The organism is Nocardia sp. NPDC057227, assembly GCF_042669725.1.
GTDB lineage: Bacteria > Actinomycetota > Actinomycetes > Mycobacteriales > Mycobacteriaceae > Nocardia > Nocardia asteroides_A.
In genome coordinates this window covers 108,838-332,542 of sequence record NZ_JBHUXA010000002.1, presented here as the reverse complement: position 1 = coordinate 332,542, position 223,705 = coordinate 108,838, and the positions used below count along the sequence as shown (strand labels likewise).

General features: G+C 71.9%; 212 protein-coding genes, 1 tRNA gene, 4 pseudogenes and 1 riboswitch (2 of these 218 running past the window's edge). Of the genes and pseudogenes, 96 read left to right on the top strand and 121 right to left on the bottom strand.

The window, feature by feature from the left end:
- Positions 1-276: the 3' portion of a monovalent cation/H(+) antiporter subunit G gene (mnhG, locus tag ACFUJ1_RS04840; protein WP_378642513.1), read on the top strand. It extends 60 nt beyond the left edge of the window; the window shows 276 of its 336 coding nt (coding positions 61-336); the start codon falls outside the window, past its left edge; the stop codon is at positions 274-276.
- Between the two features lie 13 nt (positions 277-289).
- Here the strand turns inward: mnhG and ACFUJ1_RS04835 are convergent, their stop codons facing one another.
- The 5 genes from ACFUJ1_RS04835 to ACFUJ1_RS04815 all read right to left on the bottom strand — a co-directional run bounded on the left by ACFUJ1_RS04835 (position 290) and on the right by ACFUJ1_RS04815 (position 4,601).
- On the bottom strand, positions 290-1,615 hold the full coding sequence (locus ACFUJ1_RS04835) for a DUF5933 domain-containing protein (protein WP_378642511.1): 1,326 nt from the start codon (positions 1,613-1,615) through the stop codon (positions 290-292).
- Positions 1,616-1,676: 61 nt separating this feature from the next.
- Positions 1,677-2,834 (bottom strand): glutamate--cysteine ligase, encoded by a 1,158-nt coding sequence (locus ACFUJ1_RS04830; RefSeq protein ID WP_378642509.1) that lies wholly within the window; start codon positions 2,832-2,834, stop codon positions 1,677-1,679.
- A gap of 10 nt (positions 2,835-2,844) precedes the next feature.
- The gene (locus tag ACFUJ1_RS04825; RefSeq protein ID WP_378642507.1) at positions 2,845-3,528 is read right to left on the bottom strand and encodes a superoxide dismutase family protein; all 684 of its coding nucleotides are present in this window, start codon (positions 3,526-3,528) and stop codon (positions 2,845-2,847) included.
- 95 nt (positions 3,529-3,623) lie between these two features.
- On the bottom strand, positions 3,624-4,211 hold the full coding sequence (locus ACFUJ1_RS04820; RefSeq protein WP_378642504.1) for a LytR C-terminal domain-containing protein: 588 nt from the start codon (positions 4,209-4,211) through the stop codon (positions 3,624-3,626).
- A gap of 66 nt (positions 4,212-4,277) precedes the next feature.
- Positions 4,278-4,601 carry a DUF3263 domain-containing protein gene (locus ACFUJ1_RS04815; RefSeq protein ID WP_378642502.1) on the bottom strand — a complete coding sequence of 108 codons (324 nt, stop codon included), beginning with the start codon at positions 4,599-4,601 and terminating at the stop codon, positions 4,278-4,280.
- A 126-nt stretch (positions 4,602-4,727) separates the two neighbouring features.
- Between ACFUJ1_RS04815 and ACFUJ1_RS04810 the strand changes: the two genes are divergently transcribed.
- The 4 genes from ACFUJ1_RS04810 to ACFUJ1_RS04795 all read left to right on the top strand — a co-directional run bounded on the left by ACFUJ1_RS04810 (position 4,728) and on the right by ACFUJ1_RS04795 (position 7,849).
- Positions 4,728-5,315: a peptide deformylase gene (locus tag ACFUJ1_RS04810; protein WP_378642499.1), complete on the top strand. Its 588-nt coding sequence runs from the start codon at positions 4,728-4,730 to the stop codon at positions 5,313-5,315.
- Complete coding sequence (locus ACFUJ1_RS04805) at positions 5,315-6,301, top strand: GNAT family N-acetyltransferase (protein WP_378642496.1); 987 nt, start codon at positions 5,315-5,317, stop codon at positions 6,299-6,301. The genes ACFUJ1_RS04810 and ACFUJ1_RS04805 overlap by 1 nt, the downstream gene beginning before the upstream one ends.
- A gap of 10 nt (positions 6,302-6,311) precedes the next feature.
- The gene (locus ACFUJ1_RS04800) at positions 6,312-7,127 is read left to right on the top strand and encodes an exodeoxyribonuclease III (protein WP_378642493.1); all 816 of its coding nucleotides are present in this window, start codon (positions 6,312-6,314) and stop codon (positions 7,125-7,127) included.
- Positions 7,128-7,222: 95 nt separating this feature from the next.
- Positions 7,223-7,849, top strand: coding sequence for a TetR/AcrR family transcriptional regulator (locus ACFUJ1_RS04795; protein ID WP_378642490.1), 627 nt, complete (start codon positions 7,223-7,225; stop codon positions 7,847-7,849).
- Positions 7,850-7,980: 131 nt separating this feature from the next.
- Here ACFUJ1_RS04795 and ACFUJ1_RS04790 read toward each other — a convergent pair whose 3' ends face one another.
- Entirely contained in the window at positions 7,981-8,658 is a 678-nt protein-coding gene (locus ACFUJ1_RS04790; RefSeq protein ID WP_378642487.1) for a hypothetical protein, read from the bottom strand.
- A 96-nt stretch (positions 8,659-8,754) separates the two neighbouring features.
- Here ACFUJ1_RS04790 and ACFUJ1_RS04785 point away from each other — a divergent pair, with 96 nt between their 5' ends.
- Positions 8,755-9,549, top strand: coding sequence for a thioesterase family protein (locus ACFUJ1_RS04785; protein WP_378642485.1), 795 nt, complete (start codon positions 8,755-8,757; stop codon positions 9,547-9,549).
- Between the two features lie 65 nt (positions 9,550-9,614).
- On the opposite strand, the gene ACFUJ1_RS04780 is transcribed toward ACFUJ1_RS04785, so the two are convergent.
- On the bottom strand, positions 9,615-10,247 hold the full coding sequence (locus ACFUJ1_RS04780) for a TetR/AcrR family transcriptional regulator (RefSeq protein WP_378642482.1): 633 nt from the start codon (positions 10,245-10,247) through the stop codon (positions 9,615-9,617).
- 88 nt (positions 10,248-10,335) lie between these two features.
- Between ACFUJ1_RS04780 and ACFUJ1_RS04775 the strand changes: the two genes are divergently transcribed.
- Positions 10,336-11,406, top strand: a complete 1,071-nt coding sequence (locus ACFUJ1_RS04775; protein WP_378642480.1) for an epoxide hydrolase family protein — start codon at positions 10,336-10,338, stop codon at positions 11,404-11,406.
- Here the strand turns inward: ACFUJ1_RS04775 and ACFUJ1_RS04770 are convergent.
- From ACFUJ1_RS04770 to ACFUJ1_RS04745, 6 genes are all read right to left on the bottom strand, one after another.
- Positions 11,403-11,822 carry a VOC family protein gene (locus ACFUJ1_RS04770; RefSeq protein WP_378642956.1) on the bottom strand — a complete coding sequence of 140 codons (420 nt, stop codon included), beginning with the start codon at positions 11,820-11,822 and terminating at the stop codon, positions 11,403-11,405. The genes ACFUJ1_RS04775 and ACFUJ1_RS04770 overlap by 4 nt on opposite strands.
- Before the next feature lie 44 nt (positions 11,823-11,866).
- Positions 11,867-13,090, bottom strand: a complete 1,224-nt coding sequence (locus tag ACFUJ1_RS04765) for an OmpA family protein (protein WP_378642477.1) — start codon at positions 13,088-13,090, stop codon at positions 11,867-11,869.
- Between the two features lie 16 nt (positions 13,091-13,106).
- Positions 13,107-13,742, bottom strand: a complete 636-nt coding sequence (locus tag ACFUJ1_RS04760; protein ID WP_378642475.1) for a hypothetical protein — start codon at positions 13,740-13,742, stop codon at positions 13,107-13,109.
- Positions 13,743-13,831: 89 nt separating this feature from the next.
- Positions 13,832-14,647 (bottom strand): hypothetical protein, encoded by an 816-nt coding sequence (locus ACFUJ1_RS04755; protein ID WP_378642473.1) that lies wholly within the window; start codon positions 14,645-14,647, stop codon positions 13,832-13,834.
- Positions 14,631-15,095 carry a hypothetical protein gene (locus tag ACFUJ1_RS04750; protein WP_378642471.1) on the bottom strand — a complete coding sequence of 155 codons (465 nt, stop codon included), beginning with the start codon at positions 15,093-15,095 and terminating at the stop codon, positions 14,631-14,633. Before ACFUJ1_RS04750 ends, ACFUJ1_RS04755 begins: the two co-directional genes overlap by 17 nt.
- A 26-nt stretch (positions 15,096-15,121) precedes the next feature.
- Positions 15,122-15,892, bottom strand: coding sequence for a hypothetical protein (locus ACFUJ1_RS04745; RefSeq protein WP_378642468.1), 771 nt, complete (start codon positions 15,890-15,892; stop codon positions 15,122-15,124).
- 208 nt (positions 15,893-16,100) lie between these two features.
- Here ACFUJ1_RS04745 and ACFUJ1_RS04740 point away from each other — a divergent pair, with 208 nt between their 5' ends.
- On the top strand, positions 16,101-16,727 hold the full coding sequence (locus tag ACFUJ1_RS04740) for an NAD(P)-dependent oxidoreductase (RefSeq protein WP_378642465.1): 627 nt from the start codon (positions 16,101-16,103) through the stop codon (positions 16,725-16,727).
- On the opposite strand, the gene ACFUJ1_RS04735 is transcribed toward ACFUJ1_RS04740, so the two are convergent.
- Entirely contained in the window at positions 16,724-18,088 is a 1,365-nt protein-coding gene (locus ACFUJ1_RS04735; RefSeq protein WP_378642462.1) for an FAD-binding oxidoreductase, read from the bottom strand. The two genes, ACFUJ1_RS04740 and ACFUJ1_RS04735, sit on opposite strands and share 4 nt — an antisense overlap.
- Positions 18,089-18,249: 161 nt before the next feature.
- On the opposite strand from ACFUJ1_RS04735, the gene ACFUJ1_RS04730 reads away from it, so the two are divergent.
- The gene (locus tag ACFUJ1_RS04730) at positions 18,250-19,380 is read left to right on the top strand and encodes a response regulator transcription factor (RefSeq protein WP_378642460.1); all 1,131 of its coding nucleotides are present in this window, start codon (positions 18,250-18,252) and stop codon (positions 19,378-19,380) included.
- Here ACFUJ1_RS04730 and ACFUJ1_RS04725 read toward each other — a convergent pair.
- The gene (locus ACFUJ1_RS04725; protein ID WP_378642457.1) at positions 19,377-20,456 is read right to left on the bottom strand and encodes a GTP-binding protein; all 1,080 of its coding nucleotides are present in this window, start codon (positions 20,454-20,456) and stop codon (positions 19,377-19,379) included. The genes ACFUJ1_RS04730 and ACFUJ1_RS04725 overlap by 4 nt on opposite strands.
- A 51-nt stretch (positions 20,457-20,507) precedes the next feature.
- Here ACFUJ1_RS04725 and thiD point away from each other — a divergent pair, with 51 nt between their 5' ends.
- A complete protein-coding gene (gene thiD, locus ACFUJ1_RS04720) occupies positions 20,508-21,362 on the top strand; it encodes a bifunctional hydroxymethylpyrimidine kinase/phosphomethylpyrimidine kinase (RefSeq protein ID WP_378642454.1) in 855 nt (284 codons plus the stop codon).
- 110 nt (positions 21,363-21,472) lie between these two features.
- Here thiD and ACFUJ1_RS04715 read toward each other — a convergent pair whose 3' ends face one another.
- Positions 21,473-22,171 carry a TetR/AcrR family transcriptional regulator gene (locus ACFUJ1_RS04715; RefSeq protein WP_378642452.1) on the bottom strand — a complete coding sequence of 233 codons (699 nt, stop codon included), beginning with the start codon at positions 22,169-22,171 and terminating at the stop codon, positions 21,473-21,475.
- 74 nt (positions 22,172-22,245) lie between these two features.
- On the opposite strand from ACFUJ1_RS04715, the gene ACFUJ1_RS04710 reads away from it, so the two are divergent.
- The 4 genes from ACFUJ1_RS04710 to ACFUJ1_RS04695 all read left to right on the top strand — a co-directional run bounded on the left by ACFUJ1_RS04710 (position 22,246) and on the right by ACFUJ1_RS04695 (position 26,685).
- Positions 22,246-22,899 carry a class I SAM-dependent methyltransferase gene (locus ACFUJ1_RS04710; protein ID WP_378642449.1) on the top strand — a complete coding sequence of 218 codons (654 nt, stop codon included), beginning with the start codon at positions 22,246-22,248 and terminating at the stop codon, positions 22,897-22,899.
- A 100-nt stretch (positions 22,900-22,999) separates the two neighbouring features.
- Positions 23,000-24,250: a glycosyltransferase gene (locus tag ACFUJ1_RS04705; protein ID WP_378642447.1), complete on the top strand. Its 1,251-nt coding sequence runs from the start codon at positions 23,000-23,002 to the stop codon at positions 24,248-24,250.
- On the top strand, positions 24,247-26,259 hold the full coding sequence (locus tag ACFUJ1_RS04700) for a glycosyltransferase family 39 protein (protein ID WP_378642444.1): 2,013 nt from the start codon (positions 24,247-24,249) through the stop codon (positions 26,257-26,259). Before ACFUJ1_RS04705 ends, ACFUJ1_RS04700 begins: the two co-directional genes overlap by 4 nt.
- A 57-nt stretch (positions 26,260-26,316) precedes the next feature.
- Positions 26,317-26,685 (top strand): multidrug efflux SMR transporter, encoded by a 369-nt coding sequence (locus ACFUJ1_RS04695; protein ID WP_233021043.1) that lies wholly within the window; start codon positions 26,317-26,319, stop codon positions 26,683-26,685.
- Here ACFUJ1_RS04695 and ACFUJ1_RS04690 read toward each other — a convergent pair.
- A complete protein-coding gene (locus ACFUJ1_RS04690) occupies positions 26,663-27,397 on the bottom strand; it encodes an SDR family oxidoreductase (RefSeq protein ID WP_378642442.1) in 735 nt (244 codons plus the stop codon). The genes ACFUJ1_RS04695 and ACFUJ1_RS04690 overlap by 23 nt on opposite strands.
- A 44-nt stretch (positions 27,398-27,441) precedes the next feature.
- Between ACFUJ1_RS04690 and ACFUJ1_RS04685 the strand changes: the two genes are divergently transcribed.
- Positions 27,442-27,735: a winged helix-turn-helix transcriptional regulator gene (locus ACFUJ1_RS04685; RefSeq protein WP_378642439.1), complete on the top strand. Its 294-nt coding sequence runs from the start codon at positions 27,442-27,444 to the stop codon at positions 27,733-27,735.
- On the opposite strand, the gene ACFUJ1_RS04680 is transcribed toward ACFUJ1_RS04685, so the two are convergent.
- Genes ACFUJ1_RS04680 through ACFUJ1_RS04645 form a run of 8 tightly spaced genes read right to left on the bottom strand, consistent with a single transcriptional unit; the run spans position 27,736 to position 37,755 of the window.
- Positions 27,736-28,698: a linear amide C-N hydrolase gene (locus tag ACFUJ1_RS04680; RefSeq protein WP_378642436.1), complete on the bottom strand. Its 963-nt coding sequence runs from the start codon at positions 28,696-28,698 to the stop codon at positions 27,736-27,738. It abuts the gene before it with no gap.
- A 56-nt stretch (positions 28,699-28,754) separates the two neighbouring features.
- Positions 28,755-29,360: a TetR/AcrR family transcriptional regulator gene (locus ACFUJ1_RS04675; RefSeq protein ID WP_233020861.1), complete on the bottom strand. Its 606-nt coding sequence runs from the start codon at positions 29,358-29,360 to the stop codon at positions 28,755-28,757.
- A gap of 4 nt (positions 29,361-29,364) precedes the next feature.
- Positions 29,365-30,135, bottom strand: coding sequence for an enoyl-CoA hydratase family protein (locus ACFUJ1_RS04670; RefSeq protein WP_378642434.1), 771 nt, complete (start codon positions 30,133-30,135; stop codon positions 29,365-29,367).
- On the bottom strand, positions 30,135-31,295 hold the full coding sequence (locus tag ACFUJ1_RS04665) for an acyl-CoA dehydrogenase family protein (protein WP_378642431.1): 1,161 nt from the start codon (positions 31,293-31,295) through the stop codon (positions 30,135-30,137). Before ACFUJ1_RS04665 ends, ACFUJ1_RS04670 begins: the two co-directional genes overlap by 1 nt.
- On the bottom strand, positions 31,292-33,289 hold the full coding sequence (locus ACFUJ1_RS04660) for an acetyl/propionyl/methylcrotonyl-CoA carboxylase subunit alpha (RefSeq protein ID WP_378642429.1): 1,998 nt from the start codon (positions 33,287-33,289) through the stop codon (positions 31,292-31,294). Before ACFUJ1_RS04660 ends, ACFUJ1_RS04665 begins: the two co-directional genes overlap by 4 nt.
- A gap of 10 nt (positions 33,290-33,299) precedes the next feature.
- Entirely contained in the window at positions 33,300-34,898 is a 1,599-nt protein-coding gene (locus ACFUJ1_RS04655) for an acyl-CoA carboxylase subunit beta (protein WP_378642427.1), read from the bottom strand.
- Positions 34,895-36,046 (bottom strand): acyl-CoA dehydrogenase family protein, encoded by a 1,152-nt coding sequence (locus tag ACFUJ1_RS04650; protein WP_378642425.1) that lies wholly within the window; start codon positions 36,044-36,046, stop codon positions 34,895-34,897. Before ACFUJ1_RS04650 ends, ACFUJ1_RS04655 begins: the two co-directional genes overlap by 4 nt.
- Entirely contained in the window at positions 36,043-37,755 is a 1,713-nt protein-coding gene (locus ACFUJ1_RS04645; protein ID WP_378642422.1) for an acyclic terpene utilization AtuA family protein, read from the bottom strand. The genes ACFUJ1_RS04650 and ACFUJ1_RS04645 overlap by 4 nt, the downstream gene beginning before the upstream one ends.
- A 103-nt stretch (positions 37,756-37,858) precedes the next feature.
- On the opposite strand from ACFUJ1_RS04645, the gene ACFUJ1_RS04640 reads away from it, so the two are divergent.
- Positions 37,859-38,011 (top strand): hypothetical protein, encoded by a 153-nt coding sequence (locus ACFUJ1_RS04640; RefSeq protein WP_378642419.1) that lies wholly within the window; start codon positions 37,859-37,861, stop codon positions 38,009-38,011.
- Between the two features lie 47 nt (positions 38,012-38,058).
- Here the strand turns inward: ACFUJ1_RS04640 and ACFUJ1_RS04635 are convergent, their stop codons facing one another.
- Positions 38,059-38,637 carry a hypothetical protein gene (locus ACFUJ1_RS04635; protein ID WP_378642417.1) on the bottom strand — a complete coding sequence of 193 codons (579 nt, stop codon included), beginning with the start codon at positions 38,635-38,637 and terminating at the stop codon, positions 38,059-38,061.
- A gap of 440 nt (positions 38,638-39,077) precedes the next feature.
- On the opposite strand from ACFUJ1_RS04635, the gene ACFUJ1_RS04630 reads away from it, so the two are divergent.
- Both ACFUJ1_RS04630 and ACFUJ1_RS04625 read left to right on the top strand, forming a co-directional pair.
- A complete protein-coding gene (locus ACFUJ1_RS04630; RefSeq protein WP_378642414.1) occupies positions 39,078-40,397 on the top strand; it encodes a lipase family protein in 1,320 nt (439 codons plus the stop codon).
- A 55-nt stretch (positions 40,398-40,452) separates the two neighbouring features.
- Positions 40,453-42,000: an LVIVD repeat-containing protein gene (locus ACFUJ1_RS04625; RefSeq protein ID WP_378642411.1), complete on the top strand. Its 1,548-nt coding sequence runs from the start codon at positions 40,453-40,455 to the stop codon at positions 41,998-42,000.
- Between the two features lie 230 nt (positions 42,001-42,230).
- On the opposite strand, the pseudogene ACFUJ1_RS04620 reads toward ACFUJ1_RS04625, so the two are convergent.
- From ACFUJ1_RS04620 to thiO, 6 genes and pseudogenes are all read right to left on the bottom strand, one after another.
- A pseudogene (locus ACFUJ1_RS04620) lies at positions 42,231-42,986 on the bottom strand (adenylate/guanylate cyclase domain-containing protein); the annotation flags it as partial.
- Between the two features lie 369 nt (positions 42,987-43,355).
- Positions 43,356-44,117 carry an ABC transporter permease gene (locus ACFUJ1_RS04615; protein WP_378642408.1) on the bottom strand — a complete coding sequence of 254 codons (762 nt, stop codon included), beginning with the start codon at positions 44,115-44,117 and terminating at the stop codon, positions 43,356-43,358.
- Complete coding sequence (locus ACFUJ1_RS04610; protein ID WP_378642406.1) at positions 44,117-45,061, bottom strand: ABC transporter ATP-binding protein; 945 nt, start codon at positions 45,059-45,061, stop codon at positions 44,117-44,119. Before ACFUJ1_RS04610 ends, ACFUJ1_RS04615 begins: the two co-directional genes overlap by 1 nt.
- Before the next feature lie 87 nt (positions 45,062-45,148).
- Positions 45,149-45,949: a thiazole synthase gene (locus ACFUJ1_RS04605; protein WP_378642403.1), complete on the bottom strand. Its 801-nt coding sequence runs from the start codon at positions 45,947-45,949 to the stop codon at positions 45,149-45,151.
- Entirely contained in the window at positions 45,942-46,157 is a 216-nt protein-coding gene (gene thiS / locus ACFUJ1_RS04600; RefSeq protein ID WP_378642400.1) for a sulfur carrier protein ThiS, read from the bottom strand. Before thiS ends, ACFUJ1_RS04605 begins: the two co-directional genes overlap by 8 nt.
- A 197-nt stretch (positions 46,158-46,354) precedes the next feature.
- Positions 46,355-47,398 (bottom strand): annotated as a pseudogene (gene thiO, locus ACFUJ1_RS04595) (glycine oxidase ThiO); the annotation flags it as partial.
- A gap of 112 nt (positions 47,399-47,510) precedes the next feature.
- On the opposite strand from thiO, the gene thiE reads away from it, so the two are divergent.
- Complete coding sequence (thiE, locus tag ACFUJ1_RS04590) at positions 47,511-48,227, top strand: thiamine phosphate synthase (protein WP_378642398.1); 717 nt, start codon at positions 47,511-47,513, stop codon at positions 48,225-48,227.
- 9 nt (positions 48,228-48,236) lie between these two features.
- Here the strand turns inward: thiE and ACFUJ1_RS04585 are convergent, their stop codons facing one another.
- Positions 48,237-48,926, bottom strand: a complete 690-nt coding sequence (locus tag ACFUJ1_RS04585; RefSeq protein ID WP_378642395.1) for an NUDIX domain-containing protein — start codon at positions 48,924-48,926, stop codon at positions 48,237-48,239.
- Between the two features lie 124 nt (positions 48,927-49,050).
- On the opposite strand from ACFUJ1_RS04585, the gene ACFUJ1_RS04580 reads away from it, so the two are divergent.
- The 3 genes from ACFUJ1_RS04580 to ACFUJ1_RS04570 are packed head-to-tail and all read left to right on the top strand — an operon-like array spanning position 49,051 to position 53,815.
- Entirely contained in the window at positions 49,051-50,325 is a 1,275-nt protein-coding gene (locus ACFUJ1_RS04580; protein WP_378642393.1) for a hypothetical protein, read from the top strand.
- A complete protein-coding gene (locus ACFUJ1_RS04575) occupies positions 50,322-51,287 on the top strand; it encodes a glutamate ABC transporter substrate-binding protein (protein WP_378642391.1) in 966 nt (321 codons plus the stop codon). Before ACFUJ1_RS04580 ends, ACFUJ1_RS04575 begins: the two co-directional genes overlap by 4 nt.
- Before the next feature lie 5 nt (positions 51,288-51,292).
- A complete protein-coding gene (locus ACFUJ1_RS04570; protein ID WP_378642388.1) occupies positions 51,293-53,815 on the top strand; it encodes a tetratricopeptide repeat protein in 2,523 nt (840 codons plus the stop codon).
- Between the two features lie 3 nt (positions 53,816-53,818).
- On the opposite strand, the gene ACFUJ1_RS04565 is transcribed toward ACFUJ1_RS04570, so the two are convergent.
- The 4 genes from ACFUJ1_RS04565 to ACFUJ1_RS04550 all read right to left on the bottom strand — a co-directional run bounded on the left by ACFUJ1_RS04565 (position 53,819) and on the right by ACFUJ1_RS04550 (position 58,513).
- Positions 53,819-55,006, bottom strand: a complete 1,188-nt coding sequence (locus ACFUJ1_RS04565) for an acetate kinase (protein WP_378642386.1) — start codon at positions 55,004-55,006, stop codon at positions 53,819-53,821.
- Positions 55,007-55,017: 11 nt separating this feature from the next.
- A complete protein-coding gene (gene pta / locus ACFUJ1_RS04560; protein ID WP_378642383.1) occupies positions 55,018-57,087 on the bottom strand; it encodes a phosphate acetyltransferase in 2,070 nt (689 codons plus the stop codon).
- Between the two features lie 87 nt (positions 57,088-57,174).
- Positions 57,175-57,972, bottom strand: a complete 798-nt coding sequence (locus tag ACFUJ1_RS04555) for an HAD-IIA family hydrolase (RefSeq protein WP_378642381.1) — start codon at positions 57,970-57,972, stop codon at positions 57,175-57,177.
- 10 nt (positions 57,973-57,982) lie between these two features.
- Entirely contained in the window at positions 57,983-58,513 is a 531-nt protein-coding gene (locus ACFUJ1_RS04550; RefSeq protein ID WP_378642379.1) for an ester cyclase, read from the bottom strand.
- Positions 58,514-58,618: 105 nt separating this feature from the next.
- Between ACFUJ1_RS04550 and ACFUJ1_RS04545 the strand changes: the two genes are divergently transcribed.
- Both ACFUJ1_RS04545 and fgd read left to right on the top strand, forming a co-directional pair.
- Positions 58,619-59,530 carry an SAM-dependent methyltransferase gene (locus ACFUJ1_RS04545; RefSeq protein ID WP_378642378.1) on the top strand — a complete coding sequence of 304 codons (912 nt, stop codon included), beginning with the start codon at positions 58,619-58,621 and terminating at the stop codon, positions 59,528-59,530.
- Between the two features lie 78 nt (positions 59,531-59,608).
- A complete protein-coding gene (gene fgd / locus ACFUJ1_RS04540) occupies positions 59,609-60,619 on the top strand; it encodes a glucose-6-phosphate dehydrogenase (coenzyme-F420) (RefSeq protein WP_378642376.1) in 1,011 nt (336 codons plus the stop codon).
- Here the strand turns inward: fgd and ACFUJ1_RS04535 are convergent.
- The 5 genes from ACFUJ1_RS04535 to ACFUJ1_RS04515 all read right to left on the bottom strand — a co-directional run bounded on the left by ACFUJ1_RS04535 (position 60,616) and on the right by ACFUJ1_RS04515 (position 63,986).
- Entirely contained in the window at positions 60,616-61,059 is a 444-nt protein-coding gene (locus ACFUJ1_RS04535) for a MarR family winged helix-turn-helix transcriptional regulator (RefSeq protein WP_378613131.1), read from the bottom strand. The genes fgd and ACFUJ1_RS04535 overlap by 4 nt on opposite strands.
- On the bottom strand, positions 61,056-61,685 hold the full coding sequence (locus ACFUJ1_RS04530; protein WP_378642374.1) for a DJ-1/PfpI family protein: 630 nt from the start codon (positions 61,683-61,685) through the stop codon (positions 61,056-61,058). The genes ACFUJ1_RS04535 and ACFUJ1_RS04530 overlap by 4 nt, the downstream gene beginning before the upstream one ends.
- A gap of 40 nt (positions 61,686-61,725) precedes the next feature.
- On the bottom strand, positions 61,726-62,940 hold the full coding sequence (locus ACFUJ1_RS04525; protein WP_378642372.1) for an O-succinylhomoserine sulfhydrylase: 1,215 nt from the start codon (positions 62,938-62,940) through the stop codon (positions 61,726-61,728).
- A complete protein-coding gene (locus tag ACFUJ1_RS04520) occupies positions 62,937-63,353 on the bottom strand; it encodes a rhodanese-like domain-containing protein (RefSeq protein ID WP_378642370.1) in 417 nt (138 codons plus the stop codon). Before ACFUJ1_RS04520 ends, ACFUJ1_RS04525 begins: the two co-directional genes overlap by 4 nt.
- A gap of 15 nt (positions 63,354-63,368) precedes the next feature.
- Positions 63,369-63,485, bottom strand: a riboswitch (SAM riboswitch).
- A gap of 66 nt (positions 63,486-63,551) precedes the next feature.
- Complete coding sequence (locus tag ACFUJ1_RS04515) at positions 63,552-63,986, bottom strand: hypothetical protein (protein WP_378642368.1); 435 nt, start codon at positions 63,984-63,986, stop codon at positions 63,552-63,554.
- 237 nt (positions 63,987-64,223) lie between these two features.
- Between ACFUJ1_RS04515 and ACFUJ1_RS04510 the strand changes: the two genes are divergently transcribed.
- Together ACFUJ1_RS04510 and ACFUJ1_RS04505 are read left to right on the top strand one after the other, a co-directional pair.
- Positions 64,224-65,615 (top strand): FAD-dependent oxidoreductase, encoded by a 1,392-nt coding sequence (locus ACFUJ1_RS04510; RefSeq protein ID WP_378642366.1) that lies wholly within the window; start codon positions 64,224-64,226, stop codon positions 65,613-65,615.
- 80 nt (positions 65,616-65,695) lie between these two features.
- Positions 65,696-66,571, top strand: a complete 876-nt coding sequence (locus ACFUJ1_RS04505) for an amidohydrolase family protein (protein WP_378642364.1) — start codon at positions 65,696-65,698, stop codon at positions 66,569-66,571.
- A 35-nt stretch (positions 66,572-66,606) separates the two neighbouring features.
- Here ACFUJ1_RS04505 and ACFUJ1_RS04500 read toward each other — a convergent pair whose 3' ends face one another.
- Positions 66,607-67,089 (bottom strand): DUF456 domain-containing protein, encoded by a 483-nt coding sequence (locus tag ACFUJ1_RS04500; RefSeq protein WP_378642362.1) that lies wholly within the window; start codon positions 67,087-67,089, stop codon positions 66,607-66,609.
- Positions 67,090-67,149: 60 nt separating this feature from the next.
- On the opposite strand from ACFUJ1_RS04500, the gene ACFUJ1_RS04495 reads away from it, so the two are divergent.
- The 4 genes from ACFUJ1_RS04495 (at position 67,150) to ACFUJ1_RS04480 (ending at position 69,517) form a co-directional block, all read left to right on the top strand.
- Positions 67,150-67,422, top strand: a complete 273-nt coding sequence (locus ACFUJ1_RS04495) for a hypothetical protein (protein ID WP_378642360.1) — start codon at positions 67,150-67,152, stop codon at positions 67,420-67,422.
- Entirely contained in the window at positions 67,419-67,838 is a 420-nt protein-coding gene (locus ACFUJ1_RS04490) for a DNA-binding protein (RefSeq protein ID WP_378642358.1), read from the top strand. Before ACFUJ1_RS04495 ends, ACFUJ1_RS04490 begins: the two co-directional genes overlap by 4 nt.
- A gap of 91 nt (positions 67,839-67,929) precedes the next feature.
- Positions 67,930-69,027: a CaiB/BaiF CoA transferase family protein gene (locus ACFUJ1_RS04485; protein ID WP_378642356.1), complete on the top strand. Its 1,098-nt coding sequence runs from the start codon at positions 67,930-67,932 to the stop codon at positions 69,025-69,027.
- 52 nt (positions 69,028-69,079) lie between these two features.
- Positions 69,080-69,517, top strand: a complete 438-nt coding sequence (locus ACFUJ1_RS04480) for a hypothetical protein (RefSeq protein WP_378642354.1) — start codon at positions 69,080-69,082, stop codon at positions 69,515-69,517.
- Between the two features lie 133 nt (positions 69,518-69,650).
- Here the strand turns inward: ACFUJ1_RS04480 and ACFUJ1_RS04475 are convergent, their stop codons facing one another.
- The gene (locus tag ACFUJ1_RS04475; protein WP_378642352.1) at positions 69,651-71,144 is read right to left on the bottom strand and encodes a PLP-dependent aminotransferase family protein; all 1,494 of its coding nucleotides are present in this window, start codon (positions 71,142-71,144) and stop codon (positions 69,651-69,653) included.
- Positions 71,145-71,206: 62 nt separating this feature from the next.
- Between ACFUJ1_RS04475 and ACFUJ1_RS04470 the strand changes: the two genes are divergently transcribed.
- Entirely contained in the window at positions 71,207-71,470 is a 264-nt protein-coding gene (locus ACFUJ1_RS04470) for a hypothetical protein (protein ID WP_378642350.1), read from the top strand.
- A gap of 56 nt (positions 71,471-71,526) precedes the next feature.
- Positions 71,527-72,060 carry a methylated-DNA--[protein]-cysteine S-methyltransferase gene (locus tag ACFUJ1_RS04465; protein ID WP_378642348.1) on the top strand — a complete coding sequence of 178 codons (534 nt, stop codon included), beginning with the start codon at positions 71,527-71,529 and terminating at the stop codon, positions 72,058-72,060.
- A 5-nt stretch (positions 72,061-72,065) separates the two neighbouring features.
- Here the strand turns inward: ACFUJ1_RS04465 and ACFUJ1_RS04460 are convergent, their stop codons facing one another.
- From ACFUJ1_RS04460 to ACFUJ1_RS04445, 4 genes are all read right to left on the bottom strand, one after another.
- The gene (locus tag ACFUJ1_RS04460) at positions 72,066-72,326 is read right to left on the bottom strand and encodes a hypothetical protein (protein ID WP_378642346.1); all 261 of its coding nucleotides are present in this window, start codon (positions 72,324-72,326) and stop codon (positions 72,066-72,068) included.
- Between the two features lie 34 nt (positions 72,327-72,360).
- Positions 72,361-72,972: a PIN domain-containing protein gene (locus ACFUJ1_RS04455; protein ID WP_378642344.1), complete on the bottom strand. Its 612-nt coding sequence runs from the start codon at positions 72,970-72,972 to the stop codon at positions 72,361-72,363.
- Positions 72,973-73,014: 42 nt separating this feature from the next.
- Positions 73,015-73,461, bottom strand: coding sequence for a helix-turn-helix domain-containing protein (locus tag ACFUJ1_RS04450; protein WP_378642342.1), 447 nt, complete (start codon positions 73,459-73,461; stop codon positions 73,015-73,017).
- Between the two features lie 72 nt (positions 73,462-73,533).
- The gene (locus ACFUJ1_RS04445) at positions 73,534-74,823 is read right to left on the bottom strand and encodes an adenylosuccinate synthase (protein ID WP_378642340.1); all 1,290 of its coding nucleotides are present in this window, start codon (positions 74,821-74,823) and stop codon (positions 73,534-73,536) included.
- A 231-nt stretch (positions 74,824-75,054) separates the two neighbouring features.
- Here ACFUJ1_RS04445 and ACFUJ1_RS04440 point away from each other — a divergent pair, with 231 nt between their 5' ends.
- Complete coding sequence (locus tag ACFUJ1_RS04440) at positions 75,055-75,714, top strand: hypothetical protein (RefSeq protein WP_378642338.1); 660 nt, start codon at positions 75,055-75,057, stop codon at positions 75,712-75,714.
- On the top strand, positions 75,711-76,481 hold the full coding sequence (locus ACFUJ1_RS04435) for a site-2 protease family protein (protein ID WP_378642336.1): 771 nt from the start codon (positions 75,711-75,713) through the stop codon (positions 76,479-76,481). Before ACFUJ1_RS04440 ends, ACFUJ1_RS04435 begins: the two co-directional genes overlap by 4 nt.
- Before the next feature lie 180 nt (positions 76,482-76,661).
- Here the strand turns inward: ACFUJ1_RS04435 and ACFUJ1_RS04430 are convergent, their stop codons facing one another.
- Positions 76,662-77,810 (bottom strand): aromatic acid exporter family protein, encoded by a 1,149-nt coding sequence (locus ACFUJ1_RS04430; protein WP_378642334.1) that lies wholly within the window; start codon positions 77,808-77,810, stop codon positions 76,662-76,664.
- Positions 77,811-77,816: 6 nt separating this feature from the next.
- The gene (locus tag ACFUJ1_RS04425; protein WP_357017657.1) at positions 77,817-78,254 is read right to left on the bottom strand and encodes a DUF3151 domain-containing protein; all 438 of its coding nucleotides are present in this window, start codon (positions 78,252-78,254) and stop codon (positions 77,817-77,819) included.
- Positions 78,255-79,610: 1,356 nt separating this feature from the next.
- Between ACFUJ1_RS04425 and ACFUJ1_RS04420 the strand changes: the two genes are divergently transcribed.
- Positions 79,611-80,444: a hypothetical protein gene (locus tag ACFUJ1_RS04420; protein ID WP_378642331.1), complete on the top strand. Its 834-nt coding sequence runs from the start codon at positions 79,611-79,613 to the stop codon at positions 80,442-80,444.
- 85 nt (positions 80,445-80,529) lie between these two features.
- Complete coding sequence (locus ACFUJ1_RS04415) at positions 80,530-81,552, top strand: fused (3R)-hydroxyacyl-ACP dehydratase subunits HadA/HadB (protein WP_378642329.1); 1,023 nt, start codon at positions 80,530-80,532, stop codon at positions 81,550-81,552.
- Here ACFUJ1_RS04415 and ACFUJ1_RS04410 read toward each other — a convergent pair whose 3' ends face one another.
- From ACFUJ1_RS04410 to fbaA, 3 genes are all read right to left on the bottom strand, one after another.
- Positions 81,553-82,992, bottom strand: a complete 1,440-nt coding sequence (locus ACFUJ1_RS04410) for a DUF4185 domain-containing protein (RefSeq protein ID WP_378642954.1) — start codon at positions 82,990-82,992, stop codon at positions 81,553-81,555.
- Positions 82,993-83,172: 180 nt separating this feature from the next.
- Complete coding sequence (locus ACFUJ1_RS04405) at positions 83,173-84,291, bottom strand: BTAD domain-containing putative transcriptional regulator (RefSeq protein ID WP_378642327.1); 1,119 nt, start codon at positions 84,289-84,291, stop codon at positions 83,173-83,175.
- A gap of 28 nt (positions 84,292-84,319) precedes the next feature.
- Positions 84,320-85,354, bottom strand: a complete 1,035-nt coding sequence (gene fbaA, locus ACFUJ1_RS04400; RefSeq protein WP_378642325.1) for a class II fructose-bisphosphate aldolase — start codon at positions 85,352-85,354, stop codon at positions 84,320-84,322.
- Between the two features lie 248 nt (positions 85,355-85,602).
- Between fbaA and ACFUJ1_RS04395 the strand changes: the two genes are divergently transcribed.
- Complete coding sequence (locus ACFUJ1_RS04395) at positions 85,603-86,289, top strand: DedA family protein (RefSeq protein ID WP_378642324.1); 687 nt, start codon at positions 85,603-85,605, stop codon at positions 86,287-86,289.
- Here ACFUJ1_RS04395 and ACFUJ1_RS04390 read toward each other — a convergent pair.
- The 3 genes from ACFUJ1_RS04390 to ACFUJ1_RS04380 form a co-directional block, all read right to left on the bottom strand.
- On the bottom strand, positions 86,286-87,371 hold the full coding sequence (locus ACFUJ1_RS04390) for a glycoside hydrolase family 76 protein (protein WP_378642951.1): 1,086 nt from the start codon (positions 87,369-87,371) through the stop codon (positions 86,286-86,288). The genes ACFUJ1_RS04395 and ACFUJ1_RS04390 overlap by 4 nt on opposite strands.
- Positions 87,372-87,552: 181 nt before the next feature.
- Positions 87,553-88,227 carry a TrmH family RNA methyltransferase gene (locus ACFUJ1_RS04385; protein ID WP_378642321.1) on the bottom strand — a complete coding sequence of 225 codons (675 nt, stop codon included), beginning with the start codon at positions 88,225-88,227 and terminating at the stop codon, positions 87,553-87,555.
- A gap of 9 nt (positions 88,228-88,236) precedes the next feature.
- Positions 88,237-88,515: a type II toxin-antitoxin system RelE/ParE family toxin gene (locus ACFUJ1_RS04380; RefSeq protein ID WP_378642319.1), complete on the bottom strand. Its 279-nt coding sequence runs from the start codon at positions 88,513-88,515 to the stop codon at positions 88,237-88,239.
- Between the two features lie 79 nt (positions 88,516-88,594).
- On the opposite strand from ACFUJ1_RS04380, the gene ACFUJ1_RS04375 reads away from it, so the two are divergent.
- Entirely contained in the window at positions 88,595-88,864 is a 270-nt protein-coding gene (locus ACFUJ1_RS04375; protein WP_378642317.1) for a type II toxin-antitoxin system Phd/YefM family antitoxin, read from the top strand.
- Positions 88,865-88,866: 2 nt separating this feature from the next.
- Here the strand turns inward: ACFUJ1_RS04375 and ACFUJ1_RS04370 are convergent, their stop codons facing one another.
- Positions 88,867-89,187 (bottom strand): DUF4190 domain-containing protein, encoded by a 321-nt coding sequence (locus ACFUJ1_RS04370; protein ID WP_378642315.1) that lies wholly within the window; start codon positions 89,185-89,187, stop codon positions 88,867-88,869.
- Between the two features lie 90 nt (positions 89,188-89,277).
- Here ACFUJ1_RS04370 and ACFUJ1_RS04365 point away from each other — a divergent pair, with 90 nt between their 5' ends.
- Together ACFUJ1_RS04365 and ACFUJ1_RS04360 are read left to right on the top strand one after the other, a co-directional pair.
- Positions 89,278-90,582 carry a sensor histidine kinase gene (locus ACFUJ1_RS04365; protein ID WP_378642313.1) on the top strand — a complete coding sequence of 435 codons (1,305 nt, stop codon included), beginning with the start codon at positions 89,278-89,280 and terminating at the stop codon, positions 90,580-90,582.
- Positions 90,583-90,715: 133 nt separating this feature from the next.
- Positions 90,716-91,351, top strand: coding sequence for a response regulator (locus tag ACFUJ1_RS04360; RefSeq protein WP_378642949.1), 636 nt, complete (start codon positions 90,716-90,718; stop codon positions 91,349-91,351).
- On the opposite strand, the gene ACFUJ1_RS04355 is transcribed toward ACFUJ1_RS04360, so the two are convergent.
- The 6 genes from ACFUJ1_RS04355 to clpB all read right to left on the bottom strand — a co-directional run bounded on the left by ACFUJ1_RS04355 (position 91,348) and on the right by clpB (position 98,579).
- Positions 91,348-92,058: a lysoplasmalogenase gene (locus ACFUJ1_RS04355; protein ID WP_378642311.1), complete on the bottom strand. Its 711-nt coding sequence runs from the start codon at positions 92,056-92,058 to the stop codon at positions 91,348-91,350. The genes ACFUJ1_RS04360 and ACFUJ1_RS04355 overlap by 4 nt on opposite strands.
- Positions 92,058-93,116, bottom strand: a complete 1,059-nt coding sequence (locus ACFUJ1_RS04350; RefSeq protein WP_378642309.1) for a beta-ketoacyl-ACP synthase III — start codon at positions 93,114-93,116, stop codon at positions 92,058-92,060. The genes ACFUJ1_RS04355 and ACFUJ1_RS04350 overlap by 1 nt, the downstream gene beginning before the upstream one ends.
- A gap of 48 nt (positions 93,117-93,164) precedes the next feature.
- The gene (gene pyrE, locus ACFUJ1_RS04345) at positions 93,165-93,740 is read right to left on the bottom strand and encodes an orotate phosphoribosyltransferase (RefSeq protein WP_378642307.1); all 576 of its coding nucleotides are present in this window, start codon (positions 93,738-93,740) and stop codon (positions 93,165-93,167) included.
- Positions 93,741-93,932: 192 nt separating this feature from the next.
- A complete protein-coding gene (locus ACFUJ1_RS04340; protein ID WP_378642305.1) occupies positions 93,933-94,874 on the bottom strand; it encodes a hypothetical protein in 942 nt (313 codons plus the stop codon).
- Between the two features lie 79 nt (positions 94,875-94,953).
- Positions 94,954-95,814 carry a DUF5666 domain-containing protein gene (locus ACFUJ1_RS04335; RefSeq protein WP_378642303.1) on the bottom strand — a complete coding sequence of 287 codons (861 nt, stop codon included), beginning with the start codon at positions 95,812-95,814 and terminating at the stop codon, positions 94,954-94,956.
- A gap of 215 nt (positions 95,815-96,029) precedes the next feature.
- Complete coding sequence (gene clpB, locus ACFUJ1_RS04330) at positions 96,030-98,579, bottom strand: ATP-dependent chaperone ClpB (RefSeq protein ID WP_378642302.1); 2,550 nt, start codon at positions 98,577-98,579, stop codon at positions 96,030-96,032.
- A gap of 204 nt (positions 98,580-98,783) precedes the next feature.
- Here clpB and ACFUJ1_RS04325 point away from each other — a divergent pair, with 204 nt between their 5' ends.
- Both ACFUJ1_RS04325 and ACFUJ1_RS04320 read left to right on the top strand, forming a co-directional pair.
- Complete coding sequence (locus ACFUJ1_RS04325; RefSeq protein WP_233014884.1) at positions 98,784-99,944, top strand: FAD-binding oxidoreductase; 1,161 nt, start codon at positions 98,784-98,786, stop codon at positions 99,942-99,944.
- Between the two features lie 12 nt (positions 99,945-99,956).
- Positions 99,957-100,748, top strand: a complete 792-nt coding sequence (locus ACFUJ1_RS04320) for an FAD-binding oxidoreductase (protein ID WP_378642300.1) — start codon at positions 99,957-99,959, stop codon at positions 100,746-100,748.
- Positions 100,749-100,752: 4 nt separating this feature from the next.
- Here the strand turns inward: ACFUJ1_RS04320 and ACFUJ1_RS04315 are convergent, their stop codons facing one another.
- From ACFUJ1_RS04315 to dnaK, 5 genes are all read right to left on the bottom strand, one after another.
- Positions 100,753-101,922, bottom strand: coding sequence for a globin domain-containing protein (locus tag ACFUJ1_RS04315; protein WP_233014888.1), 1,170 nt, complete (start codon positions 101,920-101,922; stop codon positions 100,753-100,755).
- Between the two features lie 311 nt (positions 101,923-102,233).
- A complete protein-coding gene (locus ACFUJ1_RS04310) occupies positions 102,234-102,638 on the bottom strand; it encodes a heat shock protein transcriptional repressor HspR (RefSeq protein ID WP_233014890.1) in 405 nt (134 codons plus the stop codon).
- Positions 102,638-103,813, bottom strand: a complete 1,176-nt coding sequence (gene dnaJ / locus ACFUJ1_RS04305) for a molecular chaperone DnaJ (protein WP_378642297.1) — start codon at positions 103,811-103,813, stop codon at positions 102,638-102,640. Before dnaJ ends, ACFUJ1_RS04310 begins: the two co-directional genes overlap by 1 nt.
- A 24-nt stretch (positions 103,814-103,837) precedes the next feature.
- A complete protein-coding gene (gene grpE, locus ACFUJ1_RS04300; RefSeq protein ID WP_378642295.1) occupies positions 103,838-104,518 on the bottom strand; it encodes a nucleotide exchange factor GrpE in 681 nt (226 codons plus the stop codon).
- Entirely contained in the window at positions 104,515-106,362 is a 1,848-nt protein-coding gene (dnaK, locus tag ACFUJ1_RS04295) for a molecular chaperone DnaK (RefSeq protein ID WP_378642293.1), read from the bottom strand. The genes grpE and dnaK overlap by 4 nt, the downstream gene beginning before the upstream one ends.
- Before the next feature lie 233 nt (positions 106,363-106,595).
- Between dnaK and ACFUJ1_RS04290 the strand changes: the two genes are divergently transcribed.
- Both ACFUJ1_RS04290 and ACFUJ1_RS04285 read left to right on the top strand, forming a co-directional pair.
- Positions 106,596-107,228: a maleylpyruvate isomerase family mycothiol-dependent enzyme gene (locus tag ACFUJ1_RS04290; protein ID WP_378642291.1), complete on the top strand. Its 633-nt coding sequence runs from the start codon at positions 106,596-106,598 to the stop codon at positions 107,226-107,228.
- Between the two features lie 85 nt (positions 107,229-107,313).
- Positions 107,314-107,763, top strand: coding sequence for an SRPBCC domain-containing protein (locus ACFUJ1_RS04285; protein WP_378642289.1), 450 nt, complete (start codon positions 107,314-107,316; stop codon positions 107,761-107,763).
- An 84-nt stretch (positions 107,764-107,847) separates the two neighbouring features.
- Here the strand turns inward: ACFUJ1_RS04285 and ACFUJ1_RS04280 are convergent, their stop codons facing one another.
- From ACFUJ1_RS04280 to ACFUJ1_RS04265, 4 genes and pseudogenes are all read right to left on the bottom strand, one after another.
- The gene (locus ACFUJ1_RS04280; protein WP_378642287.1) at positions 107,848-109,365 is read right to left on the bottom strand and encodes a dynamin family protein; all 1,518 of its coding nucleotides are present in this window, start codon (positions 109,363-109,365) and stop codon (positions 107,848-107,850) included.
- A 4-nt stretch (positions 109,366-109,369) separates the two neighbouring features.
- On the bottom strand, positions 109,370-111,217 hold the full coding sequence (locus tag ACFUJ1_RS04275) for a dynamin family protein (RefSeq protein ID WP_378642285.1): 1,848 nt from the start codon (positions 111,215-111,217) through the stop codon (positions 109,370-109,372).
- A 73-nt stretch (positions 111,218-111,290) separates the two neighbouring features.
- A complete protein-coding gene (locus tag ACFUJ1_RS04270; protein ID WP_378642983.1) occupies positions 111,291-111,815 on the bottom strand; it encodes a hypothetical protein in 525 nt (174 codons plus the stop codon).
- A gap of 2,244 nt (positions 111,816-114,059) precedes the next feature.
- Positions 114,060-114,158: pseudogene (locus ACFUJ1_RS04265) on the bottom strand (hypothetical protein); the annotation flags it as partial.
- Positions 114,159-114,434: 276 nt separating this feature from the next.
- On the opposite strand from ACFUJ1_RS04265, the gene ACFUJ1_RS04260 reads away from it, so the two are divergent.
- The 5 genes from ACFUJ1_RS04260 to ACFUJ1_RS04240 all read left to right on the top strand — a co-directional run bounded on the left by ACFUJ1_RS04260 (position 114,435) and on the right by ACFUJ1_RS04240 (position 123,165).
- Entirely contained in the window at positions 114,435-116,219 is a 1,785-nt protein-coding gene (locus tag ACFUJ1_RS04260) for an Hsp70 family protein (RefSeq protein ID WP_378642283.1), read from the top strand.
- Positions 116,212-118,968 carry a LuxR C-terminal-related transcriptional regulator gene (locus ACFUJ1_RS04255; RefSeq protein WP_378642281.1) on the top strand — a complete coding sequence of 919 codons (2,757 nt, stop codon included), beginning with the start codon at positions 116,212-116,214 and terminating at the stop codon, positions 118,966-118,968. Before ACFUJ1_RS04260 ends, ACFUJ1_RS04255 begins: the two co-directional genes overlap by 8 nt.
- Before the next feature lie 50 nt (positions 118,969-119,018).
- Positions 119,019-120,173 carry a hypothetical protein gene (locus ACFUJ1_RS04250; protein ID WP_378642279.1) on the top strand — a complete coding sequence of 385 codons (1,155 nt, stop codon included), beginning with the start codon at positions 119,019-119,021 and terminating at the stop codon, positions 120,171-120,173.
- Between the two features lie 196 nt (positions 120,174-120,369).
- Positions 120,370-121,725 carry a S1 family peptidase gene (locus ACFUJ1_RS04245; protein ID WP_378642277.1) on the top strand — a complete coding sequence of 452 codons (1,356 nt, stop codon included), beginning with the start codon at positions 120,370-120,372 and terminating at the stop codon, positions 121,723-121,725.
- Between the two features lie 111 nt (positions 121,726-121,836).
- Positions 121,837-123,165, top strand: a complete 1,329-nt coding sequence (locus ACFUJ1_RS04240) for a S1 family peptidase (protein WP_378642275.1) — start codon at positions 121,837-121,839, stop codon at positions 123,163-123,165.
- A gap of 313 nt (positions 123,166-123,478) precedes the next feature.
- On the opposite strand, the gene ACFUJ1_RS04235 is transcribed toward ACFUJ1_RS04240, so the two are convergent.
- Positions 123,479-124,213, bottom strand: a complete 735-nt coding sequence (locus ACFUJ1_RS04235) for a hypothetical protein (protein ID WP_378642273.1) — start codon at positions 124,211-124,213, stop codon at positions 123,479-123,481.
- A gap of 474 nt (positions 124,214-124,687) precedes the next feature.
- Here ACFUJ1_RS04235 and ACFUJ1_RS04230 point away from each other — a divergent pair, with 474 nt between their 5' ends.
- On the top strand, positions 124,688-128,215 hold the full coding sequence (locus ACFUJ1_RS04230; protein ID WP_378642271.1) for a heterodisulfide reductase-related iron-sulfur binding cluster: 3,528 nt from the start codon (positions 124,688-124,690) through the stop codon (positions 128,213-128,215).
- 54 nt (positions 128,216-128,269) lie between these two features.
- On the opposite strand, the gene ACFUJ1_RS04225 is transcribed toward ACFUJ1_RS04230, so the two are convergent.
- The 5 genes from ACFUJ1_RS04225 to ACFUJ1_RS04205 all read right to left on the bottom strand — a co-directional run bounded on the left by ACFUJ1_RS04225 (position 128,270) and on the right by ACFUJ1_RS04205 (position 132,146).
- The gene (locus ACFUJ1_RS04225) at positions 128,270-128,599 is read right to left on the bottom strand and encodes a hypothetical protein (RefSeq protein WP_378642269.1); all 330 of its coding nucleotides are present in this window, start codon (positions 128,597-128,599) and stop codon (positions 128,270-128,272) included.
- 26 nt (positions 128,600-128,625) lie between these two features.
- On the bottom strand, positions 128,626-129,093 hold the full coding sequence (locus ACFUJ1_RS04220) for a hypothetical protein (RefSeq protein ID WP_378642267.1): 468 nt from the start codon (positions 129,091-129,093) through the stop codon (positions 128,626-128,628).
- A gap of 54 nt (positions 129,094-129,147) precedes the next feature.
- On the bottom strand, positions 129,148-130,293 hold the full coding sequence (locus ACFUJ1_RS04215; RefSeq protein WP_378642265.1) for an acyl-CoA dehydrogenase family protein: 1,146 nt from the start codon (positions 130,291-130,293) through the stop codon (positions 129,148-129,150).
- Positions 130,293-131,522: an acyl-CoA dehydrogenase family protein gene (locus ACFUJ1_RS04210; protein ID WP_378642264.1), complete on the bottom strand. Its 1,230-nt coding sequence runs from the start codon at positions 131,520-131,522 to the stop codon at positions 130,293-130,295. The genes ACFUJ1_RS04215 and ACFUJ1_RS04210 overlap by 1 nt, the downstream gene beginning before the upstream one ends.
- 78 nt (positions 131,523-131,600) lie before the next feature.
- Positions 131,601-132,146, bottom strand: a complete 546-nt coding sequence (locus ACFUJ1_RS04205) for a YdcF family protein (RefSeq protein WP_378642262.1) — start codon at positions 132,144-132,146, stop codon at positions 131,601-131,603.
- Positions 132,147-132,434: 288 nt separating this feature from the next.
- Here ACFUJ1_RS04205 and ACFUJ1_RS04200 point away from each other — a divergent pair, with 288 nt between their 5' ends.
- Entirely contained in the window at positions 132,435-133,757 is a 1,323-nt protein-coding gene (locus tag ACFUJ1_RS04200; RefSeq protein WP_378642260.1) for a UDP-glucose dehydrogenase family protein, read from the top strand.
- A 147-nt stretch (positions 133,758-133,904) separates the two neighbouring features.
- Complete coding sequence (locus tag ACFUJ1_RS04195; protein ID WP_378642259.1) at positions 133,905-135,248, top strand: Hsp70 family protein; 1,344 nt, start codon at positions 133,905-133,907, stop codon at positions 135,246-135,248.
- Here ACFUJ1_RS04195 and ACFUJ1_RS04190 read toward each other — a convergent pair.
- Genes ACFUJ1_RS04190 through ACFUJ1_RS04180 form a run of 3 tightly spaced genes read right to left on the bottom strand, consistent with a single transcriptional unit; the run spans position 135,245 to position 135,890 of the window.
- Complete coding sequence (locus tag ACFUJ1_RS04190) at positions 135,245-135,526, bottom strand: hypothetical protein (RefSeq protein ID WP_378642257.1); 282 nt, start codon at positions 135,524-135,526, stop codon at positions 135,245-135,247. The genes ACFUJ1_RS04195 and ACFUJ1_RS04190 overlap by 4 nt on opposite strands.
- Positions 135,526-135,717 carry a hypothetical protein gene (locus tag ACFUJ1_RS04185; RefSeq protein WP_378642255.1) on the bottom strand — a complete coding sequence of 64 codons (192 nt, stop codon included), beginning with the start codon at positions 135,715-135,717 and terminating at the stop codon, positions 135,526-135,528. The genes ACFUJ1_RS04190 and ACFUJ1_RS04185 overlap by 1 nt, the downstream gene beginning before the upstream one ends.
- Entirely contained in the window at positions 135,714-135,890 is a 177-nt protein-coding gene (locus ACFUJ1_RS04180; protein ID WP_378642253.1) for a hypothetical protein, read from the bottom strand. The genes ACFUJ1_RS04185 and ACFUJ1_RS04180 overlap by 4 nt, the downstream gene beginning before the upstream one ends.
- 246 nt (positions 135,891-136,136) lie before the next feature.
- On the opposite strand from ACFUJ1_RS04180, the gene ACFUJ1_RS04175 reads away from it, so the two are divergent.
- Positions 136,137-137,018: a helix-turn-helix domain-containing protein gene (locus tag ACFUJ1_RS04175; protein ID WP_378642251.1), complete on the top strand. Its 882-nt coding sequence runs from the start codon at positions 136,137-136,139 to the stop codon at positions 137,016-137,018.
- Positions 137,015-137,221: a DUF397 domain-containing protein gene (locus tag ACFUJ1_RS04170; protein WP_378642249.1), complete on the top strand. Its 207-nt coding sequence runs from the start codon at positions 137,015-137,017 to the stop codon at positions 137,219-137,221. Before ACFUJ1_RS04175 ends, ACFUJ1_RS04170 begins: the two co-directional genes overlap by 4 nt.
- A gap of 308 nt (positions 137,222-137,529) precedes the next feature.
- Here the strand turns inward: ACFUJ1_RS04170 and ACFUJ1_RS04165 are convergent.
- The 3 genes and pseudogenes from ACFUJ1_RS04165 to ACFUJ1_RS04155 form a co-directional block, all read right to left on the bottom strand.
- A pseudogene (locus ACFUJ1_RS04165) lies at positions 137,530-138,783 on the bottom strand (YibE/F family protein); the annotation flags it as partial.
- A 316-nt stretch (positions 138,784-139,099) separates the two neighbouring features.
- Positions 139,100-140,347, bottom strand: coding sequence for a pyridoxal phosphate-dependent aminotransferase (locus ACFUJ1_RS04160; RefSeq protein WP_233014953.1), 1,248 nt, complete (start codon positions 140,345-140,347; stop codon positions 139,100-139,102).
- An 87-nt stretch (positions 140,348-140,434) separates the two neighbouring features.
- The gene (locus ACFUJ1_RS04155; protein ID WP_378642247.1) at positions 140,435-141,793 is read right to left on the bottom strand and encodes a helix-turn-helix domain-containing protein; all 1,359 of its coding nucleotides are present in this window, start codon (positions 141,791-141,793) and stop codon (positions 140,435-140,437) included.
- 229 nt (positions 141,794-142,022) lie between these two features.
- Between ACFUJ1_RS04155 and ACFUJ1_RS04150 the strand changes: the two genes are divergently transcribed.
- A complete protein-coding gene (locus ACFUJ1_RS04150) occupies positions 142,023-142,481 on the top strand; it encodes a hypothetical protein (protein WP_378642245.1) in 459 nt (152 codons plus the stop codon).
- Here the strand turns inward: ACFUJ1_RS04150 and dcd are convergent.
- Positions 142,478-143,044: a dCTP deaminase gene (gene dcd, locus ACFUJ1_RS04145; RefSeq protein ID WP_378642243.1), complete on the bottom strand. Its 567-nt coding sequence runs from the start codon at positions 143,042-143,044 to the stop codon at positions 142,478-142,480. The genes ACFUJ1_RS04150 and dcd overlap by 4 nt on opposite strands.
- Before the next feature lie 129 nt (positions 143,045-143,173).
- On the opposite strand from dcd, the gene ACFUJ1_RS04140 reads away from it, so the two are divergent.
- Both ACFUJ1_RS04140 and ACFUJ1_RS04135 read left to right on the top strand, forming a co-directional pair.
- The gene (locus ACFUJ1_RS04140; protein ID WP_378642241.1) at positions 143,174-143,947 is read left to right on the top strand and encodes an SDR family NAD(P)-dependent oxidoreductase; all 774 of its coding nucleotides are present in this window, start codon (positions 143,174-143,176) and stop codon (positions 143,945-143,947) included.
- Positions 143,947-144,798 (top strand): deoxyribonuclease IV, encoded by an 852-nt coding sequence (locus ACFUJ1_RS04135; RefSeq protein WP_378642239.1) that lies wholly within the window; start codon positions 143,947-143,949, stop codon positions 144,796-144,798. The genes ACFUJ1_RS04140 and ACFUJ1_RS04135 overlap by 1 nt, the downstream gene beginning before the upstream one ends.
- Here the strand turns inward: ACFUJ1_RS04135 and ACFUJ1_RS04130 are convergent.
- Both ACFUJ1_RS04130 and ACFUJ1_RS04125 read right to left on the bottom strand, forming a co-directional pair.
- Positions 144,770-144,964 (bottom strand): 6,7-dimethyl-8-ribityllumazine synthase, encoded by a 195-nt coding sequence (locus tag ACFUJ1_RS04130; RefSeq protein WP_378642238.1) that lies wholly within the window; start codon positions 144,962-144,964, stop codon positions 144,770-144,772. The two genes, ACFUJ1_RS04135 and ACFUJ1_RS04130, sit on opposite strands and share 29 nt — an antisense overlap.
- 73 nt (positions 144,965-145,037) lie before the next feature.
- Positions 145,038-145,682 carry a hypothetical protein gene (locus ACFUJ1_RS04125; RefSeq protein ID WP_378642236.1) on the bottom strand — a complete coding sequence of 215 codons (645 nt, stop codon included), beginning with the start codon at positions 145,680-145,682 and terminating at the stop codon, positions 145,038-145,040.
- Positions 145,683-145,960: 278 nt separating this feature from the next.
- Here ACFUJ1_RS04125 and ACFUJ1_RS04120 point away from each other — a divergent pair.
- Positions 145,961-146,034 (top strand) — tRNA-Gly (locus ACFUJ1_RS04120).
- 50 nt (positions 146,035-146,084) lie between these two features.
- On the opposite strand, the gene ACFUJ1_RS04115 is transcribed toward ACFUJ1_RS04120, so the two are convergent.
- Together ACFUJ1_RS04115 and ACFUJ1_RS04110 are read right to left on the bottom strand one after the other, a co-directional pair.
- The gene (locus ACFUJ1_RS04115; protein WP_378642234.1) at positions 146,085-146,501 is read right to left on the bottom strand and encodes a nitroreductase family deazaflavin-dependent oxidoreductase; all 417 of its coding nucleotides are present in this window, start codon (positions 146,499-146,501) and stop codon (positions 146,085-146,087) included.
- 2 nt (positions 146,502-146,503) lie between these two features.
- On the bottom strand, positions 146,504-146,908 hold the full coding sequence (locus tag ACFUJ1_RS04110; RefSeq protein ID WP_378642232.1) for a VOC family protein: 405 nt from the start codon (positions 146,906-146,908) through the stop codon (positions 146,504-146,506).
- Positions 146,909-147,017: 109 nt separating this feature from the next.
- Between ACFUJ1_RS04110 and ACFUJ1_RS04105 the strand changes: the two genes are divergently transcribed.
- Entirely contained in the window at positions 147,018-147,326 is a 309-nt protein-coding gene (locus ACFUJ1_RS04105; RefSeq protein ID WP_378642230.1) for a hypothetical protein, read from the top strand.
- Here the strand turns inward: ACFUJ1_RS04105 and ACFUJ1_RS04100 are convergent.
- The 5 genes from ACFUJ1_RS04100 to ACFUJ1_RS04080 form a co-directional block, all read right to left on the bottom strand.
- The gene (locus ACFUJ1_RS04100; protein ID WP_378642229.1) at positions 147,323-147,820 is read right to left on the bottom strand and encodes a flavin reductase family protein; all 498 of its coding nucleotides are present in this window, start codon (positions 147,818-147,820) and stop codon (positions 147,323-147,325) included. The genes ACFUJ1_RS04105 and ACFUJ1_RS04100 overlap by 4 nt on opposite strands.
- A complete protein-coding gene (locus ACFUJ1_RS04095; RefSeq protein WP_378642227.1) occupies positions 147,813-148,328 on the bottom strand; it encodes an NADPH-dependent FMN reductase in 516 nt (171 codons plus the stop codon). The genes ACFUJ1_RS04100 and ACFUJ1_RS04095 overlap by 8 nt, the downstream gene beginning before the upstream one ends.
- A gap of 19 nt (positions 148,329-148,347) precedes the next feature.
- Positions 148,348-149,580 carry an SfnB family sulfur acquisition oxidoreductase gene (locus tag ACFUJ1_RS04090; protein ID WP_378642225.1) on the bottom strand — a complete coding sequence of 411 codons (1,233 nt, stop codon included), beginning with the start codon at positions 149,578-149,580 and terminating at the stop codon, positions 148,348-148,350.
- Positions 149,580-150,692, bottom strand: a complete 1,113-nt coding sequence (gene sfnG, locus ACFUJ1_RS04085; RefSeq protein ID WP_378642223.1) for a dimethylsulfone monooxygenase SfnG — start codon at positions 150,690-150,692, stop codon at positions 149,580-149,582. The genes ACFUJ1_RS04090 and sfnG overlap by 1 nt, the downstream gene beginning before the upstream one ends.
- Before the next feature lie 147 nt (positions 150,693-150,839).
- Positions 150,840-152,231 (bottom strand): styrene monooxygenase/indole monooxygenase family protein, encoded by a 1,392-nt coding sequence (locus ACFUJ1_RS04080; RefSeq protein WP_378642221.1) that lies wholly within the window; start codon positions 152,229-152,231, stop codon positions 150,840-150,842.
- 97 nt (positions 152,232-152,328) lie between these two features.
- Here ACFUJ1_RS04080 and ACFUJ1_RS04075 point away from each other — a divergent pair, with 97 nt between their 5' ends.
- A complete protein-coding gene (locus tag ACFUJ1_RS04075) occupies positions 152,329-152,820 on the top strand; it encodes a GAF domain-containing protein (RefSeq protein WP_378642219.1) in 492 nt (163 codons plus the stop codon).
- 16 nt (positions 152,821-152,836) lie between these two features.
- Here ACFUJ1_RS04075 and ACFUJ1_RS04070 read toward each other — a convergent pair whose 3' ends face one another.
- The 5 genes from ACFUJ1_RS04070 to ACFUJ1_RS04050 all read right to left on the bottom strand — a co-directional run bounded on the left by ACFUJ1_RS04070 (position 152,837) and on the right by ACFUJ1_RS04050 (position 157,367).
- Positions 152,837-154,264 (bottom strand): LLM class flavin-dependent oxidoreductase, encoded by a 1,428-nt coding sequence (locus ACFUJ1_RS04070; RefSeq protein WP_378642217.1) that lies wholly within the window; start codon positions 154,262-154,264, stop codon positions 152,837-152,839.
- Positions 154,261-155,469, bottom strand: a complete 1,209-nt coding sequence (locus tag ACFUJ1_RS04065; protein WP_378642215.1) for an acyl-CoA dehydrogenase family protein — start codon at positions 155,467-155,469, stop codon at positions 154,261-154,263. Before ACFUJ1_RS04065 ends, ACFUJ1_RS04070 begins: the two co-directional genes overlap by 4 nt.
- A gap of 67 nt (positions 155,470-155,536) precedes the next feature.
- Positions 155,537-155,866, bottom strand: coding sequence for a hypothetical protein (locus tag ACFUJ1_RS04060; RefSeq protein WP_378642213.1), 330 nt, complete (start codon positions 155,864-155,866; stop codon positions 155,537-155,539).
- 74 nt (positions 155,867-155,940) lie between these two features.
- The gene (locus tag ACFUJ1_RS04055) at positions 155,941-156,528 is read right to left on the bottom strand and encodes a TetR/AcrR family transcriptional regulator (protein WP_378642211.1); all 588 of its coding nucleotides are present in this window, start codon (positions 156,526-156,528) and stop codon (positions 155,941-155,943) included.
- Positions 156,525-157,367, bottom strand: a complete 843-nt coding sequence (locus ACFUJ1_RS04050; RefSeq protein ID WP_378642209.1) for an oxygenase MpaB family protein — start codon at positions 157,365-157,367, stop codon at positions 156,525-156,527. The genes ACFUJ1_RS04055 and ACFUJ1_RS04050 overlap by 4 nt, the downstream gene beginning before the upstream one ends.
- A gap of 53 nt (positions 157,368-157,420) precedes the next feature.
- Between ACFUJ1_RS04050 and ACFUJ1_RS04045 the strand changes: the two genes are divergently transcribed.
- The gene (locus ACFUJ1_RS04045; protein ID WP_378642207.1) at positions 157,421-158,197 is read left to right on the top strand and encodes an alpha/beta fold hydrolase; all 777 of its coding nucleotides are present in this window, start codon (positions 157,421-157,423) and stop codon (positions 158,195-158,197) included.
- Here ACFUJ1_RS04045 and ACFUJ1_RS04040 read toward each other — a convergent pair whose 3' ends face one another.
- The 3 genes from ACFUJ1_RS04040 to ACFUJ1_RS04030 are packed head-to-tail and all read right to left on the bottom strand — an operon-like array spanning position 158,198 to position 161,133.
- A complete protein-coding gene (locus ACFUJ1_RS04040) occupies positions 158,198-158,836 on the bottom strand; it encodes a TetR/AcrR family transcriptional regulator (protein ID WP_378642205.1) in 639 nt (212 codons plus the stop codon). It lies immediately after the preceding gene.
- 3 nt (positions 158,837-158,839) lie between these two features.
- Positions 158,840-159,604, bottom strand: coding sequence for a crotonase/enoyl-CoA hydratase family protein (locus ACFUJ1_RS04035; protein ID WP_378642203.1), 765 nt, complete (start codon positions 159,602-159,604; stop codon positions 158,840-158,842).
- Positions 159,601-161,133 (bottom strand): acetyl-CoA acetyltransferase, encoded by a 1,533-nt coding sequence (locus ACFUJ1_RS04030; protein ID WP_378642201.1) that lies wholly within the window; start codon positions 161,131-161,133, stop codon positions 159,601-159,603. Before ACFUJ1_RS04030 ends, ACFUJ1_RS04035 begins: the two co-directional genes overlap by 4 nt.
- A gap of 231 nt (positions 161,134-161,364) precedes the next feature.
- Between ACFUJ1_RS04030 and ACFUJ1_RS04025 the strand changes: the two genes are divergently transcribed.
- Together ACFUJ1_RS04025 and ACFUJ1_RS04020 are read left to right on the top strand one after the other, a co-directional pair.
- Positions 161,365-162,450 carry a DUF4185 domain-containing protein gene (locus ACFUJ1_RS04025; protein WP_378642199.1) on the top strand — a complete coding sequence of 362 codons (1,086 nt, stop codon included), beginning with the start codon at positions 161,365-161,367 and terminating at the stop codon, positions 162,448-162,450.
- A 22-nt stretch (positions 162,451-162,472) separates the two neighbouring features.
- A complete protein-coding gene (locus tag ACFUJ1_RS04020) occupies positions 162,473-163,132 on the top strand; it encodes a class I SAM-dependent methyltransferase (RefSeq protein WP_378642197.1) in 660 nt (219 codons plus the stop codon).
- Here ACFUJ1_RS04020 and ACFUJ1_RS04015 read toward each other — a convergent pair.
- The gene (locus tag ACFUJ1_RS04015; protein WP_378642946.1) at positions 163,114-163,725 is read right to left on the bottom strand and encodes an alpha/beta family hydrolase; all 612 of its coding nucleotides are present in this window, start codon (positions 163,723-163,725) and stop codon (positions 163,114-163,116) included. The genes ACFUJ1_RS04020 and ACFUJ1_RS04015 overlap by 19 nt on opposite strands.
- A gap of 167 nt (positions 163,726-163,892) precedes the next feature.
- Between ACFUJ1_RS04015 and ACFUJ1_RS04010 the strand changes: the two genes are divergently transcribed.
- A complete protein-coding gene (locus ACFUJ1_RS04010) occupies positions 163,893-165,725 on the top strand; it encodes an acyl-CoA dehydrogenase (protein ID WP_378642195.1) in 1,833 nt (610 codons plus the stop codon).
- A 133-nt stretch (positions 165,726-165,858) separates the two neighbouring features.
- The gene (locus ACFUJ1_RS04005) at positions 165,859-166,956 is read left to right on the top strand and encodes a DUF4185 domain-containing protein (RefSeq protein ID WP_378642193.1); all 1,098 of its coding nucleotides are present in this window, start codon (positions 165,859-165,861) and stop codon (positions 166,954-166,956) included.
- 55 nt (positions 166,957-167,011) lie between these two features.
- Here ACFUJ1_RS04005 and ACFUJ1_RS04000 read toward each other — a convergent pair whose 3' ends face one another.
- Complete coding sequence (locus ACFUJ1_RS04000; protein ID WP_378642191.1) at positions 167,012-167,206, bottom strand: hypothetical protein; 195 nt, start codon at positions 167,204-167,206, stop codon at positions 167,012-167,014.
- A 199-nt stretch (positions 167,207-167,405) separates the two neighbouring features.
- Here ACFUJ1_RS04000 and ACFUJ1_RS03995 point away from each other — a divergent pair, with 199 nt between their 5' ends.
- Genes ACFUJ1_RS03995 through ACFUJ1_RS03985 form a run of 3 tightly spaced genes read left to right on the top strand, consistent with a single transcriptional unit; the run spans position 167,406 to position 170,286 of the window.
- A complete protein-coding gene (locus ACFUJ1_RS03995) occupies positions 167,406-168,068 on the top strand; it encodes a response regulator (RefSeq protein ID WP_378642189.1) in 663 nt (220 codons plus the stop codon).
- Positions 168,035-169,210: a sensor histidine kinase gene (locus tag ACFUJ1_RS03990; RefSeq protein WP_378642187.1), complete on the top strand. Its 1,176-nt coding sequence runs from the start codon at positions 168,035-168,037 to the stop codon at positions 169,208-169,210. The genes ACFUJ1_RS03995 and ACFUJ1_RS03990 overlap by 34 nt, the downstream gene beginning before the upstream one ends.
- Positions 169,207-170,286 (top strand): hypothetical protein, encoded by a 1,080-nt coding sequence (locus ACFUJ1_RS03985; protein ID WP_378642185.1) that lies wholly within the window; start codon positions 169,207-169,209, stop codon positions 170,284-170,286. Before ACFUJ1_RS03990 ends, ACFUJ1_RS03985 begins: the two co-directional genes overlap by 4 nt.
- A gap of 58 nt (positions 170,287-170,344) precedes the next feature.
- Here the strand turns inward: ACFUJ1_RS03985 and ACFUJ1_RS03980 are convergent, their stop codons facing one another.
- Positions 170,345-170,581 (bottom strand): hypothetical protein, encoded by a 237-nt coding sequence (locus tag ACFUJ1_RS03980; protein WP_378642183.1) that lies wholly within the window; start codon positions 170,579-170,581, stop codon positions 170,345-170,347.
- 283 nt (positions 170,582-170,864) lie between these two features.
- The gene (locus ACFUJ1_RS03975; RefSeq protein ID WP_378642181.1) at positions 170,865-172,421 is read right to left on the bottom strand and encodes a VanW family protein; all 1,557 of its coding nucleotides are present in this window, start codon (positions 172,419-172,421) and stop codon (positions 170,865-170,867) included.
- A gap of 1,577 nt (positions 172,422-173,998) precedes the next feature.
- On the opposite strand from ACFUJ1_RS03975, the gene gnd reads away from it, so the two are divergent.
- Both gnd and ACFUJ1_RS03965 read left to right on the top strand, forming a co-directional pair.
- Positions 173,999-175,027, top strand: a complete 1,029-nt coding sequence (gnd, locus tag ACFUJ1_RS03970) for a phosphogluconate dehydrogenase (NAD(+)-dependent, decarboxylating) (protein ID WP_378642180.1) — start codon at positions 173,999-174,001, stop codon at positions 175,025-175,027.
- A gap of 70 nt (positions 175,028-175,097) precedes the next feature.
- Positions 175,098-175,778 carry a hypothetical protein gene (locus tag ACFUJ1_RS03965; RefSeq protein ID WP_378642178.1) on the top strand — a complete coding sequence of 227 codons (681 nt, stop codon included), beginning with the start codon at positions 175,098-175,100 and terminating at the stop codon, positions 175,776-175,778.
- A 138-nt stretch (positions 175,779-175,916) separates the two neighbouring features.
- On the opposite strand, the gene ACFUJ1_RS03960 is transcribed toward ACFUJ1_RS03965, so the two are convergent.
- Complete coding sequence (locus ACFUJ1_RS03960) at positions 175,917-177,215, bottom strand: acetyl-CoA C-acetyltransferase (RefSeq protein ID WP_378642176.1); 1,299 nt, start codon at positions 177,213-177,215, stop codon at positions 175,917-175,919.
- Between the two features lie 108 nt (positions 177,216-177,323).
- Here ACFUJ1_RS03960 and ACFUJ1_RS03955 point away from each other — a divergent pair, with 108 nt between their 5' ends.
- Together ACFUJ1_RS03955 and ACFUJ1_RS03950 are read left to right on the top strand one after the other, a co-directional pair.
- Positions 177,324-178,688, top strand: coding sequence for a 3-oxoacyl-ACP reductase (locus ACFUJ1_RS03955; protein ID WP_378642174.1), 1,365 nt, complete (start codon positions 177,324-177,326; stop codon positions 178,686-178,688).
- Positions 178,689-178,714: 26 nt separating this feature from the next.
- Complete coding sequence (locus tag ACFUJ1_RS03950; RefSeq protein ID WP_378642943.1) at positions 178,715-179,563, top strand: MaoC family dehydratase; 849 nt, start codon at positions 178,715-178,717, stop codon at positions 179,561-179,563.
- A 193-nt stretch (positions 179,564-179,756) separates the two neighbouring features.
- On the opposite strand, the gene ACFUJ1_RS03945 is transcribed toward ACFUJ1_RS03950, so the two are convergent.
- From ACFUJ1_RS03945 to ACFUJ1_RS03935, 3 genes are all read right to left on the bottom strand, one after another.
- Positions 179,757-180,896: a DUF5685 family protein gene (locus ACFUJ1_RS03945; protein WP_378642172.1), complete on the bottom strand. Its 1,140-nt coding sequence runs from the start codon at positions 180,894-180,896 to the stop codon at positions 179,757-179,759.
- A 7-nt stretch (positions 180,897-180,903) separates the two neighbouring features.
- Positions 180,904-181,503 carry a TetR/AcrR family transcriptional regulator gene (locus ACFUJ1_RS03940; RefSeq protein ID WP_378642171.1) on the bottom strand — a complete coding sequence of 200 codons (600 nt, stop codon included), beginning with the start codon at positions 181,501-181,503 and terminating at the stop codon, positions 180,904-180,906.
- Between the two features lie 90 nt (positions 181,504-181,593).
- Positions 181,594-182,751, bottom strand: a complete 1,158-nt coding sequence (locus ACFUJ1_RS03935) for a glycoside hydrolase family 3 N-terminal domain-containing protein (RefSeq protein WP_378642169.1) — start codon at positions 182,749-182,751, stop codon at positions 181,594-181,596.
- A gap of 313 nt (positions 182,752-183,064) precedes the next feature.
- Between ACFUJ1_RS03935 and ACFUJ1_RS03930 the strand changes: the two genes are divergently transcribed.
- From ACFUJ1_RS03930 to ACFUJ1_RS03880, 11 genes are all read left to right on the top strand, one after another.
- Positions 183,065-183,604, top strand: coding sequence for an MSMEG_0572/Sll0783 family nitrogen starvation response protein (locus ACFUJ1_RS03930; protein WP_378642167.1), 540 nt, complete (start codon positions 183,065-183,067; stop codon positions 183,602-183,604).
- 8 nt (positions 183,605-183,612) lie between these two features.
- On the top strand, positions 183,613-184,671 hold the full coding sequence (locus ACFUJ1_RS03925; protein ID WP_378642165.1) for an MSMEG_0568 family radical SAM protein: 1,059 nt from the start codon (positions 183,613-183,615) through the stop codon (positions 184,669-184,671).
- A gap of 256 nt (positions 184,672-184,927) precedes the next feature.
- The gene (locus tag ACFUJ1_RS03920) at positions 184,928-186,349 is read left to right on the top strand and encodes an MSMEG_0567/sll0787 family protein (protein ID WP_378642163.1); all 1,422 of its coding nucleotides are present in this window, start codon (positions 184,928-184,930) and stop codon (positions 186,347-186,349) included.
- Complete coding sequence (locus ACFUJ1_RS03915; RefSeq protein WP_378642161.1) at positions 186,346-187,248, top strand: carbon-nitrogen hydrolase family protein; 903 nt, start codon at positions 186,346-186,348, stop codon at positions 187,246-187,248. Before ACFUJ1_RS03920 ends, ACFUJ1_RS03915 begins: the two co-directional genes overlap by 4 nt.
- Positions 187,241-188,524: an MSMEG_0569 family flavin-dependent oxidoreductase gene (locus ACFUJ1_RS03910; RefSeq protein WP_378642159.1), complete on the top strand. Its 1,284-nt coding sequence runs from the start codon at positions 187,241-187,243 to the stop codon at positions 188,522-188,524. Before ACFUJ1_RS03915 ends, ACFUJ1_RS03910 begins: the two co-directional genes overlap by 8 nt.
- A 9-nt stretch (positions 188,525-188,533) precedes the next feature.
- A complete protein-coding gene (locus tag ACFUJ1_RS03905; RefSeq protein ID WP_378613292.1) occupies positions 188,534-189,382 on the top strand; it encodes a carbon-nitrogen hydrolase family protein in 849 nt (282 codons plus the stop codon).
- The gene (locus tag ACFUJ1_RS03900) at positions 189,382-190,437 is read left to right on the top strand and encodes an MSMEG_0565 family glycosyltransferase (protein WP_378642157.1); all 1,056 of its coding nucleotides are present in this window, start codon (positions 189,382-189,384) and stop codon (positions 190,435-190,437) included. The genes ACFUJ1_RS03905 and ACFUJ1_RS03900 overlap by 1 nt, the downstream gene beginning before the upstream one ends.
- Before the next feature lie 29 nt (positions 190,438-190,466).
- Entirely contained in the window at positions 190,467-190,934 is a 468-nt protein-coding gene (locus ACFUJ1_RS03895) for a universal stress protein (RefSeq protein ID WP_378642155.1), read from the top strand.
- A 29-nt stretch (positions 190,935-190,963) separates the two neighbouring features.
- Positions 190,964-192,049: an isochorismate synthase MenF gene (locus tag ACFUJ1_RS03890; protein ID WP_378642153.1), complete on the top strand. Its 1,086-nt coding sequence runs from the start codon at positions 190,964-190,966 to the stop codon at positions 192,047-192,049.
- A 186-nt stretch (positions 192,050-192,235) separates the two neighbouring features.
- Positions 192,236-192,409, top strand: a complete 174-nt coding sequence (locus tag ACFUJ1_RS03885; RefSeq protein WP_233015057.1) for a DUF2613 domain-containing protein — start codon at positions 192,236-192,238, stop codon at positions 192,407-192,409.
- A gap of 110 nt (positions 192,410-192,519) precedes the next feature.
- A complete protein-coding gene (locus ACFUJ1_RS03880; protein WP_378642941.1) occupies positions 192,520-196,842 on the top strand; it encodes an alpha-(1->3)-arabinofuranosyltransferase family protein in 4,323 nt (1,440 codons plus the stop codon).
- A gap of 59 nt (positions 196,843-196,901) precedes the next feature.
- Here the strand turns inward: ACFUJ1_RS03880 and ACFUJ1_RS03875 are convergent, their stop codons facing one another.
- Positions 196,902-198,065 (bottom strand): acyltransferase family protein, encoded by a 1,164-nt coding sequence (locus ACFUJ1_RS03875; RefSeq protein WP_378642151.1) that lies wholly within the window; start codon positions 198,063-198,065, stop codon positions 196,902-196,904.
- A gap of 195 nt (positions 198,066-198,260) precedes the next feature.
- Here ACFUJ1_RS03875 and ACFUJ1_RS03870 point away from each other — a divergent pair, with 195 nt between their 5' ends.
- Positions 198,261-199,418, top strand: a complete 1,158-nt coding sequence (locus ACFUJ1_RS03870; protein ID WP_378642149.1) for a DUF3068 domain-containing protein — start codon at positions 198,261-198,263, stop codon at positions 199,416-199,418.
- A gap of 44 nt (positions 199,419-199,462) precedes the next feature.
- Here the strand turns inward: ACFUJ1_RS03870 and ACFUJ1_RS03865 are convergent, their stop codons facing one another.
- Together ACFUJ1_RS03865 and ACFUJ1_RS03860 are read right to left on the bottom strand one after the other, a co-directional pair.
- Entirely contained in the window at positions 199,463-199,792 is a 330-nt protein-coding gene (locus ACFUJ1_RS03865; RefSeq protein WP_378642147.1) for a TfoX/Sxy family protein, read from the bottom strand.
- Positions 199,793-199,822: 30 nt separating this feature from the next.
- Positions 199,823-201,178, bottom strand: a complete 1,356-nt coding sequence (locus ACFUJ1_RS03860) for a polysaccharide biosynthesis protein (protein WP_378642145.1) — start codon at positions 201,176-201,178, stop codon at positions 199,823-199,825.
- Positions 201,179-201,241: 63 nt separating this feature from the next.
- Between ACFUJ1_RS03860 and ACFUJ1_RS03855 the strand changes: the two genes are divergently transcribed.
- Positions 201,242-203,008 carry a hypothetical protein gene (locus ACFUJ1_RS03855; protein WP_378642143.1) on the top strand — a complete coding sequence of 589 codons (1,767 nt, stop codon included), beginning with the start codon at positions 201,242-201,244 and terminating at the stop codon, positions 203,006-203,008.
- Here ACFUJ1_RS03855 and ACFUJ1_RS03850 read toward each other — a convergent pair.
- Positions 202,965-204,146 (bottom strand): glycosyltransferase family 4 protein, encoded by a 1,182-nt coding sequence (locus tag ACFUJ1_RS03850; RefSeq protein WP_378642142.1) that lies wholly within the window; start codon positions 204,144-204,146, stop codon positions 202,965-202,967. The genes ACFUJ1_RS03855 and ACFUJ1_RS03850 overlap by 44 nt on opposite strands.
- Before the next feature lie 120 nt (positions 204,147-204,266).
- Between ACFUJ1_RS03850 and ACFUJ1_RS03845 the strand changes: the two genes are divergently transcribed.
- Complete coding sequence (locus ACFUJ1_RS03845; RefSeq protein ID WP_378642140.1) at positions 204,267-205,061, top strand: methyltransferase domain-containing protein; 795 nt, start codon at positions 204,267-204,269, stop codon at positions 205,059-205,061.
- A 10-nt stretch (positions 205,062-205,071) separates the two neighbouring features.
- Here the strand turns inward: ACFUJ1_RS03845 and ACFUJ1_RS03840 are convergent, their stop codons facing one another.
- Positions 205,072-205,389 carry a hypothetical protein gene (locus ACFUJ1_RS03840; RefSeq protein ID WP_378613304.1) on the bottom strand — a complete coding sequence of 106 codons (318 nt, stop codon included), beginning with the start codon at positions 205,387-205,389 and terminating at the stop codon, positions 205,072-205,074.
- A gap of 206 nt (positions 205,390-205,595) precedes the next feature.
- Between ACFUJ1_RS03840 and ACFUJ1_RS03835 the strand changes: the two genes are divergently transcribed.
- A complete protein-coding gene (locus ACFUJ1_RS03835) occupies positions 205,596-207,041 on the top strand; it encodes an aldehyde dehydrogenase (protein ID WP_378642138.1) in 1,446 nt (481 codons plus the stop codon).
- A gap of 6 nt (positions 207,042-207,047) precedes the next feature.
- Here the strand turns inward: ACFUJ1_RS03835 and ACFUJ1_RS03830 are convergent, their stop codons facing one another.
- Together ACFUJ1_RS03830 and ACFUJ1_RS03825 are read right to left on the bottom strand one after the other, a co-directional pair.
- Positions 207,048-207,215 (bottom strand): hypothetical protein, encoded by a 168-nt coding sequence (locus tag ACFUJ1_RS03830; RefSeq protein WP_378642136.1) that lies wholly within the window; start codon positions 207,213-207,215, stop codon positions 207,048-207,050.
- Positions 207,216-207,352: 137 nt separating this feature from the next.
- On the bottom strand, positions 207,353-208,303 hold the full coding sequence (locus tag ACFUJ1_RS03825) for a GlxA family transcriptional regulator (protein ID WP_378642134.1): 951 nt from the start codon (positions 208,301-208,303) through the stop codon (positions 207,353-207,355).
- A 101-nt stretch (positions 208,304-208,404) separates the two neighbouring features.
- Here ACFUJ1_RS03825 and ACFUJ1_RS03820 point away from each other — a divergent pair, with 101 nt between their 5' ends.
- Complete coding sequence (locus ACFUJ1_RS03820; protein WP_378642133.1) at positions 208,405-209,139, top strand: phosphohydrolase; 735 nt, start codon at positions 208,405-208,407, stop codon at positions 209,137-209,139.
- A 52-nt stretch (positions 209,140-209,191) separates the two neighbouring features.
- Here the strand turns inward: ACFUJ1_RS03820 and ACFUJ1_RS03815 are convergent, their stop codons facing one another.
- From ACFUJ1_RS03815 to ACFUJ1_RS03800, 4 genes are all read right to left on the bottom strand, one after another.
- Entirely contained in the window at positions 209,192-211,024 is a 1,833-nt protein-coding gene (locus ACFUJ1_RS03815) for a phosphoenolpyruvate carboxykinase (GTP) (RefSeq protein WP_378642131.1), read from the bottom strand.
- Positions 211,025-211,265: 241 nt separating this feature from the next.
- Positions 211,266-212,759 carry a hypothetical protein gene (locus ACFUJ1_RS03810; RefSeq protein WP_378642130.1) on the bottom strand — a complete coding sequence of 498 codons (1,494 nt, stop codon included), beginning with the start codon at positions 212,757-212,759 and terminating at the stop codon, positions 211,266-211,268.
- Between the two features lie 199 nt (positions 212,760-212,958).
- Positions 212,959-214,074 (bottom strand): hypothetical protein, encoded by a 1,116-nt coding sequence (locus tag ACFUJ1_RS03805; RefSeq protein ID WP_378642128.1) that lies wholly within the window; start codon positions 214,072-214,074, stop codon positions 212,959-212,961.
- Between the two features lie 73 nt (positions 214,075-214,147).
- Complete coding sequence (locus ACFUJ1_RS03800) at positions 214,148-214,930, bottom strand: SDR family oxidoreductase (protein ID WP_378642126.1); 783 nt, start codon at positions 214,928-214,930, stop codon at positions 214,148-214,150.
- A 195-nt stretch (positions 214,931-215,125) separates the two neighbouring features.
- On the opposite strand from ACFUJ1_RS03800, the gene ACFUJ1_RS03795 reads away from it, so the two are divergent.
- From ACFUJ1_RS03795 to ACFUJ1_RS03760, 8 genes are all read left to right on the top strand, one after another.
- Positions 215,126-215,485: an ethanolamine utilization protein gene (locus ACFUJ1_RS03795; RefSeq protein WP_378613314.1), complete on the top strand. Its 360-nt coding sequence runs from the start codon at positions 215,126-215,128 to the stop codon at positions 215,483-215,485.
- Positions 215,482-215,946 carry a dimethylamine monooxygenase subunit DmmA family protein gene (locus ACFUJ1_RS03790; RefSeq protein WP_378642124.1) on the top strand — a complete coding sequence of 155 codons (465 nt, stop codon included), beginning with the start codon at positions 215,482-215,484 and terminating at the stop codon, positions 215,944-215,946. The genes ACFUJ1_RS03795 and ACFUJ1_RS03790 overlap by 4 nt, the downstream gene beginning before the upstream one ends.
- Entirely contained in the window at positions 215,946-216,881 is a 936-nt protein-coding gene (locus ACFUJ1_RS03785; protein WP_378642122.1) for a PDR/VanB family oxidoreductase, read from the top strand. Before ACFUJ1_RS03790 ends, ACFUJ1_RS03785 begins: the two co-directional genes overlap by 1 nt.
- Entirely contained in the window at positions 216,878-217,858 is a 981-nt protein-coding gene (locus ACFUJ1_RS03780; protein ID WP_378642120.1) for a DUF3445 domain-containing protein, read from the top strand. Before ACFUJ1_RS03785 ends, ACFUJ1_RS03780 begins: the two co-directional genes overlap by 4 nt.
- Positions 217,859-217,896: 38 nt before the next feature.
- Positions 217,897-218,709 carry a tRNA (guanosine(46)-N7)-methyltransferase TrmB gene (gene trmB / locus ACFUJ1_RS03775; protein ID WP_378642118.1) on the top strand — a complete coding sequence of 271 codons (813 nt, stop codon included), beginning with the start codon at positions 217,897-217,899 and terminating at the stop codon, positions 218,707-218,709.
- Positions 218,706-219,416: an NYN domain-containing protein gene (locus ACFUJ1_RS03770; RefSeq protein ID WP_378642116.1), complete on the top strand. Its 711-nt coding sequence runs from the start codon at positions 218,706-218,708 to the stop codon at positions 219,414-219,416. Before trmB ends, ACFUJ1_RS03770 begins: the two co-directional genes overlap by 4 nt.
- On the top strand, positions 219,416-222,829 hold the full coding sequence (locus ACFUJ1_RS03765; protein WP_378642114.1) for an MMPL family transporter: 3,414 nt from the start codon (positions 219,416-219,418) through the stop codon (positions 222,827-222,829). Before ACFUJ1_RS03770 ends, ACFUJ1_RS03765 begins: the two co-directional genes overlap by 1 nt.
- Positions 222,830-222,992: 163 nt before the next feature.
- Positions 222,993-223,705, top strand: the 5' portion of a protein-coding gene (locus ACFUJ1_RS03760; RefSeq protein ID WP_378642113.1) for a virulence RhuM family protein. It continues 346 nt past the right edge of the window; 713 of the gene's 1,059 nt are visible here — the first part of the coding sequence; its start codon is at positions 222,993-222,995; the stop codon falls past the right edge of the window.

The following is a 223,705-nucleotide window of genomic DNA, read 5'->3' as shown; positions in this document are numbered from 1 at the left end:
ACCGCGGCCATCGCGCTGGTCCGCTTCCGGGACACCCTCGCCCGGATGCACGCCGCGACCAAGCCGCAGGTGGTCGGGCTGGTGCTGATACTGCTCGGCGCCGCCATCCAGGTGCGCGGTGACGTGAACGCCTGGATGCTCGTGCTGATGATGCTGTTCGTGCTGCTCACCGCACCGGTGATCGCGCACCTCATCGGGCGCACCGCCTACCGGGAGCAGCGCTACCGGGACGGTTTGCTCCAGATCAACGAACTGGGCGACGAAGAAGTGCAGTAATTCCCCGGCGGAATCAGCGGGCGGGCTCGGGGATGGCGGGCTCGGGGACGATGGACTTCGGCGCGGCGAACCAGGTCGCGTGGAAGGCCGCGGCCACGGCGGCGAGCAGGGCGAGGATCGCCGTCCCGGCGAAGACCGGGTACTCCGCCATCGGCACCGCGAGGAAGCGGTAGGCGAGCAGCAGCGTCAGCAGGACGGCGGCGCTGAAGAGTACGAGGCGCCAGCGGAACCACCCGTACCCGCGCTCGGGATCGCGCAGCGCCGACTCGACGGCGAGGCAGAGCACGGCGCCCGCGACCAGGTCGACCCCGTAGTGGTACCCGAAGCCGAGCGTCGCGGTGAGCGTCGCGCAGAGCCAGAAGGTGCCGCCCCAGCGCAGCCAGCGCGGCGCGGGCGAGCCGTCCATACCCCGCCTGGTGTGCAGGAAGACGGCGAGCGCCCAGGCCGTGTGCATGGACGGCATGCAGTTGCGCGGCGTCACCTGGTCGAAGGGGAGCACGCCGGGGCTGCGGTCGATCGGCGGAACGAACTGCGGCCAGTAGTTCCCCACCTGCAGCCCGTTCCCGTCCGCGCCGAAGGCGAACATCGGCCCGACCACCGGGAAGATCAGGTACACCACCGGCCCGGCCAGCCCGAGCACAAGGAAGGTGCGCACCAGGTAGTGCCCCGGCCAGCGCCCGGACGAGACCACCCGGCGCAGCTGCCACACCGCGACCACGATCGCCGCCAGCGGCAGCTCGATGTAGACCCAGTGCAGCACCGCGTACACCACCGGCCCGAGCGCGTCGACCACCCGGCCGAGCACCCAGGACGGATCGCCGAGCGCGTGATCGGCCAGCATGACGTACTCGTCCAGCACCCCGGGGTGCGCGAGGATGGTGACGTGCAGCCAGACGTCGCCGACCTTGGTGGCCAGGATGAGTAGCGCGCCGAGCGCGACCGCGTGCAGCGCGGTCCGGCGCCGCAGCCCGCTCCAGCGCCACAGCGCGAGCACGGTGATCCCGGCGAGCACCCAGACCGGCCCGTTGCCGACGGTCGGCGGGTCACCGGCGAGCAGCCGCGCGCCCGCGCCGATCAAGTCGATGCCGATCGCCGCGCCCGCCGCGACGAACCGGTCCCGCACGCGCAGCCCGACCAGGGCGAGCACCAGCCCGGCCCAGGGCACCGTCATCGACTTGGGGGTACCGGCGAAGTCCTTCCAGAGGCTGGTCAGCGGCCCCTCGAAGCCCTGCCACAGCGCCACCGCCTGGAGCCCCGCCAGCAGCAGGCCGACCGCCGCGACGAGCACGATCGAGAGCTGCGCCCGGCGGCTGCGCCGGACAGGGTCCTCCACAAGCATCCGCCCATAGTAAACGGCGTGTGAACAACACCGTCCCCGGTGCTTGAACGGGAGGTCTCCGTCAGGGATTCAGCTCGCGCACCAGCGAATCCACCACCGCGATCAGATCGCCCTGGCTGGCCGCCGCCACCCGGCGTTGCCGCTGGTAGTTGGCGCCGCCGCGCGGGATCTCGGCGACCGCGCGCAGCTCGTCGGCGCAGCCCAGCTTGGCGGCGGTCGGCTCCAGCCGGTTCAGCAGGTCGTCCAGGTCGTCGGTGACCAGCCGCTCGTTGCTGTCCGAGTCGGTGATGACGATGGCGTCCAGCCCGTACCTGGCCGCGCGCCACTTGTTCTCCTGCACATGCCATACCGGCAGCGTGGGCAGCGTCTCACCGGCCTCGACCCGATTGTCCAGGTCGACGATCAGGCAGTGGATGAACGCGGCCAGCGCGCCGAGCTCCCGGTGCGTGGAGACGCCGTCGCAGATCCGCACCTCGATCGTGCCCCACTTCGGCGCGGGCCTGATGTCCCAGTGCATGCCGCCGAGCTGCTCGAAGACCCCGGTCTTGAACTGGTCGTGCACGAACCCCTCGAACTGCGACCACTTCTCGAACTGGAACGGCAACCCGGCGGTGGGCAGCTGCTGGAACATGAGCGCCCGGTTCGAGGCGTAGCCGGTGTCCGAGCCGGACCACATGGGCGAGGAGGCGGAGAGCGCGAGCAGGTGCGGGTAGGAGGGCAGCATCGCGTTCAGGATCGGGAAGACCTTCTCCCGGTGCGACACTCCCACGTGCACGTGCACGCCCCAGATGAGCATCTGCCTGCCCCACCACTGGGTGCGCTCGATCAGCTCGTCGTAGTGCTCGGAGCGGGTGAGCTGCTGCGCCGACCACTGCGCGAACGGGTGCGTGCCCGCGCAGAACAGATCGACCCCGAGCGGGTCGGCGGCCCGGCGCAGCACGTTCATGGTGCCGGTGAGGTCGTCCAGCGCGGCGCCGACGGTGTCGTGCACACCGGTGACCAGCTCGACGGTGTTGCGCAGCAGCTCCTTCGAGAGCTGCGGGGTGCCGTCGTGCGCGCGCACCTCGCCGACCTCGTCGAAGACGGCGGCGGCGGTGTTGGAGAGATCGCGGGTCACCTTGTCGACCAGCGCGATCTCCCACTCGATGCCGATGGTCGGCCGGGGCGAACCGTGGAACTCGACGCTCGTTCCGCTGCCCCTGCGATCAGCCCCGGGCATACCGCTCCCCCTAGTGGATGACGCCACAGGCGACGCGGCCCCCCGCGTCACCGGTGGCGAGGGTGGCCTCGTCCGGCCCGGCGACGCCGTCGGCGCGCTGGTACCGGTTCGGGATGTTGCCGAAGTTGTCGGCGTCGGCGTGCACCACGATCGCCTTGTCCTTGATGTCCGCCAGCGTGACGGTGTCGGAGGTGGTGACCAGCGAGGCGGTGCCGTCGCCGCGCACCTGCAGCGACGTCAGGTCGCCGCTGGCCGGGTGGCTGTTCGCGCTGCCGACCTGGAGGTGCCCGCCCGCGGAGAGGAAGTCGCCCGCGGGGCCGCCGGTGGGGGCAACCGAGTTGACCTCGCACTTGCCGACCGAGTGGATGTGCAGCCCGTGGAAGCCGGGGCGCAGCCCGCGCGCCTCGACGGTGACCTGCAGGTGCCCGCCGACCTCGGCGAAGCTGACGGTGCCGACCGCCTGGCCCGACGCGTCCTTCAGGTCGGCGCTCGCGCCCGACTCCGAACCGGAGTGCTCGCCGCCGTGCGCGGACTCGCCCGCGGGGGCGGGGGACGCGGTGAAGACCGGCGGGGTGGTCCCCGTGACATCGGTCGACTCCTGGCTGTTGGAGCAGCCGGCCAGGCCGAACGCCGCGATCGCGAGTACCGGGGTCACGATCCGCCAGGACGGGCGACGGGACGGGGACGAGGCCATCGGAATGACTCCTTCACGGATGTGGACGGGCTTCGTGCCGATCTTGCCACGCGAGAGCAGCCGGATCGTGACAGGGTGACCCGCGTCTATGCCGCTCAGTTACCCGTGACGATGACGATCACACCCGGCTCGGAGCCCGAGATTCCGGCGAAGCGCGGTTCGGCGACCGCGCCGATCTCCGCGGCGATGGCCTCGGCGGCCGCCTGCTCGGCGGGGGAATCGCCGTAGAAGACGGTGGTTTTGGGCAGCGTGCCGCCCGCGTAGTTGCCGGTTCCGACATTGCTCCAGCCGTTCGCGCCGAGCTCGCTCGCGGTGCGCCCGGCCAGCCCGGCCACCAGGCTGTTGTTCAGCACCCGCACCGGGACCGCGCGGTTCACCGACGGCGCGGTCGGCGGGGGCGGAGGCGGCGGGGCCGCGGTGGTGGTGGTGGTGGTCTCGACCGCGGTCGGGGTCTCCGGCACCGTCGAGGTGGTGCTGGTGGCCGCCGCGGCGCTCGTCGTCACGCGGGGGGCGGTGGTCGTCGGAGCGGCGGTGCTCGTCTCCGCGCCGGGAGCCTCCGCGCTGGAATCGGAGTCCGACAGCGACATCGCACCCAGCCCGGCGAACACGATGGCCAGCGCGATCAACACCATCGCCAGCGCGCGCAGCGGCGGACCGCCGGAGGTGGGATTCGGGTTGCTCACCCGCTCGAGCCTAGTCGCTCCGTCCGGCGTTCGAGGCCGGTGCCGCCGACACGCGGCACTCCCGGCTCAGACCTGAAAACCGAGGCGCCGCGCGGCCCTTGCCTTCTGCCTGCTCGCGCGCAGCCTGCGCAGCCGCTTCACCAGCATCGGGTCGGCGGCGAGCGCCTCCGGCCGGTCGACGACGGCGTTCAGCACCTGGTAGTAGCGGGTGGGGGACATACCGAACAGTTCGCGGATCGCCTCTTCCTTCGCGCCCGCGTACTTCCACCACTGCCGCTCGAAGGCGAGGATCTCCTGATCGCGCCGGGAGAGGCCGCTCGCGTCCTCGAGCACCGGCTCGTCGGCATCCTCCCGGGTGCCGGATGGATTCCGAGCAGCTGCGCCGTCCATCTCGCTCCCTCGCCGAGTTCCCATCACGTGCTGGTCCGACCGGATCATTGAACCACGGGGTGCGGACGGATTCCGGCCGAGCACCCGGCGTGTTCACTACCTTCCGGTAACCGCAATAATTGCCGCATGGCAATCCTCCCGATCGTGATCGTCGGCGACCCGGTGCTGCACAACCCGACCGAAAAGGTCATCGAGCCGCCGGAGGAGCTGGCGCCGCTGATCGCCGACATGTACGAGACCCTCGACGCCGCGAACGGCGTCGGGCTCGCGGCCAACCAGGTCGGCATCGCCAAGCGGCTCTTCGTCTACGACTGCCCGGACCGGACCGCCGACGGGACGACCGTGCGGCGCAGGGGCGCCGTGGTGAACCCGATCCTGGAGACCTCCGCGCTGCCCGAGACCATGCCCGATCCGGACGACGACGACGAGGGCTGTCTCTCCGTCCCCGGCGAGCAGTACCCCACCGGCCGCGCCGACTGGGCGAGGGTCACCGGCACCGACGAGAAGGGCGAGCCGGTCGAGCTGGAGGGCACCGGGTTCTTCGCCAGGATGCTGCAGCACGAGGTCGGCCACCTGGACGGCTTCCTCTACGTGGACGTGCTGGTCGGCAGGCACGCCCGTGCCGCGAAGAAGGCGATCAAGCGGAACGGCTGGGGCACACCGGGGCTGAGCTGGCTCCCGGGCACCGTGCCCGACCCGTTCGGGCACGACTGATGAGCATCGAGCCGCCGACGGCCGAGCGGCTTCCCGCCGTCGGCGACCGGGTGGTCATGCGGTACCGGTTGCCCGAGGGGTATCCCCAGCCGCTCACCGACGTGCTCGGTGAGCTCGTCTCGGTCGAGCCGCCGACCGTGCGCACCGCGGACGGCGCGCTGGTCGAGGTGGCGCCGGACAAGGTGGTCGCGCTGCGCGTGATCCCGTCCCGGCCCATCCGCACCTCGGAGATCAGGGCGCTGGAGTACGCGGGCGCGGCGGGCTGGCCGGGGGTGCAGCAGACCTGGCTGGACGGCTGGCTGCTGCGCGCGGGCCACGGCTACACGCACCGCGCCAATTCCGCGCTGCCGCTCGGTGATTCGAGCGGTCCGGCGATCGTCGGCCGGGACACGCTGTACCGGATCGGCGCCTGGTACACCGAGCACGGCCTCCCGGTGCAGCTCTGCCTGCCGGACCGGCTGGCCGCGACCCCGCCCGGCTGGCACACCTGGAACGAGACGGTGGTGCTCGGCATCGATATCGAGACCATGGTGCTGCCGCAGGGGCCGTCCATGGTGCGCGTCTCACCGGCGCCCTCGCAGGCGTGGCTGGAGCTGTACCGGTACCGCGGCGGCATCCCGGACCCGGTCGTGCCCCCGCCGCCGCGGCCGGCGCCGGACGTGCTCAACGCCGTCCGGGACGGTTCGCTCGGCTTCGCCGTGCTCGGCGTCCCGCAGCCGATCGCGGTGGCCCGCGGCGCCGTCACGACCGCGCCGGACGGGCGGGTGTGGGTGGGGCTCTCCTGCGTCGCGGTCGCCACCGAGCACCGGCGGCACGGCCTCGGCGCGCTGGTCTGCGCGGAGCTGCTGCGCTGGGGTCGGGAGCGCGGGGCGGGGTACGCCTACGTGCAGGTGGCCGCGGACAACCCGGACGGGCTCGGGCTCTTCCGGGAGATGGGGTTCGTCGAGCACCACCGCTACCGATACGCCGCCCCGCGGCCCAGCTGAAAGGTCATCCGTGCGGATCGCCACCTGGAACGTCAACTCCATTCGCTCCCGGATCGACCGGGTGATCGGCTTCCTCGACCGGCAGGACGTCGACGTCCTCGCCATCCAGGAGACCAAGTGCCGGGACGACCAGTTCCCGTTCGAGCGGTTCGACGAGGCCGGGTACGAGGTCGCGCACCTCGGCGTCAACCAGTGGAACGGGGTCGCGATCGCCTCCCGGGTGGGGCTCGCCGGCGTGGAGGCGGCCTTTCCCGGGCAGCCGGGGTTCGACAAGGACGCCGGGGAGTCGCTGCTCGGGGCGCCGGTGGTGGAGTCGCGGGCGCTCGGCGCGACCTGCGGCGGGGTCCGGGTGTGGAGTCTGTACGTGCCGAACGGGCGCGCGCTGGACGACCCGCACTACCGCTACAAGCTGGAGTGGCTCGACGCGCTGCGGCGCACCGGCGAGCAGTGGCTGAGCGCCGACCCGGCGGCGAAGATCGCGCTGGTCGGCGACTGGAATATCGCGCCGACCGACGACGATGTCTGGTCCCCGGAGTACTTCGAGAACAAAACGCACACCTCGCAGCCGGAGCGGGACGCCTTCGCCGCGATCGTCGACACCGGGTACACCGACGTCATGCGGCCTTTCGCGCCCGGGCCCGGCGTCTACACCTACTGGGACTACACCCAGCTGCGCTTCGCCAGGAAGGAGGGCATGCGGATCGATTTCGTGCTGGCCTCCCCCGCGCTCGCGGCCGGGGTCACCGACGCGGTGGTCGACCGGCAGGAGCGCAAGGGCAAGGGCGCGAGCGATCATGCCCCGGTGCTCGTGGAGTTCACCGACTGAGACGGATCAATGCTGGTAGGAGCGTTTTCCGGTAAAACCAGCCATCTGGTCTTGTTCCGCCACGTGACGGGTTCACGCTGCTAGGGTTACCGGCCATGGGTAGTGAGTCGGCCGTCCGGCCGCGGCAGCGGGCACAGCATCTCGGCCCGCAGCGCAGGCGGCCACAGGTGCTCGACACCGCCCTCACCCTCGCGGTCTCCGAGGGGCTCTCCGCCGTCACCATGGCCTCGATCGCGGACCGGATGCGGGTCACCCGCCCTGTCGTCTACGCCTGCTTCGCGGACCGGGTGCAGCTGATCGACGCGCTGCGCCGGCGCGAGGAGAACTACCTGATCCACGACCTGCTCGCCACGCTCCCCGGCCGCGATCTCGGCGAGGACGAGACCGCCGTCGTCACCAGCTTCCGCACGCTGCTGCAGCTCACCGCCGCGCGCCCGGAGTCCTGGCGCTTCCTCGCCGAGACCCCCGACCCGGTGATCTCCGAGGAGTTCGGCCGGGGCAGGCGGCTCGCGGTGAACCGCTGCACCGCGCTGCTGCGCGGCTCCATGCTCGGCTGGGGCACCACCGCCGCCGACCGCAAGCTGCCGGTCCTGGTCGACCAGTGGTTGGCCGCGGGCGAGGGCGCGGTGCAGACGCTGATGGCAGGCACCGCCGACTGGGCGCCGGAGGATCTCGGCGATTTCGTCGGGGGTCAGGTGTTCCGGATGCTGCGCGACGCGTAGCGGAATAACAAAGACTGATTCCGTGTAGTATCGGCTGCGAGCAAGGAACCGGTCCTCTGGGCTTCGAGCCCCGACAGCTGGTCTGGCCCTCGGTGTAGCTACGGCAGCCGGGGGCTGCTCTCTTTCCAGGGTCAGGTGAGCGGGTCGACGAAGTGCACCCGATCCGCGATCAGATCGAACAGCCGGTGGGTTCCGTCCCGGTGGGTGATGCGCCGCCGGTAGGCCGAGGCGACCAGATCCGGCAGCCACAGCAGTCGTTCCACGCTCGGCGAGGTCTGCAGCAGGCGGGTCTGCCGCGGCACCAGCCCGGCCGAGACCAGCTCCCGGTGATTGAGCTCGTCCCGCTTGCGGAAGTTGTGCTGATTGCGCTCCTCGAGGACCAGGAGCTCGACCGGGTCCCAGGCACTCTCGCAGCCGCCCGCGAGCGCGATGGCGAGGCTGCGGTAACAGGCCCGTCGGGCCGCCTCCCCGTCGTTGTCGGCCGCCTCGACCGGCACCTGGTAGGCGATGATGCAGGTCTCTGGCCCCTCGGCGAGGAACTCCAGCATGTCCCCGGCTCTTTCTCGACCCCGAGAGTGCTGCAGCGCCTCGGTCGTGTGCCAGAAGGTGTCGTCGGCGATCTTCGACAGCCCATCCCGCAGCTCCGCCATCTCCTTGCGCTGCACGATCACCGCCGTGAAGATGTAGAACGTCGAGGTCGGAGCCACCACCGGGTCGGCCGTTTGATACGACTCGTCCAGGTAGGCCACCGGCCCCTTCGCCCGCCGATACGCCTCCTGCAGAACGCCCGATCTCCCCACCTCGCGCATCGGGCCATCCTAGGGCGCGCTTCGAGATGGGCTGCGCGCGCTCGACGATTCGGCCGGGGCAGAATCTGCGGTGACGCCCAGCGAGAGGACGATGCCGTGACCGACGCCTTCTACCTACCCGACCCGGACGACGAGCAGCGCTACCACTCGACCGAGCTGACCCGCGGCCCGTGGTCCCCGGACGCGCAGCACGCGGGACCGCCGTCGGCCCTGCTCGGGCACGTGCTGGAGCGGTGCGAGCCGAAGCAGGGGTTCCAGATCGGGCGGGTGGCGGTGGAGATTCTGGGACCGGTGCCGCTGGCGCCGCTCACCGCGAAGGCGCGGCTGGTGCGGCCGGGGCGGAGTGTCGAGCTGCTGGAGGCCACGCTGGAGTCGGAGCGCGGGCCGGTGATGCGGGCGAATGCCTGGCGCTTCAAGCTGGCCGAGCCGGAGCTGGACGTGCCCGCCGAGTTCCTGCCGACCGGCTCGCGACCCGGCCCCGAGCAGGCGCCGGATCCGGAGGTGTTTCCCTCGACCCAGCCGATCGGGTTCCACACTGGCATCGAGTACCGATTCGCGGCGGGCTCGTTCATGAAGCCGGGTCCGGCGGTGTGCTGGATCCGGCTCAAGTACCCGATCGTCGCGGGCACCACCCCGAGCCCCCTGGAGCGCACCCTGGCCGCCGCCGACTCCGGCAACGGGGTCAGCTCCGTCCTGGACTGGGACCGCTACCTGTTCATCAATACCGATCTCACCGTCACCCTGCATCGCCACCCGGCGGGCGAGTGGGTCTGCCTGGACGCCGTCACCCTCCCGCAGCGGCACGGCATCGGCCTCGCCGAGACCGCCCTCTTCGACGAGAAGGGCCCCCTCGGCCGCGGCACCCAGACCCTCTACCTCGGCCGCCGCTGACCGTCGACCTCGGTCCGGTCGGTCGCGAGCGGGCGGCGGACCACGGCGCGGACCGAAACGCCCGCTCACCGCTTCCCGCGATACTCCCAGCGCCCAGCGAACTCCCCGGGGGCGGGGGGCGGTCCGGGTAAGGCAGGCCCGTCGGACTCCATCCCGGCGACGAGCAGAGCCAATGTGCGCCTGCGTAACTCGACCGACCGCGCCGGGTCCGGCACCGTGACGGCGGAGCACGCCTCCAGCACCAGACTCAGGTCGGACGCCTCGACATCGGCGCGCAACCGCCCGCTCTCGTGCGCCCGCCGCACCAGGGACGTGGCGATCTCCTCGGCCCGCCGCACATCCGGCAGTATCGATTCGTCCGGCGCGAAGGCGCCGGCCAACCGCACGGTCAGCGAGTGCACATCCGCCTCGACCACGGACTCGAGAAACCGCACCAGCCCGGCCCAGCCGTCGGACACCTCGAGCGCGGCCGAACCGAGCGCGCAGTACTTCCGCAGCCCCTCGTAGCAGAGCGTGCGCAGCAGCACCTCCTTGCTCGGGTAGCGCCGGTACAGCGCGCTGATCCCCACCCCGGCCCGCTCCGCGACCGCCGAGATCGGCGCACCGGGATCGGCGAGGAACACCGCCCGCGCGGCGTCGAGGATGAGCCCGTCATTGCGCGCGGCCTGCGCCTTGCGCCCGGGAAGCGATTCGACCATGCCCCCAATACTACCGCTTGAACGGAATGATCTGTTCCGCTATCGTAAGAACGGAACAAACCATTCCGTTCCAGAGATGAGGCACCCGATGATCCGCCCCTTCCGCATCGAGATCCCCCAGGCCGACCTGGACGACCTGCACAGCCGCCTGGCCCGCACCCGCTGGGCCGACCAGCTCCCCGATGTCGGCGACACCTACGGCGTGACCACCGACCGCGTCCGCCACCTGGTCGAGCAGTGGCAGCGACTGGACTGGCGCGCACTGGAGGCGAAGCTCAACGAGCACCCGCAGTTCAGCACCGAGATCGACGGCCAGGACATCCACTTCCTGCACCTGAAGTCGCGAAGGGACACCGCTTTCCCGCTGCTCCTGCTGCACGGCTGGCCCGGCACCTTCGCCGAGTTCCTCGCCGTCGCGGGCCCGCTCACCGAAGCCGGCTACGACCTGGTGATCCCGTCCCTCCCCGGCTACGCCTTCTCCGGCCCGACCACCTCGACCGGCTGGAACGACCAGCGCACCGCCCGCGCCCTCGCCGAGCTCATGACGCGGCTCGGCTACGACCGCTTCGGCGTCGTCGGCAACGACCACGGCGCGCAGATCGCGCCGGAGCTGGGGCGGATCGCGCCGGTGTCGGGAGTGCACGTGTCGCAGGTGTTCTCGTTCCCGTCCGGCGACCCGGCCGAGTTCGCCGACCTGACCGAGGACGAGCAGTCCGCGCTCGCCACGCTCACCTGGTTCGCGGAGAACAAGATGAGCTTCAACACCCTGCATTCGCAGCAGCCGCAGACCCTCGCGCACGCCATCGTTGACTCACCCGCCGGGCTGGCCGGCTGGAACAGCCAGCTGCTCGGCCCCGACCTGGACGACGAGTTCGTGCTCACGCACCTCGCGCTGCACTGGTTCTCCGGCAGCGCGGGCTCGGCCATCCGGCAGTACTACGAGAACGCGAAGGCACCGCGGCAGGCCGAGCCGACCACGGTCCCGCTCGCGCTCTCCGGCTCGGTCGGCGACTTCCACGGCATCCGCCGCTTCGCCGAGCGCGACCACAGCGCGATCGTCTCCTGGCGGGTGCACGACGTGCCCACCCACTACCTGCACCACGCCGCGCCGGAGCTCGCCGCCGCCGAGATCGCCGAATTCTTCGCCGAATACCGCTAACCGCGGGTGGAGATCTGCTGCACCGCCCAGCTGTTGCCGTCCGGGTCGTCGAAGAAGAAGAAACCGACATTGTCCAGCGGGTCCGGCACCTCGCGCGGGTTCGCCCCCACCACCTGGACGTCGGAGACCGCGACCCCGCGCTCCACCAGCTCGGCGTGCGCAGCGCGAACATCCGGCACCACCAGCTGCAGCCCCTTGAGCGAGCCGGGAACCATCTCCGGTACCGCCCCGCTGCCGATCACGATCGAGCACCCCGACCCGGGCGGGGTGAGCTGCACGATCCGGATCGCGGCGCCGTCCGGCGCCTGCCCGGTGGTGTCGTGGTCGATGTCGAAACCGACGCCTTCGGAGTAGAAACGCTTGGCCCGGTCGATATCGGACACCGGGACGACGACGACCTCGAGGGTCCACTTCACCGGCGGCACTCCCTTCACGCGATTGGTGCCGCCGACGCTACTGGTCACCGAGCCACACTGACCAGCACGCACCGATTCTGCTCAGCGGGGCCGGGAAGCAGCACACCCTGATCGTCCCGATCGCGGACATAGCCGGGAAAGTGGTACCCGTCGCCCGCGGTCTCGATGCGGGCCGCCTCCACCCCCGAGGCGACCAGCAACGCCGCAACCGCACGGGCACGCTCGCGCGAGAGATCACGCCGGGTGCGATCCCCCTCCGGGGTGAGCTCTCCGAAGCTCGAGGTCGCCCCCAACAGAGAGATCCGAGCCCCCGGACATGCTTGCACGGCGTTCGCGAGCTGTCCGGCGACCGCACTGGCAGCCTGCCGGTCGCGGAAGACTGCCACGTTGGGCTGAAATCCGAGCGGACCGGCATCGGGCAACCGGAAGTCACGAATCGAGCAGCCGCCGGGGAAGGTGAGCGGCGCAGGCGCACTCGCCGGCGTCACAGCCGGGACATCGGTGGGCGCCTCTCTGCCCCGCGGCGCGGTATCGAGGACCGCATCGGTCGCGCCGGCCGCCGCCGCGATGGCCTTCCAGATAGCCACGAGGTTGTTTCGGCTTGCCTGGTCCAGCTTTTCCTGCGGCGCCCTGGTCTCGCCGATGCCATTGAAGACCACCCGAATACCCCGAAGGTCGGGCAGGCTGTCGTGCGCCCGCAGGAACTCGGCGACCTCGGCCGGATCAGCGTCGAGCAGACCATCAGCCGTGAAATCAACCGGCGGAACATCCTGCAGACCGGCTCCCTGGAGCACAATCTGACCGCCCTCCGGACAACCGGCGCGGACCGCGTCGGCCGAAACCTGGAGTGCCCGCAGATAGTCGGCGTGCGGCTCCTTGGCACGGACCGCGCCGATCGCCGACCTGCCACCATCCAGGAACTGCCGCAGATCATCGTCGTAGCTGGGGCCGTTTCCCGCACTGGTGCTGAACTTCGTGGCGCTCACGAGCCGCGGATCGCCATCTATTCCCACGATCCCGATCGAGGTGTCGTGGCGCGCCGCGCGTTCCATCGACGCCACCATCTCGGTCGAGACCTCGGGAGAGGGCGAATTCGCGTGACCGGCTACCGCAATCACCAGCGCACCAAGTGCCGGGTCGCTTCCGCAGCCGGGCGGCATAGCGGTACCCGTCATCCCGCCCCCGCTGCTTGTCGTACCCGCTACGGTGGTGCATCCGGCGAGCAAGGCGCCGGCCGCGATCAACAACGGCACGGACCAACGCTTCATTTCCCAGGACCTCGTTTCATTCCATCCGACATGTGCATTCCTGTCCCGACGAATACTCGGCGATCAGCGCGAGCCCCATCCGGTCGCCGACTCCCCACGGCTCGTCGGAGCCCACCGAATTCATGACCAGGCCGCGCCGTTTCGCATGGCCGAGGCCGACCGCGTGCCCGATTTCGTGCCGCACAACGGCGAGCATCGTGGAGTCGGCCGCGGCGATGCGGGCAGGATCGGCGAGCATCGCGAACCCGCCACTCGCCCGGCCATCCCGGCTCGCCAGCTGCACCCCGCCGATTCCGAGCGTGCCTCTCCCGAGGCCGTCGACCCGTTCGCCGGGCGCCGCGCAAGCGACCCGAATCTCCTGTGGTGCGGGCGCGGCCACCGGCTCGTCCCGACCGAAATCGGTCGCCACCGTGAAACGCAGCGTCGAGATGGCCCGGATCTCATCGAGTACGAACAGTGCCGTTTCGCGCAGGTCAGGGGTGTGATCCTGATCGCCCGCCCGGAACCGGACCGTGATGGCCTCGGCCTTCCACGGCGCGGGGACCCGGCGCGGGAACGGCAGGAACGCATAGTCGATGCCGTAGCTCGTCGTCCCCCAGCCGATGGGCCAGGTGGAGGGCGGCGCGGTGGCGGGCGTCTCCGGCCCCGTCAACCACCGCTCGGTCCGGCAGGTATCAGAAGTCACCAAACGGAGCCCGCGACGCCGGCTCCCCCGATCGACTGTGCTCGGCAAGCAGTCCGTCAAGCGACGTTTCCTTCCGGCTGCGGCGCGGGAGGTACCTGGCGCGCCTGTCCGGGAATCGGTCCCGATTCGGTGACACCGGTCTTTCTCGGATCACCCATCTGCTGTGCCATCAGGATCCGGGCATAGTTCGATGCTTCGGCGCCGAGCGCGCGGCGGTCGGCGATCGCCTGGTTCCGGCGAGCCAGGTCGCGATCGAACTCCCCGATGTGGTGCGCCACCACATTCCGCGCTCGATCCACCGTCGCGCTCGATTCGGCGACCACGACCTCCTGCCGCCGCACTGCCACCTGTGCACGGCGGAAGGCCCGCCGGTACGGGTCGGTGAGCCGCATCGAGACCAGCGCGACGCCGATCCCGCTCACCAGGTAGAGCGCCCCGAAAAACCATCCGTTCATGACCGCGCGCTGGTGTGCTGCCGCTAACGCCGCCGATTGATCGAAACCGGTCAGGCTCGGTGTGACGACTGTCCAGCGCACGACGACCAGCGCGGCGCCGAGCGCAAGCCAGGAAAGCCCGGCGATGATCGCGAACGGAAGCGCGTGGCGCATTCCGCGCAGCACTTCGGCCAGCTTCTCACCGGTCCAGGCGGCGGCGGTGCAGGCAAGCAGCGCTGCGCCGAGAGCGAGCGCCCAGGACGCGACTTCACTGCCTTGCACCAGCAGAGCGAGGACGTCTTTGAACGCGATGAGGTCGGCCACAGACCCCGCGGCCAGCGCGAGAACGTGCACCGCGGTCTCCCGCGCGGCACTGCCCGCGAGTGCGTCCGCGTGGGGCGCGATGCCGCTGCGCCCCGGATCATCGGGCTCGCTCATCGCGCGCCTCCTCGACGACGAGACCATCCTGCGCACGGTCACGGAACCGCTCCAACCTGTGGAGTTCGCGTTGCTCGAAATCGAGAACCCGCTCGGCCTCTTCGGCGAATTGCGATGCTGCGCCGTGGTGTACGTCGACCACGGAACAGGCATCGGTATAGCCGGTCTCGACGGTTGCGATCCACTGTGCGATCCAGCTCTCGATCAGGGGATCCATCGCTTCCGCGGTTCCTTCGTCGAGCGCGCCCGCGAGCTTCACGATCTCCTTCTCGACGCGGAGCATGACGGCTTCCCGGTCGGGTGGCGGCGCCATGTCGTACTTCTGCGAGCGCCAGCCATCGATTTCCGAGAATTCGACGAACTTCGGGCCGGTACCCGCGCTGGACAGCCCCTCACTCGCATTCGACCAGGGCGCCCGTCGCTTGCGCCGATTCCACCGCCTCAGCATTTCGATCTCCTGCCGTATCTAATTCATCAGTCGCGCACTGGTACCAGATTCGGGCCGTCATCGCCGTCCAGCCCAGCGATCCCGAAAAGGTCGTTCGGCTCCGGGTTCGCGGGCCCGGAGAAGTCCAACACCTGTTCCAGCACGGCACGATCCTCGTGCTTGCGAAAGAGCTGCTTGCGATAGCTGTGCGCACGCCGTCTGGCATGCGCCTGCCTTCGCCTCACCGCGGAATCACCGACCGATTCCAGGGCCGCGATTTCACCGTCCAGCACCGCCATTCGTGCCCGCTTCGCCCTGGCCTGCGACTCGAGGCGAGACTCGTCGGCGGCGTGCGTACCACGCCGCGCGTCCCACTCTCGCTGATTCCGCGCAGCGACCAGCTCGACGGATTTATCCTGTTCCACGGCGTTACGGCGCTGTAAGAGTTCGAGTGGAGCAGTGGTCGGAATGTTCGCCAGGGTGGTCCTGACTTCGGTCAGATTGCGCTCCAGCCGTCGCACCTCGTCGGCGCAGGCGCGGCGCTCCGCCACCTTGGACTCCGCCAGGCTTTTCAGGGCATGGCGAATCGAATGCGCGTACTCGTTGAATCGGTATCCGAGCGCTGCGACATGCGGTGGAACCACGCGTCCCGCTGCGGTGCCCTGCCTGCGCTCCAGCGCCGGCTCGAAAATGTTGCCTTTCCCGTCACGACGCCCTGCGGTCCAATCCGCGTAACGCGCGAACGGCCCGTAGAACACTGGCCTTCCGGTGCGCGCCACACGGCGCAACCTGCGTTCTTCGCCGGCTTGAATACCCATGTCAGTCGCTACCCATTCATCGTCACCTGGAGTGCGATCCGAGTGTTGCAGCGCTGAACGAACCGAGATAGTCAGATGTTCATGGGACACGTGGAGCACCGCGCATGTTTCCGAGACTCCGGGCCATGTTCCGCCCGCGCGCCCCCCGGTGTACTGGAATCACCTCCCGCTCAACCCTTCCGAGCGGGATCTGACGAGGGAGCAGGACATGCGAATCGCGGTTTTCGGAGCGACCGGAACGGTGGGCAGGCTCGTGGTCGAGCAGGGGCTGGAGCGCGACCACGAGATCACCGCCTTCACCAGGAACGCGGCAGGCGTCGGCGCCGCACACCCGAACCTGCGGGTGGTCACCGGCGATGTGCTGGATGTTGCCGCGGCCCAGCGCGCGGTCGACGGGCAGGACGCGGTGATCGTCGCGCTCGGCAACGGCCGCAAGGGCGTCGTCCGCGCGGAGGGCACCCGCACGGTCATGGCGGCCATGCGCCGGACCGGGGTCGAGCGGCTGGTCTGCCAGACCACGCTGGGGGCGGGCGACAGCAGGGCGAACCTGGACTTCCTCTGGAAGTACGTCATGTTCGGCCTGCTGCTGCGCCCCGCCTACGCCGACCACCAGCTCCAGGAGCGGTACGTCCGGGAGGCGACCGACCTGCGCTGGACCCTGGTCCGGCCGAGCGCCTTCACCGACGGCCCCGCCACCGGCGCCTTCCAGCGCGGTTTCGGGGCGGAGGCGCCGGGGCTGGCGCTGAAGATCTCCAGGGCCGATATCGCCGGGTTCCTGCTGGACCAGGTCACCGACGAGACCTACCTGAACCGGGCCGTCGGGATCTCGAACTAGCCGAGCGCGTGGTTCGCCACGAAGGCTGCGCCCGGCGCGACCGCGTCCCTGACCCGGCAGAGCCGGGCCCAGTCCTCGCCGTCGTAGAGCCTGCCCGACTCCACCCGGTTCTCCGCGAAGGTCGGGACCAGGTTCGGCCGCGACCAGGCCGACATGGCCCTGACCACGCCGAACGCCGCCGCCCGGCCCGCGACCGCGGCCTGCGGGGTCGGCGCGACCGCCACCGCGAGCAGGGCGAACTCGCCGGGCACGTGCGCGAGCGCGCCACCGTCGACGGCGGGCCTGCCGAGCGCGCCGCCGAGGTGCCGCAGCTCGGCGAACATGAGCCCGTGGTCGACCCCGTCGCCGACCCGGTCCAGGAGGGCCGCGATGGCGGCGGCGTCGAGCGGGCCGAGCACGCTGTGATCGCCGACGGCCGGGGTGGGGGCGGGCGGGTCCATGTGCGTGAAGAGCAGTTGGGCGGCCGGGATGCGGGCGAAGGTGTCGATCTCCGGGGCGAGAGCGCGCAGCGGGGCGAGGACCGCGGCGGCGGTGTCGTCGTCGGCCAGGATCGCGCCGTCGACGATCACCAGGTCGCGCCCGGCCAGGAACGGCGGCAGCTCGGGCAGCGGCGGGAAGCTCATGATCCGCAGCGCGGTGGTCGCGGACTCCGGCGCGGTGCGGCTCCACTCGGCGTAGGCAGTGACCACCTCGGCGGCGCGGGCGCGATCCCAGAGCAGCATGCCGGCGAACACGTCGGCGTAGGGCAGCAGGTCGAACTCGACCGCCACCACGACGCCGAAGTTGCCGCCGCCGCCGCGCAGCGCCCAGAACAGGTCGGGGTGCTCGGTCGCGGTCGCCCGCACCAGCGTGCCGTCGTGCAGCACCACCTCGAGCGCGCGCACCGCGGTGGCCGCGACGCCGTGCTTGCGGGCGTAGAAGGAGAGCCCGCCGCCGAGCAGGTAGCCGATCACCCCGACGTCGGGGGCGCTGCCGTGCAGGGCGGTCAGGCCGTGCGCGGCCGCGGCCTCGATCACCGGCAGCCACTGGGTGCCGCCGAGCACCCGCGCCACCCGCGCCTCCGGGTCGATGGTGACGCCGGTGAACTCGGTGAGCCGGAGCAGCAGCACATCGTCGAGCGGCCGCTCGCCCAGCGGGTTGGCGCCGTGCCCGGTGCTCTGCGGGGCCACCCGCAGCCCGGCCGCGCCCGCCGCGCGGACCAGCCCGGCCACCTCCGCCACGCTGCGCGGCAGCGCGACGGCGGCGGGCCGCAGGTCGACGGCGAGGTTCCACGGGGTGCGGGCCGCGTCGTACCCGGGCTCACCGGGCAGGTGCAGCTCGCCGTTGCCGCGGAGCGAGTCGAGCGGGAGGGTACTGGTCATGGCCGGGCCTTTCGATCGGTGCGATGCGGTCAACTCTGCGAGCCGCGGGCGGCGCGCGACATCCCGTGCCGTCGGGGAAAACCTACCCGTCGGTTCTGGTGGGTGCCGGTCCCCAGAGTTCTGGGATGGCGCAGGTCGGAGCGGTACCGCAGACTGATTTCATGGCCAGAGGACTCACCGCCGCCCGCGTTCGACAGGATGTGGACGTCGTCGCGCGCGCCGGCCTCGACCTGGACACCTTCCTGGCGGAGGCCAGCGCCTCGGTGGCCAGGGCGGTGCCATGGGTCAGCGCCTGCATCGCCACGCACGACCCGGTGACGCACATGCTCACCAGCGCCCGCAAATACGGTGACCTGCACAATCGCAACAGCCACGACGTGGAGTTCGGGCTGATCGAGTACGGCACGGTCGAGCCGACCGCCTTCACCGCGCTGGCCCGCGCCGAGGTACCCGCGGCGGGCGTGCACCTGATGACCGACGGCGAGGTCGAGCGCTCCGGCCGGATGAGCGGCTTCATGAAGCCGCGCTTCGGCTACGCCGACGAGGCCAGGCTCGCCTTCCGCGACGGCACCGAGGTGTGGGGCGCGATGGCGATCTTCCGCGGGGACGAGGACGCCCCGTTCGACGCCGCCGAGATCGACTTCCTCGCCTCGCTGGCGGCGCCCTTCGCGCACGGGGTGCGCACCGGCATGCTGGCCCAGCTGGCCGAGGCGCGTCCGCCGGCCACCGTCACCGGGCCCGCCGTGGTGATCGTCGGCGCGGACGACCAGATCGTGCAGATGAGCCTCGGCGCCGAGCAGCGCATCGCGGACCTGGATCAGGGCGCGAACGGCGGCGATCCGCTCGCCCCGATCGGCGCGCTGATCGGCGCGGCCCGCCGCTACGGCCGCGGCGAGACCACGGTGCCCCCGCGCTGCAGGCTGCGCACCGGCTCCGGCATGTGGCTCGTGCTGCACGCGGGCCCGCTGACCACCCGCGACGGCAGGCAGGGCGAGGTGGTGATCACGATCGAGGAGGCCCGCCCGCCGGAGATCGTCGCCATCGTGGTCGCCGCCTACGGTCTCTCGCCGCGCGAGCGCGACGTGGTGCAGCTGGTGCTGCAGGGCGTCGACACCAAGGAGATCGCGGGGACCCTGCACCTCTCCACCTACACGGTGCAGGACCACCTGAAGTCGGTCTTCGACAAGGCGAATGTGCGGTCGCGGCGGGAGCTGATCTCGAAGGTGTACTTCGATCAGTACGTGCCGCGGATGGGTGCGGAGCTCTCCCCCAGCGGGTGGTTCGTCGCCTAGTGGGCGTGCCACTCCGGAAACGGGTCGGCGTAACGGCGCCACGCTCGCGGCCCGGCCGCGAACTCGGCGGTGGTGAGCAGCGCGCCGTCCAGTAGCCCGCGCACCCGCTCGCGGTCGAGCCGGATGCCGATCAGCACGAGCTCCTGCCCGCTCGGCTCGGTCCCGGCCGGTTCGAACACCAGGTTCGGCCCGGCCTGCGACCAGTGGGCGACCAGCTCGGGGCGGCTCGCGATCCAGCAGAAACCCTTGCTGCGCAGGATTCCCGTCAGCTGCTCGAGCGCGGCGGCGAGCCGGCCGGGGTGGAACGGGCGGTCGGCGCGGTAGGTGAGGCTGCCGATGCCGTACTCCTCGGTCTCCGGGGTGTGCCCGCCCGCGAGCTCCGCGGCCCAGCCGTCGGTTTCGGCGGCGGCGAGCGGGTCGTAGCGGCCGGTGTCGAGCACCTCGGCCAGGTCGATGCCGCCGTGCGTGGCGCGGATCAGCCTGGCGCGCGGGTTCAGGCGGCGCAGGGTGGCCTCGACCGCGCCCGCCATGGCTGGGCTCACCAGGTCGGTCTTGCTGAGCACCAGGACGTCGGCGAACTCGACCTGGTCGATCAGCAGGTCGGCGATGCCGCGCTCGTCGCCGTCGGCGGCCTGCAGCGCACGGGATTCCAGCGAATCGCCGCGGGTGACCTCGGGCAGGAAGGTGACGGCGTCCACCACGGTGACCATGGTGTCCAGCCGGGCCAGCTCGCCGAGCCGGAACCCGTCGTCGAACTCCCACTCGAAGCTCGCCGCCACCGGCATGGGCTCGGAGATCCCGGTGGACTCGATCACCACCTGGTCGAAGCGGCCTGCCCGTGCCAGCTCGCCGACCGCGGTGACCAGGTCCTCGCGCAGCGTGCAGCAGATGCAGCCGTTGGTCAGCTCGACCAGCTGCTCGTCGGTGCGCACGACGGCGGCGTCGATATTGATCTCGCTCATGTCGTTCACCACGACGGCGACGCGGCGGCCGTCGCGGTTGGCCAGGATGTGGTTGAGCAGCGTCGTCTTGCCCGCGCCGAGGAAACCGGAGAGGACGGTGACGGGGATGGTCATGGACTAATGGTAACCGTTTTCATTAAAGGCCATCCCGTAGGGTTCCTTCCCGTGAACTTGCTGCCCTTGCCCGGTGACGGGCAGACCCCGGTCCGCGTTCTCACCATCGCGGGCACCGACTCCGGCGGCGGCGCCGGGATCCAGGCCGACACCCGCACCATGGCGCTCTGCGGGGTGCACGCCTGCGTGGCGGTGGCCGCGGTGACGGTGCAGAACACGCTGGGGGTCAGCGGGTTCCACGAGATTCCGCCGGAGGTGGTGGCGGCGCAGGTGCGCACGGTGGTCGCCGATATCGGGGTCGGGGCGGCCAAGACCGGGATGCTCGCCTCCACCGCGATCATCGAGGCGGTGGCCGGGGTCTGCCGCGAGGTCGGGATCGGGCGGGACGCGGCGGTGCCGCTGGTGGTCGACCCGGTCGCGGCCTCCATGCACGGCGATCCGCTGCTGCACGCCGAGGCGCTGGATGCCGTGCGGCACACCTTGATTCCGCTCGCCACGCTGGTCACCCCGAACCTGGACGAGGTGCGGCTGCTCACCGGCATAGCGGTGGTGGACGATGCCACCGCGCGCGCGGCCGCCGAGGCGCTGCACGCGCTCGGGCCGCGGTGGGCCATCGTCAAGGGTGGGCATCTGCGCTCGTCGGCGATCAGCAGGGATCTGCTGTTCGACGGGGAGCGGTTCCACGAGTTCAGCGCGGCGCGGATTCCGACCGGGAACGATCACGGGGGTGGGGACACGCTGGCGGCGGCGGTCGCCTGCGCGCTCGCGCACGGGTATTCGGTGCCGGAGGCGGTGGAGTTCGCCAAGGAGTGGACTCGGCGCTGCCTCGAAGCCGCCTACGATCTCGGTGCCGGGCACGGACCGGTCTCCCCGCTCTGGAGGTTGCGGCGCGCGCCCGGCGCATAGGCCGCACGAGCGCGGCCGATCCTGCCCACGGCAGGCGGGTGGGCCGCCGCGCGGCGGGGCGGCCGCAGTGCGGAGCAGCGGCCAGGCGGGTCCAGTCCGGCGACCGTGGTTCAGCCGGGTTCGACGGCACTGCCCAGCGGGGCGTCGAGATCGAGCACGATCCCGTGCAATCGCGATCCCGCCTCGACCAGCGACGCGACGATCGCGCCGAGGTAGGCGACGAACCGCTCGACCGGCATCGGCGCGGGCTCGGCGCGATCCGACCCCAACCACCAGTCGGTGGCCGAGGCGACCGCCCCGAACACGGAGTAGTTCACCAACTCCAGCCCGGAGACGTCGATCCCGGGATCGTCGACCACGGCGGCGACCAGCTCCGCCGCCCAGCGGGCGGAGCGCCGGGCCGAGCGCAGCGCGCGCTCGGATTCGCCCGCGTTCCTGGTGAAGTGGCTGTGCAGCAGGAACCGGAAGACGTTCGGGTGCTGGTCGACCACGAGCACGTACTCGGTGACGGCGCGGCCGATCAGCACCCGGACCGGGTCGGCGGTCAGGTCGGCGCCCGCCGCGATCCTGGTCCAGAGCAGCTCGCGCATCCGGTCGACGACGGCGTCGTAGAGGTCGGTCTTGTCCTCGAAGTGCCGGTACAGCTTGGGCTTGGCCGCCCCCGCCTCGCGGGCGATATCGCCCATGCTGACGCCGGGGCCGAGCGCGTCCAGCGCGCGGATCGCCGCGTCGACGAACTCCTCGCGCATGCGCACCCGATGCGCCCGCCAGCGTTCGGTGCGGGCGTCGACCCGGATGCTGCGCGTCATCCCCGCAGCCTACTTTTTTGCCGGTTCGGCACGGAAAGTGGCGGGAGCGGAGCGCGCGGCGGCAGCATGCGACCATGCACGATCACCACGCGGCCCCGCCCGCCGACATTTCCACCCGGGAGCACTGGGACACCTTCTACCGCGATCGCGACCAGGTCTGGAGCGGCAATCCGAACCCGATCCTGGTCCGCGAGGCCGGTGCGCTGCCGCCGGGCACCGCGCTCGATCTCGGCTCCGGCGAGGGCGGCGACGCCATCTGGCTGGCCGGGCTCGGCTGGCGGGTGACCGCGGTCGACGTCTCGCAGGTCGCGCTGGATCGCGCCGCCGGGCACGCCGCCGCGGCCGGGGTCGGGGACCGCATCACCTGGGCCGCGCACGACCTGCACACCGACTTCCCCGCCGGGGAGTTCGACCTGGTCTCCGCGCAGTTCCTGCACTCGCAGACGGCGCAGCCAGGGGAGCGCGACGCCATCCTGCGCCGGGCCGCCGCGGCGGTCGCCGTCGGCGGCGCACTGGTGATCGGCTCGCACCAGGGCTGGCCCAGCTGGATGGACGAGCCGCCCTTCGCCCACGAGTTCCCCACCCTGGAGCAGGTCCAGGCGGGGTTGGCGCTCGGCGACGACTGGCAGGTCGTGACCGCCGATCTGATCGAGCGCGACGCCCCCGGCCCGGATGGTCAGCCCGGCACCCGCGCGGACAGCGTCCTGCACCTGCGCCGCCTGCGGTAACCGCACCGCACACCCGGCGCGAAGCAGGGCCTGCGCGCTCGCAGGAACCTCACAGCCACAGCCCAGCCCGGTGGCAGCGGCGGCCGCGAGTCTCGAACCCATGACCGAGACCGTGACCGTCGCGCTGCCGGCGGATCGAAGCGTGACCACGGCGCACCCACCCGTGCTGGACGTGGTCGTCCCCGTCTACAACGAGGAGGCCGACCTCGGCCGCTGCGTCCGCCGCCTGCACGCCCACCTGCGCGCGGGCTTCCCCTTCCCGGCCCGCATCACCATCGCCGACAACGCCAGCACCGACGCCACCCTCGCGGTGGCCGAGGCGCTCGCGGGCGACCTGGACGGCGTCCGCGTCGTGCACCTGGACCGCAGGGGCCGCGGCCGCGCCCTGCGCACGGTGTGGGAGAACTCCGACGCCCGCGTGGTCGCCTACATGGACGTCGACCTCTCCACCGACCTGAACGCCCTGCTCCCCCTGGTGGCCCCGCTGCTCTCCGGCCACTCCGACCTGGCCATCGGCACCCGGCTGGCCGGCTCGTCCCGGGTGGTGCGCGGCCCGAAGCGCGAGTTCATCTCGCGCAGCTACAACCTGATCCTGCGCGCCTCGCTGCGCGCCCGCTTCTCCGACGCCCAGTGCGGCTTCAAGGCCATGCGCACCGAGGTCGCGCGCAGGCTGCTTCCGCTGGTCGAGGACGGCGAGTGGTTCTTCGACACCGAACTGCTGGTGCTCGCCGAGCGCGCCGGGCTGCGCATCCACGAGGTCCCGGTGGACTGGATCGACGACCCGGACTCCCGGGTCGACATCGTCGACACCGCCCGCAAGGACCTGCTCGGCGTCTGGCGGGTCGGCCGCGGCCTCGCCTCCGGCGCGCTGCCGATCGACGAGCTGCGCCTGGCCATCGGGCGCGAGCCGCTGGTGCCGGGGGTGCCGCTCGGCATGGTCGGCCAGCTGGTGCGGTTCGCCGTGATCGGTGTGCTCAGCACCGCCGCCTACCTGGTGCTCTACCTGCTGCTGCAACCCGCCGTCGGCCCGCAGGGCGCCAACTTCGCCGCCCTGCTGCTCACCGCGGTCGGCAATACCGCCGCCAACCGCGCCTGGACCTTCGGCGTGCGCGGCTCGACCGGCATGGCGGCGCACCAGTTCCAGGGGTTGCTGATCTTCGCGCTCGGCCTCGCGCTGACCAGCGGCTCGCTCTTCGCCCTGCACCACTGGGCGCCCGGCGCCCCGATCGCGCTCGAACTCTTCGTCCTCGTGCTCGCCAATCTGCTCGCGACGCTGAGCAGGTTCGTCGGCCTGCGCTGGGTGTTCCGCAATGCGGGCGCCCGCCCGACCACCACCGGAGGAGCCCCGTGACCGCCACCCTCGCCCCGCCCGCCGCCGAAGCGCCACCCGCTCCTTCTCGCCGATTCCGCTGGGAGCGGCCCGCGCTGGGCGCACTGCTGCTCGGCACCCTGGTCGCCTATCTGATCAACCTCAGCGCCAACGGCTGGGCCAACAGCTTCTACTCCGCGGCCGTGCAGGCCGGTTCGGAGTCCTGGACCGCGTTCTTCTTCGGCTCCTCGGATGCCGCCAACTCGATCACCGTCGACAAGCCGCCCGCCTCGCTGTGGCTGATGGAGCTCTCGGTGCGGCTGTTCGGGTTGCACAGCTGGAGCATTCTGGTGCCGCAGGTGTTGCTCGGCGTCGCCACCGTCGCGGTGGTGTACGCGGCGGTGCGCAGGCCGTTCGGGGCGGGGGCCGGGTTGATCGCCGGGCTGGTGCTCGCGGTGACGCCGGTGGCGGTGCTCATGTTCCGGTTCAACAATCCGGATGCGCTGCTGGTCTTTCTGATGGCGGGGGCGGCGTATGCCGTCGTGCGGGCGGTCGAGGACGGGCGGACGCGGTGGTTGGTGCTGTGCGGTGCGCTCATCGGGTTCGGGTTCCTGGCGAAGCAGTTGCAGGTGTTGCTCGTGGTGCCCGGGTTGGCTCTCGTCTATCTGTTCGCGGGGCCGCCGCGGCTCGGCAAGCGGGTGGTGCAGCTCTTCGCCGCGGGTGCGGCCATGGTTGTCGCCGCAGGCTGGTGGTTGCTGGCCGTCGAGCTGTGGCCCGCGGATTCGCGGCCGTGGATCGGTGGGTCGCAGGAGAATTCGATCCTGGAGTTGACGCTCGGGTACAACGGGCTCGGGCGGTTGAACGGGGAGGAGACCGGGAGTGTCGGGGGCGGCGGTGCGGAGTTGCCCGCCGGGGGGAACGGGATGTGGGGCAGTACCGGTATCGGGCGGCTGTTCGAGGCGGCGCAGGGTGGGCAGATCGCGTGGCTCATTCCCGCTGCGCTGGTAGCCCTTGTTGTCGGAGTGGCGTTGCGCGGCAAGGCCGGTCGCGGGGACCGGCAGCGGGCCTCGCTGCTGCTGTGGGGTAGTTGGTTGCTGGTCACCGGGTTGGTGTTCAGCTTCATGGCGGGGATTTTTCACCAGTACTACACGGTGGCGCTGGCGCCCGCGGTTGCGGCGCTGGCCGGGATCGGGGCGGTGCTCGCCTGGCGGAGTCGTTCCCGCGTGGGGGTCCGCCTCGCGACCGCGCTGGGTCTCGCGCTGACCACCGTCACGGCGTTCGTGCTGCTCGGTCGCACCGCGGAGTTCCTGCCCTGGCTGCGCTGGGCCGTGCTCGGCACCGGTGTCGTCGCGACCGCGCTCGCACTCTTCGCCCTCCCCCGCCGCGCCGCCGTCGGCGCCGCCCTGATCGCCGCCTTCGTCGCGCTCTCCGGACCGGTCGCCTACAGCGTGCAGACGATCGGGACCGCCCACGAAGGCTCGATTCCATCGGCCGGACCGAATGTCGGCCGCGGTATGGGCGGGCCGGGCGGAATGCGCGACGGACGCGATGGTGCAGGGGGCCCGGCCACCTTCCCCGGCGGAACGGGTCAGGGCACCGGACCCAATGGGTCGATACCGGGCGGGAGCGTGAACGGCGGCCCGGCCACCACCGGCACCGACGGCGCCCGCACGGGCGGCGGCACGATGGGCGGCCTCCTCGGCAGCTCCGCCCCGACCCAGCAGGTGGTCGCCCTCCTGGAGAGCGAAGCCGACTCCTACACCTGGGTCGCGGCGGCGGTCGGCTCGAACAGCGCCGCCGGCTTCCAGCTCGCCACCGAACTCCCGGTCATGCCCATCGGCGGCTTCAACGGCAGCGACCCGTCGCCCACCCTGGAGCAGTTCCAGGAGTACGTCCGGGAGGGCAGGATCCACTACTTCATCGGCGGCAGCCGCGGCGGCCCCGGCGGCTCGAGCACCTCGTCCAGCTCCGCGATCGCCACCTGGGTGGAGCAGAACTTCACCGCCACCGAGGTCGACGGCGTCACCCTGTACGACCTCACGGCCGAGTAGCGACCACTCCCCGGACAGCCACCCCGGCGCAACTCCCCGATTCGGCTCCCCCGGACGATGGACCTGCACAACCGTCCACATCCGTCCCCAGGAGAGCCAGTGACCCCCTACCTCTTCCTCGCAGGCGCGATCCTCGCCGAGGTCTTCGCCACCAGCCTCCTCGGCAGCACCCAGGGCTTCTCCCGGCTGTGGCCGACGGTGGCGGTGCTGACCGGCTACGGGATCGCGTTCGCGATGCTCGCCCAGGCCATCGCCAGGGACATGCAGGTGGGGATCGCGTACGCGCTGTGGTCGGGGGTGGGCACGATCCTGATCGTCGGGATCGGGATCCTGTTCCTGAAGGAGCCGCTCACGGCGGCGAAGGTGGCCGGGGTGGCGCTGGTGGTGGCGGGGGTGGTGATCCTCAACCTGGCCGGGAGCCACTGAGGTAGTCGGCGCCGCCGATGTAGACGGTGTGCCCGTCGGGGTGGCCCGCGTGCACCGCCTCCGCGACGGCAGCGCCGAACTCCTCGACGGTGGGCAGCGGTCCGCCGGAGCGCCGGGTGGCGACAGCGTCCGGATCACGGCGTTCGAGGAGCCGCACGATGATGGTGCCGTCGATCATGTCCCCGGACACCACGGTGAACCCGACCCCGCGCGCGGCGAACTCCGGGATCAGCGCGCGCAGCGCGTCCTCCCCGGCCCGCTTGCTCGCCGCCACCGGCGCGTAGTCGTCCGGCAGCGGGTGCCCGTCGCGCGAGAAGTGCGCCTGGTGACTGGTCACGAACACGATCCGCGACCCCGCGGGCATGAGCGGCAGCGCCGAGGTCGCCAGATGAACCTGCGCATCCCGGTTCAGCCGCATGGCATAGCCCGGATCGGCCCCGCGCTCCATCCCACCGGACGCGTTCAGCACCAACCCGTCCAACCGCCCGACCCGCGCCAGCAGCGCCTCGACGGCGGCCGGGTCGGCCAGATCGGCGCCCTCGGCCGCCGCACTCCCACCCGCGGCGCGGATCTCGCCGACCACGCCCTCCGCGCGCTTCCGCTTCTCCCGGTAGTTCACCAGCACGTGCGCACCGGCGCGGCCGAGTTGCCGAGCGGTCTCCGCCCCGATCCCCCTGGACGCCCCGGTCACCAGCACCACACGCTCGACCATCGCTACCTCCGCTTCTGATTTCGAAGCAACTATGGTGCTTCGAAATGCGAAGCGCAAACCACGACGCCATCCTGGCCGCCATCGACCTGCTCGGGCAGCGCTGGATGCTGCGCGTGCTCTGGGAGCTGGAGCCGGGCCCGCTCGGCTTCCTCGAGCTGCGCAGACGCATGGGGAACTGCTCGTCGAGCGTGCTCTCCACCCGGCTGCAGCAACTGCAGGCCGCCGGGCTGGTGGAGAAGCACGGGACGCGCGGCAACTACGCGCTCACGCCGACCGCGGGGCGGCGGCTCGGCGAGGCGCTGCAGCCGGTGTGGGACTGGGCCGAGGCCGAGGGCTGATCAGGCCAGCACCCACTCCGGCTCGGCGGCGGGTCGGTACCGGTCGGTGACGTCACCGACCAGCCCCGGTTCGACCGTCAGCTTCCGGCACTCCCCGAAATCGAGTTCCGAGAGCCGGGTCCAGATGATGTCCGGGCTGAACGAGGACTCGTAGGCGTACACCCCGCGGCCCAGGTCGGCTAGGGTGCGCCAGATCGTCGGCGCGATGTACGGGCGCTGCGGGTCCGGCGTGCCGAACGGCTGCGCGGCATTGCGCATGACGCTGAGCAGCGCGGCGTAGCCGCGGCCGGGGGTGCTGGCAGGGGGCAGCCGATCCAGGTAGTACTCGGCCCGGACGAAGCGGTCGGCCGCCTCGGTGGTGCCGGGCAGCGGCTGCGTGCCACCGAACCCGGCGTAGCGGTTGCGCAGCTCGAGCTGCTGGTCGAAGGGCGGCGAGTTGGTCATCACGGTGTAGGCGCGATCGTGGTGCAGCCGGGGCTTGCCGTCCAGGTGCTCGATGACGAGCGAATCACCGCTGGCGTCGTCCAGCGCGAGGTGCACGGTGCCGAGCCGCCCCGAGCGCGGCTCGACCAGCGGAATCACCTGCATCGGCTCCTCCTCCAGCAGCCGCACGCACTCGGCGACCGTGGCGCAGCGATCGAGGAAGAGCTGCGACCAGAGCGAGACGGCGAGCGCGGGCAACTCCGGAGCACGCTCCCCGAAGTCGGACTCGGCCAGCCAGAGCACGTGCGCCGCGAGCCCACGCTCGTTGATCCCGTCGGTGCTCGCGCTGTCCCACACGGTGGTGACCACGCTCCCGTAGGTCGCCGTCCAGCGCAGCGGATTCGGGTCGCTGCCATGGCCGGTGCGCACGGCCCCCCGCGGCAGCGACCAGATGTTGGTGTCCATCTCCTCGGGCCAGTCCATATTCCGCCCGACCAGTACGCCCTGCTCGCTAGCCGTCCACATCGCCCGTGTGCACATGCGCTCTCCTCGCGCTCAGCTATCGTTGAGTTACCTGGAGAGCATGTTACTGCGGATCAGCCGTGCAGCGCGGTATGCAGCGTGGCGGCCCACTGCTGCACGATCAACTTCCGCCGCACCGAGTCGTCGGTGAGCACGTCGGCGAGCCCGAGCCCGCGGGCCAGGTCCAGGGTGGCCTGGACCAGGTGGTGCGCTACCGGGTCGGAGTCGTCGACGCCGAGCGCCTCGACCGCGCGCCGGTGCGACACCCGGCCGAACTTGGCCTCCAGCGGGACGATGCGCTGGCTGAGCGCCGGGTCGGCGGCGGCGTGCGTCCAGACCTGCAGCGCCGCCTTGAAGAGCGGGCTGGTGTAGGACTCGACCAGCCCGGAGACCACGGCCTCGGTGCGCGCGACGCCGGAGGTGGCGGCGAGCGAGGCCGCCTCCTCCGTCGCCTGGCCGTTGCGGACGTCGAACATGTACTCGAGCGCGGCGGTGATCAGGTCCTCGCGGGTCGGGAAGTGGTGCTGGGCGGCCCCGCGGGAGACCCCGGCGCGTTCCGCGACCACCGCGACCGTCGCTGCGGCCCAGCCGAATTCGGCCAGGCAGTCGATGGTCGCCTCGAGCAGCCGCTGCCGGGTGGCGCGGCTGCGGTCCTGCTTGGGTTCGTGCGGAGTCACCATGTGCTCATTCTGCCCAGGAGGGCGGGCGGCGCTGCAGGAAGGCCGTCATCCCCTCGCGCACCTCGGCGGTGCCGAAGAAGCTCGCCGAGCGCTCCGCGAGCTCCTCGGCCGTGCGGTCGAAACTGGCCAGGATATCGGCATTGACCAGGCGTTTCGCCTCGGCCAGGCCCTGCGGTGCGCCCTTGCGCAGCTCGGCGCGCAGCCGGGCGATCTCGGCACCGGGATCCTCGGCGGCAACGGTCACCAATCCGATCGCCGCCGCGACCTCCGGACCGAATTTCTCGCCGGTCAGGTAGTACCGGCTCGCGGCGCGCTGGTCCAGCCGGGGCAGCAGGGTCAGCGAGATCATGAACGGCGCCAGCCCGATTCGCACCTCGGTGAGCGCGAAGCTGCTGCCCGGGCCTGCCACCACGAGGTCGCAGCCTGCCACGATGCCCATGCCGCCTGCCCGGACATTGCCGTCGATCCTGGCCAGCACCGGCTTGGGGATCTCGACCAGCCTGCGCAGCACCCCGATCATGGCGCGGGTGCGCTGATCCGCCGCGACCGCCGGATCGGCGTCGCTCGCCTCGCTGAGATCCGCACCGGCGCAGAAGGTGTTGCCGGTGTGGGCGAGCACGATGCCGCGCACGGCGTCGTCGGCGGCGGCGTCGTCCAGCCCGGCGAGCAGCTCGGCGACGAGCCTGCTGGAGAGCGCGTTCCGGTTGTGCGGCGAGTCGAGGGTGAGCGTGGCGAAACCCGCGCCCACCTCGTAGCGCACCAGCGGCTCGGCCATCAGTACGACTTCGGCAGGCCCAGCGAGTGCTGGGCGACGAAGTTGAGCACCATCTCCCGGCTCACCGGCGCGATCCGCGCGATCCTGGCCGCGGCCAGCATGGCGGCCAGCCCGACCTCCTTGGTGAGCCCGGCGCCGCCGTGCGTCTGCACCGCCTGGTCCAGCGCCTTGATGCTGGCCTCGCCCGCGGCGTACTTGGCCATGTTGGCGGCCTCGGCTGCGCCCATCTCGTCGCCGGTGTCGTAGAGCACGGCGGCCTTCTGCATCATCAGCTTGGCCAGCTCGACCTCGACCTTGGCCTGTGCCAGCGGGTGCGCGATGCCCTGGTGCGCGCCGATCGGGGTCTTCCACACGGTGCGCTCGCGGGCGTACGCGACGGCCCGGTCCAGCGCGTAGCGGCCCATGCCGACGGCCATGGCCGCGCCCATGATGCGCTCCGGGTTGAGCCCGGCGAAGAGCTGCATGAGCGCGGCGTCCTCGCTGCCGACCAGCGCGGTCGCGGGCAGCCGGACGTCGTCGAGGAAGAGCGTGAACTGGGTGTCCGGCTCGATGATGTCCATCTCCTGCGCCGTCTTCTCGAAGCCGGGGGCGTCGGTGGGCACGATGAAGAGCGCGGGCTTGAGCTTGCCGGTCTTGTGGTCCTCGGTGCGGGCGACGATCAGCACCGCCTCGGCCTGGTCGACGCCGGAGATGTAGACCTTGCGGCCGTTCAGGATCCAGTCGCCGCCGTCCCTGCGGGCGGTGGTGGTGATCTGGTGCGAGTTGGAGCCCGCGTCCGGCTCGGTGATGCCGAAGACCATCGTCGCCGAGCCGTCGGCGAGCTTGGTCAGCCACTCCCGCTTCTGCTCCTCGGTGCCGTACCTGGTGATGATGGTGCCGCAGATGGCGGGTGAGACCACCATGAGCAGCAGCCCGGCGCCCTGCGCGGCGAGCTCCTCCATCACCAGCGCCAGCTCGTACATGCCTGCGCCACCGCCGCCGTACTCCTCCGGCAGGTTCACCCCGAGGAAGCCGAGCTTGCCCGCCTCGTCCCAGAGTTCGCGCAACGGTTCGTGGTTGCGCGCCCTCGGCAGGACGTAGTCCAGGTACGGGTACTTGCTCGCGAGCGCGGCGACGGCCTGCCGCAGCGACTTCTGCTCGTCGGTTTCAATGAAACTCATGCGTTCTCCTCGAATTCCGCGGGGTCGACCACCGCGAGGACGGTGCCGACGTCGACCTGATCGCCGACGCCGACGTGCACGGCGCTGAGCACGCCGTCGGCCGGGGCCGCGATGGTGTGCTCCATCTTCATGGCCTCCAGCCAGAGAATCGGGGTGCCGGCAGTGACGGCGGCACCCACCTCGGCGCCGAGCCGGATCACGGTGCCAGGCATGGGGGCGAGCAGTGAGCCGGTGGCGACCAGGTCGGCGGGATCGGTGAAGCGCGGCAGTTTGCGCAAGCCCACCGGGCCGAGCGGGGAATCCACCGCGACCAGGTCGCCGTACCTGGCGATGGCGAACTGCCTGCGCACCGGCCCGCGCTCGCCGGGCACCGCGAGCACCACCCGGTCCGGGGCGGCCTCCAGCACCTCGAGCCCGTCGTGGCCGTCCACCGTGATCACCCCGCGGGTGACCAGGTAGCCGATCTCGTGCACGGCGCCGTCCCTGCCCTCGAACCGCTTGACCGTCGACTGCGAGGGCAGGTTGCGCCAGCCGCTCGGCAGCCCGGCCACCACCCGCGCCGCCGCGCGATTGGCGGCGGCGTCGGCCAGCGCGGCGGCGACGGCGGAGAGCTCGGTGCCGTCGGCGTCGGTGAGCGGGGCCGCGAGCGCGGCGAGGCCGTGCGTGGCGAAGAAGGCGGTGTCGGTATCGCCGGCCAGGAAGGCGGGGTGCCGCAGCACCCGGACCAGCAGGTCGCGGTTGGTCACCAGGCCGTGCAGCTGCGCGCGCCGCAGGGCGTTCGCGAGCAGCCGGGCCGCCTCGGCACGGGTCTCGCCGACCGAGATGACCTTGGCCAGCATGGGGTCGTAGTGCACGCCGACCACCGAGCCGTCGACCACGCCGGTGTCCAGCCGGATGCCGGAGCGGGCAGGCAGGTCGAACTCGGCGAGCACGCCGGGGATCGCGATCCGGTGCACGGTGCCGCTCTGCGGCTGCCAGTCCTGCGCCGGGTCCTCGGCGTAGAGCCGGACCTCGATCGAGTGGCCGGACCGGGCGGGCGGCTGCGCGGGCAGCGCGGCGCCGTCGGCGATCTCCAGCTGCCATCGGACCAGGTCCAGCCCGGTGGTGCACTCGGTGACCGGGTGCTCCACCTGCAGCCGGGTGTTCATCTCCAGGAAGAAGAAGTCGCCGTGCTCGTCGGCGAGGAACTCGACGGTGCCCGCGCCGGTGTAGCCGATCGCCTCGGCGGCGAGCACGGCCGCCTCGAAGAGCCGCGCCCGCATCCCGTCCACCCGCTCGACCAGCGGCGACGGCGCCTCCTCCAGCACCTTCTGGTGCCTGCGCTGGATCGAGCACTCGCGCTCGCCGACCGCCCAGACGGTGCCGTGCGTGTCGGCGAGCACCTGCACCTCGATGTGCCTGCCGGTCTCCAGGTAGCGCTCGCAGAAGACGGTGGGGTCGCCGAAGGCGGACTGCGCCTCGCGGCGGGCGCCCGCCAGCTGCGGTTCCAGCTCGGCGAGCTCGCGGACGACGCGCATGCCGCGGCCGCCACCGCCCGCCGACGCCTTGATCAGCACCGGGAGCAGCTCCGCGGTGACCTGCGCCGGGTCCAGCTCGGCGAGGACCGGGACCCCGGCGGCGTCCATCATCTTCTTGGCCGCGACCTTGGAGCCCATCTGCTCGATCGACTCGACCGGCGGGCCGATCCAGGTGAGCCCCGCCTGCTCGACCGTGCGGGCGAATTCGGCGTTCTCCGAGAGGAATCCGTAGCCGGGGTGGACCGCGTCGGCGCCCGCGGCGAGCGCGGCCTCGATGATGAGGTCGCCGCGCAGGTACGTCTCGCCGGGGGTGTTGCCCGGAAGGCGGACGGCCGCGTCGGCCTCCGCGACGTGCGGCGAGGCCGCGTCCGCGTCGGAGTACACCGCGACGGTGCCGAGCCCCATCCGGCGGCAGGTCGCGAAGACCCGCCGCGCGATTTCGCCGCGATTGGCGACGAGAACTGTTTCGACAGTCATGAATACGCCCCTACATCCGGAAGACGCCGAAGCCGGCGGCGCCCTCGATCGGTGCGGTGTGCACGGCGGAGAGCGCCATGCCGAGCACGGTGCGGGTATCGCGCGGGTCGATCACGCCGTCGTCGTAGAGCCGCCCGGACATGAACATGGCCAGCGACTCCGCCTCGATCTGCGCCTCGATCATGGCCCGCATCCCGGCATCGGCCTCCTCGTCGAAGCCCTGCCCGCGCGCCTCGGCGGCGGCCCTGCCAACGATGGAGATGACCCCGGCCAGCTGCGCCCCGCCCATGACCGCGGATTTCGCGCTCGGCCAGGCGAAGACGAAGCGCGGGTCGTAGGCACGCCCGCACATGCCGTAGTGCCCGGCCCCGTAGGAGGCGCCCATGAGCAGCGAGATGTGCGGCACCGTCGAGTTGGAGACGGCGTTGATCATCATCGAGCCGTGCTTGATGATGCCCTTCTGCTCGTACTCCTTCCCGACCATGTAGCCGGTGGTGTTGTGCAGGAAGAGCAGCGGGGTGTTGCTCCGGTTGGCGAGCTGGATGAACTGGGTCGCCTTCTGCGACTCCTCGGAGAAGAGCACGCCGCGCGCGTTCGCCAGGATGCCGACCGGGTAGCCGTGCAGCTCGGCCCAGCCGGTGACCAGGCTGGAACCGTAGAGCGGCTTGAACTCGTCGAATTCGGAGCCGTCCACGATCCGGGCGATCACCTCCCGCGGGTCGAACGGGATCTTGAGGTCGGGGGGCACGATGCCGAGCAGTTCTTCGGCATCGAAGAGCGGTTCGAGCACTGCGGCGCGCGGCGCGGGCCCCTGCTTGCGCCAGTTCAGCCGCCGGACGATGGCGCGGCCGATCCGGATCGCGTCCTGCTCGTCCACCGCGTAGTAGTCGGCCAGCCCGGAGACCCTGGCGTGCATGTCGGCGCCGCCGAGCGATTCGTCGTCGGACTCCTCGCCGGTCGCCATCTTGACCAGCGGCGGACCGCCGAGGAAGACCTTGGAGCGCTCCTTGATCATGACCACGTGGTCGGACATGCCCGGGATGTACGCCCCGCCCGCCGTCGAGTTGCCGAAGACCAGCGCGATGGTGGGGATGCCCGCCGCGGAGGCGCGGGTGAGGTCGCGGAACATGCGCCCGCCGGGGACGAAGACCTCCTTCTGCGTCGGCAGGTCCGCGCCGCCGGACTCGACCAGCGAGATCACCGGCAGCCGGTTCTCCCGCACGATGTCGTTGACGCGCAGCGTTTTCCGCAGCGTCCAGGGGTTGGAGGTGCCGCCGCGCACGGTCGGGTCCGGGGCGACGATCATGCACTCGACGCCCTCGACCACGCCGATCCCGCAGACGGTGCTGCCGCCCACGTGGAATTCGCTGCCCCAGCCCGCCAGCGCGCAGAGCTCGAGGAACGGCGAGTCCTCGTCGATGAGCAGCTCGACGCGCTCGCGGGCGGTCAGCTTGCCGCGCCTGCGGTGCCTGGCCAGCTTGTCCGGCCCGCCACCCGCGACAGCCTTGGCGAACTCCGTCTCCACCTCGGTCAGCTTGGTGCTCATGGCGTCGGCGGCGGCCAGGTACTCCGGCGCGGCGGTGTCGACGGTGCTGCGCAGCACGGTCATGACTGGTACCCCAATCGCTTCGCGGCCAGTGCGGTGAGGATCTCGGTGGTGCCACCGCCGATACCGAGGATGCGGATATCACGGTACTGCCGCTCGACCTCGGCCTCGCGCATGTAGCCGAGCCCGCCGAAGAGCTGAACGGCCTGGTTGGCGACCCACTCGCCGGCCTCGACGGCGGTGTTCTTGGCGAAGCAGACCTCGGCGATCAGGTCGGTCTCGCCCGCCGCGGCCCGCTCGACCACGTGCCGGGTGTAGACCCGGGCGACGTCGGTCCGGCGGGCCATCTCGGCCAGCGTGTTCTGCACCGCCTGCCTGCTGATCAGCGGCCGGCCGAAGGTCTCCCGGTCGCGGCACCACCGCAGAGTCAGGTCGAGGCAGCGCTGTGCCTGGCTGTAGGCCTGGGCCGCCAGCCCGGCCCGCTCGCTCACGAAGGCCTGCGCGATCTGGGCGAAGCCGCTGTTCTCCCGGCCGACCAGGTTGCCGACCGGTACCCGGACGTCCACGTAGGAGAGCTCGGCGGTGTCCGAGGCGCGCCAGCCCATCTTGTCCAGCTTGCGGCTCACCGTGAAGCCGGGCGTCCCCTTCTCCACGACCAGCAGCGAGACGCCGCCCGCGCCCGGCCCGCCGGTGCGCACCGCGGTGACGACGAAGTCGGCGCGGCAGCCGGAGGTGATGTAGGTCTTGGCGCCGTTGACGACGTAGTGGTCGCCGTCCCTGACCGCGGTGGTGGTCAGGTGCCCGACGTCGGAGCCGCCGCCCGGCTCGGTGATGGCGAGCGAGCCGATCAGCTCACCGGCCAGCGTCGGCCGCACCCAGCGTTCGAGCTGCTCCGGGTCGCCGGCGGCGGCCAGGTGCGGCACCGCGATGCCACAGGTGAAGAGCGAGGCGAAGAGCCCGCCGGAGCCGCCCGCGTAGTGCATCTCCTCGCAGACCAGCGCGGCGTCGATGCCGTCGCCGCCCGCGCCGCCGACCGCCTCGGGGAACTGGATGCCGAGCAGCCCGAGCGCGCCGGCTTTCTTGTGCAGCTCGCGCGGGATCTCGCCGTCCCGCTCCCACTCGTCGAGGAAGGGGAGCACCTCGCGCTCCACGAAGCCGCGGACGGTGCCGCGCAGCTCGCGCCGCTCCGGGGTGGACCAGGGATTGTTCACAGCAGCTCCGTGGGGATCTCGACGTGCCGGGACCGCAGCCATTCGCCGAGCCCCTTCGCCTGGGGGTCGAATCGGGCCTGGTAGGCGACGCCCTTGCCGAGCAGGCCGTGGATGACGAAGTTCAGCGCGCGCAGGTTGGGCAGGACGGTCCTGGTGATGGGCAGCTCCGCCGCCTCCGGGAGCAGGGTGCGCAGTGCGTCGACGGTGAGGGTGTGCGCGAGCCAGCGCCACTGTTCGTCGGTGCGGACCCAGACGCCGACATTGGCATTGCCGCCCTTGTCGCCGCTGCGCGCCAGCGCGATCGTGCCGAGCGGGAGCCTTTCGGTGCCGGCTGCTTCGAGCGGCTCCGGCAGCTCGGGTTCGGCGAGCTCTACCAGGTCGCGGGTGGCTCGCGGCGCACCGATCCGCACCACCGCGCCGTCCGGCAGGACCGCGGTGTGTCTGACCGCGTCGGCGGGCACGTACCCCGGCGTGAAGACGCCGTAGGGCGCGCCGTTGCCGGGCGGGGAGGTGAGCGTGAAGCCGGGGTAGCTCGCCAGCGCCAGCTCTACCGCGACGGACGAGAAGGCGCGGCCGACCTTGTTCGGGTCGGGGTCGCGGACCACGCAGCGCAGCAGCGCGGATCCGCGCTCCTCGGTGTCGGCGTCCGGGCGGTCCAGCCGGGCGAGCGACCACTCCAGCTCGGCCGGGCGGGTGGGCAGCCAGGTCTCCAGCTGCTTCCTGGTGAGCTCCGCCTTGGCCTCGATCTCCAGGCCGGTGAGGACGAAGGTCATCTCGTTGCGGAAGCCGTCGAGGGTGTTCAGCGAGACCTTGGTGGTCGGCGGCGGCGCCTCGCCGCGCACGTTGTCGATCCGCACCCGGTCCCTGCCCTCTTCGCTGAGCCGGATGCTGTCCAGCCGGGCGGTGACGTCCGGCCCGGCGTAGCGGGCGCCCTGGATCTCGTACACGAGCTGCGCCGCGACGGTGTCGACGGTGACGGCGCCGCCGGTGCCGGGGTGCTTGGTGATCACGCTGCTCCCGTCCCTGCGCAGCTCCGCGATCGGGAAGCCGGGGCGGCTCAGGTCCGCGATCTCGGTGAAGAAGGCGAAGTTGCCCCCGGTCGCCTGGGTGCCGCACTCGATGACGTGCCCGGCCACCACCGCGCCCGCCAGCGCGTCGTAGTCGTCGGCGGCCCAGCCGAAGTGGGCAGCCGCCGGGCCCGCCACCAGCGCGGCGTCGGTGACCCGGCCGGTGACCACGATGTCCGCGCCCGCCTGCAGGCACTCGGCGATGCCGAAGGCGCCCAGGTAGGCATTGGCGGTGAGCGGGGTGCCGAGGCCGAGCTCGGCGGCGCGCTCGAGCAGGTCGTCGCCGGTGACGTAGGCGATCTTCGGCCGGAGGCCGAGCTGCTCCGCGACCGCGCGCAGCTTCTCCGCGAGCCCGGCCGGGTTCAGCCCGCCCGCGTTGGCGACCAGCTTCACGTGCCGGTCCATGGCGAGGCCGAGGCAGTCCTCGACCTGGCGCAGGAAGGTCTTGGCGTAGCCGAGCGCTGGGTCCTTCATCCGGTCCCTGCCCAGGATGAGCATGGTGAGCTCGGCCAGGTAGTCGCCGGTGAGGACGTCGAGTTCGCCCCCATCCAGCATCTCCCGCATGGCGACGGCGCGGTCACCGTAGAAGCCGGAACAGTTGCCGATCCGGAGCAGCTCCGGATCGGCCGCGAGACTGGTCACGCGGGTGCCCTCCTGTGCAAGCGTCGTAGCGCTTACAGCGTCACACCGGGGCGATAAAAAAGCAAGCCCGCGTGCTTGTTAATGGGTTCGGTAGGCTGCGGGCGTGTCCTCGAACCTCACCGTACTTCTGCTTCTCGCGCTGGCCGGGTTCCTGCTCGGCGGGGCGATCACCCTGTGGAAGAGCACGCGGTGGATGGCCGTTTCGCTCGGGGTTTGCGCGGTGCTCGCTGGAGTCGGGGCGTTCGTCTGGGGGTAGTAGCGGGGCCGGCGCGGCCCGCCGAAACGGACCGCGCCGGGCGAGCCCTACCCCGCCGGAGCGAGTTCCAGCAACCGCCGGGCGCCGGTGACCTCCGCACCCGCCCAGAACGTCTCCGTACAACTGTCCCCCGACACCCGCGCACCGGACGCGCGCACCGCGCAGGACTTGAAGGCCCGTCCCGCGACGCTCACCCGGTGCCGCGCCGGACGCATGCGGTACCCGAGTTCCTCGGGCGGCAGCCCGCCCCACAGCACCGTCTCCGAGTGTCCGCCGCCGAGCGGCGGCACCAGATCGGAGCGGTAGCTGTCGACCGCGATGGCGAGGACGTCGGGCCGGATCTCGCGGACGGCGGCGGCGGGCCAGTGCTCCAGGTCGAGCGGGACGGCGCCGAGGATCTCCAGCGGGCGGACGGCGGCGGGGTCGGAGACGGGGACGATCACCTCCCACCCGGAGGCCCGCATGTCGAAGAGCCAGCCGCCGAGGTGGTGCACCACCTCGGCCACGTCGGGCGCGACGACCACTAATCGATAGCGCAGTTCGTAGCGGCGGGCGTGCGCCAGCCATTCGGTCGGTGAGTAGGTGCCGAAACCACGTTCGGGCAGGTCCGCGGATCGTACTGCCATGTTCCATCCGTTCTCGATGCCACACCGGCGGCAGCTCGCCCGACCACGACCGCGCGGCACGAAGGCGCGCGCGATTCGCCTCGACGAGGTAAGGGCGACGACGCACCGGGACTGGGGGGCTGGGCGTCGCGCTCGGACGAAAGCGTGCCGCGTCTACGGTAACGGCGTTACTGCGATCGGATCGCGAAACGGCGGATTCCGACCGGTCCGCCGGATCGGGGACCGAGCGGTCGCCCCGCGCACTGACCGATTGCGCCAATGAACTGCGGAAACCTGCCCCCTCGGCGATCCCGGCGAGCTGACACCGCGAGGGCTCACTTCCCGATAACCATGTTACTGTCCAGTTGGGTCTCTTTCGTGACCGGTCGCACTCGACCGGCCCCGGAGTGATCGACGACATTCCGGCGAAGGGGCCGGGGTGGTGGCCAGGGAGAGTTCGGATGGATCGACAGCAGCGGCGCTCGCGGTGGCGGGGCCGGATGACGGCGGCGGCACTCGCGATCGCCTGCGCAGCCGGGCTCACGGCGGCCGTGGCGGCACCGGCGACGGCCGAGCCGGTCAGCGCCTTCTACGTCCCGCCCGCGCAGGTCCCGGCCCAGCCGGGGACGATCATCAAGACCCAGCCGCTGTCGCTGTTCGCCACCCTGCCGACCGAGCAGGGCTGGCCGGGCAAGGGCGAGCTGATCATGTACAGCAGCACGCTGCAGGACGGCTCGCCGGTCGCCACCACCGGCACCTACATCGCCGCCGCCGGGCCGTGGCTCGGCCCCGGCCCCCGCCCCACCGTTGTGATCGCGCCGGGCACCTCCGGCCAGGCCGATCGCTGCGCCATGTCGGTGGCCTTCTCCACCGGGCTGACCGCCTTCATGGACCCGTCGCCGAGCATCTCGGCCAACCAGGAGCTGCCCTCGTCGGCGGCCTGGGCCGGGCTCGGCGCGAACGTGGTGATCCCGGACTACATCGGGCTCGGCACGCCAGGCATCCACACCTACGGAAACCGGTTCGAGCAGGGTCACGCCGTGCTCGATGCCGCGCGCGCGGCCAACACCCTGGCCGGTGTCGGCCCGGAGACCCCCCTGGTCTTCTGGGGCTACTCGCAGGGTGGCGGGGCCACCGCGGCCGCCAACGAGCTGCTGCCGGAGTACGCGCCGGAGCTGAACCTCAAGGGCACCTGGGCGGGCGGCCCGACGGCCGACCTCTCGGCGATCCTGGACAAGATCGACGGCGCGCTGATCGGCGGCGCCATCGGCTACGCCATCAACGGCATGCTGGCCCGCTTCCCCGAGCTGCAGCTGGCGCTGGAGCGGGTGAGCAGCCCGGCGGGCAAGGACATGCTCGCCACGCTCGGCGAGACCTGCATCGGCGACCTGATCTTCCGGCACCCATTCCTGCGCACCAATTCGCTCACCGTGGACGGCCGCTCGCTCGGCGAGCACCTGACCGACCTGCCCGAGGCCGCCCCCGTGCTCGCCGAGCTGAAGGTGGGCACCCTGAAGCCGCACGCACCGGTGCTGATCACCAGCGGCCGCAATGACGACACCGTGCCGTACGGCCAGGCCAAGCAGCTCGCGAACGACTGGTGCGGCCGCGGCGGCACCGTCGAGTTCCGGACCAACGAGCTGCCGCCGATCCTGCCGGGATTCACCATCCCGAACCACTTCGGCCCCGAGCTGATCGACGGTTTCAGCCCGAACAGCGTGATCGCGTACCTGCTCGACCGGCTCGCGGACAAGCCGATCTCCGGCTGCTCCATCGACTGAGCGGAAACATCGTTCTAACATTCCGGAAATCGGAATCTCGGATCGAGGGCGCGTAATGGGAACAAGCCGGAGTCGCAGGGTCGCGGCGGTGCTGGCGGGAGCGGTGCTGCTGCCGGTCGGGGTGGTGGCGGCGCAGCCGCCGCCCTCCGGGATCAGCCACATCGCGACGGTCGCGGATGTCGCGGCCGCCCCGGCGGCCTGCGGCCCCGGCTCGGCGCCGGAGACCGGGCTGCAGGGCGAGGTGCCCGCCGCGGATCGCGCGAGCGGGCGCAGCGCCGCCGGGTACCGGTGCAATATCAGCCGGATCGGCGGCTTCGACGGCCCCGGCGGCGGCATCGTCTCGGCCGCCTTCGAGCACTGCGTCTACGTCGGCAGCTTCTTCCCCGGCAGCCTCACCGGGCCCAGCCCGGGCGTGCAGGTGCTCGACGTCTCCGATCCGGCGAACCCGGTACCGACCGCCACCCTGACCGAACCGGCCATGCTGGCGGGCACCTGGGAGACGCTCAAGGTGCACGAGGGGCGCAAGCTCCTGGTCGGTGCCGGGGTCCCGCTGCTCACCGGGGCCGGGCTGCTCTCGGTCTACGACCTCACCGACTGCGCGCACCCCCGGCTGCTCAACCCGGGGCCCGGCACCGCCGTCGACCAGCCGCTGCCGATCATCGCGCACGAGGGCGGCTTCTCCCCCGACGGGCGCACCTACTGGTCGTCCGGGACCGCACCTGGCGTGCTCAGCGCCATCGACCTCACCGACCCGGCGCAGCCGCGGATCGTCTGGCAGGGGCTGCCCGGGCTCTCCGTGCACGGCATCGGCTTCAGCCCGGACGGCGACCGGCTCTACCTCGCCAACAACTTCGGCGGGCTCACCGTGCTCGACACCTCCGCGGTGCAGCGTCGCGACCCCGACCCGCGGGTGCCGACCCTCTCGGCCACCAGCTGGACCGACGGGTTCGCCACCCAGCACGCCGTCCCGGTCACCTACGGCGGGGTGCCGCACCTGTTCGTGGTGGACGAGGCCGGGTCCGGCGGGGTCAAGATCTTCGACGTCGCCGATCCGGTGCGGCCGCGGCAGATCGACTCGATCAAGCTGGAGATCAACCTGCAGTCCAATCAGGACACCGCGCTCGCCTCCAGCTTCGGCGGGTCGCTGTTCGCCTACGACGCGCACTACTGCACCGCCGACCGGCCGCGCGACCCGACCGCGCTGGCCTGCGGGTGGCTCGCCTCCGGGATCCGGGTGTTCGACGTCCGCGACCCGGGCGCGGTCAGGGAGATCGCCTACTACAACCCGCCCGCGCGCACCGGGCAGCCGGCCGGGGCGAACTCGCCGCAGTCGCTCTTCTCGATCGCCGGGGTCCCGCTGCTGAACTCCGGCGCGCTGATCCAGGCGCTTTCCGCCGGGGTCTTCGACCCCGCGCAGGCGCTCGGCGGGGTGCGCGGCGACCGGCTCACCGGGGACCAATCCGCCGACCTGTGCTTCTCGCCGCCCACCTGGCGCGGCAACCAGCTCTGGGTGACCTGCTCGGACAACACCTTCCAGACGCTGCGGCTGGACCCGGCGGTGTACACGCCGCCGCCGGACCAGCAGACGACGGTCGGCTCCTAGTCCCCGGCGGAATCCCGCTTGCGGCCGGATCGCGGCCGTTGCTGCGCCGCCGCCGCGGCGGGATCACGCTGCGCGGCAGCGCCATCAGTAGCCTCGGCACGCGTCGGCGGCTCCGCACCCTTGCGCCCATTCGCCGCCTTCGCGGGGACCTCCGGCCCCGTACCTCTGCGCCCCTTCGTGCGCGATTCCGCGTTCCGGCGCGCACTCGAACCCTCGCCCGGTTCACCCACGCTCAGCACGAAGAGCCGCAGATCCTCCGGCACCCCGGTCAGCGGCGCCGCGAAGAGCCCGCGCCGGTACGGCTTGACCCGCCCGCCGAGCAACTCCAGCGTCTCCGGCTGCAGCGCGCGCAGGGTGGCCTCGGAGAGCATGGTGTTCCCGTTGCCGCCCGCCTCCATCACCCTGGCCGCGATGGTGACGTCGACGCCGAGCCAGTCGCCGCCGATCTCGCGCGGCGAGCCGGTGTGCAGCCCCATCCGCATGCGCGGGCGGTAGTCGCCGAAGTCGACCGCGCCGAGCGCGCGCTTCATGGCGACGGCGGCGGCGAGCGCGTGGTCGGGGGAGTCGAAGACGGCCATGAGGCCGTCGCCCATCCGCTTCACCACGGTGCCGCCGCGCTCGACCACCGGCGGCTCGATGGCCAGCGCGACCCGGCGCAGCAGGTCGAGCGTGGCCTGGTCACCGGCGGTGAGCGACCAGCGGGAGAAGGCGACCAGGTCGGTGAAGAGCACCGTCACCTCTTCGCTGCCGCGGCCGCGGCCGACCCGCTCCAGCATGGCCTGCCACACCTGCAGCGCGCCGAAGCCGACCTCGCGGGCCGCGCTCGGGGTGTCCCCGACGAGCCGGTCGGCGGCGCGGGCGACGGCGCGCGGGCCACCGGGGCCGGTGACCGAGAGCGGATCCCCGAACGCCGGATCGCCCGGCAGCCTGCTCCTGGCCCGGCGCAGCGCGCCGATGATCTCCTGGCGCCGGTTCGTGGCGTGCATCAGCTCGGCCAGCCGCGCGCGGCGGCCGAACGCGGAGGCGTCGGTCACCGCCTCCGGCTCCGGCTCGGGATCGGCACCGCCGGATGTCGGTCTCACGGTGCGAGGGTATCGCAGGGCATCGGCGGAAAGCGGGGCCGAAGGTCACAGGTATCCGGGAAACGGCAGCGCGACGGCGGAAAAGGGCGATGAACGCACCGGGCCCGGTGCGGCTGGTGCCACACCGGGCCGGCGGCGACGGCCACCGGGCAGTGGTGGCCGATGCGGGGCCCCGACCTCGGTGAGATCGCGGCCGCACCCGAGCGGCGAGGGACGTCGGCTCGGGTGGCTCGGAGGTTGCTCCCCTTCGGGGAGTAACCGATTGTGCGCGGTTCAGGCGTCCCTGCGGTCCGCGTACACCAGGGCGGCGACGTAGACCACCGCGACGAACGCGATGAAGTAGATCAGGCTGCCCCACACGCCCCAGTGCCAATTGCCGCCGACCTCGGTGACGGTCAGGAACCGGTTGATGTTCTGGAAGGGCAGGAAGGGTCCCACATTACGCCCGAAGTTGCCGAACGCACTCAGCAGCGGCTCCAGCAGCAGCGACCAGAGCACGATCAGCGAGATCGCCGCGGCCGACTGCCGAACCAGCACGCCGACGCCGACCGCGAGCACCACCGCGAGGAAGGCGTAGATCGGGATGCCGTAGATAGCCCGCCATTGGCCGTCGAAGGTCAGCGCGACCGTGGCCTCCGCACCGCCGACCACCTTGGCCACCGCGACCGCGCCGAGCGCGACCAGGGTGCTCAGCGCCGCCCCGTACAGCCCGACCAGCCCGGCCTTGGTGAGCAGCACGGTGTACCGGTTCGGCACCGCCTGGAAGGTGGTCCTGATGACGCCGAAGCGGTACTCGCTGGTGACGGTGAGCGCCGCCAGGATCATCAGCACCATGATCCCGAAGCCGGTGACGCCGGAGGTCGCGGTGCTGATGTCGAGCGCGGGCATGCCGACCTCCGGATCATCGGCCGAGGTCCGCACCACGATCGCGAAGAGCGCGGCGAGGCCGAGTCCGAGCGCCACGATCACCGCGGAGCACCACCAGGGCGACCTGGTCGAGGTGAGTTTGATCCGTTCCGCTGCCAGCACGCCCATCAGAGCGCACCTCCCATCACCTGGTCGACTCCGCTGCCGTGGTATTCGACCGCGCCACCGGTCATCCGCATGAAGGCGTCCTCCAGCGAGGCGCGCTGCGGCGCCAGCTCCAGGAGGGTGATGGCGTTCTGCCCGGCCAGCGTGCCGACGGCATCGCTGGTGACCCCGGCGACCACCAGCGCGGGGCCGTCCTGGCCGGCGCCGTCCTCGCGCACGGTCATCCCCGCCGAGGTGAGCAGGCTGCGCAGCTGGTCCAGCTGCGGGCTGCGCACCCGGACGGTCGCCTCCGAGGCCCGCTCGATGAACTCCTGGGTGGTGGAGTTCGAGATCAGCTCGCCGCGGCCGATGACGACCAGGTGGTCGGCGGTCTGCGCCATCTCGGAGAGCAGGTGGCTGGAGACCAGCACGGTCCGGCCCTCGCCTGCCAGCCGCTGCATGAAGCGGCGGATCCAGAGGATGCCCTCGGGGTCGAGGCCGTTCACCGGCTCGTCGAAGAGCAGCACCTCCGGGTCGCCGAGCAGCGCGCCCGCCAGGCCGAGCCGCTGCGACATGCCGAGCGAGAAGCCGCCCGCGGCCTTGTTCGCCACCTCGGAGAGGCCGACCAGCCGCAGCACCTCCTCCACCCGGTCCTTGCCGATGCCGTTGGAGGCGGCCATCCAGTGCAGGTGCGAGCGGGCGGAGCGGTTCGGGTGCACCCACTTGGCGTCCAGCAGCGCGCCGACGGTGCGCAGCGGGTTCTTCAGCTGCCGGTACGGCACCCCCTTGACCAGCGCGGTCCCGGACGTGGGGGTGTCGAGTCCGAGGATCATCCGCATGGTGGTGGATTTACCCGCACCGTTCGGCCCGAGGAACCCGGTCACCTGCCCGGGCCGGACGGTGAACGTCAGATCCCGTACCGCGACCGTCTGGCCGTACCGCTTGGTCAGACCCTTCAGTTCGATCATGGGGCCAAGCATTCCGCATCGGGGGTGCTCCGCGCGTCGGCAGCAAGTCGCGGCGCGCGTCATCCTCGCGGAGGACCCCGCCCCGGACTACAGCTCCGGGGAGGAGGCCTGCGCCCAGAAGCGCTTGGGGATCCGCCCGGCCAGCCGGGCGGCATGCCCGGCGCGCACCGCGTCGGCCATGGCGGCGGCCATCAGCGCCGGTTTGCGGGCCCTGGTGACGGCGGTGGCGAGCAGCACGGCGGAGCAGCCGAGCTCCATGGCGAGCGCGGCGTCGCTCGCGGTACCGATGCCCGCGTCCAGGATGACCGGGACTTCGGCCCCGGCCACGATCATCTCGATGTTGTGCGGGTTGCCGATGCCGAGGCCGGTGCCGATCGGCGAGCCGAGCGGCATCACCGCGGCGCAGCCCGCCTCCTCGAGCCGGCGCGCCAGGATCGGATCGTCGTTGGTGTAGGGCAGCACGGTGAAACCCGCGTCGACCAGCTGCTCGGCGGCGCTGAGCAACTCGACCGGGTCCGGGAGCAGGGTGCGCTCGTCGGCGACCACCTCCAGCTTCACCCAGTCGGTCTCCAGCGCCTCGGCGGCGAGCTGCGCGGTGAGCACCGCCTCGGCGGCGGTGCGGCAGCCAGCGGTGTTCGGCAACGGGGCGATGCCGAGCCGCTTGAGCAGGTCGAGCACGCCGGTGCCGCCCGCGGCGTCGATCCGGCGCATGGCGACCGTGGTGAGCTCGGTGCCCGAGGCGAGTAGCGCCTCCTCCAGCACGGTGAGGTTCTCGGCGCCGCCGGTGCCCATCACCAGCCGGGAGCCGAACTCCCGGCCGGCGATGCGCAGCGGCTCGAACTCGGCGGCCTGGACCACGGTGGCCTCGGGTGTGGCGAGTTCAGCCACCCTGGACCGCCGTCAGGACCTCGATGCGCCAGCCGCGGCCGACCGGCTCGTCCCAGCGCGACTTGGGGAACACCGCGCCGTCGACGGCGAGCGCGATCCCCTTCGTCGGCAGCTCCAGCCGGTCGAGCAGTTCGCGCACCGAGAGCGGCTCGGCGAACTCGTGATCGGCGCCGTTCACGGTCACCCCGATCGGGATGGATGTCGTCATCCGATTCCTCCTGTGTCTGTGCGTGGCCCGTCGCCGGGCCGATCAGCAGCCGCGTGCACCGGCTCGCGGGCGTGGGGTGTCCCGTCGGCGGCGGCGCCGACCGGCTCCCCGATGTGCGGTGTCCCGGCGGCTGCGGGGCCGACCGGCTCCCCGGTGCGTGGCGCGCGGTGGACGGCGGCCGACGTGCTCCTGGCCAGGAACCGCCCCGGGTCGGCTACCTCGGCCGCGGGCAGCGAATCACCGTCGAGCAGCGCGAGTACGGCGTCCGCGGTGAGCGGAACGGCGAGCATGCCGTTGCGGCCGTGCCCGGTGGCGGCGATCACCCGGTCGTCGAGCGCGCCGATGAGCGGCAGGTTGTCCGGGCTGCCCGGGCGGGAACCTGCGCTCGCCTCGGCGAACTCGTACTCGGCGATGGCCGGGAACACCGCCTCGGCGTCGGCGATCAGATCGCGCACCCCGCCGACGGTGACCGCGGTGTCGAACCCCGCCTCGTACTGGGTGGCGCCGACCACGATCCCGTCGCCGCGCGGCACCAGGTAGAGCGCGCGCCCGTGCACCCTGGCCCGGATCACCCGGCCGGGCGCTGGCGCGGCGCCCGGCCGGTGCCGCAGCCGCAGGATCTCGCCCTTGACCGGCCGCACCGGCAGCCCGGGCCAGAGCCGGGCGGAGGCGGCGCCCGCGGCGAGCACCACCCGGTCGGCGTCGAGCGCGGCGAGGTCGTCCACCCGGTCGGCGTCGACCCGGACCCCGGCCATCTCGGCGGCGGCGCGCAGCGCGGTGATCAGCGCCCGGTTGTCGATGGCGGGCTCGTCGGCGAGCAACCCGGCGCGCACCGTGCGGGCCAGCCCGGACTCCCGCTCGCGCACCCCTGCGCGGTCGAGCAGCCGGAGTTCATGGCCGTACCCGGCGACGAAGTCGGCGATCGTGCGCAGGTCGGCGGCGTCGGCCCGGTCCAGCGCGACGGTCAGCGTCTGGTCGGCGACGAAGAGCGGGATGCCGGTGCGCGCGGTGAGCCGCTCGGCGAAGCCGGGCCAGCGCGCGAGCGCGGCGGCGCCGAAGCCGAGCACCCGCTCCTCGCCAGGCCAGCCCTCGGAGAGCGGGGCGAGCATGCCGCCCGCCACCCAGGACGCCCCCCCGGCGATCTCCGGATCGGAGATGGCAACGGACCACCCGGCCTCGGCGGCCCGCCATGCCACGGCGAGCCCGATGGCGCCGCCACCGACGACGGCCAGAGTCCGCATCCGCTCCACCTGCCTCCTTGTCCGTATCCACGGTAGCGCGGGGAGCACCTCCCGCTGCCGGGTGCCCGGTACCGGGTCGACGGGCGGGATCGGGGTGACTACCGTCCTCTCCATGCAACCCGGCCACCCGGTTCCGCCGATCACCCCAGCCCGGCCCGTTCCGCCCCGGGACCGGCTCGGCACCGCCCGGCTCTACCTCTGCACCGACGCCCGCCGCGAGCGCGGCGACCTGGCGAGCTTCGCCGAGGCCGCGCTGGCAGGCGGGGTCGACATCATCCAGCTGCGGGACAAGGGCTCGCCGGGCGAGGCGCGGTTCGGTCCGCTGGAGGCCAAGCAGGAGCTCGGCGCGCTGGCCGAGCTGAAGGCCGCCACGCGCAGGCACGGCGCGCTGCTCGCGGTGAACGACCGCGCCGACATCGCGCTGGCGGCGGGCGCCGACGTGCTGCACCTCGGCCAGGACGACCTGCCGCCCTGGTACGCGCGCAAGATCCTCGGCCCGGACGTGGTGCTCGGCCGCTCCACCCACGACCGCGACCAGGCGCGGCTGGCCGCGCTGGACGAGCACATCGACTACTTCTGCACCGGCCCGCTGTGGGCCACCCCGACCAAGCCGGGCAGGGAGGCCGCCGGGCTCGAGCTGGTGCGCGCGACCGCTGCCGCCGCGCCGGTGCGGCCCTGGTTCGCGATCGGCGGGATCGACGCGGAGCGGCTGCCCGAGGTACTCGCCGCGGGGGCGTCGCGGGTGGTCGTGGTGCGCGCGATCACCGAGGCCGCCGATCCGGAGGCCGCTGCCCGCGCGCTCAAGGCCGCGCTGGCCGCGGACGTCTGAGCCGTGCGGTCAGGAAAGCACCTGGCAGCGGGTGAACGAGAGAACAGCGGCGTCCGGCGGCGCTGCGGCAACGGCGGATTCGCGCGCCTCGGCCTCCCGGTCGACGATCCTGGCGAACTCGCCGGGGCCCGCGGGCTCGGCGTGCAGCCAGACGAAGCCGCGATCGGCCAGGTCGAGGGTGCGCGGCAGCGCCTTCGCGAGCCGGTCGTCGGCGGCGAGCCCGGCCGGGTCGATCCGCGCGGGGGCGGCCCGCAGCCCGGGCCAGGCCAACGCGAACCCGGGGTGCAGCGGGTGCTCGGCGACCTCGTCCTCCGGCACCCAGGCCAGCTCGGTGCTCTCCTTGTTGCCGACGGTGACCAGCGGGGACGGCGCGTCCGCGACGACGGTGGTGTAGGTCCAGCCGCTGGGCGCCTCCGCGGTCACCCGCTCGGCGCGGACCCGGACGTCATCGGCGCGGATGCCTGCCTCCTCCCACGCCTCGCGCACCGCCGCGTGCACGTTCGTCTCGTGGCTGTCCCTGGCTCCGCCGGGCAGCGCCCAGGTGCCACCCTGGTGGCTCCAGAGCGCCCGGTGCTGCAGCAGCACCGCCGAACCGCCACCGGCCAGCGGCGCCCGCAGCAGCAGCCCGGCCGCCCCGAAGCGGCCCCAGTGCTTCGAGCCGTCCGAGCCGAGCGACCAACCGTCCCCGTCACCACGCATCCGCACAACCCGCTCTCGTCCGGCCGCGGTGCTCCCGCCGGGGGCGTTTCACACACCGCGACTTCCGTACGACCACAATAAACTCCGAAGGCGGGCAGGTGCTCACCCGAAACTGGAGGTGGAGATGACGCCGGTCGATACCGACGTGCGAATCTTCGCGGCCTCCTCGCCAGGCAAGCTGCTCGCGATGGGCATGCTGGTCGTGCTGATCTGCCTCACCGCGGGGCTCACGACCTCGGACGAGGTCGGCGGCAGGCAGGACGCGCTGCGCACGCTACTCGCCGACTCCGAACCCGACGCGTACTCCGCGCACAGCCTCTACACCGCGCTCTCGGTGGCCGACGCCGCCGCCGGAACCGCCTTCATCGCGGGTGGCATCGAGCCGCAGCCGGTGCGCGACCGGTACAGCCAGGCGGTCGGCGAGGCCGCCGCCGAGCTGGTCGCCCGCTCCGGGCACAGCGGCGAGCCCGCGGACGGCCCGGACACCACGCTGCGCACCGGGATCGCCACCGGGCTCCCGGTCTACACCGGGCTGGTGGAGACCGCGCGCACCGCGAACCGCAGCGGCTACCCGGTCGGCGCCGCGTACCTCAGCGAGGCCTCCAACCAGATGCAGACCGTGCTGCTGCCGATGGCGGGCGACCTGCACGAGCACCGCTCGGCCGCGGTCGTGCAGGCCCAGCGCGACCACGTGCGCCCGCCGTGGAAGGCGATCCTGCTGCTCACCGTCGCGCTGCTGGCGCTGCTCTGGGCGCAGCGCGAGCTCGCGCACCGCTGGCACCGCACGCTGAACCCCGGGCTGCTCACGGCCAGCGTGCTGCTGCTCGCGCTCTTCGCCTGGACCGTGCTGGCCGGCTCGATCTCCGCGGTGGCCATGGTGCACGGCCGCGACGAGGGCGCGGTGCCCGGCTCCCGGCTCACCGAGAGCCGGATCCTGGTGCAGCAGGCGCGCGCCGCCGAGACGGTGAAGCTGGTCCGCCGCGATGCCACCGGCGACTACGACCGCACGTACGCGGCCGGGGTCACCCGGCTCGGCGAGCTGCTCGTCGGCTATCCGCCCGGCGCCCCCGCCGCCGACGACATCGCCTCCGCCCGCGCCGCGCTGGAGCGCTGGCAGGCCGCGCACCAGCGGATGAACGACATGCTGAACCGCGGCGACTGGGTCGGCGCCGCCGTCGTGGCGACCGGCCCCGCAGCGGCGGACTCGGCGGCCCAGGTGGAGGCGCTCGACACCGCGCTGGAGCACGCCGTCACCGAGACGAGGGACCGGCTGCGCGGCGAGGTCGCGACGGCGCTGCGGGTGCTGAACCTGCTCGCGCCGGGGGCGTACATCATCGGCATCGTGGCGGCGGTCTGCGTCGTCCTCGGATTGTGGCCGCGGCTGCGGGAGTACCGATGAGAGCGACGATTCCGCTGCTGCTGCTCCTCGCGCTGACCGCCGTCGCGGGCTGTGCGGAGCCGACGGCGCCCGGGGTGATCACCCGCACCGCCGCGTACACCGCCCCGCCGCTGCCCGCCCAGGCGGTGCCGATCACGCCGGGCGCCCCGCTGCCGACCGCCGCCACCGAGGACTGCGGCGACCCGACCGCGAGCCTGCGCCCGACCGGCGCGCTCACCGGCCCCGCGGTGGACGCCATCCGCAGGCGCGGGCGGCTGATCGTCGGGCTGGACGCGGGCAGCAACCTGCTGAGCTTCCGTGATCCGGTCTCCGGCAGCATCGTCGGCTTCGACGCCGATATCGCGCGGGAGGTCGCGCGGGACCTGCTCGGCGACCCGAACGCGGTCGAGTTCCGCAGCCTCGGCTCGGCCGATCGGGAGCGCGCGCTGATCGACCGCACCGTCGACATGGTCGCCAAGACCATGACCGTCACCTGCGAGCGGCGCCGCACCGTCACCTTCTCCAGCGTGTACCTGCGCGCGCAGCAGCGGGTGCTGGCGCTGGAGAACTCCGGGATCAACGGGATCGGCGACCTGGCCGGGCGCCGGGTCTGCGTGGTGCGCGGCACCACCTCGCTGGACCGGATCCGGCTGCAGCAGCCGGCCGCCACCGTGCTCACCGTCCCCACCTGGGCCGACTGCCTGGTGGTGCTGCAGCAGCGGCAGGTGGACGCGGCCAGCACCGACGACACCATCCTGGCCGGGCTGGCCGCGCAGGACCCGTACACCCGGGTGGTCGGGCCCGGCATCGCCGACGAGCCGTACGGGATCGGCATCCCCAAGGGCGATGACGACCTGGTGCGCGCGGTCAACGCCACGCTGGAGCGGATCCGCGCCGACGGCACCTGGACCGCGATCCACCGCCGCTGGCTCGCCGTCCTCGGCCCATCCCCCGCCCCGCCCGCTCCGACCTACCAGGACTGAGCGCCATGCCAGAAGCCGCTGTCCCGCCGCCCGAAGCCGCCGCCCCTCCACCCGACGCCGCGTCCCCCGAAACGCAGCGTGTGCCGTTCGCCGGTGCGGCGGATGCGGGTTCAGCGCCGGAGACCAGGCGGGTCCCCGCGCCCGACGACGAGCACGAGCCAGGCACGCAGCGCGCCGACCGCCCGGCGACGGGGGCGCTCGCCCCGACCGACGGCCCGGCGACGGGGGCACTCGCCCCCACCAACTCCGGGCGCAGCACCAGGACCACCCGCACCCGCCCGACCGTGCGCAAACTCGGCGCGGGGCTGGTCACCATCCCGCCGGTGCTCCCGGCCGACCCGCTCGCGGCGGTGCTCGACGACCCCGTCGTCGCCGAGGCCAAACGCTTCTGCTGGCGCTGCGGCTCCCCCGTCGGCCGCGCCACCGACGGCACCCCGGGCAGCACCGCGGGCACCTGCCCGACGTGCGGAGCCCACTACGACTTCCGCCCCGCCCTGCACCGCGGCGACATCGTCGGCGGCCAGTACGAGATCCAGGGCTGCCTCGCGCACGGCGGCCTCGGCTGGATCTACCTCGCGGTCGACCGCAACGTCGACGACCGCTGGGTGGTGCTCAAGGGCCTGCTGCACGCGGGCGACGCCGAGGCGCAGGCGGTCGCCATGGCCGAGCGCCGATTCCTGGCCGAGGTGGCGCACCCGAGCATCGTCAAGATCCACAACTTCGTCGAGCACACCGCGGCCGACGGCGAGAGCATCGGCTACATCGTCATGGAGTACGTCGGCGGCCACTCGCTGCGCGAGGTGCTCGACGACCGCCCGCGCCCGGAGCGCATGCCGGTCGCCGAGGCGATCGCCTACGTGCTGGAGATCATGCCCGCGCTGGAGCACCTGCACTCCACCGGGCTCACCTACAACGACCTCAAACCGGACAACATCATGATCACCGAGGACCAGGTCAAGCTGATCGACCTCGGCGCCGTCGCCCCCATCGAGGCGTACGGGAACCTGTACGGCACCAAGGGATTCCAGGCGCCGGAGATCGCGAACACCGGCCCGACCGTCGCCTCCGACGTCTACACCGTCGGCCGCACCCTCGCCGTGCTCACCCTCCGGCTGCCCACCGACGGCGGCCGCTACCTCGACGGCATCCCGGACCCGGCCGAGCACGAGGTGCTGCGCCGCTACCCGTCGTTCCACCGCCTCCTACGCTGCGCCACCGACCCGGAGCCGGAGCACCGCTTCCCCTCCGCGCGGACGATGGCGGCGCAGCTCACCGGCGTGCTGCGGGAGATCCTCGCGCTGGACACCGGCGCCGAGCATCCCCAGCTCTCCACCGTGTTCAGCCCGCCGCGCGCGGCCTTCGGCACCGAGGGCATCGTCCGCCGCACCGACGCCTACCTGGACGGCATCGCCAGGAACGAGACGCTGGAGGCCGCCGAGATCGCGGCCGCGCTCCCCGTCCCGCTGCTCGACCCCGCCGACCCCTCGGCCCCGCTGCTCGCCGCCACCGTGCACCCGGACCCGGAGCAGACCGTCCGCGCCCTGCACGACGCCCGCGAACGCGCCGCCACCGACCCGGCGAACGCACCGGAGACGCTGGACCTGGAGCTCACGCTCGCCGAGGCCAAGCTCTGGCTGGACCGCGGGGAGGCCGCGCGGGCGCGCGAACTGCTCACCCACCTCGACGGCGAGGACGACTGGCGAATCTCGTGGTTCCACGGCGTCGCCAAACTCCTCGACCGCGAGCACACCGCCGCCTACCGCGATTTCGACCGCGTGCTCGGCCTGCTCCCCGGCGAGATCGCCCCCAAACTCGCCCTCGCCGCCACCGCCGAGCTCCAGGCCCGCGATGCGCGGCACGGCCGGGCGCCCGCGGGCAAGGCCGCCGAACCGCCCACCGCGGCCCCTGTGCCCCCGCCGGTCGGCCCGACCGCCGAGCCGACGCCGCCCGCGGGACAACCACCCGCGGCGAACACCGAGGTTCCGGCGCTCGATGACCGGCCGGGCGCCGACCCCGGCGACTACGCGACCCGCGCCCGCCGCTACTACGAAACCGTCTGGCGCACGGACCGCGCAGTGGTCAGCGCCGCCTTCGGCCTGGCACGGCAGTGGTCGGCCCGCGGCCGGACCGCGGAGGCGGTGCGCGCACTCGACGAGGTCCCGCCCACCTCGCGGCACTACGCCACCGCACGCACCACCGCGGTGGTCCTGCTGCTCACCGCACACCCGCCCGCCGAGCTGGACGAGGGCACCCTGCAGCGCGCCGCCGCCAGGGTGCAGGCGCTCCCGGAGGGCGAACCCCGGGCTGTTCAGCTCCGGGTCCTTGTCCTCGGCGCCGCCCTCACCTGGCTGCAGGCCGGGAACGAGCCGGAGCACCGCACCCTCTTCGGCGCCCCCTTCACCGAGCGCGCCCTCCGCGACGCCACCGAGACCGGGCTGCGCTCCCTGGCCCGCGCCGCCCCCACCCGCGCCCACCGCTACGCCCTTGTCGACCTCGCGAACACCGTCCGCGCCAAGACCTGGTTCTGACCGCTACCCGTCCACCACCGCGACGGCCGCGCGCGCGATGGCCAGCTCCTCGTTGGTCGGCACCACGAGCACCGTCACCTCGGCCCCGTCCGGCGAGATCACCCGCGCCCCGCGCTCCTTCGCGATATTGCGCTCCGGATCGACCGCGATCCCGTATCGCTCCAGCCCGGCCAGCGCGTCGGCCCGCACCCCGGAATCGTGCTCCCCGACCCCGGCGGTGAACGTGATGGCCTGCACCGCCCCGAGTTCCACCAGGTACGCCCCGAGATACCGCCGCAGCCGGTGCACGTACACCTCGTAGGCCAGCCGCGCCCCGGCATCCTCCGCCTCGACGAGCTTCCGCAGCTCCCGGAAGTCGTTCACCCCGGCGAGCCCCTTCAACCCGGACTCCCGATTGAGCAGCCGATCCACCTCGTCCACCGCGACCCCGTTGCGCAGCAGGTGGGTGAGCACCCCCGGGTCGATGTCGCCGCCGCGGGTGCCCATGACCAGCCCCTCCAGCGGCGTCAGCCCCATGCTGGTGTCCACCGCCCTTCCGCCCCGGATGGCCGAGGCCGACGCTCCGTTCCCCAGGTGGAAGACGATCTGGTTCAGCTCCGCCTGCTCCCGCCCGAGCAGCAGCGCCACCTGCCCGGAGACGTACTCGTGCGACGTCCCGTGAAACCCGTAGCGCCGGATCCCGTACCGCTCCGCGGTGGCGGTGTCCAGCGCGTAGGTGCGGGCCGCGGCCGGAAGCCCGTGGAAGAAGGCGGTGTCGAAGACAGCGACCTGCGGCACCTCGGGCAGCAGCCTGCGCGCGCTCTCGATCCCGGTGCGGTTGGCCGGATTGTGCAGCGGCGCCAGCTCGGCCAGCTCGGTGATGGTGGCCAGCACCTCGTCGTCCACCAGCGTCGGCCGGTAGAAGACCTCGCCGCCGTGCACGACCCGGTGCCCGACCGCGGTGAGCCCGGCCCCCACCAGGTCGTACCCGGTCTCCGCGAACAGGTCGAAGGCCACCTTCAATCCGGCCTCGTGATCGGGGATCGCGAGCTCGCGCCGCACCTCCCGATCCCCGGTGCGGTGCTCGACCCTGCCGTCCCCCTCGCCGATCCGCTCGACCAGCCCGGAGGCCAGCACCTCCCCGGATTCCGGGTGCAGCAGCTGATATTTCAGCGAGGATGACCCCGAGTTGAGGACCAGGACCGTCGACATCGCTCTCCCACCTATCCCTGCGCCTGGATGGCGGTGATCGCCACCGTGTTCACGATGTCGGCCACCAGCGCACCCCGCGACAGGTCGTTCACCGGCTTGTTCAGCCCCTGCAGCACCGGGCCGATGGCGACCGCGCCCGCACTGCGCTGCACCGCCTTGTAGGTGTTGTTGCCCGTATTCAGGTCAGGGAACACGAAAACCGTCGCTTTTCCCGCCACCTGGGAATCCGGCAGCTTGGCGTCGGCCACCGTCGGCTCGATCGCCGCGTCGTACTGGATCGGCCCCTCGACCGGGAGTTCCGGGGCGCGCTGCCGCACCAGGTCGGTGCCGATCCGCACCTTGTCCACGTCGGCGCCGCTGCCGGATTCGCCGGTGGAGTAGGAGAGCATGGCCACCCGCGGCTCGATGCCGAAGCGCTGCGCGGTGGCCGCTGAGGAGACGGCGATGTCGGCGAGCTGCTCGGAGGTCGGGTCGGGCACCACCGCGCAGTCGCCGTAGGCCAGCACCCGGTCGGCCAGGCACATGAGGAAGACGCTGGAGACCGTCGCGACGCCTGGCACCGTCTTCACGATCTCCAGCGAGGGCCGGATGGTGTGCGCGGTGGTGTGCGCGGCGCCGGAGACCATCCCGTCGGCAATCCCCTCGTACACCATCAGGGTGCCGAAATAGGAGATGTCGGTGACGGTTTCGCGGGCCCGCTCCAGCGTCATCCCCTTGTGCTTGCGCAGCTCGGTGTAGATCTCGGCGAAGCGCTCCAGGTGCTCGGAGCCGAGCGGGTCGAGCACCTCGGCGGCGGTGATGTCGACGCCGAGCTCGGCGGCGCGGGCTCGGATCTTCTGCTCGTCGCCGAGGATCACCAGGTCCGCGATCCGGCGCTGCAGCACCCGCCCGGCCGCGCGCAGGATGCGGTCGTCGCCGCCCTCGGGCAGCACGATGCGCTTGCGGTCGGCCCTGGCCCGCTCGATGAGCTGGTACTCGAACATCTGCGGCGTCACGATCTCGGTGCGCGGCAGGTCGATCCGGGCCAGCAGCTCGGCGGCGTCGACGTGCTCCTCCATCAGCGCGAGCGCGTTGTCGACCTTGCGCGAGTTGCCCGACGACATCCGGCCCCGCGTGCCGTGCGCGGCGCCGGCGGCGTCGTAGGTGCCGAGCTTCGTGGTCAGGATGGGCAGCCGCGGCCGCAGCCCGGTGATCAGCCGGGAGATCGCCGGGTGCGGCAGCATCCCGCCGTTCATGATGATCCCGGCCAGCGACGGGAAGCCGTCGGCCTCGTGCGCGGCGACCACGCCGAGCAGCACGTCCGAGCGGTCGCCGGGGGCGATCACCACCACGCCCTCGGTGAGCCGCTCCAGGATGTGCTCGGCGGTCATGCCGCCGACCATCACCGCGAGCGCCTCCCGATGCAGCAGCTCGGGATCGCCGCTCCACAGCTCGCCGTCGACGGCCGTGCACAGCTCGGCCATGGTCGGCGCGATCAGCAGCGGCACCTCGGGCAGCGTCCAGCACGGGACGTCGAACCCGGACAGCTCGGTGCGGATCGCACCGAGTGCCTCCGGGTCGCAGCGGTTCGCCACGATCGCGACCGACTGCGCGTGCTCGGCGTGCAGCTCGCTGGTACACAGCTCGACCAGCTGCCGCACCTCGTCCGGGGTGCGCCCCGCGCCGCGCACAACGAGCAGCACCGGGGCGCCGAGATTCACCGCGATCCTGGCGTTGAAGCGCAGCTCGCTCGGGCTGGCGACGTCGGTGTAGTCGCTGCCGACCACCACCACCGCGTCGCAGGCCGCGGCCACCTCGTGGAACCGCATCACGATCTCGCTGATCGCGGAGTCCGGGTCGGCGTGCACCTGGTCGTAGGTGACACCGACCGCCTGCGCGTAGTCGATGTCGGCGGTGCTGTGCTCGAGCAGCAGCTCCAGGATGTAGTCCGGCTCGGTGGTGGAGCGGGTGATCGGCCGGAAGACGCCGACCCTGGCCGCGGTGGCGCACAGCATCTGCAGCACCCCGAGCGCCACCGTCGATTTCCCGGTGTCGCCCTCCGGGGAGGCGATGTAGACGGTGGACGGAGCGTGATCGGCCATGGCGACGAGCTTAGTGAAGGAACCGGACGGATCGCCCGGTGCGAGCGGCCCCGGCATGAACTGTCGGCAACCACACCGCGAACGACCCTATTCGTCGAACGGGGTGCGGGTCCGGTGCACCAGATCGGCCACCGAATCGATCACCGCGGTCGGCCGGTACGGGTACGCCTCGACCGACACCCGGGTGGAGATCCCCGAGGTCACCAGGATGGTGCGCATGCCTGCCTCCAGCCCGGAGATGACGTCGGTGTCCATCCGGTCGCCGATCATCACCGTCGACTGCGAGTGCGCGCCGAGCCTGCGCAGCGCCGAGCGCATCATGAGCGGGTTCGGCTTGCCGACGTAGTACGGGTCGCGGCCGGTGGCCCTGGTGATCAGCGCGGCCACCGAACCCGTCGCGGGGAGCACGCCGTCGCGCGAGGGGCCGGTGGCGTCCGGGTTCGTCGCGATGAAGCGCGCACCCCGATCGACCAGGCGAATCGCGGTGGTGATCGCCTCGAAGGAGTAGGTGCGGGTCTCGCCGAGCACCACGTAGTCCGGGTCGCTGTCGGTGAGCACGTAGCCGATCTCGTGCAGCGCCGTCGTCAGCCCGGACTCGCCGACCACGTACGCGGTGCCGTTCGGCCGCTGGTCGTCCAGGAAGGTCGCGGTGGCCAGCGCCGAGGTCCAGATCGCCTCCTGCGGGATGTCCAGCCCCGAGTGCCGCAGCCGCGCCTGCAGGTCGCGCGGCGTGCGGATCGAGTTGTTGGTGAGCACGAGGAACGGGATCTCGTTGTCCCGCAGCTCGCGCAGGAACGCGTCCGCCCCCGGGATGAGGTGGTCCTCGTGCACCAGGACACCGTCCATGTCGGTCAGGTAGGACAGGATCGGTTCGTCGTTGGCCATCACGGAGCAATTATCGCGCGTTCTTCCCCTCCGCGCGGCGCGCCGCCCTGGTGGCGCGTGCCATCCGGAACAGATAGGCCGGGGTCGGCGGCACCCAGGCGAGCTGCTTGGCGGTGCCGAGGTCGTCGCGGTTGGCCCAGTGCTCGACGATCAGCCCGTCCGCGATCCGGAACCAGTGCGTCTGGGTGGTGGCGAAGCTCCGCCCGGTGGGCGGGAACGCCTGCTCCACCCCGCCATCGGCGTCGTAGGTGACGAACGGGCCGGTGTGCCGCCCGGACATGGTGGTGCGCACGACGACGAGGTCGCCGTCTGCCACCACCTCGTGCACCTCCCAGCGCAGGTCGGAGTAGGCGGCGCGGAGCCAGAGCGCGGTCGCGTAAAAACCCGCGGGGCCGGGCACGCGGCAGGCGGGCGGCTCGTCGATCGCCTCGCGATTGGTCGCCTCGGGGTGCACGACGGTGTGGAAGTCGGCTTCCGCGCCGGTCGCCATGAAGTCGAGGCTGCGCAGGGCGAGCGTGCGGGGGTCGGTGGAAGTGGTCATGCGGGTTCCTCGCTCGATCGAAGGGGTTGCGGAGGTGGATCGGATCCGGCGGCCCCGATGTCAACGGTCCGGCGGAATTCATCGCGCCGCGCACGTCGCGCGGCGGTGGGTCGCCAGGCAAAACGGCTGGCCGCCGGTGACGCGCTGCGCGAGGATGTGACCGCCGCGTTGGCGGCCGACGACAAGGAGCCCCCGGCGATGACCGACCCGACGCACCCCCGCTTCCCGCGCGCCGCGCGCTACCACCCGGACTGGATCAGGGCGGCCGTGAGCGGCGGCGCCAACCCGCTGTGGCTCACCGAGTGGCTCACCGAGGTGGTCGAGCTGCGGCCCGGCATGCGGGTGCTCGACCTCGGCTGCGGTCGCGGCGCCTCCTCGGTGTTCCTGCACACCGAGTTCGACGTCGAGGTGTGGGCGGTCGATCTCTGGTTCGACGCCGCCGAGCGGGCGCAGCGCTTCCGCGACGCCGGCGTCGCCGACGCGGTCTACGCCCTGCACGCGGATGCCCGCGCGCTGCCCTTCGCCCCCGGCTTCTTCGACGCCGTGCTCAGCATCGACTCCTTCGTCTACTACGGCACCGACGACCTCTACGCCCAGTACCTGACCCGCTTCCTGCGCCCCGGCGGCCAGCTCGGCATCGCGGGCGCCGGGCTCACCGCCGACCCCGGGTGGCCGGTCCCGGCGCACCTGGCCGCCTGGTGGGAGCCGGCCCTGGCCTGCCTGCACACGGCGGAGTGGTGGCAGGCGCACTGGGAACGCAGCGGTCTGCTCGACGTCGAACTGGCGGACGCCATGCCGGACGGCTGGCAGCGCTGGCTGGACTGGCAGCGCGCCGTCGCCCCGGACAACGCCCCCGAGATCGCCGCGCTGGCGGCCGACCGCGGCCGCCACCTCGGCTACGTGCGCGCCGTCGCCCGCCGCCGCGCCGACGTCGAGCCGGACGAGCCGATCACCACCGTCCCCACCGCCTACACCCCGCACCCGCTGCTGCGCGACCCCGCGCCGGGGGCCGAGTAGCACCGCTCCTCTATGGTCGATGAAGGCGGGCGCCCGGCACGAAGTGCCCGCGGCAACGTGGCGACAGGAGCGGCGCACATGGCAGACCTCAAGCTCGGGTACAAGGCCTCGGCCGAGCAGTTCGGACCGCGGGAACTGGTGGAGATCGCCGTCCTCGCCGAGGAGCACGGCCTCGACAGCGCGACCGTCAGCGATCACTTCCAGCCCTGGCGGCACAAGGGCGGCCACGCCCCCTTCTCCCTGGCCTGGATGGCCGCGGTCGGCGAACGCACGAAGCGGATCGAGCTCGGCACCTCGGTGCTCACCCCGACCTTCCGCTACAACCCCGCGGTGATCGCCCAGGCCTTCGCCACCATGGGCGTGCTCTACCCCGGCCGGGTGTTCCTCGGCGTCGGCACCGGCGAGGCGCTGAACGAGATCGCCACCGGCTACAAGGGCGAGTGGCCCGACTTCAAGGAGCGCTTCGCCCGGCTGCGCGAGTCGGTCGCGCTCATGCGCGCACTCTGGACCGGTGACCGGGTCGACTACGACGGCGAGTACTACCACACCGTCGGCGCCTCCATCTACGACGTCCCCGAGGGCGGCATCCCCGTCTACATCGCCGCGGGCGGCCCGGTCGTGGCCCGCTACGCCGGCCGCGCGGGCGACGGCTTCATCTGCACCTCGGGCAAGGGCATGGAGCTCTACACCGAGAAGCTGCTGCCCGCCGTCGCCGAAGGCGCCGCCAAGGCCGAACGCGACCTCGACCCCATCGACAAGATGATCGAGATCAAGATCTCCTACGACACCGACCCCGAGCTCGCGCTGGAGAACACCCGCTTCTGGGCCCCGCTCTCGCTCACCCCCGAGCAGAAGCACTCCATCACCGACCCCATCGAGATGGAAGCCGCCGCCGACGCCCTGCCGATCGAACAGATCGCCAAGCGCTGGATCGTCGCCAGCGACCCCGACGAAGCCGTCGAACAGATCAAGCCCTACCTCGACGCCGGCCTGAACCACCTGGTCTTCCACGCCCCCGGCCACGACCAGCGCCGCTTCCTCGACCTCTTCCAGCGGGACCTGGGGCCGCGGCTGCGCAAGCTGGGCTAGGAGTCCAGCTCGAGCCGATCCATCGTCGCCGCGAGTTCGGTGAGCGCGGCGACGATCTCGGCGAACCGCTCGGCGCCCAGCTCGGCGGCGAGCCGGTGCGCCACCTGCGCGTGCTGCGGGCTGATCCGGCGCACGGCGGCCAGCCCCTCGTCGGTGACGGCGACCAGCTTGGCGCGCCGGTGCGCCGGATTCTCCCGGTACTCGGCGAGCCCCTTGCCGACCAGCAGGTCGGCGATGCGCTGCACGCTCTGCCTGGTGATCCCCATCGCCCGCGCGATGCCCGCCACCGGGAGCGGCTCGGGCAGCACCGCGCCGAGCACCTGCCACCAGGCGGCGGTGAGCCCGGCGGGCGCGGCGAGCTTCTCGGCGACCGCGAGGAAGCGGCCGTTCAGCGCGAACGAGGTGATGGCCGCGGTGCTGAACAGCTCCTGCTCGGTCACGCCCCGTGCTCCGCGAGCACGGCGTAGGCGCTCGGGTCGCGCTCGGCGAAGAGCCGGAACCAGGCGTCCAGTACCTGCGGCTCGTAGACGTCGAGCGCCGCGAAGACCTGGTGCGCGAAGTGGAACGGCGCCAGCGAGGTCGCGGTGACCACGTTGCCGTCGGTGACCGCGGGCTCGTTCCGGTAGTGCGCGCTGCCCGCGTAGCCGCTGGCGGCGAGGTAGCCGGGGTCGTTGCTGGTGTGCGCCCTGGTGTCGAGCAGCCCGGCCTTGGCGAGCCCGAAGGTGGCGCCGCAGATGGCCGCGACCGGGCGCCCGGCGTCGAGGAAGTCGCGGGCGAGTTCGGCGAAGCCCTCCAGCTCGTCGCCCTGATCCCAGAGGTTCGCCCCCGGCAGGATGAGCGCCGCCGCCCGGTCGAGGTCGACCTCGGCCAGATCCACGTCGGGCAGGACGCGCATGCCGCCGCCGGTGGTCACCGGCTCGGTGCCGCGGCCGACCGTGCGCACCGCGAGCGAGCCCGGCTCGCGCTGCAGCTCGGGGTTGTTGAGGTAGGCGATGGCGGCCCCGACCTCCCAGTCGGCCAGGGTGTCGTAGACCGCCGTGTACACGATGCGAGGTTCCGAAGTCATGACAGCATCCTGTCATGTTTGACAGGATGCTGTCAACAGCTCAGCCCAGCGCGTGGTCCAGGTCCGCGATCAGGTCCTCGACGTCCTCCAGGCCGACCGAGATGCGGACGACGCCGTCGGTGAGCCCGATTCCGGCCCGCCCCTCCGCGCCCATCGCCCGGTGCGTGGTGGTGGCCGGGTGCGTGATCAGCGTCTTGGCGTCGCCGAGGTTGTTCGAGATGTCGACCACCCGCAGCCGGTTCAGCACCTCGAAGGCGCGCTTCTTGCCCTCGCCGTCGCCGGCGGCGAGCTCGAAGGTGACCACGGTGCCGCCGCCGCTCATCTGCGCGGTGGCGAGATCGTGCTGCGGGTGCGTCTCCAGGAACGGGTAGCGCACCCAGCCGACCGCCGGGTGGCCCTCCAGGAAGCGGGCGACCTTGAGCGCCGACTCGGTGGAGTGCTTCACCCGCAGCGGCATGGTCTCCAGCCCCTTGAGCAGGGTCCACGCGTTGAACGGGCTGAGCGCGGGGCCGGTGTGCCGCATGAGCGTCTTCACCGGGCCGTCGATGTACTCCCGGTCGCCGAGGATGGCGCCACCGAGCACCCGGCCCTGGCCGTCGATGTGCTTGGTGCCGGAGTAGACCACCACATCGGCGCCGAGCTCCAGGCTGCGCTGCAGCAGCGGGGTGGCGAAGACATTGTCCAGCACCACCTTCGCGCCCGCCGCGTGCGCCAGCTCGCTCACCCGCCGCACGTCGACCAGGTTCTGCATGGGGTTGGCCGGGGTCTCGAAGAAGACCGCCTGGGTCGGCACCGAGAGCGCCTGCTCCCACTGGTCCAGGTCCTCGCCGTCGACGAAGACCGTCTGCACGCCCCAGCGCGGCAGGATCTCGTTGGCCACCACGAAGCAGGAGCCGAAGAGGCTGCGCGCGGCGACCAGCCGATCGCCCGCCTTCAGCAGCGCGCCGAGCGCGGTGAAGACCGCCGCCATGCCGCTCGCGGTGGCGAAACACGCCTCCGCGCCGTCGATCAGCCGCATCCGCTCCTCGAAGACGGCGACCGTCGGGTTGCCGTAGCGGGAGTAGACGAAGTGCTCGACATCGCCGGTGAAGGCGGCCTCGGCCGCCTCGGCGCTCTCGTAGACGAAGCCGGAGGTGAGGTAGAGCGCCTCGGAGGTCTCCTCGAACCCCGAGCGGCGCAGCCCGCCGCGCACGCCGAGCGTGGCCGGGCCGACGTTCTCCGGCAACGGCCGCTCGAAGGCGCCCCCGGTGATCACGACTGCCGCCAGGGCAGGCCGTCGGCGCGCCAGCCCGCGGTGCCGCGGCGGCCGTCGCCGTCCAGCGGGCCCTCGAAGCCGTCGATCACGTTGTAGGAGGGGGCGATTCCGGCGCCGGTCGCCAGGGTGGCGGCGTTCGCCGAGCGCTGGCCGGAGCGACACAGGAACACGACGGGCGCCTCCGGCTCACGCCCGGCCAGCGCCTGGTTCAGCTGCTCGAGGAAGGCCGGGTTCGGCGTGCCGGTGCCGTCCACCCACTCGATCAGCGCCGTCGGCCGGTCCACCTCGGCGGTGTCCGGGACCCCGACCCAGCGCCACTCCGCCTCGGTGCGCACGTCGACCAGCACCGCGGACGGGTTGTCGCGCAGCAGCTCCCACGCCTGCTTCGGGGTGATGTCGCCGGCATAACTCATGTCGAACCTCCTGTGAATCCACGCTTGCCGCACGGGAACGCCACATACGGCCAGGTCGTCACCCGGAGCACCCCGCCGCGGAGGAGGGTTGCCGACCAGCCGAGCCGGGGCTTGACGCTGGTTCTCATGACCTTGCGATCCGAGATTGCCCCGGGAAAGCAGGTGCTGTCAACACGAGTTCTCCCGCGTCCGGGCGCGTCATCCGCAGACCAGCCAGCGGTCGCCTTCCTTCGCCAGGTTCCAGGTGGCGGTGGCCGTGCGGCCGTCCACCCGCGTGGTCACCGTGATCCGGCCGCGCGCGCCGTCGACCACCGGGTTCGCCAGCTCGGCGACCTCGATATCGGTGCTGGTTTCCGGCCCGCCCAGCTGCTCGGCGAGCGGCGAGGCGGCCTCGTCGAAGCCGGGGCAGGCGGTGCCGGGCGGGGGCACCAGGTCGCTGCGGCCGCGCGCGTCGGCGTAGTTGCGCACCGCCGCCGCCAGTTTGTCCGCCTCTGTGACATTTTTCTCAGCGGGCGAGAGCACCCCGGCGAGCACGATCCCCACCAGGACCAGCACCGCGACCACACCCGCCGCCACGAACGGCACGATCGATCGGACTTCCGGCTCGTCGCCGCCGGGCTGCTGCTCGCTCATCCCTCGATGATCACCGATGACCTGGGCCGTCGGCGCACCGGCCCCGGCACGATACCCGCTGCGTACCCGGGTCGCGGACCGAGCGGAGCAGGGCCGATAGAATGGCTGCTTGCGACTCGTGCCGGAGCCGCCGTCCGATGCTCCGGGGAGAATGGGAGCGCGGTTCCGTACCGATCTCAGGTTAGCCTGGGCTAAGTAGACGCCAGATGAACGTATCGACCGAAGGTGCGCGTGAACATGACCGAACAGAGTGAGGCGGCCCGGCCGCTCCGCATTGCGATCGTGGGTGCAGGCCCGGCCGGGATCTATGCCGCCGACGCGCTGATGAAGTCCGACGCGGACGTCTCCATCGATCTCTACGAGCGGATGCCGGCGCCGTTCGGCCTGATCCGCTACGGCGTCGCGCCGGACCACCCGCGGATCAAGGGCATCATCACCGCGCTGCACAAGGTGCTGGACAAGGAGCAGGTGCGGCTGCTCGGCAACATCGACTACGGCACCGACATCACCCTGGACGATCTGCGCCGCTTCTACGACGCCGTGATCTTCTCCACCGGTGCCAACGCCGACCGCGCGCTCACCATCCCCGGCATCGAGCTGGACGGCTCCTACGGCGCCGCCGACTTCGTCTCCTGGTACGACGGCCACCCGGACGTCCCGCGCAGCTGGCCGCTGGAGGCCGAGCAGGTCGCGGTGCTCGGCGTCGGCAACGTCGCGCTGGATATCGCCCGCGTGCTCGCCAAGACCGGCGACGAGCTGCTGCCGACCGAGATCCCGCCGAACGTCTACGAGGGCCTCAAGCAGAACAAGGCCCTCGAGGTGCACGTCTTCGGCCGCCGCGGCCCCGCGCAGGCCAAGTTCACCCCGCTGGAGCTGCGCGAGCTTGACCACTCGCCGACCATCGAGGTCATCGTCGATCCGCAGGACATCGACTACGACGAGGGCTCCGAGGCCGCGCGCAGGCACTCCAAGCAGGTCGACATGGTCGCCAACACGCTGGAGCAGTGGGCCATCCGCGATCAGGGCGACCGCCCGCACAAGCTCTTCCTGCACTTCTTCGAGGCGCCGACCGAGGTGGTCGGCGACGCCGACGGCAAGGTCGTCGGGCTGCGCACCGAGCGCACCCAGCTGGACGGCACCGGCAACGTCAAGGGCACCGGCGAGTACCGCGACTGGGAGGTGCAGGCCGTGTACCGCGCCGTCGGCTACCTGTCGCAGAACGTCACCCAGCTGCCCTTCGACGACCAGGCGGGCACCGTGCCGAACGAGGCGGGCCGCGTCCTGATCGACGAGAACGCCGACGGCCCGGCCCGCTACCTGCCCGGCACCTACGTGACCGGCTGGATCAAGCGCGGCCCGGTCGGCCTGATCGGCCACACCAAGGGCGACGCCAACGAGACCGTCGCCTGCCTGCTCGACGACAGCAAGAACTTCCCGCGCGCCGAGAACCCCGACCCGGCGGCCGTGGTCGAGTTCCTCGAGGGCAAGGGCGTGCCCTACACCACCTGGCAGGGCTGGTACCGCCTCGACGCGCACGAGCGCTCGCTGGGCGAGCCGGAGGGCCGCGAGCGGGTCAAGGTCGTGGAGCGCGAGGACATGCTGCGCGCCAGCGAGCCGAACAAGGTCTAGCCCGCGGCCGGGCGCGACGCCTGCCGGAACGTACCGTCCGGCAGGCGACAGCCGCGCCCACCTCGAGGCATTCTGTACACGTGTTCGATGCCCACGTCCACATCTTCGACCCGCGGTTCCCGCTGGCCGAGAACGAGGGACACCTGCCCTCCTCCTACACCATCGCCGACTATCGAAAGCGGATGGCGCGCTTCGACATCAGCGGCGGCGCCGTGGTCAGCGGCTCCTTCCAGGGGACCGACCAGAGCTACCTGAAGGCCGCGCTCGCCGAGCTCGGCGCGGGTTGGGTCGGCGTCACCCGGCTGGACCTGGACGCCTCCGACGGGGAGATCCAGGAGCTGAACAAGATCGGCGTGCGCGCGCTGCGCTTCAATCTGAAGCGCGCGGCGGGCGACATCACCCAGCTCACCCAGCAGGCGGTGCGGGCGCACGACATCGCAGGCTGGCACGTCGAGCTGTATATCGACGGTCAGATGCTGGCCTCGCTGCAACCCGTCGTCACCAAGCTGCCCGCGCTCTCCGTCGACCACCTCGGCATGTCCGCCGAAGCCGTGCCGTACCTGCTCGACCTGGTCGACCGCGGCGCCCGCGTGAAGGCCACCGGCTTCGGCCGCGTCCAGATGCGCGTCCCCGACACCCTGCGCCGCATCCACGCCGTGAACCCCAGCGCACTCATGTTCGGCACCGACCTGCCCGGCACCCGCGCGGGCCGCCCCTTCCGCGACTCCGACGTCGACCTGCTCTGCGACGTCATCGGCACCGACATGCACGCCGTCCTGGAAGACAACGCCCGCGCCTTCTACAAACTCCCCGCCCGCCGCCGCCCCGCCGGCTCCGACCCCCGCCCCGGCCGCTGGCAAGCCGTTCCCGAGGACCCGCCGACCCTCCCCCTGCGCCGCGACCAGCTCCCCCGGCTCGACCCCAACGCCACCCTTCCCCTACCGGTCATCGAGTAGCCGGCTCGCCCCGGTGACCGATCGAGGTGGCCAGCTCAGGCCACGAACGCCCCGATCAGCCACACCCCGGTGGCGAGCAGCGCCCCGAACAGCTCGATCAGAATCGACAGCCCGACGCCCTTCAGCGCGTGCCCCGTCGACCTGCGCGCCTGCTGCTCATCGGGCAGCCGCTGCACCTCCGACAGGTACACCCCCAGCACGAACCCGAGCACCAGCCCGACCACCGGCACCACGAAGAACCCGACGATCCCCAGCACCGCCCCGATCAGCAACGTCCGGTTCGGCACCCCCGCCGCCTTGATGTTCTTCCCCGGCCACGTGTACTTCACCACGCCCGAGATCACCAGCAGCACAGTCGCTATCGCCAGAACCGTCCACGCCGTCGCCCCGCCGGTCAGGAACGCCCAGACGGCGATCGCTCCGAAGATCAGGATCACACCCGGCATGATCGGCACGATGATGCCGACGAGTCCGACCAGGATCACCAGTCCGACAAGGACCTCGCCCCATACGCTCACGGGGGCATTGTCGCCGATGTCCGGGTCGAGTGCAGCACCTACCGGAGTATGGTGAGAAGTATGGCGACAAAGAAGATCACGGTCACCATCCCGGAGGAGCTCCTGGACGAGGTCCGCGCGGAGATCGCCGAACGCGGCCTGTCGGCGTACATCACCGAGGCGGTTCGAGCGCAACGGGATCGCGACCTCATCGGCGAGCTGGCGGACCGGCTGGAGCAGGAGCACGGGGCCGTCACCGCCGAGGAGGCCGCGACAGCCGACCGGGAACTCGACGACCTGCACGCCGAGCACATCCGTCGCCGGACGGCCAAGGGCGGCCAGGGCGCCGCGTGACACCCACCCGCCGACCCCAGCCGATACCGCAGACCTTCGTCCTCGACAGCGAGGCACTGGCGCTGGCCGTCCGCGGCGACCGCACGATGCTTGCCCGCCTGGCCAATGCGCGCGCCGGCCACGTCGACGTGATCACCTCCCCGATGACGCTCATCGAGGCGCACGATCCCCGAACCCCCGCTGCGCGATGGAACTGGGTGGTCTCCCGGATGCGGGTCGCCACGATCGGCAAGGACGAGGCGCGGGCGGCCCGCGAACTGCTCACCGACGCCGGGCTGCACGGGCATAAATACGCGATCGACGCCGCGCTGGCGGTTGTCGCCATGAAACAGCCGGGGTTCGTCACCGTCTTCACCTCCGACGTCGACGATCTGGAGCGACTGCTGCCACCCACCGTGCTGGTCCGAAAGGTCTGATCGCACCACCCCGGCAGGGGCGCATAGACCCGCAACCCCTTGTTGTCATACTGTCAATACGAACGGCTGCGACGACGAACCGAGGTAGGGCGTGAGCACAGAAACCACCGGCAAGCAGGGCCCGCTCGCGGGCATCAAGGTGATCGAACTGGCCGGGATCGGCCCCGGCCCGCACGCGGCACTGCTGCTCGCCGACCTCGGCGCCGACGTGGTGCGCGTGCAGCGCCCCCATCAGCTGCCCGGGCACATGGAGCGCCCGCAGTGGCGCGGCCGCACGATCGTGGAGGCCAACCTCAAGGACCCGGCCGACATCGCGAAGGTGCTCGACCTGGTCGAGAAAGCCGACGTGCTGATCGAAGGCTTCCGCCCCGGGGTCACCGAGCGCATGGGCCTCGGCCCGGACGCCGTGCTGGAGCGCAACCCGCGCGTCGTCTACGGCCGGATGACCGGCTGGGGCCAGGACGGCCCGCTCGCGGACCGCGCCGGCCACGACATCAACTACATCTCCATCACCGGCGTGCTGCACGCCATCGGCCGCAAGGGCGAGCGCCCGGTGCCGCCGCTGAACCTGGCGGGCGACTTCGGCGGCGGCTCGATGTACCTGGTCTTCGGCATCCTGGCGGCGCTGGTCGAGCGGCAGACCTCCGGTAAGGGCCAGGTCATCGACGCGGCCATGGTGGACGGCGCGATCTCGCTCTCGCACATGATCTGGGGCATGCGCGGCGTCGGGCTGTGGTCCGAGGAGCGCGGCACCAACCTGCTCGACACCGGCATGGCGTTCTACGACACCTACGAGACCGCCGACGGCAAGTACATGGCTGTCGGCGCGATCGAGCCGCAGTTCTACGCCGAGCTGCTGAAGGGGCTGGAGATCGACCCGGCCGGGCTCCCGCACCAGATCGACCCGAACGGGCAGGACGAGCTCAGGAAGCTCTTCACCGAGAAGTTCAAGTCCAGGACCCGCGACGAGTGGGCCGCCGTCTTCGAGGGCACCGACGCCTGCACCAGCCCGGTGCTCACCTTCACCGAGGCCGAGCAGAATCCGCACCTGGTGGCGCGGAACAGCCTGGTCGACATCGACGGCGTGGTGCAGCACGCGCCCGCCCCGCGCTTCTCGCGGACGCCGCCCGAGGTGCCGAGCGCGCCGCCCACCGAGGCGACGCCGATCGACAAGGTCTGGGCGGAGTAGGTTCTCGACCGGTGGTGCGGGCGTTTCCGCACCACCGGTTATCGTTCCCGCTGTGGCACAACCGAATACGTACGCGCTGTACGCGTGGGGCAACTTCATCCGGGAGACCGAGCTGGACCGGCTCGGCGGCTGGCTCGCGCCCGATGTACTCAACGGCACGCTGAGCTTCGAGAATCCGTTCCTGGTGTTCCACGACGATCTCGCGCTACGCGTGGACGCGAGCCGGAGCTGGTATCTGGTCGATGGCGACTATGTCCTCGGGCGTGACGTCGTCTCGCCTGGAGACGATTGGCGGGTCGGTTATCTGCGTCTCGCCACCGACGGTACCGAGGAAGCGGCGATGCGCTGGATCGATGGCATCGAGGAGGATGCTGAGCTCGACCGTGTCGACAGCGCGGACGGCAGAGTCGGACCGCTCGGACAGGTCGTCGCGGTGTGGGAAGATCCGCACGGGCAGTGGGATCTGGCCATGGTGAAGCAGCAGAACTAGCGACCGCCCGCCCCGGCTGATGCCGAAGCGGGCGGTGTGACCGAATGCCGCCGCCGGCGTATTACCTGCTGGCCCAGAACACCTGGCAGCCATTGCCGGTGGCGGTGACGCGGAGTCCGCTGCCGGTGCGCGGTCAGTAGGTCAATGGCTGGAGGGGGTCGGCGGCGCGCGGGGTGAGGGCTTCGTAGGCGCTGGCGATCGACTTGACCGCCAGCCGCAGGTCCGCCTCCTGATGGGTATACGGAAGGCGAAGGAAGCGCTCGAAGGCGCCCTGGACGCCGAAGCGCGGGCCCGCGGTCAGCAGGACGCCGTGGTTCGGAGCCGTAGCGGCAAGAGCGGTGGAGACGGGTGCGGGCAGCTGCGCCCACACGGACATGCCGCCGGTGTTCGGCGCGACCCGCCAGTCCGGAAGCTCCTCGGCGAGTGCGTCCAGCAGCGCTGCCCGCTGGTCGCGCAGGTGGCTCCGGCGGCGGTCGAGCAGCACGTCGGAGATGCCGAGCAGGTGGACCAGGGCGAGCTGGTCCATGACGGGGGTGCCGAGGTCGACGGTGGAGCGGATGCCGAGCAGCTTGGTGATGAGCGCCTGATTGGTGCGGATCCAGCCGACGCGCAGCCCGCCCCAGAACGATTTCGAGGCCGAGCCGATCGTCACGATCTCCGAGCCCTTCGCGAAAGCCGCTGCCGGCGGCGGAGATTGGGAGCCACTGAGGTCGAGCTCGCCCATGGACTCGTCGACGACGACGGTCATGCGGGTTTCGCGGGCGATGGCGGCGAGTTCGGCGCGGTCCTCGGCGTCCATGCGGAGGCCGGTGGGGTTGTTGAAGTCGGGGACCAGGTAGGCGAGGGTGGCGGCGGTTTGCCTGGCGGCGCTGCGGATGCCGTCCAGGTCCCAGGCCTTGCCCGGCTCGTCGGGGCGCAGCGGGACGGGGACCGGGCGGGCGCCGACGTCGCGGATGGCCTCGATGCCGTTGGGGTAGGTGGGGTGGTCGATGAGGACGCGCGCCGCCGGCGAGGTGAGGACGTTGAGCAGCAGCCGGAGGCCGTGCTGGGCGCCGAGGGTGACCAGGATCTGGTCCGGGCCGGTGGGGAGGCCGCGTTCGGTGTAGCGGCGGGCGATGGCCTCGCGGAGGGCGAGCACGCCGACCGGGTCCATGCCGTGGGTGCCGAGGAAGGACGGGATGCCATCCAGGGCGGCGGCGTAGGCCTCGCGCATCTCCGGTGGGGCGGTCATGGCGGCGTAGGTGAGGTCGATGGTGGGCTGCTCGGGCTGGGTCATCATGGCGAGGATGCTGCGGGACGGTTTGCTGCCGTCGTGCTGGACGGCGGCGGGCAGCGCGACGGTGCTGCGCGAACCCTGCCTGCTTATCAGGTAGCCGTGCTCGCGGAGCAGCGCGTACGTGGAGGTGATCGTGGTGCGGCTGACGCCGAGCGTGGTCGCCAGGTCGCGTTCGCTGGGCAGCGCGACGCCGAGCGGTGCACGGCCGTCGTGGATGAGCAGCCGGATGCCCTCGGCCAGGGCCAGGTAGGCGGGGCGGGAACCGCGCTTGCCCTCGGCCTCGTCGCCCGCGCTGCGCCAGTTGCCCAGGTCGCGGGTGAGGCTGGTCGCACCGATCACTCTTGTCGCCATAAAGTCCAGTATTCGGCAAGTGGCTATGTATCGGCAAGTCCAGTTGGCGGATTCTCATTCCTATGACCGCACTGATCACCCTCTTCGCCCTGACCACCTTCGGCCTGCTGGCCTACTACTACGCGCCCCGGGACGGCGAACCGCCCTGGTATCCGGAGCGATTCCGCTCGTTCCCGAGCAACGATCCGGGCCCGTCCTCCTACGACATGCATCGGCAGATCGCGGATCTGGACGCGCTGCGGGCCAGGGAGGAGAGGTACCAGGCCAGTTCGACGGAGACGCCGGACAGCGGAACCGAAAGGTCCACTCACCGGGAAGTGGCCTGATTTCCGTCGGGCCGGTCCGCGCCACACGTGTCGGTGCGTACCGGCAGACTGAAGGCATGGCGACCGTCGTCTTCGATACGGAACTGGGTGCGTGCGCGCTCAGCTGGGTTGGCGACGCGGTGACCGGGTTCGCGCTGCCGGAGTCCGATCCGGAGCAGTTGCGGGCCCGGTTCGCCGAGCGTGACGGCACGCCCCCGCTGACCGAGGCCCCGGCCGGAGCGATCGCGGCCGCGGTCACCGCGATCCGCGCCCACCTCGCCGGGGAGCTGGACGATCTGCGCTGGATCGCGCTGGATCTTTCCGGGGTTCCGCAGTTTCATCGGGAGATCTATCGGATCATCCGGGAGGTGGGGCCGGGGCGGACCATCGGGTACGGGGAGGTTGCCGCTTTGGCGGGGGCGCCGCGTGGGGCGCAGGCCGTGGGCCGGGCGATGGGGCGGAATCCGATTCCGCTGATCATTCCCTGCCATCGGGTGCTCGCCGCCGACCATGCGCTGCACGGGTTTTCGGCGCCGGGTGGGATCGATACGAAGCAGCGGATGCTCGCTATCGAGCGGACGTCGGGGTTCGGGGAGCCGACGCTTTTCTGAGCCGCTCAGGGCAGTGGGTGCTCCCGGTAGAAGAGGCAGGGGTCGCCGGTGAGGGTGCCGTCCTGGCAGGCGAAATAGGTCTGCAAGCAGGAATTGGTGGTGCAGCCGAGCTGGAGTAGCTGTTCGCGGATGCGGAGGTTGCGGTCCTGCACCGACTCGGTCGGGGTCAGAGACTCGGATGTCACCGTGACGGCGCTTTCCTGTGCACCGCAGCCGAGCAGGAATGCTGCGAGCAGCGGTAGCATGCACCGGACCGCGGTCGTCATGGCGCTCCCTCCTGCATGGGCATACACCGTAGCGCTAAGTTCCAGGACCGAAAACCTTCCGCAGATCTGCCGCCTGCAGATAGACGCGGATTCGCTCGGCGAACCGGGGAGCCAGAGCCGAACGAAGCGCTTCGGGTAGCGACTTGCCGTTGCGGGGCACCCAGTAGCGCAACTGTTCTTCCATGACTCGCTGCACCAACTGCGGGGCGGAATCATCGACGAGCTGGAAGAAGTCGTCCGCGCTGTAGACCTCGTACGGCAGGTCGTCGACGCCGTCGAAGACGAATCCGGCCGGGTCGCCGGTGACCACTATGTCGACACGGCCGTGCACGGCCGCGGAATGTACGTGCGCGTCGAAAACGTCCGGATAGGGGACAGTCTCGTCGATCTTGTAACCGGTGATCGCGCTATCGATGCCGAACGTTTTCGCGACTGTGCGGCGAGTTCCGCCGATCTGCTCCTCCGAAAGGAACGGATTGTTCCTGCGCCGCCGGTAGAGCGTCTCGGCCATGATGTCTTCGGTCCAGAAGATCTGGAACATCCCGTCCCCGCCGCGGAGATACAGCAGCGCGAGCCAGTCCCGCAGAGTGCGCGAGTACAAGATATTGGCATCGACAAGAACCCGCTGAATCCGGCCATCCCCCATTCGGCCCATAGTAGGTGACCGCTCCCCAGGCGCCGCTGGACTTCAGTCGACGACGCCCCACTCCTCCTCGAGGGCCCGCAACTCATCGAACGCCGCGCTCTGGGACTCGAGTTGCCTGCGCCGGAAGGCAAGCACATCCCTGGTGTACAGCCGCGTGTGCGATCCGACCTTGTGCGAGGGGATCTCCTCGGCTCGGACGAGTTTCATCAGCGAGGGCCGTGACATCCGCAACATGCCGGCCGCCACCGTCGTGGTGATCTCGGTGGGGATGCTGCCGACGGTCACCGTCGATCCCCGGCCGACCAGCTCGACCAGCGTGAGCACGAGTTCGGCCAGCTCCGATGGCAGCGTGTGGCGGCGGTCCGCGCCCAGGTCGACGGTGACGGCCGCTTTCCGGCCGGACAGGAAGGCGTCGACCTCCCGAGCCTGCTCCACTTCGCGCGACCCCACCGTCACGGTGGCGCGATCGTCCCGCTGTAGCGCTTCCACTGTCGGCCCCTTCCCTAGCGGTACGCAACCAGCCTAGGGAGTTACACATACAAGTGCAACCGGCTTGACGGCTCAGCTCAGAACGTCGTGCCGGACGATCGTCTGATCGCGCCCGGGCCCGACCCCGATGCACGAGATCCGAGCCCCGGACAACTCCTCCAACCGCAGCACATACGCCTGCGCGTTGACCGGCAACTCCTCGAACGTCCGAGCGTGCGAGATGTCCTCCCACCAGCCGGGCATCTCCTCGTAGATCGGAACCGCGTGGTGGAACCCGGTCTGCGTGGTCGGCATCTGCTCGACCCGCTCACCGTCCACCTCGTAGGCGACGCAGATCGGGACGCGGTCCAGGCTGGAGAGGACGTCGAGCTTGGTGAGGAAGTAGTCGGTGATGCCGTTGACGCGGGTGGCGTAGCGGGCGATCACGGCGTCGAACCAGCCGCAGCGGCGGGCGCGGCCGGTGGTGACGCCGACCTCGCCGCCCTGCTTGGCGAGGAATTCGCCGTACTGGTCGAAGAGCTCGGTCGGGAAGGGGCCCGACCCGACGCGGGTGGTGTAGCACTTGAGGATGCCGAGCACCGTGTCGATCTTGTTCGGCCCGATCCCGGCGCCGACGGCGGCGCCGCCCGCGGTGGGGTTGGACGAGGTGACGTACGGGTACGTGCCGTGGTCGACGTCGAGCAGGGTGCCCTGCGAGCCCTCGAGCAGCACGGTCTCGCCGCGCTCGAGCGCCTCGTTCAGCTGCAACCTGGTGTCGGCGATGCGGTGCGTGAAGCCTGCGGCCTGGGCGAGGACCTCGTCGACCACCTGCTGCGGGTCGAGCGCGCGGCGGTTGTAGATCTTGACCAGCACCTGGTTCTTGAATTCCAGTGCGGCCTCGACCTTCTGGGTGAGGATCTTCTCGTCGAGCACGTCCGCCACCCGGACGCCGACGCGGGCGACCTTGTCCTGGTAGCAGGGGCCGATGCCGCGGCCGGTGGTGCCGATCTTCTTGTTGCCGAGGAAGCGTTCGGTCACTTTGTCGATGGCGACGTGGTACGGCATGATCAGGTGCGCGTCGGCCGAGAGCAGCAGCCCGGAGGTATCGACGTCGCGCTGTTCCAGTCCGGCCAGCTCGTCCAGGAGCACACCGGGATCGACCACGACCCCGTTGCCGATCACGTTGGTGACGCCGGGGGTCAGGATGCCGGACGGAATGAGGTGCAGCGCGAACTTGTCACCGTTGGGAAGCACCACGGTGTGGCCGGCATTGTTGCCGCCCTGGTACCGGACCACCCACTGCAACCGCTCACCGAGCAGATCGGTCGCTTTGCCCTTTCCCTCGTCGCCCCACTGGGCGCCGATCAGGACGATTGCCGGCATGGTGCTGACTCCTACGGTTCGAGGCGCAGCACCCTCTGTGCTGCAGCTACCTGCCGTACTGGGGCGGTGGCCGGGAGGACAGTCTAGCCGACCGGCCGCGCACGGCCGGGAACCGCTGTTCTCCACGCTGTGCCGCGCGCGGCTAAGCTCGCACGGTGCGGACCGGCGAGCGGCCGGTCGCGGCGGGCGGAGCGCGGCGGTCGTTCGGACCGAGGAAGGTGTACGGCCACGGTGAGTACCCACGTTCTCCGTTGTGCGGACGCGCCCGTACCGATCGCGCTCGCCTCGCAGCCGACCACGCAGACCGATCCCGTTCCGGCCAAATCGCTGGTGGACGAGCTGCTTCCGGTGCTAGCCACGGACAGCAAGCCCCGCCTGATCGTGCTCGGCGCCGACGCGGCGCTGGCCGCCGTCCTCACGCACCTCATGCGGACCGAGCGGTTGCACGTCGAGATCGGCTACGTGCCGGTGGACAAGACCTACGGCTCCCGCGCCTACCAGACCGGCACCGGCAATGCCGCGGCCAAGCGCGCGCTCGAGGGCAAGGCCGCCGAGGCCCCGCTGATCAGGGACGACACCGGCACCGTGCTGGTCGGGCGCGCCACGCTCACCGGCCCGGACGGCGGGGCGCTGGAGGGCGAGGTCTACGTGGACGAGGAGCGGCTGTTCACCGGAACGGTCCCGGCGCTGCTGGTCTCGCCGTCGATCGAGGAGCCGGGAGTGCGCGCCTGCGTGCGGCGCCGGTTCCGCAGGCGGCGCTGGCTGGAGGGGAGGGCAGCGCAGCTCGGCACGCCGGGCGCGGTGGTGACCAGGGACGGCATCCCGAACGACCGGGTGGTCAAGCGCGCCAGCTTCTACCGGCACCACGAGCCCTGGCTGCTGGTGCGATGAGCCTGCCGACCGCGCGGCGCGCGGTGCGCCCGAGCCCGATCTTCCTGCTCGTCCTCGCGGTCGCGATCGGCGGCGGGGTGCTGGCCTGGACCGCCGAGCTGGACTCGGTGCAGGCGAAGGCGGGCGTCTTCACGCTGGTGGTGGCCGGCTGGGTGGTGACGCTGTGCGTGCACGAGTTCGCGCACGCCTACGCCGCGTGGCGGGCGGGCGACCGGGAGGTCGAGATCCGCGGCTACCTGACGCTGAACCCGCTCAAGTACAGCCACCCGCTGCTCTCCATCGGGCTGCCGATCGTCTTCATCGCGCTCGGCGGGATCGGGCTGCCCGGCGGGGCGGTGTACGTGCGCACCGACTTCGCCTCGAAGCATGTGCAGCGGCTGATCTCGGCGGCCGGGCCGCTGGTCAACCTGGTGTTCGCGGTGCTGCTGCTGGCGATCGTCCGGGTGTTCGGCAGTTCGAGCGAGCACGCGGCGTTCTGGTTCGGGGTGAGTTTCCTGGCGTTTCTCCAGGTCACCGCCACACTGCTGAACAGCCTGCCGATTCCGGGGCTGGACGGGTACGGGGTGCTCAAGCCATCGCTCAGCTACCGGACGAGGCGCGGGCTGGAGCAGTTCGAACCGTTCGGCATGCTGCTGGTCTTCGCGCTGCTCTTCACGCCCGCGATCAACGCGGTCTTCTTCGACGTCGTCTACTGGCTCTTCGAGCTCTCCGGCGTGCCGGACGTGTGGTCCCGCTACGGCGGCTACCTCACCCGGTTCTGGACCTGAGGGTGGGTCGCCCGGCTCACCGGGGAGGAGCCGGGCGACCACATTCGGCCGGCAGGATCCCACCGGAGTGGGAGCGCGGCCCCGCCGACCGAAGTATCGGGCCGCGCACCCCTCGTGGCTCGGCCCGACCTGAACGCTAGGGTCCCGGCGCCGCCGGGACGCGAGTAGCGGACTACTCGACTACTCCGCCGGGCGCACGTACGGGTTCTCCACCGTCGGCGGCAGCAGCGCGATGGCCGAGATCCGCTTCATCCCGCAGACCTGCATGAGATCCACGACGGCCGACCTGAGCTGCGCGAACACCACGTGCGCCGACAGCCCCGCGCCATCGACCAGCTCCGGCCGGGCGGCCTTGGCGATGCTGCGCAGCACCCGGGCGGCCTCGGCCTGGTCGGGCTGCTCGCCCGGGTCGGCGAGCATCATCGCGCGCATGACCTCGACGGCGTGGCCGAGCTGCTCGATCGCGTCGATCAGCCGCTGATCGAGGATCTCGTCGTCGCGGATCAGGGTGAGCGAGCGGCGCAGCAGGACGCGGACATTGCGGACCGCGTTGTCGAGCGGGTCGGCGGTGGCGCCGACGCGCTCCAGCCGGGTGCGGGAGTTCCAGTAGAGCGGGGAGATGCGGCTGATCTCGCGGCCGCCCTCCAGGGTGGAGCGCAGCGCGTCGATCTGCGGCTGGGTGGCGCGCATCGAGGTGAGCGCGGTGCTCACCTTGTCCGGGTCCTGCTCCAGCAGCCCCTCGGCGCCGTTCAGCAGCGCATCCCGCATGACGGCGAGTACCTCGGCGGCGTGGTTGCGGGCCCGGCGCACCGGGTGCAGCGGGATCGCGGCGACCACGACCACCCCGACCAGCCCGCCCACCAGGGCATCGATCATCCGGGAGAGGTCGCCGCCGGAGGCGGGCGGCAGCAGCGTCGCCACCAGCACCGCCGAGCCCGCGGCCTGGATCGAGATGATCGAGCCGCCGTCGAGGAAGATCGCCAGCGCCATCGCGACCGCGACCACCAGCGCGATCTGCCAGACCCCGGTCCCGACCCGGGAGATGAAGACGTCGCCGATGCCGATGCCGACCGCGACGCCGACCACCAGCTCCACCGAGCGGCGCACCCGCGCACCGAACGAGATGCCGATCGAGACCACCGCCGCCGTCGGCGCGAAGAACGGCTGCGGGTGGCCGATCACGGTGTGCGCGATGAACCAGGCCAGCGCGGCGCCGACCGAGCACTGCAGGATCGGCAGCGCCGAGGTGCGCAGCCGGTTCGCGGAGCGGCGGAAGCGGTCGGCGCCGCTCTGCCCCGCAGCCCTGACCCGATCGCGCGTCGCCGCCAAACCGGGTCAGTCCAGGCCGAGCTCGGCGGCCGCCCGCGGATCGCAGTCCTCGAGCAGGTCGAGGCAGCGGGCGTACTCGTCGCTCTCACCGACCGCTTTGGCGGCCCTGGCCAGCGCGCCGACACTGCGCAGGAAGCCGCGGTTCGGCTCGTGGCTCCACGGGACCGGGCCGAAGCCCTTCCAGCCGTTGCGGCGCAGCAGGTCGAGGCCGCGGTGGTAGCCGGTGCGGGCGAAGGCGTAGGCGGCGACCACGTCGTGGTTCACCTCGCCCTCGCCCGCCCGGTCCAGCGCCGCCTCGGCCAGGTGCGCCCAGGCGATGGAGGCCGACGGGTGCGCGGCCGCGACGACTACCGGATCGGCGCCGCCGTCCAGCGCGTCCTCCGCGTCGTGGAGTTCCGGAAGCAGGACCGGCTGCGGGCCGAGCAGATCACCGAACGAGGTCATGGGGATCATTGTGCACCGCTCCCGGAAATGCTCGATAGGCTGGCGCGCAACTCACAAGACCCGGCCTGGAACGAGGGGTAGTAGGTGTCCCACCCGAACGACGAGACGAACTCGGTATCCGGAGATTCCGCGCCAACGGAGGCTATTGCTGCGCAGGGGGGTGATGCGGTCACCGAGAAGGTGGAATCGCAGGGTTCTGCTGCGGGGCAGGGTGTTCGGCCGGGTCAGGTGGACGCGGCGCGGAGCGGGCAGGAAGTGGGTGGTGCCGGGGCTGCTTCGGCGGTTCAGAAGCCGGGAGTGTCGCCTGAGCAGGCGTCAGGTGGGGCGCAGGGTGCCGGCGGTAGTGCGGCGCAGGAGCCGGCCTCGGCATCCGGTGCCGGCGAGGCGCCGCGCGGGGCCGCTGGCCCTGGGCAGGCGTCCGGTGGGGCAGGAGCTCCCGCGAAGACCGCATCGCCGCAGGAGCCGGGCGGCGCTGGTTCGCCCCGAGTGCCGGGCGCCGACGAGCAGCCGCAGACTCCCGCGGGGGTGCAGCCTCCGCAGGGCCCGGGTACTGCGGGCTCTCCGCAGCAGACCGACGGGGGCAAGACTGCGCAGGCACCGGCCCCTTCGCAAGCGCCGGGCGGGCCAGGATCGCCGCAGGGGCCCCGCGGTACCAAGCCACCGCAGGCACCGGCGACTGCCCAGCCGCCGCAAGGTCAGGGTGCGCCCGGCCCGGCTCAGGGCCCCGGCGGGAGCAGGCCGCCGCAGGCACCCGCGGGCGCCAAGCCGCCACAAGGCCCTGGCGGGGCCGGATCGCCGCAGGCACCCACCGGGAACAAGCCACCGCAGACACCTGCGGGAACTCAGCCGCCGCAGGGCTCGGGGGCGCCGCAGGCAACCAAGCCGCCACAGAGCCCAGCCGCGCCCGGCTCGTCTCAGGGACCTGGCAGCGCCAAGCCGCCACAGACACCCGCGGGCGCCAAGCCGCCACAAGGCCCTGGCGGGGCCGGATCGCCGCAGGCACCCACCGGGAACAAGCCGACGCAGAGCCCCGCCGGGCCCGGCTCGCCCCAGGGCAGCGCCAAGCTGCCGCAGGCGCCCGGCGGGACTCCCCCGTCACAAGCGCCGGGCGGAGCTCCGCCACGGTCTGGTGGCGCGACCCCTCCGCAGGCACCCGGCGGAACTCCGGCGCGAGCAGCGGGCGCGACACCGCCCCTGGCACCCGGCGAGACGAAGTCACAAGCCGGCGCGACTGCAGGCGGGAACGCGCCGCAGCAGACGCCTCCTGCCACGCCCCCCTCGGACGGGCAAGCGGACGAGACCGAGAAGATCGCTCGCCCGGCGGCGGCGGACAACTCGGCGGACGAGACCGTCGCCATGCGCGCTGTCCCGGCTCCGGGCGACGCCGACGCGCCGACCCAGGCGTTCTCCGTGCAGCAGCAGGGGGACCCCGACGGGGTGACGCAGCGGATCCAGCGCACCGACCGGGTGCCGGGCGCGGTCCCGCTGAGCAAACCGCCGACCACCCCGCGCCCGGCTCCGGGCCCGAAGCAGGCGGGGGCGCAGCGCCCGACCGGCCCGGCCCAGGCCGAGGAGACCCGCCCGGGCCAGGGCCCCGGCCCGCAGCGCCCGCCCGAACCGCGCCAGGTGTCGTCGGCCCCCTCCCCCGCCGACATCCAGCCGACCCGCCCGGCCCAGCAGCAACAGCGCCCCATCGCCCCACCGCAGCGGATCGAACCACAGCAACAGCAGCAACCGGCCGAACAGGGTAAGAGCCAGAAGAAACTGCTGCTGATCGGCGGCGCGGTGATCGTCGTGATCGTGGCCCTAGTCGCGATCATCGCCGCACTGGCGGGCGGCGGCACGGACTCCCCGGAGACCCAGGTGCGCGCCGCGATCAACCGGTATACGTCGTCGCTGGACCAGGGCAACCTGGCGGGGCTGCGCGAATCCACCTGCGGCGCCCTGCACGACTACTACCAGGGCATCTCGGAGCAGGATTTCGCCGGCGTGCACCAGGTCTCCCGGCAGTCGGGCAGCATCCCGGTGGTGGAGAAGGTGGACGCCGTGCGGGTCACCGACGCCACCGCGCTGGCCCAGGCGACCGTCTTCATCCCCTCCGACCCGAACAGCAAGACCGAGCGCACCTTCGACCTGCAGCGCACCGACGCGGGCTGGAAGGTCTGCGAGCCGCCCACCGGCACACCCTGAACCCCGAGCAGTCTCCGTCCGTTCATATCAGTAGCATTTCCGCATCATGCGCGATCAGACGACGACGCTTTCGGGGGTTAAGGACGTGGCGCAGACACAGACGCTCACCGGTCAGCGGTTCCGGGTACGGGACCGCTACGAGGTGGGGCGCGAGAAGATCAGGGAGTTCGCCAGGGCAGTACAGAACGGGCACGGCGCGCACCACCGGGAGGCGGACGCCGCGGCGCTGGGGTACGACCGGGTGCTCGCACCGCCGACCTTCGCGTCGGTGATCGGGCTCGCGGCGACCCGCGCGCTGCTCGACTCGGTGCTCACCGAGTACGACATCTCGCAGATCCTGCAGACCGACCAGGTCTTCGAGATCCACCGCCCGCTGCTGGCGGGCGACTCGATGACCAGCGAGATGCTGATCGAGTCGATCCGCAACTTCGGCGACAACGACTTCGTCAATGTGCGGTTCGCGCTGCGCAACGATCGGAACGAGGTCGCGATCTCCGGCACGAGCACCATCGTGGCGCGCCGAGGCGCCGAGGTGGACGCCGACCTGGTGGAGGCGGTGGAGAACATCGTCATGCACTCGAGCCCGGTGGAGCAGGTCGGTGCGCTGGAAGACAGCGACCTGCTGATCCCGCTCGGCGTCGGCCCCGCGCCGGCGAACCCGCCGCGACGGGAGCGGGCGCCGCGCACCGTCCCGGATTTCGCGGCGCTGGCCAAGGGCGACGAGCTGCCGACCGGCACCGCCCGGCTCACCCGCGGCGACCTGGCGAACTACGCGGGCGTCGCGGGCGACCCGAACCCGATCCACTTCAGCGAACACGCGGCCAAGCTGGCCGGGCTGCCGACGGTGGTGGCGCACGGCCTGCTCACCATGGGGCTGGCCGCAGGCTATCTGACCGACTGGCTCGGCGACCCGACCGCGATCGAGAAGTTCAGCGTGCGGTTCTCCGGGTTCGTGCCGGTGCACACGACGACGGCGAGCACGGTCGAGTTCGGCGGCCGGATCAAGTCGCTGGATCCGGAGCGGCGCAGCGCGACGGTGCTGCTCTCCGGAACCTCCGAGGGGCGCAAGCTTTTCGGGCGCGCCGTCGCGGAGGTCAGGCTCGGCTGATCAGCCGAGCTCGGCGTGCATCAGGTAGACGTTGTAGTCGCTCCAGGTGGTGATCGTGAAGTAGAGGTCACCGCCGCGCGACCACGGGTGGATGAAACCGCCGTAGAGCTCCGGGTAGTCGAGGACGCTGACCGTCGGCGTGCTCGGTGACCAGACGCCCTGCGGCGAGCTCGCCTCGCGCACGACGATGGCTGCCTTCGCGGTGTCCAGGTAGCTCATCTGCCAGACCCCGCGCTCGGCGTCGAACCGCACCGAGAGCTCGCCCGCGGGTGCGTCGACCACCGGGGTGGCCGCGGCGGCGCCGCCGACCGGGGTCCAGGCGCCGTCCCGCCAGTACTGGTAGGCGGTGGTGTTGAGTACCTGGTCCTTCGGCACTCGTGCCAGCCCGACCGCGCCGAGCCTGGTGTTGGGCGTGCCGAACAGGTAGACGTGGTCGCCCTGCGGCACCATCGCGCTCACCTGGAAGTTCGAGACGCCGAAGATGTTGTCCCAGCGGGCATGCGGGTCCTCGGTCCAGGTGCTGCCGCCGTCGTCGCTGTAGGCGATGCCGCCGTAGTTGGTGTAGAAGGTGCCGGGCGCGCTGTGCCAGGTGCGGATCGACATGTAGCTCAGCAACTGCCTGGAGCCGATGGCGAAGCCCGAGGTGGGGATGGTGGTGATCTCCACATTGTCCATTTTGCGGCTGGAGAGGATCTCGGCGGCGTGGCAGCGGCCGTCGGTGACCATGCGGTCGAAGGTGACGCCGTCGCTCAGCTCCCGGTCGGTGCTGAAGGCGAGGACGTTGCTGCGCCAGTCGCCGCCCATGCCGCCCGGCGGGTGGAAGTTGGTGCCGACGGTGTCGCCGAAGGCCATGGCGATCTCGCCGGGGGCGCTCTCCCACATGATGCCGAGGTCGGTGCCCTGCACCTGCCAGCGCTTGTCGGTGCGGTTGATCGAGGAGGCGCCGGTCTGCTTGGCGACCTCGCGCACCTCGCCGACCCGCGGGGCCGCGGGGGCGGGTGACTGCGGGGCCGGGTCGACCGGCGGCTGCACCGGTTCCGGCGCGGGCGGCGGCGGGACCGCGCCGGGCGCGGGGAGCGCGAAGTAGAACGGCTGCGGATTCAGCAGCAGCTCCGGGATGCCGAGGCGGCGGGCGACGCTGGGCGGTGGGTCCGGCTGGTCGGTGAGGTCGGGGCACGGGTTGCGGCAGGGGTCGTCCGGGAGCACCGTCTCCTCGCGGACCGGTTGCGGCGCGGGCGGTTCCGGGGGAAGCACGGTGACCACCGGGTACGGGATCGGCACCTCGAGCGTCTTCGGGACCAGCGGCTCGTGCACCGGCGGCGGGTCGGTGACGCAGGGGCCGGTGCCGGGCACCGGGGCGGGCTCGTCGGCGGCGGCCGGGCCGCTCGCCAGCACACCGGCGGCGCAGAGCACCGCGCCGAACACCGCCATCGTCCGCATCCCCGCAGACCCCGTCATCAGCGCAGTTCCCCTCGTCGGCAGACCAACCGGACCCGATCGCGTGCGACCCTACCGGCCGCACCGGCCAGGCATCCGGCGGATCCCGTGATCCGCGGCCCGATCCCCGGCGGCCGGTGCCGGCCGTACCGCAGCCGGCCGACCGGCATTCGGCCGAACCGCTCAGCGGTCGGCGTGGAACGTGAGCACGGTGGAGCCGATCCGGATGCTGTCGCCGTCCGCCAGCGGCGCGCCCTCGTCGATCGTCTCCTCGTTGATGAAGACGCCGTTCGCCGAGTTCAGGTCCTTGATCAGCAGCCCGGCCCTGGTCGGGGTGATCGCGGCGTGGTAGCGGCTGGCCTTGGGGTCGTCCAGGACCAGGTCGTTGTCGGTCATCCGGCCGATCCGGATGCCGCTCGGCGGAATCAGCACGGCGCGGCCGTCGGCGAGCCGCAGCTGCCCGCTGCGCACGGTGCGCGGGGTCTCGGTGACCGTCTCGGTCATGGCGGCGGCGAGCTGGTCGGTGCGCTTGAGCTCACTGGTGTGCAGCGGCTCCTGGCGCAGCACCCGCTGCTCCAGTTCGATGAGCGCGGGGCCCGGGTCGATGCCGAGTTCGTCGGCGAGCACGGCGCGCACCCGGCGGCAGGCGTCGAGCGCGTCGGCCTGGCGGCCGGAGAGGTAGAGCGCGGTGATGAGCTGGCCCCAGAGCGGCTCGCGCAGCGGGTGCTCGCCGGTCACCGCGACCAGCTCGCCGATCACCGACGAGGCGCGGCCGCAGGCGATCTCGGCGTCGAACCGGGCCGAGGCGGCGAGCAGCCGCTCCTCCTCCATGGCGGTGGCGAAGCTGTCGGCGAACTGCAGCCCGGCCAGGTCGGCGAGCGCCCGGCCGCGCCACTCGCGCAGCGCGGCGGCGAAGTGCTGGGCGGCGCTGGCGTGATCGCCCGCCTCGGCCGCCCGCGTGCCCGCCTCCCGCGCCGCCTGGAAGCGGCCGAGATCGCAGGCCTCCTCGGACACCTCCAGCCGGTACCCGGATGCCTCGGTGCGCAGCACTCGCGCCGGGTCGATGCCGGAGTTGCGCAGTGCCTTGCGGAGATTCGAGACGAAGACCTGCAGGCTCGCGGAGTAGGAGTCCGGCGGGTCCTCGTTCCACACCATCTCGGCGAGCGCCGACGACGAGACGGCCCGTCGCCGGTTCACCGCAAGCGCGGCAAGCAAGGCCCGTGGCTTGGGCCCGCCGAACGCCACCGGCACACCACCGACGAGCAGTTCGACGGACCCGAGCACGCGCACATCGAGACTCATCTGCTCGAGCCCTCGTGGAGTCAGGGGGTCAGGCGCTGATCGACTTCCCCGCGGACTTCAGATCATTGCACGCCTCGACCACGCGCGCCGCCATCGAGGTCTCCGCCTTCTTCAGGTAGCCGCGCGGGTCGTAGACCTTCTTGTTGCCGACCTCGCCGTCGATCTTCAGCACGCCGTCGTAGTTGGCGAACATGTGCCCGGCCACCGGGCGGGTGAAGGCGTACTGGGTGTCGGTGTCGACGTTCATCTTGACCACGCCGTAGTTCAGCGCCGCCTCGATCTCGGACTTGAGCGAGCCGGAGCCGCCGTGGAAGACGAAGTCGAAGGGCTGCGCGTCGGCGCCGAGGCCGAGCTTGGCCGCGGCCACCTGCTGCCCCTCGGCGAGCACCTCGGGGCGCAGCTTGACGTTGCCCGGCTTGTAGACGCCGTGCACGTTGCCGAAGGTGGCGGCGAGCAGGTACTTGCCGTTCTCCCCCGCGCCGAGCGCCGCGATGGTCTTCTCGAAGTCATCGGCGGTGGTGTAGAGCTTGTCGTTGATCTCGGCCTCGACGCCGTCCTCCTCGCCGCCGACGACGCCGATCTCGACCTCGAGGATGATGTTGGCCGCGGCGGTCGTCTTCAGCAGTTCCTGCGCGATCTCCAGGTTCTCGTCGATCGGCACCGCCGAGCCGTCCCACATGTGCGACTGGAAGAGCGGGTGCCGCCCGGCGTTCACGCGCTCCTGGGAGATCGCGATCAGCGGCCGGACGAAGCCGTCCAGCTTGTCCTTGGGGCAGTGGTCGGTGTGCAGCGCGATGGTCACGCCGTACTTCGCGGCCACCACGTGCGCGAACTCCGCCAGCGCTACCGCGCCGGTCACCATGTCCTTGACGCCGAGGCCGGAGCCGAATTCCGCGCCGCCGGTCGAGAACTGGATGATGCCGTCGCTGCCTGCGTCCGCGAAGCCCTTGATGGCCGCGTTGATCGTCTCCGACGACGTGCAGTTGATAGCGGGGAATGCGAAGGAGTTCGCCTTGGCCCGGCCGAGCATCTCGGCGTAGACCTCCGGAGTCGCGATAGGCACTGGTGAGACCTCCGTGTTGAGCGGCACTGGCTAGTGCGGCGAAAGAGACACATATGTCGGTCACCACCCTAGGCCAGCGCATGTTCCCGGCCCAGCAGGGGAGGGCCGCCGCTGCGCGAGCGAAACTCCGGGAAACCGGTACTGTTGTCAAGGTGATTTCGCTGGTGGCTCTCGGCACGATGAGGACTCGGTACGCCGAGACGAGTTCTCGGACGCTGAGCGAGCGGATTCGCTAGCAGGTGTCCGGAGTGCAGCAAGTTCTCGCGGTCGGCACCTTCGATCCGCTCGTCTCCGCAGGTCCGGCCGTCGTGTGGGCGGTCGTGCTCACCTTCGTCTTCCTGGAGTGCGCGGTCCTGCTCGGGCTCTTCCTGCCCGGCGACTCCATGCTGGTCACCGCGGGAATCGTGATGGCATCGCACGCCTCGGGCGAGGCGCACGTCTGGGCGCTCTCCGGCGGGGCCATGGTGGCCGCCATCGCGGGCAACCAGGTCGGGTACATGATCGGCAAGCGCACCGGGCACCACATGGTGGCGCGGAAGAACGGCCGCTACATCAATGCCAAGAATTTGCAGCGCGTCGGCGACCTGCTGCACAAACACGGCTTCCTCGCGGTGCTCGTCGCCCGCTGGATCCCCTGGGTGCGCACGCTCTGCCCGATGGTGGCGGGCGCGGCCGGGATGGACCACCGCAAATACACGATCGCCAGCACCATCGGCGCGATCATCTGGGCGCCGGTGCTGTTGCTGATCGGCTACTACGCGGGCGGGTTCCTGCAGCGGCTGCCCTGGCTCATGCCGGTGGTCATCGTCGGGCTGGTGCTCGCGCTGGTGGTCGGCACGGTCTTCGGGATCAGGCAGTACCGCCAGGAGATGGCGCGCCCGATCGAGGACTACGACCTGGACACCATGCCGATCGAGGTGATCAGGGAGCGCTAGAGCCCGGCGGCGGCGACCTGGTAGGCCGCCTCCATGAGCATCCAGCCGGAGAGCTGGACGGCCAGGTCGCGCTCGGGGACGGCGGAGGCGGTGACCGAGCCGCCGGTGGTGAAGCGGCCGGCTCCGACGCTGGTGCCTGGCAGCTGCGCCGGCTTGCTCCAGTCGTTGCCGAAGAGCGGCTCGCCCTCGACGTCGAGCCGGTTCGCCCACGCCGCCTCGGCCGACTCCCTGACCAGCGCGGCCGCGATCCTGCGGTCCTCCACCTGCACCGGGTCGTCGCCGGGCAGCAGCACCGCGACCACCGCGAGGTAGCGCGTCAGGATGCCGTTGAAGAGCCCGCCGTCGCCGCCACCGCCGCCGTTGATCACGTCGTTCGTGGACATGGCCCGGCGGACCGCGCCGAGCAGATTGTGCACCCGGTCCAGGTGCCGCTGGTCGCCGGTGTGCGCGGCGAGCTCGGCGTCGAGGCCGAGGACGACGCCCTGGCAGTAGCTGAAGACCGGCCGCTCGATCTCGCCGGATGGCAGGTGGATGCCGTCCAGGATGAGCCCGGACTCCGGGTCGCGGAGGTTGGCGTCGAGCCAGTCCGACATCTCCTGCGCGCGGGCCCGGTAGCCGAGCCGGGCGAGCGCGATGGCGGCCGGGCCGTTGGCCGGGGCGTTGAAGAAATCGGAGCCGATGCGCCAGGGCAGGCCGCCGCCGACGGCCGGGTTCCAGCCGTCGTGCAGCGCCTTCTCCAGCGCGGTGAGGGCGCGGCGGGCAGGCAGGTCCTGGGTGCGCTCGGCGCGCTCCAGCGCGATGGCGAGCCAGGCCATGTCGTCGTAGTACTTGTTGGTCCAGCCGGTGAGGTTGCGCAGCCGGTGGCTGCGGGCCAGCGCGCCGACCCGGCGGCGGCGGGCCGGGGTCGGCACCCGGTTCGCGGCGTCCACCGCGCAGTCGATGAGGTGCGCCTGCCACCAGTAGTGCCAGTTGAAGAAGGCGCGCTCGCGCCGGGTCGGCGGCCAGCCGACCACGCCGAGCGCGGTGCGCGGAAGCACCCATACCGACCGCAGGTGCCGGGAGAGGATCGCCGATTCGGCCATGTCCGCTCGCTCGGACCACAGCGCGGGGGTCGCCGCGCCGCTCGATTCGGACTGGGGGCGGCCGCTCCGCGAGGTCATACCCTCCATGGTGCCAGGTCGGCGCGCGGAATCGCGGCCCATCCGTGACCGTTCCGGCCGTGTCCCGCCGCGGCGCGCCGGGCGGGCATGTTTGCGGCTCTCGTCACCAGGCGGTGCCGAGGTCGGCGTGCTGGCGGATCCAGGCGTGCATGGCGATGCCGGCCGCGACGCCCGCGTTGATGCTCCTGGTCGAGCCGAACTGGGCGATCGACACGGTCAGCGCGGCCGCCGCTCTCGCGGAGTCGGTGACGCCGGGGCCCTCCTGGCCGAAGAGCAGCAGGCAGTCGCGGGGCAGGGTGGCGGTCTCCAGCGGGACCGCGCCGGGGACGTTGTCCACCGCGACCACCCGCAGGCCGTTGCGCTCGGCGTAGTCCGCGAGCTCCGCGGTGCTCTCGTGGTGCTCCAGGTGCTGGTAGCGGTCGGTCACCATGGCGCCGCGGCGATTCCAGCGCCGCCTGCCGACGATGTGCACCGCGGCCGCGGCGAAGGCGTTGGCGGTGCGCACGACGGTGCCGATGTTCGCGTCGTGCCCGAAGTTCTCGATCGCCACGTGGAACGGGTGCCTGCGCGCGTCGATATCGGCGACGATCGCCTCCCGCCGCCAGTACCGGTACGCGTCCACCACGTTCCGCCGGTCCCCCGCCGCCAGCAGCTCCGGATCCAACCGCGGATCGTCCGGCGGCGCGACCCCGTACTCGTCCCACCACGGCCCGACCCCGTGCGGATGCTCCCCCCACTCCGTGGGTCCCACCAGCTCGGGCGTCTCGGGGTCGGGCACCCGGACATGTTATCGGTGGTCCCGATAGACCTCCTTCCGGTCCGCCACCCGGAACACCCGCACCCGAATCTCCCGGTCCGAAACCGTGTACAGAATCCGGAATCGGTGCACGCGGAGCCGGTACCCCTCGACACCCCGCAGCTTCTTGCACCCGTCCGGCCGCGGATCGCGCTTCAGACCGTCGATGGCGTCGAGCAGATCCTTGGCCATGGCCCTGTCCCGCGCCGCGATCTTACGGAGCTGCCGCTCGGCCGGACCCGCGATCGTGACCTCGTATTCGTGCTGCACAGCTCGCCCCCACTCGAGTTTTGTACAAAACATACATTTAGTGCTTGACGTACCGAAGTGCCGAATTTACCGTGAGGGAATGGCTTCTCCGATCAAGCGCCACGAGGTGACCTCGGGCTCGCTCCGCAGCCGCCTCGCGGACGTCCTGAACCGCATCGCGTACGCGGGCGATCGCGTAGTGGTCACCAGGCACGGCAAGGCCATCGCCGCGGTCATCTCCGCGAATGACCTGAGGCTGCTGGAAGAACTCGAGGACGCGCGGGATGCCGCGCTGCTGCGCCGCGCCGTCGCCGAGGACAACGGCTCCGGCATCCCGGTCGACGACCTGCGCCGCGACCTCCTGGGCTGAGCTCAGTACGTCGAGGTGGTCGAATCTCCCGCGACGATGGCGATGATGACGGCGGCGATGATCACGAGGATGGTGATGACCAGGATCACGGTGCCGATGATGCCGCAGATGTAGCCGGCCAGGACGGTGCTGCGGCCGCCGACGGCGCCGCCGGAGTTGTCGATCTCCTTGAGCGCCTTGCCGCCCATGACGAAGGCCACCGGGCCGAGGAACTGGCAGAGCACGAGGCCGAGCACGCCGAGGATGACGATGGTGGTGGCCTGCGGGTGGTCCGGCGGCCGGAAGTAGGGCTGCTGCGGGTACCCGGGCGGAGGGTAGGTCATGCGCAGATCGTACGGGGTGGTGCTGGCTACACCGGGAATTCGGCGGCTCGCCTCCTCGCCCGCGCGGAGCCGGGCGGCGAGCATGGATTCATGACCGAGAATCCGGCCCGCGCCGTCCTGCTCGCCCCCTTCCGCGCCCGCACCTGGCGCGACCTGGCCTTCGTCGTGCTGGCGGTTCCGCTCGGCGCGCTGGTCGGGCTCTATCTGCTGATCGGGTTCGGGATCGGGATCTCGATGACGCTGCTGCTGGTCGGTGTGCCGCTGGTGGCGCTGGTGCTGCTGGGCGGGCGGGTCTGGGGGCGGGTGTATCGGGTGCTCGCCGCGGCGCTGCTCGGGGTCGCGGTGCCGGAGCCGCCGCCGTTCACGCCGAAGCCCGGGCTGCTCGGCTTTCTCGCGGGGGCGTTCGGCGACCGGGCCTCCCTGCGGGCGCTGCTCTTCCTGCTGCTGCAGGTGGCGCTGGGCGTGGTGGTCGGCTGGAACGTGCTGCTCGCGGTGGGGCTGGCGGGGATGCTCGCGCTCTCGCCGCTGATCTGGCTGCTCGCCGAGCCGGTCAATGTGGACGCGCGGGGGGTCGAGCACCGCTCGTTCATCCAGTTCGGCGAGTTCTACGTGGACTCCTGGCCACGGGTGCTGCTGGTCGGGGCGGTCGGCGTGCTCTGCTGCCTGGCGGCACCGTGGCTGCTGCGGGTGACCGCGCTGCTGCACGGGCTGCTGGTGCGCGGGCTGCTCGCGCCGACCGGGCGCGATCGGGAGCTGGCCGAGCTGGCCGCGAAACGGCGTGCGGCGGTCGACGATTCGACGGTGACGCTGCGCCGGCTGGAGCGCGACCTGCACGACGGCACCCAGGCCCGGCTGGTGACCATCGCCATGGAGCTCGGCCGCGCCGAGCAGCGGCTGCACTCCGGCGGCGATCCAAGCGACCTCGTCACCGCGGCGCACGCCGGGACCAAGGAGGCACTGGTGGAGCTGCGCGAGCTGGTGCGCGGCATCCACCCGCCCGCGCTGGAGCTCGGGCTGGAGGCCGCGCTGGAGACCCTGGTCGCGCGGTGCGCGGTTCCGGTACAGCTGCGATGCGTGCTTCCGGTGCGGCCGAGTCCGGCGATCGAGGCGATCGCCTACTTCTCGGTGGCTGAGCTGCTCACGAATGTCGTGAAGCACTCCGGGGCGCAGGAGGCGGAGGTGCGGGTGCGCGGCGATGCGGAACAGCTGACGCTCACCGTCCGGGACGAGGGGCGCGGCGGGGTGCTGCCGCCGACTGTCTCCGAGCAGCCGGTCGGCGGGCTGGCCGGGCTCGCGGCCCGGGCTCGCTCGGTGGACGGCGAGCTCACCGTGGTGAGCCCCGATGGCGGGCCGACGGCGGTCACGGTCACCCTGCCCGTGGCCGTGCCGGAGTGAGCGGCTCGGACCGGCCCGACGCCGCGGTCGGGCACAATGCCGAACCGACAGCCCGGCGCCCGCTCGCCGCCGGGTCTGCCACACGGTCGCGGACCGCGATCACTCCCCCGGCAGGGCTGCCGTGACCCCGCCGCTGCGGGTGGTGATCGCGGAGGACTCCGCGATCCTGCGCGACGGCCTCGCCGCGCTGCTCGCCGACCACGGCCACGAGGTGGTCGCCATGGCGGGCGACGCTCGGGCGCTGATCCAGGCCGTCACCGAGCACCGCCCCGACGTCGCGGTGGTCGACATCCGCATGCCGCCAACCTTCACCGACGAGGGGCTGCTCGCCGCGCTGCAACTGCGCCGCGGCCACCCCGGCCTCGGCGTTCTGGTGTTCTCGCAGTGGATCGAGACCCGCTACGCCACCGAGCTGCTCGCGGCGGGCGCGGCGGGGGTCGGGTACCTGCTCAAGGACCGGGTCGCCGACGTCCGCGAGTTCGTGGATGCGCTCACCCGGGTGGCGGCAGGCGGCACCGCGCTCGACCCCGAGGTGGTGAGCCAGCTGATGAACGCGGGCCGGGACGGCCTGGACCGGCTCACCCCACGCGAGCGCGAGGTGCTGGAGCGCATGGCCCAGGGGCTGAGCAATGTCGCCATCGCGGCGGCGCTGCACGTGACCGAGCGGGCGGTGGAGAAGCACATCGGCAATATCTTCACCAAGCTCGACCTGCCGCCATCGGACACGCACCACCGCCGCGTGCTCGCGGTGCTCCGGCTGCGCGGCTAGCGCGCCGGAGGCGCGGACGGGGTTGAGGCGTGCGTGGCGGGGTCGGCGAGCAGGTACTGCGCCGCCGCGTAGGTCGCCAGGATGACGCCCTCGGCCAGCCGCCGCGAGCGCTCGCCGCGCAGCAGCAGCCTGCGGAACACGATGAGCCCGTCCGAGACGGTGAAGAGCAGCGCGCCGAGCCCGAGCCTGCTGCGCGGGTCCTCGTCCGGCAGTACGACGCCGCCGACGGTGGGCGAGTTCGGCGCCAGATCGGGATCCGAGGCGAGCACCCCGGCCGCCCCGAGCGCGAGGCCGTACCCGGTGAGCGGCGCCGCCACGGCAGGAGCCAGCCTGCGCAGCAGCGCGGCGGCACCGGCCCAGGCCAGCAGCCGCGGCACCGCGACGGCGGCGGTCGGCCGGGCCCCGCGCCGCCACCAGAGCGCCGCGTAGCAGCCCTGCATGACCCCGAACGCCGAGGCGCCCGCCACCAGCCTGCGGTCGTCGTCCGGGTCGATGAGCAGCACGTCGCCGACGGTGGCGGCACCGAGCGCCGCGAGCAGCGTGCTCCGCTCGGCCGGGTCGATCGCCTTCCCCGCCACCGCGACGTCCGCCGCGAGCAGCGGCATGAGCAGCGGCTTGCCGACCCACTGCCAGCGCTCCCGGCCGGTGACCGCCCCGGCGACGGTGAGCGCCGCCGCGGCGAGGAACCCGGCCCGGAACGGCCGCATCAGAAGCTCGGCTCCTTCGGCGCGGGCGGCAGCGTGACGACCTGGCCCGCGTAGCTCAACCCGGCGCCGAAGCCGAGCAGCAGCGCGGTCTGCCCGCCCTTGGCCTTCCCGCTCACCAGCATCTCCTCGATGGCGAGCGGGATGGAGGCGGCCGAGGTGTTGCCGGTGTTCTCGACGTCGTTCGCCATCGGGATCTCGTCGGCGAGGCCGAGGTTCTTCTTCATCAGCTCGTTGATCCTGGCGTTCGCCTGGTGCGGGATGAACACCTCCAGCTCGTCCTTGGAGACCCCGGAGACCTCGAGCGCGGTGGAGAGCGCGCGCGGCAGCGTCACCGCGGCCCAGCGGAAGACCCGCGGCCCCTCCATCCGGATCACCATGCGGCCCACCGGATCCGCGGCCGGGTCGGTGCCCTGCAGCTGCTCCGCGCGGTCCTCGTAGGCGAGGATGTCGTAGTTCTGCGAGATGGCGAGCGCGTTCTCGCCGTCACTGCCCCAGACGGTCGGCGAGATGCCGTTCTCCTCGCTCGGGCCGATCACCACCGCGCCGGCGCCGTCGCCGAAGATGAAGGCGGTGCCGCGATCGTGCGGGTCCATCCCGATCGACATGGTCTCGACCCCGATGAGCAGCACGTACTTCGCCGACCCGGCCCGGATCAGATCCGCGCCGACACCGAGGCCGTAGCAGAACCCGCCGCAGCCGCTCTCCAGGTCGAAGGCCGCCACCCCGTTGATGCCGAGGTCGTAGGCGATCGACGGCGCGCCGTGCGGGGTCTTGTACGGCCAGGTACCGGTGGCGAGGATCACGGTGCCGATCTCGGCGCGGTCGATCCCGCTGCTCACGATCGCCCGCTCGGCGGCGGCGACGGCGATCGTCCTGACCGTCTCGTCGCCGCTGATCCAGCGCCGGTTGCGGATCCCGCTGCGCTCGAAGATCCACTGATCGGTGGAGTCGAGTACCTCGCAGACCTCGTCGTTGCTCACGATGCGGGTAGGTCGATAGGCACCGATACCGAGCATCGCCACATTCTCTCGACCCTTGTTGACAGCAATGCTCACCACGGGTGACTCACACGACCCTTCGAAACGCAGGACAAACCGCTCATCAGGCTATCCCAGCTCGAGATCGGCCAATCCGAGGATGGACCGGTAGCCCAGCCCCTCGGCGGCGATCACCTGGTCGGCGCCGGTCTCCCGGTCGACGACGGTGGCGACGCCGACCACGTCGGCGCCCGCCTCGCGCAGTGCGCGCACCGCGGTGAGCGGGGAGTTTCCGGTGGTGGTCGTGTCCTCGACCACGAGCACCCGGCGCCCGACCACGTCGGGGCCCTCGATCCGGCGCTGCATGCCGTGCTCCTTGGCGGCCTTGCGCACCACGAAGGCGTTGATCGGGCGGCCGGGGGCGTGCATGACGGCGAGCGCGACCGGGTCGGCGCCCATGGTGAGGCCGCCGACGGCCTCGAACTCCCAATCCGCGACCAGCTCGCGCAGCAGGCTGCCGATCAGCGGGGCCGCCCGGTGGTGCAGGGTGGCGCGGCGCAGGTCGACGTAGTACTCGGCGTGCTTGCCGGAGGACAGGGTCACCGGGCCGTGCACGACGGCCAGCTCGCGCACGAGGCGCGCCAGCTCACCCCGGTCGGCGGAGCCGGAGCGGTGCTGAGCCGTCTCGATGGCGTGGTCGATCATCTGGTCTCGCGTCCTTTCGCGTGCGTCGGACAAAATCCGGCGCGCCTCCGCACGAGCGTCCGCCGGTCGCGGTCTCCGGTACGCGCGCGCAGCCACACTGCTCGGCACGATCCGGCTGTCGTCGCGATCCGGCTGCGGCCGGACCACGGACCAACCCTCGGTTGCAGAATACGGGTCGGACGGGTGTACCGGTTACTGCGGGACCGGCCCCTGGTAGGGGCGGAAGCCGGGGTGGAACGGGCCGCCGGGGCGGTCGCCTTCCTCGTCGCCGTCCTGGTCCGGCTCGGCGCCTGCCTGCCGCTCCTGGCGGCGCGGCTCGTCCCGCTTGCCGGGCACGACGGCCAGGCTCGGCCTGCGCTGCGCGGGCTCGGCGCCCGCCTCGCCGGTCTGCCGCTCGTCGGCGCGCGGCCGATCAGCGGATTCACCTGCGGCGTCGCGGGTTCCGGCCGGGTCGCCCGGCTCGTCGTCGTGGCGCGGCTTGGCCCGGCCGCCCGGTCGGCCGAAGTCACCCTCGCCGTAGGTGTCGCTCTCCGGCGGAAGCACGTGCAGCAGACCGGAAAGGCGAAGGACGGCGTCGATCGAGGTCTCCCAGTCGCGGGACCCGGTGCCGATGGAGAGCATGCCGAGGGTCCAGTTGCCCTCGCTCCACAGCATCTGCACGATGTCGGGTAGCGACTCGATGAACGCGACCATCCGCTGATCGACGGCGTGCCTGGCGATCTCGGGGTTGGTCGCGAAGACCACCCGGTCGCCGATCGCGCCGAGCAGCTCCAGGTCGGCGTCCTTCGGCGGGGACGCGGTCTTCAGCCGCATGTCCACGTCGATGTCCGAGCCGATCTGCCTGCGCACCGCGATCAGCGTCGCCGAGTCCTCCAGGTCGAAGAGCACGAACTTCTCGCCCTTGCGGATACCGGAGACCACGTCGACCGCGGAGAGGTAGCCGAGCTTGGCCAGCGCCCCGCGGCGCCAAGTCGAAGGTAGCGCCGGCTCCACCGACACATAGGTGTATCCCTGGGCCTTGGCCCACACCTGGCGCGCGTGACCGGTCCGCTGCCGTTGCGCCCGGTCGAAATACAGCAGGACGACCGCACCGACCAGGGCGATCGCCGCCAACCCGAACCACATCTCCGTCATCGCCGCACAGCCTAACCAGCCGATCCCGTGATTGCCCCGCACCCTCGGCTCGTGGCGGCCCGGGTCGCTTCCCGCGCGGTCACCGGCCACCCCCGGAAAGCCCGGTGCTGATGATGATCTCGGCGAGGATATTGCCGTCCGCGCCCTTGTCGCCCTGCACCACGACCATCTCGCCGACCGGCAGGTCGGCGGCGGTGCTGACGCCGAGCGAGATCACCTGGGTGCGGGCGTCGGTGCGGACGGTGACGGTCTTGCCGTCCAGGGTGCGCAGGGTCAGCGTGCCGCCGTTGTTCGCGGTGATCGAGCCCATGGCGCTGCCGAGATCCTCCAGGCCGGGCAGGCCGGGGAGCTCGCTCGGCAGGGCCGGGAAGGACGGGGTGGTCTGGTTTGCCGATGGCGGCGCGGTGGTGCGGCCGGGCTGGCGGGTCGCGGTGGTCGTCGTGCCCGCGGCGGTCGAATCGTCGTCGCCGCCGGTGAAGTACAGCCCGGCGAAGACGCCGAGCACCGCGATCAGCAGCACGGCGGCGAGGCCGAGGCCGATCCACAGCCCGGTATTGCGCCTGGGCGGCCTCGGCGGGATGCCGCTGCCCTGGTGCCCCGGCGGCGGGTGGCCGTTCACCCAATCCTGCTGCTGCGGCTGAACGTAGCCCGGCGGTTGCTGCTGGTAGGGCTGCTGCGGCTGAACGTACCCCGGCGGCGGTTGTTGCTGGTAGGGCTGCTGCGTGGTGCCGCCCTGGCCGTCGTACGGGCCCCACTGGCTGTCGTACGAGGGGAATTCGCGGGTGGCGTCCGGGGGTGGCGGCGGCGTCCACTCGCCGTACCCGCCCGCCGAGCCACCGAAGACGTTCGTTGGCGGTGCGCCCGACGCACCCGGCGCGCCGAGGTGTTGGGTCGGACTCTCGTCCGGCCGCTGCCCCCAGGGGTCCTTCGGGTTCGTCATAGCTACAGGGTACGAACTACGAGAGGCGCGGTCACCTGTATGGGTGACCGCGCCGCTCCATCCCCGGCGCAACCCCGCCGGGTGCGAGTCTTACGAGCATCGGTTCCCGCCCGGTTCGTCCCTCGGTGCTCGAAGCGCATGCGCCGAAGGCGCGAGTCTCGAGTGCCGAGGGACGAACCTCTCCAGGGCGGGAACCACGTCGCGCGAAGGCGCGACTATCCAACCACCAGCCCGTCCCCGTCGGGGCTGACAGAGACCTTGACGGTGTCGCCGTCGGCGACCTCGCCGGCGAGCAGCTCCTTGGCGAGCGTGTCGCCGATGGCCTGCTGGATCAGCCTGCGCAGCGGCCGCGCGCCGTAGACCGGGTCGTAGCCGCGCACCGCGAGCCAGAAGCGGGCGGAATCGGTGACCTCGAGCGTGAGCCTGCGCTGCGCCAGCCGCTTCTGCAGCTGCTCCAGCTGGATGTCGACGATGTGCTGCAGCTGCACCTCGTCCAGCGCGTGGAACATGACGACGTCGTCCAGCCGGTTCAGGAACTCCGGCTTGAACGCGGAGCGCACCGCGTTCATGACGAACTCCCGCTCGCCACCGGCACCCAGGTTGGAGGTGAGGATGAGGATGGTGTTGCGGAAGTCCACCGTGCGGCCCTGGCCGTCGGTGAGCCTGCCCTCGTCCAGCACCTGCAGCAGGATGTCGAAGACGTCCGGGTGCGCCTTCTCGATCTCGTCGAAGAGCACCACCGTGTACGGCCGCCTGCGCACCGCCTCGGTGAGCTGGCCGCCCTGGTCGTACCCGACGTAGCCGGGCGGCGCGCCGACCAGCCTGGCCACCGCGTGCTTCTCGCTGTACTCGCTCATGTCGATCCGGATCATGGCCCGCTCGTCGTCGAACAGGAAGTCCGCCAGCGCCTTCGCGAGCTCGGTCTTGCCGACGCCGGTGGGGCCGACGAACAGGAACGAGCCGGTCGGGCGGTCCGGGTCGGCGACGCCCGCCCTGGCGCGGCGCACCGCGTCGGAGACGGCCTGCACCGCGTCCAGCTGGCCGACGACCCGCCTGCCGAGCTCGTCCTCCATCCGGAGCAGCTTCTGGGTCTCGCCCTCCAGCATCTTCCCGACCGGGATGCCGGTCCACGCGGAGACCACATCGGCGATGTCGTCCGGGCCGACCTCCTCCTTGAGCATCAGCTCACCGGTGCCCGCCGCGGAGCTCTGCTCGGCCTCGACCAGCTGCTTCTCCAGCGCCGGGATCCGGCCGTAGCGCAGCTCGGCGGCCTTGCCGAGGTCGCCGTCGCGCTCGGCCCGCTCGGACTCGCCGCGCAGCGACTCCAGCTCCTCCTTGAGCGTGCGCACCCGGTCGATGGCGTTCTTCTCGTTCTGCCACCTGGTGGTGAGCTGGTTGAGCTTCTCCCGGTCGTCGGCGAGCTCGGAGCGCAGCTTCTCCAGCCGCTGCTTGGAGGCCTCGTCGGTCTCCTTGCCCAGCGCGACCTCCTCGATCTCCAGCCGCCGCACCGCGCGCTCCACCTCGTCGATCTCCACCGGGCGGGAGTCGATCTCCATGCGCAGCCTGGACGCCGACTCGTCGACCAGGTCGATCGCCTTGTCCGGGAGGAACCGGGAGGTGATGTAGCGGTCGCTCAGGGTCGCCGCCGCCACCAGGGCGGAGTCGGTGATCCGGACGCCGTGGTGCACCTCGTAGCGCTCCTTGATGCCGCGCAGGATGCCGACGGTGTCCTGCACCGACGGCTCGCCGACCAGCACCTGCTGGAAGCGCCGCTCCAGCGCGGCGTCCTTCTCGATGTGCTTGCGGTACTCCTCCAGCGTGGTCGCGCCGACCAGCCGCAGCTCGCCGCGGGCCAGCATGGGCTTGATCATGTTGCCCGCGTCCATCGCGGACTCGCCGGTCGCGCCGGCGCCCACGATGGTGTGCAGCTCGTCGATGAAGGTGATGATCTGGCCCGCGCTGTTCTTGATGTCCTCCAGCACGGCCTTGAGCCGCTCCTCGAACTCGCCGCGGTACTTCGCGCCCGCGACCATGGCGCCGAGGTCCAGCGAGACCACGGACTTGCCGCGCAGCGACTCGGGGACGTCGCCCGCGATGATCCGCTGGGCCAGTCCCTCGACGATGGCGGTCTTGCCGACGCCCGGCTCGCCGATCAGCACCGGGTTGTTCTTGGTGCGGCGGCTGAGCACCTGGACGACGCGCCGGATCTCGGTGTCCCTGCCGATCACCGGGTCGAGCGTGCCGGAGCGGGCGAGGGCGGTGAGGTCGGTGGAGTACTTCTCCAGCGCCTGGTAGGTACCCTCCGGGTCCGGGCTGGTGACGCGGGCGCTGCCGCGCACGGCGGTGAAGGCCTCGCGCAGCGCCTCCGGGGTGGCGCCGCGGCCGGTGAGCAGCCTGCTCACCTCGGAGTCGCCCGCGGCCAGCCCGACCAGCACGTGCTCGGTGGAGACGTACTCGTCGCCGAGCTCGGTGGCGAGCCGCTGCGCCGCGGTGATCGCGGCCAGCGCCTCCCGGCCGAGCTGCGGCGCGGTGGTGGCGCCGGTGGCGCGCGGCAGCCGGTCGACGATCTGCTGCGCCTCGCGCCGCACGCCTGCCGGGTCCACCCCGGCCGCCTGTAGCAGCGGGGCGGCGATACCGTCGGTCTGGTCGAGCAACGCCACCAGCAGATGCCCCGGACGGATCTCCGGATTGCCCGCGGTGGACGCGGACTGCAGCGCGGCGGTCAGCGCGGCCTGGGTCTTGGTGGTGGGATTGAACGAGTCCACGGTCACCTTCCTGCCTTGTAGTTCTGAGGTTGCCTGGTTCAACGCGCAAAAGGTTGAGTCTGTTCCGCTCAACTCTAGTTTTTTCGGCGGCTTTGCGCATCCCCCGGTGGCCGCATCCGCCTGCCGCCGCCCGCCCGGCACACCGATGACCGATTTTCGGGGATACTCGTGGTGAGACAGTTCGAAGAAAGGACTCCCCACGTCGTGGATGCGCGTTCTGCTGCGCTGGTCCGCGCGAACTTCCGAGCGGTGCTCGACGCACCGCACGGTGCCGAGCGGTTGATCAGCGCGTTCTACGGTCACCTGTTCGCGGAGAACACCGCTCTTCGAGAACTGTTCCCGCCGACGATGGAGATGCAGGCCAAGCGGGTCACCACCGCCGTGCAGTTCGTGCTGGACAACCTGGAGCACTGGGACCGGGCCCAGGCGTTCCTGGAGCAGCTGGCAAGGGACCACCGGAAGTACGGCGTCGAGGCCGCGCACTACGACCTGGCGGGCCGCGCGCTGCTCGCGGCGCTGCGCACCTACCACGGCCGGGACTGGACCGTCGGGCTGGAGGAGGGCTGGACCGACGTCGCCATCCTGATCTCGGCGTCGATGGCGATCGGGGCCAACTCGGACAAGTCCCAGCCGTACTGGGAGGCGACCGTGGTCGGGCACCGGCGGGTGCTGGAGGACCTGGCCATCGTGCGGCTGCAGTCGGACAGCCCGATCCCGTACCTGGCCGGGCAGTACGTCCCGGTGATGCTGCCGCAGCGGCCCAAGATGTGGCGCTACCTCTCCCCCGCGATCCCGTCGAACCCGTACGGCGAGATCGAGTTCCACGTACGGAAGGTGCAGAGCGGCTGGGTCAGCACCGCGGTGGTGAACGAGACCGCGGTTGGCGACCGCTGGCAGATCGCGGGCCCGCTCGGCAACCTGCACATCGACCGGGAGAGCGGCCGCGACGTGCTGCTGATCGGCGCGGGCACCGGCATCGCGCCGCTGCGCGCGCAGCTGATCGAGATGAGCCGCAGCGGGGTGAACCCGCGGGTGCACTTCTTCATCGGCGGCCGCTACCCGTGCGACCTCTACGACGTGGAGAACATGTGGCAGCTCTCGCAGAGCAACCCGTGGCTCACCGTCGTCCCGGTCTGCGAGCAGAAGACCAATCCGTGGTGGTATCCGCACGCGCCGAGCGAGGAGCCGTACGGCATGCACCGGCGGCTGATCGGTAATCTCGGTGCGGTCGTGGCGAGCTTCGGCGCGTGGGCCGACCGGCAGATCCAGATCGCGGGCTCGGCCACCATGATCGCCGACACCCGCCGCGCCCTGATGGCCGTCGGCACCCCCGAGTCGATCATCCAGAGCGACCCCGTCGGCTAACGGAAGAGAGACATGGACATCGATCCGAGCCCGCTGGACGGCCCCGACCCGCGCGCGGTGGGCGACGGTGAATGGTCGGCGACCGTGGTCGGGCACCACCGGCTCCGGCACGACGTCGCGGTGATCCGGCTGATCGGCGAGTTCGTCCCCTTCCGCGCGGGGCAATCGGTGCAGGTGCGGGTACCGCAGCAGCCGACGGTGAGCAGGCGGTACTCGCCCGCGCTCCCGCCCTCGCTCGACGGCAAGCTGGAGTTCCACGTGCGCACCGTGCCCGGCGGCTGGCTGAGCGGCTCGATCGTCGCCGACACCCAGCCCGGCGACGAGTGGCGGATCAGCGCCCCGATGGGCAGCTTCACCATCGACCCGGCCGGCGACGAGGTGGTGCTGATCGCGGGCGGTACCGGGCTGGCGCCGATGCGCTCGCAGCTGCTCGAGCTGGCCAGGGCCGAGCAGCCGCCGCGCACCTACCTGTTCGTCGGCGGGCGCTCGCCGCGCGACCTCTACGCCGACGACATGCTCTTCCTGCTCGCCACCGAGCTGCCCTGGCTCACCGTGATCCCGGTCGTCGAGCGGCCGGACGACCCGAGCTGGCCGGACGAGTGGTTCGAGCGCTCCCGGGTCGATATCGGCTTCCCGGCCGAGGAGCGGCTGCACGGCACGCTGGCCGACGTGATCGGCTCGCACGGCGCCTTCGACCGGCATCAGGTGCTGGTCTGCGGCTCGCCGGGGATGACACGGGCGACCGTGGAGAAGCTGATCGACATCGGCACCCCGGTGGAGCGCATCCAGTACGAGGGGCTGTAGCCGCTCAGAAGAGCGGGTCGTGCCGAATGTGGTCGGCCGGGGTGCCCGCCGCCATCAGCCGGAACTTGGTGGTCTGCACCATCGAGGGCGGCCCGGCGATCTGTACGTCCCGGTCGGTCCACGGGGTGTAGTTCGCCACCACCTTGCCCACCTGGCCGGTGAGCCGCGGCTCCAGCCCGGCCAGGTCGCGCTCCGGGTCGGTGGGGCCCTCGTACCACCAGGGGTTCTCGTCGCTCTCGGTGATCGGGGTGACGGTGAGCCACTTGTTCGCCATCGCCAGTTGGCTCAGCGTCTCCAGGTCGTAGAGATCGCACGGGTGGTGCCCGCCGACGAAGAGGTGCACCTTGGGGTTGGTGCGGCGCTGCGCCATCGCCATGAGCTGGGCGCGCAGCGGGGCCAGCCCGGTGCCGCAGGCCACCATGAGCATGGCGCGCTTGGTGTTGCGCGGCAGCCCGAGCCCGCCGAGCGGGGAGCCGAGCAGCCACTGGTCGCCGACCGCGGTGTTGGTCACGATGGCCGGGCTGACCCAGCCGCCGGAGACGCCGCGCACGTGGAACTCGACCTCGCCGCTCGCGTTCGGCGGCACCGCGGGCGAGAGGTAGCGCCACATCCGCGGCCGGGAGGGGATCTGCACGCTCAGGTACTGCCCCGCCGCGTACTGCATGGGCTGGTCCAGCTGCACCCGGACGACGGCGAGGTTGCGCAGCACCTCGCGACGCTCGACCACCACCCCGCGCCAGGCCGACGGCGTCGTCTCCTTGGCGGCCGCGCCGATCATCGTGTTCGCGATGACCTCGAGCCCGCCGTCCCAGGCCTGCTCGACCTCGTCGGTCCACAGCTCGGTGCCGGTGAACTGCCGCAGCGCCTTCTTCATGGAGTAGCCGACGGCGATGTAGTGCTCCGGCCGGACCCCGTACTTACGGTGGTCACGGCCGAGCTGGGCCAGGAACGGCTGGAGCTTCTCCGGCTCGTCCAGTTTGTCCAGGGCATAGGTGATGGCCTGCACCAGGCGGTCGCGCTGGGCGTCCATGGCGGCCGGGAAGAAATCGCGGATCTGCGGGTAATCGGTGAACAAGATCGCGTAGAAAGTCCGCGCGAGCGCCTCTCGGCCCCCCTCTTCCGCGGCAACCGCCTTGAACGTCGTCCTGACCAGCGCGACGGTCCGCGAATCCATTTGTGTCACAACCCCATTTCGCACGAGAACTCTACCGGGGAACACTTCGGCAGCCGATGGAAACGAGTCTAGGTGCAAGTTTGCCAGCGCGGGAGCGATGCACTGGAATATCACGCGCTTATTTCATAAAATACTGGATGGCCTGTTCAAAAAACGCAATAAACCGACCGGAAGTTTGTGTAGCTCGGCAAATGCCGTCCGGCATCCGCTGAATGGGGCCGAAATGCCAAGAGCCCTCGACGGGCTCCGCTCCGGGAGCGGGTGCGCCGTCGAGGGCTGTTGATTTGCTGGCGAATTCCGAATTCGCCGCGCTACCGCGCGTGTCTATTGCGCGGCTGCCAGACCACCAGCGCGGTACTGCGTTGCTGGGGCGCCAGATCCGGCCGGTAGCCCGCCCGCAGGCGTTCCACCTCCGCCGAGAGCTCGGCGACCTGTTCGCGCAATTCCTCGACCTGGTTGGTCAATTCGATGATCCGTTTGATACCGGCGAGGTTGACGCCCTCGTCCTGGGAGAGCCGCTGCACCTCGCGCAGCAGCTCCACGTCCCTGGCCGAGTAGCGCCTGCCGCCACCGGATGTCCGCTGCGGCGTGACCAGGCCGAGCCGGTCGTACGTGCGCAGGGTCTGCGCATGCATGCCTGCCAGCTGGGCCGCGACCGAGATCATGAAGAACTCGGCCCGCGCCGCATTGGACATCTGTTTCGGATCGTCGGACATTACGCACCTGCCCATCCCGCACGAGGATCGAAGCCGCTGGTCTTCTCCGCCTCCTGATACCGCTGCAGCGCCTGGACGGCATTCTCGTCCAGCCGCGGCGGCACCGCGACCTTGACGGTGACCAGCAGGTCGCCCGCGCCGCCGCTGCGTTTCGGCACACCGCGCCCGCGCACCCGAAGGATGCGGCCGTCGGCGGTGCCCGGCGGCACCTTCACGCCGACCCGGCTGTCCAGCGTCGGCACCGAGACCGTCGTCCCGAGCACCAGCTCCGCGTAGCTCACCGGCAGCACCAGGGTCAGGTCGTCGCCGTTGCGGCCGAAGACCTTGTCCTGGCTGACGTGCACGCTGACGAACAGGTCGCCGGAGGGCGCACCGCGCAACCCGGCCTCGCCCTGTCCGGCCAGCCGGATGCGCTGCCCGTCACCGACGCCGGGCGGAATCCGCACGGTGATCGTGCGGGTCCGGTTCTGCACGCCGGTGCCGCGGCAGTCGACGCAGGGGTCGTCGATCAGCGAGCCGGTGCCACGGCACTCGTCGCAGGGTTCGCTGAACCCGAAGGCGCCCTGGTTCCGGCTGACCACACCGGCGCCGTTGCAGTTCGGGCAGGTGCGCGGGCTGGTGCCCGGCTTGGCACCGCTGCCGTGGCAGGTGGTGCACGGCGCCGGGCTGGTCATCCGCAGCGGGACCGTGACGCCCTGGGCCGCCTCGCGGAAGCCGAGGGTGGTCTCGGTCTCGACGTCGGCACCGCGCCGCGGCCTGCTTGCCGCGGTACGCGGGCCGCCGCCGCGGTTGAAGAGCCCGCCGAGCAGGTCGCCGAGGCCACCGTCACCGGCGCCCGCCGCGCCGCCGCCGAAGATGTCGCCGATGTCGAAGTTCTGGGAGAACCCGCCACCGGCACCGGGCTGGAAGCCGCCGCCGCGGCCGAAACCGCCGCCGCCGCCGAACAGCTTCCTTGTCTCGTCGTACTCCCGGCGCTTCGCCGGATCGGAGAGCACGGCGTGCGCCTCGCTGACGGCCTTGAACCGCTCCTCGGCCCGGTTGTCGCCGGGCTTGGCGTCCGGGTGGTTATCCCGGGCCAGCTTGCGATACGCCTTCTTGATCTCGTCCGGCGTGGCGTCGGCGGAGACACCCAGCTCCTTGTAGAAGTCCTTTTCGATCCACTCCCGCTGGCTCACCGAGCATCTCCTCCTCTCGCGTCTCTATCGTCCGGTCGTCTCGGCATCAGCTGCTCCCGATGCCGCGTCGCTCTCGCCGGTCGTGGAATCCGCTGCCTCACCGGTCTTCTCACCCGATTCTGCCGGGTCGCCCGGCACCGCGTCGGTGACTCCGACGAGCGCGTGCCGCAGCACCCGCTCCCCGAAGCGGTAACCCTTGCGCATGACCAGGCCGAGCACCGGATCGGCGCCGCTGCCCTCGTGCTGCACGGCCTCGTGCAGGGTCGGGTCGAAGGACTCGCCCACCGCGCCGAACTCCTCCAGCCCCTGCTTGCGCAGCGCCTCGGCGAGCTTGTCGGCGACCGCCTTGAGCGGGCCGGACTCCAGGTCGCCGTGCGCACGCGCCCGGTCCAGGTCGTCCAGCACGCCGAGCAGTTCGGTGACGACGGCGGCCTTGGCCGCGTCGGTGGCGGCCTTGCGGTCGCGCTCGACCCGGCGCCGGTAGTTGGCGTACTCGGCGGTCAGCCGCTGCAGGTCCGCGGTCAGCTCGGCCTCCTTGCCCGCGGCGGGGGCCGCCGCCGCGGGGTCGGAGCCGTTGCCGTTCGACTCGCTGCCGTTCTCGGTATCCGGCTCCGGAGCCTTGTCCGGCTCCCTGACCTCACCGGACTCCGGATCGATCTTGCGCTTGTCGACGAAGGTGACCGGTTCCTGCTGCTCCGAGCTCACTTCTTCTCCGTGTCGACCGGCTCGTCAACGACCTCGGCATCGACGACCTGGTCGTCCGCCTGACCCTGCTGGGGCTGGCCGTCACCGGCCGCGCCCTCGGCGGCGGCGGACTCGTAGATCGCCTGACCCAGCGCCTGGGACTCGGTGGCGAGCTTCTCCACCGCGGCCTTGACGGCGGCGATGTCGGTGCCCTTCAGCGCCTCGTTCGCCTCGACGATGGCCGCCTCGACCTTGGACTTGATGTCCGCGGGCACCTTCTCCTCGTTGTCCGCGATGAACTTCTGGGTCTGGTGCACCAGCGACTCGGCCTGGTTGCGGGTCTCCGCCTCCTCGCGCCGCGCCTTGTCCTCGGCGGCGTGCGCCTCGGCGTCCTTCACCATCCGGTCGATCTCCTCCTTGGACAGGCCGGAGCCGTCCTGGATCTTGATCGTGTTCTCCTTACCGGTGCCCTTGTCCTTCGCGGTGACGTGCACGATGCCATTGGCATCGATGTCGAAGGTCACCTCGATCTGGGGCACGCCGCGCGGGGCGGGCGGGATGCCGGTCAGCTCGAAGGAGCCGAGCAGCTTGTTGTGCGAGGCGATCTCGCGCTCACCCTGGAACACCTGGATCTGTACCGACGGCTGGTTGTCGTCGGCCGTGGTGAAGGTCTCCGAGCGCTTGGTCGGGATGGTGGTGTTGCGCTCGATGAGCTTGGTCATCACGCCGCCCTTGGTCTCGATGCCCAGCGAGAGCGGGGTGACATCGAGCAGCAGGACGTCCTTGACCTCGCCCTTGAGCACACCGGCCTGCAGCGCGGCGCCGACGGCGACGACCTCGTCCGGGTTCACGCCCTTGTTGGGCTCCTTGCCGCCGGTGAGCTCGCGGACCAGATCGGTGACCGCGGGCATCCGGGTGGAGCCGCCGACCAGCACCACGTGGTCGATATCGGCGACCTTGACCCCGGCGTCCTTCACGACCTGCTGGAACGGCGCGCGGGTGCGATCGAGCAGATCACTGGTGATCCGCTGGAACTCGGCGCGGCTCAGCTGCTCGTCGAGGAAGAGCGGGTTCTTGTCCGCGTCGACCGTGATGTAGGGCAGGTTGATCGAGGTGCTCTGCGAGGAGCTGAGCTCGATCTTCGCCTTCTCCGCGGCCTCGCGCAGCCGCTGCAGGGCCATCTTGTCCTTGGTCAGGTCGATGCCGGCGCTGGCCTTGAACTTCTCGACCAGCCAGTCCACGACGCGCTGATCCCAGTCGTCACCACCGAGGTGGTTGTCGCCGGAGGTGGCGCGGACCTCGACGACGCCCTCGCCGATCTCCAGCAGCGAGACGTCGAAGGTGCCGCCGCCGAGGTCGAAGACCAGGATGGTCTGCTCGGTCTCGCCCTTGTCCAGGCCGTACGCGAGCGCGGCCGCGGTGGGCTCGTTGACGATGCGCAGCACGTTCAGCCCGGCGATCTGGCCGGCTTCCTTGGTGGCCTGGCGCTGGGCGTCCTCGAAGTAGGCGGGGACGGTGATGACCGCGTCGGCGATCTCCTCGCCCAGGTAGGCCTCGGCGTCGCGCTTCAGCTTCATCAGCGTGCGCGCGCTGATCTCCTGCGGGGTGTAGTTCTTGCCGTCGATCTCGACGTTCCAGTCCGTGCCGATGTGGCGCTTGACGGAACGGATGGTGCGGTCGACGTTGGTGACGGCCTGGTTCTTGGCGGGCTGACCCACCAGCACCTCACCGTTCTTCGCGAACGCGACGATCGACGGAGTGGTCCGCGATCCCTCCGAGTTCGCGACGACGACCGGCTCACCGCCTTCGAGCACGGCGACTACCGAGTTCGTGGTCCCGAGGTCGATTCCGACCGCACGAGCCATAGTTGATTCCTCCTTGTTGACGTACCGAGCTGTGTAACGCTGAGCGTGGTCGGCTCAATCCTGCACCCATCTCCGACGGGCGTCAACCGAAACTTGAGCTTGCTCCACTCAACCTTGTCGAATGGGCACAACCGGGGACTCGCGGGATCTATTCCCGGCCCCGGCCGCCGCCACCGAACACTTTCGGCGCCGCGGACCGTCGGCACTCCCGAGACGACCACGAGGAGGAACGGATGGAGCGCGCCGAGATCATGGGGTGGACCGAGGAGGTGCGGCTGGCGGTGGCCGGGCTGCTGGCGACGCTGGAGCCGGCCGAGTGGCAGGTGGAGTCGCTGTGCCCCGGGTGGACCATGCACGAGCTGGCGGCGCACCTGACGCTCTCCACCAGGGACACGCTGCGCGGCGCGCTGCGGGCGGCGGTCCGCGCCCGCTTCGACTTCGACCGGATGACGGCGGAGCAGGCGAGGGAGCGGGCGACGCGGTTCACCCCCGCCGAGCTGATCGCGCAGCTTCGCGAGGACGCCGGCTCGGCGCGCCGCGCGCCCGGCGCGGGCCCGCTGGACCCGCTCGCCGACTTCCTCGTGCACAGCCAGGACGTCGCCCGCCCGCTCGGCCGCGTCCACGCGGTGCCCCTCGAGCCCACCCTCGCCGCGCTCGACCACGTGCGGACCAGCGTGTTCTGGGGCGCCCGTAAGCGGCTGCGCGGCATCCGGCTGGTCGCCACCGACTGCGACTGGAGCGGCGGCGACGGGCCGGACGAGCTCCGCGGCACCGCCTGCGACCTGCTGCTGGTCGCGAGCGGACGGGCAGCCGGGCTGGTCGAGGCGACCGGGCCGGGGGTGCAGCGGGTGGCGGCTGCGCTGTAGAACCGCCGCGATCGGAATCCGCGCGGCGGGCAGGTGCGCGTGCAAAGCTGGTGATCATGAACGGTTTCCGGGCGGGGGTGCGCCGATGACGTCGGATGCCGGGCTCGATCCAGCCGCCGTCGAGATCGGCACCTTCCTGCCGCGATCACCGGAGCAGGTCTGGCGGGCGCTCACCGAACCGGCGCTGCTGGAGCGCTGGCTCATGCCGTCGGTGGGGTTCGCGGCGGCCGAGGGCACGCACTTCCTGTTCACCCTTCCTGCCGGTTCGCCGGGCGAGATCGCCTGCGAGGTGCTCACCGCCCGCGCCCCCGAGCAGCTCACCCTGGCCTGGGTCGACGTGCGGGCGCCCCGGCCCGCCCGCTGGCCGCTCGACCTGACCGTCCGGCCGCAGGGCCGCGGCACCAGGCTGCTGCTCACCCAGACCGGGTTCGACATCGCCGACCGGCGGCAGAAGATGGCCCGCAACGCCATGGAGCGCGGCTGGCGCTCCAGCCTGAGCAGGCTGGCGGAGTTACTGGACGACGTGCAGCCCTAGGCGGCAGCAGTGCGGAAGCTTCCCGCCCGTCGGGTCGCGACCGCTGCTCACCTGCTCGTTCGAGCGAATCCTTGACGTGGCCGGCTAGAGCTGGCTGAGCGCGCCCTCGGCGCTGCGCGCGGCGGTCAGGCAGGCGGTGCTGGTGGCCTGGTCGGCCAGGGGGTGCTTGGCCCGGGAGCGCCACTTCCGGACGGCGTCCAGCGCGGCGGCGCGCATGGCGTCGGGGGCGGCGTCCGGCGACAGGCCGAGGCGCAGGTGCGGGGCGATGCCGGTGCCGCCGACCAGGCGGTGCAGCTCGGCGAGATCGCGGGCGGGGAGCGGGAGTTCGTCGGTGCGCAGCCTGCCGAGCAGCCGGAGTTCGGCGAAGCCGTGCACGTCGGCGAGCAGGGTGCGCACCCGGGGCAGCAGCCGGTCGGCCTCGGTGCCCGGGTAGCCGCGCAGCACCCGGTCCAGCGCGGTCAGCGCGGAGTGCGCCTTGAGCTGGTCGGCGCGCTGGCCGAACTGGGTGTCGAGCACGGTGCGCAGCTCGTCGACACCGCTGCGCGCGGTGAGCTCGGCGGCGAGCGCGGCGGAGTCCCTGATCCCGAGCCGGATCAGCGTCACCGCCATCCGGATGCCGAAGAGCCCGAAGCGCTCCGCGATCTGGAAGCGGAGTTCCGGCGGCACCGGCAGCGGGATGTCCGGGCGGGCGAAGCGGTCCGCGGAGAGCAGCGCGGCGCTCAGCTCCGCCGTCGGCACGGCGGCCAGCGCCTCGAAGGCCGCGTACTCCTGCTGGCGCAGCGTGGCGGCGGCGAAGGCGAGCAGCCCGGCGACCGGGATCACCGCCTGGCACAGCCCGGTTCGCTCCAGCTCGCCTGCGAAGCGGGCGGCGACGTCGCGCGCGGAGTGCAGCGCGTCCAGCGCGCCCGCGCCGATCTCGTCCGCCCTGGAGACCACGCCGATCACGCCGAGCGGCCCGGTGCCGCCCGCGGTGCCCGCGCCTGCCCGCTCCAGGAAGCGCACGTCGGCATCGTCCAGCCTGCGCAGCAGGTAGACCACGGCGTCGGCGCCGGGCAGCGCGACGGCGGCGTCGTCCTCCGGGGTGAGCAGCCGCGCGGTGCGGCGGGAGACCTCGCGGGAGAGCGAGGAGGTGCCGGGCGTATCGATGATGGTGGTGGCGGCCAGCGGCGCGGCGGGCCACTCCACCTCCAGGTGGTCGATATCCCGCGGATGGCCGCTCTGCCAGCGCAATCCGTCCAGGTCGAAGGTGAGGCCGTGCGCGCCGCCCGCCCGGCGCACCACCACGTTGGCGCGGTCGCCGTCCGGCGCGAGCGCGGTGACGCTCGGCGTCGGGCCGTTGCGGTACCAGGTGACCACCCGGGTGCACTCGGTGGCGTCGGTGGGCGCGATGTCCTGCCCGACCAGCGCGTTCAGCAGCGTCGACTTGCCCGCCTTGATCGAGCCCGCGAGCGCGACCCGCAGCGGCTGCTCCAGCCGGTGCGCGCAGTCGCCGAGCAGCGCGCGCGGCCGCGCGTCCCTGGCGAAGGCGCGGCGCGCGGTCTCGATCAGCGCCTGCGCCTCCGGCACGAGACCGACGGCGCCGCGGGTGGTTCCTGACGTCATCCGGTTACCGTACCGGCGGATTGCCCGGCAGTTGCGGGGTGTCCGCCGGTGCCAGGGCGACGGCGTGCCTGCGCAGTTCGGCGACGACCCGCAGCTGCCGCTCCAGCTCCGCGCAGCGCTCGGCGCGACGGGAGGACTCCACGCTGGCGGCGTCCTGGGTGGCGCGCAGCGAGTCCTCCAGCGAGCGCAGCGCGCGCTCGGCGACGCCCGTGTAGTGGTCGCGCAGCGCGCGGTGGATGCGGTGCAGCCGGTCCTTCGATTCCTTGCCCGCCTGGAACGCGACATCGTCGACGAAGCGGCGCACCGCCGTCTTGGCCTCGCTCCGGCGGCGCGCCAGCCTGGCCTGCTTGTCGTCCCGGAAGGCCTTGCCGCCGACCAGGACCCCGGCGCCGAGCGAGATCGGGTTCAGCATGGCGAGCCCGGCGAAGGTGCTCGCCAGCCCGACCATCAGCATGCCGCCGTACGACCCGCGCATGCCGACCAGCAGTTTGCTGCCGAAGCCGATGTCCTTCTCCAGGTCGGCGAGGGTGCCGGAACCCGCACGGCTGTCGCCGGATTCGAGCGCGCCGCGCACGTCGGGCAGCTCGACCGCGCCCAGCTCGGCGAAGTGCTCGGCGACCCGCTCGGCCAGCCGGGCCGCGCGCTCGTGGGTGAAGAGCAGGTTGTCGCCGAGCGCGCTGTCCACGCTCAGCCCGAGCCACTCCGCGATCCGCTCCCAGTGCCTGCCCGGGTCGTGGTCGTCGATCCACTCCTCGCCCTCGCGGGCGATGTCGCGCAGACGTTCGCGCAGGTCGTGGTCGGTGTCGCCGGCCAGGTCGGTGATGCCGTCGCCGAGCGTCTGCTGCCAGGACGCGGTGCGGCGGTGCAGCTCCTCGGCGGCGGCCTTGGCCGTGCGCAGCTCCTGCAGTGCGGCGGCGCCCTTGTCCGGGTCGCGCAGCGCGACGAGCTCGCTGCCCAGCGCGAGCGCGAGATGTTCGGCGGCGGCGGCGATGTCGCGGGCCACCCCGGCGCGCACGGCGGCCTGGTCGCGGGCGACGACCTCGTCGCGCAGGTACCGATAGAGCTCCCCGAAGCCGGATTCCCGGCCGAGCTGCTGGTCCTGGGTGCGCATGGCGTGCTCGCGGAGCAGCGCGGAGACCGGGATGATCGGCAGCTCGAGCTCGGCGCGTTCGAGGTGGGCGACGTCGGCCTCGTGCACCCGGCGCCAGTGCGGGTACAGGTCGACCTTGGTGAGCAGCAGCGCGACCGTCGGGCACAGCTCGCGCACCTGGCGCAGGAACGTGAGCTCGGGCTCGGTGAGCTCGGTGGAGGCGTCGGAGACGACCAGCACCGCGTCGGCCGTCGGCACCATGCCGAGCACCGTCGCCGCGCCCGGCCCCGAGCCGCCGACGCCGGGGGTGTCGACCAGCACGATGCCATCCGCGAGCAGCGGGTTCGGGGCGTGCAGCTCCAGCCGCAGCACCCGGCGGCCCTCGGCAAGGGGGGTGCGCGCGTCGATGCCGGCGACGGCGTCCGGCGGGATCGGAACCCGCACCTCAGGCGAGCCCGCCTCGGTGCCCGCGAGCACCAGCTCGGCGCGCGGCTCGGCGCCGTGCGCGAGCAGCATCGGGAGCGCCGTGCCGCCCCCGTCGCCGACCGGGCACAACTCCACGTTCAGCAGGGCGTTCACGAACCGGCTCTTGCCCTGGCCGAGCTGGCCGGCGATCACGATCCGGCGGCGCGGGTCGCGCACCCGCTCGGCCGCGGCGTGCAGCCGGTCCACCAGGTCGGAGCGGTGCGCGGCGCGCGCCACCGCGATGGTCTCGGTCAGCACCGGGAGCAGCGGGAGCGCGGGGGCCGTCGGTGCGGTCATCGGGTCTCCTTTCGTCGCGCGGACGGGCTGTCCGTCCCGGCGGGGACGGACAGCCCGTGGATCATCGCCTGGATCAGTGGAACAGGCCGTGATCCGGGTCGGTGTCGATGTGCGCGTCGCTGCCGCTCTGCGAGGTGCCGAACAGGGAGCCCTCGCCGGTCACCGAGCTCGCTCCCGTCGCGGCGCCGCTGCCGCCGCCGGTGAACGAGGTGTCGCCGAAGGCGCTGGAGACGTCGACCGAGTGCCAGGCGCTGTTCGCCGACGAGGCGGCGCCGGAGAGGGAGCCGCCCAGCGCGCCGGAGGCGCTGCCCGCCGCCGAACCGCCGAGTTCGGCGCCTGCCTGCGCGGTGGAGCCGATGGCGGTTCCGGCTTCGGCGGCGCCGGACAGGGTGCCGCCGAGTTGACCGGTCGCGGAGCCGCCGAGGTCGGTGGCGCCGGTGAGGGTGCCGCCGAGGCCGGATTCCAGACCGGAGGTGACTTGGCCGCCGAGGTCGGTGGTGCCGTTCAGGGCGCCGCCGAGGTTGGTTTCCAGGCCGGAGGTGAGTTGGCCGCCCGCGCCCGCCGCACCGTCGAGCGCGCCGCCGAGGCCGGATTCCAAGCCGCTGCCGAGCTGGCCGCCCACACCCGCTGCGCCGCCGAGGCCGGACTCCAGGCCGCCGGCCAGCTGGCCGCCCAGGCCCGCCGTTCCGTCCACCGCTCCGCCCAAGCCGGACTCCAGGCCGCCCGCGAGCTGTCCACCCAGACCCGCGGTCCCGTCCACCGCACCACCCAAGCCCGACTCCAAGCCGCCCGCGAGCTGGCCGCCCAGACCCGCGGTCCCGTCCACCGCTCCGCCGAGGCCCGACTCCAGGCCCGCGGCGAGCTGGCCGCCGAGACCCGCCGTTCCGTCCACCGCTCCGCCGAGGCCCGCGCCCACCTGGCCGCCGAGACCGGCGGCGCCGTCCACGGCTCCGCCCAGTCCGGACTCCAGGCCGGCGGTCAGCTGGCCGCCGAGTCCGGCAGCTCCGCCGAGGCCGGTTTCGAGACCGCCCGCCAGCTGGCCGCCGACGCCAGCGGCGCCGTCCACCGCGCCACCGAGGCCGGTTTCCAGGCCGCCCGCCAGCTGGCCGCCGAGGCCAGCGGTTCCGTCGAGTGCGCCGTCGAGGCCGGTGACCACGCCGCCGGTGACGCCGGAGAGCCCGGTCTCGAGTCCGGCCGCGGTCTCGCCGCCCGCGGCGAGCACGCCGCCGACGGTGCCGGCGAGGCCGGTCTCCAGGCCCGCTCCAGCCTGTGCGCCCGCGTTCAGGGCGCCGTCCAGCGCTCCGCCGAGATCCGTGGTCGCGTCGACCGCGCCGCCCAGACCGGCACCCAGACCCGCTGCCGCATCGACCGCGCCACCAACGCCCGCACCCAGTCCGGCAGCCGCGCCGACCGCGCCACCGAGGCCCGCTTCGAGGTCAGCGGCGGAATCCACCGCGCCCTCGACTGCACCACCGAGACCGGCACCCAGTCCGGCGGCCGCGTCCACCACGCCACCAACACCCGCACCGACACCGGCCGCACCGTCCACCACACCGCCGACCGCGCCGCCGACGCCAGCGGCCGCGTCCAACGCGCCACCCAGACCGGCGCCGAGGCCGGCTCCGACACCAGCGGCACCATCGAGCGCGCCACCGAGGCCCGCGCCCACGCCCGCAGCGGCATCGACCGCGCCGCCGAGACCGGCACCCAGACCGGCGGCTGCGTCAACCGCGCCACCAACACCCGCGCCGACACCCGCCGCACCGTCCACCACACCGCCAAGCGCGCCACCCAGACCGGCGGCTGCGTCGACCGCGCCACCAACGCCCGCGCCGAGACCGGCAGCACCGTCCACCACGCCACCGAGCGCGCCCCCCAGACCCGCACCCAGGCCGGCGGCCGCGTCCACCGCACCGCCAACGCCCGCGCCGACACCCGCCGCACCATCCACCACACCGCCGAGCGCACCACCCAGACCTGCACCGAGACCGGCGGCCGCGTCGACCGCGCCACCCAGACCAGCGCCCACGCCGGCAGCGGCGTCGACCGCGCCGCCGACGGCACCACCCAGACCGGCGGCCGCGTCGACGGCACCACCCAAACCGGCGCCCAGACCCGCGCCGATACCCGCGACACCGTCAAGCGCGCCACCGAGACCCGCGCCGACACCAGCCCCGGCGTCGACCGCACCGTTCAGGGCTCCGCCGAGACCCGCGCCGAGACCCGCGGCGGCATCGACCGCACCGCCGAGGCCGGCACCCAGACCGGCAGCGGCGTCCACCGCACCACCGACAGCACCACCCAAACCGGCACCCAGACCCGCCGCGGCGTCCACCGCACCACCGACGGCACCGCCGAGACCGGCACCCAGACCGGCAGCCGCGTCGACCGCGCCGCCGACAGCACCACCCAAACCGGCTCCCAGACCTGCCGCGGCGTCGACGACTCCGCCGACGGCACCGCCGAGACCGACACCGAGACCGGCGGCCGCGTCAACAGCTCCGCCGAGGCCCGCGCCGAGCCCGGCGCCCAACCCCGCCGCCACATCCACGGCCCCGTTCAGCGCACCGCCGAGCCCGGCGGTCAGATCCACCCCGGCATCCACGGCTCCACCGAGCCCGAGATCGATGTCCGTGTCCACCGACCCCCCGAGCCCGAGATCGAGATCAGCGGCGGCCCCGATGGCAGCCGACCCGGCCGCACCGATGACAGCGGCCGCGGCCGCCTGAGCCCCCGCCGCCACGATGGCCGACAACTGCGACCCGCCCGCGACGAACGCCGACTCCGCGACCATGGGCGCGACGGCGGCGATGTCCTCGGGGCTCACGTCGCCGAGCCCGGCGGCGGCGAGCGCGCCGGTCGGGTTGTTGCAGTACCCCACCGCGGCTTCACGATCACGCAGCAGGTCGAGGATGAACTCGAGGATGGCGTTCGGGGTCATGGGGATCGTCTCCTGGTTTCGGCGGGGCCGATCGGCCCGCTGCAGTCGGAATGCCTTTCACGCTAGGAGCGCCTGGCGTTACGCCGAAACGGGGCGCACCCCCAATGCTTGCGGGAACATTTCGTTAGGGGTTCGGAGCGCATTAGGGGAATTTCCCCGAACCTGCCCGGAATCGGTAACGGCGCTCCCCCAGCAACCGACAGAGCTGGTGCGCCGGGTGCGCACGCAGTAGGACAGCGACACATCGGACCAACAGTTCTCGAACGGGGTTCTCGCATGACACAGCGTCTGGCGCTCGGCATCACCGTCGGTGCGTACCGAGCGGCCGTCGCGGCCGCCGCGACCGACGATCGCGACGGTGAGACCGCCCGGGTCACGGCGCATCCCAGCGTGCTACGGCTGACGGCGGATGCCGCGCCCGCGTTCGGCACGGCGGCCGCGCCGCGCGGCAGGCACTCCGGCGACACCGTGCTCGAGGGCTTCCTCGCCCGGGTCGGCGACCCGGTCGCGATCCTGGCCGAGGACGGATCCGAGCACGTCGCGGAGGATCTCGTCGCCACATCGATCGCCTGCCTGATCGAGGAGGCGGCCGGGTACGCCGACCAGGTGACGGTCGCCTGCCACCCCGCCTGGTGGTCGGGACACACCGTGGCGGCGCAGCGCGCCGCGCTGGCGCGGGCCGGGCTGGACGACGTCACCCTCGTCCCCGAGCCGGCCGCCGTGCTGCGGCTGCTCGACACCGCGGGCGCCCCGCGCGCGGACGGCGCGGTGGTGGTCTACGACCTCGGCGCCACCGGCCTCACCGTCTCGGTGCTGCGCACCGGCGCGCAGTCCGGCATGCTCGCCGCCCCGGTCCGGAGCACCGAGGTGGCCGGCGCCGAATTCGATCTGCTCACCATGCGTTACGTGCTGGCAAATGCCATGGGTGAAAGCGATTTCGACCCCTTCGACCCGGTGGTGGAACGGGAATTGTCGGCGCTGCGGGAACGGTGCCGGAAAGCGAAGGAAACCCTTTCCCGCGACACCGCCACCGTCGTCGAGGTCCGGCTGGACCCGGCGGCGGAGCCGCAGCGGATCCGGCTGGTCCGCGGCGAGGTCGAGGATCTGCTGCGCGCCCCGCTGCTGACCTCCGCCGAACTCGTCCGCGACGCGCTGCACCGGGCCGGGGTCGATCTCGGCGATGTCCGCCGGATCGTGCTCACCGGCGGTGGCGGCGCGATTCCGCTGGTCACCGAGGTGCTCTCCTCCGAATTCGGGCTGCCGGTCGCGGCCGCGGGCGACCCGGAGAACGCCGCCGCGCGCGGCGCCGCGCTGCTCGCCGCCGATCTCGCGAGCAGCACGGTGCAGAACACTCCCGCGGTCGCCGCCGCCGACGACACCGCGACGACCAGGATCCCGGCGCTACTCCCCGATCTACCGGACCCGCCGCAACCGCACGGGCGGTTCACCGGCAGGCAGCGGGCCGGGATCGTAGCGGGCGCGGTGACCGCGCTCGCCCTGCTCGCCACCGGCACGCTCGCGCTCGGCACCGGAACTTTCAGCGGTGAGTCGACCCCGCCCACCTCGGTGCAGAACGCGCCGCAGGCCCCCGACGCCGCAGGTGTCGCGGCCACCGACGCCCCGGCCGCCCCCGGCGTCGTCACCATCGACTCCACCGGCCAGCCGGTGACCGCGGCCCCGGGCACCGTCGCGAATTCCGGCGGCTCCCCCGGCACCCCCACCGCCCCCGGTACCCCCGCAGCGCCGGGTACCCCCGCAGCGCCGGGCGCCGCCACCCCCGACGGTCAGCCGACCCAGCAGGCCGGAAACCCGGCCCCCGACCAGCCCGCCCCCCAGGCCCCCGCCCCGGCGAACAACGGCGGCGCGACCCCGCCCCCCGCGAACAGCGGCGGCGCACCCCCGCAGACCGTCGTGATCCAGCCCCCCACCGTGCCGAGCCTGCCGACCCGCGTGCTCACCGACACCATCGACGGTGTCGGCGACGGCGTCGGCGGCGTGCTCGGCGGCGTCGGTGACGCGGTCGGCGGCGTCGGCGAGGTCCTGGGAGGCTCCGGTGGCTGAGGCTGCCTTCGACACCCTCCCGATCGCGCGCGAGATCCTCCGGGAACTCGAGGCCGGCTCCGCGGAGCCGACGGTGTACCTGGTGCGCGGCCGCTCCGGCACCGGCAAGTCCACCCTGCTCGCCGCCATCAGGGCGCAGCTGCGCGCCGCCGGAATCCCGGCCCGCGACACCGTCTCCGGCCACGCCAGGCCCGTGCACACCCCGCCCCGCCCTGCCCCGGCGCGAACGGCCGCTCCCGCGCCGAACCGCCTCCCGCTGCAGGGCCGCTCCGCGCCCAGGTTGCCGGTGCCGAACCGGCAGCCGCAGCCACCGCGCCGCCCCGGCTCCCCCGCCGTGGTCGGCGCCGCACGGCCGCAGCAGGTGTCGCAGCGCGAGGCGGCGCTGGTGATCGACAACGCGCACACCCTCGGCGACGCCGAGCTGCTCGCACTGTGCCGGGCGATCGACGCCGGGCAGCGCACCGTGGTGATCGCGGCCCAGCCGCGCCCGCACGACCAGCGGCTGCGCCGGCTCGCCGACACCGTCGCGCGGCGCGGCCGGGTGGTCGAGCTGCGCGCGCTCGGCGCGGCCGAGATCGTCCCCTTCGCCCGCGAGCTCGGCATGGTGGTGCCGCGCTCGGTGGCCAAGCACATCCACCAGCTGACCGCGGGGAATCGCGGCGGCGTCGTCGCGGCGCTCGCCGCCGCGAGCACGGCCCGGCTCGACGCCGGAATCGCCACGGTCGACGCGGCCGTCACCGAGTGGGCCCGCAGCCTGCTCGGCGCCGTCGAGCCGGACCTGCTGGAGACGCTCGCGGTGGCCACCACCGGCACCGGGCTCGACTCCAGCGAGCTGGTCGAGGTGCTCGGCGTCCCGGCGGGCGCCGCCGACGCGCTGATCGACCGGGCCAGGGCGAGCGCGCTGGTCACCGACGCCGACCTGCTGCTCGACCCGGCCATCGCGCCGCTGCGCACGCTGCTCGGCGACCGCCGCTTCGTCGCGGTGCAGCGCAGGCTGCTCTCCGCGCGGCTGGACGCGGGGCTGCTGCGCGACCACACCGCGCTGCTGCTCGCCGAGTCCGGCGTGCGCGACGCCAGGCTGGCCGATTTCCTCTGCCACGCCGCCGAGAAGGCGGGCGCGGAGGCGGTCCGCTACTACCGCGCCGCCGTGGCCGCGGGCACCGACCCCGACGGCATCGCGCTGCCATGGGCCGAGGCCGCGCTGCGCGCGGGCGACGGCGAGACCGCGCTGCGGCTGGCCGAGCCGGTGCTGGCCCGGCTCGGCGGCACCGACCCCGGCGCGCTCGACCCGGCCGACGCCGCCCCCGATCTCGCCACCGCCGTCCGGATCTGCGCGACGGTGCTGGTCCGGCGCGGCCGCACCGCGCGCGCCGCGCAGCTCTACGGCTGGCTCGGCCCGCACCGCGCTGGCGCGGACTGGGCCACCGGCGCCGCCGTGCAGTACCTCGCGGGCGACGCGGCGGGCGCGGCCACCATGTCCGCGTCGGCGCGGCAGTGGCCGCCGACCGAGGCGAACGCGCACACCCGCCGGATCGTGGAGGCGCTGGCGCGCACCGTCACGCCGCGTCCCGACCACACCGGCCGGGGCCGGATGGCCCTGCTGGAGGACGGCGAGGCGGGCACCGCCGCCGCGGTCTCCGGGCTGATCGGGGTCGCGCACGCGGCCGCCGCCACCGAGCGGCTGCTGCCCTGCGCCGCGACCACCATCGCCACGCTGCTCTGCCTGAGCATCGGCGAGCCACGCCGCGCCATCGACGCGCTGCGCCGCTCCGAGGCCGACGGCAACGCGGGCCCCCAGCCGGCCGTGCTCGCGGCCTGGGCGGCCATGCTCGGCGGCGACGAGCGCACCGCGGCCGACCGGGTCGCCGCGTTCGACCACGCGGTGCTGGAGCCGAGGGACCGGCTGCTCGCGCACGGCGTCGCGATCGGGCTGGCCCGCCGCTCCGGCGACCACACCGCGCTCACCCTGGCCTGGGAGGCCGCGGTTCCGCTCTTCGACGAGGTCGACGCCGACCTGCTGACGCTGCTGCCGATCGGCGAGCTCTGGCTGGCCGGGATCCGGCTGCGCGACGAGCGCCGGATCGGACCGCTGGTGGCCGCGGGCTACGGCGTGCTCCGCAGGCTCGGCGAGCCGCCCGCCTGGGCCAACGCCTTCCACTGGTACGGCGTGCAGGCGGCGCTCGCGCAGGAGCGCCCGGACGATCTGCTGCCGCACGCCGGGCAGCTCAGGGCCGCTGCCGAGGCGGGCGACCGGCACGCCGCCGTGCTCGCGCAGGCAGGCCGCACCTGGGTGCTCGTGCTGCGCGGCGAGGTGGCCGCGCCGGAGGTCGAGGCCGCGGTGGCGCAGCTGGCCGCGCTCGGCCTCACCTGGGACGCCGCCCGGCTGGCCAGCGAGGCCGCGCTCGCCGCGCGCGACCCCGCCGCGGCGACCGCGCTGCTCAAACTGGCCCGCACGGTCCGCGCGGACGCCAGGCCCGCCGAGACCGCGCCGCGGCCGCGGGCGGGCACACCCGCCGCGAATCCGGTGACGGGCGCCGACCCGGCGGCCGTACTCAGCGAGCGCGAGCGCGAGGTCGCCGAGCTGGTCCTGCTCGGCCTGACCTACCGGGAGATCGGCGCGCGGCTCTACATCTCGGCGAAGACGGTGGAGCACCACGTCGCCCGGATCAGGCGTCGAATCGGTGCCCAGTCCCGTTCGGAGTTATTGTCGATGCTCCGCGCCATGGGACACGGCTCGCTGCTGGTGTGACGCCTGGTCGGGAAACCTGTCCGGGCGGACGCCGAAGCGAGGTAAACAGGATGGCCACTGGTGTGGGCCTGCGCATTGCCGACGACGAGTGCGTCGCGGCGATCGCGACCGACAGCGGGGCGGAGGGGGATCTTCCGGAGGGCGAGCCGCACTACATCGTCCGCACCTGTGTGCTGCACATGTCGGACGACGGCGACGCCGCGCTCGGCGGCGAGCCGCCGGACGGCTACACGCACTCCATCCGGCACTTCGTCGGTGCCATCGGCGACCCGAACGGGGTCACGGTGGACGACGGCGAGGCGTACCGGGCCGAGGATCTGGTCGCGACGGCGCTGTTCTGCCTGATCAACCTCTCCGCCGACTACCTGGTCGGCCCGGCCGAGTTCTACGCCACGCACCCGAACAGCTGGCCGCCGGAGCACGTGCAGGGGCTGCGCGAGGCGCTGGACTACCTCGGGCTGCGCTCGGTGGTGCTGGTCGACGAGGAAGACCTGCCGCCCGCCGCCGGGCTGGACCGCGGCCGGACGCTGGCGCACCACGCGGCCCGCTCGGCGCTGGCCGCGGTGCTCGCCACCCCGGCGGGCACCACCCCGCCGGATCCGTCGGAGCCGCCGGTGCACGCGCTGGAGGTCACCGACGTGATCCCGAGCGTGGACGCCGCAGGCGCGCGCCCGCAGGCGTACTCCGCCGCCATGCCCGCCGCCGATCCGATGGTGGCCGAGCCGGACGGCGAGCCGGACAAGCCTGCCGCGACACCGGCCACCGTGCCGCCGGCGCGGCCGGAGCACCGCACCCGCAACCGGATCGTGCTGCTGATCGCCGCCGCGGTGGCGCTCGGCACGGTACTCGGCGGGATCGGGATGGCGGTGATCTTCCGTGAGTCGTCGGACCCGAAGGTGCCGCCGCTGCCTGACGCCCAGTCGTCGCTGCCGCCGGTCACCTCGACCACGGCGCCGGTGCCGCCGCCACCACTGCCGCTCGGCGACGAGCCGCCGGTCGTGATCACCACGACCACTACCGACCCGGAGCCCACGCCGGAGCCACCGCCACCCCCGCCGACCAGCGAAGCGACGACGACTCCCGCGCCGACCACCACCCGCACCACGCCCCGGCGGACCACAACGACCCTGGCGCCGTGGCAGCAACCGTGGCCGCCGACCTACCCGCCGGGATTCCCGACCTGGACTCTGCCGGGCGGCAGGTGAACAGGCCGACCGCCCGGTACTCCGGGGTAGATCATCCCGCTCGACCATTGCCCACGACCGATGGCGATTCGTGCCCTAGAGTGTTGCGCTGACCGGACTTTCCCCATCGGGTGGTCCGCTGAATGAGGATTTTCGTGGGTGCGGTTCGCCCGTTCCCCACTGATGGCTGGCACGTGGGTGCCGACGAAGGGACTTCATGCGCAAGCTGGTGGCGCGTCGCGCCGCGGTCAGGGCAGCCGGCATCGCCGCCGCGACGACCGTCATTCTCGCTCCCCTGCTCTGCTCCGGCGCCGCCACCGCGGCACCGGAGCAGCTCGCCGCCGACGCGCTCCCCGCCGAACTGGTGCAGGCCATCGCACGCGATCTGCAGCTCACCCCCACCGAGTACCTGGACCGCGCCGCGCGGGCCCAGGAGCTGCGCACCTACGCCACCGACTTCCGCGCCGAGCGCCCCGGCGACTTCGCGGGCGCCTGGATCGGCCAGGACGGCAGGCCGGTCGTCGCGGTGACCTCCCCCGAGGCCGCGCAGATCGCCACCGCCGACGGCTACCAGACCAGGCTGACCCCGGTGAACGCCGACGGCCTCGAAGGCTCGCTGCAGCAGTTCGGCCAGTGGGTCAACACGCTGCCGAGGGAGGTGTCGCAGGCCATCCAGTCGGTCGCGATCGACTTCCTGAACAGCCAGCTGGTGGTCAGCATCGCCAACACCCCCACCGGGCACATGCTGAACGTGCCCACCCTGATCGCGAACGTGAAGGTCATCCTGACCCCCGGCGGCGGCGGGCCGGTGGAGCGCAGGCCGATGGCGGGCGACACCTACATCACCTCGAACCTCTCGCTGCAGGACAGCAACCTGCAGGGCGTCGACGTCTGCTCGTTCGGCTTCAACAGCGTCGATGCCGCGGGCCGGGCGCTGAACATCAGCGCCGGGCACTGCGACCCCAAGCTCGGCGAGGGCGACCAGCGCGCCACCGTGTACCAGCCGAACGTCAGGGACATCCCGAACAGCCCGGCGCTCGGCTCCTTCACCCAGGCCAACCTGGGCGGGGCCAGCGGCCTCGACTTCTCGCTCATCGAGCTGAACGAGCACGCCGTCGGGCTCGGCATGGACCAGCCGTCGGTGCGCGGCTCCAACGGCACCACGCTGCACATCACCGGGCTCGGCGACCCGATCACCGGCGCGCCGATCTGCAAGTCGGGCCAGTCCTCCACCTTCACCTGCGGCTACGTCGTCGCGGATCGGGTGGAGACCCAGCTCTACACCGCGGAGGGGGAGAGCCGCACCATCCGCGGCTTCGCCAGCTCCGCCTGCACGCTCGGGGGCGACAGCGGCGGGGCGATCGTCTCCGGCACGCTCGCCCTCGGCATCACCAGCGGGTCGAACGCGGCCGACGCACCGAGCTGCAACGAGGCCAACGTGGCGCTCGCGCAGTACGGCGGCACGGCGACCCTCGGCATTCCGATCCGGCCCATCCTGGCCGAGATCGATGCCGCCTCCGGCGGTGGCGCGGGCTCCGGGATCACCGTCCGGACCAAGCCGGTCACCAGCTGAAATTCGGCAAACCGTCGGTGACCGCCGACACTCGCCGGATCTGTCCGAATCGCAACCACGCAGCACAGGGGACGAGTAGTGATAGCGGACCGCACACCATATAGTCTGGGCATGCTTCTGCCACGCAACGGCCGCAGGCGGCCGGCCGCCCGCTCCGGAACATTCCGCAAGACCGTGATCGCGGCCTCGGCGGCGGCCCTGCTGTTCGGGCCCACCGCGGCAGTCGCCTCCGCCGACCCGGCCTCCTCGGCCGAGCTGCCCGCCGAGCTGATCGCCGCCGTACAGCGCGACCTGAAGATCTCCGCGGACGAGTACCTGAACCGCGCCGACCTCGCGCAGCAGGTCGCCGCCTTCGCCACCAATGCCCAGCGGCAGTTCCCGCAGGTGTTCGGCGGGGCGTGGCTGGACGACGCGGGCCGCGCGGTGGTGGCGCTCTCCCAGGGCCCCGGCGCCGACGAGGCGCGGCAGGCCGCCGAGTCCGCCGGGTTCGAGGTGCGCAACGTCGCCAAGAGCGAGGCCGCGCTGCGCGGCGAGAAGAGCGCCTTCGAGCGCTGGCTCGACGGCCAGCCCGCCGAGATCGCGAACCTGGTGCGCGGCGTCGTCATCGACACCGTGAACAACAGCATCGCGGTCCGGGTCGACCAGGCCGGGCTGCCCATGCCGAGCTTCGTCGATCCCTCCCGGGTCATCGTGATGGCCCCGCCGATCGCGGGCGAGCAGGCCCCGAAGCCGCAGGCGACCGAGATCGCCGAGGCCAACGGCCAGCTGGCCGCCGGTGACGGCTACGCCTCGGTGGCGGGCGACACCTCGCTGCGCTGCTCGCTCGGGTTCAACGGCACCGACCGCAACGGCAACGTCGTGAACATCACCGCTGGCCACTGCAACCCGGACATCCCGTCGGCGGGCACCGGCAACGCGGCAGGCGTGTACGAGGTGGCCCGCGGCGACCGGCTCGGCGCGCAGCTCGGCAGCTTCCAGAAGTCGGTCCTCGGCAACCAGGACTACTCGATCATCCGGATCAACGACCAGGTGGCCGGGCGCTTCGCCAACAACACCGTGCGCGCGGGCGGCGCCGCCCCGATCGCCATCGACGGCGTGGCGAGCCCGGTCGTCGGCGCCCCGGTCTGCAAGTCCGGTGCGCGCACCGGCTTCAGCTGCGGCGTGGTGAACGCGATCGACCAGACCGTCCAGGTCGGCGACCGGGAGCTCACCCAGAGCTTCTCGGCCACCATCTGCGCGCTGCCAGGCGATTCCGGCGGCCCGCTGGTCTCCGGCCGGTTGGCGCTCGGCATCTCCAGCGCCTCGTCGGTCGCCGACTACCCGGTGTGCGAGATCCCCAACCTGATCGGCGCGCTGACCGGCAATGTGCCGCAGCTCTTCGCCCAGCCGGTGAGCGTCGTGCTCTCGGACAACCCGGGGCTCCGGGTTCGTACCGGCTAGTAGGTACCGGGCAGTAACCGAGAAGGCCGGGAGCGATTGCGCTCCCGGCCTTCTCGCTGTTTCAGAGCCGGTGCGCATGACCGGACCCGCCGGAATGCAAGTCGGCGTAAAACGTCACTGCGCGGTCCGGGTTTCCGGTCCGCTACCGCTCGAGCCGGAGGATTTTCGGGGCGCTGAGCGCCACGCTCCCGCATCGGATCGCCCGGCCGGGGTCTGGGTACCCCCCGACCCGAAGAGCGCCCCACGGCCCCGGAACGCGAAACGGCCCGGACCTCGAAGTCGAGGTCCGGGCCGTTCCCGGGACTTGCGGTGCTTACTTGGGCTGCTCGGCGGCCGGCTTCGGCTTGTCGGCCCACTTGGAGGTGCCTTCGGCGGCGGTGATGGTGTTCACCAGGTCGATACCGGCGATGGCGAGCGCGGGGCCGCCGATCGCGATGGTGCCGAGGATGCCACCGATGCCCGCACCCGCGATGGCGGCCGGGATGCAGCCGACACCGAAGAGCGGCAGGCCCATGATGCAGCCGGTCACGCCGCCCGCGATGGCGCCGACGGCGGTGCCGAGGAAGCTACCGACCGCGGTCGCGATGCCGAACTGGCTGGCGAACTCGTTCTGCGCCCGCTGGTTCTCGATCGGCGAGGCGATCGGCTTGACGTTCACGTTGACCGTGTTCGCCTTCTCCTCGGGCAGGGCAGGCTGGGCCTCCGGGGTCAGCTCGAGGACCTTGCCGTCCTCCTTGACCACGGGCTTCACCGGGACCGAGATGTCACCGAGCGAGAAGTCGACCGGCAGCGTCATGACGACATTGCCCGCGCCGTCCTTGACGCTGTAGTACTCGACCTCGTCGGTGCCCTGGGTCTCCTTGGTGAGCTCGAACGTGCCACCCTTGAGGGTGGTGACGACCGTCTTGTCGACCAGCTTCACCGAGTAGTTGATCGGGTCCGCGGACGGCTCGGCGGCCGGCGCGGGGTTCGCGTACGCCGTTCCCGCCCCCACGGTCAGCGCGCCGATGACCAGCGCGGCAGCCGCGGCGGTTCTCCGGAGATTCAATGCAGTGTCCAATCCATTTCAGGGGTTGTTCGCGGCCCGCTCTCTCCATACGCGAGAGCTCGTCATCCCGGAGCCACAGGCGACCCGGGACCTCCCCGAGCGGTGTGGAAATCGGGCACGGCGAACAGAACGTCGTGAGCCTAATGGAACCGGCCCACGGATGCGAGATTCCTTACTGTTGCTAGCGAGTTAGCGTGCCCTTATCGAGCTGGGCCTTCGCCACGGCATTTACCGTGATCATTGCTCCCCTGCGGGGTGGGCGCACAGAATTTCCCGTGACGTTCATCACAGGCAATTTTCCGGTCAAGCCCCAGTAAGACGGGGCAAACACCCGAGGGACGATCGTACGCTGGACAGGGTAAGTTACTGGTGGGTAACTTACCCCGGGTTAGGATACGAACCATTCGAGTACCGGCCGGTTTTCGACCCCCGGCTCGACCCTGCTCGTGTTGCTTCTAAAAGAAAGGTCGCGACATGAATGCCCTGACACTGACGCTGGGCACGATTGGAGCAGCGCTCAGCCTGTTGTGCTGGGCGTCGTTCTTCGGCGGCGTCCGGGACATCGTCCGCGCCATCATGCTCGGTCAGTCCGCGCCCGATCGCTGGCGGCCGTTCTTCCCGCGCTTCAAGCAGATGGTCATCGAGTTCCTGGCGCACACCAGGATGAACAAGTTCCGCACCGTCGGCTGGGCGCACTGGCTGGTGATGATCGGCTTCATGGGCGGCGCCATCCTGTGGTTCGAGGCGTACGGACAGACCTTCGATCCGGCCTTCCACTGGCCGATCATCGGCAATACCGCCGCCTACCACCTGTGGGACGAGCTCCTCGGGATCGGCACCATCGTCGGCATCGTGACGCTGATCGTCATCCGCCAGCTGAACCACCCGCGGGTGCCCGAGCGGCTCTCCCGCTTCAGCGGCTCGAAGTTCGCCCCCGCCTACGTCATCGAGACCATCGTCCTGCTCGAGGGGCTCGGCATGGTGCTGGTGAAGGCAGGCAAGATCGCGACCTACGGCCACGCCAACGCCTACACCGACTTCTTCACCATGCAGGTGGCCAAGCTGCTCCCGGCCAGCCCGAACATGGTGTCGATCTTCGCCTTCGTCAAGCTGATGTCCGGCATGGCCTTCCTGTACTACGTCGGCCGCAACATCACCTGGGGCGTGGCCTGGCACCGCTTCTCCGCCTTCTTCAACATTTACTTCAAGCGCGAGTCCGACGGCGGCGTCGCGCTCGGCGCGGCGAAGCCGATGATGTCCAAGGGCCGCGCCCTCGACATGGAGAACGTCGACCCGGACACCGACACCCTCGGCGCCGGCCGGATCGAGGACTTCTCCTGGAAGGGCTGGCTGGACTTCACCACCTGCACCGAGTGCGGCCGCTGCCAGAGCCAGTGCCCGGCCTGGAACACCGGCAAGCCGCTCTCGCCGAAGCTGCTCATCATGTCGCTGCGCGACCACGGCAAGGCCGTCGCGCCGTACCTGCTCGCCGGTGGCCGCAAGGATCCCGGCGGCGACGAGGTCGGACTGGTCGACGCCGACGGCAAGCCGGACGAGGCCGCGCTGGCCCGCATCTCCGACGCCGCCAAGGCCGAGGCGGAGCGGCCGCTGATCGGCGACCACGAGGCGAACGGCATCATCGACCCCGAGGTGCTGTGGAGCTGCACCACCTGCGGCGCCTGCGTCGAGCAGTGCCCGGTGGACATCGAGCACGTCGACCACATCATCGACATGCGCCGCTACCAGGTGCTCATCGAGTCGGAGTTCCCCTCCGAGCTGGCCGGGCTCTTCAAGAACCTGGAGAACAAGGGCAACCCCTGGGGCCAGAACGCCAAGGACCGGCTCAACTGGATCAACGAGCTGGAGTTCGACGTCCCGGTCTACGGCAAGGACGCCGAGAGCTTCGAGGGCTACGAGTACCTGTTCTGGGTCGGCTGCGCGGGCGCCTACGAGGACCGCGCCAAGAAGACCACCAAGGCCGTCGCCGAGTTGCTCGCCACCGCGGGCGTGAAGTTCATGGTGCTCGGCCAGGAGGAGACCTGCACCGGCGACTCCGCGCGCCGCGCGGGCAACGAGTTCCTCTTCCAGCAGCTCGCCATGCAGAACATCGAGACGCTGAACGCGGTGTTCGACGGCGTCGACGACCGCAAGAAGAAGATCGTCGTCACCTGCGCGCACTGCTTCAACGCGCTCAACAACGAGTACCCGCAGGTGGGCGGCTCCTACGAGGTCGTGCACCACACGCAGCTGCTGAACCGCCTGGTCCGGCAGAAGCAGTTGGTTCCGGTCGCCCCGGTGGCGCAGAACATCACCTACCACGACCCCTGCTACCTCGGGCGGCACAACAAGGTCTACAACGCGCCGCGCGAGCTGATGGCCGCGTCCGGCTCGACCTTGATCGAGATGCCGAGGCACGGCGAGCGCTCCATGTGCTGCGGCGCCGGTGGCGCCCGCATGTGGATGGAGGAGCAGCTCGGCAAGCGGGTCAATATCGACCGGGTCGACGAGGCGCTCTCCACCTCGCCCACCAAGATCGCGACCGGCTGCCCGTTCTGCCGGGTCATGCTGCACGACGGTGTGACCGCGCGGCAGGAGAGTGGGCAGGGTGAAGGTGTCGAGGTCATCGACGTCGCGCAGCTCATGCTCGATGCGATCGAGCGGGTCGACGCGGCGGTGCTCACCGAGGCTTTGACTGTCGTTCAGCAGCCGAAGGTCGAGGAGGAGCCGGTCGCCGAGCCGGAGCCCGTCGCCGAGCCGGTCGCCGAGGCCGAGCCGGAGGCGAAGGCCGCCGCCAAGCCCGCCGGTGGTGGGCTCGCCATGAAGGGTGGCAAGGCGCCCGGTGGCAAGGGGCTGGCCATGAAGGGTCCGGCCAAGGCGCCCGGTGCCAAGGCAGCGGCTCCGGCCGACGCCGATGCTCCCGCCGCCGACGCCGCCGCAGAGAAGAAGCCGGCTGCGAAGGCCGGTGGGCTCGCCATGAAGGGTGGCAAGGCGCCCGGCGGCAAGGGCCTCGCCATGAAGGGCCCGGCGAAGGCTCCCGGCGCCAAGGCAGCGGCTCCGGCCGACACCGCAGGCGCGGACGCGGATACCTCGACCGCCGAGTCGGCGGCAGCGGCTCCGGCCGCGGCACCGGCGAAGCCGGTCAAGGGGCTCGCCATGAAGGGTGCGGGCAAGGCGCCCGGCAAGGGTGCGCCCAAGCCGCCCGGCAAGAAGGCTCCGGCCGCCGCCTCCGCCGAGGCGGAAACGTCCTCGAACGCGGCAGCTCCTGCCGAAGCCGAGGCAACCTCCACGGCACCCGCCGAGGCGACCGAGAGCAAGCCCACCGTCGCGGCCAAGGGGCTGGCCATGAAGTCCGGCTTCAAGAAAGCCGGACCGAAGGCGCCGGGCGCGTCCAAGCCCACGGCCGAGGCAAGCGCAGCGACGCAGTCGTCGGCTCAGGCCGAGACCTCGGCTCAGGCCGAGACCTCGGCTACAGCAGGGGCTTCGGCGCAGGCAGAAGCCTCGGCTCCGGCCGAGTCGCAGGCCCCGGCTCCGGCCGATGCCACCGCGACGGTGGAAGCCGATGCCACCGCGACGGGGGAGGCCGATGCCCCGGCACAGGCGACCGAGAGCAAGCCGACGGTCGCCGCCAAGGGCCTCGCCATGAAGTCCGGCTTCAAGCGCCCCAGCCCCAAGGCCCCCGGCGCTCCCAAGCCGGCCGAGCCCGAGGAATCGCCCGCCCCGCAGGCCGAAGAATCCGCCGCTTCCGAGACTGCGGAAACCCCGGAGCCCAAGGCTGCGGAGACTCCCGAGCCCAAGGCCGAGGAGACCCCCGCACCCGAGGTCGAGGAAACCTCCGCACCGGAGCCCACCGAGCCCGAGACCGCCGAACCGGAGACCACGGCATCCGCCGAGTCCACCAACGGCACGAACGGCAACGGCTCCACCGCCACACCCCCGCCGACCGCCAAGCCCGGCGGCCTCGGCTTCAAGTCGGGAGCCAAGTCCCCCGGCCGCAAGGCCTGACCCCACCGAACGAAAAGGCGCCCGGATCACACGATCCGGGCGCCTTTCCCATTGCTACTCGGTCTCCTTCGGATGCCCAGCCATACACCGCTCCAGCAGCACCCGACCGGCAGTCCTACTGCCCTTCCCCGCGTGTTCGACGAAGTACCAGAGCCGACCACCGTCCGAGAACTTGTACTGGAACCGCTCGTACGTCCGCCCCTGATACGTGCCGTAGCGCAGCTCACCGCGCAGCACGTACAGCCGCCCCGATAACGCTTCCGGTTCGCGGGTCAACTGTTCCCACGCATCGACCATGGCGTTCCGGGCCGCCGCCACGCAGTCCGTCCACCCCTTCTGCGCCTCGTTCGTGATGAACACCAGCTCGTACTCGCCGCGCTTCAACGGGCGCGGCACTCCCCCTCGCCGATTCACTCCCCGCCCCTCGGATCCGGAACCGGAACCGGCTCCTTCAGGTAGTGCAGATCGGTGCCGTCGACGCGGATCCGCGAATCGGCGTGCGCGGCGGCGGTATCGCGCCAGGCCGCCAGCGTGGCGGTGAGCGCCCCGAGTCTGCCCACCGCGAGCCCACCCCTGGCCGCGGCGAGGAACTCCGCCACGAACTCGGCCCGCTGCGCCTCGGGCAGCAGTTCGAGCCAAGGGAAAGCGATGGTCAGCTTGCCGACGAGCCGCTCGAGCACCTCGTCGTCCATGGCGAGCGCGAGCAGCATGGTCAACGCGCCGAGCGTCGCCTCATCGGCCTCGGCCTGCCTGGCATCGGAGAGCCGGACCGGCGCGGCGGACCGCCGGACGAGGGTGACCTCGCCGTGCGCCTCCATGGATTCGATGACCCGGTTGGGATCCCGGAGGAACTCCGACCAGGAAGCAGTAACACTCATGGCCCGATGATATCTGAATTAGTTCAGATATCATCGGGCCGAGTACCGCCGACCTCAGCGGGTGAGTTTCGCGTACCGCGCGAGATGCTCGTCGGCGGTGCCGAACTCACGCTGAATCGCCGTGAGCCGCTTGAAGTAGTGCCCGATGGCCAACTCCTCGGTCATCCCCATGGCCCCGTGCAACTGCACCGCGTTCTGCCCGATGAACCGCGCCGCGCGGGCGATCGTCACCTTGGCGGCGGAGGCGGCGCGGGCGCGGGCGGCCGGTTCGGCGTCCAGAGCCGCGGTCACCAGGTGCGAGGCGGCGATGGCCTGCTCCAGCTCCATGTACATGTCGACCATGCGGTGCTGCAGCGCCTGGAAACTGCCGATCGGAACCCCGAACTGCTGCCGCTGCTTGGCGTACTCGACGGTGTCGGCGAGCACCTTGCCCATGGCCCCGACCGCCTCGGCGGAGACCGCGGCGATGGCGCTGTCGATGGTCGGCGCGATCACCTCCCACGCGGCCCCCTCGACGCCGAGCAGCGCGTTCGGCGGGAGCCGCAGCCCGGTGAGGGTGAGGTCGGCGCCGACGCGGTCGTCGATGGTGCGGTAGGAGTGCACCTCGACCCCGGCGGGCGGGTCGGCGGCGTCGAACTCGAGCAGGAAGAGCGAGATGCCGCGTTCGTCCCTGCGCTCGCCGGAGGTGCGGGCCGAGACGATCAGGTGGGTGGCGAGCGGGGCGCTGGTGACGACGACCTTGGCGCCGTCGAGCACCCAGTCCTCGCCGTCCCGGCGCGCGGTGGTGCCCACGTCGTGCAGCACGTGCCCGGCGGTCGACTCGGTGGCCGCGAAGGCGATCCTGGCGTCACCGGAGACGATCTGCGTGAGCACCTCGTCGGCCCGGTCGCCGCCCGCCCGGTCCAGCAGCCCGGCACCGATGACGACGGTGTCCAGGAACGGCTCGACGACCAGCGCGCGGCCGAGCTCCTCGGCGATCACCCGCAGCTCGACGGCCCCACCACCGGAGCCGTCCACCCGCTCGGGCAGCGTGGCGCCGAGAATGCCGAGCTCATCGGCGAATCCGCGCCAGACGGCCGGCTGCCAGCCCAGGTCGGATTTGGCCGCCGCCCGACTCTTCTCCAGGTCGTAGCGCGCACCGAGGTACGCGGCGAGCGCGGAGCGGAGCAGCTCCTGCTCATCGGTCAGGGTGAAGTCCATCAGAGCCCCAATGCTGCTTTGGCGAGGATGTTTCGCTGAATTTCATTGCTGCCCGCGTAGATCGAGCCCGCGCGGTCGTTGAAGTAGCGCAGCGGCGCGACGGCCTGCCACTCGGCGCCGCTGTGGTAGCCGTCGGCGGGCGGGGTGTAGCCAGCGACCGGGCCGCCGGGCATGGCCGCGTGCGGCTGGTAGACCCGGCCGCGCGGCCCGGCCGCCTCCAGCGCGAGTTCGGTGAGCTGCTGGCTCAGTTCGGTGCCGAGCACCTTGAGCATCGAGGAGGCCGGGCCGGGGTTCTTGCCCTTGGCCATGGCGGCGAGCGTCCGGTACTCCAGCACCTCGAGCACGTCGATGCGGATCCGCACGTCGGCGAGCTTGGCGGCGAAGGCCGGGTCGTCGATCAGCGGGCGGCCGTCCGGCCCCGGCTGCTCGGCGGCGGCGGCGCCCAGGTCCTGCGCCAGCACCTGCAGCCACGGCGCCGCTGCCCCGCCGCGCTCGTGCACCAGCAGGTACTTGGCGACGGTCCAGCCCTCGTCGATCTTGCCCAGGACGTTGCTCTTCGGCACCCGCACCCCGTCGAAGAAGACCTGGTTCTGCACCTCTTCACCGGAGCTCATGACCAGCGGGCGGATCTCGATGCCCGGCTGGTTCATGTCGATCAGCACGAAGGTGATGCCCTCCTGCTTCTTCTTGCCGCGCGTGGTGCGCACCAGGCAGAAGATCCAGTTGGCCTCGGTGGCGTGCGTGGTCCAGATCTTGCTTCCGGTGCAGACGAAATCCGCGCCGTCGTCCACCGCGGCCATGCTCAACGAGGCCAGGTCGGAGCCGGCCTCCGGCTCGGAGTAGCCCTGGCAGAAGAAGACCTCGCCGGTGAGGATGCGCGGGAGGAAGAACTCCTTCTGTTCCTTCGTCCCGAAGGCGATGATCGCAGGCGCCACCATCCGGATGCCCATCGGCGAGAGCGCGGGCGCGCCCGCCAGCGTGGACTCGCTGGCGAAGATGTGGTGCTGAGTCAGGGTCCAGTCCTGCCCGCCGTGCTCCACCGGCCAGTGCGGCGCCGCCCATCCCCTGCGGTGCAGGATGTGCTGCCACTCCATGCTGGCCTCGTGGTCCGGGTAGACGCTGGTCGCCAGCCGGCCGGCGCGCCGGATCTCCGGCGTCAGCTCGGCGTCGAGGAACGCCCGCACCTCGTCTCGGAAGGCCAGGTCGGCCTCGGACCAGTCGTATTCCATCTGTCCTCCCGGAGGGTTGTCGCTTCCCGCACTCTAGAGCAAAACTGATGGCGTCCGCCAGCACATGTTTTCGGCTGGTCAGCAGCCCTGCAGGGTGAGTTCGGTGAACGCCTTCGCATACCCGGCGGATTGATAGAAATAGTCCCAGGCCCAGCGCGCCGGGGAGAGCCGCGGGCGGGGGTCGGCGAAGAGCAGTTCGCCGGGCCAGCACTGCCCGAGGATGTAGCGGGCGCGGGAGATGTGCGGGGTGAATGTCACCACGATCACCCGGGTCCAGCCGCGCTCCTCCGCGAGCCGGGCCAGCTCCCTGCCCTCGCCGCGCGTAGTGCGCGGGCTCGGGTCGAAGCAGCGGACCTCGACGCGGTAGCCGCCGTGGCAGATGCGGTTGATCAGCGGGCTGCCGTCGTACGGGTCGGAGAAGAGGACGAGCGGGGCGTAGCCGTCGCGGGCGAGCCGCAGGGCGAGTTGTTCGCGGCCGTCGTGGGCGCCGCCGAGAACCAGGATGGCGTCGGCCGGGGCGGGGTCGTCGCGCTGCGGGGTCACGTAGACGGGCCAGAGCGAGACGGTGACTACCGCGGCCGCCGCACCGAGGAGCAGCGCCGCGCGGGGGGCGAACCTGGGCACCGCGCGATGCTAGCCCGAGCGGGCCGGGCGCCGGGCGGACCGCGCCTGGGGCGAGCCGGGCAGCCAGCCGGGCGGACCGGGCCTCGAGCGGGCCGGGCCTCGGGCAGGCTGGGCGCCGGGCGCGGCGTGGCCGCGCGGCAAGGCGCGGGCCGCCGCGCGGCGAGCCGGACCGCGCCGACCTGGGACGACGCGCCGGAAATCTCGACGTCTCCGCATGTACATCTACTGTTGCCACCCACCTTGCCTCGCTGACGCGACGCGGCCACAGTCGCGGCTTACCAATCGATCATGCGATGCACAGTCTTCGGAACCGGGTACCTGGGCGCGACGCATGCGGCGTGCATGGCCGAACTCGGACACGACGTGATCGGCGTCGACGTCGACCCGGGCAAGGTCGCCAAACTCTCCGACGGCGTGACGCCGTTCTACGAACCCGGCCTGGAGGCGGTGCTGCGCCGCAACCTGGACGCGGGCAGGCTCAGGTTCACCACCTCCTACGCCGAGGCAGCCGCGCACGCGGAGGTGCACTTCCTCGGCGTCGGCACCCCGCAGAAGAAGGGTGAGTACGCGGCCGACCTGGGCTACGTGCACGCCGTAGTCGACGAGCTGGCGCCGCTGCTGGAGCGCCCGTCGGTGATCGTCGGCAAGTCCACCGTCCCGGTCGGCACCGCCGCCGCGCTCGGCGAGCGGGCCCGCGCGCTCGCCCCGGTCGACGTCGAGGTGGCGTGGAACCCGGAGTTCCTGCGCGAGGGCTTCGCGGTGCGCGACACCCTGCGCCCGGACCGCCTCGTACTCGGCGTCGACCCCGCCCGCGGTGCATCGGAATGGGTGGAGCAGCAGGTCCGCGAGCTGTATGCCGACCTGCTGAACGCAGAGGTCCCCTTCCTGCTGACCGACCTCGCCACCGCCGAACTGGTCAAGGTCTCCGCGAACGCCTTTCTGGCGACGAAGATCTCGTTCATCAACGCGGTCTCCGAGGTCTGCGACGCCACCGGCGCCGACGTCACCGTCCTGGCCGACGCACTCGGCTACGACGAACGCATCGGCCGCCGATTCCTCAATGCCGGACTGGGTTTCGGCGGCGGCTGCCTGCCCAAGGACATCCGCGCCTTCATGGCCCGCGCGGGCGAACTCGGCGCCGGACACGCCGTCGCCTTCCTGCGCGAGGTCGACAACATCAATATGCGCCGCCGCAGCAAGGTGGTCGACATGGCCGCGCAGGCCGTCGGCGGCTCGCTGCTCGGCGCCAACGTGGCGGTGCTCGGCGCGGCCTTCAAACCGGAATCCGACGACGTGCGCGATTCGCCCGCGCTGAACGTCGCCGGAATGATCCAGCTCAACGGCGCCGTCGTCACCGTCTACGACCCCAAGGCGCTGGAGAACTCGCGCCGCATCTTCCCCACCCTCAACTACGCGACCTCGGTCGTCGAGGCCTGCGAGCGCGCCGACGTGGTGCTGGTACTGACCGAATGGGACGAATTCACCGCGCTGCGTCCAGTTGACCTGGAGCCCGTGGTGCGGGCCAAGCGCATCATCGACGGCCGTAACTGCCTCGATCGTGACGTTTGGCGGAAATCCGGATGGGTATACGCGGGACTCGGCACGTCGTAGAGTTGACGTCGAGCAGGAGCGACTGCCGGACGACCAGTCCTGCCGCAGGTAACGTCGGACGACGACGGTATGTTCGGACCCGGGCTTACCGTCGGCAACCGGCGCGGGCTCGCATGTCGTGCGGTATTTCGACGAGATGGGCAGCTGATGAGTTCGGTACTGGGAGTTTCGGTGGGGGCAGGGGCCGTCCGTCTGGCGCGCCCGCACGCCGGCTCCGTCCCCCAGCCCGGCCCGGCCTATGACATCCAGACCATCCCGGTCGGTCGGAAGCCCGTCGAGGAGTTGACCGCCGAGGCCATCGGCGTCACCGCCGAGGCCACCCCCGACATCCACGCCACCGCCATCTCCTACCGCAGCGAACAGCAGGCGCGAGCCCTGCGCGAGGCCATGGCGCGGCAGCAGCTGGCCAATTACGAACTGGTGCCGGAGGTCGTCGCCGCGCTGGAGTGGGTGCACCGCACCGGCGAGATCCGCGGCATCTCCTCGCTCGTCGTCTACGACCTCGGCAGCTCCGGGCTCACCGTCAGCGTGGTCGACGCGCAGAACCGCGAGGTCAGGCACAGCGAGCGCACCAGCGATATCAGCGGCGACTACCTGGATTCGCTGATCCGCGAGCAGCAGATCGCCTCCGGGCGCATCGCGCACCCGCAGGACCCCGCCGGGCTCGCCGCTTTGGACGCGCTCTGCCGGGAAGCCAAGGAGCAGCTCTCCAGCAATACCGCGGTCGCGCTTCCGAGCGAGCAGGGCCTGGTCCTGCTGGCGCAGGAGAACTTCGAAGCTTTGATCATGCTGGCGATCGAATCGTCGGCGCGGATGGCGCGGGATGTCATCGTGCGCTCCGATCGGCCGGTGCACGGCATCCTCGCCATCGGTGGTTGCGCGCGAATTCCACTGGTAGCCAAGGTGCTCGAGCGCTGGATGGGCGTCCCGGTGATCGTGCCCGCCGAGCCGGAAACGGTGATGGCCCGCGGCGCCGCCCTGCTCGCCCGCCCGGTGTGGCCCGTCGCGCCGCCGGCCCAGCACTCGCAGCCCGGGCACCCGCTCGTCGCCGTGCCGGGCGAAAACCGGCTCGACGACGCCGATCTCGCGCCCGCCTGGCTCTCGGCACCCGCCGCGCGGGGGGAACGCCGCGGGGTCAGCGGTGCGGTGCTCGCGGTGAGCGCGCTCGCCGTTCTCGCCGCTATCGGACTCGGGCTCGGATACGGGCCGCAGGTGCTGGAGCGGGATTCGCATCAGCAGGGTGAAGGGGACACCGCGGTGCCGACCACCAGCGTTCCGCGCACCACCACGCTGGATCCGTCGATCGCGGTCGCGCCCGCCACCACCACCGAGACGGTGCACGAGTCGGTCGCAGTCCCGCCCCGCCGCACCGAGACCACCGAGGACCAGGCGCCCGCCCCTGCCCCGCCCGGCCCCAACACCTTCGTGGTCCCCGGCCTTCCGCCCATCGTCGTCCCCACCATCCCGCCCCTCTTCCCGCCCCCGCGCTAGCGCAGTCGGCGCCGGGCACCTCGAGCTCGGGCCACTCGAACTGCGGCGCTCAGGCGGTAGAAGCTCGGGTCGTAGTGACGCCGGTACGAATCGTCCTCGACCGCTGCCAGCACCTCTGTGATCGCGCCATTCTCTTCTTCGGTGTGATCCGGCGGTATCTCGTCGACGTGCCCGAGCAGGTGACGGCCGGGCGCGAAGTCCCGCCAACCGACGTAGTGAATGACCCACCACACCACGACGCAGATGCTCACGATCCCGAGTCCGACGAGCCACCACATCACGGCTCCCAGAGGGTCGCGCAGGGAATCACCGGCAGCTCGTCGGTGACGTGATCGTCCACGGTTATCTCGGCATCCGGCACCCAGTCGTGGAGGGTGCGCGCGAGCTGCCCGGCCGCGGTGTCGCTGACCCGGTAGTCGAAGACGGCTCCGACTGCGTACTTGATCCGGATGTGCCTATCCACCATCACTCCCAGTCATCCCCGGCGGCCGGTTCGGATAAAAAGGCCAGCGCCGCGATTCCCGGTAGGCAGTTGTGGCCCGGACCGTGCTGGTGGAAGCGGAGGATCAGCTGGGCGGCCTGCGGCGTCAGGTGTTCGGGATCGAATCCGCAATCGAGCCAACGATCGTCTACTGCCACCATGCCGCGCCCCTGCCCCGTGCGTTGTCCGTGTGGACGGTCGATCCGAAGGCAGTAGACAACGATTCAGCGACGGTGCGATGCTGAAATGGAACGCCCAGGGGCATCGGCCCAAAGTCCCTGGAGACCGCCCGGTGACCACGATTTCGCGTCCCAGCAACCGGCGGGACATCGTTCCCGCCATGCCGGACCGTGCCACCCATTCATCCGTGCTCAGCCAGCCCAACCATCGGAAGGAAGCCGCACCCAATGCCTAGTCCGAAGAAGCCGCCGACGACGATTCCGCGCCGCCAGCTCGGCCGTCACCTGCGAGATATGCGGCTCGAAGCGGGAATGTCGATTGCCAACGCCGCGAGGCTGATTGAACGGGGCACGGGCACCTTGCAGCGCTTGGAGAAGGGTGAGGCGGGCCGAATTCGGATGTTGGACATCCAAGCCCTCTGCCACGTCTACGAGACCACCGACAAGCTGGACGGGCTACTGGAACTCGCGAAGGTCGCCGCGTCGAACGACGGTGAGGGGCTGTGGTGGGACGAGTTCAGTGCCTCGATCCGGAAAGATTTCGAGTTGTACGTCAGCCTGGAAGCGGCGGCGACCAAGTTGTCGGTGTACCGGCCGGACATCATCATGGGACTGTTCCAATCACCAAGCTACGCGCGGGCTCTGGACAAGCGGTTCTATCCGGACTTCTCCGACACGCAGCTCGACGAACTGATGACCGTGCGAGTCAACCGACAGCGGATCATCACGCGGCGACGCAACCCTGTACAGGTGGAACTCGTGCTCGACGAGCTGGTTCTCCGACGCCTGGTCGACAGCCCGCGGACGATGATCGGACAGCTCTACAACCTTGCCGATCTGCCAGCGAACGTGACCATCAGGTTGCTTCCGTTCACTGCTGGCTATCCCCTCGGCGTCGCGCCTGGACCCTTCATCATCCTGGAGTTCGAGCGGGTCACAGGAGAGAAGCCCACGGTCTTCGTCGAGAGCTACCGTGGGAACATGTACTACGACAAGCCGGCGGCGATCGAGCAGTACCGCGAGGCGTTCGATCGCCTCGCCGCTGCCAGCTTATCGACAGCAGACAGCAAGCAAGCGCTCCGGCGCACAGCAAGGGAGTACGAGCAGTGACCGTTGATCTGTCCAATGCGAAGTGGTTCAAGTCGAGTCGCAGCGGCGGCAGCAACGAGTGCGTGGAGGTGGCGCATCTGGATGGCGGCCACGTCGGTGTGCGGGACTCCAAGAATCCGGCAGGCGCCGCGCTGGTCTTCACACCCGGCGAGTGGGACGCCTTCACCGCGGGCGTGCAGGGCGGCGAGTTCGACCGACCCTGAACTCCGTCGCAGCAACAGCGCCTCGAACCTCCAGTAGGTTCGGGGCGCTTGGCGTTGGGGCCTTACTCTCGCGAGTGCCGCGACCTGGGCGGCTCGTCATTGCGCGGCCACCCCTGCGGCGGCGGCACCGGCGCCCGAGTCCCCTGCGGCGGCGTCGGCGCATCCGCCCACGAGGAACTCGGCTTCATCGGCCGCCGCTTCCCTGACTCCTCCGCCCGGGAAGAACCGGCTGGCCGCCGGACCCGCTCGGCCCCCTGCCCCGGCGTCCGCGCCCCGGCCCGCGCGGGCTTCCGCGTGCCGACCGGCCGCCGACCGGAACGCACCGGCTCCTTCGCCTTCTTGAACGGCCGCGCCAGCAATGTCGCGATGATCGTCGTGAGCGGCACCGACAGCGCCAGCGCGATACCACCGACGGCGGATCGGGCGATTTCGATCGCTACCGCATCCCCGACCAGCACGTCCTTGAAGGAACGCCCCGCGACGCTGAAGAGCAGCAGCAGCGGCAAAGCACCACCGGCGTAGGCGAGCACCAGGGTGTAGACGGTGCTGGCGATGTGATCCCGACCGACCCGCATGGCGGCGGCGAAGATCTCCCGCCGTGTCGCCTTCTCGTCCAGCGCCGCCATCTCGAACGCGGCAGCGGCCTGCGTGATGGTGACGTCGTTGAGCACGCCGAGCGAACCGATGATGAACCCCGCCAGCAGCAGCCCGGTGATACTCACGTGCTCCAAATACGTGGCGACGTTGGTGTTCTGCTCCTCGGAGAGCCCGGTGATCCGGGTCATCTTGATGACGACCCAGGAGAGCACCGCCGCCACCACCATCGAGGTCAGCGTGCCGAGCAGCGCCGAACTGGTCCGCAAGTTCACCCCGTGCGCGAGATAGAGCACGGAGTAGAGGATCAGCGAACCGGCGACCAGCGCGACCGGGATCGCGGGCTTGCCGTCGAGCAGCGCGGGCAGCATGAAGACAACGAGCACGCCGAAGGCGAAGCCGAGGCCGAGCAGCGCCCGCAATCCGCGCCAGCGCGCGACCACGATGATCACCACGACGAACGCGATCACGATGAGCGTCAGCGGGAACCCGCGCGCGTAGTCGTCGAACGAGTACATCGGCGTGCCCGAGGGATCCGCCTGCCTGACCATCCGGATCTCGTCGCCGACCCGCAGATCCGGCTGCCCCGGTCCCGGCGCGATCTCGAAGAGCGTGCGATTGCCCTGGTGCACACCGGAGTCGATGGTGATCAGCGAACGCTGGCATTCGTAGGCATTGGTGCGCGGCGCCTCGGGGGCGTCGGCGAAGACCTTGCCGATCGAGGAGCTGCCGCACGGACCGATGTCCTGCTGGACCACCGTGCCCGCCTCGGTCTGCACCGCACCGCCGCCCGCGTTCTGCATGGGTAGCGGGATCTCGACGTGCTGCTTGCTCGGCCACAGCAGAACCGTGCCCGCCACCACCAGGATGCCGATGACGGCGAGCAGTCCGACGACCACCCTTGCCGCGGTCGCGCCGATCGCGATGGGACCGGAGTGGTCGTGATGGTGGTGGTGATGATCGCTCACCGGGCGAGCTTAAAGGATGTGGTTGTCATGTCCGCGAGTGCGCGGGAGGGTTGCCGCGAAGGCGGCGGGAAGAGGAATTCGGGAAGGGGCGGCGGAGAGCAGGGGGATGTCTCCGCCGCCCGCGAGCCGACGGCCCAGGGGGGTAGGCGGCCGGACCCGATGATCGGATTGTCCAGGGGGGGTAGACAATCCGACCGGGGCACTCGAAAGTGCCGAGGCCCACTGTACACAAACGTCCTCGTTTTGCGCTAGTCAGTCTTCAAAACTCGGATGTATCCATACATAGGGTTTGTTTCACCCCGGGTAAACAGGGGGTTTACTGCCTGTAGGAGGAGAGAAAGTTCCCGAAGCGTTCGATCGCGACGGCCAGATCGCGGGCCCACGGCAGGGTCACGATGCGTAGGTGATCATGGTTCGGCCAGTTGAAGCCGGTGCCCTGGACCATCAGGATCTTCTCCTGCAGCAGCAGGTCGAGCACGAGTTTCTGGTCGTCGTGGATCTCGTGCACCTCGGGGTCGAGCCGGGGGAAGGCGTAGAGCGCGCCCTTGGGCTTCACGCAGGAGACGCCGGGGATCATGTTGAGCCGCTCCCACGCGACGTCGCGCTGCTCCAGCAACCTGCCGCCGGGCAGGATCAGGTCCTCGATGCTCTGGTGCCCGCCGAGCGCAACCTGGATGGCGTGCTGCGCGGGGACATTCGGGCACAGCCGCGAGGAGCAGAGCAGGTCGATGCCCTCCAGGAAGCCTGCGGCGTGCTCCTTCGGCCCGGTGATGGCGAGCCAGCCGGAGCGGTACCCGGCCACCCGGTACGCCTTGGAGAGGCCGTTGAAGGTGAGACAGAGCAGGTCCGGCGCCATGGTGGCGAGCGAGATGTGCTTGGCGTCGTCGTAGAGGATCTTGTCGTAGATCTCGTCGGCGAGCAGCAGCAGCTGGTGCCTGCGGGCCACGTCGGCGAGCTGCTGCAGCACCTCGGCGGAGTAGACCGCGCCGGTCGGGTTGTTCGGGTTGATCACCAGCAGCGCCTTGGTGCGGTCGGTGATCTTGGATTCGATGTCGGCGATGTCCGGCTGCCAGCCGTTCGCCTCGTCGCAGAGGTAGTGCACCGGGGTGCCGCCGGCCAGGCTGGTCATGGCGGTCCAGAGCGGGTAGTCCGGCGCGGGGATGAGTACCTCGTCGCCGTTGTCGAGCAGCGCCTGCATGGTGATGGTGATCAGCTCGGAGACGCCGTTGCCCAGGTAGACATGGTCGACGTCGAGCTCGGGGAAGCCGGGGACCAGCTCGTACCTGGTGACGATGGCGCGGCGGGCGGGCAGTATCCCCTTCGACTCCGAGTACCCCTGCGCGTTCGGCAGCGCGGCGATGATGTCGCGCATGATCACGTCGGGGGCCTCGAAGCCGAACGGCGCCGGGTTGCCGATATTGAGCTTGAGGATGCGGTGCCCCTCTGCCTCCAGCCGTGCCGCCTGCGCGTTCACCGGTCCACGAATCTCGTAGACGACGTTCTGCAATTTCGTGGACTGCTCGAGCACACGCTGGGCGGGATGACTGGGGCTCACCCGGTCCATGGTGCCACCAACCGCAACCGGATATCCGGCCCGGCTACCCTCCGGTAGCGAAAGGGTCCTGTTTCGCCCGACTGGACTCCTCGCAGGTCAGCCCTGGCCCCCCGGGATACGGCGGACCGCCGTGCTCGCGCAGAACTCCTCGATCCGCTCGTCCAGTTCGCGCGCTCCGGCGGCGTCGCGGAAGTGCGGCGCGGCGATCCGCCTGCGCACTCCGCCGAGCCGCTCCTGCAGCTGTTTGATCCGTTTGTCCTCGTCCAGCGCGAGGACAGGGAGCAGTGCCTCGGCGGCGCCGTCCAGGCTGCCGTTCACCAGGTGCGCGGTGGCATTGTCGACGCGGGCCAGCGATTCGGCGCCGTACGAGCGCTGGTGCGAGGGGCCGCTGGCGTAGAGCTCGATGGCCTGCTCGGTGGCGGCCAGCGCCGGGTCGGCGCGGCCCAGGTCGATGAGGGTGGCGCCGGCGTAGTACTGCGCCTTGGCCGCGCCGAAGCCGAAGACCCCGCCGATCTCGTCGTGCAGCAGGTCGGTGGTGCCCGCGCTCGCCCTGGCGTCCTCGGCGGCGTGGATGCAGCGTTCGACGTCGTCCACGCTGCCGAGCCGGGACCAGATCCGCGCCTCGATATTCAGCAGCCGCACCCGCGCGGTCGGCGAGTCGGCGTAGGCCAGCCCGCTGCGGGCGAGCTCGACGCCGCGCCGCGGGCGGTCCGACCAGTACTCGACGAGTGCGTGCATGCCCCTGGTCCAGGCGCGCAGCCCGTTGTGCTTGCTCAGCTCCCCGTAGGCGAAGGCCGCGCGCACCTGGTCGCCCGCCGCGTCGTAGTGCCCGAGGTCGGTGCTGGCATTGGCGAGCAGCCCGGACAGGATGCCTGCCAGCAGATACAGGTGGCTGGTGTCGGCGGGCTGCTGGCGCCCCTCGAGTAGTCGGTAGACGCGGCGGCGCACCCGCATCATCTCGACCGCCATCGGAACCGGCGGGACGTGCACGTAGTCGTTCGCGATCCGCGACACGTCGGCGTCGAGCTGTTCCAGCGTGGTCGAGCCCACATTCGTGCTCTCGGCCCGGCCCGCGTGTTCGCTGGCCTCATGGGCAGCAGCCATGATCAGATCCCTCTCCGAAACCGCAGTCAGCGCATCGCCTCTCAGTGCGCCGGTGTCTATCAGCGCAAGCAGATCCGCGTCGCTGGAATACCCGATGCGCGCTCCGGCGCGAGCGCGCTGCTGGTTGTCGGGCTGCTGGGGATCGGGCTGCGGAACGGACTGGCGTTCCTCCTGTGCATGCTCGATCAGCGCCGCGAAACGTGCCCGCACGACATCGTCGGACCTGGCGAGGGATGTATCCAGCGCGGCTTGATTGATCGGTCGTGGGCGGACCCGGGCGCCGCCCGCCTCCCACTTCGATACCAGGCGTTCGTGCACGCCGAGATGGGCGGCGAACTCCCGGATACTCATGCGCTTGGCATCGCGAAGGGCCCGGGCCTCTCTTCCTGACCAGTGCCGGACCACGATGACATCCCTTCCCGCACGAACTCTCCATCCCAGGGTACGGGCGGTTTGTGGGTGCGGCCACAAGGAATTCGCAATCGCTATCAGTGGCAGTGCGAGTGGGGCAGCGCAGGGGCAGCGCTCCGCTGGCGCGGGTGCGCTGCCGAGGCCGGGCGAACCACGCCATGCTGGGTCCATGGCAGGCGAGGAGACGGCCATGGGCATCGACGAGCCGATCACCGTGCACGACTGGGTGGCCCACTACCGCGACGAGTACGGCCTTGCGGTGGCCGAGCGCGGCGGCTACCTCATGCTGCCGATCACCGGGCGGCTCGGGGTGGTGCACGTGCCCGCCGTGCGCGCGCACCGGGTGCGCGCCGCGCTGGATCGGCACGGGTCGAGGGGTCCCGTGCTGGCCAGGCAGATTCGCTGGAGCTTCCTCGCCGAGCCGGATATCGCGCCGGGGCCGCAGGTGCTGGAGTCGCTCGGCCGCAGCGGCATCGGGCTGCCCGGCATCGGCAGCGCGGTCATGCTCCCCACCGGGTTCGGGCGCTGGACCAGGGAGGGCTGCCACTGGGTGATCCCGCCGGAGCGCGACGCCGAGCTGCCCGCGCTCTCCACCGTGCTGCGCACCGCGCTGGCCGCGACCGCCTAGCTGGAGAAGTTCAGGTAGGAGCGGGAGGGAGTCGGGCCGCGCTGACCCTGGTACTTGGAGCCCGTGGCCGCGCTGCCGTACGGGTGCTCGGCCGGACTGCTCAGCCGGAACAGGCAGAGCTGGCCGATCTTCATTCCCGGCCAGAGCGTGATCGGCAGGTTCGCCACGTTGGAGAGCTCGAGCGTGATGTGCCCGCTGAAGCCGGGGTCGATGAAGCCCGCGGTGGAGTGCGTGAGCAGGCCGAGCCTGCCGAGGCTGGACTTGCCCTCCAGCCGCCCGGCCAGGTCGTCGGGGAGCGAGCAGACCTCCAGCGTCGAACCGAGCACGAACTCGCCGGGGTGCAGCACGAACGGCTCGCCATCGGCCGGCTCGACCAGGCTGGTCAGCTCGTCCTGGCGTTTGGCCGGGTCGATGTGGGTGTAGCGGGAGTTGTCGAAGACCCGGAACATGCGGTCCAGGCGGATGTCGATGCTCGACGGCTGGATGGCGTTCTCCAGCAGCGGCTCGACGCCGAGCCGCCCGGCGGCGATCTCGGCGCGCAGGTCACGATCGGAGAGCAGCACGGGGTGAGCGTAACGTCCGGCCGATCCGGCCGGCTCGCCCCGGGTGCGACAACGAGGCGGATATCCTCGCACCTGTTCACCGGCGTGCCCGTCCGCGCCGGTATTCGCCAGCGACCGGAGGTTGTGCCGATGACCGACTCGAACCCGTTCGATCTGAGCGGCCACGTCGCCGTGATCACCGGCGGCAACTCCGGGATCGGTCTCGGCTTCGGCCGTGGCCTGGCCCGCGCGGGCGCGGCGGTCTGCGTGATCGGCCGCAATGTCGAGCGCAACGAGGCTGCCGTTGCGGAGCTGCGCGCGTTCGGCGGGCAGGTGCTCGCGCTGACCTGCGACGTGGGCGAGGAACAGCAGGTCGTCGACACCATCGGGCAGGCCGCCGCCGAACTCGGCCGCATCGACTCCTGCTTCGTGAACGCGGGCGTCCCGCAGACCAGCAGCCCGTTCCTGGAGACCAGCCTCGCCGACTTCCGCTCGGTGACCTCGATCAACCTCGATGCCGCCTTCGTCACGCTGCGCGAGGCCGCCAAGGTGATCGTCGCGCAGGGCGACGGCGGCAGCCTGGTCGGCACCGCCAGCCTCGCCGCCCGGCAGGGTCCGGCGCGCGGGCAGTCGTACGCCGCGAGCAAGGCCGGGCTGATCGCCATGATGAACTCGATCGCCGTCGAGCTCTCGCGGCACGGGGTGCGGGCCAACTCGGTGCTGCCCGGGTGGGTCGAGACGCCGATGACCGAGGGGCTCTTCGCCTGGGACCGGTTCCGCGAGCGGGTGCAGCCGCGCGTCCCGGTCGGCCGTTGGGGGACGACCAGGGACTTCGAGTCCGTGGCGGTGTACCTGGCGAGTCCCGCCAGCGCCTTCCACACCGCCGACACGTTGCTCATCGACGGCGGATACAGCGTCTTCTGATGGCTCCGATCGGTGCGGCGATCCGGGTGTCCGGTGGGCTGATGAAGACCGGGGTGCGGGAGACGCGGGAGATCGGGGCGGAGGTGGTGCAGTTCTTCTCCGGGAATCCGCGGGGATGGAAGGCGCCTGCTCTGGACGTCGCGGACGCCGTCGCCTTCCGGGAACACTGCGGTGCGGCCGGGGTTTCAGTTTTCCTCCACGCGCCGTACCTTCTGAACGTCGGCTCACCGGATGCCGCTGTGCTCGCGAATACCACTGCCGCGCTGGCCGAGTGCCTGCGGCGTGCCGCGCTGATCGGCGCTGCCGGGGTGGTGCTGCACGCGGGCTCGTCCATCACCCGCGAGTTCCGCGCCGAAGCGTTGCGGCGGCTTCCCGCGGTGCTCGGCCCGCTGCTCGACGCCGCGCCGGCCGGGCCCCGGCTGCTCATCGAGCCGACCGCCGGTGGTGGTGCCGCGCTCGCCTCCGACAGCGCGAGCACCGTCGAGTACTTCACGGCGCTGAACGACGAGCGGGTCGGGCTGTGTCTCGACACCTGCCATCTGCATGCCGCCGGGGAGGATCTTTCGACGCCTTATCGGCTGGCCAAGGTGCTGCGTGGGCTGGCGTCAGGGGTCGGGCGGCTGGATCTGTTGCACGTCAACGACAGCCACGATTCGCGGGGATCCAAGCGGGATCGGCACGCTCAGCTCGGCACCGGAAGCCTCGGTGCCGCCCCGCTGGCGGGATTGTTCGGTTCGCCCGTGCTGCGCAAGGTTCCGATACTGGTCGAGACGGAGAATGCCGCCGCCGGGGTCGAGTTGCTGAAGGGGCTGCGAGCTTCGGCTACGCCAGCGCGCGGCGCCACGCGATGAACTCGACCGCCGCGGCGGCCGCTTCGATTCCCTTGTTGAACCCGTCCGGCTGGGACCGTCGCTCCAGGTCCGCCAGGTCGGTGATCGGCAGCACCTCGTTGATCACCGGTCTCAGGTGCTCGCGCGAGACCTCGGCGAGCCCGCGGCCGCAGGCGTCGACCACCATCTCGCGCCGGTCACCGTGGGCAGTTCGGAGGTGTCGATGGCGATCCGCACGAGCCCACGCTATCCGCAACGCGTTATCCCCCGATCGCAACCGCACCTCGGCGGCGCCGGATGACCTCCGCCTCCCGCCAAACCTCGGCACGCAGGTCGCCGGGCTCAGCGGGGACATCGGGGCGGGCGAGCACCCGCGCCCTGGCCCGGCCTGCCACGCCCACCATCGGGCGGAACCGCCGGAACACCTGAACCTCGCCGTCCTGGAGGCCGCGCCACGGACCGAGGTAGACGTAGTCGGAGCCGAAGTCATTGCCGGTGTTCAGCCGCGCTACCTGCACCGCCCAGTCTCTGGCCTCCAGCGGCGACGCGGGCGTCAGCACCACGGTGCCGGAGCCACCGCGCACCATCCCCTTCTCCGGAACGAAATAGGGCCGGATCGATGAGCCGCGGGCGGCCAGCGCCCGGTCGAGCCCGTGCGTGCGCCAGCGCACGGTCCCGGTGGAATGCCGCAGCGGCAGTGCCTTTTTCAGGAGCCGGTTCAACCGGTTATCGAACGGCGTGCACCAGCCGGGCACGAGCACTATGCGCTCGGCGGGATCGGCGTCGAAGGGAGTCGGGGTGAGGAACGAGCGGTCGATCAGCACGACCGTGCCCGGCCTCGCCTGGTAGGCCAGCCCCCACAGCAGCCGGGCCAGCAGCGCGGCACCGTGCGGATCGGACAGCACATGCCAGGTCTCGTGGAACCGGTTCGTGCTGAACCGCGCGTCTCGGCTGGGCGCAGCGTGATCACCGTGTGCGCGGCACCGTTCAACCGCACCGCGTGGCGGTGCAGTTTCAGGCCGTCACCGACGGCTCGGGCGGTGCCCGGACGCTGCTGCTTCATCGCGTCCAGAAAGCCACACGGCGCCGTTTCCGGACAACCGATTTTCGGGAACGCCCCGACTGCGAGATTTGCATCGCCAGGCGCCCGATCTGCTACGCTGGCGGTCGCGCTCCGGCGCATGCCGATGTAGTTCAATGGTAGAACTTCTGCTTCCCAAGCAGATGGCGCGGGTTCGATTCCCGTCATCGGCTCCACCACGAAGGCCAGGACATGTGTCCTGGCCTTCGTGGTTTCCGGGACACTCTCACCGGACCGAGAGGCGGATCAGGGGGTACTCGCGGTCCGATTTCTTCTGGTACTTCGCGTACCGCGGCTGCGCTTCGACGATGCGCGCCCAGGCGCGGTCACGCTCGGGGCCGTCGAGCCGGGTGGCGGTGACGGGGGTGGCCGGAGAGCCGTGCAGCTCGATGGCGACCTGCGAGGGATTGGCGCGCAGGTTGGCGTACCAGTCGGGGTTGCGGTCGCCGCCGCCGGAGGCGATCACCACACGATCCGAGCCGTCGGCGAACCAGCTGAGCGGGGTTTCGCGCGGTTCACCGGACTTGCGGCCGACGGTGTGCAGGATCAGCACCTCCATGTCCATCATGGAGCCGCCCTTGCGGCGGATGCGGGTGGCGGTGCGGGCGTTCATCTTGCGCTGGAACCAGAGGGAGATGGACATGGTCAGCCCTTCTGGTTGATGCGGACGAGGTTGCCCGCGGGGTCGCGGAAGGCGCAGTCGCGGACGCCCCAGGGCTGGTCGGTGGGCTCCTGGACGACGTCGGCGCCCGCGGCCTGGACGCGGTCGAAGGTCGCGGCGAGGTCGGGGGTGGCGAGGTGGATGCGGGCGTAGCTGCCCTTCGCCATCATGGCGGCGATGGTGCCGCGCTCGGTGGCGGCGAGGTCGGGGTCGCCGTCAACGGGGTACAGCACGATCGAGGTCGCGCCGGGCGGGGCGACGGTGATCCAGCGCAGGGCGCCGGAGCCGACGTCGTTGCGGACCTCGAAGCCGAGGGCGTCGCGGTAGAAGGTGAGCGCGGCGTCGGGGTCGGTGTGCGGGAGGAAGGTCTGGTCGATGCTGAGTTCCATGACCGCAACGCTACGAGCGCGGCGCCCACCTGCGCTTCTCGATTCCTGACCGGTTCCGGCAACACCGGGATTCGTGCGAAAACCATTCGACCGCTTACTATTTCCGGCCATGAGGAAAATCGCGATGCTGGTGGGGACGGCCGCGGCCGCGGCGCTGACCGTGGCGGGGGCCGGGAACGCCGTGGCGGACCCGGCGATCGACGCCTACGTGCAGGCGGCGACGGCGGCGTGTGCAGAGCAGGGCTACACCTACGACGCACAGCAGGCGGCGGCCGGTTACCGGCCCGCCACCGTGCAGTGCGTCAACCGCAAGGCGCTGGCGCTGGTCTTCGTGCCGATCGCCGACGGCACCCCCTGCACCATCCTGGACGGCGTCAACCCCCGCGAGGGGCTCGCCACCGCGGGCGTCTGCCGCTAGCTGGCGAGCAGCCGCCGGAACTTACTGCCCTGGAACACGAGCGGCTCGACGTCGGCCCTGGTGGCGATGCGGTGGATCCGCAGGATGACCACGCTGTGGTCGCCCGCGGGCACCTCGGCCTCCGGCACCCCCTCGATCCAGGCCGATGCCCCGTCGATGAAGACCGACTCGCCGGTGCCGCGGTGCAGCTCGGAGCCGTGGAAGCGGTCGCCGTCGCGGGTGCCGAGCGCCTTGGCGGCGGCCTGCTGGTCGGTGCCGAGCAGGCTCAGCCCGAGGTGGCCCGCCTTGGCCAGCAGCGGCCAGGTTGAGCTGGAGTTCTGCACGCAGAAGGAGACCAGCGGCGGGTCGAGCGAGACCGGGACGAAGGTGCTCACCGCGAGGCCGTACGGCGTGCCGTCGATCTCGGCGGCCACCGCGACCACCCCGCTCGGGAAGTTCGAGAAGGCGCGGCGCAGGCCGGAGCCGTCAGCGGGGAATTCGAAGAGTTCATGCATGATTCGTCACTCCCGTACCCAGGATGAGCGCGTCGACCACCGGTCGCCAGCGCTCGGTATATGCGGTCAGGACTCCGTCCTCGGCGAATGTGCGGTCGGCGAGGTAGAGCCCGGGTAGCGCGGTGGTCGCGCCGATCTCGGTCAGGACCGGCTTGAGCAGCAGGTCCGGGGCGAGCGCGTGGGCGGGCCCCGCGCCGAGCATGAGCGGAACCGCGACCACCCCGGCCAGGCCGGTGCCGCCGTCGAACTGCTCCAGGAAGAGCTTGAGCAGCCCGGTGTAGGTGGCCTTGAAGGTCGGGCTGGCGAAGATCACCAGGTCGGAGGCGGCGGTCTGCTCCTTGGCCGCGGTGACGGCCGGGTCGCCCCAGCCGAGCAACCCCGCGCCGAATTCGACCAGGTCGACGACGGCGGGCTGCTCGCCCGGCCGCAGCCCCTCGGCGAGCAGGGTCGCGGCGGTCAGGGTGCGCGAGGCCGGCTTGGGGTTGCCGACCACGACGGTGACGGTCATGTCCTCTCCTTCCGCACGTTCAGATGACGCCGTGCAGCGGTGGCGGCGTGCCCTGCAGCAGGGCACGGCCGATGTGTTGATACTTCCACCGCACGGGGTCGTGCAGGGTGTGCGTGCGCGCATTGCGCCAGAAGTGGTCGAGGTCGGTGGCCACGCTCGCGCTGCGGGTGCCGCCCACCTCGAAGACGGCGGCGGCGACCTCGTTCGCGGCGCGGTCGGTGAGCACCTTGGCCGCGGCGACGGCCAGCGAGGCGTGCCCGGACGCCTCGGCGTCGGTGCTGCCCGGCGCCGGGGTGTGGCCGGTGGCCCGGTCGACCGCGGCGCCTGCGGCGGTCAGCGCCGCCTCGGCGGCGACCACCTCGACGCCGAGTTCGCCGAAGCGCTGGATGAGCAGCGGATCCTCCTCGGCCCTTGTGACCCCGGCCTCGAACCAGGGGCGGCTCGAGGTGCGGACGAAGCGGGCGGCGGCGTCCAGCGCGCCGCGCGCGATACCGGCGTCGATGGCCGCGTGCAGCAGCTGGGCGAAGGCGCCGTAGCCGGTGGGGGCGTTGACCGCGTCGGCCCTGGCGACCACCTGGTCGATGCTCACCGCGACGCCGTCGAACTCGACGGTCCCGCTGCCGGTGGTGCGCTGGCCGAGCGCGTCCCAGTCGTCCAGGATGTGCACGCCTGGCGTGTTCGCGGGCAGGAAGGCGACGTACTCGCCGTCCGGCAGCCCGGTGGCGCCCGCCGGGTCGTCCAGCCGGGTGAGCACCGCGAGGATATCGGCGAAGAGCGAGCCGGTGCAGTAGAACTTGGTGCCGTCCACCCGGAACCCGCCCGGCGCGGGGCGCAGCGTCGTACAGATCCGCGCGCTGGTGCTGCTGCTCCGCTCGGCCTGGGCGTTGGCGAGCTTGGCGCCCTCGAGCACCGCGCCCAGGTAGCGGATGCGCTGCTGCGGCGAGCCCGCCAGCTTGAGCAGGTTGACGTAGACGAAGTGGCTGTGCGGGATCTGCGCGATGTTCGGGTCCGCGGTGGCGAGCACCCGGACCACCTCGGCCACCGCGCTCGGCGGCAGGTCGGCGCCGCCCAGCTCGGCGGGGACGGTGACGGCGAGCAGCCCGCTGGCCGCCAGCCGGGCGATCTCGGCGTGCGGAAGGGCGCGCTCCCGGTCCCTGGCCGCGGCCCCCGGCCCGAACTCCGCCGCCAGCTCGGCGGCGACCGCGAACGCCCACTCCGCCGAGCCGATCCGATCGGCGGCGACCGCGGTCATCAGCTCACCGCCACCGGCTGCTCGGCGGCCTCGAGCTCGCGCACCAGCGGGAGCACCTTGGCGCCGAAGTACTCGATCTCCTCCTGGAAGTGCAGGAAGCCGCCGAGGATCAGGTCGACGCCGAGCTTCTTGTAGGCGACGATGCGCTCCGCGACCTGCTCCGGCGTGCCGATGAGCTGGGTGCGGAAGCCGTCGTTGTACTGCACCAGGTCCTCGAAGGAGGAGTCGGCCCACATGCCCTTGCGGTCGCCGGTGGAGGCGCCCGCCTGCTGCACCGCGTCCCGGAAGCCCTCGACGGCGGGCTTGTTCGCCTTGGCGATGATCTCGCGCAGCGTCTCCTTCGCCTCCTTCTCGGTGTCGCGGGCGATGATGAAGCCGTTGAGGCCGAAGTTCACCTCGCGGCTGCGCTCGCGGGCGTGCCCGCGCACATCGGTGAGCTGCTCGGTGACGCCGTCGAAGTCCTTGCCGTTGGAGAAGTACCAGTCGGCGTAGTAGCCGCCGTTGCGGCGGGCCGCGCTGGAGTTGCCGCCCTGGAAGAGCTCGGGGTTCGGGCGCTCGGGGGTGTTCAGCGGCTTGGGCTTGAGGGTGAAATCGCGGATGCGGTAGAAATCGCCACCGTAGTTCACCTCGTCCTCGGTCCAGATCTTGCGGATCACCTCGAGGAACTCGCCGCTGCGGCGGTACCGCTCGTCGTGCTCCAGCCACGGCTCGCCGAGCGCCTTGAACTCGCCGGCGAACCAGCCGGAGACCACGTTGATGGCGAACCGGCCGTTCGAGAGGTGGTCGGCGGTGGCGCCGAACTTGGCGAGCACCGCCGGGTGCCAGAGCCCGGGGTGCACCGCCGCGATCACCTTGAGCCGCTCGGTGGCGCCGAGCAGCGCGAGGCTGAACGAGGTGGATTCGTGCTGGAACTCGGCGCCGTACGAGGCGGTGTAGCGGACCTGGGAGAGCGCGTAGTCGAAGCCGTTGTTCTCCGCGGTCTGCGCGAGCTTCTTGTTGTACTCGAAGTCCCAGCCGGTGCGCTGCTCGATATCGCTGGTGACCAGCCCCCCGCTGACATTGGGTACCCAGTAGGCGAACCGGACCTGCTCGGCGATCTTCTCGGTGGTCATACGTGTGCTCCCTGCGGTCGGCCGTGCCCAGCCGAGTCGGGGCCGGAGCGCGGGCGCCCGGCCGGGGTCTTCCTCCATGTCAGCACCGGCGACCGGATCGGCAGAGGTTTTGAATCCCCGCGATCCGATCGCCGGTAGCTGGAAACGTCAGGCCGAAGCGAGATCGGACTGGTACTCCGACCGCGCGAAACGGCCCGCCGGCGCGAACTTCGCCAGCAGTTCGCCCGCGTCCTCGCCGGTGACCTGCGAGATGTAGGCGACGGCGTCGTCCGCGGACTCGATCTCGGCGAACGGCTGCGGCCGGTGCAGCAGCCCGACCAGGGCGGAGGCGAACTTCGGGTGCACAGCGGCGGCGGCGAAGAAGGCATTGCCGATCTCGCCGAACTCCGGGTCGCTGAGGAAGAGCCGGGTCACCTTGGTCGCGGCCTCGGCGCGGTAGGCGAGGAACTCCGCGTACCGCGCGCCGAGCCAGGCGGCGTCGAACGGCCCGTCGTGCACGGCCGCCGCGGCGACCAGCCGCTGCGCCTGCACCAGCCCGCCCTGCGCGCCCTGCCCGGCGACCGGGTCGTGCGCGACCGCGGTATCGCCGAGCGCGCCGACCGGGTGGCCGCTCGCGGTGTACCCGACGCCCTCGCGCACCACCGGGCGGACGGCCCCCTTGAGCCAGGAGTGCGGGTCCTCGGAGAGGTGCCTGGTGGCGAGCACCTCGGGCAGATCCCACTCGATGTAGTCGCGGTAGAGCTGCTGCACGATCCCGTGCGCGGACTCGGCGGAATCGGCGGCGGCGAAGCGCTGCTCCCAGTCGCTGCCCGGGCGCGCCCAGCCGATGAAGGCCCAGGTCCAGCCCACGTCCTTGTGCAGGTACGGCCCCCACCACGCCTCGCCCTGGTCGGCGACGATGGAGAACAGGCTGTGCGCGCCGCCTGCCGGGCTGCGGTGCGCGAAGACGTCGCGCCCGGCGCCGAGCCCGCCGACGGTGAGCGCGAGCAGCCTGCGCTGCGGCTCGTCGTAGACGGTGCGGGCGCTGTCCACCGGGAAGAGGTCGACGAGCCCGGCCTTGCCGGTGGCGACCAGGGTGAGGTCGTGCTCGGCGGCGATGCCGTCCAGGGTCTCCGGAGTCACCGCCTCGACCACGAAGTTGCCGCCTCTACGCCGGAATTCGGTGAGCCGCTCGTCGGCCTTGAGCCTGGTGTCGACCGCGACGCCGACGTAGCCGTCGAAGGTGCCGTCGAAGCCGATGAGCTCGGGGCGCTCCGGGCCGGGGCCCGCGATGCGCACGCTGAGCCCGGTGTGCCTGGGCGCGCGGCCGGTGTAGCTGTCCAGCCCGAGCGCGGATTCGGCTTGCTGCACCTCGCCGAACTCGAGCGCGGTGCCGGTGGCCGGGACGTCGTCGCGCAGCGCGCGCTGGTCCCGGTCGCTGTAGAGAGTCACGTCGAACCCGGCGTCGAGCAGGCCGAGTGCCGCCGTGACACCGGTCTGTCCGGCGCCCACGATCGCCGCGCTGCGGGTTCCGGGGGTCGAGGAAGTAGTCGATGTCATACCGAAATGGTGCGGGTGGCGCGCACGGGGCTGGAGTATTGCGATCAGAGAGAATGGATTCCGGCTATTGCCCGGTAATAGCCGTACCCTCGGCGGTATGTCGTTCGATATGACCGAACTCAGCGGCGACCGGGCCGAACAGTACCGCCAGCTGCGGGAACAGGCCGAATCGCTGCTCGCGGGGGAAACCGACCGGGTGGCGAATTCCGCGAATCTCGCGGCCCTGATTTTCCACGCCCTGCCGGATTTGAATTGGGCCGGTTTCTATTTCACTCGGGGCGAAGAACTGGTCGTCGGACCATTTCAGGGGAAGCCGGCGTGCGTGCGGATCGCGTGGGGGCGCGGGGTGTGCGGGACGGCGGCGGCAACCGGGGAGACGCAGGTGGTGGCGGATGTGCACGCCTTCCCCGGGCACATCGCCTGCGATGCCGACAGCCGGTCGGAGATCGTGGTGCCGCTGCGGCACGGCGGTGCGGTGGTCGGGGTGCTGGATCTGGACAGCCCGAAGCCCGGCCGGTTCGACGAGGTCGACCGGGCCGGGCTGGAGGGGCTGGCGGCGGTTTTCACCGCCGCGCTCGGCGACGGCTGAGCCGCGACGGGAGCGGTTACTCGCGGGCCGCCGCGGTGTTTCGCACCTCGTCGTCGGGGAGGGCGGTCGAGTTCGGGCCGCCGAGGCGGTAACTCGCGCCGCGGTGCTCGGGCGGCAGCCGATCGCCGCGGCCGAAGAGGGCGTTCCGCAGGGTGCCCGGCACGTACTCGTCGGCGTACGCGCCGCGGGCGACCAGCTCCGGCACCACGTGCTCGACGATGTCGGCGAAGCTGCCAGGGGTGATGGCGTAGGCGAGGTTGAAGCCGTCCAGATCGGTTTCCTCGACCCACTCCTGGAGCCGGTCCGCCACGGTCCCGCCGGAGCCGACGAAGACCGGGCCCATGCCGCCGATCCCGGCCCAGCGGCCGATATCGCGGACGGTCCACTCGCGCCCGTCGTCGTCGAACTCCTGGAAGGCGGCGACGGCCGAGCGGATGGCATTGCTCTGCACGTCGCCGATGGGGTCGTCCAGGTCGTAGCGGGAGAGGTCGATCCCCATCCAGCCGGACATGAAGACCAGCCCGCCCTCGATGCTGGCGTAGGAGAGGTACTCCTCGTGCTTGGCGCGCGCCGCCTCGTCGGTGGCGTCGGTGACGATGGTGGCCAGCGCGTAGATCCTGGCCGCGTAGCGATCCCGGCCCGCCGCCGCCAGCGCGTCCCTGATGTTCGAGACCACCTGCGTGAGCACCCGCTTCGACGGCGCGGCGACGAAGATGGCCTCCGCGTTCTCGGCGGCGAAGCGGGTGCCGCGCGGTGAGGCGCCCGCCTGGTAGATCACCGGGGTGCGCTGCGGGGAGGGTTCGGCGAGGTGGATGCCGGGCACGGTGAAGTGCCTGCCGCGGTGGCCGATGTGGTGCACCTTGGCCGGGTCGACGTAGACGCCGCGCTCGGCGTCGCGCACGACGGCGCCGTCCTCCCAGGAGCCCTCCCAGAGCTTGTAGAGCACCTCGAGGTACTCGTCGGCCTGGTCGTAGCGTTCGTCGTGGTCGAGCTGGTCGTCGGCGCCCATATTGCGCGCCGCCGACGGCAGGTAGCCGGTGACCACGTTCCAGCCGACGCGGCCTCCGGTCAGGTGGTCGAGGGTGGAGAGCCTGCGGGCGAAGGGGAACGGGTGCTCGAAGCCGGTGCCGGTGGTGATACCGAAGCCGAGGTGCTCTGTCGCCGCCGCCATCGCCGTCACCAGCAGCAGCGGGTCGGCCACCGGCACCTGGGCGCCCTGGCGCAGGGCAGCTACGTCGTCCCCGCCGTACACGTCGTAGATGCCGAGCACGTCGGCGATGAAGAGGCCGTCGAAGCGCCCGCGCTCCAGCAGCTGCGCCAGCTCGGTCCAGTACGAGAGCTCCTTGTACCGGTGCGACTGGTCCTGCGGGTGCCGCCACAGCCCGGGCGACTGGTGCGCGACGCAATTCATGTCGAACGCGTTGAAGCGGATCCGCCTGGTCATGCGGGCTTCCGCTCCCCCGCGCTCCAGGCGAACGGCAGCTCGGCGCCGTTCAGCAGGTGGTCGCCGATGGCGCGCGCCTTCTGGATGGCCGGGTTGTGCACCGAGACGGTGCGGGCATTGCGCCAGTGCCGGTCCAGCCGCAGCTTCTCCGAGGTGATCGAGGCGCCGCCGACCTCGAAGAGCAGCGAGGTGGCGGGCAGCACGGTCTCGATCACGCCGATCTGCGCCTGCGCGGCGGCCAGCTCGACCGCGACCAGGTCCTGCTCGTCTTTCGCGCCCGCCGCGAGCACGCGGTCCAGTTCGTCGGCGACGGCGAGCGCGGTGGCGCGCGCGGTGAAGGCGGCGGCGGAGAGCTTGCCGATCACCTGCTGCACCAGCGGGTCGTGGCGCGGCAGGTCGCCCGCGGAGTGGGTGTAGCCGCGGGTGCGCGCGGCGACCCACTCGCGGGTGTCGCGCTCGGCCCGCGCGGCGATCCCGGCCAGCACCGCGAGCTGGAAGAGCTGGAGGTAGCCGGTGGAGTAGGTGGCGCCGGGGTTGCCGTAGCCGGGGCCGAGGATCCGGTCCTCCGGCACGACGACGCCGCTGAACTCGGTGGTGCCGCTGGCGGTGAGCCGCTGCCCGAAGCCGTCCCAGTCGTCGTGCTGGCGCACGCCGTCGGCATCGGCGTCGACCAGGATGCCGAGCCGCTCGCCGTCCCGGTCGGCGGCGACCAGGATGTGGTCGGCGTAGAGCGAGCCGGTGCTGTAGTACTTGGTGCCGTCCAGCACCCAGTCGGCACCGCGCTTGGTGAGCCGGGTCCGGTACCGGTCAACCGCGCCGACGCCGGGCTCGGTGATGGCGTTGCCGACCAGCGTGCCTGCGCCGACCTTGCGCAGCCACTCGTCGCGCACCGGCCCGGCCTCGGCGAGCAGCTGGTCCTCGACGAAGACGAAGTGCACCCGCAGCGCCTGCGGCAGGTTCGACTCCGCCGCGGCCAGATCGATGAGCAGCCGGAACAACTGCCGCACGCTCGCGCCGTAGCCGCCGGATTCCACCGGGGCCCGCAGCGCGCCGAAGCGGGCGGCGCGCAGCTCGGCCACCTCGTCGTAGGCGAGCCTGCGGTCCACTTCGCGCTCGACCGCGCCGTCGGCGATCCGCGCGAAGATCGGCTGGAAGATCCGGTCGAGTTCGGCGTCTGTCGTCTGCTGCGACTGGGTGGAGGTCATGGCCCAACGATGACCGAGCCCGGCCACGGCCTCACCCGTTGCGTTCAGGCGGATCGGAATCCGTTTTTCAGCGCACTCCGGCCACGCACTCGGTGCCCATCTTGCCCCTGGCCTCGCGCGCCTTGGCGGCATCGGCTTCGCTCATGCCCATGTTCTGCGGGTCGGCCTGCACGGCGGCCTGGTCGTCGCTGATCAGCGTGCGCAGCCCTTCCTGCGAGATACCGGCGTCGACGAAGACCTTCGCGGCGCAATCGGCGAGCGACGCGGGCTTCAAGCCCTTGTCCTGCAGCGACTTCGAGAGGTCGGCGGCGGTCAGCGGGGGCGGTACGTCCTCGCCGCCGCAGCCCGCGAGTACCGGCAGCGCGATCAGTGCCGCGACGATCAGGGTTTTCCGCACCCGAATCCTTCCCTCTGCGTGTGCATCCGCTGCGGATCATGCCGTACCCGCCGCACTCCGCACCAGCCCCGGTCTCAGCGGGTGAGCGGCGCCAGGTAGCGGGTGGCGAAGGCGCGCAGCGCGGCCTCGTCGCGCAGATCGAACCAGCCGTCCGGGGTGAGCACGACGGACTGGGCCAGCCGCAGCGCGATCTCCGCGGCGGCGTCGGCGTCGAAATCGGGTTGCAGCGCGCGGCACTGGGCGGCGAGGAATTCCCGGCAGGCCCGGAGGATCGGGGCGCCCTCGGTGGTGAGGTGCGGCAGGAAGGTCTCCGGCTCGCTGCGCAGCAGCCTGCCGATCAGCGGATCGGTGCGGACCAGCAGGACCGCGCGCACGAACCCCTCGACCAGCCGCTCGGCGACGGTCGGGCGGTGCGCGACCTCGGCGGCGATCTCGGTCAGCACGTGCAGGATCCAGCGCTGCAGCGCTGCCGCGATCAGCTCGTTCTTGGTGCCGAAGCGGCGGTAGACGGTGGTGCGGTTGACCTTCGCGCGGCGCCGGATGTCCTCCACCGAGACCCGGCGCAGGCCGAAGTCGCCGAGCTCGGCCAGCGCCGCGTCCAGGATGCGCTCGGTCACCGGGTCCTGCCCGGTGCCCGGCTCCTCCAGCAGCGCGGTGCTCACGCCGCCCCGCGCACCCTGGCGATCCCGGCCAGCGCGCGCGGCTGGTAGCGCACCCGCTCCGGCAGCAGCGGCCAGACCCGGCGCACCAGGTGCACCAGCGCGGTGAAGCGCGCCCGCTCCAGCGGGCCCCACGGCAGCCCGAGCCGCTCCCGCACCTCGGGCGGCATGGTGCCCGCCGCGACCACCCGGTACTCCCGCATGAAGCGCTTGCCGAACAGCGTCCAGACCAGGTCGGGCACGAAGGGGATCCGCATCTCGGCCGGGTCGTCGAGCTGGGCCACCACCCAGGCCGCCGACTCGGTGACCTCGAGCTGCTCGGCGCAGACCCGGTCGAAGTAGGCGCGGAAGCCGTCCCAGTCGGCGGGCATCGGGCGTTCGCTGACGCCGTAGAGCCGGTACCACTGCTTGCCCTCGTCGTAGAAGCGGCGCTGCTCCGCGTCGGTGAGCGGGTGGTCGAAGATGTCCGCGGTCATCATGGCGGCCCACAGGAAGGTGGCGTGCGCCCAGTGGTACACCTCGGGGTCGAGGGCGTGGTAGCGCTTGCCGTTGTGGTCGACGCCCTTGATGGCGCGGTGGTAATCACGCACCTTCGCGGCCGTGACCAGCGCCTCCGGGCCGTCGTAGACCACGCCCGCGATCTGCGGCACCGAGCGGAAGATGCGCTCCCACGGCTCGGTGAAGAAGTTCGAGTGCTGGGTCACCCCCGCGCCGAGCCCGGGCAGCATGAGCTGCATGATCCCGGCGGCCGGGGCCAGCAGGTAGGTGCGCCAGTCGCCGAAGTACTGCCAGGTCAGCGAATCGGGACCGAGCGGGGCCGTAACCTGCTCTACGGAAGACATAGAGCAACAGTAATTGACTATTTGTTGCTCGGCAATGGGCTAGGGTTCCAGCCATGGTGAAGCTGAACCAGCACCGCACCGGCGCCGGCGAACCCCTCGTACTGGTGCACGGCATCGGCAGCCGCTGGCAGGTGTGGGAGCCGCTCTTCGACCGGCTGGCCGAATCGTTCGAGGTCATCGCGGTCGACCTGCCCGGTTTCGGCGGCAGCGCGCCGCTGTCGCACACCACGGTCGAGACGCTCACCGACGCGCTCGCCGAGTTCATCGCCGCCGAGGGGCTGGAGCGGCCGCACCTCGGCGGCAACTCCATGGGCGGGCTGATCACGCTGAACGTCGCCGCGCGCGGCCTCGCCCGCTCGGTGACGGCCTTCTCCCCCATCGGCTTCTGGGGTACCGCCGGCCGGGTGTGGTGCCAGCAGTCGCTCGGCCGGGCGCGCGACCTCGGCCGGGCCATCGAGCCCCGGCTGCCCGCGCTGCTCGGCAATCCGGCGGGGCGCACCGCGTTCCTGGAGCTGGTCTTCGGCAAGCCGTGGCAGGTCACGCCCGAGGTCGCGCTCGCCACCGTCGAGGGCGCGATGAACGCGCCCGGCTTCCCGGCGGCGCTGGCCTCGTTCCGCGCCGCGCGGCTGCGCGAACTCGGCGCGCTCGCCGACATCCCGGTGGCGGTGGCCTGGGGCAATCGCGACATCCTGCTCACCTACGCCACGCAGAGCCGCAAGGCGCGGAAGCTGCTGCCGAACGCCAGGCACATCACGCTGCCGGGCAGCGGGCACACGCCGTTCTACGACGACCCGGCCGGCTGCGCGCGGGTGCTGCTCGACCAGCGCTGATCAGCTGCGGCGCGGGGCGAGCGACGCCGGGTCGGCGGTGCCGAGCAGCACCCGCACGGCGGTGTCCCAGCGGCGCTGGATCTTCCGGTTGCCCGCGACGTCACCGGTGAGCAGGGCCCGCATGGCGAGCCCGGTGACGATCTCGATGGTGAACTCGGTGATGATCGGCACCCGGCTGTCGTCCGGGAACTCACTGCGGAACGCCTCGCGCACCCGGCTCTGCATCTGCTCGAAGAGCCTGACCTCCAGCGGCAGGAACTCAGCGCGCAGCTCCGGGTCGGTGCGCGCGGCCACCCACATCTCCAGCGCCGCGAGGAATTCCGGGCCGGAGAGCATCCGCGCGGTCATGTCGACCGCGCGGGCCAGCCGGTCCTCGCCGTCGGGCAGCGCGTCGAATTCCGCCTCCAGCTGGGCGATCCGGTGCAGCGCGACGTGCTCAACCGCGCCGGCGAGCAGGTCGGCCCTGGTCGGGAAGTGGTGCTGCAGGGTGCCGCGCGGCACCTCGGCGCGCTTCTGCACCTCGAGCGTGGTTGTGCCCGCGTACCCGACCTCGACCAGGCTGGCCACGGTCGCGTCCAGCAGCCGCGCGCGCATGCGGGTGCGCCGCTGCTCCTGCGTCTCGCGGACCCGGCCGGGCACCGATCAGCGTCCCTGCCAGACCGGTTCGCGCTTCTGCGCGAAGGCGATCGCGCCCTCGGCGGCATCCTTGGAGAACAGCGCGGGCAGCGCGATCTCGCCCTGCTTGGCGAAGGCATCGGCGCTCGGCCAGTCCGGGGACTCGTCGATGATCCGCTTGCTGGCCGCCACCGAGAGCGGGGCGGCCGCCACGATCTCCGCCGCCAGCTCCAGCGCGACCTCGAGCGTCGTGCCCGGCTCGACCACCCGGTTCACCAGCCCCAGGTCGTAGAGGCGCTGCGCCGCGATCTGCCCGCCGGTGAGCGCGAGCTCGGCGACGATCGGCCGCGGCAGCCGCTGGGTCAGCCGGAGCACCCCGCCGGCCGCGGCCACCAGCCCCCGCTTGACCTCGGGAATCCCGAAGCGCGCGGTGCTGGAGGCGACGATCAGGTCGCCCGCGAGCGCCAGCTCGAAGCCGCCGGCCAGCGCGTACCCCTCGACCGCCGAGATCATCGGCTTGCTCGGCGGCTTCGCCGTGATGCCGAGCGGGCCGCGCTTCTCGGTGATCGGCATCTCGCCCTTCGAAGCGGCGATCAGGTCCATGCCCGCGCTGAAGGTGTTCTCCGCGCCGGTGAGGACGAGCACCCGGGCGCTGTCGTCGGCTTCGAAGGCGTCCACCGCGGCCTCGATGGCGCGGGCGGTGGCCAGGTCGATGGCGTTGCGCGCCTTCGGGCGGTTCACGGTGAGCAGCGTGATCGCACCCCGCTGCTCGACCAGGAGCGAGTCGGTCATCGCACAGTCCTCTCGGTGAGCAGGGTGAGCCGGTCGGCGGCCGCGATCTCGACGCCCGCGCCGAGCGGGTCGCCGTCGGCGAAGGCCGCGATGGTCTCCGCGTCCGAGGCCCGCACCAGTATGCGGGCACCCTCCGGATTCAGGGCGCTGATCACGACAGCTTCCGGCTCGTCGGCGCGGTCGGGGCCGCTGCCCTTGCGGTACGCGACGGTGTAGGACTCGACGGTGGCGGGACCGGTGTAGCCGGGCGCGGTGGCCCGGCGGGCGGCGGGCACCTCGGGCTCCTCGGCCCGGAAGCGCGCGGTGGGCGGCCGGGTGGAGAGCACCGCGGCGCCGTGCTTGGTGATGTACCAGCCGAGCGCGGTGGCCAGCCCGAAATCGCCTGGGTGCGCGCGCAGCACCTGGACCAGGGCGGCCAGCGAGTGCGTCGTGTAGTTGTTGCCCGGCCCGCCGGCGAAGGTCAGCCCGCCGGTCAGGGTGAGCGGGCGCGCCGGGTCGTCCAGCGCGAGCCCGAGCGCCTCGGCCGCCACCTGCACCGCGATCGGGAAGCAGGAGTACAGGTCGATGTGCGCGACCTCGTCGATGCCGACCCCCGCGCTGCGCAGCGCGGCGCCGCCCGCGGCGGCGATCGCGGGCGAGGCGGCGAGGTCGGCGCGCTCGGAGACGAACCACTCGTCGGTGGCGGTGGCGGCGCCGTGCAGGAAGACCCAGCGGTCGTGCGGCACGCCGGCCGCGTCCGCGGCGGCGGCGCTGCACACGATCAGCCCGGCGCCCTGGTTCACCGTCAGGTTGGCGGTGAGCAGCTTCGGGTAGGGCGTCGCGACCAGGCGATTCGCCGGGGTCGGCACGATCAGGTCGGCGACGGAGTGGCGCTCCGGCTGCCAGGCGAAGGGGTTGCCGGCGGCGACCTCGGAGAAGCGGGACCAGAGCGCGCCGATCCGCGCCAGGTGCGCCTCCTCGGTGCGCCCGAGCCGGGCGCGCAGCGCCGTCTCCATGAGCGCGTAGAAGTACACCGGACCCCAGAGCCCGGCGGCGTTCTCCATGTCCGAGTTCGGGCCGCGATCGGTGCCGACGACCTCGTCCGGCACCGCACCGGCGGGCTCCTCCGGCCAGCTCGGGGTGATGCCGGTGCGCGCCGCGGTGATCCCAGCGGCCACCGCCTCGGCGCCGGTGAGCAGCGCGACCTCGGCCTTCCCGTCCGCGACGGCCTGCGCCACCCGGCCGAGCAGCTTGATCGGGGCGTCGCCGCCGAAGCGCACCGACTGCAGGGTGCGGGCGGGGGCGACGCCGAGCTCGATGGCGGCCAGCGCCCCGAGATCCTCGTACGGCTTGCTCACCGGCGAGACCGCGGCGACCAGGTCGGCCGCGCGCAGCAGCCGGTCGCCGGTGCCGCTGTCGGTGCCCGCCCGGCGCAGCGCCTCGGCCGCGAGTTCGGCGGGGCCGGGCAGCCCCGGCTCCGTGCCGCGGTGCACCACCTGTCCGGCTCCGACCAGGACCGGGGTCCGTGGATCCACTCCGGCTGGCAGCATCGTTCCTCCGCTCGTCGGCAGTTACCGTCAACAGTGACGGTAACTGGGGAGGGGCAGATCCGCCAGCGATCCGTTCTGGCAAGCCCTGGATTTTCTGGGCAGCGCTGTTAACATTCGTTCGATTTGCCAGACAGTCGGGGTGTGGCGCATCGCACAACGGCGGGGGTGTGCGTCACGAGAACCCCGGCACGACGCCGGAGGCCCCCCACCGTGCAGAAGACCGCGAGCTTGATGCTGTCCGCCCTCACCGGACTCTCCGCCCTGCTCCTCACCACCGCGACGCCCGCGGCCGCCAATCCGAATGCCATCAACCCGATCCCGGTGCTGAACGGCAGCACCGGGCTGCCGAACCTGAACGGCCGCGCGCGGGCCGTCTTCCAGGTGACCGGCATGGCGAGCCCGAACAACACCCAGGCCTACAACGTGCTCGGCACCGACCTCGGCATCATGTGGGACAACGGCAGCGGCGAGATGCTCACCGCCTTCGGCGACACCGCCGGGCTCGGCTTCCCCAACCTGCTAGCGGGCAGCGTGTGGGCCTGGCGCAGCAATATCCTGCTGCGCAGCGATACCAGGGACCCCGCGAACGGCATCTACTTCGACAGCGTCGTGCGTGACGTTTTCGGCCAGGCCAGGGATCTGATCCCCAGCCCCAAGGTGCCCTTCCTGGAGATCAGCCGGATCCCCACCGCGGGCATCTCGGTCGGCGGGGTGCAGTTCATGAGCCTCATGTCGATCAAGACCTGGGACGCGGCCGGCCAGTGGACCACCAACTTCTCCGGGCTCGCCGCCTCCGCGGACAACGGCGAGACCTGGGCCGAGCTGCCGGCCACCAAGCGCCCCAACGAGGGCGGCAACGCCAACTTCCAGATGAACGCGTTCGTCGGCCACGGCGAGTGGGTCTACGAGTACGGCACCCGCGCCGGCCGGAACACCGCCGCCTACGTGGCCAGGGTGAAGGGCGCCGACATCGGCAACCTGGCCGAGTACGAGTACTGGGACGGCGGCGGCTGGAAGAAGGACGACGTGAACGCGGCCGCGCCGATCATGGGCGGCGTCGGCGAGCTCTCGGTGCTCTACAACGAGTACCTCGGCCAGTACGTCTCGCTCACCACCGACCCGTTCAATTCGGTGGTGCTGCGCCGCTCGCCCTCGCCGGAGGGGCCGTGGAGCGCGCCTGAGGTCATCATCGACACCCGTGAGCTGCCGTCGGCGTACGCGCCGTCGATCTTCCCCTACCAGACCGGGCGCGACCTGTACTTCATGACGACGGTGCACAGCCAGTACAACGTGGTGCTGATGCGCACCACGCTCTGACCGGCTTCCTAGACTGGGCAGCATGGATGCCGCCGCATGGGACGAGCGCTACGCCAGCACCGAGCTCGTCTGGGGCGCCCCGCCGAACAGCACCGTGGTCGAGCACATCCACGGGCTGGAACGCACCGCGACGCCGCCGCCCGAGCCGGACGGCACCGTGCCGGAGGGGCCGCGCGCGCTCGACCTGGCCTGCGGCGAGGGGCGGAACGCGCTCTGGCTGGCCACGCACGGCTGGCAGGTGCGCGCGGTGGACTGGTCGCAGGTGGCGGTGGACAAGGGGCGGACCGTCGCCACCCGGCTCTCCCGCTCGGTGCGCACCAGGATCACCTGGGAGTGCGCCGATCTCACCGACCCGGCCGCGCTCGCCGGACACTACGAGCTGGTGCTCATGGTCTTCCTGCACCTGCCGCCGGACGAGCGCCGGGCGCTGGTGCGCCGGGCCGCCGAGGCGCTCACGCCCGGCGGGACGCTGCTCGTGCTCGGCCACGACACGACCAATGTCAGCGACGGGTACGGGGGGCCGCAGGACCCGGCCATCCTCTTCACGCCGGACGACATCCGCGCCGACCTGGGGCCGCTGTCCGGACAGATCCGGATCGCGGTCGCGGAACGGGTGCTCCGGGCGACGGAGGATCGGGACGCCATCGATGCGCTCGTGGTCGCTCAGCGCCGCGAGGGCTGACCCGCCCAGCGGCGCAGCCACGGTTCGACGACTGCTTCGATCTCGTCGAATCCGCGCCGGAACGAATGCGGCTGACCCTGGATCACGTGCAGCTCCGCGACGTCACCGGCATCCGGAATCCCGAACGGATCACTACCGCCGTTGATCACCACCACCTCGGCGCCGGACGCGGCAAGCAGCTCCTCGCGCCGCGACCGCTCCGGCTTCCCCGGCGGGTGCAGCGGAAAGGAAAGCGCGAGCACGCCACGCGCCCCCACCGCGGTTGCGGTCCGGCAGGCGACCCGCGCCCCGTTGCTGCGCCCGCCCTGCACCAGCGGCACCGGCCCGTAGCGCTCGCGCAGCGCGGCGACGACCTCCAGCCACGCCGCGTCCTGCTTCGCCGCCGAGCCCGGCGCCCGCGCCCCGGCCACCCGGTACGGCTGGAGCACCCGCGCCACCGCCGCCCCGCAGCGAACTGCCAGGTCACGCACGGTGAGCAAGTCCCTGGCGTCGACGCCGCCGCCCGACCCGTGGGTCAGCAGCACCAGCAGCGACGGCTCGTCGGCGGCATCGATCTCGACCTCGGCCGCCCCCGCAATGGTGTCGATGCGCACGGTCAACGGTAACGACTCGATGTTCCTCGCGTCACATCGACCCGTTCCACTTTGCTACCTCATTACCGGCCGGTAATATGAAGAGTAAGTTACCCGCGAGTAGCTGCATCCTGGGCGGGAACGGCAGACAACCGACCGCACCAACTCAACGGAGAGTGAGTACCGACATGGGTCACTACAAGAGCAACATCCGCGACCTGGAGTTCAACCTCTTCGAGGTGCTGGGCCTGGAATCGCTGCTGGAGACCGGCGCGTGGGGCGATCTGGACGCCGACACCGTGCGCGAGATGCTCAAGGAGGTGCGCAGGCTGGCCGAGGGCCCGCTGGGCGAGTCCTTCGCCGAGACCGACCGCACCCCGCCGACCTTCGACCCCGAGACCCACACGGTGCACCTGCCCGAGCCCTTCAAGAAGGGCTACCGGGCCATGCAGGACGGCGGCTGGGACCGGCTCGGCGTACCGGAGGAGCTCGGCGGCCTGCCGATGCCGCGCGCCGCGTACTGGGCCTTCGCCGAGCTGATCCTCGGCGCGCAGCCCGCCGCCTTCATGTACGCCGCAGGCTCCGGCTTCTCGCAGATCTTCCACGACAACGGCACCGACGAGCAGAAGCAGTGGGCCAAGATCATCGCCGAGCAGGGCTGGGGCGCCACCATGGTGCTCACCGAGCCCGATGCCGGCTCCGATGTGGGCGCGGGCCGCACCAAGGCGGTCCAGCAGGAGGACGGCTCCTGGCACATCGAGGGCGTCAAGCGCTTCATCACCAACGGCGACTCCGACGACCTCTTCCCGAACATCATGCACCTGGTGCTTGCCCGTCCCGAGGGCGCGGGCCCCGGCACCAAGGGGCTCTCGCTCTTCTTCGTTCCCAAGTTCCACTTCGACCCGCAGACCGGTGAGCGCGGCGAGCGCAACGGCGTCTTCGTGACCGGCCTGGAGCACAAGATGGGGCTCAAGGCCTCCTCCACCTGCGAGGTGACCTTCGGCGGGCACGGCGTCCCAGCCAAGGGCTGGCTCGTCGGCGACGTGCACAACGGCATCGCGCAGATGTTCAACGTCATCGAGCACGCGCGGATGATGGTCGGCACCAAGGCCATCGCCACGCTCTCCACCGGCTACCTGAACGCGCTCGACTACGCCAAGCAGCGGGTGCAGGGCGCCGACCTGACCAAGATGGCGGACAAGGCCGCGCCGCGCGTGACCATCACCCACCACCCGGACGTGCGCCGCAGCCTGATGACGCAGAAGGCGTACGCCGAGGGGCTGCGCGCGGTCTACCTCTACACCGCCGCGCACCAGGACGTCGCGCTCGCCGAGCGGGTCTCCGGCGCGGACGCCGACCTCGCGGCCCGGGTCAACGACCTGCTGCTGCCGATCGTCAAGGGCGTCGGCTCCGAGCGGGCCTACCAGTACCTGACCGAATCGCTGCAGACCCTGGGCGGCTCCGGCTTCCTGCAGGACTACCCGATCGAGCAGTACATCCGGGACGCCAAGATCGACTCGCTCTACGAGGGCACCACCGCCATCCAGGCGCAGGACTTCTTCTTCCGCAAGATCGCCCGTGACCGCGGCGTCGCGCTCGGCCACGTGGCCGGGCAGGTGCAGAAGTTCATCGACTCGGAGGCGGGCAACGGCCGGCTGAAGGGCGAGCGCAAGCTGCTCGCCACCGCGCTGGAGGATGTGCAGGCCATGGCCGCCACCCTCACCGGACACCTGATGGCCGCCCAGGAGGACCAGGCCGAGCTGTACAAGGTCGGGCTGGGCTCGGTGCGCTTCCTGCTCGCCGTCGGCGACCTGCTGATCGGCTGGCAGCTGCTGCGCCACGCCGAGCTGGCGATCGCCGCGCTGGACAGCGGCGCGGGCAAGGACGAGGCGTTCTACACCGGCAAGGTCGCCGTCGCGCAGTTCTTCGCGCGCAACGTGCTGCCGGAGCTGACCGCCACCCGCGCCATCCTGGCCACCCTCGACAACGAGATCATGGAGCTCGACGAAGCGGCCTTCTGATCGCGACCCGCTGTTCGGCAACGGCCCGGCACCAACCGGGCCGTTGTCGTTTCCGGGTGCGCCCCCTTCCGATTCCGGGCACAGCAGGCACAATGGGCCACGCCGACCTGGCTACGGAGAAGGGACCGCCTGGATGAAACGCTCGCTGTCAGCCCTGGTCACGGCCGGTGCGCTGGCCTTGACGCTCTCCGTCACCGGCGGCGCGCCCGCCGGGGCCGACCCGAACAACGTGAACCCCATCCCCGGCATGAACGGCCAGCCGCGCGGCCTGCCCCGGCTGCCCGGCCCGACCGAGGCCGTCTTCCAGGTCACCGGCATGGACAGCCCGAACCGCACCGAGCGGTACAACATGCTCGGCACCGACCTCGGCGTCATGTGGGACGGCAACGGCACGCTCTTCACCGCCTTCGGCGACAGCGCCGGGCTCGGCTTCCCGAACCTGCTCGCGGGCAGCATGTGGGCCTGGACCAGCAACGCGCTGTTCCGCAGCGGCAACACCGACCCGGCGAACGGCCTGCGCTTCGACAGCTTCGTGCCGAACCCGCTGCCCAGCCCCAAGATCCCCGGCATCGAGATCAGCCTGATCCCGACCGCGGGCGTCGCGGTCGGCGGCGACCAGTACCTGAGCATGATGTCGGTGCGGGCCTGGGGCGACCACGGCAAGTGGGACACCAACTTCGCCACCCTCGCCGTCTCACACGACCACGGCCAGACCTGGCAGCAGCTCACCACCACCCGCCGCGCGAACGTCGACGGCCACGAGCGCTTCCAGCAGAACGCCTTCCTGAAGCGGGACGGCTACGTGTACCGCTACGGCACCCCCGGCGGCCGGAACAACCCCGGCTTCGTCTCCCGGGTCGCCGAGCCGGAGATCGCGAATATCGACGCGTACGAGTACTGGGACGGCAAGGGCTGGAAGCTGAACGATCCGCTCGCCTCCGCGCCGATCGTCGGCGGCGTGGCCGAGCTCTCGGTGAACTGGAGCGGCTACCTCGGCAAGTACGTCATGACCACCACCGACCCCACCAACTCGGTGGTCGCGCGCACCGCCGACGCGCCCGAGGGGCCGTGGAGCGAGCCGCGCGTCCTGGTCGACACCCGCGACCTGCCGAGCGCCTACGCCCCGATGATCTGGCCGTACCAGACCGGCGACGACCTGTACTACCTGCTCACCGTGCACAACCAGTACAACGTGCTGCTCATGCGCACGCCGCTGGACGCCCTGCGCTGAACGCGCGATCGGCCCGCCGCGGGGAGCTCCGCGGCGGGCCGATGTGCGTTCCGGATCAGCCGATGCCGCTGTCCGCGCCGCCGCCGGTGGAGGAGCCGGTGCCGAGCAGGCCGAGCAGCGCGGTCAGGATGACCGTCAGGCTGTCGCCCTGGCTGGGCGGGGGCGTGGAGGGGGTGGCGGAGGCCAGCCCGGCGCCGAACATCAGCCCGGTGGCGGCGAGCACGGTGACTGCGGCGGCACGTACCTTCATGAAGCTTTCCCATCATCCGATCTGAAACGGCGCTGTTTCGCCGTCCGTGCGGACTGTCTACCAGAGATCGCGCGCCGACAGACCGGTTTGTCGAGATGTGAATCGTATTTCCTTCTCATTCGAAGCCCGCCGTACGGGTGCCGAGTTCTCCGGTAGCCCCCTAAGATCGGGGCCCATTAGGGGATCGAAGGGGAATTGTGTGTCGGTCGATGAACGGACACCGGTGCGAATCGGCGTCGTCGAGGATCACGCGGTCATGGTGGCCGGGCTGCGGAACATCCTGGCCCCGCACCCGGAGCTGCGTATCGAGGCCGCCGCGGTGACCGTGAAAGAGCTGCTCGTCCAGGAGGTTCCGCTCGACCTGGTGATTCTCGACCTGCGGCTGAACGACGGCTCGTCGCCCGGCGACAATGTGAACAAGCTGCGCGAGGAAGGGCTGCGCACCCTGGTCTACACCTCCGGCGAGGACCCGTACCTCATGCGCGCGGCGGCCAGGGCGGGCGCCGTCGGGATAGTGCTCAAATCCGAACCGCCGGAACGGGTGGTCGAGGCGGTGCGCGCCGCCGCCCGCGAGGACGGCGAACTCGGCACCGAGCTCGCGCTCGCCATCGACGGCGACGAGGATTTCGCCGTCGACCTCCCGCCGCAGCTACGCCAGGTACTCGAGCTCTACGCCTCCGGCGAGACCGCGGCCAGGGTCGCGCACCTGATGGATATCGCCGAGGACACCGTCACCGAGTACCTCAAACGCATCCGGCGCAAGTACGAGGCCGCCGGGCGCCCCTCCGGCAACCGCGCCGAACTGCTGAAACGAGCCGTGGAGGACGGATGGCTACCGATTCCGCGCCGCCGGGGGAGGTGAGCACCGAACTGCGGATGAAGCGGCTCTTCGCCCGCTTCGTCGCCTTCGGCTACCTGGCCTACTTCCTGGTGCTCGCCTCCGACATCGCGAACAGCGCCCGGACAACGGCGGACTGGTGGCTGCCGCTCGCCGTGGTCGCGGTCTTCGCCCCCGCGCTCGGCCTCGTGGTGGCCGCGGCCCCCGAGCGGCCGCACCGGCTCGGCCTCGCCGTCTCGGCCGCCGCCGCCGGTTTCCTGCTCGCCGTGTCCACCTGGCCGCTGGCCTGGGACGGGCGCGAGGTCGACATCGACCACGGTGTCTGGCTCTCCACCATCCCCGGGCTGCCCGCGCTCGCCGTCGCCATCGTCTGGCCGCCACTGCCGACCATCGGGCTGCTCGCCACCGCCACCGTCGGCGCCCAGCTGGTGAACGCGGCGCTCCGGGTGAACCCGCCGAATCCCCTCGTCGAGATCGTCTGGTCCTTCTCCTTCACCCTGCTCTACACCTGTGCCGCACTCATGGCGCTGCGCACCGCACGGCTGCTCGACCGCACCCGCTCCTCGGCCGAGGCGACCGCGGCGACCGCCTCCGCGCGCGAGGCGCAGCAGGTCGAGCGGGCGCGGATCGACGGGCTCACGCACGACTGGGTGATGAGTGCGCTGCTCGCCGTCGGCCGCACGCCCGATGATCCGGGGGTGGTCCGGCAGGCCGAGGAGGCGATCCGGCAGGTCGAGCAGTTGCGGTCCGGCGGGCTGAGCGATGCGCCGTTCGACGCGGAAGCCGCTGCCGCGCATCTGCGTTCGGCTGCCGCGGCGGTGGATGCCCAGTTGGGTGTCGAGTTGGAGGTGGTTTCGGAGTCGTCGTATCCGGCCGAGGTGGTGCGGGCGATGGGAGCGGCGCTCGCCGAGGCGCTGCGAAACAGCCTGCGGCACGCGGGATCCGATGCCGACCGGGCCGTCGCGCTGCGGGTGGAGCCGCGTTCGCTCACCGCCGTCGTCACCGATGACGGGCGCGGGTTCGACCCGGCCGCGGTGCCGCCGGAGCGGCTCGGCGTGAGCGTCGGCATCCAGGGCCGCATGCGGCAGCTGCCCGGCGGGGCCGCCGCGGTGACCTCCGCGCCCGGGCGCGGGACCAGCATTCAGCTCACCTGGCAGGCGGCATGAGTCCCCTCGTGAGTGGTGACGCCTGGACCCTGCTCGGCGCCCGCACCTGGGTGGCCTGGGTGCTGACCGGGTGCTACCTGCTGGCCACGGTCGCGCAGCCGCTCGCCTCGTTCGACACCTACACCGCGTGCTGGCCCGTCGTCGGCGCCATTCTGCTCTTCGTCCTGGCCGGGGTCGTGCTGATCGCCACCCCCGGCGACCCGATGCCGCTCTGGGCCACCGTCGTGATCGTGATCGCCTGCCCGGTGGCCTGCGCCCTGCAGTTCAGCGCCTTCGCCCTGCCGCTGCAGACCCCGCACCAACTCTGGCCGGTCGGGGCTTCCGTGGTGCCGTACACCTTCCTCTGCGTGCGCCGCCGGATCGTCGCGGGTTGGATCGGCGGAATCTCGCTCACCCTGGTCTGCCTCGGCTGGACCACGTTCACCGGCCAACCCTGGGGCAAGGCCATCTCCATCTCGGTGCTGAACGCGGGCCCGCTCATGATGAGCACGCTCTTCGCCGTCACCGTCGTCCCCGCCGCCGACACCATCTACCGGCTGCGCGCCGAGAACACCCGGCGGGCGGCAGATGACGCCGCCGCCGGCGCGGCGCTGGCGGTTCGGGATGCGCGGTTGCGCAGGTTGGATCGGCTCGTCCGTCCGGCGCTGGACCGGATCGCCGCCGGGCCGCCGTTCGGGGACTCGGAGATCTCCGAATTTCTCGTGCTGGAAGCGCATCTGCGCGACACACTGCGAGCGCCCGGATTGGTCGGGGCCGAGCTGGATGCCGCTGTGCGGGCGGCTCGGGAGCGGGGGGTTCGGGTGCGGTTGCACGATGACGGCGGGCTCACCGGCACCGATCCCGCTGTGCGGGAGCGAATTCACCGGCGGATAGTCGAAGAACTCGATGCCGTCCGGGATGGGGTGGTGACAGTCCGGATACTGCCCCCGGGGCGGCGGCGGGCCGTCACCCTGGTGAGTTCCGGAGCGGATACGGCGCGGCGGCTCGACCTCGGCCGCGATGGGATCGCCACCCAGCCCGCCGACAGCGCGCATTCGCGAGATGCCCCGCCGTCGCATCGCGAGCGGGGCATCTGACGATTTCGCACCACCCGCCGCGGGACTTTCCGCGGGAGGCGGCAATCGGGTACGCGTCTTACCCGGCAGCACCCGCACCGGCACCCGCACCGGCACCGGCACCGGCACCGGCGTCTCCACCCGCCCCCGCACCGGCACCGGCGGAACCGGTCGAAAGAAGTTCGATCAGCGTCGGCAGCACCTCGGCCGAACCGGTGCCGGGCTCGGGATCCTGCGCGGCCGCCATTCCGCTACCCGCGATCGCGATTCCCGCCGCGGCGGCGAGAACGAAGCCGAACGAACGAATCTTGGTCATGTCTTGTGCCCCTCGAAGGTTGCCCTGAACGCCCACCGTGTGCGGGCGACGAGCTTTTCTACCACGAGGTTTCGCCTAAATCGGCAAACTTTTCCGATCGATTGCCGACCAATAGCCACTGCTTCGATCTGCAATCTTTCAAAGTGACGAATCATGCGCCCGTCGAATCACTGACACGTTGCCTAACTGCACCTTTCCGAATACCGGGGCCAGTAGAGGCGAAAACCGACTTGAAGTTTGCGGATAACCGTGCCCCGATATTTCGTGGCGCCAGGCAAATCCGCTACTCCCCCTCTTTGTCCTCGTCCTTCTTCTCACACTTGACCACGGGAACCGGGTCGTACTTCACCGTGCGGGTGTGCCGGGAGATCTCCTGACCGGACTTGGCATCGCGGATGATGCGGGTGTCGGAGATGGTGAAGCCGGGGGCGCCGGTGGAGGCGATGCAGTCCTTGCCCTCGGGCAGGGTGACGGTGGTCGGTTCGGTGGGCTTGGTGCGCTCGCCGGTGACGGATTCGACGTTCACCGCCTTGGTGCCCCAGAGCCGGACGGTGATGTCCGACCCGCCCGCGAGAGCCTCGATATAGATGCCGTTTTCGGTGTTGTTGCGGAATTGCAGATCGATGGCGCCGTCGAAAACGGTGGCTTCGCGGGCGGCCGGGTAGCGCGAGATGTAGTAGCTGTGCTCGGTGTGGCCCGCGTCCTCCATTCCGGCGAAGTACGCGGCGTTGTAGAGGGTGGTGGCGAATTGGCTGATGCCGCCGCCGACGGCGGTGCTCGGCCTGCCGTGGTCGATGATGCCGGATTCCACATAGCCCTCGGCGGCACCGCGTGGGCCGGTGAATTCATTGAGCGAGAAGGTGTCACCGGGCTTCACGACCGCGCCGTTCACCTTCTGGGCGACGGTGCGGATATTCACGCCGGAGGGGCCGCTGAAGCCGCTGGTGGTGAAGGCGCCGACCGGCTCGACGATTCGCAGCGCCTCGGCGGCCTGCGTGGTGAGCTTCGGCTCGACCTTCTCGTACACCGCCGGGCCGGTGCGGCCCGCGCCGGAGGCGATGGCGAGCGCGGCCAGTTGCTCCAGCGTCTTGGGCCAGTTCACCTTCTCGCCGACCACGCCGGGCACCACCCTGGCCGCGCCGCCGCCGACGGCGAACGAGGCGTCCTTCGGCTCCACCTCGGACTTGGCCAGCTGCGGGGCGAGCAGGCCGGTGAGCGCGGGCACGTCGAAGACCGGGGCGAGGCCGCCGGAGCCGTTCGGGACGAAGGTGAGGACGGTCGCGGTCTGGGCCGGGGTGAGCTCGGCGTCGCCGTCGCGGCCCGTGAAGCGGATGGGGGCGCTGACGGCGGGTTGCGCGAACGCGCGCAGGGTCTCGTCGACGGCCTCGGGGCGGACGGTGAGCGGGGCGGGCATGACGGGGAGGTCGAGCGCCTGCGCGGTCACCCAGCCGGTCAGCAGGGTGTCGCGGGCGCCCGCGCCGTCCAGGACCCGGCCCTGGACGGGCGGCACGCCGATCGGGCGGGTGCCTTCGAAGCGGATGGTTCCCTCGACGGTCGGGATGTCGTGCACGCGGATCTCGGTGAAGGTGCGGTCGAGTGCGGCCTCGTCGACTGCGGTGGCCACCGGGACCTCGCGGGTGGTGAAGAAGGAGGCGAGGCGGGTAAACGGGTTGGCCGGTTGGTCGCCGACCCTGGCCCAGGTGCCGTCCCAGTCGATCTCGAGGCCCGCGGCGGCGGGGACGATCTGCTCGCGGACGTCGGCGATGGTGAGGTCGAGGGGCTGGGTGGAGCGGGTCTCGTAGCGGGAGCGCAGGACGACGTCGGCCTTGGCGGTGTCCATGCCGCCGACGTCGATGCCCGCGACGACCGTGCCGCGCGGGACCTGCCCGGAGGAGAGGAACCAGTCGGCGGCGTAGGCGAGGCCGGCGACGGCGAGTACCGCGCCCGCGGCTATGCCCGCTTTGCGGGCGGCGTTCGACTTGAGGAAGTCGCCGAAGGTGCGTTGCTGCGGGCGGGCGCCGCGCGGGGGGCGGGGGCCGGTGCCGCCTGCGCGGGAGCGGGTCTTCGCGGGCGGGCGGGTGTCGGTGCCCGCGCGGGTGCGGGGGTTGGTACCCGGTGCGCCGGGGCGGGCGGCGCCTGCGCGGGGGCCTGCTTCGGTGCGAGGACCGGCTCCCCGGTACGCGCCGACGTCGGAGCGCGGGCCGGTGGCGTGGTCGGCCTCGGTCCGGACTCCCGGCCCGACATCGGAACGTCCGCCCGGGCCGGAACCGGAGTCGGAACGGCCGCCCGGGCCGGAGCCGAAGTCGGGACGACCGCCCGGGCCGGAAACGCCGTCAGGCCGGGGGCCTTGGCCGAAATTGCCATCCGGGCGGGGGCCGGACTCGAAGCCGCCATCACCGCGCCCACCGGGGCCGGCACCGCCATCGGGGCGTGTGCCAGGAGCGAAACCGCCGTCACCGCGCCCGCCGAACCCAGCACCGCCATCGGAACGCGAGGCGAAACCGCCATCACCGCGCCCATCGGGACCAGGACGCGCACCGGGGGCGAAGCCGCGCCCCCCGCGACCAGCATCGCCGTCGGGACGCGTGCCAGGGACGAAACCGCCGTCCCCCTGTCCACCGGACCCCGAAGCGCCATCGGCGCGCCCGCCCGGCCCGGCACCCACATCGGAACGCCCGCCAGGAGCGAGGCCGGGCCTACCGCCCCCAGCCGTCTCCTCCGGCTCGCCCCAGAAGGCGAAACCAGCCCCGGCACTCCGCACCGGCGCCCCACGCGGCGGGCTCTGCATCGGCTGCGTCGAGGCACGCGAATTCCACGCCTCGAGCTCCTCGGTCTCCGGCTCCCCGGCAATAGCGGGCCCTTCGGCCCGGCCGCTCGGCACCTGCGTCGGATTCCGATGATTGGCGAACTGCTCGGTTGGGTATTGATCGGTGGGCGACACCGGAGCGGGCGAGGCACCCGGATCGGGAGCCTGGGTACCTTCGAGGAGCCTGCGCAACCCCACTTCGGTCCCGGAACGGCGGTCGCGCCGCCCCGAACTCGACTCGTCGGTCACGAACGGTCCTCCCCGCTGGGATGCACTTGTCGGACCCACACGGCGTGGGTCCTCGCCCACGATAATGGGCCACCCCGACGTCAGCAGCACGGGCGAGCGGTGGCAAATCACCCGCAACGCCGGTGGCCGACACGCCGAAGGGCTCCGCGCAGTTGCCGGGTCGGGGGTCTGGCAACTACGCGGAGCCCACCTGCATATCGGCACCCCACACGGGGCGTTACAGCCCGCGCGGAAATTTCTTCGGGTTCCGCTCGATCACGTCGGCGTGCGAGTTGCCGCTCCCGCGCGGAAGAATCGAGGCCACGACCCCCGGGGGCGGCGCACCGCGGGCACCGGCACCGACGAACGAGGAGTGGAACAGCATGCAGCTGGGAATGATCGGTCTTGGCCGGATGGGGGCGAACATCGTCCGCCGGGTGGTCGCGGACGGGCACACCGCCGTCGGCCTCGACCGGCAACACAGCAACATCGAAGCGCTCACCGATGAACTCGGTGACCCGTTCGTCGGGACCACCGAATTGGCCGACTTCGTCGGTGCGCTGCAGGCGCCGCGGGTGGTGTGGGCGATGATCCCGGCGGGGGCGACCAGCGCCCTCATCGACCAGGTCGCCGAGTTGCTGGAGCCGGGCGACATCGTCATCGACGGGGGCAACAGCCGGTACCACGAGGACATCGCGCGGGCCGCGAAGCTGAAACCGCTCGGGCTGCACTACGTCGACATCGGCACCTCGGGCGGGGTCTTCGGCCGCACCCGCGGGTTCTGCCTGATGATCGGCGGCGAGGCGGAGGCGGTCGCGCACCTCGACCCGCTGCTGCAGTCGATCGCCCCCGGTTTCGAGACCGCCGAGCGCACACCCGGCCGCACCGGCGAGCCCGCCCCCGCCGAGCGGGGGTATCTGCACTGCGGTCCGGCCGGGGCGGGGCACTTCGTGAAGATGGTGCACAACGGCATCGAGTACGGGGCCATGGCCGCGTACGCCGAGGGGCTCAACATCCTGCACCGGGCGAACCTGGGCACGGTCGACCCGAAGGAGTTCTCCGCCGAGGAGACGCCGTTGGAGCGGCCCGATCTGTACCGCTACGACCTGGACGTGCCGGAGATCACCGAGGTGTGGCGGCGCGGGTCGGTGGTCGCCTCCTGGTTGCTCGATCTCACCGCCGCCGAGTTGCACGCCGATCCGAACCTGGACGCGTTCGGGGGGCGGGTCTCCGATTCCGGAGAGGGCCGTTGGACGCTCGATGCCGCCATCGACACCGGCGTGCCGGTCCCGGTCCTCGCCTCGGCGCTGTTCGCGCGGTTCTCCTCGCGGGGGGAGGCGCAGTATGCGGACAAGGTGCTCTCCGCCATGCGGAAGGCGTTCGGGGGGCATGAGGAGTTGGCCGGAGGGTGATTCGGCAGAATACTGCCGGATCCGCGAAGTGACTTCGGGGTAACCGTCGGCGGTCCCTAAAATTGCGCGGATGCGCAGCACAATGGGGGGACAGCGCGAAGTGCTGGCGGCGGCCTACCGCAACGCTCGCGGACCGGTCGCCTATCTGGACGAGTCGTATCAGGTGGTGAACGCCGATGTCACAACCGACAACACCTTCTACGTCCTGACAGCGGTGATTGTCGGCTTCGACCAGATGGCGGAACTTCGCCGCGGATTGCGGGAGATCGCCGACGACGACTGGTGGCACACGACGGAGGCACTACAGCACGATGAGGGCCGGGACCGGACCGAAGACATGCTCGGTTTCCTGGCCGAGGGACCGGAGACCTGCGTTCTCGCGCTGCGCGCCCCGATCGAGAGCGCCGATACGACGGGCGAGTCGGCACGCAGGAGCTGCTATCGCGGCCTCGTCACTCGGCTTGGAAACGGCGGGGACGATTGGGATGCCACCGATCTGATCGTGTTGGAGCAGCGCAACCAGCGCACGCTGCGCGCCACGGACGAGCGGACACACCGCGAACTGCTCGGCGACGGGCTGATTCCCCGCGGCACCAGGCTGCTGCAGACCTCGCCCGCGGCCGAGCGACTGCTGTGGCTCCCGGATGTGGTCTCGTCGGCTTATCGACGCTCGCTCACGCACAGTGACCGGACCGGGAAGTTCTTCACCCTCATCGACGATCAGGTGCACTTCGTGCCACCGCTGGATTGAAGACCTCGGAAACGAGCAGGCCCCCGGCTGCCGTAGCAACACCGGGGGCCGGACCGGCTGTCCGAGGAAACCTCAGAGGACCGACTCCTTGCTCACAATCACCCTAACACGCGGGCTGCGTCAAGCATTCCGCGAAAGCTACCGCTCGATGATCGCCACTACACCCTGCCCACCCGCGGCGCAGATGGAGACCAGCGCCCGGCCCCCACCGTTCTCGGCGAGCAACTTGGCGGTCGAGGCGACGATCCGCCCGCCGGTGGCGGCGAACGGGTGCCCGGCGGCGAGCGAGGAGCCGTTGACGTTGAGCTTGCTGCGGTCGATGGGGCCGAGCGCGGCGTCGAGGCCGAGGCGCTCCTTGCAGTAGGCGTCGGATTCCCAGGCGGCGAGGGTGCAGAGGACGACGGAGGCGAAGGCCTCGTGGATCTCGTAGTAGTCGAAGTCCTGCAGGGTGAGGCCGTTGCGGGCGAGTAGCCGGGGGACGGCGTAGGTGGGGGCCATGAGCAGGCCGTCGGGGCCGTGGATGTAGTCGACGGCGGCGACCTCGCTGTCCACCAGGTGCGCGAGGACCGGGAGGTTGCGCTCGGCGGCCCACTCCTCGCTGGCGAGCAGCACCGCGGAGGCGCCGTCGGTGAGCGGGGTGGAGTTGCCCGCGGTCATGGTGGCGTCGCCCGCCTTGACGCCGAAGACCGGCTTGAGGGTGGCGAGCTTCTCGATGGTGGAGCCGGGGCGCAGGTTGTCGTCCCTGGTCAGGCCGAGGAACGGGGTGATGAGGTCGTCGAAGAAGCCGCGGTCGTAGGCGGCGGCCATGTTCCGGTGCGAGAGGTAGGCCAGCTCGTCCTGCGCCTCGCGCGGGATGCCGAACTCCTTCGCCGTGATGGCGGCGTGCTCGCCCATGGAGAGGCCGGTGCGCGGCTCGGCGTTGCGCGGGATCTCGATGCCGACCATGCCGGGCCGCAACCGGCCGACGAGCTTGGCGCGGTCCTTGCCGGTCTTGGCGCGGTTGACGTCGAGCAGCAGCTCACGCAGCCCCTCGCTGACGCCGATCGGGGCGTCCGAGGTGGTGTCGGTGCCGCCGCCGATGCCCGCCTCGATGCGGCCGAGCGCGATGGCGTCGCCGACGGTGACGACGGCCTGCAGGCCGGTGCCGCAGGCGAGCTGCAGGTCGTGCGCGGGGGTGTACGGCGAGAGGGTGCTGCCGAGTACGCTCTCCCGGATCAGGCTGTGCTCGCCGACCCGCTTGAGCACGGCGCCGCCGGTGACCATCCCGAGCCGCTCGCCCTGCAGCCCGAACCGGCTGACCAGCCCGTCCAGCGCCGCGGTGAACATGTCCTGATTGGAGGCGTGCGCGTAGGCCTTGTCGGAACGGGCAAACGGAATGCGGTTGCCGCCCACGATCGCGACCGGGCGCGTGGACGTGTTCTTGGCTGAGGTGGTCACTCGTGTCTCCCCGTCGTGGTCGGTGTTTACACTAAACTTACTCTGGAGTAAGTTATTTGTCGACACAGCACCCCAGCACGCCGACATCCGAGAGAAAAGGTAGGAACAGTGGCCAAGTCCTCTGCCGCCAAAGGTGCGCCCAACCTCTACGGCTCCTTCGTCCACTCCGGCCCCGGCAAGTTCCTGGCGGGGAAGCTGGGGCTGCCGCAGCCGGAAGCGCTGCGCCGCTACAAGCAGGGTGAACCGGCGCTGCCGGGCCCGGTACTGCTCGGCGGCAAGGGCCGGGTGGCCGAGCCGATCCGGGCGCTGCTCTCCGACTACACCTTCGCCGACACGCTCGCCCAGGGCACCAAGTACGGCGCGCTGGTCTTCGACGCCACCGGCATCGGCACCGTGGAGGAGCTGTCCCAGCTCTTCGAGTTCTTCCAGCCGGCCATGCGCAGCATCGCGCCCTCCGGCCGGGTGCTCGTCGTCGGCACCACCCCGGAGTTGACCGCTTCGGCCGACGAGCAGATCGCGCAGCGCGCGCTGGAGGGCTTCACCCGCAGCGTCGGCAAGGAGCTGCTCCGCGGCGGCACCGCGCAGCTGGTCTACCTGCACCCGGAGGCGTCGGCGGCCGCGACGGGGCTGGAGTCGACGCTGCGCTTCGTGCTCTCGGCCAAGTCCGCGTTCGTGGACGGCCAGGTCATCCGGGTCGGCAAGGACGACGCCGCGGTCACCGGGCTGGACTGGGATCGCCCGCTGGCGGGCAAGATCGCCGTGGTCACCGGTGCGGCGCGCGGCATCGGCGCCACCATCGCCGAGGTCTTCGCGCGCGATGGTGCCACCGTGATCGTGGCCGACATCCCGGCCGCGGGCGAGGCGCTCTCGCAGACCGCGAACAAGGTCGGCGGCACCGCGCTGGCGCTGGACGTCACCGCGCCGGACGCCGCCGAGAAGCTGGCCGAATTCGTCACCGGCCGCTTCGGCAAGCTGGACATCATCGTGCACAACGCCGGCATCACCCGCGACAAGCTGCTCGCCAATATGGACGAGGGCCGCTGGAACTCGGTCATCAACGTCAACCTGGCCGCGCCGCACCGGATCACCGAGGGGCTGGTGGCCAGGGGCGCGCTCGCCGATGGCGGCCGGGTGATCGACGTCTCCTCGATCGCGGGCATCGCGGGCAACCGCGGCCAGACCAACTACGGCGCCTCCAAGGCCGGCGTGATCGGCATGGTGAACGCCGAGGCGCCGAAGCTGGCGGAGCAAGGCATCACCATCAACGCGGTAGCCCCCGGCTTCATCGAGACGGCCATGACCGCGGCCATCCCGGTCGCCACCCGCGAGGGCGGGCGGCTGCTCAGCTCGCTGCTGCAGGGCGGGCAGACCGTCGACGTCGCGGAGACCATCGCCTACTTCGCCGGTCCGGCCTCGAACGCGGTGAACGGCAACATCGTTCGCGTCTGCGGCCAGGCCATGATCGGGGCGTGACGGTGCCCGTGAGTAAAGAGACCGACGTGGTCACCCTCGACCAGCCGAAGTCGAACGGCAGCCTGTACCTGAAGGCGGCGCTCGGCGCGGTGCCGCTCGGCAAGCGCAGCTCCGGCATCCCGGACCGGGCGATCAAGCTGGACGGCCTCCGGGTCGACCCGGAGCACCTGGCCGCCTACTGCCGGGCCACCGGGCTGCGCTTCAGCGACGCGCTGCCGCTCACCTACCCGTTCATCCTCACCTTCCCGGTGGTGATGCAGCTGGTGGTGGCGCGCGACTTCCCGTTCGTCGCGGTCGGCGCGGTGCACGCGGAGAACCTGATCGAGCGGACCAGGGACATCTCGGTCGCCGAGCCGCTCGACATCACCGCGCACATCGAGAACCTGCGCGAGCACCCGAAGGGGCTGCTGGTCGACGCGATCAGCGAGATCCGGGTCGGGCGCGAGCTGGTCTGGCGGCAGGTGACGACCTTTCTGCACCAGCAGCGCACCTCGCTTTCCGGCGGGCCGAAGGCCGAGCCGAAGCCGGACGAGGTCCCGCCGCCGCCGCTGCTCACCTGGCGGCCGGATCAGCAGCAGATCAGCCGGTACGCGGCCGCCTCCGGCGACCGCAACCCGATCCACGTCTCGGCGCTCGGCGCCAAGGCGTTCGGGTTCCCGAAGCCGATCGCGCACGGCATGTGGTCGGCGGCCAAGATCCTCGGCGCGGTCGAGGGGCGGGTGCCGGGCAAGGTGGCGTACGCGGTGAAATTCGGGAAGCCGATCCTGCTTCCCTCGTCGGTGAACGTCTACGCCGACCGGGTGGAGGGCGGGTGGGATCTCGCCCTGCGCAACCCCAAGAAGGGGTATCCGCACCTCACCGGCACGCTGCGCTGAGTTCCGCCGCCCGCGGTGAGGATTTGCCGCCTCCGGCGGCGAAAGACGAAGGGCCGCACCTCCAGGGGGAGGTGCGGCCCTTCGCGTCGGGCGGCGGGGCCCGCGCCGCAGCCCTGGTCGGTGCGGCAGCCCTGGTCGGTGCGGCAGCCCTGGTCAGTGCGGCTGTCCGGGGCGGTGCGGCTGTCCGGGGCGGTCAGCAGTTGCAGTCGCACTCGCAGCAGCCGCACTCGCAGCAGTCGCAGTCGGAGCAGCAGTTGCTGCAATCGCAGCAGCTGCCGCAGTCGCACCCTTCGCCGCAGTCCATCCGGGAGAGCCAGGCGTCCTTGCGCTTGCCGCTGCAGGGGCGGCGGTGCGAGGCGAAACAGGCGTAGCCGGTGGGGTATTGGAAGAGCAGGCCGAGCCCCTCGAACAGGTTCGGCTTCCGGCCGGGCGCTTCGGGGAAGACCGCCACCGGGTGGTGCCGGGGCGGGCGCTTGGCGCGCAGCACGCCGACTTCGTGGCCGAGTCGGTGCAGGAGCCCTTCGAGCGGGTCGAGGAGCACCCAGCGCACGGTCGGTGTGGTGTCGAGTCCGGCGTCGGTGATGGCGGTGTGCAGGCCGCGCTCGGCCCGGCGCATGGCGCGGTACGCCTCGACCCGGTCGGTGCCGGTGGCGGTGAGCGGGTTGAACTTGCCCGCGGCCAGGTCGTCGTCGAGGTCTTCGACGGCGTCGGCGAGGTGCGCCAGCGCGCCGAAGTGCCTGCCGACCGCGCGCAGCGGCTCGACGTTCTCCGGCTTGCCTGCCAGCACCGCGGTGTGCGCGACGAGTTCGCCCGCGCAGAAGGCGCTGGGGGCGAGCAGCTCCTCCAGGGTGAGCTGGGCGTGCTGCTCCAGCCGGGACTGCTCGGCGATGGCCGCGACCATCGGCCCGATGTCGAGCCCGATCGAACTCGCCTGAACGGCGGCCTTCTTCGCCCAGCGGCCGGAGACCGCGGCGACCGGGCGGCGCGCACCGCGCCGGATATCGCCGTCACGGACGTGATCCTCCAGCTTGGCCGAGCCGAGCAGCAGCGAGGCGGTGCTCGCCAGCCGGACCCCCGGCGAGGTCGCGACCTCGGCCTTCCGCATACCGCGCAGCGCGCACGGCCCGACCCCGGTGCGCACCGGGGCGGCCGTCGACTGCGCCTCGGTGAGCACGGTCAGCGCCATGGCGTCGGTATTGGTCGCGGTCCGGGCCAGGTGCCCGTGCTCGTCGCGGAGCCCGAGGCAGAGCCCGCACAGCTGGGCGTACCACTCGCCGGGGTCTACCCCGTGTCTGACCGCGCCGTGCGGACACGGCGTGAGGACTCCGAACATCGCACCTCTACTCGGACTTCTTGCGGCCCGCCAGACCGCGCCAGGCCAGGTCGTCGAGGAGGGCGACGGCCTCGGCGACCTCGATGCGGCCGCCGGCGACCCGGTCGGCGATGGCCTCGCCCGCACCGATCACGGCTGCGGCGACAATATCGAAGTTGGTGCTCGGATCGGCATAGCGGGCGCTGGATTCGAGCAGTTTGGCGGTGAGTTCGATGACCCGCTCCCTGGCGTTCTCGATCTCGGAGGCGAAGGTCTCCTGCCCGATCGCCTGCCGGTAGAGCACCTGCCAGGACTTGCGGTTGCTGTCGACGAAGCCGAGGAACCCCTCCAGCGCGGTGCGGAGCTGCTCGTGCGGGGTGAGCTGAGGATTTCCCGCGGGCGCGACGGACTCGATGAAGCGCAGCCCCTCGCGCTGGATGCAGGCGCGGAAGAGCTCGTCCTTGGAGCCGTAGTAGAGGTAGAGCATGGGCTTGGAGATCTTCGCCTCGGCGGCGATGGCGTCCATCGAGGTGTCGTGGAAGCCCTTCCGCGAGAACACCTCGACCGCGGCGTCCAGCATCTGCTGCTCCCGCACCGCCCGAGGGAGCCGCTTCGTTCCGCCCGCCATCCACTCTCTCCTACCGCATGGTGAGGCTCCTATATTACTCCAAGGTAAGTTCGCGCGAGCCCTGAATAGCCCAGCATTCGCCGGGGGTGCTCAGCAGGCGGGTAGCGCGCCCTTGTAGGCGGCCATGCGCAGCACCGAGGCGTCGACCCGGGTGAGCGGCAACCTGCCGGTGGCGACGGCCTGCTCCAGCCGGTCCAGCACCGAAGGGACGGCGTCGGTGCTGATCCAGAGGGCATTGTCGGCGCCGGCGACCAGGGCGGCCTCGACCGCCTCCTCGATCGACATCCGGTCGGTGATCGCGGCCATGCCGCCCAGGTCGTCGGTGAAGATCGGGCCGGAGAACGGCGCCGCGCCGTAGCCGGTGCCGGTGCGCAGCAGCGCCATCACCTCGGGGCTGATGCTGGCGGGGACATTCGCGGTGGTCAGCCCGGGCACGTCCAGGTGCCCGATCATGACGCCGAGGCCGGAGCCGACCAGGTTGCGGAACGGCACCAGGTCGATGGCCTGCAACTGGGCGAGGGGCGGGGTGCGCACGGCGCCGGTGTGCGAATCGCCGGAGCCGGAGCCGTGGCCGGGGAAGTGCTTGAGCACGCCGCCGACGCCGGTCTCGCGCAGCGCACGGATGTAGGCGTCCGCGTAGGCGGTGACGACAGCCGGGTCGGCGGAGAACGAGCGGTCGCCGATCACGGTGTCGTCCGGCTGGCTGCTGACGTCGATGTCGGGGGCGAAGTTCACGGTCACGCCGAGTTCGCGCAGCTTGGCGAGGCGCTGCACCGAGGCGGTGTAGAACTCGTCCGGGCTCATGGTCTGCGCGACCACGCGGGAGGACGGCGCGACGCCGATCAGGTCCTTCACCCGGGAGACGCGGCCGCCCTCCTCGTCGATGGTGACCATGAGCGGGATCGCCGACGCCGCCTTGACCGGCTTGATCTGCCCACCCGCGAGCAGCGCGCGATCGGTCCAGCCGCCGATGAAGATGCCGCCGATCTGCTCGGTGCGCACCACGTTCGCCGCGTCCTCGGCGTCGGTGACGCCGACGGTGAGCAGCTGCGCCAGCTTCTGCCTGGTCGTGAGGGTGGCGAGGAACTCGGCGCCGCAGTCGCGGGCGACGGTGGTCGCCGTCGGGAGCGCGGTGGCCGGGGCCGGGGTGGTGCTGCTCTCGGTGGCGGTGCGGGTGACATCGCCGCTGGAGCAGGCGGTGGCGACGGCGGCGACGAGGGCGAATAGCAGCAGTGGCGGTCTCCGCATGGGGGTTCACGGTAGTGGGGGGTGCCTGGGGAGTTCGCGGCGGGTTGATTGCGGGGGTGTTTCACGGGGTGACATCGCGGGAGGTGGATCGCGAGCCCGGCGTTTCGTGGTCGTTTCCGGTGCGCGAGCGGCGGTCCCGCCCTACGGCGGGGTTGATTCAATTGTATTGCTGCGCAACATAATTGCGCCGGGACGCGCACTTGCGGCGGTGAGAATCCGGCAATCGGCACTTGTTCCCGACGTAACCATTCGGCAATCGCGCACTCGTGTACTCGATGACATCCCGAAACGCACTATTCCCCGAGGAGTCCCGGTGTCCGCACCCACCACGACCGATATCGACAAGGCCATCGAGGCGAACATCGCCGCATCGCTGGCGGAGATCCCGCACCCGGCGCTGCCGAAGGGCAGCAATATCTACGGCGCCACCAAGATCTTCCCGGATTACAAGGCGGAGGCGGGCGAGACCTACTTCACCCTGGTGCACGGGATCGCGCACGAATCCTCGGTGAGCTTCGTCGCGATCCTGCAGGCGACGAGGGCGCTGCGGAAAGGGTTCGAGTCGGCCATCTACTTCTACGGGCCCGGCGCCATCAACGCCGTCGCCACCCGCGGCTTCCCGACCACCGGGGACAGCGGGTTCCCCGGCGAGCAGAACATCAACGACGCGCTGGCGACCTTCATCAAGGAGGGCGGGAAGGTGTTCGCCTGCCGGTTCGGGCTGGCGCTGCACGGCGCGCGCGAGGAGGACCTGATCGAGGGCGTCATCCCGGCGCATCCGCTGGACGTGCAGGACGCGCTGATCCACTACGCCCGCAAGGGCGCCATCATCAACTCGACCTACCAGCTGTAGGACCGGCGATGAGCAATCTGTCCACCCGGATCGATCTGGCGCTGCTCGGTGTCCGCGTCGACGCGCCGGTCTCGCGGCGCGCGGGCGCCGGGCCGAGCGATGACGGCCACGTGCTCATCGGGGGCATCGGCGCGGCGATTCCCCTGCGATCGGACAGCCCGTACTCGGTGCGGGACAACAGGTTGCTGCTGGACGGTGCCGATCTGGGGCTCGAGGTCGAGCCGGTGCGCAGGCCGGCCTTCTACGACCTGCGCACCGCCGACGGGGTCGGCTACGACAAGATCGCCCGGCTGCACGGCAAAGACGTGCTCGCCACGACCGTCGTGCAGACCTGCATCCGGTACGGCGCGGAGCAGCGCTGCCGGTTCTGCGCCATCGAGGCGTCGCTGGCCGCCCGTGACACCGTCGCGGTGAAGCGGCCGGAGCAGCTGGCCGAGGTCGCGGCGGCCGCGGTGCGGCTGGACGGGGTGCGGCAGATGGTGATGACCACCGGCACCTCGGCGGCGAAGGACCGCGGGGCGCGGCACCTGGCCCGCTGTGTGCGGGCGGTCAAGGCGGCGGTGCCCGAGCTGGCGATCCAGGTGCAGTGCGAGCCGCCGGGTGACCTGGCGACGCTCACCGAGCTGCGCGAAGCGGGGGCCGATGCCATCGGCATCCACGTGGAGTCGCTGGACGACGCGGTGCGCGCCCGCTGGATGCCGGGCAAGGCGACGGTTCCGCTGGCCGAGTACCGGGCCGCGTGGGCGGAGGCGGTCCGGGTCTTCGGCCGCAACCAGGTCTCGACGTACCTGCTGGTCGGGTTGGGCGAGGATCCGGACGAGCTGGTGGCGGGGGCGGCCGAGCTGATCGAGCTCGGGGTCTACCCGTTCGTCGTCCCCTTCCGCCCGCTGGCCGGGACGCTCGCGGTGGATGTGGACCGGGCGGGGGCGCCGCCATCCGCGCTGGTCCGCGACGTGACCGTCCGGGTCGGCGCCCTGCTGGAGGCGGCGGGGATGCGGGGGTCGGGCCAGAAGGCGGGCTGCGCCGCCTGCGGAGCCTGCAGCCTTCTCCAGAACGCCGGAGGGTGAGATGGCCGCCACCTCCGCCCACGCCGCAGGTCAGGCGGGTGAGCTTGCCCGCGACCCGAGCACTCCCGCAGCTCCGAACGTCCCCGCCGGCTTCGGCAGCCCCCCGAGCCCCCGGCCACACCCAACGGCCGAACTCGGCCGGACTCCAGGCCCCCGTCCGCACCCAACGGCCGAAGTCAGCCGGACTCCAGGCACCCGGCCACACCCCGTGGCCGAAATCAGTCGAGCCGCGGGACGCGATGCGATATACCGGGCGATGAGCTGGAGCGACCTGCTCACGGGGCAGCGCCCGACGCGTGCACCCGACTTCAGCGTGCTCACCGGCCCGGCCACCGACCCGTTCCTGATCCACCCCGCGGATCGAGCCGACCTGCTCGCCTACCGGGATCTGCGCCGCGAAGCCTTCGTCCGAGACCAGGCCCTGTTCGCCGGAACAGACCGCGACGACCTCGACGACGACCCCCGCACGATCGTGCTGGTAGCGAAAGCCGAGGACGGCACCGTTCTCGGCGGCGTCCGGTTGGCCCCCGCCACCGACCCGGACATCGGCTGGTGGACCGGCAGCCGCCTGGTCGTCCACCCGCACCTGCGCACCGCGGGCGTCGGCGCCGCCCTGGTCCGCGCCGCCTGCGCGCACGCCGAGAACGCGGACGTCCTCCGCTTCGAGGCCACCGTCCAGGCCGCGCACGCGAAACTCTTCGCCCGCCTCGGCTGGGAACGCCTGGGCGACACCGCGATCAACGGCAGACCGCACGTCGCCGTGCGCTGGCCGATCGACCGCGTCGAACGGCTGACCAACTCCACGAAGGCGCTGCTGGCCGACGTCCTCGCGCCCCTGGCGACCCAGAACAACCTCGGCGGCACCGGCTTCCGCGGTGACGACGGCGCCCCCGTCCCCGGCAGCGACCTGATCGCCGCCTGCGACGCCATCCTCCCGTCGATGGTCGAGCGCGACCCCGAGTGGGCCGGCTGGTGCGCGGTCCTGGTCAACCTCAACGACCTCGCCGCCATGGGCGCCGACCCGGTCGGGCTGCTCGACGCCGTCGGCGCGCCGACCCGCTCGACGCTCACCGGGATCGTGCGCGGCCTCGCCGCCGCGGCGAGAGCCTGGGATGTCCCGGTACTCGGCGGCCACACCCAGGTCGGCGTCCCAGCGGCGCTCTCGGTAACGGCGCTCGGCCGCACCGCGACCCCGGTGCGCGGCGGCGGCGGCCGCCCCGGCCACGAACTGCGGCTGACCGCCGACACCGAGGGCAGCTGGCGCCCGGGATACCACGGCCGACAGTGGGATTCGACCTCCCGCCGCAGCGGCGCGGAGCTGCGCGCGCTGGGCCGGGTGGTCGCCTGGGCGGCCCCGGCCGCCGCGAAGGACGTCAGCATGGCCGGCATCGCGGGGACCACCGGCATGCTCGCCGAGGCGAGCGGGCTCGGCGCGGAGCTGGACGTCGCCCGCATCCCCCGACCCGAGCAGGCCGCGCTCGGCGCCTGGCTCACCTGCTTCCCCGGCTTCGCCATGCTCACCGCGGACCGGCCGGGCACCCCCGCACCCGCCACCGGCCCGGCCCGCTCCGCCGTCTGCGGCCGGCTGGTCCCCGGCGGCGGGGTGCGGCTGCGCTGGCCGGACGGCGCGACGACGACGGCGGTGCCAGGCACCGTCACTGGATTGGGAGAATCATGAACGACACCACCATCTCGGTGGCGGCCGCCGAATTCGGCCGCGACATGGAGACCTGCTACCGCACCATCGCCGAACTCGCCGACACCGCACGGGAGCGCGGCAGCAGCCTGCTGGTCCTGCCCGAAGCCTGCCTCGGCGGCTACCTGCCCAGCCTCGGCGGCGGCGACGAGAGCCGGGAGGCGAGGGAGCGCCGGCTGCGTAGCCTGCCGCCCGCGCTCGAGCTGGACGGCCCCGAGCTGCGCCGGGTCGCCGAGATCGCCGGTGACCTGGTGATCACGCTCGGCTTCTGCGAGGCTGACGGCGACGCCAGGTACAACGCCGCGGTGACGCTGCACGGCGACGGCGTGCTCGGCAGCTACCGCAAGGTGCACCAGCCGCTCGGCGAGAACCTCTGCTACAGCGCCGGTTCGGAGTACCGCGCCTTCGAAACGCCGGTCGGCCGGATGGGCATGCAGATCTGCTACGACAAGGCCTTCCCGGAGGCGGCGCGGGCGCTGGCGCTGGACGGCGCCGAGATCGTCACCTCGCTCTCCGCCTGGCCCACCTCGCGCACCGCGACGGTGGAGCGGCTGGAGGACGACCGCTGGCTGCACCGCTTCGACATCTTCGACCGGGCCCGCGCGGTGGAGAACCAGCTGGTCTGGGTGGCCTCCAACCAGGCGGGGACCTTCGGCTCGCTGCGCTTCGTCTGCAGCGCCAAGATCGTCGGGCCGGGCGGCGAGATCCTGGCAACCACCGGGGTGCACCCGGGGCTGGCGACCGCGACCGTCGACGTGGCCGAGGCGCTGGAGCGGGCCCGCGGCGGCGGCATGTACAACCTGCGCGACCGGCGGCCGGAGCTGTACCACAGCGTGGTGCGCGAGCACGGCGTCACCGGGCGGGCGGCCGTCCATGTCTGAGCAGCTCGCCCCCACCCTCTGCCCGCCGCGGGTGCGGCAGCACGACGTGATCGTGATCGGTGCGGGCCAGGCCGGGCTCGCGGTGAGCTGGCACCTGACCCGCCGCGGTATCGACCACCTGCTACTGGAGCGCGACACGGTCGCGCACGAGTGGCGCGACGGCCGCTGGGACAACTTCACCCTGGTCACCCCGAACTGGCAGTGCGTCCTGCCCGGGTACGCCTACGACGGCCCCGACCCGGACGGCTTCATGGCGCGCGACGAGGTCTACCGCTTCGTCCGCGGCTACGCCGACAGCTTCGGCGCGCCGGTGCTGGAGCACGCCGGGGTGCACGCGGTGACCAGGGCGCCGCGCGGCGGCTACGACCTGGAGACCGCGGCTGGCAGCTTCCACGCGAACCAGGTGGTGGTTGCGACCGGCGGCTACCACGTGCCGACGGTGCCGCGCTTCGCCGAGCGGCTGCCCGCGGCGATCACCCAGCTGCACTCCGCCGAGTACCGCAGCCCGGCGGCGCTGCCCGCGGGCGCGGTGCTGGTGGTCGGCACCGGGCAGTCCGGCGCGCAGATCGCCGAGGACCTGCACCTGGCCGGGCGCGAGGTGCACCTCGCGGTGGGCAACGCACCCCGGGTCGCCCGCTTCTACCGGGGCCGCGACTGCGTCGCCTGGCTGCACGACATGGGGCACTACGACGTCCCGATCGACGACCAGCCCGGCGGCATCGGCAAGCGGGAGAACACCAATCACTACGTCACCGGCCGGGACGGCGGCCGCGACATCGACCTGCGCCGCTTCGCGCTGGAGGGCATGGCGCTCTACGGCCGGATGACCGGGCTCGACCCGGACGGCACCGCCCGCTTCGACACCTCGCTGGAGCGCTCCCTCGACGCCGCCGACGCGGTCGCCGACGGCATCAAGAACGCCATCGACGGCTACATCGACCGCGCGGGCATCGACGCGCCGATCGAGCCGCGCTACACCCCGGTGTGGCGGCCGGAGCACGAGCGCACCGCGCTCGACCTGCGCGCGGCCGGGATCTCGACGGTGGTGTGGTCGGTCGGGTTCCGCACCGACTACCGCTGGCTGCGGGCGGGCGTCTTCGACGGCGAGGGGCACCCGTGCCACAACCGCGGCGTCACCACCTCGCCCGGGCTCTACTTCGTCGGGCTGCCCTGGCTGCACACCTGGGGCTCCGGGCGGTTCGCGGCGATCGCGCGGGACGCCGAGTACCTGGCCGAGCGGATCGCGGCGGCCGCGACCGCCACCGTCGCGGCCTGAGGGGCAGCGGTGCCGACCACCAGGATCGCCGCGCTCGCCGGGCATTTCGGCGCCGACATCGGCCGCGCGCTGGAGAAGCTGGACGGCATCGTCGAGCGGCTGCACGCCCAGCGCGTCGAGCTGCTCGTACTGCCGGACGCCACGCTCGGCGGCTACATCGGCGACCTGCGCAACCCCGACCCGGCGACCGGTCCGGAGGCGATCGACCCGGACGGCCCCGAGCTGCGCCGGGTCAGGGAGATGGCGCGGCACATGACGATCTGCGTCGGCTACGCCGAGCGCGACGGCGAGCGCAGGTACAACGCCGCCGTCTGCCTGACCGGGGACGGCATCCTCGGCAGGCACCGCAAGGTGCACCAGCCCGCGGGCGAGCATCTGGCCTACGCCCCCGGTGACGGCTTCCACGCCTTCGACACCCCGGTGGGCCGGATGGGCATGCTCATCGACTACGACAAGACCTTCCCGGAGGCGGCCCGCACGCTGGCGCTGGACGGGGCGCAGGTGATCGCCGCGCTCTCCGCCTGGCCTGCCAGCGTCACCGATCGGGCCTCCCGATTGCCGAACGATCGCCAGGCCCGGCTCTTCGACCTCTACGACCAGGCGCGGGCGGCGGAGAACCAGGTGGTGCTGGTGTCGTCGAACCAGACCGGGGTCACCGGGAACCTGCGGTTTCTCGGGCAGGCCAAGGTGGTCGGCCCCGGCGGCGACGTGCTGGCCAAGACCTGGTCGAAGGGCGGACTCGCGGTGGCCGACATCGATGTGGCGGGCGAGGTCGAGCGGGCCCGCCGGGTGCTGCACCACCTGGCCGAGCGGCGGGTCGGCAGCTACCCGAACCTGCTCAGGGAGAAGGCCTTCTGATGCGGGTCGCGCTGCTCACCTACTCGACCAAGCCGCGCGGCGGCGTGGTGCACACCCTGAATCTGGCCGAGGCGCTGGCCGACGCCGGGGCCGAGGTCACGCTCTGGACCCTCGGGCGCGGCGGTGACCGGGGGTTCTTCCGGCCCGTGCGGGCGGGGGTGCGGGTCGAGGTCGTGCCGTTCGCCGCGCGCGAGAGCGAGGGGGTCGGGCCGCGAATCCTGCGCTCGATCGAGGTGCTGCGCGCCGCCTTCGACCCGGCCGGGTACGACATCGTGCACGCCCAGGACTGCATCAGCGCCAACGCCGTCGGCCGCTGCGTGCGCACCATCCACCACCTGGACACCTTCAGCACGCCGGAGCTGGTGCGCTGCCACGAGCGCGCGGTGGTCGAGCCGTACGCGCGGATCTGCGTCTCCCGCGCGGTGGCCGACGAGGTGCGGGCGGGGTGGGGTTTCACGCCGACGGTGATCCCGAACGGCGTCGAGTACGAGCGGTTCGCGGCGGCGGCGCCGGACCGGCGGCTCGGGCGCTACGTGCTCGCGGTCGGCGGGATCGAGCCGCGCAAAGGCAGTATCGACCTGCTGGAGGCCTTCGCCCGGATGCCCGCGGGCCCGCGGCTGGTGTTCGCCGGGGGCGAGACGCTCTTCGACTACCGCGCGTACCGGGCCGAGTTCGACCGGCGCGCCGCGGAACTCGGGGTCGAGCCGCTGGTACTCGGGCCGGTGCCGCACGACGAGCTGCCCGGTCTGGTTGCCGGGGCAGAGGTGCTCGGGTTCCTCTCCACGAAGGAGGGTTTCGGGCTGGCGGCGATGGAGGCGCTGGCGGCCGGGGTTCCGGTGGTGGCCAGGGAGTTGCCGGTGCTGCGCGAGGTCTTCGGCGATGCCGTCACCTACGCGCGGGACGTCGCCGAGGCGGCGGTGCTGCTGGCGCAGGAGCCGTCGCCGGAGCGGCGGGCGGCGGGGCGCGCGCTGGCCCGCGGCTACGACTGGGCGGCCGCCGCCGCGGCGCACCTCGCGTTCTATCGCGAGCTCACCCCGGTGGCCGGACCGATGTAATCTGGATCACACAAACCTGGGAGGTCGCCGTGCCCTGCGATCGAATGCTCATCGCCTACGACGGTTCCGAGAACGCCAAGCGCGCCATCACCTACGCCGGCCGCTTCCTCAGCGCCGAGCGGGCGGTCGTGCTCACCGCGTGGGAGCCGATGGTGCGCCAGGCCGCCCGGCTCTCCGGGCTCTCCGGCGTCATGCAGCCGGAGTGGGTGCCGGAGGACGAGATCGAGGACATCGCCTACCAGGACGCGCGGGCGGTCAACGCCGAGGGGCTGCACCTGGCCCAGCTCGCCGGGCTCAATGCCGAGGCGCGCACCGAGGAGTCGAGCACCACCATCTGGAACGCCATCGTCGAGTGCGCCGACGAGCTCGACGTCGACATCATCGTGGCAGGTACCCGCGGCTCCACCGGGCTGCGCGCGCTGCTGCGCAGCAGCGTCGCCGACGCCGTGCTCAAGCACTGCCACCGGCCTGTGTTGCTGGTCCCACCGGGGCGGTGACCCGTTCCGGCCGTTCTAAGGTCGGAGCTATGACATCGTTCCTGCTCGCCACTCCGGCCGAGGTGCTGCGCGCGTACGGGACGCGCGCGGGATTCACCGATCCGGCGGCGGCCGCTGCGGCGCTGCGCGGCGGTGACCCGGTGGTCGGCGCGCTGCCCTTCGACCCGCGCAGGCCGGCGGCGCTGATCGTGCCGGAGCGGCTGGAGCGGAGCGCGCCCGGCCCGGTTGCCGCGGTGACGCTGCCCCCGCTGCGGGTGGTGGCCGAGCTGCCGTCGCCGGACGAGCACATCGCGCGGGTGACCAAGCTGGTCGAGCAGATCGGCGACCCGGCCGACCCGCTGCGCAAGGTGGTGGCGGCGCGGTCGGTGCTGGTCGGCACCGAAGCGCGGCGGATCGACCCGCAGGACGTGGCGGCGCGGCTGCGGCAGCGGCATCCGGGCGCGCACGTCTTCGTCGCGGATCTCGCGGTGGCGGGGCGGCCGGGGGACGCGGTGGTCGGGGCGTCGCCGGAGGTGCTGGTGGCGCGGCGCGGCGAGGTCGTCTCGCTGCGGCCGCTGGCGGGCACGGTGCCCCGGCTCGCCGATCCGGTGGCCGACGCGCAGCGGGCGGAGGAGCTGCGGGCCGATGCCAAGAACCTGGAGGAGCACGCCTACGTGGTGGAGTGGATCCGGGAGCGGCTCGCGCCGGTCTGCCGGACGCTGCGCATCCCGGAGCGGCCGGAGCTGGTGCGCACCGACGCGGTCTGGCACCTGGCCTCGCCGATCGACGGCACGCTCGCCGACCCGGCGCCGAGCGCGCTCGACCTCGCGGTACTGCTGCACCCGACCCCCGCCGTCTGCGGCACCCCGACGCTCGCCGCGCTGGACCGGGTGGTCGACGCCGAGGAGGATCGCGGGTTCTACGGCGGCGCGGTCGGCTGGTGCACGCCGGACGGGGACGGGGAGTGGGTGGTCGCGATCCGCAGCGCGGAGATCGCGGCCGACGGGCACACGCTGCGCGCCTTCGCCGGCGGCGGCATCGTCGCCGGTTCCGACCCGCGCACCGAACTGGACGAGACCACCGCGAAACTGCGCACCCTGCTCGGCGCGCTGGACTGCCCGGTGCCCGCACGCTGATCGCGGACGAACACCGGGAGACCGCGCCCGGCGCGCGGCGCGCTCGGCTGCGTCACGGCCGCGCGGTGACACGGCGTCCGCCCGACCGATCGCGCTGAAAACGCGCCCGTATCCCCGCGCGAACGCCACGGGCTGCTAGGTTGGCCCGGAACACGTGCCCTGCCCCTTCCGTATTGGAGTACCGCGATGAAGTCCTTTGCCGTTCCCGGTCTCGTGAGTGCGGTCGCGGGCGCCATCATCGGCGCGATCGCGGTCTTCGTCATCACCGCCGCGGCGCAGCAGAACTCGCGGCCGGAGATCGACCGCAGCGGTGACGCCGATTCCTCGCTGCTCAACAACGTCGAGTACGGCAGCCGCTGACCTCGGCTCCACCCGTCGTCGGCACCAGCGCGCCACCCGCCGCCGGTGCCGATGACGACACCGCGCCGCTAGGCGGGCGCTGGTTCCTCGGCACCGTCGTCGCGGCGTTCCTGCTCTCCTTCCTGCAGACCCCCGGCCGCACCGTCGCCGACACCAAGTACGACCTCGCGCAGAATCCGCTCGGCTTCCTCGACCGGGCCGCGCACCTGTGGAGCAGCCAGGCCCCGATGGGCCAGGTGCAGAACCAGGCCTACGGCTACTTCTTCCCGCACGGCTCCTTCTTCTCCGCCGGGCACCTGCTCGGGCTGCCCGCCTGGGTCACCCAGCGGATCTGGTGGGCGCTGCTGCTGCTCGCCGGGTTCTGGGGCATTGTCCGGCTCTGCCAGACGCTCGGCATCGGCAGCCGTGGGTCACGGGTCGTCGCGGCGGTGGCCTTCGCGCTGAGCCCGCGGGTACTCACGACGCTCGGCTCCATCTCCTCCGAGACGCTGCCGATGATGCTGGCCCCGTGGGTGCTGCTCGCCCCCGCCGCACTCGGCGTCGCGGTTGCCCGCCGCCGGGCAGGCGGCGCCACCTCCCCCGCGGGCAGCGCGCTGGCACTCGCGCTGATGGGCTCGGTGAACGCCGTCGCGACGGTCGCCGCGTTCCTGCCCGCCCTGCTCTGGTGGGCCTCCTACCGCCCGGACCGCCGCTGGCTCCGCTTCACCGCGGCCTGGGTTCCGCTGCTCCTGCTCGCCACCTTCTGGTGGGCGGTCCCGCTGCTGCTGCTCGGCCGGGTGAGCCCGCCGTTCCTCGACTACATCGAGTCCTCCGGCGTCACCACGCAGTGGGCCTCGCTGGCCGAGGTGCTGCGCGGCACCGACAGCTGGACCCCGTTCGTCTCCCCGGAGCGGATCGCGGGCGCGGTGCTGGTGACCCAGCCCGCCGCGGTGCTCGCCACCGGGCTGATCGCCGCCGCGGGCATCGCCGGGCTCGCGCTGCGCTCCATGCCGCACCGCGGCAGGCTCACCCTGATCCTGTTCGCCGGGCTGGCCGGGATCTGCGCGGGCTACCTCGGCGTCATGGGCGGCCCGTTCGCCGAGCCGATCCGGGTCTTCCTCGACTCCGGCGGCGCCCCGCTGCGCAACGTGCACAAGCTGGAGCCGCTCATCCGGCTCCCGCTCGTGCTCGGCCTCGCGCACCTCTTCGCCCGGATTCCGCTGCCCGCCTCGGTGCCGCTGCGCACCTGGCGCAGCGCGTGGGCGCACCCGGAGCGGGACCGCCGGGTCGCGGTGGCCGCACTGGTGCTCACCGCCATCGCGCTCTCCACCTCCCTGGCCTGGACCGGCAAGCTGGCCCCGCGCGGCGCCTACGAGGCCGTGCCGCCGTACTGGCAGGAGACCGCCGAGTGGCTCTCCGCCAATGCCGCCGACACCAGGGCGCTGGTGGTGCCCGGCGCGCCGTTCGGCAGCCAGGTGTGGGGGCTGACCAGGGACGAACCACTGCAGGCGCTGGCGTCGACGCCGTGGGCGGTGCGCGATTCGGTCCCGCTGAACCCGCCGGGCACCATCCGCGCCATGGACTCGGTGCAGCGGCTGATCGCCGACGGCCGCCCGTCGACCGGGCTGGCGCCGACGCTGGCGGCGCAGGGCATCGGGGTGCTGGTGCTGCGCAACGACCTGGACCCGGAGACCTCCCGCTCCACCCGGCCGATGCTGGCGCACCGCGCGCTGGACGGCTCGCCCGGGCTGCGCAAGGTGGCCGAGTTCGGCCCCGCGATCGCGGCCACCGCCATCGCGGAGGGGCTCGTGGTCGACGGCGACCTGCTCCCGGGGTACCCGGCGATCGAGGTCTACCGGGTGGAGACGCCAGGCATCGGAGCCCCCGAGCGGGTCGAATCCGGTGTCGGGGCGCCGGATTCGTTCCCCGGTGCGTACAGCGTCGCGCTCGCCGACATCCCGGTGGTGCAGGGCGGCCCCGAGGTGCTGGAGCGGCTGCGCCGCGACCCGGGCGCCCCGATCCCGGCGCTGCTCGCCGCCGACGCCGCCGCGGCCGGGCTGCCCGCCGGGCCGGTGACCGTCACCGACACCCCCGTGGCCAGGGAGACCGACTTCGGCCGGGTGGACAACCACAACTCCGCGGTCCGCGCCCCGGACGACGCGCGCCGCACGCACAACCTGGTGCCTGACTACCCGGTGCCAGGGGCGGCCCCGGTCGAGGGCGCGTGGAGCGGCGCCACCGTCACCGCGTCCAGTTCGGCGGCGGACGCCACCCAGATCGGCGGCGCCGCGCCGGGCAGCTCCACGGCCGCGGCGGTGGACGGCGACCCGTCGACCGCCTGGCTCAGCAATGGCGGTGAGTACGCGCTCGGTCAGTGGCTGCGGCTGGAGCTGGACCGGCCGATCAGCGCGGGGCAGCTCCGGGTGACCACCAGCCCGGCCGCGCTCGGCGACCCGGTGAAATGGATCGAGGTGCGCACCGCGCGCGGCAGCGTCTCCGCGCGGATCACCGAACCCGGTGCGCCGGTCTCGGTTTCGCTGCCGCCGGGCAGTACCGACTGGGTCAGCGTTACCGCGATCCGGACCGAGGGGGGCAGCCGCGGCGGGCAGTTCGGGATCAGTGAGATCGCGCTCGACGACTACTCCGCGCGGGACGCGCCGGTCCGGGTGCCGATCCGGCACACCGTCGCGCTGCCCCCGGTGGCCGGCACGCCCACCGCCTGGGACCTCGGCCAGGAATTTCCCGGCCGCAGCGCCTGTTTCGACGCGCCGGACCGGATCCGCTGCCACAAGGGGCTCGCGCTCGCGCCGGAGGAGCCGGGCGCCTTCCAGCGCACCCTGGCGGTGCCGAAGCCGACCGAGGTGCTGCCCCGGCTCACCGTGCGCACCAGGCAGAGCCCGGAGCTGGAGGCGCTGCTCACCGACCCGGCCCGGCCGGTCGCGCGCGGCAGCGGTGACGTCGGCGACCTGCGCGGCTCCGCCTTCGCCGCCACCGACGGTGACCCGCGGACCAGCTGGACCGCGCCGGAGAACACCGTGCGGGACAGCCCCGACGGGCCGCCGACCCTCATCATCGAGCTGCCGGAGCCCGCGCTGGTCACCGGGCTCGACCTCACGCCGTCGCTCGGCGGGCTGCCCGCCGCGCCCACCTCGGTCACGGTGAACCTCGGCAACGGGCCGCAGGTGCGCCCGCTGCCCGGCGACGAGGAGGAGCGGGCCGAGCCGAGCCGGATCGAGCTGTTCCCCACGGTCACCGACCGGATCGAGCTGAGCATCACCGCTTGGCGCACGGTCCTCGACCGCACCGCGCTCGGCTTCACCCTCGCCCAGCCGCCCGGGTTGGCCGAGGTGACCGTGCTCGGCCCCGACTACCCGCCCCCCGCCCCACCCGACCGGCTCGTCACGGTCCCCTGCGAGCTCGGCCCGGTAATCGCGGTCGGCGGCCGCACGCTGCAGACCTCGGTCACCGCGACCGCGGCGGAGTTGCGCTCGGGCGCACCGGTTCCCGCGGAGGTGTGCGGCAGCTCCGGCGCCGCGCCGGACGACGCGAGCCCCGCCGTTGAGCCCGGCACCGCGCCAGATGACACGAACCCCACCGGGGAGCCCAATTCCCCGCCTGATGACGCGAACCCCGCCGGTGAGCCCGGCGCCGCGCCGAATGAGTCCGGCGCGGGAGCGAGCGCCGGGGACGAAGCGGCGCCCGGTGGTGCGGAAACACCCGCGCCCGCAGCGGACTCCGTCCTGCTCGCCAAGGGCGCGACCGAGGTCAACGTCGCCCCGACGGCGCTCTTCACCGTCGACCGCCTGCGCTTGGACCGCACCGACCCGCCCCCGGCCACCCCCGGCGACGGCACTCGCCTCCTGGTCCTCCCCCTGAGCACCAACGTCGGCTGGGAAGCGCACACCCCCGACGGCACCGAGCTGCGCCCGATCGTGGTCGACGGCTGGCAGCAGGGCTGGCTCCTCCCACCCGGCGCGACCGGCCCGGTCACCGTCTCGTTCCCGGTGGACCGCTGGTACCGCCTCGGCATCTTCGGCGGCCTGCTCCTCCTCATCCCGCTCTTCCTTCTGGCCATCCCCCGCCGCGGCACCACCGCCGAGGGATCCCCGTGCCGCCCGTACCGCTCCCGGCTCGCCGCCGGAATCGGCGTTCTCGCCGTCACCGGCCTGATCGCGGGCCCGGTCGCCCTCGCCCTCGCCGCCGCGGGCTGGACCGCCCTGGAGGTCATGCACCGCCGCGGCATCGAGCCCGGCCACACACTCCCCGTGATCGCGGGCACCGGCGTCCTCCTCGCCGCGGCCGCGCTCTCCACCGGCCCCTGGCGACACCCCGACGGCTACGTCGGCGGCGCCATCCTGACCCAGCTCCCCGCCGTGCTCGCGGTGATCGCGCTCGGCCTCGCCGCACTCCCCGAGCACCGAGCACGACGGCTACGCCGACCGGGCTCCGATTGATATAGCGCGCCAATTGACCGACACCCGCGGCCGCGGCACCACCCGCTCGACGTCGAGCGTCAGGGTTTCGGCCGGTCGAAACGCCGGGCGAAGCGCTGGCACGGCGCCTCGACCAGCGCGTAGCTCGCCGCCGCCACCGGCAGCGTGAACACGACGGTGAGCAGCAGGACCGTCAGGAAACCGCCGCTGAACGGCAGGATGCCGAAGACCGGGAAGATCACCCACAGCACCGCCAGGTGCCAGATGAAGATGCCGTAGGACCAGCGCCCCACCGTCAGCGCCACCGGCGAGGAGAGCAGCGGGCGCGGCTGATCGCGCAGGACCAGCGGCGCGAGCAGGCCGAAGCCGATCAGCGCCCCGAGCGCCATCTTCGCCACGTACTGCCAGGGTTCGGCGTGCACGAGGCCGGCCGGGCCCGCGATCTCGGTGGCCGAGAGCAGGAAGGCGAGCAGCGCCAGCGTCCACATCCAGCGCCTGCGCCCGGCGAACCGATCCCAGCGTGAACCCGGCTGGACGACGAAGACCAGCTCGGCCAGCAGCATCCCCACGGCGAACCAGGGCAGGTAGCCGGGCAGCCAGTTGTCGGCGTTGATGGCGTCCGGGGTCGGCACCGGGAGGAAGTTCCAGCCCAGCGTCACCGCGCCGAGCGCGAGCACGGCCGGGACGCGCCACCGAGCGGCGGCTCCGCGCAGCCGGACCACCGCGAGCGCGAGCAGCGGCAGCACCAGATAGAAGGCCACCTCCACCGAGAGGCTCCACATCTGGGTCAGCCCGTCGGTGAGTGTCAAGGGGACGAACACCTGCAGCAGCAACAGGTTGGAGACCCACACCCGCAACCCGGCGGTGGCCGCCGCGTTCGGCAGCAGCACCAGCACCACCGCGACCACCACCCAGTAGGCGGGCAGGATCCGCGCCGCGCGGTGCCGGAAGTAGTACCCGGCCGACGGCGCGGGGCCGTACCCGCGCGCGGCCGCGGCGTGCGGGCGCCAGAGCAGGAAGCCGGAGAGGCCGAAGAAGAGCGCGACCGCCATGTCGAAACGCGCGAGAATCGGCCCGACCACCGGAATCGCGGTCGTCGCGGTCTGGAATGCCACGTGCGTCACCAGCACGCCGAGCGCCGCGAGGCCGCGCATTCCGTCCAGGGCCGGTACGAAGGAGCGCGGCCGCACCGGCGCCGGAGTGGCGGCGGCCGGGGCCGGATCGGTGCGAGCGGTGGCGGTCACGGCACTCCAGTCTGCCCGGCCGCGGGCACTCGGGACGGCGGCAGCCTCGCCTGATTAGTCCCGATTACGTTTTATCCGTCCAATCCGGGCTCGGCACCGCATGGTAAGACATCGGGCTGTTAGTGTCTGGGCTCACGAGCAACGCGGCCCGCCCCGCTGCTCGCCGGAACGCTGTTCTACGACGAGGAGAGTTGCATGGCACTGAGTGCCGGAACCCGAAGGACGGTGGCCTGCCTGCTCGTGGGTCTCGGTGCGTTGCTGATCGTCGCGGCGCTGCTGATCCCGACCTACACGGTCGGCAAGGTCGCCAAGACTCCCCTCGACCTGGAGATCACCACGATCGCGGCGAGCCAGGAGGGCGAGGAGAGCCTGGTGCTCGACTCCAAGTCGCTCACCGCGCCCGAGGGATCGGCCAAGGTGGACAGCAACGTTCCGCTGATCTCGCAGCGCTTCCTGACCGTCGAGGACCCGTCGAACGCCGACGAGATGACGGTGCAGGCAGGCCAGACGCTGCGGCGGATCGACAAGCAGGGCGACACCGGCCTGCTCACCGCGACCGTCGACCGCGTCACCATCGACCGCACCACCGGTGAGCCGGTGAGCACCGAGCCGAACGGCTCGATCGCCGTGACCACCACCAAGGACGGCGAGAGCATCGCCGACCCGGTGCAGCACACGGGCCTGCAGTACCGGTTCCCGATCGGTACCGAGAAGAAGACCTACCCGTACTTCGATCTCAACGCGCGCAAGACCTCCGACATGAACTTCATCGAGGAGACCGAGATCAACAACACCAAGGTCTACCACTTCCAGCAGGTCGTCGCGCCGACCAACCTGAACGAGGTGGTCGCCGCGCCGACCAACCGGCTGACCCTGCCCGCCGCCAAGTGGGGCGTCGAGGGCGGCGAGACCCCGGTGACCATGTTCCGCTGGTACAGCAACACCCGCGACGTGTGGGTGGAGCCGCAGACCGGCACCGTGGTCAAGGGCGGCGAGGCGCTGAACATCTTCTACGGCCGCACCGGCGACAAGCCCGAGGTGACGGCGCTCAAGTCGCACGTGGTGTTCGACGAGAACACGGTCGAGTCGCAGCTCGCGGTGGCCAAGGACAATATCGACCGGCTCTCGCTGTACGGGCGGATCCTGCCGATCGTCTTCGGCGTGCTCGGCGTGATCGCGCTGATCATCGGCGTGCTGCTCGGCCTGCGCAGCGGCGGCAACGCCCAGCCCGCGGTGCAGCGTGCCGCGCCCTTCGGTGGCTCCGGCCCGTCGACCGCACCGCCGACCGGGGGCAGGCCGCGCGGCAACCCGGACGCGCCGACCGAGCGGATCGACATCAACAAGCGGCCCTGAGGTCGCGGTAGGAAGGCCCCCGGTGCGCGCACCGGGGGCCTTCCTCATTTCGCGGGGAGGGTGGCGACGAAGCCTGCGCCGCGCGCGACCCAGGCACGCAGGGCCGCGTCGTCGGTGACGGCGGCGGCGGTGACCCGGAGCCAGCCGTCCAGTTCCCGGCCCGCCATGACCATGGGGGTCACCGCGGTGCCGTCGAGCAGCCGCTGGCCCTCGTCCGGGTCGACCCGGACCATGAGCCCGCCCTTTCCGCTCACCGCGACCGCCAGGTGGCCGCTGATCAGGAAGGCGAGGCCGCCGAACATCTTCTGCTCGGTGAACGGACCCGGCTCCAGGAGCGCGCGGACCCGGTCGGCGAGCTTCTCGTCGTACGCCATCGGCACAGTGTGCGCCCCGGCACCGACACCTCAGCCGGTGGCGCGGCGGGCGGCGGTGCGCAGGACGACCACCGCGACCAGGGCTGTCGTCACCGTCGCGGTGCAGGCGGCCACGGTGACCAGCGCGGGCACCGAGTGCGCGAGCGTCGCCATGAGCGTCACCTCGACGGCGAGCCCGATCCAGGTGAGTGCGGCCGGGGCGGTGCGGTCGACCGCGATGGCGGAGAGCAGGGCGCCCTGCAGCACCGCGAGGATGGCGCCGTGCAGCGCGAAGAGCCAGAGCAGGTTCTGCACCGGCGCGTAGTCGGCGCCTGCGAAGAGCGGGGCGAGCGGCGCGGCGAGCGCGGCGCCCGCCACCGCGGCGACGCCGATCCCGGAGAGCACCGCCAGCGCATCCCGGATCGCGCGCGCCGACTGCGCGGGCTGCGCCATCCGCGGGTACAGCACCACGCCGACCGCCTGCGGCAGCCAGAAGGCGATCTTCGTCGCGATGGTGCCGAGCGCGTACCTGCCCGCGTCCGCCTCGTCCAGCACGATGCGCGCCAGAATCAGGTCCGCCGAGGAGAGCGCCATGAGCGCCGCCTGCAGCTGCGCCGCCCGCAGTACCGCCGTCACCCCCGCCGTGTGATCCCGGACGGCGGTTCGCGCCCGGGAACCGCCGACCGGACTGCCGTCGTGACCGACCGCTCCGGAGGTCTGGGATTCGACGCGCGCCGCGTCCGCGAGGCCGTCGGCGGCGCCCGCTCCAGAGCTCGCGGAACCGGCCCAGGCCGCATCGGGCACGCCTGCCCTGGTTCCGGGCGGGCTGCCCGCTGTGTAGCGGGCGTAGGCCGCCGCGGCGGCGAGACCGACGGCGGCGGCGGCGAGGGCGGCCGCGGCGCCCGCGCCGATGGCGAGGACCGTGAGCGCGGGGACGACCCGCGCGATGCCGGTGCAGCCGAGCACGACCGCGAGCGCGCGGAACCGCCGCTGCCCCTGCAGGATCCCCTGCTCCCCGGAGACCAGGACCAGCGCGGGCGCGGCGACCAGCGCCGCAGCGCAGGCGAGCGCGCCGATATCGAGTGCCACCGACACCACGGGGACCAGCAGCGCGGCGAGCGCCGCCACGATGACGGCGCACCGGGTGCGGGTGGCGCGCAGCGCGGCGACCGGCGCACCGCGCACGAGTTCCCGCGCGATCACGTTCTGCAGGGCGAGCGCGGGCACCGCGCAGAGCAGCTGCACCGCGAGCAGGCTGGCGAACTCGCTGTACCCCGCCGCCCCGAGCCACCGCCCGGCCAGCAGCTGCAGCAGGTACCCCGCCGCATTGGCGATCATGGCGCCCGCGGTCACCAACGTCAGCTCCGCCACCAGGGGAGGACGGCGCGCATCGGACACGGGCCCCATCGTCGCACCCGCCCCGCGGCCCGTGGCGCCCCGGCCCGTCGCGGGACCGTAGGGTGGTCCGCCGTGAGCGAGTCAGGGCCGGAAGGCGCACCAGCTGCCGCCCGGCTGAGCGCCGCGGTGGTTCCGGCCTACAGCGCCGTGCTGACCCTGCTGATCCTCGCGCCACTGCTGGCCCCCGGCCACCTCCTGCTGCGCGATGCCGTGAGCACCCCGCGCTCGTACCTGACCGACGCCGCCCTCGGCCTCGGCGACGCGGCCCCGCGCGCGGTCCCGCAGGACGCGGCGCTCGCGGTGCTCTCCACCACACTCGACGGCGGGCTGGTGGTGAAGGCGATTCTGCTGCTCGCGCTGTGTAGCGCGGGGCTCGGCGCCGCCGTGCTGGCGCGCCGCCTGCTGGACGCGCCGCTCTCCGCGCAGCTGGTCGCGGTGACGGTGGCGATCTGGAACCCGTACGTGGCCGAGCGCCTGCTGCAGGGCCACTGGAGCCTGCTCACCGGCTACGCCGCCCTGCCGTGGACGGTCCTCGCCGCCCTGCGCCTGCGCGACCGGCACGGCACCGGCCGGGCCCGGCTCGCCGCCTGGGCCGCGCTCGCCCTGTGCCTGGCGGCGGCGGGGCTCACCCCGACCGGCGCCCTGCTGGCCGGGGTGCTCGCCCTGCTCACCGTCGGCCCGCGCCGCATCCCTGGCACGGCCCTGCTCTGGCTCGGCACCGCCGCGCCGTGGCTGGTGGCGGCGGCACTCTCCGGCTCCGCGGGCGAGCACTCGGATCCCGCCGGGATCGCCGCCTTCGCCGCCCGCGCGGAGCCGTGGCTCGGTACGCTCGGCGCGCTGGCCGGGCTCGGCGGCATCTGGAATGCCGACGCCGTCCCCGCCACCCGCACCGGCCCGCTCGCGCTGATCGGCACCGCGCTGCTGCTCCTGCTGGTCCTGTTCGGGCTGCGCCGCCTGCTCGCCGCCGGGCCGCCGGACGAGACCGCGCTGCGCCGCACCCTCGCCGGGGTCGCGGTGGCCGCGGTCGTGCTGCCCGCGCTCGGCGCGACCGCGCTCGGCCTCGCCGTCGGCGAGCAGCTGGTGGCGGCGATCCCCGGCGCCGGGCTGCTCCGCGACACCCAGAAGTACGTCGCGCTGGCCGTCCCCGCCTACACCCTCGCGGCCGCCGCAGGCGCGATGGCGATCGCCCGGCGGGCGCCCGCCGCCGTCGCCGCCCTGCTGATCGCCCTGCTCACGCTGCCGCTCGCCGACCTGGCGTTCGGCGCGAGCGGGGCGCTGCGCCCGGTGCACTACCCGGCCGGGTGGGCGCGCGCGGCCGCCGCCGTCGACGAGGCGGGCCACCCCGGCGATATCGCGGTGCTGCCCGGCGGCATGTTCCGCCGTTTCCCGTGGTCAGGGGAGGCGCCGGTGCTCGACCCCGCCCCGCGGCTGCTCCCGGCCGACGTGCTGCAGACCGGGGAGCTCCCGGTGCGCGGCGGCACCGTCACCGGCGAGGGGCGGCGCGCGGCGCGGGTCGAGCGGGCGCTGCTCGCCGGTGCGCCCGCCGCGGAAATAGCCGGTTCCGGCGTCGGCTGGGTACTGGTCGAGCACCGCACCCCCGGCCCGCTCGGCGACTCGGCCCGCACGCTCGAGCAGCTCGGCGCCCCGGTCTACACCGACGCCGACCTCACCCTGTACCGGGTCCCCGACCCCGTCGTCACCGAGCGCCCCTCCCCGAACGCCCGTCGCATCGCAGGCGCCACCCACCTGCTCTGGGCCGCCCTCCTGATCGGCGGCGCCGCGGCCGCGGCGGCGCTCAGCCGAGCTCGGAACTCTCCGGCGCCGCGATCAACCCGCTGACGTACCCGCCCCGCGCCGCGGCGGCGAGCACCGTGTGCACCCCGTCCCCGGTCTGCTCCCAGGAGAACTCCCGCGCCCGCGCCCGCGCCTTCTCCCCCATGACGGCCCGCCCCGGCCCGTCACCGAGCAACTCGGCTGCGGCCTCGGCGAGCTGCTCGGCATCGTCGACGAGCACCCCGGTCACCCCGTCGACGATGGAGTCGGTGAGCCCGCGCGAACTGCGGTACCCGATGGTCGGCACCCCGTGCTGCGCCGCCTCGATCACGGCGAGCCCCCAGCCCTCCTTGCGCGAGGGGAGCAGCTGCACCCAGGCGCGGCCGAGCAGCTCGTGCTTGCGCTCCTCGTCCACGTGGCCGTGGAAGGTCACCGCGTCGGCGATGGCGAGTTCGCGCGCGTACGCCTGCAGGTTCTCCGCCCACCAGCCGCCGCCGACGACGTCGAGCCGCAGCCCGGGGAAGCGGGTGCGCAGCGCGGCGGTGGCGGCCAGCGCGTCCTCGATCTGCTTGTGCGGCACCAGCCGGGAGAGCACGACCAGCCGGGGCGCGTCGGCGCGGGTCGCCCGGTCGCCGGGCCGCACCCCGGCGGGGACCGGCTCGGCGCCGTTGCGCACGACGGCGATCCGCTCGCGCTGCACGCCGAGCGTGGCGAGCTCCTCGGCGGACGGCAGCGAGACGGTCAGGTACTGGTTGCGCCGGTGCACGCGCGGCGAGAGCCAGGACTCGATCCACCAGCCGACCCGGCCGACCAGCGTGCCTGCCACCGGCCACTGCTCGCGGTGCCCGTGGTGCACGAGCACGACGGCGGGCGCGCCCGCGGCGAGTGCGGCGAAGAAGGGGATGCCGTTCTGGGTGTCGATCACCGCGTCCGGCCGCAGCCCGCGCAGCGGGCCGAGCCCGATCCGGCCGAGCAGGATGGCGGCCAGTGCCAGCGGGTAGACGGTGTAGGGGCCGCCGCCGCGGCTGATCTCGATCCCGTCGATCCGCTCCCGGCGCGCCGCGCCCGGATACCCGGCGGTGCGCAGCGTGACCTTGACCCCCTGCGCCGCCAGCCTGGCCCCGACCCGCTCCAGGTACCGCTCGCTGCCGCCGCCCTGCGGGTGGCCGGTGTCGCGCCAGCAGAGCAGGAGCACTTCGCGCACGATGGAGCTTCTCTCGTCGTCGTCGGCGGGGAATTTCGCTACACCCTATATCCCCCGCTCCGCCCCGGACCGGACATCTCCCGGGCGGTCGCCCCGCGCCGCTGTGCGAGACTCGGCGCCGTGCTCCGAGCCGTGACCACCGCCCGCGACCCCCGTTTCGCCAGGCGCGCGACGCTGCGCCGCTCCCTGCGGCTGCTCGGCAGCTTCCGCTTCGAGCAGTCCGACCCCGCCGTCTTCTACGGCGGCCTTGCCACGGACACCGCGGAGCTGATCGCCGACTTCTACCTGGACGCCACCGGCCGCGACCTCGGCGGCGCCACCGTGCTCGACGTCGGCGGCGGCCCCGGTTACTTCGCCGACGAGTTCGACCGGGCAGGCGCGCGCTACCTCCCGGTCGAGCCGGACCCGTCGGAGATGCACGCCGCGGGGCTCTCGGTGCCCGGCGCGGTGCGCGGCTCCGGCATGGCGCTGCCCTTCCGGGACGGCGCGGTGGACGTCTGCCTGTCCTCGAACGTGGCCGAGCACGTCCCCGACCCGTGGCTGATGGCCGACGAGATGGTCCGGGTGACCCGCCCCGGCGGGCTCGTCGTGCTCTCCTACACCGTGTGGCACGGCCCGTTCGGCGGCCACGAGACCGGGCCGTGGCACTACCTGGGCGGCGAGTACGCGGCGCGCAAGTACAAGCGCAGGCACGGCCGGGAGCCGAAGAACCGGTTCGGACGTTCCCTCTTCGCGGTCGGCGCCGCCGCCGGACTTCGCTGGGCTGCCAGGACTCCCGCGCAGGTAGAGGCGATTTTCCCGCGCTACCACCCGCGCTGGGCGTGGTGGCTGGTTCGCCTCCCGCTGATCCGCGAGCTACTCGTCAGCAATCTGGTCGTGGTGGCTATCGCACCGGACCGACCGGCCGGTCGCTGAGAGTTGGCTGTCAGGCCCGCTGGGCCACGGCGGAGACCAGCCCGCGCAGCAGGGCCGGGCGGAAGGCCGGCTCGGCGGCCGGGGCGGGCCACGGCGGCTCCTGCAGCGCCAGCCCGACCGTCTCCATGGCGGTGAGACCGACCTGACCGGCCAGAGCGCCGACCGTCATCACCGCCTCTGCCGCCTGCATCGCCGCGGTCGCCTGCTCCAGCGTGAGGGTGCGACCGGGCAGAAACGAGACCACCCACCCTCCCGTGCCGACGGACTTGGCCTGATGGTCGGTCCGGTCGCTGGTCATCAGCGACCGTCCGATCACGTGCACCGCCATGTCGCGATCTCCCCAATCGGTCTCGGTTGTGTCTCGATCGAGCGGACTTTCAGTTACCAGCATCCATCCAACAGCAACAAAACGCAATAGTGCGTTTGAGCGAAAAGCGAACCGGGAGGTCGGAATTCGACTGGTCACGGCGGTGCGCGGAGGGCAAACTAGAACACGTTACAGACAATCCGGACCCGAAAATGTAACGTGTTCCCATGCACTACGACAGCCTGTTCATCGGCGGCCAGTGGACCGCTCCGGCCGGTTCCGAGCGGCTCCAGGTCATCTCACCGGCCACGGTCGAGCCGGTGGGCAGCGTCCCCCTGGTCACCACCGAGGATGTGGACAGAGCGGTCGCGGCCGCGCGCGCCGCCTTCGACTCCGGGCCGTGGCCGCACACCCCGCCCGCGGAGCGGGCCGCGGTGCTCACCAGGGCGGCCCGGCTGATCGAGCAACGCTCCGGCGATCTGCTCGCCGCGCTCACCGCCGAGATGGGCGCCACCGCGCTGGTCGGCGGGACGCTGAACCAGATCCCCGCCGTCGCCGCGCTGGACGCCTACGCCGGGCTGGCCGAGACCTTCCCCTGGCGGGAGACGCGCACCGGCGCCTTCGGCACCTCGCGGGTCTCGCGCGAGCCGCGCGGGGTGGTCGCCGCGATCACCGCCTGGAACGTCCCGCTCTTCCTGGCCGCGAACAAGCTGGCCCCGGCGCTGCTGGCCGGCTGTGCCGTCATTCTCAAGCCGTCCCCGCTGACCCCGCTCAGCGCGAATATCGTCGCCGACATCTTCACCGAGGCCGGGCTGCCGGACGGCGTGCTCTCGGTGCTGCCCGCCGAGCCGGAGGCGGCGGAGTACCTGGTGACCCACCCCGGCGTGGACAAGCTGACCTTCACCGGAAGCACCGCGGTCGGCCGCAAGCTCGGCGCGCTCGCCACCGAGCAGCTCAAGACGGTCTCGCTGGAGCTCGGCGGCAAGTCCGCCGCTATCGTCCTGCCCGACGTCGACCTGGCCGCGAGCGTGCCCATGCTGACCTTCGCCGGGCTGATGAACAGCGGCCAGGGCTGCGTGGCGCAGACCCGCATCCTCGCCCCGCGCAGCCGGTACGACGAGGTGGTCGACGCGATCGTGGAAAACGTGCGCGCCATGAAGACCGGCGACCCCACCGACCCGGCGACCGTGCTCGGCCCGCTCATCTCCGAGCGTCAGCGCGACCGGGTGGAGAACTACATCGCCATCGGGCAGAAGGAGGGCGCGCGGCTGGTCCTCGGCGGCGGGCGGCCCGAGGGGCTGGACCGCGGCTGGTACGTCGAGCCGACCATCTTCGCCGATGTCGACAACTCCTCGACCATCGCGCAGGAGGAGATCTTCGGCCCGGTCCTCGCGGTGATCCCGTACGAGACCGAGGACGAGGCGGTCGCCATCGCCAACGACTCCGCCTACGGCCTGGCCGGCTCGGTATGGACCACCGATATCGAGCACGGCGCCGAGATCGCGGGCCGGGTGCGCACCGGCACCTACGCCATCAATTGGTACGCCTTCGATCCGGGCGCGCCTTTCGGCGGCTACAAGAATTCCGGAATCGGCCGGGAAAATGGACCAGAAGGTCTGGATTCTTTCTGCGAACAGAAATCCGTTCTCATGCCGCTCGGCTACACGGAGTAGCCGAACTCAGTCCTCGCGGGTGACCACGCGCAGGACGGGCGCGGGTTCCGGGTCGGAGTCGACGATCTCCACCCGGAACCCAGGGGGCAGAACGGAATCGAGGCGGGAGGCGGCGCGGCGGAGCGGAGTGCTCGGCAGTACGTCACGCAGTGCACCGGTATCCAGATCGGTCATGTCCCGACACCTTCCGCGCGCCCATAATTCATTTCTCCAGGTCGAACGCGAGAAGCATAAGCCACCGAAGCCCGACCTCATGGCAACCAGGGAATTCCCCTCGAACGTGTCCGGTAAACACAAAGGCCGGGAATTCGTCAGCGCCGCAGCGCCCGGCGGTACGCGGCGGGCGTGCTGCCGGTGGCGGCGCGCAGGTGGCCGCGCAGCGCGGTGACGCTGCCGAAACCCGCCTGCGCCGCAACGACATCTACCGGCAGGTCGGTGGTCTCCAGCAACTGCCGCGCCCGCAGCGTCCGCTGGGCGTCGAGCCAGCGCCGCGGCGTGCCGCCGACCAGGGCGGCGAAGCGCCGGACGAAGGTGCGCTCGCTCATCAGCGCGTGCGCCGCGAGCGCCGGAACATCGGGCACCGCGGCGGGATTCGCGGCGGCCCAGCTCAGCGTGGCGGCCAGCGCGCCCGCCTCGGTGCGCGGCGGCGGCGCGGCCGGGATGTACTGCGCCTGCCCGCCCTCGCGGTGCGGCGGGGTGACGTTCCAGCGCGCGAGGTCGGCGGCGGCCTGCGCGCCGAGTTCGCGGCGCACCAGGTGCAGGCACAGGTCGAGCCCCGCGGAGAGCCCCGCCGAGCTCAGCACGGTGCCGTCGTCGACGTAGAGCGCCTCCGGCCGCAGCCGGACCGAGGGGAACATCCGCGCGAACTCGGCGCAGTACCCCCAGTGCGTGGTCGCGGGCCTGCCGTCGAGCAGCCCGGCGTGCGCGAGCACGAAGGCGCCGACGCAGATGCTCACCATGGTTGCCCCGCGCGCGGCCGCGGCCCGCAGCGCGTCGAGCACCTCGGGCGGCGGGGTCAGGGTGGGCAGCGCGATGCCGGGGACTACCACGATCTCCGCCGTCTCCAGCGCCGCCAGTCCGTGTTCAACGCGGAGATCGAAGCCGTTCGGCGTCCACACCGGGCCCGGTCGCAGCCCGCAGGTGCGCATCTCGAAGCCGGCGGACTGCCCGGTGGCGTCGGGGCCGTGCCGGAATGCCTGCACCGCGCAGCCGAGGTCGAAGGTCATGACGCCGTCCAGCGCGAGCGCGACCACCTGCCTCATGCCGCCCAGTTTGGCAGAGATCCACGCATCAGTGGCATCCGCGCCACTCGTCCCGGCCGCGCACTCGCGCTGTACTCGGTACGACACCGGAGGAGGGTCGGATGAGCGTGGACCACGCGGAGATCAGGACGAACAGCGGAGCGCTCTCGCCAGCGCAGCGCAGGCGGTTGCGGGCCGAGATCGCCCGACAGCTGCCTGGGCTGCTCGCCGGGCGGCTGGCCTGGGCGGCGGGGCGGGGTGGCCGGGGGCGGGCCGAGCCGGGGCAGGTTCCGGACTCCAGGGCCGCGCGCGAGGCGGAGGAGCTGGCCCGCGCCGAACTCTCCCCGCCGGTGCTCGCGCACTCCTACCGCACCTACCTGTTCGGGAAGGCGCTGGCCGGGCTCGACAATGCCACCTACGACGACGAGGTGGCCTATATCGCCTGCCTGCTGCACGACCTGAACCTCGGCACGCCGACGGCGAACCGGTGCTTCGCGGTGGTCGGCGGGGAGCGGGCCGCGGCCTTCGCGCTCGGCGCCGGGCTGGCGCCGGAGCGGGCCGACGCGGTCGGCACCGCGGTGGCGGCGCACATCACGCCGGGCGTCGCGGCGGATACCGGCGATCCCGGCGGGTTCGTCTCGGCGGGCGCCGCGGTGGACGTGATCGGCGCGCGGATCGCCGAACTGGACCGCGGCTGGGTCGGCGAGGTGCTCGCCGAGCACCCCAGGCACAACTGGAAGAAGGTGGCGATCGCGGCCTTCCGCGCCGAGGCGAAGGCCGTCCCGAAGGGCCGCACCGCGCTGCTACTGGCCTCCGGCTTCGCCACCACGGTCCGGTTCGCGCCGTTCCCGGAATAGCGAAAGCGCGGCGCCCGGAAATGCTCCAGGCGCCGCGCCTTCGCGGGATGTACTAACTCAAGCGCTGCTTCAGCGCCTCGAACTCGTCGCGCACGCCGGACGGCAGCTTGTCGCCGACGAACTCGAACCACTCCTCGATGAGCGGAATCTCCTTGCGCCACTCCTCGGCGTTCACCGCGAGCGCCTCGTCGACATCGGCCGCCTCGACATCGAGGCCGTCCAGGTCGAGCTGACCGGCGGTCGGCACGTGGCCGATGGCGGTCTGCTCGGCGGCGGCGGTGCCGTCGATGCGGCCGACGATCCACTCCAGCACGCGGGAGTTCTCGCCGAATCCGGGCCACAGGAAGCGGCCGTCGGCGCCCCGGCGGAACCAGTTCACGTAGAAGATCTTCGGCAGCTTCTCGGCGTCGGCGTTCTTGCCGATGTTGATCCAGTGGTTCAGGTAGTCGCCCACGTGGTAGCCGAGGAAGGGAAGCATGGCCATCGGGTCGCGGCGCACGGTGCCGACCTTGCCCTCGGCGGCGGCGGTCTGCTCGGAGGAGAGCGTGGCGCCCATGAACACGCCGTGCTGCCAGTCGAAGGACTCGCTGACCAGCGGGACCGTGGTCTTGCGGCGGCCGCCGAAGAGGATCGCCGAGATCGGGACGCCCTGCGGGTCGTCCCACTCGGGGGCCAGGATCGGGCACTGCGACATGGGGGTGCAGTAGCGGGAGTTGGGGTGCGCGGCCAGCGTCTCCGTCTCGCGGAGGTACCAGTCGTTGCCCTTCCAGTCGATCAGGTGGTCGGGCTCGCCCTCCAGCCCCTCCCACCAGACGTCGCCTGCGTCGGTGAGCGCGACGTTGGTGTAGACGGTGTTGCCCGCCTCGACCGTGGCCATGGCGTTCGGGTTGGACTTCTTGTTGGTGCCCGGCGCGACGCCGAAGAAGCCGAACTCCGGGTTGACCGCGTACAGCTGCCCGTCCTTGCCGAACCGCATCCAGGCGATGTCGTCACCGAGGGTCTCGGCCCGCCAGCCGGGGACGGTGGGCTGGATCATGGCGAGGTTGGTCTTGCCGCAGGCGCTCGGGAAGGCGGCCGCGATGTAGTACGCCTTGTTCTCCGGGGAGATCAGCTTGAGGATCAGCATGTGCTCGGCGAGCCAGCCCTCGTCGTGCGCCATGGCCGAGGCGATGCGCAGCGAGTAGCACTTCTTGCCGAGCAGCGCGTTGCCGCCGTAGCCGGAGCCGTAGCTCCAGATCTCCCGGTCCTCCGGGAAGTGCGTGATGTACTTGGTGTCGTTGCACGGCCACGGCACGTCGGCCTGGCCGTCGGCGAGCGGGGCGCCGACGGAGTGCAGCGCCTTCACGAACGGCCGGTCGGTGCCGAGCTTCTCCAGCGCCGCGCGGCCCATCCGGGTCATCACCCGCATCGAGACAACGACGTACTCGGAGTCGGTCAGCTCCACGCCCAGCTTCGGATCCTCGGCACCGAGCGGGCCCATGCAGAACGGCACCACGTAGAGGGTGCGGCCGCGCATGCTGCCGCGGTACAGCTCGGTCATGGTGGCGCGCATCTCGGCCGGGTCGACCCAGTTGTTCGTCGGGCCCGCGTCGGCCGCGGTCTTCGAACAGATGTAGGTGCGCGACTCCACCCGCGCGACGTCCGACGGATCGGAGAGCGCGAGGAAGGAGTTCGGCTTCTTCTTCGGGTCGAGCTGCTTGAACGTGCCTGCCTCGACGAGCTGGGTGGTGAGTCGATCCCACTCCTCGTCGGAACCGTCCGCCCAGACCACACGCTCCGGCTGCGTGAGTTCTGCGACTTCCTGCACCCAGGCGAGCAGTTCGGTGTGTTCGGTCGGCGCCTTGCCGTCGGATCCACGAAGACCAGGAATGGTCGCTGAAGTCATGAAAACTCTCCTGAGACGGGCAGCCGTCCCGGTGCTCCGCCGCCTGGCCCTAGGCCCGTGACCAGCGCGAACACACCGAGCGCCACCATTGGCGGTGAAGCACCCGCTACGACCGATCGGCGGATCGCCCAACCGGGCGGCGTGTACGGACGAAGCGGACGCCCAGGTTCCTGCTTAAGAGGTTAACGCGATGTGACGATCGGTACGGCATCGGGATGGCTATGGAGTACCCAGGAGAAACCTATTTCACAACCGGAATCCATCGGTTCAGGCTTTCGATGTCGCGCTCGCAGGCACTGAGCTGACCTGGGCTTTCGGCGGCGGACCTGCGAATCCGGGCCTCCAGCTCGGCCACCCGGCGGTCGGTGTCCACCACCCTGGCAGCTGTGGCCTGTACCACATGATCGGAGAGCGCCGCCTCCGCGGTCACCAGTGCGGTCGCCACCCGCTGCTCCAGCTGGGCCTTCACGTTGACGAGCGCGTCGGCCGCCCACTGCCGGACGTGGTTGCGCTCGGCCACCTGGCCGCGCGCCCGCACCACCCAGGCGGCGGCGCCCGCGCCGAGCAGCAGGGTGACCGGGACGCTGGCCGCGTCCAGCGCGGGCAGCAGCGAGAACGGTGCGACGACGAGCCTGCCGATGCCGACGCCCGCGGAGGCGCCGAGCGCGATCATCAGGTTGTCCTCGACGCCGCGGTGCCTCGGCTCCGGGTCGGGACCGACCCGGGGCGCCGGTTCGCGGCGGCGCAGCGGGACGGTCGCGCCCTCGCCGTCGACCTTGGTCGCGAGCTCGGCGGTGCGCTGTTCGATGGCGGCGTCCAGCGCCCCCGTGAGCTCGGTGACCGACCACTGCAGGTGGTCCGGGTAGCTGCCGAGGTCGGAGCGGGCCAGTTTGTCCAGCTCGGCGCGGGCGGCGGTGTGCAGCGCGCGGACCCGGGCGCCGACCTCGGTGAGCAGGTCGACCCTGGCCAGGTGCAGCTGGCCGCGCAGGGTGGCGATGGCGGTGGTGCGGCCGCCGTCGCGCGCCGCGATCAGCGCGGTCCGCTCGGCGCGCAGGGCGAGCTGGTCCGAGCCGGTCGTCAGCACGGTCACCTGGTCGGTGATGCGCTGCCTGGTCTCGGTGAGGACCCGGGTGGTCACCGCGGCGATCCGCTCCGGGCCGCCCGCGCCGGCGGCGGCGGCGCAGAGCTCGGCGTGCAGGGCGGCGAGGCCGGAGCGGTCGAGCAGGGCGGGGTCGCCGCCGCGGGCGGCCGCGGCGAGGCGGGCGGAGACCGGGAGGATCGGCAGTTCGAGCCCGGCCGCGCGGAGCAGGGCCTCGTCGCGGTCGCGGACCGCGCGCCAGTCGCGGTGCGCGTGCGTCCCGTTCAGGGCGAGCAGGACCTGCGTGCCGTCGGCGCGGAGCCTGCGCAGGAGGTCGACGGTGTCGTTGCCGAGCACGGTGCCCGCGTCGAGCAGGACGAGGGCTACCGGGCCGGGGGCGGTGCCGCGCGGGGAGGTGGTCTCCACCGAGGCGGCGATGCCGGGCACCGGGTCGGCGAGCGCGATGCGGGGCTCGAAGCGGGCCAGCTCCGTGCGGAGCACGGTGGTGTTGGCGTCGTCCGGGCCGATCAGGGTGACCCTGGAGCCGCTCCCGGTGCCGCGCACCGCCCGCAGCAGCGCCATGCCCTGCGGGTTCCACCGCGCGATCAGCGCCTCGAGCTCGGAGGGAAGCTCGGTGCGCTGCACCGCCTCGGACACGGGCTCCGGACTCGCGTCGCGGCCGACAGCTACGGCGGATTCCGGGCGCGCACTGCCAGCCGGAGCCGCACCGGATTCCGGGCGCGCACTGCCAGCCGGAGCCGCACCGGGCTCCGGGCGCGCACTGCCCGCCGGGGCCGCGCCGGGTTCCGGGCTCGCACCGGCTCCGGGCGGCACGGACGCTGGTGCTGCTTCGGATTCAGAGTCCGGCACCGCTGAGCCGTTCCCAGAGGCGCACGTAGCCCGCGTGCACGCGGAGCGCGGCGCGGCGGGCGGGGGCGGGCAGGTCGCCGCCGGCGACGGCGCGCCAGCGGTGGGCGCGGGCGAGGGCGTCGTCCGCGTCGGCGGGGGCGGGCGATGGATAGCCGGCGGCGAGGTGCGCGACCTGGGGGCAGGCCAGCCCGGCGCGCAGCCCGAGCCAGCGCGCCTCGTCCCCGTCGAGGTGCCGCTCCAGCAGGTCGCGGGCGACGCTCCCGCCCACCGGCACCGCGCGCGCCGCGAGCCGGGCGATCTCGTCGAGCAGCTCGCCGCCGCGCAGCGCCCCGATCTGCTCGTAGCGCTTGTGCAGCAGCCCGTGCAGCGGGTCGATCCCGGACGCCGCGTGCAGCAGCTGCAGCAGCGCCCGCGTCCCGATCCGGGGATCGTGCCGGAGCGCGGCGAGTGCGCAGTTCACCCCGTACAGGTCCCAATCGCGGAGCAGCCGCTCGCGCACCGCGAGGTCGGGGCCGGGCGCGAGGAAGAGGTCGGGCGCGAGGGTGAGCGTCGGGTCGTCGCGCTCGGCGAGCGCGCGCAGCGCGGCGAGGTCGTCGGCGGAGACGGTGCCCGCCCTGGTCCGCACCGCCAGGCTCGCGACAACGGGGACGGTGGCGATGCCGAGCTCGGCGGCGCAGCGCTCGGCCGCAACGACCGCGTCGGACCAGCGGGTGCCGATCGCGTCGGCCTTGTTCAGCACGACGACGGCGCGCTGCTCGGGCACCGCGTCCAGCGCGCGCCGGTCGGCGGGCAGCGGCGCGCCCGCGATCACGTACACCACGATGTCGCCGTCGAGCACCGGATCGGCGCTGCCCGGCTCGTCGACCGGCCCGGTCTCCACCGCGGAGATGAGCGCCAGCGCCGCCGCGACCGTGCTGCGACCCGCCCCGGAGCGGCCGGTGATCTGGATGACCGGCGGCCTGCGCGCCTGCCGCGCCGCCGCGCCGAGCCGCTCCCCGATCCGCTGGTCGGCGGCTGCGCCGATGGCGAGGGTGCGCACCAGCTCGTCCAGCGGATCAGCCGCCCCTGGCACCGGGCCGGTGCGATCGACGGCCGTGGTCATCTGTGCTTCGCCCCCTCGCCGGGGCGGCCCCGCGCCCCGCTGCCCGGCATTGTGTCAGAGCCGGGTGGCGCCGTCAGTTGCCGCTGAAGAACCGGTTGGCCCTGCGGACCGCCCAGGACGGCGCGTACTTGGCCGTGGTCGCCAGCACCTTGGCCTGCACCCCGATCTCGTAGTGCACCTTCTCCGGCCGCAGTCGGGTGCCCCGCCTGGTAGCGGCCCAGATGCCGTCGGCGACGTCGTCCACGGTCAATCGGACACCGAGCGAGCGGGTGCTGCCGATGTCCAGCCCGTCGACCATGGCGGTCGCGACGAAGAGCGGCCAGATCGCGAGCACCCGGATGTCGTGCTTGCGCCACTCCAGGTCGAGCGCCTCGGTGAGGCTCTTCACCGCGGACTTGCTCGCCCCGTACGTGGCCAGCTCGGGCTGGCCGTAGATGGCCGAGGCCGAGCAGAGGTTCACCACCTGCGCGCCCGCGGTGTCGCGCAGGTACGGGAAGGCGGCGTGCGTCCCGGTGACGACCCCGCCGAGATTGACGTCGAGCAGCGCGCGGTGCACCGCGAGGTCGATCTCCTCGAACGGGCCGGAGCGCAGCAGCCCGGCATTGTTGACCAGGACGTCGAGCCGCCCCGCGCGCTCGTGGAACTCGCGCAGCCGCAGCTCCCACTGCTCCCGGTCGGTGACGTCGAGCACCGCGGTGTGCACGCTGCCGTCGGGCAGCTCGGCGGCGAGCCGGGAGAGCCCGACCTCGTCCACGTCGGAGGCACCGACCAGGTAGCCGCGGGCCGCGAAGAGCGCCGCGGTGGCCCGGCCGATGCCAGCGGCCGCGCCGGTGACGAAGACGGTGGGTTTGCTCATGCCGCGCAGTCTAGTGCCGGGTGCGCGCGGCCCGGATGACGCGCGGGTAGCCGCAGGATTACGGGAGTGTTCCCAAACCCGTTGTCCGGCAGCGGAAATGTCCTTTTACCCAGGTGTAACGATGTACCGCTTGTTTCCTGTCATTCGCTCGCGTTTCATCGTATGCATCAGTTCTTCCACAGGCAGGAGCCCCCGATGACCCCGTTCCTGGTGACCTCCGGTTTCCACGAGAAACTCACCCGCATGCCGGTCGCGGAGTACCCGGGGACCGAGGGCTACATCGACGACGTGTACGCCAACCCCGGCGGCTCGCCCATGGCCTCCGGCTACTTCGAGCTGCGCCACACCGACGCCCCGCTGGACTACCTGTACGAGTACGACGAGATGAAAGTGGTGCTCGCGGGCGAGTTCCGGCTGGAGAACCCGGACACCGGGCAGGTGCTGATCGCCAGGGAGTCCGACGCCATCTTCTTCCCCAAGGGCTCGCGCATCCTCTTCTCCACCCCCGACCGCGCGCTCGCCTTCTACGTCGGGCTGCGCTCCTTCGCGCCGTGACGGTGAATCCGGCGACGACCAGCGTTCCGCACTGGTCGCCCGAGCCCTTGCCTGCCCCGGGTGGGGCGCGGCGGCTCGTACTGGCCGCGGGCTCGGCGGGGGACTTCGCGCTCGGCGCGGACGGGTCGGTGCCGGACGCGGTGTTCGCGGCGGCCGTGACCGGCGACCGCTTCGTGCTGATCGGGAACGCCGCCGAGATCGCCCGCGCCCGCGCCGACCTGCTCGCGGCCGGGGCGATCCCGGCGGAGATCACCGAGGTGCTCACGGCCGCGCCCGACCTCCATGCCGCTCAGCCGCGCACGGTCTACTGCCCGCACTGCCACACCGGCAGCACCGGTTCGGTGGCGATCGGCGGTGCCGTGTCCTGCGTGAGCTGCGGCCTCGAACTCGTCGTCTACCACCACTATTCGCAGCGCCTCGGGGCCTTCCTCGGTTACTGCGCCGATGCCGAGGAGCGCTGATGAGCGACGCCGACGGCGAACTGACGGTTACCCGCGCGGCCGCGCTCTGCCCCGACATCCGCGAGATCGTGCTGGCCCGCCCGGACGGCGGGGTGCTGCCCTCCTTCGCACCTGGCAGCCACATCGGCCTGCACTGCGGCCCCGACCTGCGGAATTCCTATTCGCTCACCGGCAGCGGGCTCGACCCGCGGCACTACGCGATCTCGGTGCGGCTCGACCCCGCCGGACGCGGCGGCAGCCGCTGGGCACACGGGCTTCGCCCCGGCGACCGGGTCCGGGTCGACCCGCCGCGCAGCGCCTTCGCCCCGGTCGCGACGGCACGGCACCACCTGCTCGTCGCGGGCGGGATCGGGGTGACGCCGCTGCTCGCGCACGTGCGCGCCGCACTGACCTGGGGCCGCTCCTTCCAGCTGCACTACGCGCACCGCCCCGGCCACGGCGCGCACCTGGACGAACTGCGCGCGCTCTGCGGCGACCGGCTCCGGGTGGCGCACTCGGCGCCGGCGCTGTGGGCCGCGCTCGGCCCGGCGCTGCGCCGCCAGCCGCTCGGCACTCACCTCTACGTCTGCGGCCCGGCCGCGCTGAACGAGGCCGTCACCGCGGCGGCCACGGCGGCGGGCTGGCCGGAGCAGCGGGTGCACACCGAGGCATTCGCGGCGCCGCCGGTCGCGCCGGGCACCCCGTTCACGGTGCGGCTGGCGCGCAGCGGCCGCGAGTTCGCCGTCGGCGCCGAGCAGACCATGCTGGACGCCCTGCTCGCCGAGGGCGCCGCGGTTCCGAACCTCTGCAGGCAGGGCGTCTGCGGCGAGTGCAGGCTTCCCGTCCGTTCCGGCCGCGCCGAGCACCGCGACTCCTTCCTCACCGCGGACGAGCGCGGCACCGCCGTGCTGCCGTGTGTCTCCCGCGCCACCGGCCGATTGGAGCTGGAGCTGTGATCACCCCGACCGCCGACGTCGCCCGCTACCCCTTCCCGCTCCCCCGCGACGTCTACCGCTACAGCGCCAATATCGAGCCCGCGGGCGCACCGCGCGCCACCGAGGCGGGCTCCTGGGGCGCGCACCGGGTCGACATCGACCGCCACCTCCGCGCCGAACTGGCCGAACGCGCCCGAATCCTGCGCGCCGACCCCACTCGGCACCAGTGCCTGCCGCACATGCGCCCCGCCGCCTGGGAGGCGCTGCTGGTCTGCCTCGGCGAGCTGGCCGCCGCGCACCCGGCGTCCATGGCGCTGCGCCGGGACGGCGACCGGGTGTACTGGCGCAACGACCTGCTCGGCATCGAGCGCGAGTTCACCGTCGGCGACCCGGAGACCGAGCCGCTGCGCTTCCTCGGCACCCAGCTCCAGGAGGACGTGGTCCTGCTCGACCAGCGCGCCGGGCAGCTGTGGGCGGACGCCGGGCTGGTCACCTTCGCTGCGGACTGGTCGATGCGCTTCGACGTCGGCATGAGCTTCCTGCAGATCCACGGCCCGGTGCCGCGGGTGCACACCGAGCGGGTGATCCCGCGGGCGCACGACTTCCTGCTCCGGCTCCAGGCAGGCCCCGGCTTCCGCCGCACCAACTGGACGCTCACCGTGGACGGCAGGCTGGACACCGCCACCGAGACCTACCCGGAGTGGGGCCGCGACCGCAGGACCGTCGCCGAGGGCCCGCTGATCGAGGTCGGCGACCGGCTCTGCCTGCGCACCGAGGTGCAGCACCTGATCCGGCTGCCGTACTCCGGCGCGGTGATGTTTCTCATCCGCACCTATCTGCTGCCGCTGCGTGAGCTGGCCGCGGTGCCCGCGTGGGCGGCCCGGCTGGCGGCCGTGCTCGCCGAACTCCCGCCCGACATGGCCGATTACAAGGGGCTGACCCGGACCCGCCCGGCCGCGATCGAATGGTTGCGGCAGTACGGCGGCGTGCCGCGCTGAGCGCCGCGAGCGCGGTCGGCTGCCGACGTGCTCGCGGGATGCTGGACAATGGGGGCGTGAACGACGCCGCCAACCAAACTGCCGAGTCGGTTCCGGGCCTGCCGTCCACAGCCCCGGCCCGCGAGCCACGCCACGGTGCCGCCTCGCGGCTCTACCCGCGGGTCACCAGTTTCCGCGCCCGCCGTGCCGCGCTGACGCCGAAACAGCAGCTGAGCTGGGATCGCACCTGGCCGGTCATCGGCCGCGACGTGGCCGACGAGCCGCTGGACGCCACCGCCTGGTTCGGCAGGGAGGCGCCGCTGGTGGTGGAGATCGGCTGCGGCACCGGCACCGCGACCGCGCTCATGGCGCAGGCCGAGCCGGAGCTGAACCTGATCGGCATCGAGGTCTACCGGCCCGGCCTTGCCCAGCTGGTGCAGCGGGTCGAGCAGGAGGAGATCTCGAACATCCGGCTGCTCCGCGGCGACGCGGTCGACGTGCTGGAGAACATGATCGCCCCGGCGTCGCTGACCGGCGTCCGGGTGTTCTTCCCCGACCCGTGGCCCAAGGCCAGGCACCACAAGCGGCGGCTGCTGCAGCCCGCCACCGTCGCGCTGATCGCCGACCGGCTGATCCGGGGCGGCACGCTGCACGTCGCCACCGACCACGCCGAGTACGCCGAGCAGATCGCCGAGGTCGGGGCCGGCGAGCCCCGGCTGACCGGGCTGAACGACGCCACCGGCGGCGATTCGGCGCGGCTCGCCGAGACCGCCCTGATCGGGGTGGAACGCCCGGTCACCAAGTTCGAGAGCAAGGCGCAGCGCGCCGGTAGCGCCATCACCGAGCTGGTGTGGGGGAAGATCGGGTCATGAGCGTCAGCGACACGACCCACGACGAGGTGGAGGTTGCCGGCGGAGCCAAGGGCAGCGAGACGCCCGCGACGGTCCGCCGGGTGCTGCTGGTCTGGGACGCGCCGAACCTGGACATGGGGCTCGGCGCCATCCTCGGCGGCCGCCCGACCGCCGCCTACCGGCCCCGGTTCGACGCGCTCGGCCGCTGGCTGCTCGCCCGCACCGCGGAGCTCTCCGCGGGCAGCTCGCTGCGGGTGGAGCCGGAGGCGACGGTCTTCACCAATATCGCGCCTGGCACCGCCGACGTGGTGCGGCCGTGGGTCGAGGCGCTCCGGAACGTCGGATATGCGGTTTTCGCCAAACCCAAGATCGACGAGGACTCCGACGTCGACGCGGACATGCTGGCCCATATCGAGCACCGAAACCGCGGTGCCGGACTGGCCGGAATCATGGTCGCCTCCGCTGATGGCCAGGCGTTTCGGGAGCCGCTGGAGCGGCTCGCCGCGGCCGGGGTGCCCGCGACGGTGCTCGGCTTCCGGGAGCATGCGAGTTGGGCGGTCACATCCGATACCCTCGAGTTCATCGACCTCGAGGACATCCCGGGCGTGTTCCGTGAACCCCTGCCCCGGGTGAGCCTCGACTCGCTGCCCGACGAGGGTGCCTGGCTGCAGCCGTTCCGGCCGCTAACGGCATTGCTCACCTCTCGCCCCGCCCAAGGAGTCGCTTAGTGTTCACACGCTGGGGCGATCTGGTCTTCAAGCTGCGCTTCGCCGTCCTCGGCATCGTCAGCGCGGCGCTGCTCGCCCTCGGCGGCTACGGCCTCGGCCTCGGCGATCACCTGAGCTCCAGCGGGTGGGACGACCCCACCTCGGAATCGGCCGAGGCAGCGCGCATTTCGGACGAGGCATTCGGCCGCGACCACAACAGCGACGTGATCGTGCTGTACACCGCGCCGGAGGGGACGACGATCGAGGACCCGGCCTTCCGGGACAAGATCGTCGAGAGCCTGAACCGGCTGCCGCGCGAGCACCCGGAGCAGATCGCGAAGATCAACGGCGCCTACTGGCAGACCGAGACCGGCGCCGCATCACCGCAGACCTTCGGCTCCAAGGACAAGAAGTACACCTTCGCCTCGGTCGCCGTCGTCGGCAATGACGACACCACGATGGTGCGCAACTTCCGGGACGTCAAGGACGCTTTCGAGATCGACGGCATCGACGTCCAGGTGGCCGGGCTGCAGCCGGTGGCGGGCACGCTGAACGACACCATGGCCGAGGACCAGAAGCGGATGGAACTGCTGGCCATCCCGGCCGTCGGCGTGCTGCTCTTCTTCGTCTTCGGCGGCCTGGTCGCGGCGGCGCTCCCGCTGGTGGTCGGCGGCCTCACGGTCATCGGCGCGTGGGGCATCGTGCGCTTCCTGACCCACTTCACCGAGGTGAACTCCTTCGTCTCGCCGGTGGTCTCGATGATCGGCCTCGGGCTCGCGATCGACTACGGGCTCTTCATCGTCAGCCGGTTCCGCGAGGAACGCGCCGAGGGGTACGACACCAAGGCCGCCGTGCGGCGCTCGGTGATGACCGCGGGCCGGACCGTCGTGTTCTCCGCGACCATGATCATCGCGAGCCTCGGCGGCATGCTGCTCTTCCCGCAGGGCTTCCTGAAGTCGGTCGCCTACGGCGCCATCGCCACCGTCTCGCTGGCCGCGATCACCGCGCTCACCGTGCTGCCCGCCATGCTCGCCATCCTCGGCAAGCGGGTGGACGCGCTCGGGCTCAAGCGGTTCCGCGCCACCAAGACCGCCGAGGAGGTGGAGAACAGCCTCTGGGGGCGCACCACCCGCTGGGTCATGCGGCACCCGCTGAAGATCGCCATCCCGATCACGATCATCCTGCTGCTGCTCATCATCCCGGTGAAGAACCTGGCCTTCGGCGGCATCAACGAGCGCTACCTGCCGCCGGACAACGCGACCCGGCTGGCGCAGGCCGAATTCGACCAGATCTTCCCGCTGCGCAAGTCCGACCCGATCCAGATCATCTTCGTCTCCTCGGACACCACCGCCATCGGCCGGGTGCTCAAGGAGGTCAACCAGGCGCCGGGGCTCGGCTCCCCGTTCGAGATCCCGACCAAGTCGCAGACCCAGCCGGACGTCTTCCGCACCAACGCGACCCTGGCCGACTCGGAGAACGCCGACCCGACCATCGAGTACCTGCGCGCGATCGACGTCCCCGACAGCGTGACCATGCTGGTCGGCGGGCAGCCGACGATCCAGAAGGACAGCATCGACGCGCTGCTGCGCACCCTGCCGCTGATGATCGCGCTCGTGCTCTTCGTGACCACGCTGCTCATGTTCCTGACCTTCGGCTCGCTGGTGCTGCCGATCAAGGCCGCGCTCATGAGCGCGCTCGGCCTCGGCTCCACACTCGGCATCCTGACCTGGATCTTCGTCGACGGCCACGGGGCCGGGCTGCTGAATTTCACGCCGCAGCCGATCATGTCGCCGGTGCTCGTGCTGATCATCGCGATCATCTACGGGCTGTCCGTCGACTACGAGGTGTTCCTGCTCTCCCGCATGGTCGAGGCGCGCAGCAAGGGCGCCTCCACCACCGAGGCGGTGCGCGTCGGCACCGCGCACACCGGCCGGATCATCACCGCCGCCGCGCTCATCCTGCTCGTCGTCACCGGCGCCTTCGCCTTCTCCGACCTGGTGATGATGCAGTACATCGCCTACGGCATGGTGGCCGCGCTCTTCATCGACGCCACCGTGCTGCGCATGCTGCTCGTCCCCGCCGTCATGAAGATGCTCGGCGACGACTGCTGGTGGGCGCCTGCCTGGATGAAGCGGATGCAGGAGAAGATCGGGCTCGGCGAGCCGCTGCTCGACGACGAGCGGCCCGGGGGCGACGACGTGGTCGACCTGGTCAAGACCACGCCCATCACCGACCCGGTGACCATGGTGATGCCCGCTGTTTCCAGCAGCAAGCTGCGCAAGACGCCGCGCAGGCCGCGCACGGTCGAGGAGATCGAGTCGGAGGCGCCGACGGCGCGGATCGGCGGGCGGCACGAGCGGCCCGCGAAGCGGGCGTCGGTGAAGCGGGGCGATTCCGGTTCGGGCGAGCGGCCCGGTCCGGGCGAGCGGCCCGGTTCAGGCGAGCGGCCCAGTTCAGCTGAGCGGCCCGGTTCAGGCGAGCGGCCCAGTTCAGCTGAGCGGCCCGGCGCCGAGCGGCCCGGTGCTGCCGGTGCCGCGGTTCGGGCCGGTGAGATGCATCGGCCCGGTGATCCGACGCGGCCGGGTGCGCCGCGGCAGGTCGATGAGCCGCGGCGGGCGGGTGAGCCGACGCCGGCCGGTGATCCGGGCCGGGTTGGCGGCCCGGCGCGGCCGGGCGAGCCCGTGCGGGCCGGTGACACCGGGCTGCCGGGCGATCCGGGTCGATCCGTCGGTTCCGAGCCGGTGCGGCCCAGCGGTTCCCCGCGACCCAACGAGCCGGTGCGGCCCAGCGCTTCCCCGCGGGCCAATGAGCCGGTGCGGCCCGGCGCTTCCCCGCGACCCAACGAGCCGGTGCGGCCCGGTGGCTTCGCGCCGGGCGAGCCCGTGCGAGGAAGCGATGCCGGGCGACAGGGCACCGCGGGCTCCCGCGATGCCGGGCTCGCCGACGTGGGCCGCGCCCCAGCGGGTTCCGCCGTTCCCGGCCAGGCCCCGCTGCTCGACCTCTCCACCGGACAGTCCGATCCGGGCACCCCGCGCCCCCACGTGATCCCCCCCGGCCCGCACGACCCCTCCCGCCCGCAGGCGCGCCCCACGGGCCGCGCCCGGGTCCTCCCCCCGCGCACCGTCGACCAGCCGACGCAACCGCACTCCCCCGCGGACGACCACGGCCCGCACCGCCCCGACCCCGCACTCGGCGAAGCCGCACCGAGCGGCGCGGGCGCCACCCGGCTCGGCGGCGGCAACGGCGGCACCCCCGAAGCCCCCACCCCGGAAACCCCCGGTCCCGGCACGGACGGCCGCAACAGCATCGAGGACTGGATGGCCGAACTCCGCTCCTCCCGCCGCCGCATCACCGCGGCCGAGGAGCCGCGCACCGGCGACGACGGCCGCACGGTCAGCGTCAACGAACTGCTGCGCAGGCGAGACGGGGAGTAGACGGCTCTAACGCCTCGAAGATGTAGCGACTGAACACGATTCGGCTGCCCCCTTCGACCGGCCATGGCAATAGCCGATTGCTCTGGTCGGCGCAGCCGGTTTTACACTCTGCTGCGGGATTCGCGATTCGCGGATCCGTAGAGGCAGATGCAGGAGCGTACAGATGCGTGACTCCGACGATCCGCTCGACAACCCAGCGCGCCACAACCCCATCGCGGCGGTGCCGTCCGGCGAATTCATCGTCTACAACACCGAAGACGGACGAGCCGAAGTACAGCTCCGCGCTGTCGGCGGCACTGTATGGCTGAATCAGCGGCAGATCGCCGATCTGTTCGGCAAGAGCGTTCCCACGATCAACGAACACATCAAGGCGATATACGACGACGGCGAGGCAGCGACGGAGGCAACTGTTCGGAAATTCCGAATAGTTCGAACCGAGGGGACCAGACAGGTCGAGCGGGAGATCGAGCACTACAGCCTCGACCTCATTCTGGCAGTCGGCTATCGAGTCCGGTCAACACGCGGCGCACAGTTCCGCCGCTGGGCTACCACCGTGTTGCGGGAGTACCTCATCAAGGGCTTCGCGATGAACGACTCGCGTCTGAAGGATCCGAGGGGCGCGGATTACTTCGATGAACTCCTGGAGCGGATTCGCGATATCCGCGCCTCGGAGAAGCGCTTCTACGAGAAGGTGCGCGACGTCTTCGCCGCCTCCAGCGCGGACTACGACCCGAAGACCACAGTCGCACAGACCTTCTTCGCGAAGATCCAGAACAAGTTGCTCTACGCCGTCACCGGGCAGACCGCCGCCGAACTGGTCGTGGCCCGCAGCGATCCGGCGAAACAGAATATGGGGCTGACCTCGTTCAAGGGTGC

Coding starts and splice junctions, on each gene's coding strand:
- ACFUJ1_RS04835 (WP_378642511.1), bottom strand. CDS start 1,615: ATGCTTGTGGAGGACCCTGTCCGGCGCAGCCGCCGGGCGCAGCTCTCG.
- ACFUJ1_RS04830 (WP_378642509.1), bottom strand. CDS start 2,834: ATGCCCGGGGCTGATCGCAGGGGCAGCGGAACGAGCGTCGAGTTCCAC.
- ACFUJ1_RS04825 (WP_378642507.1), bottom strand. CDS start 3,528: ATGGCCTCGTCCCCGTCCCGTCGCCCGTCCTGGCGGATCGTGACCCCG.
- ACFUJ1_RS04815 (WP_378642502.1), bottom strand. CDS start 4,601: ATGGACGGCGCAGCTGCTCGGAATCCATCCGGCACCCGGGAGGATGCC.
- ACFUJ1_RS04810 (WP_378642499.1), top strand. CDS start 4,728: ATGGCAATCCTCCCGATCGTGATCGTCGGCGACCCGGTGCTGCACAAC.
- ACFUJ1_RS04805 (WP_378642496.1), top strand. CDS start 5,315: ATGAGCATCGAGCCGCCGACGGCCGAGCGGCTTCCCGCCGTCGGCGAC.
- ACFUJ1_RS04795 (WP_378642490.1), top strand. CDS start 7,223: ATGGGTAGTGAGTCGGCCGTCCGGCCGCGGCAGCGGGCACAGCATCTC.
- ACFUJ1_RS04790 (WP_378642487.1), bottom strand. CDS start 8,658: ATGCGCGAGGTGGGGAGATCGGGCGTTCTGCAGGAGGCGTATCGGCGG.
- ACFUJ1_RS04780 (WP_378642482.1), bottom strand. CDS start 10,247: ATGGTCGAATCGCTTCCCGGGCGCAAGGCGCAGGCCGCGCGCAATGAC.
- ACFUJ1_RS04775 (WP_378642480.1), top strand. CDS start 10,336: ATGATCCGCCCCTTCCGCATCGAGATCCCCCAGGCCGACCTGGACGAC.
- ACFUJ1_RS04765 (WP_378642477.1), bottom strand. CDS start 13,090: ATGAAGCGTTGGTCCGTGCCGTTGTTGATCGCGGCCGGCGCCTTGCTC.
- ACFUJ1_RS04755 (WP_378642473.1), bottom strand. CDS start 14,647: ATGAGCGAGCCCGATGATCCGGGGCGCAGCGGCATCGCGCCCCACGCG.
- ACFUJ1_RS04750 (WP_378642471.1), bottom strand. CDS start 15,095: ATGCTGAGGCGGTGGAATCGGCGCAAGCGACGGGCGCCCTGGTCGAAT.
- ACFUJ1_RS04745 (WP_378642468.1), bottom strand. CDS start 15,892: ATGGGTATTCAAGCCGGCGAAGAACGCAGGTTGCGCCGTGTGGCGCGC.
- ACFUJ1_RS04740 (WP_378642465.1), top strand. CDS start 16,101: ATGCGAATCGCGGTTTTCGGAGCGACCGGAACGGTGGGCAGGCTCGTG.
- ACFUJ1_RS04735 (WP_378642462.1), bottom strand. CDS start 18,088: ATGACCAGTACCCTCCCGCTCGACTCGCTCCGCGGCAACGGCGAGCTG.
- ACFUJ1_RS04730 (WP_378642460.1), top strand. CDS start 18,250: ATGGCCAGAGGACTCACCGCCGCCCGCGTTCGACAGGATGTGGACGTC.
- ACFUJ1_RS04725 (WP_378642457.1), bottom strand. CDS start 20,456: ATGACCATCCCCGTCACCGTCCTCTCCGGTTTCCTCGGCGCGGGCAAG.
- ACFUJ1_RS04715 (WP_378642452.1), bottom strand. CDS start 22,171: ATGACGCGCAGCATCCGGGTCGACGCCCGCACCGAACGCTGGCGGGCG.
- ACFUJ1_RS04710 (WP_378642449.1), top strand. CDS start 22,246: ATGCACGATCACCACGCGGCCCCGCCCGCCGACATTTCCACCCGGGAG.
- ACFUJ1_RS04705 (WP_378642447.1), top strand. CDS start 23,000: ATGACCGAGACCGTGACCGTCGCGCTGCCGGCGGATCGAAGCGTGACC.
- ACFUJ1_RS04695 (WP_233021043.1), top strand. CDS start 26,317: ATGGACCTGCACAACCGTCCACATCCGTCCCCAGGAGAGCCAGTGACC.
- ACFUJ1_RS04690 (WP_378642442.1), bottom strand. CDS start 27,397: ATGGTCGAGCGTGTGGTGCTGGTGACCGGGGCGTCCAGGGGGATCGGG.
- ACFUJ1_RS04685 (WP_378642439.1), top strand. CDS start 27,442: ATGCGAAGCGCAAACCACGACGCCATCCTGGCCGCCATCGACCTGCTC.
- ACFUJ1_RS04680 (WP_378642436.1), bottom strand. CDS start 28,698: ATGTGCACACGGGCGATGTGGACGGCTAGCGAGCAGGGCGTACTGGTC.
- ACFUJ1_RS04675 (WP_233020861.1), bottom strand. CDS start 29,360: ATGGTGACTCCGCACGAACCCAAGCAGGACCGCAGCCGCGCCACCCGG.
- ACFUJ1_RS04670 (WP_378642434.1), bottom strand. CDS start 30,135: ATGGCCGAGCCGCTGGTGCGCTACGAGGTGGGCGCGGGTTTCGCCACG.
- ACFUJ1_RS04665 (WP_378642431.1), bottom strand. CDS start 31,295: ATGAGTTTCATTGAAACCGACGAGCAGAAGTCGCTGCGGCAGGCCGTC.
- ACFUJ1_RS04660 (WP_378642429.1), bottom strand. CDS start 33,289: ATGACTGTCGAAACAGTTCTCGTCGCCAATCGCGGCGAAATCGCGCGG.
- ACFUJ1_RS04655 (WP_378642427.1), bottom strand. CDS start 34,898: ATGACCGTGCTGCGCAGCACCGTCGACACCGCCGCGCCGGAGTACCTG.
- ACFUJ1_RS04635 (WP_378642417.1), bottom strand. CDS start 38,637: ATGGCAGTACGATCCGCGGACCTGCCCGAACGTGGTTTCGGCACCTAC.
- ACFUJ1_RS04630 (WP_378642414.1), top strand. CDS start 39,078: ATGGATCGACAGCAGCGGCGCTCGCGGTGGCGGGGCCGGATGACGGCG.
- ACFUJ1_RS04625 (WP_378642411.1), top strand. CDS start 40,453: ATGGGAACAAGCCGGAGTCGCAGGGTCGCGGCGGTGCTGGCGGGAGCG.
- ACFUJ1_RS04615 (WP_378642408.1), bottom strand. CDS start 44,117: ATGGGCGTGCTGGCAGCGGAACGGATCAAACTCACCTCGACCAGGTCG.
- ACFUJ1_RS04610 (WP_378642406.1), bottom strand. CDS start 45,061: ATGATCGAACTGAAGGGTCTGACCAAGCGGTACGGCCAGACGGTCGCG.
- thiS (WP_378642400.1), bottom strand. CDS start 46,157: ATGACGACATCCATCCCGATCGGGGTGACCGTGAACGGCGCCGATCAC.
- thiE (WP_378642398.1), top strand. CDS start 47,511: ATGCAACCCGGCCACCCGGTTCCGCCGATCACCCCAGCCCGGCCCGTT.
- ACFUJ1_RS04585 (WP_378642395.1), bottom strand. CDS start 48,926: ATGCGTGGTGACGGGGACGGTTGGTCGCTCGGCTCGGACGGCTCGAAG.
- ACFUJ1_RS04580 (WP_378642393.1), top strand. CDS start 49,051: ATGACGCCGGTCGATACCGACGTGCGAATCTTCGCGGCCTCCTCGCCA.
- ACFUJ1_RS04575 (WP_378642391.1), top strand. CDS start 50,322: ATGAGAGCGACGATTCCGCTGCTGCTGCTCCTCGCGCTGACCGCCGTC.
- ACFUJ1_RS04570 (WP_378642388.1), top strand. CDS start 51,293: ATGCCAGAAGCCGCTGTCCCGCCGCCCGAAGCCGCCGCCCCTCCACCC.
- ACFUJ1_RS04565 (WP_378642386.1), bottom strand. CDS start 55,006: ATGTCGACGGTCCTGGTCCTCAACTCGGGGTCATCCTCGCTGAAATAT.
- pta (WP_378642383.1), bottom strand. CDS start 57,087: ATGGCCGATCACGCTCCGTCCACCGTCTACATCGCCTCCCCGGAGGGC.
- ACFUJ1_RS04555 (WP_378642381.1), bottom strand. CDS start 57,972: ATGGCCAACGACGAACCGATCCTGTCCTACCTGACCGACATGGACGGT.
- ACFUJ1_RS04550 (WP_378642379.1), bottom strand. CDS start 58,513: ATGACCACTTCCACCGACCCCCGCACGCTCGCCCTGCGCAGCCTCGAC.
- fgd (WP_378642376.1), top strand. CDS start 59,609: ATGGCAGACCTCAAGCTCGGGTACAAGGCCTCGGCCGAGCAGTTCGGA.
- ACFUJ1_RS04530 (WP_378642374.1), bottom strand. CDS start 61,685: ATGACTTCGGAACCTCGCATCGTGTACACGGCGGTCTACGACACCCTG.
- ACFUJ1_RS04520 (WP_378642370.1), bottom strand. CDS start 63,353: ATGAGTTATGCCGGCGACATCACCCCGAAGCAGGCGTGGGAGCTGCTG.
- ACFUJ1_RS04515 (WP_378642368.1), bottom strand. CDS start 63,986: ATGAGCGAGCAGCAGCCCGGCGGCGACGAGCCGGAAGTCCGATCGATC.
- ACFUJ1_RS04510 (WP_378642366.1), top strand. CDS start 64,224: ATGACCGAACAGAGTGAGGCGGCCCGGCCGCTCCGCATTGCGATCGTG.
- ACFUJ1_RS04495 (WP_378642360.1), top strand. CDS start 67,150: ATGGCGACAAAGAAGATCACGGTCACCATCCCGGAGGAGCTCCTGGAC.
- ACFUJ1_RS04475 (WP_378642352.1), bottom strand. CDS start 71,144: ATGGCGACAAGAGTGATCGGTGCGACCAGCCTCACCCGCGACCTGGGC.
- ACFUJ1_RS04470 (WP_378642350.1), top strand. CDS start 71,207: ATGACCGCACTGATCACCCTCTTCGCCCTGACCACCTTCGGCCTGCTG.
- ACFUJ1_RS04465 (WP_378642348.1), top strand. CDS start 71,527: ATGGCGACCGTCGTCTTCGATACGGAACTGGGTGCGTGCGCGCTCAGC.
- ACFUJ1_RS04460 (WP_378642346.1), bottom strand. CDS start 72,326: ATGACGACCGCGGTCCGGTGCATGCTACCGCTGCTCGCAGCATTCCTG.
- ACFUJ1_RS04455 (WP_378642344.1), bottom strand. CDS start 72,972: ATGGGGGATGGCCGGATTCAGCGGGTTCTTGTCGATGCCAATATCTTG.
- ACFUJ1_RS04445 (WP_378642340.1), bottom strand. CDS start 74,823: ATGCCGGCAATCGTCCTGATCGGCGCCCAGTGGGGCGACGAGGGAAAG.
- ACFUJ1_RS04435 (WP_378642336.1), top strand. CDS start 75,711: ATGAGCCTGCCGACCGCGCGGCGCGCGGTGCGCCCGAGCCCGATCTTC.
- ACFUJ1_RS04425 (WP_357017657.1), bottom strand. CDS start 78,254: ATGACCTCGTTCGGTGATCTGCTCGGCCCGCAGCCGGTCCTGCTTCCG.
- ACFUJ1_RS04420 (WP_378642331.1), top strand. CDS start 79,611: ATGCGCGCTGTCCCGGCTCCGGGCGACGCCGACGCGCCGACCCAGGCG.
- ACFUJ1_RS04410 (WP_378642954.1), bottom strand. CDS start 82,992: ATGCGGACGATGGCGGTGTTCGGCGCGGTGCTCTGCGCCGCCGGTGTG.
- ACFUJ1_RS04405 (WP_378642327.1), bottom strand. CDS start 84,291: ATGAGTCTCGATGTGCGCGTGCTCGGGTCCGTCGAACTGCTCGTCGGT.
- ACFUJ1_RS04390 (WP_378642951.1), bottom strand. CDS start 87,371: ATGGCCGAATCGGCGATCCTCTCCCGGCACCTGCGGTCGGTATGGGTG.
- ACFUJ1_RS04375 (WP_378642317.1), top strand. CDS start 88,595: ATGGCTTCTCCGATCAAGCGCCACGAGGTGACCTCGGGCTCGCTCCGC.
- ACFUJ1_RS04370 (WP_378642315.1), bottom strand. CDS start 89,187: ATGACCTACCCTCCGCCCGGGTACCCGCAGCAGCCCTACTTCCGGCCG.
- ACFUJ1_RS04365 (WP_378642313.1), top strand. CDS start 89,278: ATGACCGAGAATCCGGCCCGCGCCGTCCTGCTCGCCCCCTTCCGCGCC.
- ACFUJ1_RS04355 (WP_378642311.1), bottom strand. CDS start 92,058: ATGCGGCCGTTCCGGGCCGGGTTCCTCGCCGCGGCGGCGCTCACCGTC.
- pyrE (WP_378642307.1), bottom strand. CDS start 93,740: ATGATCGACCACGCCATCGAGACGGCTCAGCACCGCTCCGGCTCCGCC.
- ACFUJ1_RS04340 (WP_378642305.1), bottom strand. CDS start 94,874: ATGACGGAGATGTGGTTCGGGTTGGCGGCGATCGCCCTGGTCGGTGCG.
- ACFUJ1_RS04335 (WP_378642303.1), bottom strand. CDS start 95,814: ATGACGAACCCGAAGGACCCCTGGGGGCAGCGGCCGGACGAGAGTCCG.
- ACFUJ1_RS04320 (WP_378642300.1), top strand. CDS start 99,957: ATGGACATCGATCCGAGCCCGCTGGACGGCCCCGACCCGCGCGCGGTG.
- ACFUJ1_RS04315 (WP_233014888.1), bottom strand. CDS start 101,922: ATGGATTCGCGGACCGTCGCGCTGGTCAGGACGACGTTCAAGGCGGTT.
- ACFUJ1_RS04310 (WP_233014890.1), bottom strand. CDS start 102,638: ATGTCCGACGATCCGAAACAGATGTCCAATGCGGCGCGGGCCGAGTTC.
- dnaK (WP_378642293.1), bottom strand. CDS start 106,362: ATGGCTCGTGCGGTCGGAATCGACCTCGGGACCACGAACTCGGTAGTC.
- ACFUJ1_RS04290 (WP_378642291.1), top strand. CDS start 106,596: ATGGAGCGCGCCGAGATCATGGGGTGGACCGAGGAGGTGCGGCTGGCG.
- ACFUJ1_RS04285 (WP_378642289.1), top strand. CDS start 107,314: ATGACGTCGGATGCCGGGCTCGATCCAGCCGCCGTCGAGATCGGCACC.
- ACFUJ1_RS04280 (WP_378642287.1), bottom strand. CDS start 109,365: ATGACGTCAGGAACCACCCGCGGCGCCGTCGGTCTCGTGCCGGAGGCG.
- ACFUJ1_RS04275 (WP_378642285.1), bottom strand. CDS start 111,217: ATGACCGCACCGACGGCCCCCGCGCTCCCGCTGCTCCCGGTGCTGACC.
- ACFUJ1_RS04260 (WP_378642283.1), top strand. CDS start 114,435: ATGACACAGCGTCTGGCGCTCGGCATCACCGTCGGTGCGTACCGAGCG.
- ACFUJ1_RS04250 (WP_378642279.1), top strand. CDS start 119,019: ATGGCCACTGGTGTGGGCCTGCGCATTGCCGACGACGAGTGCGTCGCG.
- ACFUJ1_RS04245 (WP_378642277.1), top strand. CDS start 120,370: ATGCGCAAGCTGGTGGCGCGTCGCGCCGCGGTCAGGGCAGCCGGCATC.
- ACFUJ1_RS04240 (WP_378642275.1), top strand. CDS start 121,837: ATGCTTCTGCCACGCAACGGCCGCAGGCGGCCGGCCGCCCGCTCCGGA.
- ACFUJ1_RS04230 (WP_378642271.1), top strand. CDS start 124,688: ATGAATGCCCTGACACTGACGCTGGGCACGATTGGAGCAGCGCTCAGC.
- ACFUJ1_RS04220 (WP_378642267.1), bottom strand. CDS start 129,093: ATGAGTGTTACTGCTTCCTGGTCGGAGTTCCTCCGGGATCCCAACCGG.
- ACFUJ1_RS04215 (WP_378642265.1), bottom strand. CDS start 130,293: ATGGACTTCACCCTGACCGATGAGCAGGAGCTGCTCCGCTCCGCGCTC.
- ACFUJ1_RS04210 (WP_378642264.1), bottom strand. CDS start 131,522: ATGGAATACGACTGGTCCGAGGCCGACCTGGCCTTCCGAGACGAGGTG.
- ACFUJ1_RS04200 (WP_378642260.1), top strand. CDS start 132,435: ATGCGATGCACAGTCTTCGGAACCGGGTACCTGGGCGCGACGCATGCG.
- ACFUJ1_RS04195 (WP_378642259.1), top strand. CDS start 133,905: ATGAGTTCGGTACTGGGAGTTTCGGTGGGGGCAGGGGCCGTCCGTCTG.
- ACFUJ1_RS04190 (WP_378642257.1), bottom strand. CDS start 135,526: ATGTGGTGGCTCGTCGGACTCGGGATCGTGAGCATCTGCGTCGTGGTG.
- ACFUJ1_RS04180 (WP_378642253.1), bottom strand. CDS start 135,890: ATGGTGGCAGTAGACGATCGTTGGCTCGATTGCGGATTCGATCCCGAA.
- ACFUJ1_RS04175 (WP_378642251.1), top strand. CDS start 136,137: ATGCCTAGTCCGAAGAAGCCGCCGACGACGATTCCGCGCCGCCAGCTC.
- ACFUJ1_RS04160 (WP_233014953.1), bottom strand. CDS start 140,347: ATGGACCGGGTGAGCCCCAGTCATCCCGCCCAGCGTGTGCTCGAGCAG.
- ACFUJ1_RS04155 (WP_378642247.1), bottom strand. CDS start 141,793: ATGAGTATCCGGGAGTTCGCCGCCCATCTCGGCGTGCACGAACGCCTG.
- ACFUJ1_RS04150 (WP_378642245.1), top strand. CDS start 142,023: ATGGCAGGCGAGGAGACGGCCATGGGCATCGACGAGCCGATCACCGTG.
- ACFUJ1_RS04140 (WP_378642241.1), top strand. CDS start 143,174: ATGACCGACTCGAACCCGTTCGATCTGAGCGGCCACGTCGCCGTGATC.
- ACFUJ1_RS04135 (WP_378642239.1), top strand. CDS start 143,947: ATGGCTCCGATCGGTGCGGCGATCCGGGTGTCCGGTGGGCTGATGAAG.
- ACFUJ1_RS04130 (WP_378642238.1), bottom strand. CDS start 144,964: ATGGTGGTCGACGCCTGCGGCCGCGGGCTCGCCGAGGTCTCGCGCGAG.
- ACFUJ1_RS04115 (WP_378642234.1), bottom strand. CDS start 146,501: ATGTCCATCTCCCTCTGGTTCCAGCGCAAGATGAACGCCCGCACCGCC.
- ACFUJ1_RS04110 (WP_378642232.1), bottom strand. CDS start 146,908: ATGGAACTCAGCATCGACCAGACCTTCCTCCCGCACACCGACCCCGAC.
- ACFUJ1_RS04105 (WP_378642230.1), top strand. CDS start 147,018: ATGAGGAAAATCGCGATGCTGGTGGGGACGGCCGCGGCCGCGGCGCTG.
- ACFUJ1_RS04100 (WP_378642229.1), bottom strand. CDS start 147,820: ATGCATGAACTCTTCGAATTCCCCGCTGACGGCTCCGGCCTGCGCCGC.
- ACFUJ1_RS04095 (WP_378642227.1), bottom strand. CDS start 148,328: ATGACCGTCACCGTCGTGGTCGGCAACCCCAAGCCGGCCTCGCGCACC.
- ACFUJ1_RS04090 (WP_378642225.1), bottom strand. CDS start 149,580: ATGACCGCGGTCGCCGCCGATCGGATCGGCTCGGCGGAGTGGGCGTTC.
- sfnG (WP_378642223.1), bottom strand. CDS start 150,692: ATGACCACCGAGAAGATCGCCGAGCAGGTCCGGTTCGCCTACTGGGTA.
- ACFUJ1_RS04080 (WP_378642221.1), bottom strand. CDS start 152,231: ATGACATCGACTACTTCCTCGACCCCCGGAACCCGCAGCGCGGCGATC.
- ACFUJ1_RS04075 (WP_378642219.1), top strand. CDS start 152,329: ATGTCGTTCGATATGACCGAACTCAGCGGCGACCGGGCCGAACAGTAC.
- ACFUJ1_RS04070 (WP_378642217.1), bottom strand. CDS start 154,264: ATGACCAGGCGGATCCGCTTCAACGCGTTCGACATGAATTGCGTCGCG.
- ACFUJ1_RS04065 (WP_378642215.1), bottom strand. CDS start 155,469: ATGACCTCCACCCAGTCGCAGCAGACGACAGACGCCGAACTCGACCGG.
- ACFUJ1_RS04050 (WP_378642209.1), bottom strand. CDS start 157,367: ATGTCTTCCGTAGAGCAGGTTACGGCCCCGCTCGGTCCCGATTCGCTG.
- ACFUJ1_RS04045 (WP_378642207.1), top strand. CDS start 157,421: ATGGTGAAGCTGAACCAGCACCGCACCGGCGCCGGCGAACCCCTCGTA.
- ACFUJ1_RS04035 (WP_378642203.1), bottom strand. CDS start 159,604: ATGACCGACTCGCTCCTGGTCGAGCAGCGGGGTGCGATCACGCTGCTC.
- ACFUJ1_RS04030 (WP_378642201.1), bottom strand. CDS start 161,133: ATGCTGCCAGCCGGAGTGGATCCACGGACCCCGGTCCTGGTCGGAGCC.
- ACFUJ1_RS04025 (WP_378642199.1), top strand. CDS start 161,365: ATGCTGTCCGCCCTCACCGGACTCTCCGCCCTGCTCCTCACCACCGCG.
- ACFUJ1_RS04020 (WP_378642197.1), top strand. CDS start 162,473: ATGGATGCCGCCGCATGGGACGAGCGCTACGCCAGCACCGAGCTCGTC.
- ACFUJ1_RS04010 (WP_378642195.1), top strand. CDS start 163,893: ATGGGTCACTACAAGAGCAACATCCGCGACCTGGAGTTCAACCTCTTC.
- ACFUJ1_RS04005 (WP_378642193.1), top strand. CDS start 165,859: ATGAAACGCTCGCTGTCAGCCCTGGTCACGGCCGGTGCGCTGGCCTTG.
- ACFUJ1_RS04000 (WP_378642191.1), bottom strand. CDS start 167,206: ATGAAGGTACGTGCCGCCGCAGTCACCGTGCTCGCCGCCACCGGGCTG.
- ACFUJ1_RS03990 (WP_378642187.1), top strand. CDS start 168,035: ATGGCTACCGATTCCGCGCCGCCGGGGGAGGTGAGCACCGAACTGCGG.
- ACFUJ1_RS03985 (WP_378642185.1), top strand. CDS start 169,207: ATGAGTCCCCTCGTGAGTGGTGACGCCTGGACCCTGCTCGGCGCCCGC.
- ACFUJ1_RS03980 (WP_378642183.1), bottom strand. CDS start 170,581: ATGACCAAGATTCGTTCGTTCGGCTTCGTTCTCGCCGCCGCGGCGGGA.
- ACFUJ1_RS03975 (WP_378642181.1), bottom strand. CDS start 172,421: ATGGACACCGCCAAGGCCGACGTCGTCCTGCGCTCCCGCTACGAGACC.
- gnd (WP_378642180.1), top strand. CDS start 173,999: ATGCAGCTGGGAATGATCGGTCTTGGCCGGATGGGGGCGAACATCGTC.
- ACFUJ1_RS03965 (WP_378642178.1), top strand. CDS start 175,098: ATGCGCAGCACAATGGGGGGACAGCGCGAAGTGCTGGCGGCGGCCTAC.
- ACFUJ1_RS03945 (WP_378642172.1), bottom strand. CDS start 180,896: ATGTTCGGAGTCCTCACGCCGTGTCCGCACGGCGCGGTCAGACACGGG.
- ACFUJ1_RS03940 (WP_378642171.1), bottom strand. CDS start 181,503: ATGGCGGGCGGAACGAAGCGGCTCCCTCGGGCGGTGCGGGAGCAGCAG.
- ACFUJ1_RS03935 (WP_378642169.1), bottom strand. CDS start 182,751: ATGCGGAGACCGCCACTGCTGCTATTCGCCCTCGTCGCCGCCGTCGCC.
- ACFUJ1_RS03925 (WP_378642165.1), top strand. CDS start 183,613: ATGAGCAATCTGTCCACCCGGATCGATCTGGCGCTGCTCGGTGTCCGC.
- ACFUJ1_RS03920 (WP_378642163.1), top strand. CDS start 184,928: ATGAGCTGGAGCGACCTGCTCACGGGGCAGCGCCCGACGCGTGCACCC.
- ACFUJ1_RS03915 (WP_378642161.1), top strand. CDS start 186,346: ATGAACGACACCACCATCTCGGTGGCGGCCGCCGAATTCGGCCGCGAC.
- ACFUJ1_RS03910 (WP_378642159.1), top strand. CDS start 187,241: ATGTCTGAGCAGCTCGCCCCCACCCTCTGCCCGCCGCGGGTGCGGCAG.
- ACFUJ1_RS03900 (WP_378642157.1), top strand. CDS start 189,382: ATGCGGGTCGCGCTGCTCACCTACTCGACCAAGCCGCGCGGCGGCGTG.
- ACFUJ1_RS03890 (WP_378642153.1), top strand. CDS start 190,964: ATGACATCGTTCCTGCTCGCCACTCCGGCCGAGGTGCTGCGCGCGTAC.
- ACFUJ1_RS03885 (WP_233015057.1), top strand. CDS start 192,236: ATGAAGTCCTTTGCCGTTCCCGGTCTCGTGAGTGCGGTCGCGGGCGCC.
- ACFUJ1_RS03870 (WP_378642149.1), top strand. CDS start 198,261: ATGGCACTGAGTGCCGGAACCCGAAGGACGGTGGCCTGCCTGCTCGTG.
- ACFUJ1_RS03865 (WP_378642147.1), bottom strand. CDS start 199,792: ATGGCGTACGACGAGAAGCTCGCCGACCGGGTCCGCGCGCTCCTGGAG.
- ACFUJ1_RS03860 (WP_378642145.1), bottom strand. CDS start 201,178: ATGGGGCCCGTGTCCGATGCGCGCCGTCCTCCCCTGGTGGCGGAGCTG.
- ACFUJ1_RS03840 (WP_378613304.1), bottom strand. CDS start 205,389: ATGGCGGTGCACGTGATCGGACGGTCGCTGATGACCAGCGACCGGACC.
- ACFUJ1_RS03835 (WP_378642138.1), top strand. CDS start 205,596: ATGCACTACGACAGCCTGTTCATCGGCGGCCAGTGGACCGCTCCGGCC.
- ACFUJ1_RS03830 (WP_378642136.1), bottom strand. CDS start 207,215: ATGACCGATCTGGATACCGGTGCACTGCGTGACGTACTGCCGAGCACT.
- ACFUJ1_RS03825 (WP_378642134.1), bottom strand. CDS start 208,303: ATGAGGCAGGTGGTCGCGCTCGCGCTGGACGGCGTCATGACCTTCGAC.
- ACFUJ1_RS03820 (WP_378642133.1), top strand. CDS start 208,405: ATGAGCGTGGACCACGCGGAGATCAGGACGAACAGCGGAGCGCTCTCG.
- ACFUJ1_RS03815 (WP_378642131.1), bottom strand. CDS start 211,024: ATGACTTCAGCGACCATTCCTGGTCTTCGTGGATCCGACGGCAAGGCG.
- ACFUJ1_RS03805 (WP_378642128.1), bottom strand. CDS start 214,074: ATGACCACGGCCGTCGATCGCACCGGCCCGGTGCCAGGGGCGGCTGAT.
- ACFUJ1_RS03800 (WP_378642126.1), bottom strand. CDS start 214,930: ATGAGCAAACCCACCGTCTTCGTCACCGGCGCGGCCGCTGGCATCGGC.
- ACFUJ1_RS03795 (WP_378613314.1), top strand. CDS start 215,126: ATGACCCCGTTCCTGGTGACCTCCGGTTTCCACGAGAAACTCACCCGC.
- ACFUJ1_RS03785 (WP_378642122.1), top strand. CDS start 215,946: ATGAGCGACGCCGACGGCGAACTGACGGTTACCCGCGCGGCCGCGCTC.
- trmB (WP_378642118.1), top strand. CDS start 217,897: ATGCTGGACAATGGGGGCGTGAACGACGCCGCCAACCAAACTGCCGAG.
- ACFUJ1_RS03770 (WP_378642116.1), top strand. CDS start 218,706: ATGAGCGTCAGCGACACGACCCACGACGAGGTGGAGGTTGCCGGCGGA.